Origin of the sequence: Nocardia sp. NPDC088792, assembly GCF_044750615.1 — a bacterium.
GTDB lineage: Bacteria > Actinomycetota > Actinomycetes > Mycobacteriales > Mycobacteriaceae > Nocardia.
Window position 1 is genome coordinate 400,543 of the sequence record NZ_JBIVKC010000002.1, and the last position, 230,686, is coordinate 631,228.

Consider the following 230,686-nt stretch of genomic DNA (forward strand, 5'->3'; position numbering starts at 1 on the left):
GCAGCCACAGCACGGGTCCGCGCCGGCGGAGCGGCAGGGCCGAGCCGGGTCCGGATGGTGGAATTTCGGCCATGGTCCACGCCTTTCGGTGAAAGTCCGAAGATCGACTATAGGATGAGCCATCGGCAGGAGGATGATCATGGCGATGCGATCGGTTCTCGGGTTGACGGCGTATATGCGGCGCGCCGCGCTCGCGCTGGGAGCGGTGGGGTGTGCCGTCACGCTCGGATTCTTCGGCGTGCCCGGGACGGCCGCAGCCACCGACGTGGGCCAGCTCGACGGGGTCGAATTACTGGATCCGGCATGGTCGTTCACCGCGGCGAACGGGTCGTTCGGGTTCACCTATATGACGCTGGATCAGCGCGGCGCCCCGGCGCGGGCCACCGCGGCGCTGTACGTGCCGCCCGGGCTGCCGCCGCAGGGCGGCTGGCCGCTGGTGGTGTGGGCGCACGGCACGGTCGGGGTGGGCAATGATTGCGCGCCGTCGCATCATCCGCAGTCGGACCGGAACCGCACCTATTTCAACCGGATTCTGGACAGCGGGTACGCGGTGGTGGCTCCCGACTATCAGGGGCTGGGGACGGGCGGGAACTTCAGCTACTACAACACGGACGTGGAGAGCGGCTCGATCCTGAACGCGGTGACGGCCATTCGCACGCTGCCGCTGCCGCTGTCCCACCGCTGGGTGCTGATCGGCCAGTCCGAAGGCGCGCACGCGGTGATGAGCGCCGCCTCGCGCTACGGCTACAACGGCAATGCCGGTCCCGCCGGCGGTCTGCAGGGCGTGATCGCCACCGGCCTGCGCACGGATCCGGCCGCGAGCCTGCGAGACATGTTCCGCCGCAACTCGACCGGTTCCGGAAACCAGGTCGGCTACGCGGGCTACTACCTCGCGGCCCTGGAGGACCGCACGCCCGGCAGCGTTCTCCCGTACCTGACCGACTTCGGCCGCGATTACGTGCGCAAGGCTGCCACCGAATGCCTTTCGGCCCTGGTGGCCGATGCCGGCGGTCAGCGTCCCGCGGCCCTGGTCACCGACCCGGACGCCCCCACCCCGACCTTCGAAGCTGACATCCGGGCCCTGACCGGTTTCCAGGAGGATCGCCTCCCCACGGATGTCATGATCGGCTACGGGACCGATGACATCGACGTCCCGCCGACCCACACCGAAAGCTACGGCGACACACTGCAATCCATCAACAAGCCGATCACCGTAGCCGTCCACAGCTATCCCGGCCAGGATCACAGCGGCGCTTTCCTCGCCTCCCTCCCCGACGCACTGTCCTTCCTGCAGACCCACCTGCGCTGACTCGTTCAGGCGGGCACGGTCATTCAGGCTCCGGGAAAGACGGGTATTCGGCGTCCGTCACGACCTCGGCGAACTCCGCCCGCCTCCCGTCCTCCGGGAGCTCCTCTATCGCCAGATGAGTCATCGAGGTGGTGGGCGTCGCGCCGTGCCAATGCCACTCGCCCGCCTCGATCCGAACGGTGTCACCCTTTCGGATGGTCTCGACCGGTCCGCCCCGCCGCTGCACGAACCCCGTGCCCTCGGTCACCACCAGTACCTGACCGATCGGATGGTGGTGCCAACGGGTACGAGCGCCGGGCGCGAAGTGCACGCTGTCGACCTGCGTCCGCGACGGGCTGTCCGGGGCGGCGAGTTCTTCGATACGAGCGTCGCCGGTGATCCACTCGTCCGAAGCAGGCACGCCAGTGCGAGGACCGCGCGATATGAGCATGTTCCGAACTTCCTTCAATCCTCTTGTGGCCCTCGACGATCAACGTCCGAGCGCGAAGCATGTCGGTGCGCGCTGTCAAACCGCTGGCAGCCGCCGCCAGTTCTCGGGCGGAGTGGTCAGTATGGCCTCGGTGAGTGCGTCGAGCCGGCGAGCGGCGGCGGGGTCCAGGGTGGACAGCGCGAGGTCCAGGCGGCGGTCGCGGTCGACCGCGGTGAGCGGCGCCTGCGGCGTTTCGGGGCCAGGCGATTGGCCGCCAGTACCAGGGGACGACGATTTACAAAGCATACGATCGTACGTATGATCTACCTCATCCATGATGCGAGCGCGAAACCTATTCGGCGACAGCGTGAATCGAGGTACAAGACGCGATGACAACACCCAGGCTGGGTGCCATAGCACTGGACACCGACGACCCGATCCGGCTCGGCCGCTTCTACCGTGAACTACTCGGCCTCGAAACCATTCACGAGTCGGAAGACCTGGTAGCCCTGCAGGCCGACGGCATCTTCATCACCATCGAGCGAGTCCTCGACCACCACCCACCCGATTGGCCCAATAGCACCATCCCCAAACAGCTACACCTGGACCTATTCGTCGACGACCTCGACTCTTCCGAAAAAATCGCACTCGAACTCGGAGCCCGGAAACCGGAAACCCAGCCGGCACCTCATAAGTGGCGCGTACTACTGGATCCAGCGGGTCACCCGTTCTGCCTCACCCCGACACCCCCGTCGATGTGACCGGCGAGGCCGCAATCGCAGGGGCGACGGGTGGGAGTCAGCGGTGGAATCTGGTGGTCTCACAGAGATTTGCGCGGGGGATCCTGGTTCGATTGACCGGGGCCGCGGGGTCGGGGTAGCCGAAGGAGACTCCGAAAAGCAGCTTGGCGTCGGTGATTCCGAGTTGGTGGCGGATCGTGTCACCGTAGAAGCCGAGTAGACCCTGGGGGCAGCTGGCGATTCCGTAGGCGGTCAGGGTCAGGAGGAGGGTTTGGCCGTACATGCCGATGTCGGCGGCCATTCGTTCGTCGGTTGCGGGCGGGGCGAAGATCAGGGCGACGTGGGGCGCGCCGTAGAAGCGGAGACTTTCGGCGTTGTGGGCCTCGCGAGCCTGGGAGTCGTCTCGGGCGATGCCGAGCGCTCCGTAGATGGTCTCGCCGAAGTGCTTGCGGCGCAGGCGATGCAGGTCGGTATAGAGATCGTCCCGGTAGGGGAAATCCACCGACAGGTGCTGTTGTGCGTGCGCCGCCAGAAGGGCCCGGCTCAGCCGGTCGCGGGCCGGGCCGCTGACTACTTCGATGGTCCACGGCTGAGTGTTGGAGTTCGATGGCGCCGCGCCGGCCAGGGAGAACACGGCCCGCATCGTCTGCTCCGGCACGGGATCCGGACGGAAGGACCGGACGGCGCGGCGGCCACGGATCAACTCTTCCGCGTATCCGGGCAGGTGGTTTCGCATGGTCGTGCCCTGATCCGTCACTGCTTCCTCCTCGGGCCGAACGCTTATGTAGACAGGATCGTTTACATAACGCGGCGAGATTACCAGGCGATCACCGCTTAAGTAAACGATTCTGTATGCTTAAGGAATGGGTGATCCAAAGGAGGTCCAGCGCCGCCGGGGCCGCGGAGGGCGCGAACGCATCCTGGCCGCGGCGACCGCGCTCTTCGAGGCGCAGGGCATCACCGCGACGAGTATGGAACAGGTGGCGGCCGCCGCACCCGTCTCCAAACGCACTCTGTACCAGCACTTTCCGACCAAGGATGACCTGGTCGTCAGCTATCTGCGCCACCTGGTCGAATCCGGCCGCACCATCGACGCCGTCCTGGACCGGGCGGACCTGCCTCCCCGGGATCGCCTGCTGGCCCTGTTCGCCCTCCCGGCCGAGGCCGGCACCCCGATCCGCGGCTGTCCATTCATCGACGCCGCAGCCGAATTCCCCGACCCCCACAGCCCCGCCCACCGCTACGCGGCCATCCAGAAACGCCGGATGGTCACCCGGCTCACCGAACTCCTGACCACGCTCGGCGTCGCCGACCCGCGAACCCTGGGCGAACAACTCGCCCTGCTGGCCGACGGCGCCGCGAGTCGCTCGATGGTCCTCGACGACACCGGTTGCTGCGACCACGCGCGAGCAGCCGCGCGGACCTTGCTCGACGCCGCCATCCCACCCGATCCGAACGCGCTCGCCTCGCTCTATTCGCCGGCCGGCGCGTAAACCAATTCGAGGATACGAGGCGGTCCGGGTACTCGGAGATATGAACGAGGCGAGGGCGATTCGGGCGCTCGTCCCGCTGCTGGACGAGCCACCGGGCGTCACCTGGTCGGTGCATATCGCGTTGCTGGACCAGTTCCGGGACTTGCGGATCGCGGTGACGCCGCCGGCGCAACTGAGGGCGGTGGACAATCTGGACCTGAGGTGCGCCGTCTCCGAGTTTATGGGTTGAGGGTTGATGGGTTGAGGTAGGTCAGATGCTGCCGCCGCTGCCGGTGTCGCCGAGGTCGGGGACGTTCTGGCCGGGCCAGTATTCGGGGTGGCAGCGGGGGCGCCACCATTCGTGCTGGATCTCGCAGTGCCAGCGGTACCAGCTGTGCCAGTCGACGAATTGGGCGGAGGTGCCGGGGGTGGCGGGGGTGAGGGCGGGGGCGTCGGCGGAGGCTACGCCGATGCCGGTGAGGAGGGGGGCGGCCAGGATCGCGGAGGCGATCACGGTGCGCACCGTACGGCGACGAGCGCCGGTGCTGAGGAGAGTCATCGGATTGGATCCTTCCAGCTGTGAAACTGTCCGGCAGCGAGGCAATTCGGGGGAACCCCGCGCTGCCGGGAGTAGTCAACCGCGTGGCCGTGCGCATCGAGAAGAACTCGTTGCGCATCTTAAGCAGACCCTCAGCGACCGCTGGGGTTGATCGGGCGGCGGCGCTACAGCAGTTCGCGCAGGGTTGCGGCGGCGCCGTGAGTACGCAAGGAATCCAGGGCTTTGCGGTAGACGGCGACGAATTCGGGGTGATCGGGCAAATCGCCGAACAGTGAGCGGTCGGCCAGGAAGGCCGTCGGGTCCTGCGACTGCCGGGCGGCCGCGGCCATCAGCCGATCCCGGCGCGGATCGACGACCGTGATCGGTTCGCCCTGCTCGTCGATACCCTCGCAATAGCGCGCCCAGGCCGCGATCATCGTTGCCGCGCAGGCGAATTCGCCACCAGTCGCCAACTGGTGACGCGCTACCGGAACCACCCATTTGGGAATGCGTTCCGAGGCGTCGGCGCACAGCCGGGCGATGGTGTCGGCAATGGCCGGATTCCCGAAGCGCTCCAGCAGCGTGCGGCGGTAATCGGCCAGATCGATGCCCGGGACCGGCGGCAGCGTGGGCAGCGCCTCCCGCCCCATGTAGCGGGCGACGAACCGGGACAGCAATGGATCGGCCACCGCATCGTGTACATAGCGATAGCCACAGAGCTGCCCGAGGTAGGCGAGCGCTTGATGCCCGCCGTTCAGCAAGCGCAGTTTCATCAGCTCGTACGGCGCCACATCATCCACCAGCTGTACGCCCACATGATCGAAATCCGGGCGCCCCAAGGGGAACTCGTCCTGGAGCACCCATTGCGCGAAGGGTTCGGTCAGCACCGGCCAGCGGTCCGCGACCCCGAATCCCGTTTCCAGATCGGCGATCATGCCGTCGGTGGTCGCCGGGGTGATGCGGTCCACCATGGAGCTCGGAAAGGCCCCTTCACGCGAAATCCATTCGGCCAGTGCGGGATCACCGCGCCTGGCGAACTCGACGAAGGCCGTGCGCGCTACCGCGCCGTTATCCTCGATATTGTCGCAGGACATGATCGTGAACGGCGCCAGGCCGCGAGCCCGGCGGCGGGCGAGGGCCGCGGTCACCAGCCCGAATACCGATAGCGGTGCGGCGGTGTCCGCGTGGTACCCGCCCTCGGTGATGGTGAGCGAGACGATGCGGGTCCCGGGATCGGCCAACTTCTCGACAACGGCCGCGGAATCGTCCGGCGCGTAGCGGTATTCGACGAGCGAACCGATCACCCGCGGCGACCGCTCGCCGTCGGGTCCGGCCTCGACCAGGGTGTACAGGCCGTCCTGCGCGGCGAGCACATCGCGCATGCGCCGATCGCCGGGCAGCACTCCCACGCCGCAGATGCCCCACTCCCGGCTCCCGCCGGCCGCCAGCAGGCGATCGAGGTACCAGGCCTGGTGTGCGCGATGGAAGTTGCCGACACCGAAATGCACTATCCCGGTCCGTATTTCATCGCGCCGATACCCGGGCACCGGCACCCGGGCCGCGATCGAAGGAAGAGTGCGCCCACTCAGCTCAGTCATTCCCAGCTCCGAATCTCTGTTGCGTGCATCACAATCCGAATGGTACCTTCGTGAGCAATCGCTCGAACCTTGAGCAATTGCTCACCGATGAGGACTCCGCCGTGACGCTCGAAACGCCCTCGCCCGCCGCGCCGGACGATGTTCGCCTGGCCTTGCGCGCCGCGGAGCTCTATCACCTGGAGGGCGCCACCCAGGCGGAAATCGCTGCCAAACTGGGCGTTTCGCGGGCGACCGCGGGCCGGCTGGTGGCCCGCGCCCGCGCTCAGGGCCTGGTTCGCATCGAGATCACGGTGCCCGGCGACCTGCGCGATACGGTGCACACCGACCTGGAGAGCGCGCTCGAGCGGCGCTTCGGCCTCACGGAGGCGCGGGTCATCGGCACGCCCGGCGGCGACGAGTCACCCGGTGACCAGGCGCTGGGCCGCGCGGCGGCCGAGGTGCTCATGCGCCGCCTGCAGCCGGCCGACACCCTCGGCGTCACCTGGGGCCCGGAGACGGTGGCCATTGCGAATTCCCTGCGCGCCGGATCGAATCGGTGTGCCCGCGTGGTCCAGCTGGACGGCGCGCTCACCGGCGCCGACTATCAGACCGGCATCGACTTCACCCTCGGCCGCTGCGCCGCGGCGCTGCGGGCCGCCTCGGTGCGGCTGCACGCCCCGCTCTACGCCGATCCCGCGACCGTCACCGCCCTCACCGACGATTCCGTTGTGGGACAAGCACTCTCGATCGGCGCGCAAGCCGATGTCATGGCCTTCGGCGTCGGCACGGTATCGACGGCGACCACCCTCTTCGCGGGCAATTTCCTGGACACGGCCGTCCTGACGGGCCTGCGGGAACGCGGTGCGATCGGCGAGATCGGTGGCCGATTCTTCACCGGCGACGGCACCGATGCCGGCGGCGAACTGCCGGCCCGCACGGTCTCGGTGCCCCTCGACGCGGTCCGGGCGTGCCGGACATCGGTGCTCGTCTCCGGCGGAGACGCCAAGCACCGGGCCATTCTCGCGGCGCTCACCGGTGGCCTGGCCAAGGTCCTGATCACCGATGTCGGCTGCGCGAGATGGCTGCTGGATAGAAAAGAGGAGGCGACCGATGCCGAACTCGGTCCCGACCGATCGAAGGCGACGAGCGGGTAACCCGCCGCGCCGGTCCCTACGGAAATCACTACGCCGAACACGTTGTCTGGCAGCGCTGTTCGCGGCCGTCACGCTGACGGTCACCGGTTGCGCGGGCGCGGGTGAACTCACCGGCGGCGGCAATGACTCGGTCACGATTGCGATCGTGTCGAACTCGCAGATGCAGGACGCCATCAGCCTGGCTCCGCAGTTCGAGCGCGAAAACCCGGGCATCAAACTGAAATTCACCTCGCTGTCCGAGAACGAGGCCCGCGCCAAGATCACCGCCTCGGTCGCCACCGGGGGCGGCGAATTCGATGTCGTGATGATCAGCAACTACGAGACCCCACAATGGGCCGCCAATGGCTGGCTGGTCGATCTCGACCCCTATATGGCCGCCACCCCCGGCTACGACAAGGCGGATTTCATTCCGTCCCTGCAGAAGTCGCTGTCCTACCAGGGCAATATGTACTCGGTGCCGTTCTACGGCGAATCCTCGTTCCTCATGTACCGCAAGGATCTGTTCGCCAAGGCCGGTATCACCATGCCCGACCACCCCACCTGGCAGCAGGTCGCATCATGGGCCGCGAAGCTGAACACCCCGGATCTGGCCGGTATCTGCCTGCGCGGCGATCCGGGCTGGGGCGAGGCGCTCGCGCCGCTCACCACCATGATCAATACCTTCGGTGGCCGCTGGTACGACGAGAACTGGAATGCCCAGCTCACCAGCCCGGCGGACACCCGCGCGGTGCAGTTCTACGTCGATCTGGTCCGCAAGTACGGTGAACCCGGCGCCGCCACCGCCGGATTCGGCGAATGCGCGACACAGTTCTCGCAGGGCCACGCGGCCATGTGGTACGACGCCACCTCCGCGGTGGGCGTCACCGAGGATCCGCAGTCCAGCAAGGTGGTCGGCGAGGTCGGCTACGCACCGGCGCCGGTCGAGCAGACCGCGAATTCCGGCTGGCTCTACACCTGGTCGCTGGGGATTCCCAAGACCAGCCACAAGACCGACGCGGCGTGGAAGTTCGTGTCCTGGATGACTTCCAAGCAGTACATCCGCTCCGTCGGGCAGCAGCTCGGCTGGACGCATGTGCCGCCCGGCAGCCGCCTGTCCACCTATGACATTCCGGAGTACAAGAAGATCTCCACCGCGTACGGCCCGGTCACCCTGTCCGCCATGGCGGCCGCCGACCCGGATCATCCGACCGTGCAACCGGTTCCGTACACCGGCGTGCAGTTCCTCGCGATTCCCGAGTTCCAGGATCTGGGTACCCGGGTCAGTCAGCAGATCAGCGCGGCGATAGCGGGACAGATCAGTGTGCCCGCCGCGCTCGCGCAATCGCAGCAGTATGCCGAGGTGGTCGGCAAGACCTATCGGAAGGACAGTTAGCAATGTCCGAAACGGCAACCACCGCAGTGCTTTCCGCACCGCAGGGGACCTCCGCGGCCGAGGTGCTGCGGTCGAAGAAGGACCACATCACGCGCGCGGAGGGCTGGCGGCGGCGTGGACCGCTACTGCCCGCGCTCATCTTCATGATCGTGGTCACGCAGATCCCGTTCGTCTTCACCCTCTTCTATTCGACGCAGTCCTGGAACCTGGTCCGGCCCGGCTCCCGGCATTTCGTCGGCTTGCAGAACTACGCGGATGTCGTGCGGGACAGTCAGTTCCGTCAGGTCGCCTGGCATACCGTGGTGCTGATCGTGGGCACCGTGCTCATCTCGGTGGTCCTGGGCCTGTTGTTCGCGCTGCTGCTGGACCGTGCGTTCCTCGGCCGCGGCATTGTGCGGACCCTGCTCATCACGCCGTTCCTGGTGACTCCCGTCGCCGCGGCGCTGATCTGGAAGACCACTCTGCTGGATCCCGTCTTCGGCCTGGTCAACTTCGTGCTGCGGCCCTTCGGCGTGCATCACATCGACTGGGTGAGCCGGTATCCGCTGCCGGCGGTCATGGCGGATCTGGTGTGGCAGTGGACGCCGTTCATGATGCTGCTCATCCTGGCCGGATTGCAGTCCCTGCCGCGCGATGTGATGGAGGCGGCCCGGGTGGACGGTGCCGGCGCCTTCGCGCTGTTCCGGGAGATCACCCTGCCGCATCTGCGCCGGTTCCTCGAACTCGGTGCGGTGCTGGGGGCGATCTACCTGGTCAACACCTTCGACGCGGTGTACATGATGACCTCCGGCGGGCCCGGCATCGCGAGTTCCAACCTGCCCTTCTACATCTACCAGCGGGCCTTCCTGGGCTTCGATATCGGACAGGCCGCCGCCATGGGCGTGGTCACCGTGGTGGCCACCATCATCGTGGCGACCCTGGCGCTGCGGTTGATCTTCACCAGCTTCACCGGAAAAGAGGAGGCCGCCTGATGGCTACCGCGACCAGAACCACCGGGGCTGCCGGCACCGTGCGCAGGCGCCGCAATTGGGGCAATGCCGGTTGGGGCGTGCTGGCCTGGGTGGTCGGCATCGGCTTCTTCTTCCCGGTCTTGTGGATGGCGCTGACCGCCTTCAAACAGGAGGGCGACGCCTATACCGATCCGCCGAAACTGTTCTTCGCACCGACCCTGGACCAGTTCCGCGCCGTATTGAACGGCGGGATCGGCACGGCCCTCGCCAATTCCGCCTTCGCCACCGTCATGTCCACGATTCTCGTGCTCGCCCTGGGTGTTCCGGCGGCCTTCGCACTGTCGTTGCGGCCGGTGCGCAAGACCCGGGACGCATTGTTCTTCTTCATCAGCACCAAGATGCTGCCGGTGGTCGCGGCCATCGTGCCGCTGTACGTGATCGTCGGCGATATCGGGATGCTGGACAATATCTGGGCGCTGGTCATCCTCTACACGGCCATGAACCTGCCCATCGCCGTATGGATGATGCGTTCGTTCTTCCTCGAGGTGCCCGGTGAACTACTGGAGGCCGCGAGCATGGACGGCGCGAGCCTGTGGACCGCGGTGCGCGAGGTCATCCTGCCGCTGGTCTCCCCCGGTATCGCGGCGACCTCGCTGATCTGCGTGATCTTCTCCTGGAACGAATTCTTCTTCGCCGTGAATCTCACCGCCGTGCAGGCGCAGACGATTCCGGTGTACCTGGTGGGCTTCATTACCGGTGAGGGTCTCTATTGGGCGCGGCTCTCGGCGGCGGCACTGCTCACCGCGCTGCCGGTCATCCTCGCGGGCTGGCTGGCGCAGAACAAGCTCGTGCGCGGACTGTCCTTCGGCGCGATCAAGTAAGGAAAGAACGAAATGGCCACCGTCAGTTACCGATCCGCCTCCTGCGTCTACCCCGGCGCGGAAACCCTGGCCGTCGACGCACTCGATCTCGATATCGCCGATGGCGAATTCGTGGTGCTGGTCGGGCCGTCCGGCTCCGGCAAGTCGACCGCCCTGCGCATGCTCGCCGGACTGGAAGAGATAGACGCCGGCTCCATCGCCATCGACGGCGAGGACATGGTCGGCGTGCCCGCCAAGGACCGCGATATCGCCATGGTCTTCCAGAACTACGCGCTGTACCCCAACAAAACCGTCGCCGAGAACATGGGATTCGCGCTGAAGATGCGCAAGGTGCCGCTGGAGGAACGCAAGCGGCGCGTGGCCGCCGCGGCCGAATTGCTCGACCTCACCGACTATCTCGACCGCAAGCCCGCGAAACTCTCCGGCGGACAACGGCAGCGCGTCGCCATGGGGCGCGCGATCGTGCGTGAGCCTCGCATCTTCTGCATGGACGAGCCGCTGTCCAATCTCGATGCCAAGCTGCGGGTGCAGACCCGCGGCCAGATCGCCGCACTGCAAAGGAGATTGGGCACCACCACGGTCTATGTGACCCACGACCAGATCGAGGCCATGACCATGGGCGACCGGGTCGCCGTGCTCCGCGACGGGCGACTGCAGCAGTTCAGCGCGCCGACCGAGCTCTACGACCGGCCCGCCAATGCCTTCGTCGCAGGGTTCATCGGCTCCCCGTCCATGAACCTGCTGGAGGCCCGCATCGTCCCCGACGGGGTCGCGGTGGCCGGCAGCATTCTCGATCTGCCGCGCGCCACCCTCGATCTGCTGGCCGCCGCGCACCTCGACACGGTCACCGTGGGCATCCGGCCCGAGCAACTCGATATCGTCGGCGACACACCGGGTTTCGCCGCCGCGGTGGAGCTGGTCGAGGAACTCGGCAACGAGTCCTACGTCTACGCCCGCCCTAAGGACACCGAGAACGGCGCGGACACCACCTTCGTGGCCCGCTCACCCCGCCGCGCCCCGGCCCGCCCGGGCGAGACCGTCACGCTGCGGGTACTCGACAGCGGGGCGGTTCACCTGTTCCATCCGGTTACCGGGGCACGCCTCGACACCACACCGCCCAGGTGAGCGGGACGCCCGGGCGGTAGGCCAGATGGACGGCCGACGGCGCGTCGAGCACGTGCAGATCGGCCCGGGCGCCGGGCCGCAGCACGCCGACCGCGCCGTCGGCGGTGAGATCGCGGCCCAGCGCGAGCGCACCGCCGGCTGTAGCGGCCCAGATGGCTTCCTCCACGGACAACCGCATTTGTAGTACCGCGGTGGCCACGCAGAAGGCCATCGAGGTGGTGTAGGAGCTGCCCGGATTGGTGTTGGTGGCCAGCGCTATCCGGGCGCCGGCATCGAGCAGGCGGCGGGCCGGGGCCAGCGGCTGGCGGGTGGAGAGATCGCAGGCGGGCAGCAGTGTGGCGACGGTGCTGGAGGCGGCGAGCGCATCGACGTCGGCGTCGGTGAGGTGAGTGCAGTGGTCGACGCTGGCGGCGCCGTGCCGGACCGCCAGCTGCACACCGGGGCCGGGGCCGAGCTGGTTGCCGTGTACGCGGAGACCGAGACCGTGCGCCCGGCCCGCCTCCAGTACGCGGGCGGACTGCTCGGCATCGAAAGCGCCTGTCTCACAGAAGACATCGATCCAGCCGACGTGTTCGGCCACGGCCTCCAGCATCGGGCCGCACACCAGATCCAGGTAGTCGTCGGCGGAGATACCGCGCGGCACGATGTGCGCGCCCAGGAAGGTGACCTCGTCGGCGACCTCGGCCGCCAAAGCGGCACAACGCTTTTCATCGTCAACGGTGAGACCGTATCCGGTCTTCGTCTCCAGGCAGGTGGTGCCCTGCCGCAGGGCCTCCTCGCGCAGCCGATCGAGCGTGGCCGCCAGCGCCTCGTCACTCGCGGCGCGGGTGGCCTCGACGGTGGTCTGGATACCCCCGGCCGAGTACGGCATTCCGCTCATGCGCGCACCGAATTCGGTGGTGCGGTCGCCGGCGAACACCAGATGGGTGTGGCTGTCCACCCAGCCCGGCAGCACGGCCCGGCCGTCGACATCGATGCGATGATCGGCGGCCGGGGCACGGGACGATTCGCCGACCCAGCGCACCCGCTCGTCCTCCAAGATCAGGGCGGCGTCGCGCAACACACCGAATTCGTCGGTATTGGTGGTGAGTTCGCCGATCCCATCGATCAGGGTCGTCGCGGTCTTCACTGCCATAGCGCTCCGATCTCCGTAGCGAGCGCGTGCGCCACGTTGTCGATGGTCCGATGGGTCCGGTCGCGGACGATCCAGCGGCCCGCCACCATGACATCGGTGACGTCGGCGGCCGTTGCCGCGTAGAGGATTCCGGCGGAATCCGCGCCCGCGGTGCGGGGAGAAGCAGGGTCGACACAAACCAGGTCCGCCCCCTGACCGGGAGCGAGCCCGCCCAGGCCGGTCCAGCCGGACGCGGCGTGCGCTGTTGCCGCGGAGTGCAATTCGCCGATATCGAAGCGGCCGCGACGGCCACTGGCCAGGCGCTCGTGCAGTTCCAGGGCGCGAGTCTCATGCCAGGGGTCGATGACCGTCTGCCCGTCGCTGCCGAGGCAGAGCCGTACCCCGGCAGCGGCGAGGCGGCGAGCGGGTCCGATGCCGTCGGCGAGATCGGCTTCGGTACTGGGGCACAGGCACACCCAGGAAGGAGCGAGGGTGCTGATGTCGGCCGGGGTCAGGTGGGTGGCGTGCACCGCCACCGTGTGCGGCGTCCAAGCGCCCGCCGAAGCCAGCAGCTCGGTCGGCGTACAGCCGTAGGTCGCGAGGCATTCCTCGTTCTCGCGGGGCTGCTCGGACAGGTGAATGTGCAAGGGCCTCCCAGCCGCGGCATGCACGACGGCCGGAAGCTGCTCGGCAGGAACCGCGCGTACCGAGTGAACGGCCGCGCCGACGACAACCAGATCCCCTGCCGGCTGGAAGGACTCGACCCGATCGGCCCACGCATCGGCATCCCCGTCGTCGAAGCGCCGCTGCACTCCGGTCGTGGGCTGCCCGAAACCTCCTGCCAGATAACACACGTCCAGCAGCGTCAGCCGAATCCCGGCGTCGGCGGCCGCCGCGACCAGAGCGTGGGAGAACTCATTGGGATCGGCATAGCGCAGATCGCGGCCCGGGTGATGCAGATAGTGGAACTCCGCGACGCTGGTGTACCCGGCCAGCACCATCTCCGCGTAGACGGCGCGAGCCAGCCGATAGTACGAATCCGGTTCCAGCCGTTCCGCGACCGCGTACATGCGCTCCCGCCACGTCCAGAAGCTCCCGCGATCATCATGGGTCCGCCCGCGCAGCGCACGATGAAAGGCATGAGAGTGCGCATTGGCGAACCCGGGCAGCACCACCCCCGGCAGGATGGCGCCGCCCGGCTCCGCACCGGGCGTGACGGCCACGATGACGCCCTCGGCAATATCGATCCGCACGCCCTCCGCCACCCCGCTCGGCAGCCACGCCCGCGCACACCAGTAGCTGTGCATCCCGCCGGACTGCTCGGCGCTCATCCGGCGAGGGTCCGTAGCACGTGAGCCAATTCGGCGGTGCCGTGGTCGATATCGGCGGGTTCGGCGAATTCCTCGGGAGCGTGGCTGATGCCGGTGGGATTGCGCACGTAGAGCATGGCGGTGGGCACGAAACGGGCCAGTACCGCGGCATCGTGCCCGGCGCCGGTCGGCAGGACCGGCGCATTGCCGAGCATGGCGCGCAGGCGGTCTCGTAGCTCGGGGTCGAAGGCGGCGGTGCCCTCGTAGGATTCCTCCCGCACCGCCACCGCGCAGCCTTCGAGTTCCGCTGCCGCCCTGGCCTTTTCGGTGATCTCGGCGACGAGCTCGTGCACGTTGCCCGGCTCGGGCAGGCGCGCGTCCAGCCACACGTCCACCTGAGACGCGATGACATTGGTGCCGCCCGGGGTCGGAACCAGCCGCCCCACGGTGGCGCGCGCCTCGCGCACGGCGGCCGCGGACTCGCGTACCGCCGTGATCATCTGTGCGGCAGGCAGCATGGGATCGTGGCGGTCGTCCATGAGCGTGGTGCCCGCGTGATTGCCCTGCCCGGTGAAGGTGAACCGCCACCGGCCGTGCGGAATGATATTGCTGCCCACCGCGAGCGGCGCGTCCAGGTGAATCAGCCCCCTGCCCTGTTCCACGTGCAGCTCTACGAAAGTGCCTATCCGACCGAGGGTTTCGCTATCGCGGCCGAAGTGTTCCGGTGCGTGCCCCGCCGCACGCGCCGCCTCGGCGAAGGTGGTGCCGTCACCGTCCCGCAGGGCCAGCGCGCGCTCGGGTTCGAGAGTGCCGGTCAGCAGCCGCGATCCGAGGCACGGCACCCCGAACCGCCCGCCTTCCTCCTCCGCGAAGACCACGATGGCCAGCGGCCGCCGCGGCACGAACCCCTCCGCCCGCAGTAGATCGAAGGCGGCCAGCGCACTCACCACCCCGAGCGGCCCGTCGTACGCGCCACCGCCCGGCACCGAATCCAAGTGGCTCCCGGTTACGACGGCGTCCGCCCCCGGCGCCCCGAACCAGGCCCACAGATTCGCATTCCGATCCACCTCGACCGTCAGCCCCCGCGCCCGCGCCGCACCCCGGAACCACTCCCGCAGTTCCCCTTCGGCGCCGGTGAACACATGCCGCGAATACCCGCCGCGCGCCCGATCGGCCCCGACCCGATCGATCTCCGCCAGCAGCTCATTGGCCGAAGCCCGCGCCGCCACGCCCGGCACTCGCGCCGGAACCGCCCCGCCCACTGTCTCATCACGCCGACCGCTCACCATCGCACCTCCCTGCCCGCCGCCTCCCGGCCGCTCACCGACTCGCCTCGTCGCACACGCCCCGCGCCCGATCCGCCCCGCGCCGGCGTCATCGGACCGGCGCCGCGCAGGTGCGCGCAGTCACGAAGGGTGGTCTGTCTCATCGACTCACCGGTCCCAGATGGGGATTCGCACGTCACGCTGCTTGGCGACACGGTCCGCTTCCGGATAGCCCGCGTCGACATGCCGCAGCACGCCCATACCGGGGTCATTGGTGAGGACCCGTTCGATCTTCTGCGCGGCCAGTGGCGTCCCGTCCGCCACGGTGACCTGTCCAGCGTGGATCGAGCGGCCCATGCCGACGCCACCGCCGTGGTGGATGGATACCCAGCTGGCGCCGGAGGCGGTGTTGACCAAGGCATTCAGCAGGGGCCAGTCGGCGATGGCGTCGGAGCCGTCGGCCATGGCCTCGGTCTCGCGGTAGGGAGAGGCCACCGAGCCGCAGTCCAGGTGGTCGCGGCCGATGACGATCGGGGCGGATACCTCGCCGTTGGCGACCATTTCGTTGAACCGCAGCCCGGCGGCGTGCCGTTCGCCGTAGCCGAGCCAGCAGATGCGGGCGGGCAGACCTTGGAAGGCCACGCGTTCGCCGGCCAGGCGCATCCAGCGCGCCAGGGATTCGTTCTCCGGGAACAGTTCCAGGATGGCGCGGTCGGTGGCCGCGATATCGGCCGGATCGCCGGAGAGCGCGACCCAGCGGAACGGGCCCTTGCCCTCGCAGAACAGCGGCCGGATGTAGGCGGGCACGAAGCCCGGGAAGTCGAAGGCCCGCTCGTAGCCGGCCAGCTTCGCTTCGCCGCGCAGGGAATTGCCGTAGTCGAACACCTCGGCCCCGCGATCGAGGAAGCCCACCATTGCGCCCACGTGGACGGCCATGGAATCCCGTGCGCGCTTGGTGAATTCATCGGGCTTCTTGCCCGCGTAGTCGTCCCAGTCCTCCAGCGCTACGCCGATCGGCAGGTAGGTGAGCGGGTCGTGCGCGGAGGTCTGGTCGGTGACGATGTCCACCTCGACCTCCCGGCGCAGCAGTTCCGGCAGCACCTCGGCGGCATTGCCGATGACCGCGACCGACAGCGCCCGCCGTTCCCGCTTGGCGGCCCGTACCCGCCGCAGCGCATCGTCGAGGTCGGTGGCCACCTCGTCCAGGTAGCGCGTCTGCACCCGGCGCTGCGCATGCTCGGGATTGCATTCGATACACAGCGCCACCCCGCCGTTCATGGTGACGGCGAGGGGCTGCGCGCCGCCCATTCCGCCCAGACCGGCTGTGACGGTGAGGGTTCCGGCGAGACTGCCGCCGAATCGCTTGGTGGCCACCGCCGCGAAGGTCTCGTAGGTGCCCTGCAGAATGCCCTGGGTGCCGATGTAGATCCAGGATCCGGCGGTCATCTGCCCGTACATGGTGAGGCCGAGGCTTTCCAGCCGCCGGAACTCCGGCCAATTCGCCCAGTCCGGCACGAGATTCGAATTGGCGAGCAGTACCCGCGGCGCCCACTCGTTGGTGCGCAGCACGCCGACCGGCTTGCCGGACTGCACCAGCAGCGTCTCGTCCTCGCGCAGGTCGGTCAGGGTGCGGGTGAGGGCGTCGAAACTGGGCCAGTCCCGGGCCGCCTTGCCGGTGCCGCCGTAGACGACCAGATCCTCGGGCCGCTCGGCGACCTCCGGATCCAGGTTGTTGTGCAGCATGCGCAATGCTGCTTCGGTCTGCCAGCCGCGGGCGGTGAGCGTGGTGCCGCGGGCCGCGCGAACGGTTCGGGTCATGAGTGTGAAACCCCTTGGTCGAGAAGGTGATTGACGGCGCCGGACCGGATCAGTTCGGTCACGGCCGCGATATCCGGCGCGAGGTGCCGATCGGGTCCCGGTCCGGGCACGCGCTCGCGCACCAGATCCCGGACCGCGCCGGTGACGGGCGCGGGCCGCAAGGGCGCCCGGAAGTCCAGCGCCCGTGCGGCGGTGAGCAATTCGATGGCCAGCACGGTGGTCAGCCCGTCCACGGAACGGCGCAGTTTGCGCGCGGCCGCCCAGCCCATGGACACATGGTCCTCCTGCATGGCGCTGGACGGAATCGAATCCACCGAGGCCGGTGCGGCGCAGCGTTTCAGCTCCGACACCACGCCCGCCTGCGTGTACTGGGCGATCATGTAGCCGGAGTCCACGCCCGGAGCTGCGGCCAGGAAGGCGGGCAGGCCGTGCGAGCGGTGCACATCCAGCATGCGGTCGGTGCGCCGCTCGGCAATGCTCGCCATATCCGCGACCGCGATGGCCAGGAAGTCCAGTACGTAGCCGACGGGCGCGCCGTGGAAATTGCCGTTGGATTCCACCCGGCCGTCGGCCAGCACCACGGGATTGTCGATGGCCGCGGACAATTCCCGCTCGGCGACCGTCTCGGCATGGGCCAGGGTGTCGCGGGCGGCGCCGTGCACCTGCGGGGCGCAGCGCAGCGAATACGCGTCCTGCACCCGCGGGCAGTCCTCCCCGCGGTGACTGGCCACGATCTCCGAACCGGCCAGCGCCGCACGCATATTGGCCGCCGCGGCGGCCTGCCCCGGATGCGGGCGCAGCTGCTGCAGATCGGCCGCGAACACGCGATCGGTGCCCAGTTGCGCCTCCACGCTCATGGCGGCGGTCAGATCCGCGAGGTCGAAGAGCCGATGCAGATCGGCGATGGCCAGCGCCAGCATGCCGAGCATGCCGTCGGTGCCGTTGGTGAGCGCCAGGCCCTCCTTCTCGGCGAGTGTGATGGGCGTCAGCCCGAACTCCCCGAGCGCCTGCGCGATCGGATACTCCCCCTCCTGGCCGAGCACCGAACCTTCACCCATGAGCGCGAGCGCCACGGCGGCCAAGGGAGCCAGATCGCCTGAACAACCCAGCGAACCATATTCTGGGACAACGGGAATCAGCCCGCTGTCCAGCAGTCCGGCCAGCGCCTGCGCGGTTTCGGGCCGCACCCCCGTATGACCGGACATGAGAGTGCGCAGCCGCAACAACATCATGGCCCGCACCACCTCGGCCTCCACCGGCGTGCCCGCGCCGGCCGCATGCGAGCGGATGAGGGAGCGCTGCAGGTCGGTGCGCCGCTCCGGCGGAATATGCCGCAGCGCGAGCGCGCCGAATCCGGTGGAGACGCCGTAGACGGGTCGCTCGCTGTGTGCCAGCTCGTCGATGTGGCGGCGCACCTGGGCCAGCCGGGCCAGGGCGGCCGGGGCGAGCTCCACCGCGGCGCCGTGCCGCGCCACCGCGACCACTTCGGACAGAGTCAGCGGGTCCGCACCCACCAGTACCCGCTGGGTTCCGATTGTCATGGGCACCATTCCAGCGCCTCGGACCGCCGGTATCGAGCACCCGCGACGGGGTTTCGTCTGGTATTTCAGACAGTATGAGCGGTGACATTCCGGCCCTGCGGCGCGGCCTGCGGATCCTGGATCTGCTGGCGCAGCGTCCGGGTCCGGTACCCGCCGCGGCCATTGCCCGCGAGCTGGGCATACCCCGATCCTCGACATATCAGCTGCTCAACGAGTTACAGCAGGCCGGATACGTGGCCTATCTGGCGGCCGAGCGGCGCTACGGGCTGGGCGTGGGAGCCTTCGAACTGGGGTCGGCGTATCTGCGCCACGATCCGCTGGAGCGGGTGGCCGCGCCATTGCTGCGCACCCTGGTGGACACGGTCGGCTGGACCGGGCACCTCGGGATCCTGCACGGCAATGAATCGCTGTACCTGATCGAGCAGCGCCCGGCCCGGCCGCAGACGCTCGTCACCGATGTGGGGGTGCGGCTGCCCGCGCACCTGACCGCGACGGGCCGGGCCATGCTGCGGCATCTCGCGCCGGCGCATGTGCGGGCGCTGTTCCCGGGCCCGGCCGCCTTCCCGATGCGCACCCGGCGCGGGCCGCGCGATCTGCGCGCGCTGCGCCGCACCCTGCGGGCCGAGGCGGCGCGTGGCTGGGCGGTCGAAGACGGTTATGTCACCGCGGGTTTCGCGACCGTCGCGGAGGCGGTGTTCGATCACGGCGGGCGGCCGATCGCCGCGTTGAGCATCACGCTGCGGCATTACTGCCCGGATGAATCGGATGAATCCGTCGAATGTGGCGAGACCTGGCCCGAATTGGCCGCCGCGGTGCGGGCGACCGCGGCGGCGCTGACCGCGAGCATCGGCGGCCGTCCACCCCCACCGATCGGTCTGGTTGGATAGCGCGGTGACCAGTGTTCCTTTCCGATTGATCGAATCCCAGCGCATCGACCGGGTCATGCCCGCCTGGGCGGAGCACTACCCGCAGTTCGACACGGTGGTCGGCTATTCGGATCTCGGTCACGCCTTCCTGATGAGCACCCGCACCGGCGAATACGGCGTCCTCGACCCGTACAGCCCCGGCGTCAAGAAATACGGGCCTTTCACCGAAGTCACCCAATTCGTCGACCGCGTCCTCTTCGAACCGGACGTCATGACGTATGTCCTGCAGCCGCAACATGTTTCCGAGATCCGCCGCCGCCTCGGCCCGCTCGCCGAGAACGAGGTCTACATCGCCACGCCCTACCCCTTCCTGGGCGGGACGGAAACCCCGGACGCCTATCAGATAGGTGGAGTCTGGGTCTTCTACGACCTGGTAGCCCAGGCCCTCGGACTCGAATAGGTAGCGAGAGACTCACCCAAGTCCGCGCGGGAGCCCACGATCCCGGATTACGATCGACGCAACGATCAGGGACATCGTGGAACCCGGCGTGAGCATCGTGCAGAACTGACTGGTGAACAACCAATCACCCGAGACGCGATTCACCGGGGGCGACCCGTTACCCGAGACCCGACTGGTGGTGCCGGGGGCCGTCGGCCGGAAGCCCTGAGTGTCCCCGGCCGCGAGCGGGCCGTGGATGTACTCCAGCGGCCGATCCGAAGGCCATTGCCGGGCAATCGAATTGGCCAGATACACCAGGAGCGGGCCCGCGCCGCCACCCAGCATCGCGCGCATCGCATCGTAGATCGCAAATGGTCTGGACAATGCGACCGTTACGAATCTTCGTGTCAGGGCACCATCGCCGGCACCTTGTGCCTGCCGGATCGGCCGACCGACACCGAGGCGACTTCTTCGACCCGGGCCACGCCGACCCGAATGTCGTCGCCCTCGACGAGGCGACCAAGGAGACCTTCTCCCTCACCGAGTACCCGGACGGCCTGCTGGCCACCCTCCCGGGCGAGTCGAGCCTCATCGACGTGCCCGTCATGGTCGTGGACGGCGACCACGACCGATTGACCTGCGGCGCAGGCTTTTCCGCCTGCGCCGACGCCGGAACCCTGTACGCCGCCGAGGCGCCCTACTTCGCCCCCGCCGCCCGCCTGCGCACCTTCATCGTGCCGAACAGCGGCCACTCGATCAATCTCGCCCGCGACACCAAGGCGTACCAGGCCCAAGTCATCGATTGGATGCGGTCGATCGCTAACTGAGACTCGGGGCGGCCGAGAGCGGCAGGGCGATGTCCTCCAGGGATTTGCCCTCCGCGTCGACCGCGAGCAGGCGGGCGATGACGCCGCCGATGATCATGACGGCCGCGCCGAGCAGATAGCCCACGAACAAGCGGGCCGGATGGGTGCCGTCGCCGATGAGCGCGCCGTAGATGGTCGGGCCGAGGGAACCGAAACACTGTGCGATGGCGAAGAATACGGCGATCGCCTTCGCGCGGACCTCCAGGGGGAAGATCTCGCTCACCGTGAGGTAAGCCGAGCTCGCGCCGGCGGAGGCGAAGAAGAATATCACGCACCAGCAGGCGGTCTGGGTGATGGCGTTCAGGACGCCCGCGTAGAACAGTCCCGCCGAAATCGTGAGCAGCACCCCGGACAGGATGTAGGTGCCCGAGATCATGGTGCGCCGCCCGATGGTGTCGAACAGATGCCCGATGGCCAAGGGGCCCACCAGGTTTCCCACCGCGAAGGCGATCAGATAGATCGGCGTGGACGCCGACGGCACCCCGTAGAACTTACCCAGCACCAGCGTGTAGGTGAAGAAGATCGCGTTGTAGAGGAACGACTGGCTGATCATGAGACTCGCGCCCAGTATCGACCGCGACGGGTATTCGCGGAACAGCACGCGCAGCAAGGCCAGATAGCCGATGTTCTCGGCGGGCCGGATCACCATGGCGCGGCTGCGATCCACCGGCGGCAGTTCGACCCCGCTCGCCTGCACCTCGTGCTCGATGGCCGTGATGGACCGCTCGGCCTCCGCGGCCCGGCCGTGCATGATCTGCCAGCGCGGACTCTCCGGAAGATTGCGCCGCACCAGCAGAATCACCAGACCCAGCACCGGCCCGATCAGGAAACCCAGCCGCCAGCCCAGCGACAGGCTCATATGGTTGAGCAGAATGTAGGTGCCCAGCGTGCCGATGATCGCACCGGCCCAATAGGTTCCGTTCACCGCGATATCGACCCGGCCGCGATACTTCGCCGGAATCAGTTCGTCGATGGCGGAATTGATCGCCGCGTATTCCCCGCCGATACCCATGCCCGCGATGAACCGCGTCAGATACAGGAACGCCACCCAGCCCGCGCCACTACCGAGGGTCAGCGCGGTCAAACCGCTGCCGACCAGATAGATGCCCAGTGTGACCAGGAACAGCTTGCGGCGCCCGAGCCGGTCGGACAGATTGCCGAACACCAGCGCCCCGACCACCTCACCCATCAGGTAGATGGTCGCGATGAAACCGACCGCGGCCGAGGACATGTGCAGCGTCTCCGGTTTGGTCAGCGTATCCGCGACGGCGCTGGCGACGGTGATCTCCAAGCCGTCCAGCACCCACGCCACCCCGAGCGCCACCACCAGCCGGGTATGAAAAGCCGACCACGGCAAGCGATCGATCCGCGCCGGAATCAGTGTCCGCATCACACCGGCACCGCCGGTCACCTCCGCCATCCCGACTCCCAGTCCGCCTCTGGATCCGACTACCCGCACGCACCCGTCTCAAACAGTCTGCACAGCAAGCGACCTGGTCTCCGGCCATTTGCGGTGGCTGCGCGCGCCGCGCGGTGAAACACGCCGGAACGGTCGGGCGGGCGGGTGATCGCGGCTAACTCTTGGGCAAACCGAGGCGGTCGGCGATGCCGTCCAGCAGGCAGGCCAGAGTCCACGCGATGGGGTCGGTGGAGCCCGTCAGCGTGCGCGCCTGCAACCAGCGCGCGAAGGCCGGATAGCGGTCGCCCGCGAGCAGGGTTTCCAGGACGGGCGCGGCCGCCGCACCCAATTGCTCCTCGGTGTACAGACCCGAGCGGGCGCGCATGCGGAGCTCCTCGGCCAATTGCAGCGCGGCGCCGAACAGGTGGCCGTCGACCGCGCCGGTGACCATCGTCATGTCATCGGCGGACAGCTGCAGGCCCTCCAGCAGGGCGAAGCGGAAATCGAAGTAGCGCAGTGCATTCGGGCCGAACGGCGGGCGGGTGTGGATCAGTTCGCCGAACCAGAGGTGCCGCTGGATCACCGCCCAGGAGGACAGCGATAGCTGTTCGAGCTCGGTCCGCCAGTGGCCCGGCGTCTTTCGCCCGGCGGTGGCGCGTTCGGGTAGTGGTATCTCCCCGTAGACGGCGTCGATCATCAGGTCGACGAGGCCGTCCTTGCTGCCGACGTAGCGGTACAGCGACATGGGGGTGGACGCGCCGACCGCGGTGGCCACCCGCCGCATGGTGAGGGCTCGGGCACCCTCCGCGTCGGCGATCGTCATGGCGGCGGCCAGGATGCCGCCGCGGCTCAGCGTCGTCGTGGGCCGGCCCGGCGGTTCGGGCAGCGACCAGATGAGCGGTCCCGGCGCCGATGCGTCCTCTGGCCCACCCGCCGCCTGACCGCCACCCCTCATCGAATCGCTACGCGATGCCTCATCCATGTGCACCTCCTTGCCAAGGATTCAAGCATGCGTGTACAACGTACACATGATGTACAACGTACACGCACATCGCGTTCTCATCGTCGGCGGCGGCTTGGCCGGGCTCAGCGCGGCTCTGTTCCTGCAGCACCAGGGCGTGCGGACGGTGCTCGTCGAACGCCGGCACACCACCTCACCCCAACCCAAAGCGCGGCGCATCAATATCCGGACCATGGAGCTGTTCCAGCAGATCGGCATCTTCGACGCCGTCCTGGACGCGGCCCGCGACCTCGCCGACTACCAGTTCATGGCGGCCGGGCCCAGCCTCGCCGAGGCCACCCGGCTGCCGCACGCGCTACCCGGCGGCTTGCCCGACTGGGACTCCATCACGCCCGCGACGGCCTGCCTGTGCGCGCAGGATCTGCTCGAACCGGTGCTGCGGCGGATCGCCGAGGACCGCGGCTGCGATATCCGATTCAGCGTCGAACTCACCGAATTCGAGGAAGACGCCGACGGCATCGAAGCCACGCTGCGCCGCGCGGACGGCAGCACCGAACTGCTGCGGGCGGACTATCTGATCGCGGCGGACGGGGCCGGCAGTCCCGTGCGGCAGCGGCTCGGGATCGAGCGCAGCGGACGGGGCACGCTCGGGCAGGCGGTCAATGTGTACTTTCGCGCCGACCTGGCGGAGCTGGTGCGCGGGCGGGAATTCAATCTGTGTCAGATCGAGAACTCCAGCGTGCCAGGCGGTTTCGCATCCATCGACGGCGCCGAGCGGTGGATCTTCATGGCGCGCGACGGCTTCGACCGCACCATCGGGGAATGGGCGGACGCGCTGCGCATCGCCATCGGCGTGCCCGATATCGAGGTCGAGGTGTTGAGCGTAATGCCCTGGGAGCCGGGCATGTTCGTGGCCGACAGCTACCGGGCCGGGCGGGTGTTCCTGGCCGGTGATGCCGCGCACGTCATGACGCCGTACGCCGCCGCGGGAGCCAACACCGGCATCGGGGATGTGCACAATCTGGCGTGGAAACTGGCCATGGCCCTGCGCGGGACGGGCGGGCCGGGCCTGCTCGACAGCTATCACAGCGAACGGCATGCCCTCGGCTGGTATGTCGCCGACCAGTCCAGCATCCGTATGGGGAATCTGCGGACGATGAACCAGCAGTCGACCGACGGCACACCGCTCGCCGACCCCATCTCGCTCATCCTCGGGCAGCGCTACGAGCAGGGTGCGGTCATCGACGACGGAAGTTCGCACACCATGGCGCGACTGGATCTGGCGGGACAGCCCGGAACGCGGGTACCGCACTACCGGCTCGCGGACGGCCGCTCCACCCTCGACCTCGTCGGCACGAACCTCGTCCTGCTCACCGGACCGGACGGCGAGGCGTGGCAGGCCGCCGCCGAACAGGTGCGACCCACGCTGGAGCATTACCGGCTGGACGAGAAATGGTGTGCGACGGCCGGTGTCGAAACCACCGGCGCGATCCTGCTCCGACCGGATCAGATCATCGCCTGGCGTGCCCCCGAACTGCCCGCCGACCCCGCCCGGGCCTTGACCGAATCGGTCGGCCGCATTCTCGACCTGCGGTAATAGCGCGCAGCGCGGCGAATACCGTGCGAGTAAGCATATTTCGCGCGAATTTTCCGGACGCCGGTGGATAGCATCGCGTTCGTGCGTCAAAATTCTGGGGGAATTTTCCGACTACGGCTGCTCGCACTCCTTTCCGGAGTGCTCGGCTGCCTGCTGGCAATAGCAACGCCGCTACTGCCGGTCCGGCAGGACAGGGCGAGCCTCGATTGGCCGCAGCCGCAGTCGCTCCAGCTCACGGCCCCGCTGGTCGACTACGCACCCCTCGGCCTCGAGCTGAGCATTCCCTGCACGGCCCTCCGCGACCTGCAGACCGGCACCGTGATCGCCACGGTTCCCGCCCACGCGCCGGGCGCCGCCGACCAAGGCCTGATCGCCCGCATCGACAACAAACCCGATACCGGCCGCACCCTGTCGGTCCTGCTGCGCAATACGCCGCTGCTCACCGCGTCGCTCACCGAAATAACCGGCGCCGGAACAATATCCGCCACCGGCCTCAGCACCTTCCCCGGCCGGGCCCCGGGCCCCGCCATCGGCACCAAACCCAGCAAGGACCTGTCTCCCGGCGGAACCACCCCGCAGCCCGACACGACGCCGCCGCCCGGAACCACACCGCCGCAGGGCAGTACGCCGCCGCCGGGCACTACTCCCCCGCCGGGAGCCACACCACCACCGGGCAGCACGCCGCCACCCGGCGCGCTTCCGCCGTCCGGCGATGGTTCGGCGCCGGCCGCGGATTCCAGGGGGACCGCGGCGTGTGATGCGCTGGTCATACATTCGACAGCCGACTCCACCACCGCCGAGCTGACCGGTATGAGCCGGCCGGACGGGACGCCGTTCCGGACCGTGGTGAACAAGGATGTGCGACCGCAAATCGTCGGTATCTATACCGATTTGGATCGCGGGAAGCTCGGGAATGCGCAGTTGCACGCCGAGGTGGACGCACGGTTCTCGTCCAGTCCGAGTGCGCTGAAGCTGGCTGCGATTATCGCGGCGGTGCTGTGCACACTGGTGGCGTTGATCTGCCTGCATCTGCTCGACACCACCGATGGACGCCGATCGCGGCGGTTCCTGCCCGCACGGTGGTGGCGGTTCACCTTCACCGATGCGATCGTGCTGCTCACGCTCGGGGTCTGGCATGTGATCGGCGCCAATACCTCCGATGACGGGTACATCCTCACCATGGCGCGGGTGTCGCGGCATGCGGGCTATATCGCCAACTACTACCGGTGGTTCGGCGTCGCGGAAGCGCCCTTCGGGTGGCCGGACGACATCCTCGCGCAGATGACGCGGGTCAGTGACGCGAGCCTGTGGATGCGGCTGCCGGCGCTGCTCTGCGCGGTGCTGTGCTGGTGGGTGATCAGCCGGGAAGTATTGCCGCGCCTGGGGGCCCGGGTGCGGGCCGGCGGCGTGGCGCGGTGGACCGCGGCGCTGGTGTTCCTGGCGTTCTGGCTGCCCTACGACAATGGCCTGCGGCCGGAACCGTTCATCGCCTTGGGCGCGCTGCTCACCTGGTGTTCGATCGAGCGCGCCATCGCCACCCGGCGATTGCTGCCCGCGGCCGTCGCGGTGCTCATTGCCGCGTTCTCACTCGCGGCCGGGCCGAGCGGGCTCATCTGCGTGGCCGCGCTCATTGCCGGATCGCGGACCATCCTGCGGACCGCGATCAGCCGCGCGCAGCGCTATCCGGGGCGAAACTGGTTGAGCTACAGCGCGATGGCCGCACCCATCCTGGCCGCGGGCGTCCTCGTGCTGGTCGTCGTATTCGCCGATCAGACCCTCGCGGCGGAGCTGGAGGCGACGCGGGTGCGGCAGCTGATCGGCCCCGATCTGCAATGGTACGACGAGGCCCAGCGCTGGGAATCGCTCCTGGGCATGACCCCGGACGGGTCACTGACCAGGCGGTTCGGGGTGCTCGGCATGCTGCTGTGCCTGGGCGCTTGCGTACTGGTGGCCCTGCGCAAGGGCGGGCGGATTCCCGATACCGCCCGGGGACCGGTCGCCCGGGTGCTCGGAATAGTGTTCATGTCGCTGCTGCTCATGATGTTCACACCGACCAAATGGACCCACCACTTCGGCGTGTACGCCGGACTGGCCGGCGCGCTGGCCGCCGTGACCGCGGTCGCGGTGGGCGGCAATGGGATTCGCGCCCGCTACCACCGGTCACTGTTCGCGGCGGCGGTGCTGTTCCTGCTGGGCGTCTGCTTCGCCGGGTCGGGCGGGTGGTGGTATGTCTCCGGGTACGGAATGGCCTGGCCCGACCGCGCACCGCTGCTGGCCGGAAAGAGTGTCGCCACCTTGTTCCTGGCGCTGGCGGCGCTGTGTCTGCTGGCCGCCGTGTGGCAGTACTATCGCGAGCCCTACCTGAAGCGCCGGAACACTACGGCGACAGGGCCTTTCGATCGATTCGCGATTCGGCCGCTGACCCTTGCCGCGGCGCTGCTCGTAGTGTTCGAAGTGGGGTCGATGGCGCAAGCCGCCTACGCGCAATACCCGGCGTACTCGGTGGCCTTGTCGAATATCCGCACGCTGAACGGACATCCGTGCGCGTTGGCGGATGACGTTCTGGTGGAGACGAATACGGCGGATTCGATGCTGCAGCCCTACACCGGGACGGCAGCCGACGGCCTCGCCGCGGAGAACACCGGATTCACCGCCAATGGCGTGGGCAGCCTCGCGCCGGACGCGGGCGGGCCCGGCGGCGGTGCGGGAGGGGCGGGAGGTGGTGGCGATCAGCAGAACTCCGGTCCCCCGCCCGGCGGCGATCCGGGCGGACCGGGCGGCAATGCCAAACCCGAGCCGGGGATCAATGGCAGCACCGCGATGCTGCCATTCGGCCTGGACGCGAAACGCACCCCGATCCTGGGCAGCTCCACGACGGGTGACCTGCAGCCCGCCCATCTCACCACCCAGTGGTATCGGCTGGATCTGGCTGCCGCACAAAAGGATTCCGCCTATCGACTGCTCCTGCTGACGGTGGCCGGACGCCTCGCCGGCGACAATGACCCGGACAGCTCCGGCGATCGGTTGCGGATCGAGTTCGCCCACCGCGGCGATGACGGCACCGTCCAGTCACTCGGCGATCTGACCCCGCCGACCGTCGGTGGCGCCCCGGCCTGGCGGAATTTGCCGATCCCACTGGATCGGATTCCCGTGCAGACCAATGCGATTCGCCTCGTCGCCGACACGGCTGGCCTCACGGCCAAGCAGTGGCTGGCAGTGGTCCCGCCCCGTCTGCCTCGGCTGGCCACGCTCAACACGGTGGTCGGCGACCAGGACCCGGTGCTCACCGATTTCCAAGTGGGCCTGGCCTTCCCGTGCCAGCATCCGCTCGATCACAAGGACGGCGTCGCCCAGCTCCCCAGCTGGCGGATCCTCCCCGACAAACTGAACGCTCAGGCCTCGGCGACCTGGCAGGACGAGGCCGATGGCGGTCCGCTCGGCTGGATGAACATGCTCCTCCAGCCGCACACCGTCCCCGCCTACCTCGACCACGATTGGACCCGCGACTGGGGCGAGCTACAACGCCTCACCCCGGCCGTGGATGCCCCGGCAGCGCAACTCACCGTGCGTGCCGAAAACCGCTGGGGCTGGGCCGGAGACGGACCGATCAAGGTCAAGTAGGTCAGTTCTGCGGCGGCTGTCCACCGGCAGGGGGCTGGCCCCCGCCCGGCGGCTGCTGCCCGCCCGGCGGTTGCGCGCCGGGCGGCAGCGGCTTGCCGATGTGCTGGGCCAGATCGGGCAGCATGCGGTTGGCCACCTGCTCCCAGTTACCCCAGTTGTGCACGCCGATGCTCGGGAAGTCGTAGGTGACATTGTCATCGCCCAGCGCCTGCAGGCGTGACTGGAAGGCCTTGGTATTGGCCAGCGCGATCCCCTCCAGCGGCATGCCCTGGATCACCGCGTCCGCCGAGGACAGATCCTGTTGCGCCGGAATCGCACTGCCCGCCGCGATGTAGAGGCGGGTGTGGTTGGCGACCAGTTGCGGCGCGAAACCGTACGGGTCCATCCGCCGCCACTTGTCGCTGTCGGCCGCCGCCATCGAATCGATGTTGTAGCCGCCGGCCGCGAGCATGGCCATGCGCAAGGCTTCCCGCATCCCCGGCGCCGACATGTACAGGTAGCCGGACAGCGAACCCGCGTAATCGAACTGGTCCGGATGGTAGGCCGCCATCAGCAGTGCGGCGCTGCCGCCACTCGACAGGCCGAACACGCCATTGCGGGAATCGCTGAAGCCCAGGCGATCTCGCAGCGCGTCACGCAGATTCTGGGTCAGGAAGGATTCCCACGCATAGGTGTACGTCTTGCCCGACTTCTCGTCCCACCCGGCGACCGCCGACCCGGAGTTCTGACTGGGCAGCAATGACGGATCCGGATTACTGCCGCCGAAGCTGCTCGGCTGATCCCAGTCCGCGTAGAAGCTGGACTCGCCGCCGACCGGCAGCACCACATTGATATTGAACTTGGTCAGCGCCGCCGGAATGCTGGTGTGCAATTCCCAGCCGTTGTAATCATCCTGGGCGCGTTCACCATCCAGCAGATAGACGACTCGATCGGTATTGCCGTCCGCCGCCCGGAAGATCCGCGATTTGATCGACCCCATGCTGGAATCGACCCAGAAGTCGAAGCCTGCCGGATCGACATCCGCCGCCGCCGGACCCGCCACCACCGTCGCCCCGAACGGCAGCACCGCGGCCACGACGACGCCGACCAGCGTTCGTTTGAGCCATCCACCCCGGGATCCGTGACAGCGCTCCTGCGCCCCTCGCACAGCTACGCCACGCATATCCTGTTTTGGCCTTTCTCTTGTGCGGCCCACCCGCAGCCGCGTCTCCCCACGAAACCGCCACGCGCACAGGGGCGCGGCGGTCGCCGTGCAGCATAACGCGCGGCAGGTGCGCCGTCGCCCCAAAAGATCGACCTCGTTCAGCCCCCGGCGATTTCGCCGGCCGCATGCGCGCCCAGCGTGAACGGCGCGCTGCGCCCGCGGCCCTCCAACCGCCCGTCACCCCAGCTGGCGCTCCCGTAGGCGTCCACATCGATGGCGTACTCACCATCGGCCAGCCCGCTGGGCAATTCCATTGCCGCCCAAGCTCTTCCGTCCACGAGATCCAGATAGACGCGTCGCGGCTCCACCCCCGGAACCACCAGGAACACCCGCGCATACTCGAACTTCTTGTGTGCGCCGGAATCGGGCGCCCACCGGATATCGACCGCCCGCCCCGCCGCGCACTCGACCGCAACCCGCAAGGGAACGAGCTCGGCCCACTGTTTCACGGCTGCCTCCTCGGGTGCACCTCACACCAGGCTGGCACGGTCCCTCGAACGCGGCAACACCGCCGGGAACTCACGGGCCACGGTCGCCGCGTACGCCAGCGCCAGGGCATAGACGATGATGTAGGCGTTCTCCAGGATCGGTTCGGTGTGCCAGGGTTTCGGCAGCAGGAAGACACCGACCGAGGCGTAGTCGTCGTTCCATCGGTACGCCCACGCCCCCGTCGCGACGACCATGCCCACGACCGCGATCCACCAGTGCGACCGTGTTTGCGCCCGATGCACGAAATGCACGATCAGCGGAACGAACCACACCCAGTGATGACCCCACGAGAACGGCGACACGGCGCAGGACGTCAGGCCCGCCACGGTCACGGCCAGCAGCCGTTCGCCGCGACGGTACAGCGTGACGGTGAGCGCCAGGCTCCCCGCGGCGACCGCACCCGCCACCACGAGCCAGAGCCCGAGCGGGGCCGGGCCGCCCAGCAGATGCGCGATCGCGCCACGAATCGATTGGTTGGCCGGCGCGTTGTCATCCGCGATGCGCTCGGAGTCGAAGAACGTGGAGAACCAGTACTGCCGCGAATCATCGGGCAGCGCTATCCAGGCCAGTGCGATGGTGGCGCACAGCACCGCCGCCGCCGTGCCCGCCGAACGCCATTGCCGCAGGGCCAGATATTGCACGATGAAATAGCCGGGCACCAGTTTGATCCCCGCCGCGATCCCCACCCCGAAGCCGCGCAGCGTGCTGTCGCGGGCCCGCCCGAAATCCCACAGCACCAGCAGCATCAGCACCAGATTGATCTGCCCGTAGAACAGGGTGGTCCGCACCGGCTCCAGAAAGACACACGACAACGCGAGCAACCCGGCCGCACCCGCCAGCCGGGCGGTCACCCGATAGCCGAGCATCCGCCACGACTGCAGCACACAGGCATAGAGCACACCCAGATTCACCAGCATCCACACATCGGTCAGCCACGCCGCGGGAACCACCAGGGCCGGGACGAACGCAATGGCCGAGAACGGCGTGTAGGTGTACAGCAATCCCGCCAGCGTCGGCTCGGTATACAGCGCGCGCCCGTGCAGAATTCGCGAAGCACCGTCCCGGTAGATGTGCACATCCAGCCCACCGGCCAGGAAGCCGGCCTTGTCCAGCCACGGATCGACCGTCGCGAAAACCAGTATCAACGCCGCTATCGCGCTCACCGAAAGCATGAAAAGCGTTGCCCTCGAACGTATCTCCAAACCCCTCACCTGATCCACAAACCATCAGCCTACGGAAATGCAAGCCGGTGATCATGACCCAAGGTTCAGGGTGTCCCGGTGCGGCACGACGCTACCCTTATCGATCATGATCCGAATAATCGTGATCGACGACGAGGCGCTGGTGCGGTCCGGCTTCGAACTGATCCTGCACAAGGATCCCGATATCGAAGTGGTCGCCACGGCGGACGATGTGTCCGCGCTCACGGAAATAGACCGGCACCGGCCCGATGTCGTACTGCTCGATATTCGGATGCCGCAAATCGACGGGCTCACGATTCTGCGCGAAATTCGGCGGCGGGAGCAGCCGCCCATCGTCGCCATCCTGACGACATTCGACTCCGACGAATACGTCATGCAGGCCCTGCAACTCGGCGCGGCCGGGTTCCTGCTCAAGGACACCGATCCGCGGCAGCTGGCCACCCTGGTCAAAACCCTGGCCGCGGGCGGGGTCGTGCTCTCCCCCCGGGTGGCGCGCTCGGTGATCACCGGGTTCGCCGCCTCCGGCGCCGATGCGCGGGCGGTCGACGCGGTCGCGCAGCTGACCGAACGGGAGCGGCAGGTACTGGTGCTGGCCGCGCGCGGCCGGTCCAACCCCGAGATCGCCGAATCCGTGCACATCAGCGTGGGCACGGTCAAGGACGACATCAGCGCGATACTCGCGAAACTGGAGGTCGGCAGCCGGGTCGAGGCGGCCCTCATCGCCCAGCGGGCCGGGATCATCGACGCCTCATGAGGCGGGCGCGGCCACCCGGGGCAGCCGCAATTCGAGGCCGAACCCGCCGTCGGCGCGCGGCCCGGCGGTCAAGGTGCCCTCGAGCAGTTCCGCCCGCTCCCGGAGCCCGCGCAGGCCGTGACCGCCGCTCGGCAGCCCCGATGCGCCGCCACTGCCGGGCGTATTGAGCACTGCCACAATGACTTCCGTCCGGTCACTGCCGAACTCCACCGTCACCCTCGCGTCCGGCGCGTACTTGCGCACATTGGTGAGACCTTCCTGAACGGTGCGGTAGATCGCGCGCTGCTCGGCGGCGGGCAGGTCCGGCGGCAGCTCCCCGCGGATCGACACGTCGAGCCCGCTGTCCCGGATCAAGGCGGGCAGCCGGGTGACGGTCGGCTGCGGCGCCAGGCCGCTCGCCGCGGTACCGGAGGCCCGCAGCACCGTCACCATGTAGCGGAGTTCATCGAGGGTCTTGCGGCTCAGTTCACGAACGGTGGCCGCGGTCCGCTCGGTCTGCGCATCGGGGGCATTCATCTCCAGCGCACCCGCCTGCACCGCGATCAGGCTCACCTGATGGGACACCACATCGTGCATCTCGCGGGCCAGCTGCGCACGGTCCCGGGCCAGCGCGGCCTGCGTATGCAGTTCCTCGCGCTCCGCCCGCCCGCGCACGATCTCGGCCAGCCGCTCCTGCACCTCGATCCGCGACGCGACCAGCCGGCCCAGCAGGATCGGCGCCGCCGCGAACATGAGATCCAGCATCAGATCGCTGAACAGCAGCTCCGGACGCCCGTCCGGATCGACCGGGAAATGCCGCCAGAGCAGGGTTTCGGTATCCAGCGACCGCCAGATCAGAATCGCCAACGCGCCGCACAAGCAGGCCGCGACCACCCGCGGCCGCTTCGTATACCGGCCCACGTGATAGGCGGCGATCGCCGGCACCAATGGCGACAATCCGATCGCCACCGCGGGCAGATTGCAGACGAACACCGCGACCGGAAACCGCCGCGCGGCCAGCGAACACAGCAGCCCGAGCCCCGACAAGACGACCGCGGTCCGCGACATCTGGCCGCGCAGAATCCAGACATCCAGTGCCGCAACCACAATCAGCGCACCGGTGATCGCCGCCTCCGGTACCCGGACCGCAGAATGCTGGCGCATAGCTGCCGACAATACGACACATCGGCCCCGTACTACGCCAAGCCCGCCCCGAATCAGATCCGGCGCAATTCCTTCGCCGCATCCGGCCAGAACTCCAGACCCGCGAACGCCACGCCACCGAGCCCGATGATCGTCACCGCGGCATCGACACTGGTACGCCCCTGCTTAGCCCAATACACATCCTGCAGATCCAGCAGCAAGGCCAATTCATCGACGATCAACGCGGACCCGACGCCGTAACCGAGCGCCACCGCCGGATGCCTGCGCTGCGCCTCGGTCCCCCGCACGGCGATCGAACCGATCGTCCCGAGCGTCGCGATCCCGATGTTGTAATGATGAAAATGGTGCCCGCCGAGCGACATTCCCCCGCTCTTCGGCCCATGTCCCGCCCTGATCCAATGCGTCAGGCACCGCACCCCCACGAAGGTGAGCGTGAACGCCGTCCACGCCCACACCGCCGACTGCTCTCCCGGATCGAGCTGCTTCCGCCACGCCGCCCGCACCCGATGCCACCGGCCCGAAGGCCGCTCCGCCGGCACCGTGCCCACCTCTTCCGCCAACTCGACATCATCCATCGATCAATGCTGCCACTCGGACTCAGCGGCCGTTGCAGTCCGGGCCGACCACTTGGGCCGGGTCGGTGGCGTCGGCGCTGAGGGAGGAGGGCCAGGGTGGGCCTACGGCGTTTATCGCGTTGCGGGAGGCTTCGTCGGGGGTGGCGCCGGGGGCGCCGGCGAACTGGTTGCCGCGGAAGGCTATTGCGCCGCAGCCGTCCATGAAGCGAAGGGCTACCGCGCAGGTGTCGTCTGCGCATTCGGTGCGGGCCCGGTCGTCGGCGCTGCCCTGGTCCGGGTAGTTCCAGCCGGCGCCGATCCGGTATCTGCCGCCCTGTAGGGCCGAGACGGCGTATGCGCCGTACATGTGGCCGTCGGGGCCGGGCTCGGCGGCGGCCGGGCCGATGCCCACCGTCAGGAACGCGGTGGTGGCTGCCACGGCGGCGGAGGCTCGAAAGATCTTGCCTGTCAGCGACTCGGACATCGAAGCCTTCTCCCTGTTCGAGAACCGGTCCTCGACTTCGAATCGGTTCGAAGAAGTAGCAGGTTCGCCTAGCAGTAGCTGAAGACTCGTCCGTACGGACGGTACACCGCGCGCCCGGCGCCGGTAGCGACAATCCGGACAATCGCGTAGTGACCGGCGGACAGCGTATGGGCGGGCCTCCGGTGGGAGGCCCGCCCATATCGATCCTTGCTCAGTGCGAGGGGCAGCCGCTCGGAGCCCCGTTGACGTCGGTGACGACATTGTTCAGAAGCGTTGTCGCCGGGTCCAAGTTTTCCAGGGAGTACATCATGGCGCCGGCCAGGCCGTGACAGTGCAGGTAATCGGACTTGGCCTGGACGGATTGGGTGGAATCGCCTGCCCACCAATTGGTGCCGTCGTAGAAGTAGGCGGCTTGGGCGGTGGGGTCGTAGAAGGTGTCGGCGGGGTTGTCCACCACCCCCGAAAGTTCTTTGTACATCCGGATTCCGGGGACGTTGCCGGATAGCGGAGCGCCGGGCGCCGGGCCGGAGGCGGTTTGGAAGAGGCCGTTGTTACTGCCCGCCGGCACGCCGGTCCAGCCGCGGTAGTAGAACGGGAAACCCAGGGTCAGTTTGTTTGCGGGGAATCCGCCGGGAATGTTGTAGGAACTGTCGCCGGTGGTCCAGGCGGTGACCGCCTCGTCGGTGTTGTACTTCGCCGTCCCGGGCGGGATCGGGGTCATCGGATCGTCGGGGCGGCTGTAGAGGGGGTCCTGGAAGTTGGTCGGGCCGGTCGCTTCCCAGCCGCCGTGCATGTCGTACGACATGAGGTCGCCGAAATCGAGGTACTGGCCCAGGTTGTTGGTCTCGTAGTTGACGATCTTGTCCTGACCGGCGGCCAGCGCGGCGGTCAATGCGTAGTGCTTGTTGTCGGCCGTGCCCTGGGCGTCCAGCTCGGTGCGGAACTCGGAGGCAAGTGCCGTGAAGTTCGCCTTGTCCGCGGGGGCCGCGTGGTTACCGGTGTGGCCGCCACCGCCGGGGTACTCCCAATCCAGATCGAACCCGTCGAAGATGCCCGCGCCGGTGCCGGCGCCACCGAATCCGTTCTGCGAGGGCAGATTTCCCTTCAGGAACATATCGACGCACGAGGAGACGAACTTCTTGCGGGCCGGATCGCTCGCCGCGACATCGGAGAAGTACTTCGAATAGGTCCAGCCGCCCAGGGACAGCAGGACTTTGAGATTCGGATGCTTCGCCTTCAATTCCTTGAGCTGCTTGAAGTTCCCCACGATCGGGTCGTTCCAGGCATCGGCGGAACCGTCGACGCTGGTCGAAGCGTCGAAACTCTTGCCGTAGTCGGCATAGGAGTCACCCGCACCGTCGCCGGCATTCGGATTGTTGTCGTTCTGATCCGCGGCCTTGTTCGCCTCGAAGCAGGTCAGGTTGACCGGGTCGATGTTCTCGAAGTCGTAGATGAGGTAGTCGAGTTTGTCCGCGATGCCTTCGGAGTCCACGTTTTTCAGATAGAAGGCGTTCTCGTAGAGCGACCATTGGTCGTAGTAGGCGACCTTGATGCCACCGGATGCGGCGGCGGGCGCGGCGGCGGCCGATCCCACCAGCGCCGTGGCTGTGCCGATCACCACGGCCGCCATCGTCGCGATGAATGCCGAGAATCTTGCTGACGGCATGATTCCTCCTTACTTCCAGTCCACCTGCGGGGACCGGTAGAAGTTGATGCCCTGCGCGGCCCAGATCGGACCCTGTGCGGCGAGCCGCGTCCGGTAGTTGTCCCAGTTGTGGGTCGCGGCGGGCGACCAGCCGATCTCGGCGATCCCGGCCAGGCGCGGGAAGGCCTGATATTCGATATCGGCGCTGGTGCGCAAGGTCTCCGACCAGAGTGGGGCCTCGACGCCGGCGACGCTGCTCTCCGGCACGCCCTGCAGTACGGTGGCGGGATCCCAGTCGTAGGAGTCCTGCACCTCGACGTAGCCCGCCCAGTGCAGACCCAGCGGATCGTCCGGCGTGTATTTCATATCCAGATAGGCTTTGTCGGCCGGCGCCAGCAGAATCTTGTTGCCGCGGGCGGCGGCCGCCGCCACATCGGGATTGCTCCGGGCGGTATCCCAGTACTCCGGAACGGCCGAGACGGGCGGATTCGCCTCGACGATATTGTGCCAGGCCTGAATCTGCTTGCCGTACTCGGAAACCAGCGGCATCACCTTCGCGTAGAAGGCGCTGTAATCCGCGGCCGAAGTGGACTTGGCCTCGTCACCACCGATATCGAGGTACGGGCCGGGAGTCAGCGCCGCCAGCTCACGGATGACGTCCTCGACGAACTTGTAGGTGGTCGGGCTCGAAATGCACAGCGAGCTGTAGCCCACATCGATATCGGTGCGCGGCGGCACGGGCTTGCCGTCGCAGTTGAGCTCGCCGTAGGAGGCTTGCGCGGCATTGGTGTGGCCGGGCATATCGACCTCGGGCACCACCGTAATATGCCGGGAGGCAGCGTAATTCACGATATCGGTGTACTGATCCTGAGTGTAGAAGCCGCCCGGATCGCCGTCGACCGCCGTCTTGCCGCCGATCTCGGTCAGCTGCGGCCAGCTCTTGATCTCGATACGCCAGCCCTGATCGTCGGTCAGGTGCAGGTGCAATGTGTTGATCTTGTACTGGGCGATCTGGTCGATATACCGCTTCACCTGATCGGGGCCGAAGAAGTGCCGGGCGACGTCGAGCATGGCGCCGCGCCGGGCGAACCGCGGATAGTCGAACACCGTGCCGCCGGAGACAGTCCAATCCTGTTGCTGCACCGACGATTTGCCGATCGCGGCGGGAAACAGCTGACGCAGCGATTGCACACCCTCGAACAATCCGTCGGTTGTGTTCGCCTGCAGCGTGATTCCGTCTTTCGCCACCGTCAGCTGGTAACCCTCGTTACCGAGCTGCTGATCGGCATCGCCCAGTTGCAAGGTGATCCCGGGCTTGTCCGAGTCGTACCGATCCACCACGGGGATCGGAAATCCCGTCGCGGGACGCAGCAGATTGCCCAAGTAGTCGGCCACGTCATGGGCCTGATACTCGGCGCGAATCACACTGTCAGCGGTCAGGGTGAAGTTCGCGGCGGGATCGGATCGCGCCTGCACCGGCGCCGGCACGATATCGGTGACCGCACGTTCGGTCGCCGGCGGATTGTCCGCCGCGGCGAAGCCGGTCAGGCCGGGTGGACCGAGCACCCACAAGCCGAAGACGGTTCCTAATACCAAGGGGGATAACAACTTCCACAAGATGCACCACCGATGCAGTGGGGGGAGGAGAAGGATGGGCATCAGATTACGGGTGCGAGGCGGGTCGGCCAATGCCGTTCAAGGCTCCCCGAAGATCAGCAACCCCATATCGTATAGAGCCCCGGCGCGGAATGTAGTTGAAATAGAGATACGAAGATTTCTCGCTCGAGTTAACACATCCGTGCAGTCAATTTGTATATCACAGATGTGCAACGTGCCCTTTAGAGGCCATTTGTGCACATGTTCAACATGGTTCCTTGTCTGAGAAGAACCTTTAAAGTACCTGTTGAAACACTGTGCGGCGCTCGAGCTGAGGGGCAATAGAGCCGAGCGCGATCAACATGTTGGGAGTCACGTCGATGGACCAAGAAGTCCGTACCACCCCCGATGCCTCTGTGTTCCCGAGCGGACCGCTCGCGATAGATGAACAGGAGGCGAACCAAATATGCACGGTCGAGGTACCTATCGACTCCTTGGTACTGGCCGGCTCACCACGCCTTGTAGGGGAAGACGTGGCTCATATTCGCGCACTGGCGGAGACCGGCGAAACACTGCCGCCAATCCTGGTGCACCGACCGACTATGCGGGTGATCGACGGCGCTCACCGAGTCGGCGCGGCACGGTTGCGGGGTGATGAGAGAATCTCGGCGCGATTCTTCCATGGCACCGAAGCGGAAGCCTTCATTATGTCCGTGCAGATGAACATCACCCACGGCCTGCCGCTCTCATTGGCCGACCGGAAAGCCGCGGCCGCCCGCATCATCGGCGAATGCCCGGAATGGTCGGACCGGGCCATCGGCGTGACGACCGGCCTCTCACACAAGACGGTCGGAGCGCTACGCCGTTCGACTGGGGTAGACACCCAGGCGAACATCCGCCTCGGCAGAGACGGCCGGCTGCATTCCTCCAGTACCGAGAATGGCCGCCGGCTCGCGAGTGAACTGATGACCCGCTCACCGGAGGCCCCACTGCGGGAGGTCGCCAAGGCGGCCGGCGTATCGCTCGGCACGGCCCACGATGTGCGGCAGCGGCTGCGTCGCGGCGATGATCCGATTCCGGAGCGGAAGCCACGTAATGCGCCGGCCATCGCCCATGAGCCCGAACCGGCACGGCGTTCGCCCTTGCCGCCACGGACCGCCGAACGGATGCATATCAAGGATCCCCGGCTGGTGATCCAGCGGCTGCGAGCGGATCCCTCGCTGCGGTTCACCGAGGCCGGCCGCGCGCTGCTGCGCCGACTGGATGTATACGCGGTCGCGAATACCGGACTCGAGACTGTCGTGGATGCCATGCCCGCTCACACCGTCACCATGATCGTCGAACTCGCTTATTTCCTTGCCGAGGATTGGCGCAGGTTCGCGGCGTATCTGGAACGCCGCGACGATTGAAACGACTCCGGTTCCTGTCGGTAATGCCGACAGGAACCGGAGTATCGATTCAATGCGATTCAATTCGATTCAATCGGGTGCAGTCCAACCCTCACCATTGAACGACCCGTGCAATGAGCGTTACTGGGTGACGAGCCGGCCCATCGAGTGGACTTCGTCCACGTCCCCGCCGGTGATGAAAGACCAAGGGGCGGTGAAGAATCCGCTGTTACCCCAGTTCGATCCCCACGAGTTCTCGATGGTGACGCCGTTCTCGTCGTAGGCGACGATCGTCACCTCGTGGCCGCCGATGACGGTGTCCGACGGATCGGGGGTGTAGTTGTAGTTGCTGCTGTTCAGGTTCTCGAAACTCGACCTGACCTGGAATCCGATCGGCACCGGCATGCCCGCGGCGATCGACTGCTTGATATTGGACACCACGTCGCCCTGGGTCAGATCCTTGTCGCCGGAGAGCTGGTAGTGCGCGGCATTCGCCCGCTCGGCGTCGGTGGGCTGAGTGGTGAAGTCGAAATCGCCCTGGTAGTAGTCGGACTTGGTGTCGATGCCCTGCTGTTCTTCCATCGGGAGGGCGACCGAGGCATAGGTGCCCTGATCATTGCCCTTCGCGATCTGCGAGTAGATGTACATCGGGGCCATCGGGCCGCCGGTGATGTTCTGCTCGTTCATCAGCAGCCCGTAGCCGGTGTACCCGGTCGCCCAGGTCACGCACGAGCCCACGGAACCCTGATCTCCCGGGGAGATCGCGTACTGCTGCAGCGAGTACTCGGCCGGCGGTTCTCCGACCGCACCGACACGGACCGGCAGCGCGTTGCCGGAGCTGGTGTCCCGGCCCTTGGCGGCCTTCACCGCTTTCAGATCGAGACCCATGCCGTGGTGCGGGAGGTTGCCGCCGGGGGTGGTCGGCGTCGGGTCCGCGACCGCGAATCCCGCCGAGACGATTCCGACACCGACGACGAATGCCACTGCGGCGGGCAGGCATGAATAACGCATGTAATTCTCCTGGCTGTGATTATCGTCGCGAGATTGTGCGCGACGGAATCGATATTTCGCGCAATTCCCGGACCAGGCAAGAGTGTTCAAGGATGTTCAGCCCGTTCAAATGTTCATCGTTTTACGTGACACGGCAGGAAATTACGATCCATTCATTGCACAATTTCGCGTGAAAGGAAGTGCGCTGGTGCGACTGGAGTGGAAACTTCTCGGCTCGGCCATCACCGCGGTGATGATCACCCTTGCCCTCGTGCAAAGCAGTTCGATCGCCGATCCCCCGCCGGATGGGAAGGATTTCAGCGGCCGGCCCTCCGGGCTGCGGGTATCGACCGGACTGCCCGGCGTCCTCGAACCGCGCGAGGCGGCGACCGGGGCACAGACCCTGCCCTACGCCCAGCAGGTGCAGGAATGGAATCAATGGTGCTGGGCGGCCGACGGCGCGTCGATCTCCGGATATCTCGGCTATACGATCGACCAGAACGACTATTGCAAACTCGTGCACGGCGCGGGCGCCGACGACACCTGCCCCAACGACAATGCTTCGCTCGAAGAGATCGCCGCCGCCTTCGGCAAGATCGGATTCACCGCGAAGGTCGGTTCGCCGTTCTCGATGAAAACCATCTCCGACGAGATCACGGCGAATCACCCGATTCTCACCGGAATCGCCTGGGCGGCGGGCGGCGGGCACGCGCAGGTCATCTACGGCTATGACGCGGATGCGGGCACGATCACCTACGGGGATCCCTGGCCGACCTCCCAGCGGCAGGTCACGCAAACGCTGGCGTCGTACAGCCAGAACTCGGCGTGGACCTGGTTCGGCGAAGACTACAGAATATCCAAGACGGAATGATCCGCCAGATACTCACTGCCGCAGTGTTTCTGGTCATCACGGGTCTGTGCGTACAGGTGTATGTGGCCGAACATCGGGCCCGTGATCATCCGATGCATTCCGATGCGCGGTGGATCATCGCCCCGGACGCCGATGCGGTCGATAGGGTGCTGGATACCCCCGCGGCCGGGCAGCTCGCCGGATCCTTTCTCCGGTCACAGAATCCGTTCGATCCCGGTTCCCCGTCGGCGTCGCTGCGGCGAGCCGGTGCACCCGTTCTCGTCTATGCCACCGATCCGAAATTCGCCGGCGGCGCCGATTCGACACTGCGCTCCGCGGGCATGCCGTCCTATCTCGCTGTGCCGGTGCACATCGGATCGCGGTCCGGCATCGACATGCTGCAGCTCACCCCGAGCCCGCCGTACAGCCCGCAAGCCATTGCCGCCGGCACCGAGGAAGCCGAGGCCGCCCGGGCCCTGACTCCCGGCGCCCGGCTCCTGCTGGATTATCCGTCGCACACCTGGTTCGGCTGGACCGAAACCCGTGTCACCGCAATCCGATCGAATACCGACGGCGATCTGGCAGGGAAAGTATTCGACACCGGGCAGTTCAAGCAATGGCTGGCGTCGCGGTGACGTAAACATCTCGAGAGGATTGATCTCCCATGCGAATTCCCGGTCCTGTTACCGTATCCGCGCTATTGGCCATGGGTTTCCTGACATCGGGCTCGGTGGCGCACAGCGGCGCTCCGGTCGCGGACGTGAATTTGGCTGCCGCCCAGATGCATTCGGCCACGCCACGCGCCGACGACCGCAGCGCGCCACCCGGCCCCGCCCTGCCGCGAAAGGACGCGCCGCCACAGGCCGTCCCGCCACGGCACGACGCACCGGCACCGCACAACGCCCCAGCGCCACACGACGCACCGGCACCGCACAACGCACCGGCGCCACACGACGCACCAGCGCCGCACGACGGGTCGCTGGGAATTCCGCAGATCGCGCTCGACGCGTATCACAAGGCCGAGCAGCAGTTGCAGTCCTCGACACCGAACTGCGGATTGACCTGGAACCTATTGGCGGGCATCGGAAAAGTGGAGTCCAACCACGCCGACAACGGCCACACCGACGCGGACGGGACCACCGTCGGCACCATCTACGGTCCGGCGCTGGATGGAACGCTACCCGGCAACGAGGTCATCAAAGCCAGTGACGGCGGCTATGTCCGGGCGATCGGGCCGATGCAGTTCCTGCCCGGCACCTGGGCGGTGTACGCCGCCGACGGCCGGGGCAACGGCCATCCCGATCCGAACAATGTCTTCGACGCCGCCCTGGCCGCGGGCAAATACCTGTGCTCGGGCGGACTCGACCTGCGCGACAAGGACCAAGAACTGCAGGCGATCCTGCGCTACAACAAGTCCACGTCCTATGCGGATCAGGTGCTGAGCTGGGCTGTCGCCTACCAGAACGGTGCCACGTCCATCCAGGTGAGCAGCCCCGGCGGTACCGGCCCCCTGCCCGACGGCGCCGGATCGAGCATGACGGTCGGCGCCGCGGATGTCAGCGCCTCCACCTCGCCCTCCTCGCCGAGCACGACCGTCCCGGGGACGACACCTGTCCCCGCGATCACGACTCTCCCCGGGGTCACCACGGTCCCCCCGCTGACGCCCGACCCTTCGAACTCCGGCACCACGGGATCGCCGGACCAGTTCAGAATCGACGTCTTCATCAATATCCCGGGCCTGCCGGCGATCCCGTGCGGCATCTTCTGCCCCGTACCTCCCGCACAGCCGGATCCGCCGCAGGATGATCCGGTCCAGGTATCATCGGCGCCAACTCCCTTGCCTACCAGCACAACTCCGCTCCCCGGCACTTCCTCGATCCCCACCACGACGCCACTCCTGCCCGGCACCACGACACCGCTGCCCAGCACCACGACGCCCCTGCCCACCACCACGACGCCACTCCCCGCCATGTCGACCCCACTCCCCGCCGGTTCGACTCCCCTGCCCACCACTTCGACTCCGCCGATCGCTGCCGCGCCCGACACCACGTCGGTCGCACCGACGACAACGAGCCCGCCGGCGGCATCGAACCTGTCCGCGCCGGAATCGGTTGTACCGACGTCCGATTCGGCGCCGACCACGGCGCCCACCACCACAACGACACCCACCACAACGGCGCCGGTGCCGGCCGGCGCGGTTCGCCACTACTGAACAACCGCGGACACAACAAAAGGCCCGCGTACAGAATCTGTACGCGGGCTTTGTTTTCGGGATCGATGTGTGGCAATAGGAATTACGGCCCGACGGTAATCGGCTGCGTCGGGTCGCTGGTGTTGGTCAGCGCGAAGACGGCCGAGACCGTGGCCGTGGTGGTATTCGTCGGGCAGAGGCCGTCACCGGTAATCGAAACCGGCACCGAGACATTACTTGCCGTCACCGTGGACGGGCTGCCGTTGGCGAAAGTGCCGGTGACGGAAACCGGACCGTTCGGAGCGACCACGGCGACGCAATTCGCCAATCCACTGGTGGTAATCGTCAACCCGCCCTGCGGGATTGTCAGGTTACCGGCGATCGTCGACCCGTTCTGCACCGAAACCGCCCAGGTGCCGGCGGTGGTCGCGGTGGCGGTGGTACCCGGAATGCTGCCCGAGCAGTCGCTGACGGCGGGCGATCCGATCGGCACCGATACCGGGCCGTTCGAATTCTGATTGTTCGGCGCGGCGGGCACCGCACCGGTTGCGGTGACGGTGTTGCAGGTGGCGGTCACGATACCGACCGTGGCGGTCACCGGTCCCTGATTGGTGGCCGAAACAGCTGCTCCGGCGGGACTTACCGTGGTCGATCCCCCATCGGCCTGCGCCGGGCCGATAATCGTGACCGCCGCCGCGGCACAACCTACCGCGACCATTGACGCGCGCGCGAAGAATAGCTTGTCGAACATTGTTTACTCCTTCAGAGCAATACGAAAGTGAACCAGACTGGACAGCCGATCCGGACTGCCATTCAAGTTTCGATCGAAAGCTCCACCGCAGCAATGATGTTCAATTCTCATTCAAATGGAACGGGGCCGCGCACCTCAGATCCGGCCGAGAACCAGATCGATCAGATCCGGCGCCACCCCCAGATAGGTTTCGGGGCGCAGTAATTCGTGGATTTCTTCGACGCCGAGATGATTGCGCACCGCGGCATTGGCGGCGAGTATCTCGGCGAGGCCCGTTCCGGTTTCTTCGGCCTCGAAAGCGGCGGTCTGCAGGACCTTCTTCGCTTCGGCACGGCCCAGCAGCGGCGTGAGGCGGATGGACAGGCGTTCCGCCATCACCTGGCCGTGACTCAGCGCCAGGGTGCGGCTCATGCGGTCCGGGTCGGCCTGTAGTCCCGCGGCGAGTTCGGCCGCGGTGTACGCGGATCCGCCTACCAGCAGCAGGATTTCACGCAGCGGCTGCCATTCGGCGTGCCAGGCGCCGGGTGACCGTTCGTCCTCGGCCGGCATGGCGGCGAACAGCGTCGCGGCCAGGGCCGGCACCTGGAGCGAGGCGGTGCGGATCATGGTGGCCAGCACGGGATTCCGCTTCTGCGGCATGGCCGACGATTCGCCGCGGCCCGCTGCGGCCGGTTCGGATACCTCCATCACCTCGGTGCGGGATTGGGAGATCACATCGATGGCGAACTTGCCGAGCGCACCCGAGGTCGTGGCCAGTGCGCCCGCCAGATCGGCGATCGGCGTACGGACACTGTGCCATGCGGAAACCGGTTGCGCCAGGGACAGTTCCGCAGCCAATTCCCCAGTCAGCCGAGCCTGGATCTCCGTGGCGCTCGCGGTGGCGAATTCGCCGCCGCTGCGGCGGGCACACTCGATATACGACGCGAAAGTGCCTGCCGCGCCGCCGAGTTGGACGGGCAGCCCGTCGCGGACCCGCAGTAGCCGGTCGGCGCCGTCGAGCAGTCCCTGGATCCAGCTCGCGACCCGCGCCCCGAAGGTGGTGGGCACGGCGTGCATACCGAGCGTCCGCGCGGCGAGGAGCGTATCCCGATGCCGGTCCCCCAGCCCGGTCAGGGCATGCACGCTCGCCTCGAGGTCCTCGATGATCGCCGTCAATGCACGCGCGGCGATGAGCATGGTCGCCGTGTCGAAGATGTCCTGGCTGGTCGATCCCCAGTGCACGAGCCCCGCGCTGCCGGGATCGACCTCGGCCACCACCCGCTGCAGTTCCCGCACGAACGCCACCACCGGATTGGCCGCGCCGCGCGATGCCCGCGCCAGCGCGCGGGCATCGAACCGGTGCGACCGCACCGCCAGGTGGATCGGCCCGACCACATCGGCGGGAATGATGCCCAGCCGCGCCTGCGCCCGCGCCAGGGCCAGCTCCACTTCGAGCATGGCCTCGATCCAGGCGTCGTCGGACACCAGGTCCTCGACGGGGGCGCCGGCCCGGACCGGGGACAGCAATCCGCTATCCGAATACATCGACGGGGTCCTTTCGCTGGAGTACGCCGCCGGTGTCACGGTGTGCGGCGAGGATGGCGCGGGCGATGCCGTCGTTATCGGACAGGGTCACCGAGTTCACGCCCGGGCGCGGGCCCGCCGCGGTCACCCAGTGCACGGCCTCGGTGGGCACTCCCACCGCGAAACGGCGCGGATGCGGGCGGCCCGCGGCATCGAGGACCGCGTGCGAATCCCGGGCCACGTCCAGGCCGCCGGTCGGATAGCGGCGGCCGTCCGGGTCGGACAGTGTGAAGCCGCGAATCCTGTTGCTCTGCAGCAGATTGCGCATGAGCCGGTCACCGGTGGCGCCGAGATCGGGTTCGGGCAGCCGCGCGTCGATAAGGGTCTCGCCGGTCACGGTGGAGCCGTCGACCATCGGGGAGTCCGCCACGAAACAGCCTGCGGCGGCATCGAGCCGGACCCGCATGCCCGGCCCGACGATCCGCACCACGCCCGCCCGGATCAGCGCCGACAGCTCGGCGATGCGGTTAGCCGGCGGGCCGATCGACAGGAAGGCGTTCAACGGCGTGTACCAGCCGTCGAGGTCCTCGCGGTAGGAGCGGCCGGTGATGCCGCCGTGGTCGACGATCAGCCGGATCTCGTTGCGCAGATCGCGCAGCACGTCCAGCGCCGCCTTGACCGGGCCGTGCACATTGCCGAGCCGGGCATTGCGCACATCGGCCTCGAGGTAGCCGATCAGCCACTCGTGGAAGCGATCCACACCGCCGAAGCGACGGCCCCCGGTGGGATCGCCGAGCACCGCCCAGTCCCACCGCTGCGCGGGCGGGATCCGGTATTCGGCGAGCACCTCCGCGGCCGTCCGCTCGGTCGGCGCCTCGAGATAGCGCCGGCGGAATTCGCGCAGTTCCCGCGGGCTGATGCGGTCGGCGACGAGCAGACCGTAATAGACGGCCTCCACTTCCCGGGCGACCAGCGGCCAGACGTCGCGGCGAAACGACAGATCACCGAAATGCTCCGCCCGCCAGCGCAGTTCGGCGATCCGAGCGGGATCGAGCAGCGTGGGCACGTGCCGCTCCTCGATGGCCTTCTGATTCTCGCCGCGCGCGTGATGCGGTACGCCACGCCGGGATCCGGCCACGATCAGCGGTTCCCGCCCGGAGGGCAGGTATTCCAGCACCCCCTCCTGCTGGGTCTCCTTGAAGCAGCCGCCGCGGCCCACGGTCAGCAGTGCGGCGTAATCGAAGAAGGTGAGGCCGAGCCCGCGCACGATGGTGACGGACCCCTCCGGCACCCGGTCCACGTCGACGTCGGCGGCATTCACCGGTGCGATGTGGAGCAGGCCCGGCCGCGGGCCCACCGTGGCGACCGGTCCGCTCTCGTCGGCCGGTTGCAGATGCCCCTGGGCCAGCACGACGGCGTGCAGCCCGCCGATCCGCTCGCCGGTACTGAGCGTCAGCTCCTGCAGGCCCGACTCCTCGTCCCGGAGATCGGTTGCGGTGGCGGTGATCTCGTGGATCCGCAGCCACGGCGTGTACCGATCGCGAATGTGCTCGTAGGCCCAGCGCAGGTAGTGACCGTAGAAGGCCCGGGTGGGGTACGTGTTGGGGGCGGTGCGCCGGGCCTCCTCGTACATATCGGCGGGCAGGTGGGCGAAGTTGCCGATCTTCACCAGGAAACTGGCCCATTCGTACAGGCTGGGGCCCGGCGCTACCGGGCCCTCCATCGCCACGCTGTCGTCGGTGAAGATCGTGACCTGTGCCGCCACGGTATTCATCAGCAGATGTCTGGATTGATCTGTGCGCCAGACGGATCCGGTACCGACCTGGGTGGAGTCCACGAGATGGATCTCCGCGCCGAGACGGTCGCCGTCCCGGCGCAGGTTGGCGCAGATCCGCTCGAAGAAACTCAGCCCGCGCGGGCCGACACCGACCACTGCGAGGCGCAAGGGGTTGTGACTGGACACGATGTCACCTTCAGGACTGTTGGACGGCAACCTTGTCGATCTGCGGTTCCGCTACGGGCTCGGCGGCCTCGCCGCGCGTGCTGACCGTGCGCAGGGCGGTCACCGCGCCGAGGGCGGCGATGATTCCGGCGAACAGCAGCGCGCGCCGGAAGCCGGCCGTCATCGCATCGAGCGGCAGATGCCCCTGTGCCAGTTGACTATCGGTGCGGGACACGGAGATCGCGGTCAGTATCGCCACCCCCAGGGCCACGCCGATCTGCTGCGCGGTATTGAGCAATGCCGCCGCCAGCCCGGCCTTGTCCGCGGCGACGCCCGCATTGGCGGCGGTGGTATTCGCGACGAACACCGCCGCCGAACCGGCCGCCGTGATCATCAGACCGGGCAGCAGATCCTGCACATACGAACCGTGCGTGGGGATTCCGGAGAGCAGCAGGATGCCGAAGCCGGCCACCGCGGCGCCGACGACCGTGACCGGCCGGGTGCCGAAGCGGGGAACGAGCTTGGTGGTGAGACCGGAGACCACGATGATGGTGGCGCTGAACGGCAGATACGCACAGCCCGCCTTGATCTCGCCGTAGCCGAGCACCGACTGGGCGTAGAGCGTGACGAAGAAGAACAGCGACATCATGCCCGCGGCCACCAGCATCTGGGTGATATCGGCGGCGGCCAGCCCGCGGACGCGGAAGATCGACAGTGGCACCAGCGGATTCGAGATCCGGTGCTCGTTCAGCACGAATCCGGCCAGCAGCGCGGCGGCCAGCAGGAGTTCGAGCACGGTGCGGGTGCTGGACCAGCCCCGGTCCGGAGCCTCCACCAGTGCGTAGACCAGCAGCATCAGGCCGCCGGTCGCCAATACCGTGCCGAGCACGTCGAATCCGCGCCGCACCTCGTTGTGCCGGTCGCTGGGGATCAGCAGCGGGATGGCGGCGAGCAGCAGCGCCGCCACCGGGGTGTTGACGAAGAACACCCACCGCCAGCCGGGCCCCTGGGTGATGACGCCGCCGAGGACCAGGCCGGACGCCGCGCCCAGACCGCCGACGCCGCCCCAGACACCCAGCGCGGTGCTGCGGTCGGAACCCTGCCGGAAACTGGTGGTGAGGCTGGACAGCGCCGCGGGCAGCATGAGCGCCGCACCGATGCCCTGTGCGAAGCGGGACCCGATCAGCAACTCGCTGTGATGCGCGAAACCCGCGGTGGCGGAGGCGATTCCGATGATCGCGGTGCCGGTCATGAGGATGCGGCGGCGCCCGAGCAGGTCGGCCAGCCGCCCGCCCAGCAGCATGAGACCGCCGTAGGTGAGCAGATAGCCGGTGGTGATCCACTGCAGGGTGGTCACCGACAGTTTCATCTCGCGCTGGATCGCCGGCAGTGCGAGATTGACGATCGAACTGTCGACGAAGTCGAGAAACGCTGCCGTGCAGAGCAATACCAGGGTGAGTTTGCCGCGTCTCGTCGCGAGGAACGACGGCTCCTCCGTGATCGTGGACATCTATTTCTCCCTTTCCCATTCGAGGAGCGTGAGCCCGACCGCCATACCGCCGCCGAAACCCATGAGCAGCGCCTTCTCGCCGGGATGCAGTGCGCCCGAACGGGATGCGTGATCGAGGGTGATCGGCACCGACGCCGCACCCGTGTTCCCGAAGCGGGTCACGGTGGTGTGCAGTGCGGCATTCGGCAATCCGAGATCCTGTTCGAGCTGCGCCAGCATGACCCCGTTGGCCTGATGCGGAATCAGGTGCGCGATATCGTCGGGGGCCACGCCGCAGTCGTGCAGGAATTGCTTGACCAGCAAGGGCAGCCGGTCCGCCACGAACTCGCGGACACCGCGGCCGTCCATCGTGAAGTACTGCGCACCCAGCGCGTGCGCGGCCGGGTCCAACGGCCGGCGACTGCCACCCGCCGGCACCTGGATCATCGAGGTGAATTCCCCGAAGGTGTGCAGATCCGAACGTTCGATACCGCCCCGGGCGGCCGGGCCGAGCACGACCGCGCCCGCACCGTCGCCGAACAACACCACCGTGCGGCGATCGGCCGGGTCGAGAATGCGCGAGTACACATCGGCGCCCACCACCAGCCCGTACCCGCCGCCCGCGCGAGCCAGCGCGGCCTCCACCGTGGACAGCGCGAAGACGAAGCCGGAGCACACCGCGTTCACATCGAACGCCGAGGCGCCGTGCGCCGACAGATTGTGCTGCACGAACGCCGCGGTCGGCGGCTGCGGCTGATCCGGCGTCGAGGTGGCGACCACGATGGTGCGCAACTCGTGCGCGCCGATGCCCGCCGACTCCAGGGCCGCGGCGGCGGCCTCGGTCGCGAGATCCGACGTGGCCTGGCCTGAATGCGCCCAGCGGCGTTCCCGGATCTCCGTCTTGCGGATGATCCATTCGCTGTCGACGCCGGCCGCGGCGCCCACTTCCTGATTCGATACCCGGCGTTCCGGTACATAGGATCCGGTGCCGAGTACGGCGATTCGTGTCATTCGAGAGTCCCCCGTCCGGGCCCGCGGTCACGGGTGACCACGTATTCGGCCATGGCGCAGCCGCAATAGCAGACGGTGAATCCCTCGGCGGGGCCGGAAGTCCGGGCCAGGTCCTCCGCCGGCGCGAGGGAGACGAGCGACTGCCGCAGCAGGTCCGTCAGCTGAGAAGAAGAGCGCATGATGACCTCGCTATCCGGTTTTCTTGGTTCTGCGACCGGAGAAGCGCGACATCAGCGGTAGATCGACCCGGTAGTAGAGCAGTGCGCCCAGCGCCGTCGACACCACCAGGCACAACGCCGCCCAGCCCAGCCAGCCGGCGAAGCCGTACTCGTGGCCACCGATGCAGTACCGCGTGATCAGCACCATCACCGGGAACTGGATCAGGTAGAACGCGAACGACACATTCCCCAGCCAGACCATGACTTTCGACGAATTCACGCCGCGAATGCCTTGCAGATCCCGGGCGGCGAGGGTGGCGACCACGGCGGTCATCGGGCCCAGCAGCAGCGCGGACATCTTGAAGTTGACCGGCACCACCCAGGTGGCCGCGTACGAGAGGGCCAGCAGTGCCAGCGGCAGCCCCATACGCGTATTGCGCCAACGGCCTTCGAGCACCATCCGGGCCGCGAGCACGCCGACGAAGAACTCCGGCAGCCGCGACGGCGGGAAGTTGTAGCTCAGCCAATAGGACGGCGCGACCGGGATATCGGGACGCGCGAACCAGGCGGGCGAGGAATGCAATTCGAACTTCGGCGACACATCGCCCGGCACCAGCCGCGGCGCGAAGGCGTTCTCGATGCCCTTGGGACCGTCCACGAACAGGAAGTACGCGGTGTGCAGCGCCAGCACGAACAGCAGCAGGCCGATGGTCCAGGCCAGCAGATGCCGGGTCGGGATCCGCCGGATCAGCGGCAGGAAGATCGGAAAGCTCAGGTAGAACAGCATTTCCGAGGCCAGCGACCAGGACGGCACATTGAGTCCGCCGACGGTGGTCGACTTCGGGAACCAGGTGTGCACCAGCAGCAGGTTCGGGACCCACACCACCAGCCGGTGCAGCGGCACGCTCGCCGCCAGGATGAAGGCCGCCGAGGCGATCAGATGCGACGGGTAGATCTTCAGCACCCGGCGCCAATAGAACCGGGGCACGGACGATCCCGGCTTGAACGACCAGTAGATGATGAAGCCGGACAGCACGAAGAAGAACGTGACGCCGGCCGCGCCCAGCTGCATGGGCATGAAGTAGTGGATGCGCCGGAACAGGTCCGACTTCTGGAACGGGTACACCGGCAGGAACACCAGGGCGTGGAGGAGAAAGACGGCGAATGCCGCCCACCACCGGGCCCCCGTCAACGACGGAAGGGCCGGGCGGCTGCGCGCGATATCGGGCGACGCCGCGGTGACCCGCGGCGCCGTACGAAGGTCGGTCATGACCTTTACCGATCTACTGAGCTATTGATCTATCCGGAATCAGTACCCGGCCTTGGGATCGAAACCGGGGTCCGACAGCGTCGGCGGCGCCGGCTTCGTGGTGGTGGTAGGCGCCGGATCGGTGCTCGGCGATGGATCCGAAATAGGCGCCACGGCAACGGTTTCCGGAGCGGCGATAGTCGACGGTGCGGCGGAGACCGCGGCAGCCGCGGCGGTCGTGATCGCCGCGCCCGCGGCGACGGCCAGGGCGATGCGCAGCGGCATAGGGGATTTCATCACTGGAACCTCTCGATCGATACTTGTGGTGGATCGGACGGCCGGGCCGGGCTCAGACAGCTTTGGCTGCGCTGGCGGGCCGCTCGCAGATGACGACGGGGATGTCGCGGTCGGTGCGCGTCTGGTAGACGGCGAAACCGTGGTATGCCTTGACGATTCGCGGCCAGAGCACGGCCTTCTCCTCGGCACTGGCCTTGCGGCCCACCCAGGGCTCGGTGACGCCGTCGATGGTGAGTTCGATCTCCGGGGTGGCGAGCAGGTTCTTGTACCACTCCGGATCGCGGTCGTCGCCCTCCTTGGAGGCCACCAGGATCACCCGGTCCGGCTCCATGAGCGGCACCCACAGCACCACGCTGCGCTTGGCGCCGGACTTGCGGCCGATGACGTGCAATTCGATGGCGGCCATGCCGAACTGCCGGTTGCCCCACTTGCCACCGCTCACATCGAGGATGACGTGGTGGATATTGCGGATCAGCTTGAGCACCTGGTCGAACAGGTAGTTGCGCAGCTTGGCGGAACGCCCGGTGCGGACCTTGCCCTTGCCCTTGCGCGGTGAGGTGATGGCGACATCGGCGATGCGCAGCACATTGCGGAACGCGATGCCCAGCACCCGGAATGCGAGGTGGCGGGTGACGAAATCGGCGGCGAACGGAATCGCGGCCTGCGCGTTGGTGGTCCACACCACGCGGGTGCCGCCGGGCACCTTCGAGAAGGTCAGCTCGGCGCCCTGGTGCCGGATGGCCGGCACGCCGCTCTCGATCACCCAGCCGAACTTGCGGGGGGCCTCGTTGGCGGTGATCCGTTCGGTGTAGCTGCCGAACAGCCAGGACATCTTGCGGACCGCGCCGACGCCGTACGGGGCGTCGGCGCCCGGTTCGACCAATTCGTTGCGCAGGAGGAAGGGCGACGCCGTGTAATTGCCGGAGTCGGCGAACCATTCGTACACGGTGTCGATCGGGGCGCCGATGATGCGCTCCACCCGGAGTGTCTGCATGGTGAATCCTTATCGGTTCAAATGAAATCGAGCGGTATCGGTGGAATGAGGGAAACTCAGCCGAGCTTGCGCAGCCGGGGTGCGAGATCCCGGGCGAAGAGGTCGAGGAACCGCGCCTGATCGTGGCCGGGGGCGTGGAAGACCAAGTGCCGCATGCCGGCCCGGATATAGGGCTCGATGTGCGAGACCACCTCGTCCGGATCGGTGCCGACGATCCAGCGCTTGGCGATCTGCTCGATCGGCAGCGCGTCGGCGGCGGCCTCCATCTCGATCGGATCGGAGATGGAGTGCTTCTGCTCCGGTGTCAGCGACAGCGGCGCCCAGAAGCGGGTGTTCTCCAGCGCCAGTTCGGGATCGGTGTCGTAGGAGAGCTTGATCTCGATCATGGTGTCGACGTCCGCGACGCTGCGGCCCGCCTTCTCCGCGCCCTCGATGACGGCCGGCATCAGCTTCTCGGTGTAGAGGTCCATGCCCTTGCCGGAGGTGCAGATGAAACCGTCGCCGACCCGGCCCGCATAGCGGGCGACCAGGGGGCCGCCCGCCGCGATGTACACCGGGACGCCGTTCTCCGGCACGTCGTAGATCGAGGCGCCGACGGTCTTGTAATACTGCCCCTCGAAATCGGTGCGCTTACCGGTCCACAGCGCCCGCATGAGCTCCACCGATTCGCGCAGCCGGGCGTAGCGCTCCTTGAATTCCGGCCACTCCCCGGTGAATCCGGTGGCGATCTCGTTGAGCGCCTCACCCGATCCGACGCCCAGCATCACCCGGTCCGGGTAGAGACAGGCCAGGGTCGCGAACGCCTGGGCGATCACGGCCGGGTTGTAGCGGAAGGTCGGGGTGAGCACCGAGGTGCCGATCTGGATGCGGCGGGTGCGTTCACCGGCCGCCGCCAGCCAGGCCAGTGAGAAGGGCGCGTGACCGCCGTTGTACCGCCAGGGCTGGAAGTGATCGCTGATCATGGCACTGTCGAGGCCGTGTTCCTCGGCCGCTACCGTGAGCTCGACGAGTTCGCGCGGCGCGAACTGCTCCGCCGAAGCCTTGTAGCCCAGTCGAAGTTCTGTCACGATTTTTTCCCCTGAATTCTTTCTCGATGGCTTATGCAAAAGCCTATAGACGATTTACGGCGATGAAATAGCAAGCATTTGTCATGGGAGTGGTGCGACGACCGGATATTCCGCGGTTTCCGGTTCACCCTTCACCACCAGTGCCACATGCAGCCGGGACGGGCAGTTCAGTTTCGCCATCACCTGCCGGAGATGATTGATGACGGTCCATTCCGCAATCCCGAGCTGACTGGCGATCATGCGATTGGTGAGTCCGTCCGCGACCAGTAGGGCAATCTCCCGCTGCCGATCGGTGAGCACATCCAGGGGCGAATGCGCCTGGACCTCGATATCGGGCCCGGACAATGCGGCGGCGGCGATATCGCGGAGGGTGCGGGCGCTTTCCGGGCGAATCAGATGCGCGACCCGCGCGGTATCCCCGTCGATGTCCTCCGGCAGCGGGAGGGCGTAGACGGTGCGCAGGTGGTTCACGCCGCCGAACAACAGGGCCGCCGGTTCCGCGAACTCCGGTCCGGCCGCGCGATAGACCAGCGCGCAGCCCTCGACGGCCGCGAGCGTGTCGAGAATGTGACTGCCGCGCACCGGATTTCGCAGCGCGTCACGATGGGTCTCCAGCGTCTGGCGGGTGGCGGGCCCGGGCGCCGCCGACCCGGTGGCCCGGCGGGCGCCCGCCGCGTCGCCGAGTCGCCGATGGGCCTCGGCCGCGTGGGTGAAAAGCCCTGCCGCCCTGCGGGATCGGCCGGTGCGCAGCGCCCAGCGGCCGAGCAGTTCGAAGGCCGCCGGCACCGCCGGATCCGGCGCACCGGGCCGGTCCGCCGGCTCACTCGCGAACTGCCCCAGCAGGGCCTCGAGTTCGGACAGATAGCCGAACTGCACCCAGACGTCCTCGAGCAGCGCGGCCAGTTCGACCGCACGTCCCGGTTGCCCCATTTCCAGCAGCCGCCCCACGGTGGCCAGGAAGTCGTCGATCCGCTGCTCGGCCACGGTCAGCGCGCCCGCGCGCTGATCCGGCCGGTCCAGCTCGCGGGTAAGGCGTTGCGCCAGTTCACAGCAGCGATCGGCGTGCGTGCGCCGGATGCGGTCGCCGCGGGCGCGGTCGGCGTCGAGCAGGCGGCGGCAGTAGTCGCGGACGGTGGCGATCAGCTCATAGCTCGGGTGACCGGCGTCGGTGACGGTGCGCTGGAGCAGGCTGTGGCCGATGAGGGTGGTCAGGGTGCCGCCGATGAACGTCTCCGCCATGTCCACCATCAGCGCGACGGTGTCCGGATCCACCGCCGATTCGCAGAGTGAAAGATGCAGCAGCACATCGACGATGGGCTCGTCGAGCCGTTCCATGCCCCAGGCGACCGCCTCTGACAGGGAACGGTGCCGCGCGGGCACATCGACGTAGGGCAGCGGCGCCAGGCCCGCACCGGACCGGATCATTTGCAGGGTCCGCACCGGTCCGATGCGGTTGACGGTGATGGCCGCGAGTTCCAGTGCCAGTGGCACGCCGTCGAGTTCGCGCGCGATCTCGTCCAGCACCAGCCGATTCGCCGCCGAACTCCGGTAGCTGCTGTCGATGCCCGCCAGCAGCAGCCGCGCCGCCGGGGACGAGGCCGGGCGGTAGGGTCCCGCATCGGGCCGGGTGCGCAGCGGGCGAACACAGACCACGTACTCGCGTTGCAGATTGAACAGCACCCGGGTGGCGGCCACCACCACGAGATCCGGGCAGCCGCGCAGCAGCCGGCCCAGATCGTGCGTGATCAGCCCCGTCACCCGATCGCAGTTGTCCAGCAACAGCGCGGTCCGGGAGTCACCGAGCCGGTCCGTCAACCGCTCGAGCGCCGATTCCGCGGTGCCGCCTTCGGTTTCGGCGGGGCAACCGGCGGCGGCGAGCACGGCGTGCCAGGCCTCCACGCGGGTGCCCGCCTCGGCGAGATCCACGATGATCTCGCCGCCGGGGTGGGCGCCGGGCGCCAGCGCTTCCTGCGCGAGGCGGCTCTTGCCCACCCCGGCCGGCCCGGTCAGGGTGAGCAGGCGAACCCTCGGATCGTCGATGAGACAGCGGATTTCGGTGACCTCTTTGTCACGACCGACGAGGGCGGGGAGGCGGAGGCTGTCGAACTCCGCTTCATCATCGGTAATCGGGTCGATGCCTGCGCTCGGCCACTGCAGACCAGTACTACGGGTCACCTTGTCCTCCTTGCGGGCGGCCGGATTCGGTTACGCCGGAACCTTTTCGGTGCTTCCGGGAACAGCGCGGCGACGGGTGGCGACCGCGGCGGCGAGGCGGTCGAGTTGTTTCGCGGTGACCGGCCAGCTCAGGCAGGCGTCGGTAATGGACTGCCCGTACACCAGATCGGCGGCCGCGCCGAGGGTGAGATCCTGCCGGCCGGGGACGAGGAAGCTCTCCAGCATCACCCCGACCACGCTGCGGTCCCCCGCGGCGATCCGGGCGGCCAGATCGGTGACGACATCGACCTGGCGTTCGTGGTCCTTGCTGCTGTTGCCGTGGCTGGCATCCACCACCACCCGTTGTGGCAGCGTCGCCTTCTCCAGCCGCAGGCAGGCCTCGGCGACGGCGACGGCATCGTAGTTGGGGCCGGTGCTGCCGCCGCGCAGGATCACATGGCAGTCGGCATTGCCGGTGGTGCGGATGAGCGCCGAACGGCCGTCCAGATCGGTGCCGGGGAAGACATGGCTCGCGCCGGCGGCGCGCACCCCGTCGACGGCCACCTGCACGTCGCCGTCGGTGCCGTTCTTGATGCCGACCGGCATGGACAGCGCGCTGGCCAGCTGCCGGTGCACCTGACTGGCGGCGGTGCGGGCGCCGATTGCGCCGTAGGACACCAGATCCGCGATGTACTGCGGGGTGATCGGGTCGAGGAATTCGCAGGCGACCGGCAGGCCGAGCGCGGTGATGTCGACGAGTAGCCGGCGGGCCTGGCGCAGACCGGTGTTGATGTCGAAGGTGCCGTCCAGGTGCGGGTCGTTGACCAGCCCCTTCCAGCCCAGTGTGGTGCGCGGCTTCTCGAAGTAGACGCGCATGACCACGTGCAGCTGATCGGCGAGATCGGCGGCGTGCGAGGCGAGGCGGCGCGCGTAGTCCATGGCGGCGGCGGGATCGTGGACCGAGCAGGGGCCGACGATCACCAGCAGGCGATCGTCGAGTCCGGTGAGCGTCTCCACGGTGGCGCGGCGGCCGGCGCGGACGATGGCGGCAAGCGTGTCGTCGATCGGATGCGCCAAGCGCACATCGGCGGGTGAGAGCAACGGGCTGATGCCCAGCGTGCGCCGATCGTCCAGATCGGAACGTGCCGGAGCCAGCGCGATATCAGTATTCATTCGATAACCCTGGATATCGGTGAGAGAATACGCGGAATATGCGCGGAACAGCTGGGTAGGGAATATGGCGCGCTATTTACGCGAGGGGGAATTTCGAATGCGAGCACAGCGGTGCCGCTCGAATAGCGTGACACTCTCCGGAATACCGAGTCAAGTGTGACCCCGATCACAATACGACGAATTCGGTGAAATTATCGAGCCACGATCGGCACACAATTCCGCGGCCTTCGATGCACTATCGTCCCACGATGGCGGACCGGCGCGAATGCTACTAAAGACGCATCCGGATACTCCCGCTTACCCCGTTCGGAGAATATTCACCCGCCCTGGCCGCCGATAGGCTGGCGGCATCACCCATGGGAAAGGAGCATCGTCAATGAAGGCCATCATCGTGTGTACCTCGGTGTCGCATGGCAACACCAGGAAGATCGCGGACGTCATCGGTCAGGTCCTGCGGGCCCCCATCGTCGCGCCCGGTCAGATCTCGCCGGCCGAACTCACCGGATACGACCTGGTGGGCTTCGGCTCCGGAATCTTCACCGGCAACTTCCACAAGGAGCTGCGCGATTTCATCGAGGCCCTCCCGCAGGTGCGGCCGACCAAGGCCTTCGTCTTCGCCACCAGTGGATTCCCCGAGAAGCCGGCGAAGCCCTTCACCGGCAAACTGGCGAAGCCGCTGGAGCAGAAGGGCTTCGAGGTGATCGACACCTTCACCACCCGCGGGTTCGACACCTTCCTGCCGTTCAAACTGGTCGGCGGCCTGCGGAAGGGCCACCCCGACGCGGACGACCTGCTGACGGCACAGAAATTCGCAGAAGGACTGGCCGCCCGCATCGGCACCAGGTCCTGACAGCGTCCGCGGCCTGCAACGGCGCCGGCACGGCGGGCACGGATAAACAGATAAAACAGTGGAGGGGCGGCCATTCGGCCGCCCCTCCACTGTTTGTTGTTGTTCCCGATACTTGCGCCGAATCAGAGTGCGCGGCGGGCGTATTCACCCGCGTCGATGCCGCGCAACCGGCAGAACTCCCCTAGCTGCCCGCCCAGCAGGACATCCGTGCCGGCGAGCGCGCCAACCGTCGGCGCGCCGAGCACCACCATGAGCTGGCGGATCTGGGTCAGCCAGGCGACGAGCGTCGACACCAGGGCGTCCACGCCCTCGCCTTCGAGCACGGACAGGAAGTGGCCCGAGGCGCCGACCGCCTTGGCGCCCAAGGCGAGTGCGCGCACCACGTCCAGGGGATGCCGCACGCCGCCGGAGGCCAGCAGGGTCACCTGGCGGCGGTGCGCGACCGCGGCCGCGTCCAACAGGCAGGCCGGGGCGGACTGTCCCCAGTCGCCGAGGAAAGCGAAGTCCTCGTGCGGGCGGCGAGCATTCTCGATGGTGGCGAAGTTGGTGCCGCCGCGGCCCGAGACATCGACCGTCGTCACGCCGAGGTCGGCGAGGCGGGTGACGGCCGGGCGGGTCATGCCGAAGCCGACCTCCTTCACGATCACCGGCACGTCGATGGCCTCGACCAGCGCGGCGATCTGCCGCGGCCAAGCCGTGAAGTCCCGATCCCCTTCCGGCATGACGATTTCCTGGATGGTGTTGATGTGGATCTGCAGGGCGTCGGCCTCGATCAGATCCACCGCGCGCTTGGCCATCTCCGGGGTGGCATTGGCGTTCACATTGGCGATGACGAAGCCGTCCGGATTCTCCTCGCGCAGCACCCGATACGTCGGCGCGACCGCGGCGTCGGCCAGGTAGGCGCTCATGGATCCGGAGGCGATGGGCACCCCGGCCTCCCGGGCGGCGATGGCCAGGCCCCGGTTCACCTCGCCGGTGCGGGCGCTGCCGCCGGTCATGGCATTGATGTACAGCGGTGCGGCCCACTGCCTCCCGGCGACCTCGGTGGTGAGCGAGACGTCCGATTCGGCGATACCGGCCAGGGCGTGGTGGACGAAGCGCACCTCGTCGAACTGGTTCGCCTCGTGCGCGGCGCGGCGCACGTGATGCTGTTCCACCGCGAGCCGCACGTGGTCGTCCTTGCGGCTACCGTAGATCTCCGACACGGTTGTCACCGGGTGTGTCCTTTCGCTGAAAACGGTTGGTGCACCTGTAGTTCGAGCGGCACGATGCCGGTGTCCCGCCACCGCTGCCGGAGTTGCCCGGCCACGGCGGGGGCGACCAGCGCGATCCCGCAGTCGCCGCCGCCGGCGCCGGAGCTCTTGGCGACCGCGCCGAGCGCCTCGGCGGACCGGCGCAGGGTGGCCAGTTCCGCGGTCTCCACCACTACTCCGGCCAGCGCGCTCACCGCGCGCAGCAGTGCCCCGGCCGCGGCCACCGCCGTCACCACGGAGGCGTCGTCCCCGGATTCCAAGGCGGACACCAGGGTTGCGACGCAGCTGTTGCTGGCGGCGACGAAGCGCGCGTAGGCGGTGGTGTCGCCGGCCACGCCGCGGCGCAGCAGTTCGACCAGACCGCTGGACACGGCCGGCGTCCCCGACCAGCCGACCGCGAGCCGCACATCCCGGGGCGCGGGCAGCCGGCGCGCCGACATCCCCGGCCACGGCCGGTCCACCAGCGGGCTGATCCGGGCGCCGGGCAGCGCGAATTCCCGTGCCAGCCGGTCCCGGTCGGGCGCGCGGTAGGCGACCCAGCCGCCGATCATGGAGGCCGCGACATCCCCGCCCGAACAGCGGGGATCGACGGTGAAGGCGGTCAGCAGCGCCAGCCGCAGCAGTGCGTCGCCGGGCAGTGCGAAGCCGTACGCCCGGGCGAGCGCGCGCACCACCCCGACCGTCACCGCCCCCGACGACCCGAGCCCGAACTTCCGCCCGGTCCCCGCATCGTCGAGCGCCGAACGGATGTCGAGGTGGAATCCGAGTACCTCGTGCCCCTGCTCGCGGGCGTATCGCTCCACCAGCTCGATCGCGGTGAGCACGTGCCGCAGGGCCGCGGCCGTGCCGAGATTCTCGTCCACGACAACGGATTTCGTGCCGCTACGGCCCAATTCGACCGGCCGGGGGCCGGTCCGGGCGGTCGTCACCGACCGCCGGGCCGCCGGCCCCCGCTCACCGGGCGTGACCTCCACCGTGAGATACCGGTCCACCGCCACCAGCACCGCCGCCCCACCGGGCTCCAGCACCGCGTATTCGCCTGCTACATAGAGCTTTCCGGGCACCTCAACGCTGATCATGCCCGCTCACCACACTGAATTCGGTATCGGCCGGGACCGTGAGGTCACCGAGCCGCGCGCCCGGCCCCGGGTTCGCGACGAGAATGCGCTGGGCCGCGCCGGTTTCGGTCAGGGCGGCGGCCACGACGGCGCTGTCGTGGCGGTCGCACAGAACCTTGACATTGGGGCCCGCGTCCATAGTCGCGTACGCGGCGATCCCCTCGGCGCGCAGCGCCAGCACCCGGTCCAGGACGCGCAGGGAGCCGGGCGCGAAGTAGCGCACGGCCGGACGCGCGCCGAGCATGGTGGCGTGCATGCCCAGCGCATTGCGCTCCGCGATCTCACCCACGGCCGCAAGGTCTCCCGCGGCAATGGCCCGGTGCATCTCGACCAGGTCATCCGCGCTGGACCGCACCCAGGGTTCATAGAATGGCGAGGTCTCGACGGTGCGGCGCATGGCCTCCCGGCTGGTGATCGCCTTCTCCCGGGCATCCACCATGGCGACCACCAGGGCCGGATCCAGCAGCGGCGCCGCGACCGGCTCCGCGTAGCTGCTCAGATCGCCTGCCGCGCCGTCGCCTTCGCCGCGATGCCACTGGGCGAAACCGCCGTAGAGGGAGCGGGCGGCACTGCCCGATCCCCGCCGGGCCAGCCGCGACAGCGCGCGGCGGTCGAGGCCGAGGCCGTAGGCGTCCGCGGCCGCCATCGCCAGAGCGGCGAAGCCGGAGGCCGAGGAGGCCAGCCCGGCCCCGGTCGGCCCGGTATTGCGGGTGGCCACCCGGGCGCGGCGCGGATCGCCCGCCAGTTCCCGGACCAGGTCCAGGAAGCGGATCACCTTGCCGGCGAAGGCCGGAGCGGCGGGCGCGTCCGCGGCGGTGACGAGGTCGGCGGTCAGCTCGTCGTCGACCGTCACCGTGGTCACGGTCGGGAAGACGCCGAGGGTCAGCGACAGGCTGCTGGTGACCGGCAGGTGCAGCGCCTCGTCGCGCTTGCCCCAGTATTTGATCAGCGCGATATTGGGGTAGGCCGTGGCGGTGCTGCCCGCCTCCCCCGGTACTGCGCGGCTCATACGGATCCCCCTCCGGTCGACAGGAACTCGACGGTGTGGCAGCGCACCGCGCCCGCCGTGAGCAGGGCGTCGCGCACCCGCACCGCGGCCTCGTGGTCCGCCGCCAATGCGATCACACAACCGCCCAATCCGCCACCGGAAAGCTTGGCGCCCAAGGCTTCCGCCTCGAGTGCCGCGTCGATGAGCGTCTCGATCTCGGGGCAGCTGACGCCGAGCCGGGCCAGAATGGCGTGGGCGGCGATCATTTTCGGCCCGAGCTCGGCGAACCGGCCGGTGGCCAGATCCACGGCCGCGGCGGCGGTGATCGCGCCGGCCCGTTCCAGCAGTGTCTCGCCGAACTTGCCGAGCGCATCGAGGGCGGCGCGCACCGTGGCCACCGCCTCGCGGGTGCTGCCGTACACCCCGGTGTCCGCCACCAGCAGCACGGGCAGGTCCGATCCGGCGGCTACCGGTAGCGGGGTGGCGGCGCCGTCGCGGAACCACAGCGGCCCGCCGGCGCTGATCACGGTGCGCGCGTCGACGCCGCTGGCCTTGCCGTGCGCGAGCGATTCCGCACGCTGGACCAGCTCGAACATGGTGTCGCCGTCCAGTTTTCGCCCTTCGAGCGCCGCCACCGCCTCGATGATGGCGGCGGAACTCGCTGCGCTGGAACCGAAGCCACGACCCGCCGGAATGCCGCTGTCGACGGTGACGAACAGTCCGTCGTCGGGCCGCCCGAGGTGCTCGCACACCGCCGTCACGGCCAGCCGGGGCACCGCGGTCCCGGTCGAGCGAGCGGGCGCCGTTGCCCGCCCGCCCATGTCCAGGGATGCGGATTCGATCTCGACCGGGCCCTCCCGCCGGCGGGCGCGGGCGGTCACCGGCAGGGACGGTACCGGCAGCGAGATGGCGGGCCGCCCGTACAGCACGACGTGCTCGCCGAACAGGATCAGCTTGGCGCTCGCCCGCCCGGTGCCGAGCTCGGTGGTCTCGGCGTCCGGCCGGGCGAGCATGCGGGTCACCGGTCCGCCCCGTAGATTCTCGAATGACCCGAGACGGCCGTGAGCCGGAACGGGCTCGCGGTGACCGCGGGCACCGTCAGCTCCGCGCCGTCCTCGGGCAGTGCGAAATCCCTTACAGCACGGTAGTTCTCGTACGAGATGGGCTCGCGCCCGGCGATGGCGGCCCGGTTGCCGGCGGTACGCAGTTGCGCCCGGTAGCCGGGAACCGGTGTCAGCGAGAACAATTCGGCCACCGCACCCGAGCCGTAGCTGAACATCGCCACCGGCCTGCCGGTCAGATCCTCGGCGTGATCGAGCAGGGACAGCAGCGCGACGTACAGCGACGCGGTGTAGCTGTTGCCGATCATCCGGTTGTAGACGGCGGTCGGGGACAGGTCCGCGTACAGGCGCGCGGCGGTCGGCTCCACACCCTTCAATTCCAGCAGCCGGGTGTGCGCCTTGTACGCCATTTTGGTGAAAGGCTGGTGATAGCAGAAGCCGGCGAACTCGGCGAAGCCGCGACCGCCGCGGCCCTCGTAGTCCTTCCAGGCCTGCTCGACGGCCTCGAGGTAGGCGCCGATCGACAGTTTCCCATCGACCATCGGCGTGCTGCGGTAGTTGGGCCGCCAGAAGTCCTGGACATTGGCGGTGTACAGGCCGACGGGCTCGTCGAGGACCGCGAGCGCCGGATTCGCCGAGACCAGCATGGCCACCGCGGCGCCGCCCTGGGTGGCCTCGCCCGCCGAGTCGAGATCGTATTTGGCGATGTCCGCGGCGATCACGAGCACGCGCTGCTGCGGGTCGCGGGCCACGATGCCCGCCGCCAGCTGCAGTGCGGCGGTGCCGCCGTAGCAGGCCTGCTTGAGTTCCACCGCGCGGGTCGCGGCCGACAGGCCGATCAGATCCTGCACGTACACCGCGGCCGACTTGGATTGGTCGATACCGGATTCGGTGGCGAACAGGACGGTCCGGATGCCGTCGGCGCCGTGCCGGGCGACGATCTGCCGGGCGGCCGCGGCCGCCATGGTCACGATGTCCTCGTCGGGGGCCGGGACGGTCTGGGCGGTCTGGCCCAGGCCGACGTAGTACTTGTTCACCTCGGCGCCGGTGTGCCTGGCCAGTTCGGCCAGATCCATGGCGTAATGGCCGGTGGCCAGGGCGATGTCATGAATTCCGATGGGCTCGTTCACTGGCCCCGTCCTTCTCTGCCGATCGTTCGAAGCGGAGGTGGGTCCGCATCAATTCGCCGGGATTCGTCTGTGCCGCAAGCAGAGACAACTCCCCGCAGAGCACGGCGGCGGCGGTGATGACCGCGAGCCGTCGCGCATTGCCCCCGGGTTCGCGGGTCTCGCGGCAACCCAGGCGCGTCAGATTCGCCTCGACGAAGTCGAGGGACTTACCGTTGCCCACGGTGCCGACAATGAGATTCGGCAGCGCGCAGGAGAAGTAGAGATCGCCGTCGCGGTCCTCGGCATGGGTGATGCCCTGTGAACCCTCGACGATATTCGCCGCGTCCTGCCCGGTCGCCAGGTAGACGCCCAGCAGCATGTTCGCGTAATGGGCATTGGCGGAACGGATTCCGCCGGCCAGCGTGGTGCCGATCAGGTTCTTGCGGACATTGATCTCGGCCACCCGATGGGCGGTGGTGTGCAGTCGCTGCTCGACGATCTCCCGCGGGATGAGGATCTCGGTGACCACGTTCTTGCCGCGCCCCAGGATCCCGTTGACCGCACTGGCCTTCTTGTCGGTGCAGAAGTTCCCGGAAATGGAGCCGTAGCGCACGCCGGGCACCGCGTCGATGATGTACCCGAGCAAGGCATCCGCGGCCAGGGTCGCCATATTGTGGCCGGAGGCATCGCCGGTGGTGAATTCGAAACGCAGGAACAGCAGGTTCCCGACGATCTGGTGATGCAGCTCGATCAGATTCGCGAAGCGGCTGCATTCGGCGACGATGCCGCGCAACCGGGGCAGCTCGGCGTGCAGCTGCCGGGCCGCCGCCAGCGCGGTTCCCGCGTCATCCGCCTCCAGCAGCACCGATCTGGTCATCCGCTCGTCCAGCAGCGTGGCCACGATGCCGCGCTCACACAGCGTGGAGATCTTGGCGCCGCGCCCCACCGAGGGCCACAGCGGCGACTCGTAGGTGGCCAGCGGCACCTCGATCAGGCCCTCGGCGACATTGCCGGAGATCTTGACGGGCCCGACCCAGCGCATCGGCACGGTGGCCGCGGGAAACGTGTCCTCGGTCATGTGCGCCATCACAATCCGAACTGCTGCTTGATGCCGGTGGCCGTCACGCTGTCACCGCGCACGGTCGGGTGGAACGGGATGCCGAGGACCTCACCGGCCGGGTTGAAGTAGCCGTTGATCCATGAATCCGCCGAGCAGGTGCCGTGCCCGCTGGTGGCGGCCCGGGTGTCGAAGAAGTTCACGCCCAGGGTGTCCGCCGCCTCGCGCTGGGCGTCGTCGACGCGATCCAGGAAGGTGGTCATGGCGCCGGCCTGCGGCTGCACCATGCGACCGACCGGACTGTCCCAGCACCACTGCGGGTTACCGCGCTCGGCCACGGTCGGGTAGCCGACGAAGACGATCTTGGCCTGCGGCGCGTAGTAGCGGACGTAGTCGACGACCGGCTTGACCCAGCTCGCGTACTGATCGCCGCTCACATTGCGGGCGTCGGGCGCGCGCCCGTCGGTGCCCGCGTCCGGACCGCAGCCCTGGATGAAGTTGGTCAGGCAGGTGACCTCGGCGTCGAGGGCGCGCTGATGATTGCCGGAGTTCCAGACGTCGTTCTGGCCCAGCTGAATCGTGACCAGGCGGGTCCGGGAGCCGAAGGCGCCGGCGTCGGCGGCCTGCTTGGCCATGTAGGTGGCGGTGTAGTGCGGCGGGGTCGCCAGCGAGGCGCCCAGGCAGGCCACATCGACCAGATCGTCGTCGGCCAGATTCAGCTGGTGCGCCAGCTGTTTCGGCCAGGAGGTCTCGGACCGCTCGCAATTCTTGTTGCCGCCGTACCCGAAGCCGAGCGAGTAGACGATATTGCCGTTGGTCGAATACGAGTCGCCGATGGCCACGAACGCCTTGCCGTCGGACGGTGCGTCCGCGGCGGCCGGCACGACCGTGCCCAGCAGGGAGGCGGCGCCACACACCGAGGCCGCGGCCAGCACCCGGAACTTCTTGGAAACCTTCATGATTCGCAATCTCTCTCTACAGGCCGTGGATCTGGGTGAGGGTGGCGAGCGCGGTGTCGACGACCGACCACTGGGCGTCGATGGCGGCCGAGGTGAGGTCGTGGGTGACCGGATTCTGCAGGGCGACACCATTGGCCAGGTTGGCCGCGTTGACGCCGGCGAGCACGGTGCGCAGCAACTGACCCGAGCCCACGCCGGGGCCGGTGACCAGATCGAGGCCCTCACCGAGGAAGTAGAAGCGCCACAGCGGGCCCACATCCGCGTTGTACGCGGCCTTGGTCTGCGAGACGATCAGGGAATTGTCGGCGCCGATGGCATCCAGGACGCGGAAGTAATCCGGGTCGTTGCCCTGAATTCCGGCCGCCGCCAGCGAATGCGGGATATCGACGCTCATATGCGCGTTGTAACCGACCATTGCCGTGTAGGCCGGGGACTGCGTGCAGGTGGCGGCGAGGTCGAAGTACTTCGTCCAGTGCTTGGGCAGGGGCGCACCGGTGAACTCGGCGTGCAGGGCGCGCAGCCAGCTCTCGTAATTGCCGTCGTAGAACTGCGCTTGCAGTTCGGGATCGGCCAGGCCGGCGCCGGAGTGCAGCAGCGGCAGCACCGTCTGCCGGTCCGCGACATCGTCCATCAGCGCGAACAGGCCGCGCCGATCGCCATGGGACACAAGGATTTCGGAGATCTTCCAATTGCGCTCGGCGAACTCGTCGGCCCGCTGCAGGGCGTCGCCGCCGGCCACGGTATCGACATCGGACAGGTCCGTGATCGTCGCGAGCTCACCGGCGCTGAGCGGCGTACCGCAGGCCGCGGCGCGCACCGGGACGGCGGCGGTGGCGGTGGCGGCGACGCCGGCGAAACCGGAACCGAGCACCGCTGCGCAGGCCATTGTCGCAACTATGAATCGACCATTGCGTAGCATCACTGTGATGCCCTTTCGGAAAACACTTGGGATTTGCCGCGATCGACCGATCGCATATTCAAAAGGCTAAGTGTGGCAACGCACACAATTCCATGACAGCTGTTTGTCAGCCCCAGCGCAGCAGCAGCCTGCCCACCGTGCGCGGACCGGTCAGCCGGAGCGCCTGCAGCAGCGGCACATAGCGGGGAATCACCTGGATCGGACGCCGCCGGATGGCGGTCAGAATCCAGTCGGCGGCCTGCTCCGGCGTCAGACCGGGCAGCCGCCGGTATTCGGGCGTCGGCGAGCTCATCGCGGTGTGCACCAGCGGGTAGTGCACCTCGGTCACCGCCACACCGCGACCGGACAGTTCGGCATCCAGGCACCGGCCGAATCCGCTCAGCGCCAGCTTCGAACTGTGATAGGCCGAGAAGCGCGGGGAGGTACCGGTGGGGACGGTCCAGGTGCCGACATTCACGATATGGCCGCGGCCGGATTCCAGCATGGCGGGCAGCAATCCGATGGTCAGCCGGACCGGGCCGAAGTAGTTGATGTTCATGGTGCGGCGGAAATCGTGTATGCGGTCGAAGGATTCGGTCACCGGACGCCGGATGGACCGGCCCGCATTGTTGACCAGCACATCGACCGCACCGACCTCCGCATCCACCCACTGCAGTAGGCCGTCGACCTCGCCATCGTCGGTGAGATCACAGGCGCGATGCACGGCCCGGCCGCCGGCCGCGCGAATCTCGTCGCGCAGCAGGGCCAATTCGGGTTCGCGGCGCGCCACCAGCACGACCTCCGCACCGGCCGCGGCCGCGGCGACCGCCGCGGCCCGGCCGATACCCGAGGACGCCCCTGTGATGAGAATCCGCTTGCCCGCGATGGGCTCGTCGATTCCCTTGTGCCGCACCGGCGCCGGCTGGTTCAGCACATCCGCCAGCCGCGCGGCCGCACGTAAGGCGCGCCTAGCCATGGGCGCTCACTCCCTCCCCGGCGAGCGCGGGCGCCCGGTCCGGCAGGGCCAGGAGCCGGCCGACCATGGCCGCCAGCACCGCCGGACCGTCCTGGGACAGCACCGATTCGGCGTGGAACTGCACCGAGGCGAACCGCTCGCCGCGCAGCGCGTACACCTCACCGGTGACCGGATCGCGGCTCACCTCCACCCGCCCGACCACGGAGTCGAACGCGTCGACGGCGCTGCGGGCCACGAAGGTGTTGTAGAAGCCCGCCCGCACCCGGGTGCCGAACAGCGTAATCTCCCGGGCCACGCCCTGATTCGGCCGCTCCAGCCTGTCGATCCCGAGCCCCAGTGCGGTGCACAGGATCTGGTGGCTCAGGCAGACCGCGGCGAACGGCAGGCCGTTGGCCAGCAGTGTTTTCAGCCGCTCCCGCATGGCGGTGATGCGTGGATCCCCGAGCGCGAGCGGATCACCGGGCCCCGGGCCGAGCAGCACCAGATCGTGGTCGCGGAAGTCCACCTCCTCGTCGAATCGAGCGATGGTGAGCGCGAATCCGAGCGAGCGCAGCATGCTGGCCAGCATGGTGGTGAAGTTGTCGGCCGCGTCGATCAGCAGGATCGAACCGCTGCCCCGCGCCGCCGCACCGATCCGGCGGGAGCCGGCCTCGGCGAACCAGAAACCGGACGCGAGCGCATTGCGACTGCGCAGCGCGGCCGTGACGGCGGGGGTCGCGGCCAGGGCGGGCGGATGCGCCGCTACCCGGCCGTGCAGCAGACCCGCTGCCTTGGCCCGGGTTTCGTGCATCTCCCCCACCGGATCCGAATCCCGCACCAGCGTCGAGCCGACGCCGATGCGCGCCGTGCCGTCGGCGTCCACCACCGCGGTCCGGATCAGAATCGCCGAATCCATCCGGACCGCACCGCGCGCATCCCGGTCGATATAGGCGATCACACCGCTGTAGTAGCCGCGGCCGCCCGCCTCGTAGCGCGCGACCACGTCGGTGGCGCTCTCCAGCGGCGAGCCGACCACCGTCGGCGCGAACATGGTGGCGCGCAATACTTCCGCGACGCCGGCGTCGGTGCGGCCGCTCAGCAGATACTCGGTGTGGGCCAGGTGCGCCATCTCCTTCAGATACGGCCCGGTGACCGTGCCGCCCGCGGGGCACAGCGCGGACATCATCTTGAGTTCCTCGTCGACGACCATGAACAGCTCGCCGTTCTCCTTGGCGTCGCCGAGGAAGGCCAGCAGTCCGGGCACGGTCGGCCCCTCCGCGGGATAGCGGTAGGTGCCGCTGATCGGGTTCATCGACACGATCCCGTGCTCCAGCTGCGCGTGCGCTTCGGGGCTGGCGCCCACGAAGATCCGTGTGCCCGTGTACACGACGTAGGTCCAGTAGGCGCCGCGTTCGCCGCGCAGCAGCCGGTCGAAGAGACCCAGTGCGGTGCGCAGCGGGTCGGCTCCGAACGAGCCGACCAGCGCGCGGCTGATGACGAAGTTCGAGCCCGCGCCGGTGCCGATCTCGTCGTCGATCACCGAGCGCACGATGGCCCGATAATCCGCGTCGGAGACGTCGAAGCGGAAACCGGCCGCGTCGATCTGCGCCGGCCCGAACGGCGCGAGCGCCGCGCCCACCGCATCCCGATCCGCGATCTCGTGCTCGCGCACCGACATCGCCAGCAGCGGCGCATGATCGTCGTTGCACGGGAAGCCGCGCTCCACGATCTGCCGATACGGCACCAGGACCAGCAGATCCGTGTGCGCGGCGGCCGCGGTCACCTGATTCAGCTCGCCGAGTTCGGCGAATTCGCCTGCCAGTACGTCGATTTCACCTCCTGACCGCTGTACCAGCGCGAACGGCTGCCGGGGCCCGGTCGATAAGCGGTGCAGCAACCCACCGCGAATGTCATTGCCGCCCATGTCAGATACCCACCCGGGCGTCGGCCGTCAGGTCGGCCAGCAGGTCCGCGGTGGTGCGCACCATGGCGCACCGGCCGGCCGCGTAGTCGAGGGTCAGCCGGTGATCGGCGGCGGAGAAGTCGGCGACGGCATCGGCGGCCAGGAAGGTCTCGATATCGCGCGAATACGACTCGGTGGCCGTGACCAGCACGCCGACATGGGCGTACACGCCGGTGACGATCATCTGGTCGCGGCCGTCGGCGCGGAGTCGTTCCAGCAGACCGGATTCGTGGAAGGCGCTGTAGCGCCACTTGGTGTACACCTGGTCGTCCGGCCCGGGGGTCAGCTCGGCCACGACGGCGCGATCGGTCTCGTCGGTGGTCATACCGGGCCCCCACAGGTCGCGCAGCAGACCCCGTTCACTGGGCGTCATGCCGCCGGGCTGCGCGGTGTAGGCGACGGCCACGCCCGCGCGCAGGCAGGCCGCGCGCAGCCGGGCGATATTGCCGACCAATTCCGAATAGGGCGAGCCGCCGGCGCGCAGCGGGCGCAGGAAATAATTCTGCATATCGTGGATCAGCAGGACCGCGCGGTGCGGTTCCACGGTCCAGTCGACGACATTCTCCGGCAATTCCGCCGAGGTGGGCATGTCATACGAAATGACGTCGGGAATTCCACCGAACATCATTACTCCCCTGTCTGTAGAACTGTAGAGATTCGGCGCTCAAATACCGAGCGTGGCGCCGCCGTCCACGGTGAGCTCCTGCATCGTGATGTGCCGGGCCCGATCGGACAGCAGGAATTCCACGGCGTCGACGATGTCGTCGGGATCGGCGATGCGGCCCAGCGGAATGCCGAGCCGGAACTGCTCGGGCACGCCGGCGATGGTGGCCTCGGCGCGATCCTCGTTCTCCCAGCTCGTCCGCAGCATCTCGGTGCGGGTCGAGCCCGGGGAGACCACATTGCAGCGGATGCCGTACTTCGCGACCTCCAGCGCCGCGCACTTGGCCAGCATGGTCGCCGCCGCCTTGGACGCCGAGTAGGCCGACATGGACGCGCGCGGAGTGCGGGCGGCATTGGAGGAAACGGTCACGATGGCGCCGCGGCGGCGCGCGATCATGCGGGGCACGACCTCGCGAATCATCCGGAACACGCCGGTCGTATTGACCGCGAACATCTCGTCCCAGTCGGCCTGGGCCAACTGGACGACCTCGCCGACGCGCAGGATGCCGACCGCGTTGACCAGATAGTCGATCGGGCCGATGTCGAGTTCGGTATCGGCGACGATGCGTTCGATATCCGCCGGGTCGGTGATGTCACCCTGCACGATCGCCACCCGGCCGGGGATCGATCGCAGGTCCTTCGAGGTGTCGGCCGCCAGGTCGACCGCGACGACGGTCGTGCCCTGTCCGGCCAGCCGGTGCACGATCCGCTGGCCGATACCACCGGCCGCGCCGGTCACCAGCGCGATCCGCGACACCTCCGAATCCGTGCCTCGCTGCGGTCCGCTCATTCGAATCACCACACTTACGTCATAAATTCCGAGAATTCACCTGGTCGAGAAAAAAGTTAGCCCGGCCGGATTGCGCGCGGATATAGCAGGAAGCTGCCAAACAGGATGTTGTCAATGCCGCCGGGGCACCTTGTCATCGAATTCCCGGCCGGCGATTCATACGATCGAACCACGCGTTGGAACCACACGAAAATTGGTTGACGGTATGACTCGTAATCATCAACTCATCTACGATCAGCTGATCGAGATCGCACCGGATTCCCGGCCCTGGATCAGCGATCACGGCTCGGCCGCGGTCCCCGTGGTCGACGACCGCGTGCAACTCACCGATATCGCCGACGCCGCCGCGCGCGCCGCGACGCTGTTCGAGGACACCGGCATCCGGCCCGGCGACTACTGCGCGGTCTGGCTGGACGCCCCGCTGGACATCATGATCGTCATCGCCGCGCTCAGCGCGGTCGGCGGCGTCCCGGTGCTGATCAGTCCCGCCCTCGATGCCGAAACCCTGGCCCGCATGCTGGAACCCGTGACGATCACCCGCATCGTCACCACCTCCGATCGCCTGGCCAAATGCGAACAGGTCCAGACCCTCACGCAGGTCGACGACTGGGCCGAACTCGCCGGCCGGCTGCCCGCTACGCCCCCGCGGCGTACCTCGGCGGTCTCCATGCCGGGCTCGGCCCCCTACGTCGTCACCCACACCTCCGGGACCACCGGCGTACCGAAACTGGTGCAGTACACCAGGAAAGCCGCCGATCACCAGGGCTATGCGCAGGAGGTGCCGGCCATCCTGGGCCGGTTGCGCGGATACGCCGCCGTGGCCGTGTCACCCGTGCACTTCCGCACCGTGTCCGGCCTGCTCTGCGCCCTGCGCCGCAAGGTGCCGCTGATCGTGCTGGCGGATCACTCCGCGGAGTCGGTGGCGCGGTATGTGCGGCGCTGGCAGCCGATCTACCTGGAAGCCCACCCCAACACCCTCATGCAGTGGGAACACTTGGCGGACAATGGAACTCTCGCCTCGGTGCGCCACTATGTGAGCACCTTCGACGTCATCCACCCCGGCACCGTGAGCCGGCTGCTCGCAGGCAGCCGCTACCGCTTCGCCTCGTTCTTCGAGGCGTACGGGCAGTCGGAGCTGGGCGGCATCGCGGCCAAGGTGCATCTCAAGGGGTTCACCGGCCGGCGTTCCCGCTGGGGTCTCGGCCTGGGCGGGCATTCCACCGGCTGGACCGCGCCCGGGTATTCGGAGGCCCGCATCGTCGGACCGGACGGCCGCCCCGTGCCCGCGGGCACACCCGGCCGGATCCAGGTGCGCTCCGAGGGACAGTTCCAGACCTACATCAACCGGCCGGAGGCGGCCGCCGCCAATCTCGACGCCGAAGGCTGGTGGGACACCGGCGATTACGGCAAGAAGACCCGCTTCGGCCGGCTCATCCTCATCGATCGCCAGATCGAGCGGATGACCACCATTCCGAGCGCCATCGCCCTGGAGGACGTGCTGCTGACCCGCATGCCGTGGCTGCTCGAAGCCATCGCGCTGGAACAGGACGGGCGCGTGCGGCCGGTGGTCGCGGTCCGCGACCGGGCCTTCGATCGGAATGCCTGGCAGGCAGCGGTTTCCGGCCTGCCGCCGATGGCCCCGCCGATCGTCCTGGACTACGACGCCTTCCCCCGCACGGCGACCGGCAAGATCCGCCGCTCCGCGCTCGCCCAGCAGATCACAGGAATTCACCATGACCACTGAAACTTCCGCATTCGTGCGGCCCGCCCGGCTCAGCCTGGGCGACAAGGCCACCGCCTACTTCCGCCTCGGCAAGATGCGGGTCTACCACCACGTCTACGCCTGGCTGCTGGCCGTGCTGCTGCTGGCGCACGAGGGCATCAGCCGGTCCGGCATGGCCGTCGCGCTGCTGCTCGTGCTGGTCGGCATGTTCGCCATGAAGATCGCCACCTGCGCCGCCGACGACGTCGTCGGTTTCCGGGACGGCTCCGACGCCAAGAACTACGCGGACGGCGGCCACCTCCCGAAGTCCAACAAGCCCTTGCTGTCCGGCCGGCTCAGCGAGCGCGAGGCCATCGTCTTCGGCATCGTCACCGGGCTCATCGCGCTCGGATCCGGGGTGGCGCTGCTGCTTCCGCTCGGCGGCAATGTGCCGCTGCCGTTCCTGGCCATCTGGTTCGCGGTGGTCGCCATCGCCGTGCAGTACTCCTGGCTGTACCAGTTCAGCTACCGGCCCGGCGGGCTGGAGTTCGTGATCTTCCTCGTCAATGTGGCCGAGGTGCTCGGACCCTACTGGCTCATCGCCCGGCACTGGACCGCCGACTCCATCCTGATCGGCCTGCTGGTCGGCGTCTCCATGCTGCTGGTGGTGTCGTACGCCAACTTCGGCGACCGGGTCGGCGATCTGGCGGCCGGCCGGCGCACCCTCGCCGCCGTCGTCCCGCCTGCGATCTACCGGGCGCTCATCGCGGTGCTGTCGGTGCTGAGCCTGGCGCTGCTGGTGGCGCCGTTCTTCTTCGGCTCGCTGAACCCGCTGCTGGTGATCTGCGTGGTGCCCGCGATCGTGCTGCGGGTCAAGCAGATTCGCGCCGGTCTGGTGCAGGATCAGGTGCAGCGCGCAGTGGTGCTCGGCTTCCGCAGCACCGATGCCCTCGGCCTGGGTCTCGCGCTCGCGCTGGTGCTGTCATGAGCCTCCAGCGCACCGCGCAGGTGCTCAGCTCGCTGGCCGTGCTCACCCGGCGCGGATTCATCCACCCGCGCCGCTTCGGAGCGGATCTGCGCTCGGCGAAGATCGCCGGCCGCTGCGGCCCCTTCCCCGCCATGATCAGCTACACCGCCCGCTACGATCCGGACCGTACGGCCATTGTCGACCGTCGCGGCAGCGTGAGTTTCGGTGCACTGGAACGGAGCTCGAACGCGCTGGCCCGCGGGCTGGCCGCCGCGGGCCTCGGCCCGGGCGACACCGCCGCCGTGCTGGCCCGCGATCATCGGGGCATGGTGGCGACCATGATCGCCACCGGCAAGCTCGGGGTCCGGCTGGTCATCATGAACACCGGGTTCGCCGGACCGCAGCTGCGTGACGTGGCCGCTCGCGAAGGCATCACCGCGCTCTTCCACGACGACGAGTTCGCCGCCGCGGCAGCCGATCTCCCCGCCGGCGTGACCCGCTTCCGGACCTGGGCCGACGATCCACGTCCGCACGGAGCGGCGCGCCTGGTCGACGACCTGATCGCCGCCAATACCTCCGATCCGCTGCCACTGCCTGCCGAATCCGGCGGGCTGGTTCTGCTCACCAGCGGCACCACCGGAACCCCGAAAGGCGCGGTGCGCAAGCGCATCTCGCCCTTGCAGTCGGCACAGCTGCTGGATCGTGTCCCGCTCACCCCCGGCGGCGTCATGATGATCGCCGCACCCCTGTTCCACGCCACCGGCCTGGGCCAGTTCACCCTCGCCCTGGCACTGGGCAAGACGGTGGTGTTCGGCCACGGCAAGTTCGACGCCGAGGCGACGCTCGCCGCGGTGGCCCGGCACCGCGCCGACACCCTCATCGTGGTGCCCACCATGCTGACCCGGATGCTGGACCTCGGCCCGGAAATCCTTGCCCGGTACGATGTCTCGTCGCTGCGCATCATCGCCAGCGGCGGCTCGGCGATCTCGCCGGGACTCAGCGCCCGCACCGCCGCGGCGTTCGGCGATGTGCTCTACAACAACTACGGCGCCACCGAGGTCGCCGCCGTCTCGGTGGCCACCCCGGAGGAACTGCGCCGGGCGCCGGGCACGGTCGGGCGCCCACCGGTGGGCGTGCGGGTGGCCCTGTTCGATCCCGACGGCCGCCAGGTCACCGAACCCGGCAGCCCCGGCATCATTTTCGTGGCCAATGGCATGAGCTTCGGCGGCTACACCGACGGCCGGGACAAGGACCGCCGCGCGGGCATGATCTCCACCGGCGACGTCGGCCACTTCGATCACTCCGGGCTGCTGTTCCTGGACGGCCGCAGCGACGACATGATCGTCTCCGGCGGCGAGAACGTCTACCCCGTCGAGGTGGAGAATCTGCTCGTCGACCGGGACGATATCGCCGACGCCGCGGTCATCGGCGTGGACGACCCGGACTTCGGCCAGCGCCTGCGGGCGTTCGTGGTGCCGCAGCCGGGCGCCGAACTCGACGCCGACGAGATCCGCCTGCACGTCAAATCCCAGCTGGCCCGCTACAAGGTGCCGCGCGATGTGGTCATCGTGCCGGAGATTCCGCGCAATCCCACCGGCAAGATCGTGCGCGCCCAACTCAGCCTGATCGCCTGAGCTCCCCCTGATTCCTCGAAAGGTAATGCGAGACATGACATCGGTAATCGGCACAGACTCGCTCCGCGACATTCGCAATGACATGATGCACCGCGTCGAGAAATCGGCGCTGGACTTTCTGGAACAGGAACACGCCCGCTGGTCCGCATTGGACCGCGAGGCCGGCGCGACCATCGAAACGATTGCCGCGCTGATGCGCTCCGGCGGCAAACGGATCCGGCCGGAATTCTGCCTCAGCGGATTTCTCGCGGCCGGCGGCGATCCGCACGACGAATCGATCATCGCGGCCGCGGTGGCGGTGGAGTTGCTGCACACCAGCGCACTCATTCACGACGATGTGTTCGACGAATCCGCGATTCGCCGCGGCGCTCCGGCCGCACACGTGAAATACGCGACCCGGCACCGGGACAACGACTGGCGCGGTGACGCGGACCGATTCGGCGAGAGCGTGGCCATCCTGGCCGGGGATCTCGCCCTCGGCTATGCCGACGCATTCCTGGCGGAGGCCGCCGGCGCGCGCCCCTCCGTGCTCGCCGCCTGGTCCGAGATGCGCACCGAACTGCAGATCGGCCAGCACCTGGACGTGGTGGCGGCGGCTCGCTTCACCGGTGATCCGAAACTGTCACGCACCATCGCGCAGCTGAAGTCCGGGAACTACACGATTCACCGTCCGCTGCTCATCGGCGCGATCCTGGCGGGCCGGCCCGACCTGGCCGCGGCCTTCGAGACCTACGGCCTGGCGGTCGGCGAGGCCTTCCAACTGCGCGACGATCTGCTCGACATGTTCGGGGACACCGACACTCTCGGCAAACCGGCGCAGCTGGATCTCGAACGGCACAAGATGACCCTGCTGCTCTCGCTGGCCATAGAGCGGGATCCCGCGGTGCGGGAACTGGTGGAGCGGCCGGAGGCGGAAGCCGATGGGTTGCAGCGGTCGCTGCTCGCCTCCGAGATGGCCGCCGAGGTGGAGAAGCACATTGCCGGGCTGGTCGTGGCCGGTGGCACCGCGCTCGCCGATGCGGAGCTGGAGCCCGGCTGGCGTGCGGAGCTCATCGCGCTGGCGCATTCGGTCGCGTACCGGGACAAGTGAATCCACGCGGCGGACATGCCACCGGGTGCCCCTCCGTGGAGGGGCACCCGGTACCGCAGGATCGCAGGCCGGAACTAGAGCCCGGCGAGCAGGAGGGTGCCGAGCACCGCGAGGTGCACCCCGTACTGGGTGACCATGAAGGCCCGGTACGGAGCCCGGCGACCGTCGCGAGTGGTGGCGCCGCGAGTGGCCGCGGACAGCACGCACACGGCCACCGCGCCGGCGCCGAGCACGATCGCGGAAGGCACCAGGGTCGGCGCGAAAAGCTTTGCGGCGATGAGATATCCGGCTGCGATCAGAACCGCGTTGAGGCTCACCAGGATCCGCACCCGGCGATCACCCCAGATCACCACCGGGGTCTTGCGGCCACCGGCCGCATCACCCTCGGCGTCGGAGAGATCCTTCGACACCGCGCCGACGCCGGCCATCCACAGCGACATCGTGATACCGAGCAGCAGCACCGGCACCCCGCCCTGCGCACCGGCGGCCTGCCAGCCGGCGGCATAGGTGAGCACGCCCATGCCCAGCACCAGCAGCGCGGCGGTACTGCCGCGGCGCTTACCGTAGAACGGCGCGCCGGAATAGGCGTAGCCGCAGGCCAGATGGGCCAGGATGAGCACCGGCAGCAGTCCGCCCGCATCGACGATGCCGCCGATGGCCAGCGCCAGCGCACCGGCCACCACGACTCCGCCGGCGGCGACCGGGACGGGCAGGGCGCCGCGGCTGATCGGGCGGGTCGAACCGTTCGCCCGATCCTCGGTGACGTCCATGACACCGTTGAACACATAGGCGGCGAGCGTGGCGAGCAGCCATGCCACCGCGGCGATCCAGACCTCGCCGCCGAGCGCGGAAGTGCCCAGCGCGGCCGCGGTGGCGAAGCGGATCAGGAAGATGATCTGCACCGAGACACGGGATTCCTGCAGAAAGTCCCTGACGTAATGAGCGGCGATGGAAATTCTTTTATCGGCGGGAAATTCAACTGCTGCGATACCCATCTGCATGTTGCACAACGCTATTCTGTTGCCGATTTGTCGGATATTCCCCGAACCGGTACTCCCTCGGACCGAAAAGGTGGATCCAGTGTATTGAAAGGAGTATCGATACCGGCCCGGAATGCTACTTTCGCAGCATCTTCGCCGCTGACCGGCGACCCGCCCACCTCGACGGCGTAGGGTAGGCGCTCACGCGCGATCGAACAGTCACGCGAAGTCGGGTGGTACTGAGCGGGATTCGACAGATTCCAATTCGAGAGGAGTTTCGCATGACCAGTGGGGGCAGCCGGGTCGCCCTGGTGACCGGCGCGGGAGGCGGCATCGGGGCGGCCGTCGTGCGTAGATTGGCGGCACGCGAATTCATCGTCGCCGCAATCGATCTGCGTGCCTCGTGGTGCGACACCGCATTGGATACGGCCGGTCCGCGGCGGGCGGGCCTGTGGACGTTCGGCGCGGACCTGAGCTTTCTGCACGAGGCGGAGGCGGCCGTGACCCGGGTCGCCGAAACACTGGGACCGCCGACCGTGATCGTGAACGCGCCGTTCCCGGGCCGCTCCGACCTCGCCCCGGACCTACCCGACTGGGAATCCCTGGTACAGGCCCGGTTACGGGCGCCCCTGCTGGTCAGCCGGGCCGCCGAACGCTATCTGACGGAAGCCGGCGGCCGCATCATCACCGTGGCGCAGACCGGCATCGCCGCGCGCCGGCCGGACGATCTGGTGGTGCGGGAGACCCTGCACGCGCTGACCGAAACCCTGTCGCAGGAGCTCGCACCGCACGGCGTGCTGGTGAATACCGTTGTCGCGGAGTTGCATTGCGCGACCCCGGCGCCGGGCGGGGCCGGTTCCCGCGCGGACTGTTGCCTGGCCGTCGAGAACGAGACCGCGGCCATGGTGGAGTTCCTCGCCGTCGAGGCGGACGACGGCATCACCGGGCGGATGATCGAAGCCCGGCATCCGACGCCGGAATCACCGCCAGGAGCGTGCACTCTCCGGTGACCCGGTCTTCTTCCGCGTGATCAGCGCCCGCTCGACCGCCCGGTTGACGGCGTCGATGCGGGAGACGGCCTCGAGCTTGGTGAAGATATTGCGCAGGTGCCGCTTCACCGTGGCCTCGGTGACACCGAGCCGGGTCGCGATCTGCCGGTTGCTCAGCGCCTCGGCCACCAGCATCAGCACCTCCCGTTCCCGGGCGGACAGCGTCCCGGCGGCATCCTCCGGCTCCTCCGCGCGGGCCCGCAGGCTCTGCGTCGACACCGACAGGGTGACGGTCTGCTGGCCGTCGCCCACCGACTGCCGGATGGCCGAGGTGAGGGTGTGCCGACCGGCGCCCTTGTGCAGGTAGCCCCGGACCCCCAGCGACAGCAATTGCTGCACCAGTTGCTGCTCGTCGTGCATGCTCAGCACGATGATCCGCAGTGCGGGGTCGTGGGCCAGCAGGCGGCGCACCGTCTCCGGCGGATCGCTCTCGGGCATTTCCAGATCCAGCAGCAGCACATCCGGTTCGTGCTCGGCGGCGAGCTGAATCGTGCTGGTCCCGGTGCTGGACTGGGCCACGATGTCGAAATCGGGCTCGGCCCGCAGCAGATCGCACAGGGCCTCGCGGAGCAGCGTGTGGTCATCGGCGACGAGAATGCGGATCGGGCTCTGGCTCATGCGGTCGGACGCTCCTGGACGATCGGGATCCATAGGGTCACGCGGGTGCCCCGGCCCGGGGCGGAGTCGATGTTCACGGTGCCACCGACCAGGTCGGAACGCTCCTGCAGGATGAGCAGGCCGTTGCCGTGACCGGTGGCACGCAAGGACTCCACATCGAAACCCTTTCCGTTGTCGATGATTTCGGCATGCACCTCGTGCGGTGCGATATCGATGTGCACGACCACATTGCCCGCGCCCGCGTGCGAGTAGGCATTGCGCAGGCATTCGCGCACCATGATGAACAGTTCCTCGGCCACCGCGGCGGGAATCCAGGTGTCGCTGCCGCGCACCCACATCTGCAACGGCGTACCGCTCTGCCCGAGCGATGCGGCGAACCCGCGCAGCGCGGTCTCCAGCGAGCCGGTGACATCGGGCCGGCGCAGCTCGCTCACCAATTCCCGGCTGCGCGCGATGGTTTCCAGGATCGCGGCCTTGGCCTGCTGCACCCGGCCGGATATCTCGGGCGCCGCCGCACCCGAATCCGCCGCCGCCCGTTCGCATTCCAGCTCGTACAGTTCGATCTGCCGCAGCGCCAGACTGACGGAATTGCCGATGTGGTCGTGGATTTCGCGGGCCAGCCGGCGCTGGCTCTGATCGTGCACCTCCCGCACCCGCTGCAACAGGAAGGCGTCGTAGCCGATGGTCCCGGATTCCAGCCGCAACCCGATGCCCTGCTGCAGCGCGCGCACGGCGGCGATGAGCTGCGGCTGGGGCGCGCCGAGTTCGGCGGCGCACTCGGCGATGGCGGTGGTGGCCAGATCCGACAGGATACCGCCGGCCCGCACCGAATGAATGAGGTGAGCGCCCTGCCGGACCCGCTCACTGCCCAGATCCACGACATCGGTGATATGGGTGATGGTGGTGCTGCCGGCCGCGAGACTGCCCGCACAATCGGCGAAGATCCGCCGGGCCTGCAACTCGCACTGCTCCCAGGCCTCCGCGCTGGCGACCAGCGGGCTGCCGATCTCACCGAGCCGCGCCCGATACTGCACGATCAGCTCGGGGATCCGGGCGGCGAACAGGTCCGAGAAAGCATTCGACAGCTCCGATCGTGCCTTCGTTTCCCTGTCCATCCCACCGTCACCCCTGTCTCGCCTGCGCCGTCCCGGGTCCCAGAATCCCTGGCCGGCTTAGAACTCCGACGAATCCTACCCTGGCGTCCAGGGGACTTGCTGAAACTCTGGCCGGAAACGTTTTGGTGCGCAAGAAGTTCGGCGGATTCCCCGCCGCACGCCGGACAATCCCTTGGGAGCAGTCGAACTCTCTTTGGGTGCAGATGTGTTGTCCGGCGGCATCCTACATGCTGCGATCGAGGCGGGGAGTCGGGAAATTATCGCGCCGACGGACTATCTCAGATTGGACATGATGTCGAAGAATATTCGGACGGTGACGGCTCCGCCGGACCCGGCGCGCCGCATGGTCCTGGTCCGCCAGGACGGCGTGACCTGCTGGACGGAACGCATTCCACCCGGGAGTTACGGTGCGCCGCACCGATATCCGTCGATCACCCTCGTGCTCGCGGGCGCGCCCGTCGAGATACTCGACGAACAGGACCGGGTGTGCGGCGGCACCCGGCTGCTGACCGGGCACGTAATCGGCCGCGAAGACCTGCCGCTACCCTGCCGTTTCGCCAATCTCGGCGATCGGAATCTGGTCCTGGTGGTCATCGAAGTGCCCATCGGCACTACCACTTTCGACGCACCGCCCTCTCACAGGATGAATTCCCCGGACGATCATCGTCGACTTTGATCTCCAAGTGGGGAAGCAACAGATCTCCAGTGGGGAAGCAACAAAGCGTCGCTTCGGAAGTTCGGTCGATATGGATGGACAGCATGGATGGGATCAGAATTCTCGGTCCGTTGGAGATCGAAGGACACCAGGGCATACCGCGGCTCGACTCGTATCGGCAGCGCGCGGTCCTGGGATTACTCGCATTGAATGCGGACCGCGTCACGCCGATGGAGAGCCTGACCGACGCGGTATGGGACGGCGAACCACCGGCGACGGCACGATCGCAGATCCAGATCTGTGTTTCGGCATTGCGCCGCATCATCACCGGTAGCGGCTGCCCGGCCGCCATCGAAACCCGCGCCTCCGGATACCGGCTGGTAATCGGCGAATCCGCGCTCGACAGCACACGATTCGACGAACTGGTGGCCCAGGCGCGCACCTACGAGAACAGTGGCAATCTCACCGGCGCACTGGGGGCCTTGCGGCTGGCCCTGGGATTGTGGCGCGGCACCACGCTGGCCGATGTGCCCAGCAGCCGCATCCAGCGCATCGCCTATCAGCTGACCGAGCGTCGGGTAGCGGCCGAATTGTCGCGCTTCCGTATCGAACTCGTCCTCGGCCGGGCCCGGGAGATCATCCCCGACCTGCAGGCCCACGTGGATACGCATCCGCTCTGGGAGGAAGCCTACGGATATCTGATGCTCGCCCTGCACCGCTGCGGCCGATCGGCCGAGGCGCTCGAGGTGTACCGCCGGGCGCGGACCACCCTGATCCAGCAGGTCGGCCTCGAACCCTCCGAGGAACTCCGCATTCTGGAGCGGGCCATTCTCGAAGGCGGCGCCAACCTGCCCCGGCCCTCCCTGTTCGAACCGGCCCGGCGTGCCGGATGACCATCCGGCACCGCGGGCCCGGCTCGCGGTGTCTCCCTCGACGCCGGCACGGCAGCCCGAAACGGGCTGCCGTGCCGCATTGTCACTTGATGGCAGCTGCCACCCCGCCGAGCACGGTGAGGAGTTCCGCCAGGTCGTACTCGGCCCGCCCCGGCCGGCCGTACCGGGTCAATTTCCCGCGGCTGGCCCATTTCCGGATGGTCTCCGGTTTGACGCCCGCGGCGAGCGCCGCGAGCTCCGTCGGCACCAGCCGCCGCTCGGCCACCCCGGCGCTCATGCCACCCGCGCTCATGCCACCGGCTCCCCGCGCCGGACCGGGCGCCGCTGCCCGAGCCGCTGATGCAAGGCCAGCCACTGATGCGGCTTCCAGCTGTGTCCCGCCGGGCAACTCACCAACCGGCTGTCCGGCCCCGACGTAGCCAGTTGCGCGTACACCATGTGCCCGCACCCCGGCCGATCACACCGCCCGACCTCGATCAGCTGCGGCACCGGTTCGATAGCCCGCTGGGCGAGATCACGCACCTCGCCGAACTCGTCGATGGCATCGACCACCGCCGGATGCGCGCCCAGCCAATCCAGATGCTGCAGCAGGAAATCCACCAGTGCGGGGACGGTCCGCCGCGGCCGCCGCGACGGCCGCGCCTCGTCCACCACCAGCGCCGCCCACGACACCGCCAGACCGATGAGCTCCGAACGCGCTTCGACCAGCGCATCCGACAAGACGATGCCCTCGCCCCGCCCCCCGTGCGCCCACCGCAACGCGCGGGTGCGCTCCCCTTGCAACAGCTCCCCGCACCGGCTGTACAGCACCGGCAGCTGCAGCAGGGTCTCGGCGAAGCGTTCCAGACACTCGGCGCACACCCGCGCCTCGTCCCCCGGTGTCGTGGCCTGCGGCGAATCGGTCACCACAAGGCCTGAGCAGTAGGAATTCTCGCAAAATGCCTGGGACATCGGTCGCTCCTTCTGACGCTGTCATCCAGTCTTTCCCTACTGTCACAGACCCCCGTATTCCCCTGGTATCCCCCGCATGTCACGCGGCGATAGCGCAACGAAAGCCGCCCCCGAACCGGCCTGGTTACGGTCCGCCGTCGATCAGCTGGATGATGGTGTCGGTCACCAGCGTCGCGGGCCGAGAACCGTCTACGGTGATCAGCTCGTCTCCCATTTCGTCGTAGGTTCGGGTGATGGAGGCGATGCGTTCGGACGATCGTTCTTCGAACTGCAGATTGTCGCCGTCGCGTGCGCGTAGCCGGGCGGCCAGTTGTTGCGGGGTCAATTTCAGATAGAACGCGAAATCCGGTCGGGGAACACCGTGATTGATGGTGGTCAAGAATTCGGCGTCGACTCCGCGATGGATGAAGACCCCGTAGGTTGCGTAGACGTAGCGGTCACACAGGACGACCGCGCCACGGTCCAGCGCCGGCTCGACGACTTCCTGGACGTGCCGAAGGCGATCGGCTGCCGCGAGCAATGACAGGATGCGGGCGGTGTCGGCGGAGCCGCCGGCGTCGTGAAAGGCCCTGACCTCACCCAGTTCTCGGTACCAGTTCGTGGGCTGTTTGGTGACCACGACCTCGCGGCCGCGGGCTCGCAGCACCGCGGCGACGGCCTCCAGTTGCGTTGTCTTTCCCGATCCGTCGAATCCGACGATGGAGATCAGCATTCCCGCCCGGGGCCTCGGGGGGCCGAAGACATCGCTGACGGGGTGGGCGGTTTCGACGGTGTTCATCTGGCTCCTACCGTGTCCGCCGACTTCAGTTCGTTCCAGCGGTCCATGAACTTCTCCACCCGGGCGCGGTCGACGTCCTTGCCGGCGATGCCGTCGGATTTGAAGTAGCTGCCGACGATGAATCCGTCCGCGATCGGGAAGACCGAGTCCAGATTGTCGGGGGTGACACCGCTGCCGACGAAGATCGGCTTGGTGGTGGCCCTACTGGCGACGTCGAGATCATCCGGAACCGTTGCCAGGCCCGTCAATTCGCCGGAAACGACGATACCTTCCGCGCGTCCGGACAAATCGCGCACCTCCGTCGCAAGGTCGGGATATGCCCAGGGCCGGGAATGCTTCACGTGCGCATCGGCGAGAATCGCCACGCTACTGCCGAGGTTGCGCCGCAGCCGGTGGGTCTCGTGCGCGTTGCCGGTGACGATGCCCTGCTCCGCCAGCACCGCACCGACATGGACATTCACCCGGATGAATTGAGCGCCGGTGCATTCCGCGATGGCGAGCGCGCCGACAGCATCGTTGCGCAACACGGCCACGCCCACCGGAATGGACACCGAACCCACCACCTCACGGGTCACTCCGGCGATAGTGGCGAGAGTTTCGGGCGGTACGGCGGCGGGGAAGAACGGGCCGTCACGGAAATTCTCGACGATCAGAGCATCGACACCGCACGCTGCGAACAATGCCGCCTCCTGTAGTGCGGTGTGGTAGATGTCGCTCACGCTGCCGCCGTATGCGGGAGAGCCGGGTGTCGGCAGCAGATGCACACAGGCGATGACACTCTTACCCGACAAGGGAAGGTGTGGCGTATCGGCTTTCACCGCTCGAACTCTGCGATCTCCTGGAAAATACGCTTTGCCGCATCCACCCGATTGTCGCTGTGCATGACGTCTCTGCCGACCACCATCAGCGATGCGCCGCCTTCGAGGGCGTTGCGGTAGCTGCCGGTCCGTTTGTGATCGTGGTCCTGCCCGGCCGTACCGCGGAGACCCGGTGTGACGAAGAAGAAGTCATCGGGTACGACATCGCGCACGGAACCCAGCTCCCCCGGCCCACAGACCATCCCGTCCAGCCCGGCCTCGGCGGCCAGCGCGCCGCGCGCCCGGATCACCTCGGAGATGGGTTGCCCGACACCGAGTTCCCGCGCGAGTTGCTCCTCGTCGATACTGGTCAGCACCGTGACGCCGACCAGCAATGGGCGCGGGCGCGAGATCTCGCGCGCGGTGCGGTCGGCCGCCGCGACGGCAGTGCTCATCATCTCCAGGCCGCCGGTGGTATGCAGCGTCACAAGCTCGACACCGAGCCGGGTGACTGCCTCGGCGTACCCGGCGAGGGTGTTGGGAATGTCGTGCAGCTTCAGGTCCAGGAACACTTTTACGCCCCTTTCATGCAGGCGTGCAATGAGTTCCGGGCCATGCAGGGTGAACGCGAAGTTGATCTTCACGTATCCGAAGTACTCCGACAGCTCGTCCACGCTGCGGAGTATCCGATCCATGTCCACATCGTCGAGCGACAAACACAGGCGCTCGCGTGGGTCGCGGGAGGGTACCGATGACATCTGCACTCCATCAATCCTGTCCGTCCGGGCGTGCCGGACCGGTGAGAATACGTTCGAAAATTGTGGTGGCCATGAGCAATTCGTCGATATCGAGCCATTCCTCGACGGCGTGGGAGTAGCGGGGATCCCCCGGACCGAAGACCAGACTGTTGCCCGAGAACTGGGCCAGGACACCGGCCTCGCTGCCATAGGAGAAGCTGTCGACGCCCGGCTGTCCGGTGATCGCCGTGATGGTGTCGACGAACTCGCCGACCAGGGCGCCGCTGAGATCACAGCGATTGGCAGGGGATTCGAAGACCTCGGCGCCGACCTCGAAGGGCACCGAGTCACCGAGTCGCTCGCGTAATCGATGCTCGATCTCCCGCAGGAATTCCGCCGCCTGCCGGCCCGGTGGGAAGCGGGCGTCGAAACTCACCGCCACATTGCGCGCCACCAGGTTCATGCCGCCGTCGCACTCCACCGCGGTCGGTGTCACGGTCGGCGGCCCGAGTTCGCTGGGCCGCAGCGCCGCCAGTTCTTCGTTGAGCCCGGCGCATGCCTGTACCAGTGCGGCCGCAGCGGCCAGCGCCGTCTCGGATTTCGGGTAGGCGGCATGCACTTTGGGGCCGGTGACGGTGAATTGCCCGCGCACGATGCCCTTCTGCGCCACGATCGGAACCAGCTGGGTCGGCTCGCCGGTGATCGCGAGATCGGGCCGTATCCCGTACTGTGCGAGCTGTTTACAGCCGAGGAGCAAACATTCCTCGTCGACCGTGGCCGCCAGATACGACTCCCGATGGGTCGGGGACTGCGCGGCGCGGACGAAGGCCGCCACCATCGCGGCCAGCGAGCCCTTGGCGTCGGCGCTGCCACGGCCGGACATCCTGCCGTCGCTCACCTGCGCGCGAAACCCCGACAGCTCGCCGTACCGCGGGTAGGTGTCCATATGCGCCGACAACAGCACCACCGCGCTGTCGGCCGTGCCCGAGCGGGGCAGGTGGCCGATCATATTCACGCGGTCGTCCTCCACCTTCTGCAGTTCGACCCGGATGCCGTGTGCCCCGAGGTAATCGGCGAGCCAGTGGCCGAGCGCACCCTCGCCATCGGCCGGATCGCGGGACAGGCGCGGATTGACGCTCGGAATCTCGATCATTCGCTCGAGCAGCTCGAGCGGCGGCAGATTGGTCCTCACGGGCACCCGCCGAGAACCGGCCGGCCCCGCGCAGCGTCGAGTTCGAGGTCGATGCGCGCCCGGAGGTACGACTCGAACCCCTCGACCAACCGCGTTCCGGCAGTGGAGAACACGGATGCGCGGCGCTCGTGTGCCACGTGCAGATCCCGGGCGTGCCGTTCGGCGACATGCTCGAGATGTGCACGAAATATCGGGGTTTCGGCCTCACCGGCACCACCACCGGACAGGATATCGACAAGGATGCGGCACTCCATGTGCTCGGTGAACAGCCCGTGGAAGAAGTTGTACGCGCTGCGCTCACCCAGCTCGGGGAGTTCGGCATCCGGGTCGACGAGGAAGAAAGCCGCCCGGTCCAGCGTCGCCTCGCTGAAGATCACATGCCCGCCTTGGTGGACCAGATGTTCGACGAACAGATCCACCGAGCTGCCGTGCTGCGCGTTCACGAAGATCATGCCGTGAATTCCCAGCGCGGCAAACGATTCGGCGTCCGGATGGGTGAAAACCAGTATGCTCCGCACGGATTCGCACAGCGCCCGATGGTAGGATTCGTCGGCCGCCGCGATCAGCTCCACGGCACGCCCGAGGTCGGCGGTGAAATCGGCCGCGCGGACCAGCTGTAACTTGTCGAGCTGCTCGACGTGCTCGGACAAGAACCCGCCGACCACCGGATCGATATGCTGCACCACCTCGATGGGGGTGTCACCGGCAAAGAGCGCGGGCATGAATTCGCCTTCGTCGCAGACGAGTCCGGCGTCCGGTACCTCCGGGGCGTAGTCCACGGCGATGTCGCGATCGGGTTGTGCCGAACGGATCATTCCGACACCCGGGACCACCGCGGCCCCGGCACCATCGGTGCGGACTGTCACCGAAAGCCTCTCACCTGCGGCATGACCCAGGGTCAGTTGCGCCGCCGGCATCATGTCGAAGACGGCCGGATTGCTCAGCTGGCAGTACAGGCGAGGCTCGAAGAAGGCCTCGTCCGGAAGTGCCCGAGCGAGTTCGGGGTACACGGCCCCGGTGACATTCCTGATCACAGCCGAGAGTTCGGTTCTCCCCGGCCGCCGGAGTTCGTTCAGTATCTGGTTCAGACCGAACGAATCGTGAGTACTCATGACAGCGAGCTACCTCGTATACTGATGATCGATACGAACAGAAAGAGGGGCCGCAACGTTCTTCCGGATGAGCTCTGCGACCCCTCCTCCTCTGTCTTTTAGCCGTTCTGGCAGCCGCGCATAACAGCGCCGGTGCGGATCTGGCTCAGGATGTCAGCGTTCATTGTTCACCTCCTCGATTGTCCGTTTCGATGTCGCCGGATCCGTTACATCCGGCGAAGTTTCGATGGCCCTCAGGCCCGCGACAGCGCGCGAGCGGCATCCAGTACCGCGCGCACGGCCCGATCCCATGCCTCGGTGCGGCGTAGCCGCAGTTCGGGTGCGGCAACGGTAATGCTCTGCCGCACATCGCAATCGGTGTCCCGGATCGGAGCGCTGATCGCCCACACGCCACGGTCGAGCTCGTCCCGGCACATGTCGTAGCCACCACGCGCCGGGATCGCCTCCAGGTGCGCGAGCACGTCCTCGACGGTGACCGGCGTGCCGTCGGTGAAGCGGTGCAGATCCGTGTTCGCCAGCAGCGCACGCACTTCGGCTTCGGGGAAGTCCAGCAGCAACGTGCGTGCCGACGCCGCGGCATGCAGCGGCATCTCCTGGCCGAGTCGCACGAACAGCCGCATCGGCCGACGACCCTCCGCCAGCGAGACGCAGACCGCCTTGTCGCCGATCAGCTCGGTGATGAAGGCCGTCTCGCCGGTGGCCGCCGCGACCTTCGCCAGCGGTGCCGGCGGGACATGACACAACCGGCTCTCCCGGTGCGCGGCCTCGCTGAGGGTCAGCGCGGCGGGTCCGGCGAAGTAGCGCCGGTTGCGCGGCGACCGTATGACGAAGCCCTCCGCGGTCATCACCGCCAGCAGCCGGTGCATGCTGGCCAGCGGAATGCCGAGCGCATCGGACAGCTGCTGCAATGTCACTCCGGTCTGGGTCCGGCCCAGCTCCTGCAGGATGCGCAGGGCACGGACGACGGTCTGCATCCCGGCGGTCTTCTGGGCATCGGACTCGGCGACACGGGTTGGAATCATGGTGTCATCCGTTCCTTCTCTGAAAGAAAGCGATAGCCGCTGATGCTCGAGTTGCTATCGGGCTTTCAAATCCTCGCACGGAGGATATCGGAATTGAAAGTCGTGGGCCTCGAATTTACAGACGGGAAACCCTTCCGTCTCACGGAATTCCGCTGCCGCGATATCCCGTCGATCGAATGCTACTCGACCGCTCGAAGGGGCCGGACCGGCGTGGACGCAGCGCTGGACCGGCGCGGGAATGGTATCTGCGGCCAATGCGGCGGCCAGGTGAAGAAGCCGTATCCGAGCACGGTGAGCTGGTCCGGGAGAATGTCGGATGAGGAGGAACCGCGAACTGACATTTCTTTCCATCCTACGGAAGAACGATGAGCTTCCCGCTGTCACAGCGAAAAACTTTCGCCACACTAACACCTGCGCGCCACCTGCGCATCGCCTATCGTTAACGTCGGGTTACCGATCTGTGTCCGCTCATCCGGCACCGGCGACCCGAAAGTAATTATTTTCGACTCGCGGAAACATTTCTCATCCGTTAATTCTTCTCGGATATATACCGATTCCGGTTGTGTGCAGTGCAGAATATAGTCGTCGGATCGCCCGGAAAACAATAGTTTTTCATCTGGCGGAAGAAATGGAATGAGGTTGTGGTGACCGGAATCGAATCACCGGTAGATATGCGGGTACGGATCGGTGAGCTGATACTCGCCAACCCGATCATGCCGGCCTCCGGTTGTTTCGGTCCGGAGCTGGCGGCGTTGATGCCGCTGGAAAGACTCGGCGCACTCGTCACCAAGACGATCTTCACCGGAATTCGATCCGGAAACCCCGCGCACCGGCTGGCGGAAACCCCGCACGGCATGCTGAATTCCGTCGGCATTCCCAGCCCGGGAATCGCGCGCTTCCGCAGCGAAGTGCTCACTCGCTACCGGTCGTTCGGGGTACCGGTCATCGTCAGCATCGGCGGCCTGGCCGTACGCGAGTACTTCGAGGTGATCGAGGCGCTGGCCGATGACGAATTCGCGGCCGTGGAGGTCAACGTGTCCTGCCCCAACCTCGAGGCGGGTGGCCTGGAGATCGGCGCCGACCCCGTGCTCATCGAGCGGGTTACCCGCGGGGTGGTCGCGCGGACCGCTCGCCCGGTCATCATCAAACTGACCCCCAATGTCAGCTCGCTCGGCGTCCTGGCCGCCGCCGCCGAAGCCGGTGGCGCCGCCGCGGTCACCGTGGCGAACACCTTCACCGGCATGGCCATCGATCACGTCACGCGCCGCCCCGTTCTCGGCAATACCGTGGGCGGACTGTCCGGCCCCGCGATCAAACCGCTTGCACTGCGGCAGGTTTGGGAAGCGGCCCGGCACATCTCCATCCCGGTGATCGGCTGCGGTGGTGTGTCCAGCGCCGCCGACGCGGCCGAGTTCCTGCTCGCCGGCGCTACCGCCGTGCAGGTCGGCACCGCCACCTTCAACCGGCCCGACGCCATGATCACCATCCTCGACGGTCTGCACGACCTCGCACGCGACGGGGCCGTCGCCGCGATCCGAGATCTCACCGGAGCCCTGCGCCTCGACCAGGCGACGGGCCAGCTCGAAACACGGAGAACCACATGACAGACCCGGCGCTGGGCGAGCACACCGCCCGGCAGACTCCGGCCCCGGTCGACGATCCGATGAAAGCGCTGTGGGCGTCGATCGCCGGCTACGCGGTCGACGGATTCGACATGCTGCTGCTCAGCGTGGCGCTGGTCGCCATCACCGGCTCGCTGAAACTCACCAGCGGCCAAGCCGGTTCGCTGGCCACTTACACTCTGCTCGGTGCGGTCGCGGGCGGCATCCTGTTCGGCATGCTCAGCGACCGGATCGGCCGGGTGCGGGTGCTGACCTGGACGATCCTGCTGTTCGCCGTGTTCACCGGACTGTGCGCGCTGGCTCAGGACTACACCCAGTTCGCCGTGCTGCGCTTCTGCGCGGGCGTCGGGCTCGGTGGCGAATTCGGCATCGGCATGACCATCGTCGCCGAAACCTGGCCCGCGGCAAAACGTGCCAGAGCCACCTCCTATGTGGCGCTGGGCTGGCAGTTCGGGGTGCTGCTGGCCGCACTGTCGGGCATCTGGCTGCTGCCACATCTGGGCTGGCGCCGGCTGTTCGCACTCGGCGTGGTGCCCGCGATTCTCGCCTACGGTTTCCGCCGGCGCATCGAAGAACCGGCCATGTTCACCCGATCCGAGCACAAATCCGCACCCCTCCGCGAATTGTGGCGCGATACACGAACATCCAAGAGCAGCCTCGCGCTGATCGTGCTGACCTCGGTGCAGAACTTCGGCTACTTCGGCCTGATGACCTGGCTGCCGACCTACCTCGCCAAGCACTTCCACTACAGCCTGACCAAATCGGCCACTTGGACCGCGGTGACCGTACTCGGCATGGCCGCCGGAATCCTGGTGTTCGGTCACCTAGCCGACCGCTTCGGCCGGCGACCGGCACTGTGCGCCTACCAGATCGGGGCCGCCGCCTCGGTGATCGCCTACAGCCAGCTCACCTCCTCCGGCGCGCTGCTGATCGGCGGCGCGATCATGGGCTTCTTCGTCAACGGCATGCTCGGCGGCTACGGCGCACTGCTCGCCGAGCTCTACCCGACCGAGGCCCGGGCCACCGCTGAGAACGTGCTGTTCAATATCGGGCGCGGGGTCGGCGGCTTCGGCCCCTGGCTGATCGGCGTGCTCATCGCCCACTACTCCTTCAACGGCACCATCGGATTCCTCGGTGCGATCTACATTCTCGCCCTGCTCACCACGGTGTTCCTGATCCCGGAACGGCGGGGGGCCGCACTCGCATGACCGCCGAACTCGTCTTCCAGAACACCGCCGAACGCTCCCGCGAGCTGGCCCAGGACATCGTCAGCGCGGCGCATCTGACCGGGGACTTCGTCCTCAGCTCCGGCGGCCGCAGCTCCTACTACTTCGACAAATACCTGTTCGAAACCAAACCGACCATCTTGCGGCGGCTGGCTTCGGCACTCGCCGAACGCATTCCGGCCTCGGTCGATCGCCTGGCCGGGCCCGAACTGGGCGCGGTGGCCTTGGTGACGGCGGTATCGCTGGAGACCGGGCTGCCCTTCGTCATCGTCCGGAAGGCCTCGAAAGGCTATGGCACCAGCCGATTCATCGAGGGCGAGCTGCATCGCGGCGAACGCGTGCTGATCATCGAGGACATCATCAGCACCGGCAGCGAAGCGCTGAAGGCGGCCGCGCAGGTCGAACGAGCCGGCGGCGACATCACCGGGATACTCGCGGTCATCGACCGCGGACACGGTGGCGCGGAGAACATCTCGGCCGCCGGCTACCGGCTCGAGGCCCTGTACGACCGCAGCGGGCTCCCGACCCCGGATCATGAACGGAGCAACCGATGAACATGACCGAGGCATTGGCCGCACTGACCCGCGGTGGGTTCACCCCGCCGCCGGACAGCCACGACGAAAGTCCCTCGGACGGTGCGCCGTTGCCGCGCTATCAGCCCTCCCGGGACCCGGCCGGCGCCGAGGAACTCGGCCGCGCCTTGGCCCGAGCCCTGCGCGATGCCGCGGCCGATCCCGATGCGGCGGCCGACACCGTACTGGTCTGGGACGACAGCGACGATCTGGTCCTCGCACACGTGGTGGCCCGCGAACTCGGCGCGACCGTGATGCGGGCCCTCGAGATCGAGGGCCTGGTGCTGCCGCTGGGCGAGCACGGTCCGCCCGGCGCCGTCGTACTGCTCGCCGACGCATTCCGCACCCGCGCCGCACTCCGCGCGCTACACGCCCTGGCAGCACGAGAAGGCGGTCGAGTCACGGCGATAGCAGCCCTGATCGCCACTCCACAACTCGATGCCGCCGCCGGCCTACCGGTGCACACGCTGCTGCCCGAACGCCGGCCGGGAGCGCCGCGATGAACGACCAGAAGGCCACCGCCATAAAAGAATTCACGCCCACTGCGCCCATGACCCCACCGACCGCACGCACGGCCGCCGACTCCCGCACCCCCAAACCGATTGCCGCCGCCGAAGTCCCATCTCCCGAATCGGTCGCCGCCGAGCTTGTTCCGGACTCGGCGCGGCTCAGTGCGATGATCGATGCCATTGCCGAGGTGAGTGATCCGTCGCCCGGGGTGACCCGGCTGGCGTGGACGCGGACCGAAAGGCGCGCGCATGATCTGGTGGCCGGGTGGTATCGCGCGCTCGGGCTGAAGGTGTGGATCGATGCCGTCGGCAATACCATCGCTGAGCTGCCCGGGAATCGGCCTGCGGCGCTCGGGACCGGTTCACACCTGGACAGCGTCCCCGCCGGCGGGCGATTCGACGGCATCGCGGGCGTGATCGCGGGGGTCGAGGTGGCACGGCTGCTGGTGGAAAACGGAGTGCGGCTGGAGCATTCGGTGCGGTTCGTCGCCTTCACCGCCGAGGAGGGCGCCCGCTTCGGACAGGCTTGCCTGGGCAGCAAGGCGGTGGCCGGGATGCTGGAGGAGTCGAAGCTGTGGTCGCTGCGCGACGCCGACGGCATCAGCGTCGCCGAGGCCATGCAACGGGTCGGGCTGGATCCGGGCCGCCTCGCCGAGGCCCGCTGGGCTCCCCGGGACTGGGTGGCATTCCTCGAGCTGCACGTGGAGCAGGGCGGAGTACTCGAAGCCGCCGGATTACCCATCGGCATAGTCGATCTGGTCTCGGGCAGCACCCGGGTCGCGGTCGAGGTACGGGGTCGCGCGACCCACACCGGCAGCACCCCGATGGCACTGCGCGCCGACGCACTCACCGCCGCCGCCGAAATCGTGCTGATGGCGGAGGCCATCGCGAACGACCCGCGGCATCGTGGCACTCGCGCCAGCATCGGTGTGCTGCAGGTCGAACCGGGCAGCATCACCACTATCCCCGGACGCACCACCTTCACCCTCGATGTCCGCGACGTCGACAGTGACCGGCAGCGCGGCACCGTCACCGAGATCGTGCGCCGGGCGAAGGAGATCTGCGACCGGCGCCGGGTCGCGATGACCGTGCGGCCGATCGGGGACTCCTCCCCGGTCGTACTGCCGATCTGGCTGCGGCAGACGATCGCCGATGTCTGTGCCGAAGCAGACCTGCCCTACCGGGTGTTGACCAGCGGCGCCAGCCACGACTGCCAGATGGTCAACCGCGTGGTACCGGCTGCGCTGATCTTCGTGCCCAGCCAGGGCGGTCTGAGCCACGTTCCCGAGGAATGGACCAGTGCCGCCGACCTGGCGGTGGGCACGCGTGTGCTGTTGCACGGGTTGCTCCGAATCGACCGCAGACTCATGGAATTGGAACGCGCCGCCGCGCGCACGGGGGAGGAATCCGATGAACAGCACTGAGTTGGTTCCGGCGGCGGAGCTGGCCGGCGGCGGCGGTCGGGGCAGCCTCGTTCCGCTGCCCGCTTATCCGCCCGGGATCCCGGGGATCCGGACGCAGGAGGCCGAGGTGATGGTGAATACCTCTCGCGGCGACCGCTATTGGCGGTTGCGCCTGCATGCACCCGCCATTGCCGCCGCGGCCGCGCCCGGGCAGTTCGTCATGCTCGGCGCCGCCGCCGGGGTCCGCCGTCACCCGGTGCTGCCACGGCCGATGGCGTTGTACGACTGGGACATTCGGGCCGGCTGGATCGAGGTGTGCTACGGCGTGGTGGGCGAGGGCTCCGCACTGCTCACCGAATTCCCCAGGGGCAGTGCGATGACGGTGATCGGGCCGCTGGGCCGCGGCTTCGAAGTGGCACCCGGCGCTCGATCGGTGCTGCTGGTCGGCCGGGGTATCGGGGTGTGCTCGCTGACGAGCCTCGCCGGTCCGGCGGCCCGGCGCGGCATCGCCGTGACCGCGGTGCTCAGCGCCCGCCGGCCCGCCGCGGTGACCGGACGGGATGTACTGGCGCGCCACGGAATTCGTGACATCCTCACGGTAATCGACACGGACGGCTCCAGCGCCCCGGATCGATTGGCCGATACGCTGCTGGACCGGTTCGACACCGCGCCGCCGGATCAGATCTTCACCTGCGGCTCCGAGCGGCTGACCGCGCTGTGCGCCGAACTGGCGCTGCACTGGGCCGCTGATCTGCAGGTGTCGGTGGAGGCGCGCATGGCCTGCGGTCTGGGCTACTGCCACGGCTGCTCCTCCGGGCACCGCGCTCCCAGCGCCGAAGCACCGCTGGTGTGCAAGGACGGCCCCGTCTTCCGGTGGTCGGCATGACCGCGAACGATCGGCTGCTATTGCGTGAACTACGCCCGCTGGGCGGTCCGCCGGTGGATCTGCTGATAGCCGGCGGCCGAATCGCCGATATCGGAACACGATTGAGCGATACCGGCGCCCGGCACATCGACTGCGGCGGGCTGGTGGCACTGCCCGGCCTGGTCGACCTGCACACCCACCTGCGCGAACCGGGCGGCGAGCGGTCCGAGACGATCCACACGGGCGCGCTCGCGGCGGCCGCGGGCGGTTACGGAGCAGTGGTGGCGATGGCCAACACCGATCCCGTCGCGGACCGGCCGGAGGTGACCGAGGCGGTGCGGCAGGCGGCCGCCGGCGCGGCCTGCACGGTCCTGCCCGCGGGATCGATCACCCGCAAGCTCGCGGGCATCGAGCTGTCCGACATCCCCGGGCTGGCTCGGTCGGGCGTGCGCATGTTCTCCGATGACGGCCGCTGCGTGCATGATTCGAAGGTCATGCGCGCCGCCCTGGACGCGGTCGGTGCGGTCGGAGGCACGCTGGCACAGCATGCCGAGGACCATGCCCTCACCGCCGGCGCACAGGTCAACGACGGTCCGGTCGCGACCGCCACCGGCCTGCGCGGCTGGCCGGCCGAGGCCGAGGACTCGATCATCGCCCGCGACTGCGTGCTGGCCGCCGCGGCCGGCACCGCCTTGCACATCTGCCACGTCTCCACCGCCGGCGCGGTCGAGGTGGTGCGGTGGGCCAAACAGCGCGGGTGGCCGGTGACCGCCGAGGTCACCCCGCACCACCTGCTGCTCTCGGAAGCCGAAGTGCTGGGCGGGGATCCGGTGTACAAGGTCAACCCGCCGCTGCGCCGGCTCGAGGACGTGGCGGCCCTGCGCGCCGCGCTGGTCGATGGCACCATCGACGCGGTCGCCACCGACCATGCCCCGCACCACGCGGCCGACAAGGCGCCACCGTGGTGCGGTGCCCGGCCCGGCATGCTGGGTCTCGAGACCGCGCTGGCCGTGGTGGCCGAGATATTCGTGCGATCCGGGCAACTGGACTGGGCGGGCGTCGCCGACCGAATGTCGGTGCGCCCCGCGCGCATCGCGCGGATCTCCGCTCGTTTCGGCCGTCCGCTGGATCGTGGTGAGCCCGCCACGCTCACGCTCGTCGGCGTGGAGCCGTGGCGGGTCGACCCGGCGGCGTCACACAGCCGCAGCCGCAATACGCCGGTGGCGGGCAGGACTTTTCACCATCGCCCGATGCTGACGGTGCTGGAGGGCAGGGTGACCCACGATCTGCTGGGCACCGGCGTCGCGGTCTGAATAGTCGTTTATATAAATTCTTCCGTCTCGCGAAAAGGATTGGTATTTCAGTATTTCGGGCTTGTAAAAGTATCTCCACCGCCATTGTTTCCGAGATCATCCTGAAATACGATGCACAAGAGAATCCTCGGGCGAACTCGCCGAGTCGCGGTGAATTCTTTACCCGCACACCGACGAATTGCGAATGACGCCGCTATTGAATTTCTGGAGGGAAGGCCCATGACCAACGCAGAACAGGGCATCCTGCAGCCGGAGGCAGCCGAGTCTCTCGGCCGGGCGCTGGCCGCTCGCTTGCGCGACCTGTCCATCGACGCAGTGGTGCTGTGGTGCGATCCACGCGCCGCGGTGCTCGGGCACGTGGTCGCCCGCGAGCTGGGCGCGGAATTGGTATACGCCTACTCCGATCTCGGCATTCTCACCCTCAGCTCGACACCGCCACCGGGCACCCGGGCAGCCCTGCTCGACTATGTGTGGGAGCCCGATCCCGGATTGGTGCCGCTGCTGACCATGGTGCGGCACAGCGCCGAGGTGGCCGCCGTCGCCTCCGTGCTGAGTCCGCCGGATTCGCTGCGTCACAACGATATCGGCCCGGCGGTCCTGATCAGCCTGGAGCCCACCACAACCGCCGCGCACTGACGTGGAGCCCGAAAGCCCACTCGGACCGTGAATTCCGGGCCGGTCCGAGCCGATGGCGGTGCCCACCGCCCAACCGAACAAGGAGGTGAAAACCATGAACAAGTACGTGAAGCCGTCGGCCCTGAAGGTCGAAGAGCGCCGCATCACCACTGTCGCGAAGTGCTGAGCGGCCTGACCGTTGCGTGGAACGCGCAGCGGTGCGGTCAGGGGACACAACCGTCCCCTGACCGCGGGGGACATTCATACGGCGGGAAAGGAAGCCATGACCACCACCACTACGGCCGCTGCACCCTTGGCCGGCCGTGATTTTCGCTCCTGGTGGGCCGCGGTCACGGTCAGTGCCTTCGGCACAGCGGTCTCGTCGATCGCCATCCCGCTGGTCGCGGTGCTGTCCCTGCATGCGTCGACCTTCCAGGTCGGCCTGCTCGACGCGGCGGGGACCGTGGCGTGGCTGGCCATCGGGCTGCATGCCGGAGTCTGGGTCGAGCACATGCGCCGGCGTGCGGTGCTGATCGTCTGCGACCTGCTACGCGCCGGATTGCTGCTGTCCATACCGATCGCGGCCTTCGGCGGCGTGCTGTCGCTGGCGCAACTGGTCGTGGTCGCGCTCGGAATGGGGCTTGTCACAGTCGTTTACGGTGTCGCCCGGCAGGCGTACGTGCCGTTCCTGGTCGGCCGGGAACGACTGGTCGTCGCGAACGGCCGCATCGAATCGACCCAGTCGGCGGCCGCCGCCGCGGGTCAGCTGCTCGGGGGTGTCCTCGTCACGACCCTCGGGGCCGCCGCCGCGGTCCTGATCGATGTGGTCAGCTATGTGCTGTCGGTCGTGCTGATGACGCCGATCCGAGTACGGGAACCGGCCCCCGAACGACCGGACCCGCAGTCCGGGACCCGGCAGCGGCTCCTCGCGGGGTTGCACCATGTATTCGGCGACCCGGTGATTCGCCTGTTCGTGCTGACCGCGGCGATCGTCAATTTCGCCGACGCGGCATTGATGGCGCTGCTGGTGCCGTACCTGGTGCACGAGCTGCACGCCGGGGCCGCCGTGATCGGCGTGGTCATGGCGATCACCCAAGGTGGGGCCGTGGTCGGCGCCGCGGTGACCGATCGGGTGGTGCGGGCGGCCGGGCCGGTGCGGGCGCTGTTCGGCGCGGTGCTCTCGATCCCGCTGTTCATGGTGCTGGTGCCGCTGCCGTTCAGCGGACCCGTCGCCATCACCGCGACCACGATCGGCCTGACCGCGGTCGCCGCGGTGGCCACCGTGGCGGGCATCATCATTCGCAGCCACCGGCAGGCGACCGTGCCCAGCGGATTGCTGGCTCGGGTCTCCGCCGCCATCCGATTCCTCACTTGGGGAGTGATTCCGCTCGGTGCGCTCGCCGGCGGCGGATTGGGGTCGGTGATCGGGAACCGGCCGGCGCTGTGGCTGGTCTGCGGCGCATTCCTGACCTGTGGCCTGCCCTTGGTGATCGCGGCGATGACCGGCGGACAGGAGTTCCGCGCCGGCTTGCACGCCCTGTCCGATCAGGCGCACTGATCTCCGAAACAGGCAGTGCTGGAAAGATATTCGAGGAGAAACGGTTATGTGTGGCTTGGCAGGCATGGCGGCCATCGGCGGCCCACTCGGGGAGCAGACCCATCCCGTACTGGAACGCATGGGCCGCGCGATCGCCCACCGCGGACCCGACGGCCAGAACATGATGCTGGAAGGCCCGGTAGGGCTGGTGTTCCGGCGGCTGGCGCTGGTCGGACCCGAGAACGGTGACCAGCCGCTGCACAGCGCCGACGGCAACGTCTCGCTGATCGCCAACGGCGAGGTCTACAACCACCGGCAACTCGAGGCCGAAATCCCCGGGTTGCGGCTGCGGACCCGATCGGACTGCGAGATCCTCGCCCATCGCTACGCCCATCACGAACTGCGATTCCTCGACGACGTGGCGGGCATGTTCGCCCTCGTGCTCTGGGATCGGCGGCGCAACCGCCTCATCATGGCGCGCGACCGATTCGGCATAAAGCCGCTCTACTATGCGCGCCTGGCCGATTCGGTGGTATTCGCCTCGGAGATCAAGGCCCTGTTCGAACACCCCGGCTGCCCGCGCGAACTCGACTGGCCGGCCGCGCTGCGCGACCTGGCGCCCGCTGCTACCACGGCACCGGTGCACTCGTGGTTCCGCGGCGTCGAGGTCGTCCCGGCCGGCACCATCGTCTGTATCGACCTCGCGACCGGGATCGAAACCCGGACCACGTATTGGCAGCTGCCCGACTTCTCCGGCACCGCGTCCGAGGACCGTTCCGACGCCGAATTCATTGCGGACTACCGTGATCTGCTGACCGCCTCGGTCGCGGACTGCGCCTCGGCCGACACCGAGCTGGGCCTGATGCTCAGCGGCGGCATCGACTCCACCACGGTGGCCGCGCTGACCGCCGACACCGGCCATCGTGTGCACACCTTCACCGTGCTCACCGGCAGCACCCATGCCAGCGGCGACTCCGAATTCGGCGCCCGCGTGGCCGACGAACTCGGATTCCCGCACCACCAGGTGATTTTCGGCGCCGACCGCACACCCGGCGTCGACGAATGGCTGCACCTGCTATGGCTGCTCGAGACACCCTGGTGCGGCCCGGAACAGTTCTACAAACACAGCCTCTACACCTACGCCAAGCAGGTCCGCCCGGAGCTGCGCGGCATGCTGCTCGGACAGGGCAGCGACGAATACAACGGCGGCTATACCGCGGCCTTCGCGCCCAGCGGCTGGCCGGGATTCGAAGCCGTCTCCGATCAACTGGTGAGACGGGAAAAGCTCAGCGGCACACCGGAAATAGGATCCTGGTGGGAGATCGACGGGGTCGGCCCGCTGCTCTCCGACGAACTGCTCTACGGACCGGGCGCCGCCCCGGACGACCGCTATCCGGCCTACGTCGCCCAGCGGTCACGATCCATCCAGCAATACCAGCTCTGGCACGAGGACCGCACCGCCGCCGGGCACGGCATCGAAGCGCGTGTGCCGTTCCTCGACCACCGGATCGTCGAACTGGTGGCCACGATTCCCCGCGAACGGCGCGCACAGCTGCTCTGGGACAAGCGCATTCTGCGTGATGCGATGCGCGGGCGATTACCGGAAGCGATCATCGACCGACCCAAGGGCGCCTCCGTCTACCAGGAGCAGGCCGGATTCACCCTGCGCATGGTGGTCCGCATGCTGGCTCAGGACGGCGGTGCACTGTTGGAGCGCGCGCTGGCCGCGCCCGGCGCCCACGGCGTGCTCGACCCCGCCGGGCTGCGCGCGGCGGTCCGCGGGCTGTCCACGGTGACCGAGCCGCAGGCAGCCGACCATGTGCTGGCGCTGGTGAACCTCGGACTGCTCGACGATATGGTCCGCGACCTACCGGTGACACCGTTCGAGCGACCACGCTACGAGGTGACCGGCCGGCAGATCTCCCACTGGGAGAACGAAAGCCGCCGGCTGGGTGCGGCGGTCCGGCGCTTCCCCGCACCGGGACTCGCGGACCGGGTCGAACTCGCCCCGGACGTGCTGCTGGTCTCGCCGCTCGACGATCCCGGCGTGATCCTCGTATCCATCGGCGGCAGTATCGAATACGTCGTCGACGCCGCCGGCACACCGGACTGGCACGCCTTCCTCCGCGCCGTGGACGGGCTGCGCCCCCTCGGCGAGGTGGTGGCGGCCGCCGGCACTACCATCGCCAAGATCGAAGTCCCACTACAGTTTTCGCTCGACAGCGGGGTGCTGGTGACACGACCGGTAGTGGCGGAGCCCGCCGGGCGTCCCGATGTGATCACGGCGGGTGTGTGATGGCCGAACCCTCGCCGCGGGAACTGCTCGAAACCCATGACCTGCTGCCCGCGGACCCGCTCGCGGTGGTGCTGGTCGGGTCCCATGCGCGTGGATGGGCCCATACCGGCAGCGATATCGACATCATGGCGGTGGTCGAGCAGCCCGTCACCGATCCCCGCGCCGTGCCACTCGAGGTATCGGTGCGGCCCGATCGGATCCAGGCCGTGATCGTCCACGCCGGAGGGCCACGGCTGGAGATCAAATACTGGCTGGCCGACCAGATCGATCAGGTGCTCGACCGCGTCTCCTGGGAGGCCTTCGAACACCGCGACACCATAGAAGACGGGCTCGACGTGCAGTCCCGGATCATGCTCGAGAGACTCATGAATGGCCGTCCGCTACACGGTGATTCGTGGGCGAACTCGTTGTCCGAGCGCATCCGGAGCTCGGCATTCCGTGCCTTCCAGGTGAATTCGGCGCTGGCGGAATGCGACGGCCGCGCCGAGTCGGCGCTGGGCATGCTCGCCTCCGGCGACGCCGACAGCGCGGTGCTGACCGCCCGGGAAGCCTTCGGCTGCGCGATCGACGCGCTGCTGATGGCCCACGGCGAACTCAATGCCAATCGCAAATGGCGGGCCCGCCGGTTCCGCGAACTCGAGCCCGGATCCATGAGTTACGCGGAGTACTGGGATTGGGAGACCATGCGCGGCCTGGACCCCGACGCGCCCGGCGAATGGGTCCGCGACGTGGTGCGGCTGTGCAAGAACATGTGGCTGGATATCGATCTTCAAGGTGTGTAGGAGCGTTATGAGCTGGAGTCCGGACTCGGTGCCCGAGCGCAGGCTCGACATCAGGGTGCGCAGCAACCGCGGCACCATTCAGATCGTGAACCGCACGCTACAGGCGGTCGAACTCACCGGCGCCGGTGCACTGCTGTTCCGCGCGATGGACGGCCGGCGCACAGTCGGTGAACTGGCCGGACTGCTCGTCGCGGAATTCGGAATCACCGCCGCCGACGCGCTCACCGACACCACTGACCTCGTCACCGGCCTCGCCGACCTGACCGTCATCGACCACGCCGGGAGCCGCTGACATGGACCGATACCGAAGCAGCTTCCAGCAGTGGGAAACCCGCAGCAGTGTACGCAGCCGCCCCCGCCGTCATCCCGCCCCGCTCACGGCTACCGAGCAACTCTACTTTCCGCCGGAACTGTTCCCCGTCCTGTCCGCGCCGGCCCTGGCCGACCTGGATCACGGTGTGCGGCAAGAGATCCTGCTGCATGCCCTGTACCAGTACCTGCATTTCACCACCGTGCTCGAACAACACGCGGTATTGCCGATCACCTCGTCCATCGCACTCGGCCGTGCCGGCCTCATCCTGCCGGAGGCGATGCGCGCGGACGCCTACAAGATCACAACCGATGAGGCCTGGCACGCCCAGTTCGCCTACGACTTCATCGCTGAACTGGGCGAGGCGACCGGGGTACCGTCCGATGCACTCGTCGAGCCACGTTTCGTGAACGACCTCGCCCGCATCCGCGCCGAGGTCGATCCCGACCTGCGCCAGTTGGCCGACCTGCTGTTCACCACGGTCAGCGAGACCCTCGTTTCACAATTACTGATGGACATTCCACGCGACGAGCGGATCCCGGAACCGGTCCGGAACGTGGTGGCCGATCACGCGATGGACGAGGGACGCCATCAAACGTATTTCCGCCAATTCCTCCGCGAGCTGTGGACCCGGCTGACTCCCGCCGAGCGCCGCGTCGCCGGCGCCCTCGTCCCCCGTCTGGTCGAAGCCTTTCTCGCCCCGGACCTGCGCTCGGTCGAAACGATCCTGCACCGCGCCGCCGTGCCGCCATCGCGGATAGCCGCCGCACTCGACGAGTCGTTCCCCGCCTTCCGGTCCGGCACACCGCTCGCGACGGAGGCCAGGGTGACGGTGCGCCTCTTCACGGAGGTCGGAGCACTCGACGACCCCGGCACCCAGGCGGCATTCACGGCGTCGGGACTCCTCACCGCCTGATCGCTCTCCCACAGTGCCTCGCGGCGGCACCGACTAGGCGGCGCGTTTCCGGGCATCCATTCTGGCGATCATTCGATGACCGAGGGTGTGAGAAGGCTTCTCGATCATGCGGTAGGTAACCATCGCGAGTACCAGCGCGCAGATCACCCAGGCGCAGAAGGTGAGCCACGGTGCGGGGATGCCGGCGACCGACGTTGTCCAGTGCGGCACGGCGTCGAGAACGAGCGCGTGCACGAGGTAGAGCGAGTAGCTGATCCGGCCGAGGAACAACAATGGACGCGGGAAGGAGTGGCGGCGCAACAACAGCGCCCCCGCAAACAGCAGATAGGCGGGAATGATGGTGGTGGGCTGCTTGATCCAGTGGACCCACAGGCCGCTCGCCGAGTCCTGGTAGGGCTGGATGAACGTGCTGATCCCGAAGATCACGAACACGGCGAACCAGAACACCGCCCATCCGCGCCGCGCGGAGATCTCGCCCGCGGTCATCCGGTAGAGCACGGTGCCGACGAACATGGTGGCGAAATATCCGAAGGTCAACACGGATTCGCCGGGCTGGTTGAGCACCAGCGGAACAGCGATGATCGCGAGCACGACCGCGGCGACGGCCGCGCGGCGGTCGGCTGCCAGACGGGCGAACACCACCGCGACCAGAATCGTCGCGACCACGACGATCGAACGGGTGAGAGCGCCGGCATCGGATCCATTGAGCAGCGCGGGCGGCAACCCCGCTCCCGGAGCGATCAGACAGAGCGCCAGAATCGCCAGCGGCACCGAGCGGCGATTGAGCCCAGCGACCAGCAGCAACGACAAGAACAGGTAGAACGCCAATTCGTAGGCCAGCGACCAGGAAGCACCGACGACCAGGACGCCCGGACCACCCAGGAAGAACTGCATCATGGTGAGGTTGCTGAAGAAGTTGAGCACGGGGTGAGCCAGAAAACCCGCCGGAAGCTCGTACCGATGTATCGCATACAGGACCATCGCCGCCACCACACAGGCCCAGTACAACGGGTAGAGCCGGAAGAACCGCCCCACCCAGAACGCCCCCAGCGACCGCCCGCGCTCCAGTGACGCCGGAATGATGAAGCCGCTCACCAGGAAAAAGACGAAGACCCCGAACTGCCCGAGCCCGAAGTGCTGCTGCGAAAACCCGAAATACCCCGGCCACAGCCGTTCCGCCGAATGCTGAACCACCACCGCCAAGGCCGCCAACCCCCGCAGCGCATCCAGAAACTCGAGCCTCCCACCCCGATCACGCACCGGTTCTTCAACCCGCGGAACCGGCCCCGCCGCAACCCCCTCAACAGTCACCGGACGACACCCACGAACACAGTCACAGAAAAAAAGCTCGAGCAACGCACAGCCGAGACTATTAGCATGGCGCAGAAGCCACGGCAAACCGGGTTCAGACCATCTTGGTGGACCTGACGGACCAGCGTACGAACCGCGCGGTGCTGGTCGACGGGCCACCAACGCGCTGGCCCCGTTCATCGACAGGGGTTCGGTTCCCTACTCCCGGGCGACTCTGGTCCGGGAGTAGGGAACCGCATCGAATCAAGCCCTATGAGTCATCATGGGCGAGCGTTGCACGCGCCTCCGCGATGGCGTTGTCGCATGCAGTCTCCGCGACGGCGATCGACTGTGACCAGACTCCGTCAGAGCGTGCCCGCACCAGATGTTCGATAGCTTCGAGAGCGACAGCGACAACAGCACCGGAGGCGGGCGGACCGTAGCGTTCGATGCCCGCCACCGCCAGTCGCAGTTGAGACAGGGCCGACACGGTCTCCTCGGCGTGCGATTCATTCAGCGGTGAACGTAGTCGGCGCGCAGCGGCGAGGAACTGGAGACATGATTCTTCATAGCTCCGATGTCGATTGTCATGGCGATCGATCTCGCGGACCTGCAATGCGAGCCTGGCAGCGTACCGGCTGGTCAAACGCGCGTTCAAGACCAGGACGATATTGCTGACGATCGAGACCGCGGCGGTCAGCCACAGTTGGGCAGTCATGAGTCAGAACTACCACCGCGAGCACTGAACCGCCTGACGACCGTGCAGTGCGCTAGGACCGAGCCGTGGGCGTGCGCCCGTTCGGATTTCGCTCGGTCGGCGCGATACGGTGATCATCGAACGTCAGACCGCGGGAGTGAAGCAGGGTGCGCAGCAGATCGGAACAGTCCAGATCCGTCGAGTTCGGGCACCCGCCCTGGATCACTGTTCGAACGACTCGCACCGTGCTGATCGTGGTGCACACGATGACGGCGTGGAATCGACTGGCCGATATCCTCTCGGTATTCGACTCAGATCGGCGAATACAGATAGTTTTCACCTTTCCCGACGCATCGAACGTTACCGGCGATGTAACGCAGGAAATAGCTGACGCAGGCGGAATTCTCATTCCTTGGCACCGAGTGCTCGAGGATGAATTCGATCTAGCGATATCCGTCCATCACAGCGGAGATTTACACAAGATATCCGCACCACTCGCCGTATTATCACATGGAATCGGATACACTAAAATACCTCGAATCGGGAATCGGGAATCGGGAATCGGGAATCGGGAATCGGGAATCGGGAATCGGGAATCGGGAATCGGGAATCGGGAATCGGGAATCGGGAATCGGGAACGTATACGGACTCGGGCGTCAATGGCTCGTACATGACGGAGTGGTGCCGGATGCGGTCGTCCTCTCTCATGAACTCGACCTGGCCAGACTGGCACAGCTGACACCGGAGGCGGTACCGAATGCGGTAGTGGCGGGCGACCCCTGCCTCGACCGGTTACGCGAGAGTTCGGCACTGCGAGAAGAGTATCGGCGAGCACTCGGCGCAGGTGATGCCACCACAGTTGTGACGGTGACTTCCACCTGGGGTCCCGGCTCACTCCTGGGCCGTCATCCCGATCTGATCGATGCTTTCCTGAGCGAACTCGAATTGGACAGGCATATTATCTCCGCCATACTCCATCCCAATGTTTGGTTCGCACACGGCCCCTGGCAGGTCGAGACCTGGTTGGCGGATTCCTTGCGTTCGGGGCTGCGGCTGATCCCGCCGCTGAAGGGTTGGCAGCAAACCATTCTCGCCTCCGATGTGGTTGTCGGCGACCACGGAGCGGTGACGGGATATGCCGGAGCCATGCTGATCCCGACCATCCTCGCCGCGTTTCCTCGCGCGGAGGTTGCCACCGGAACCGCTGTCGATCGACTGGGTCGCCTCGCCCCGACCTTGGATCCGAGAAGTCCTCTGCCCGAACAGATTTCGGCAGCCATACGAGGCCATGACCGGACTCGGATGAGACAGGTTGCCGACCTCGCCAGCTCACGCCCCGACGTCTGTGCGGATATCCTCAGATCAACCTTCCACTCGTTGATGGAACTTCCGGAACCCGACCGGCCCGCGGTCGTATTCCCCTATGCTCCAGCAGATCTGACGCCACGCCGAGAATCCGTGCGCGCCTGCCGACTGGCCGTGGACTGGGCCGTCGGCGAGGGCGATACGGCCGTCGTACGCCGCTGGCCAGCGGAGGTCACCGCCAGCCGTCAGCGAGGCCCACGCGCTGTAGACAGCTACCTCGCCGCCCACGATGATCATCCACGCCGCGATCTGCGGGGTAACGCGGACATACTCCTCGTCACCGAGACCGATTCGTCAAGCCTGGATGATGTATTGGCTCACACCATCGAACAGCGCCCGGCCTGCTCGGTTGCGATTGCCGCGGTCGATGACACGCGCTATCGGCTTCGGCACCGCCGACTCGGCAGCATCGAGGCGTTCTGCACCGGTTCGTTCACCGGCCCGATGATGTCGGCGGTCATCGCGGCCACAGCCCACGACTATTGGCTGATTCGAAGATCGACCCCGCCCGCGGCGATCCAACTGGTAGTCGGTTCCAGTCGAATACAGTTGGAACTCAAGAGCATTGATCCGCACATCGGTTGACGTCCATCGATAGGAAGGCGATATGCCCGCTCTTCTCTTCCGATACAGTGAGCACCGCAGGGCACTGATCTTGTGGGGGTTGAGGCGTTGAGCAGCAATATGATTCCACCGTGGGCCAGCCCGTTCATAGACCGGGATCCAGCGATGGCGGAAATGGCGGACCAGGTACGCCGGGAGCAGGACGCCACGACCCTGATCCATCTCTATGGGTTGGAGGGGCTGGGCGTGTCCTGCTTCGCCACCGAATTCTCGAAGAAGTACTCCGACCTGGTCGCCGGGCGTCTGATCTGGCTCACCGGCCGCAGACCCGACGGACGCGCTGTCCCGTTGGGCGAGTTGCACACTCGCGCCTCGAGACAACTCGGCATTTCGAACGCAGATCAGGGCGCCACCGACGAGGAGAAGGCCGATGTCTATCGTGCCGCGACCAAGCACAAGAAGTTCATGCTGGTCCTCGACGATCTGGCCGATCTCGGCCAAGCGACCGGACTGATACCCGACGATGCTCCGGAGGCGGTCATCGTCGTCACGTCAGGATTCGAACGACCCGGGCTCACGGCTCGCGGATTCGCACCGTTCACCCCCACCATTCTGACGCCCGAGCAGGCACGCACCCTGTTCCACCTCAGCCTCGGTGATACCGCACCCCGTATCCCGCCGTCGACCATCGACGCGCTCGTCGAACTATGCGGCGGCCTGCCGCTGATGATCAAGGTCTTGGCCGCGCAGATCCGGGGACGCGCATCCCATGCCGACCATCTGCTGTCGCAGCTGCTGAAACGGAGGGTGAGCCTGCTCGCGCTCGACGAAGAGAAGCGGATGACCAAGTTCCTGAACCGGACTTACCGCGGGCTCACTCGCAAACTAGCTCGTGCGTATCGACGGCTCGGCTCGCTGCCGGCGGCGGACTTCTCGTTGGATTCGGCGGCTGCGGCCTTGGGCTGCGATCCTGACGAGGCATTCATCATCCTGACCAAACTCACCGAATACCACCTGCTCACAATCACGCTCACCGGTCGCTACGCGTTTCATACGGTACTGCGCGACGACGCGCGCATCCGTGCTCGTGCCGACGATGACGACGTAGCCCTCGAAGGCGTCGCACAACGCTGGATCGATTGGAATCTGCGCGAGACGCTGCCGCGGGCGGCCGCAGTATCCAATCGTTGGTGGGTCCCTCCAGTCCATGCTCTGGCAGCGCACTATTGGGCAGCGGGAATACCCGCGCTGCCACGAACCGAAGCGCTCGCCTGGTTCGAATCGGAAGCCCCCAATCTGATCGCCGCCATTCAGTTCGCCCACAACAGATCCCATCACACCCAGTCGTGGGTGCTGTGTGTGCTGCTGTGGAAGTACTTGCACATCCACGGCTATTTCGACGCCTGGATAGACACCCACCGCGTCGGCCTCGCATCCGCTCGCGCCGCCGAAAGTGACTTCGGCGTCATGCAGCTCTGCCTGCAACTGGGGGCCGCCTACCTCGATACCGGCGAGTACGCCGATGCCGACCGCCTGTTCGACGAGGCGCTGACGATCGGACACGAGCACGCCCACGGGCTCGGTGAGCAGAGCGCGCTGGAATGGCTGGGCAAAACGGCCGCGCGACAGGGCAAATTCGATGTCGCTCTGGAGTACTTTCAGCGATCGTGGGAAGTCGCCGACCGCGACCAGTCGATCTCTCCCGCAGACCGCGGCCGCGTCTTCGCGATCCTCGAACTACAGCAAACACGAACGCTCGCAGACACCGACCGATGGGACGGCGTGGCACAACGGGCGCGCAAGGTGCTCGCCTACTTCGACGATCTCGGCAACGAGACCGACAACTGCGCCAAAATCCGAATGGTGCTGGGCCGCGCCCTCCTCGCCCAGGGCGAGGCAGCCGACGCCGCAACGATATTCGGCGATGCGGCCGACTTCTTCGCCGCCGAGGGCGCCCGCAGACATCAAGCCGACGCCGAACATCTGCGCAGCCGAGCCCTGCTCGCCGCGCGCCGCATCGACGACGCCGAGATCGCCTTACACACCGCATTCGATCTGTACCGCGGCGTCGGCAGCCCACTCGCGAACGCAGTCGCACACGATCTGGCCCAACTCGAAAACGATAGACATTCAAGCGAACTCGGTGCGACCGGCGAAGCGTAGTTCGGCCATCGACAGCACGGAGTTGCTAGTTCCCACAGGTCAAACATCGGCCGCCGATCTTGCTGCCGGTCGAGGTCACGTTGTCGCGCCGCCTCGTACGCGGTCGCTTGCAAAGGGTGCAGACCCGGGCGGGTCGAATAGTGCTCCACTACGTGGAACACGGGACCGGTCAGCCCGTGCTGATACTGCACTGGTCGTCGGGCCATCCTGCTCACCGTATTCCGCAAGACCCGGATGCGCGAAGACGCCCAAGTCAAACGCGCGAAGCTGGCACAGCAAACCTGCCAGGCCGAACACGAACCCGCCCATCAAGAATTCATCCGCAGCATAGAGAAGGGAGAACTGGACCGATGAGCCACGCACGCTGGAAGACCCTCCGAGAGCGCAAACTCGCCGAGGGCTACACCGAGCCGGATGACGTCACCGAGGCCCGCCGCGAAATCCGGCTCTCCATAGCGCCAGCCAAAGCGGTCTACGACCGCCGCACCGAACTCGGGCTCACCCAAGCCGAACTGGCCGAACGCGCCGGCCTGACCCAAGCCAAGATCTCGCGTATCGAGGGCTCCGACACCGTGCCGACCCTGCCACTGCTGGCCTAACTCGCCGACGCCTTGGACGCAACCCTCAATATCGCCCTCGATACCGAAATCACCCGGGTGAACTTCACCAGCCACAACGACGCAGCCTGAACCACGAGCATCGCTCCGCCGAGACCCCTGCACCGACTGCATGCCCATGCGCAGATCCCGCGCATGGGCATGCAGTCGGTGTTCTGATATCCGCCGGATACGACTCGTACGAGCCTCGGCCTCGACCCACTCGGCCGGGCATCGCTGCCAGCCGCAACCACCGGTGACTGCAGGAACCGGTGACTGCAGGAACCGGGGCCAGAGACGTATACGGACTGGTTCCCTGGCGGCCGAAAAGCGCTGCTGCTGAACGTGTTCCACAAAGAACCCGTCTGCGCCAGACGGTCCGGACAGCCGCGCGAAATCGCCTGCAAGGTCTGCGAAACCAATCGCATGCGTGACCCGAGACAAGTGGCATCAGAGGCGGAGGCCGGATTCCGACAACATCGTCCCGGCAGCACAATCACGGCACGAGAGGTAGGTGGTGAGTTTGAACGAGACCACTATGAGCGATTCGCACACTGTCGCGAATGCCGCAAATCCGACGGTCGATGACCTGCGACTTTGCCACGAAGTGGGCCTGACGGACCAGCATACGAACCGGGCGGTGCTGGTGGTCGGGCCGGACATCATGATTCGGGCGGTAGGTACCCGGTCGGCGGTGTCCGATGACCACGACCGCTCCATGTGCCCGATCGCAACGAATCACCTGCGGACCAAACCGCCGACTCAAGACTACGCTCCAGCGAAGCTGCTCCAGCAGCGGCAAGAAGCGCAAGGTCGCGGCGGCAGATCGCGCACACATGCTACGGCAAATCGCGCACATTATGCGCGGCAGATCGCGCACGCACTATGCAATAATACCAAGGTGACCTCGTCCTTCTCGTCTTCGCCGATTGGTCGGATCCTTCCCCGTCATGCCCACTCGGCAGTGCATGAAGCACTTGCTGATACTCGCGTGGTTCTGGTCAACGGAGCACGCCAATGCGGAAAGAGCACGCTGGTCTCCCGGATAGGCAGGGAGATCGGTGCGACCTGGCGCAGCCTCGACAAGCCCGAGACCCGGCAGGCGGCCGGCTACGACCCCACGCAGTTCGTCCTCGACGATTCCCTATTGATCATCGACGAGGTACAGCGAGTACCGGAACTGTTGCTGGCGATCAAGGAGACCGTCGACGCCGATGGACGACCCGGCCGGTTCCTGCTGACCGGCTCGGCTCACGTCATGGCACTTCGCAGCGTTCCGGACGCTCTTCCCGGGCGCATGGAAACGATCGAACTCTGGCCGCTGTCTCAAGGCGAAATCGACGGCGCGCCCGATAGATTCGTCGATTGTGCCTTCGAACGCGGACCACAGCTACGGCACGATGGGACCGAGAAACGCGATGACTACATCGAACGGATCGCACGCGGGGGCTTTCCCGAAGCCGTTGCACGAGAAGGCAAACGGCGATCCCGATTCTTCTCCTCCTACGTCGCCGATCTGATCAACCGAGACGTCATGCAACTGTCCGAGATCGAACGCTCCGCAGAGATGTTCACCCTGACCAACCTCGTCGCGGCCAGATCCGGTCAACTCCTGGTACCCGGCGCCCTCGGCAACGAACTCGGCCTGCCCAAAGACACCGTCACCCGCTATCTTCGCCTCCTGGAAGAGGTTTTCCTGATCAAGCGAATCCCGGCCTGGTCGCGAAACCTGACCACCCGGGCCGTTGCAACCTCCAAGGTATTCATGGTCGATTCCGGAATCGCCACATATTTGTGCGGTGCCGACCCACGCGCGCTGCGGGCCGTGAACGGTCCGCTCGGGTCACTTCTGGAGGGCTTCGTAGCCGCCGAACTCGCTCGTCAGCTCACCTGGTCCGACCAGGAAGCCCGCATGTTCCACTACCGCACCCGCGACAACGTCGAGGTCGACATCATTCTCGAGAACAACCGACGCGAGGTGATCGCCATCGAGGTGAAAGCCGCCGCCACGGTCAAGGGCGAGGACTTCCGCGGTCTCCGCCACCTCGCAGAACGACTGGGCGACGACCTCCTCGCCGGATACGTGCTCTACACCGGCACCGAAACCCTCCCATTCGGACCGAAATTCCGCGCCCTGCCGGTCAGCACCCTATGGAACGCACGCCCATGACCGCCTCGAACGGTTCGTGCGCTGCCACGAAAACAGCAGAGCCGCAGGCTATCGACCTGCGGCTCTGCTGTTCGGTGGAGCTAAGGGGACTCGAACCCCTGACCCCCACACTGCCAGTGTGGTGCGCTACCAGCTGCGCCATAGCCCCGGATGTGCGGTCGGTGTCACCGATCGCCTGGGAGAAGGTACACACGGGCGCGGTTGTTAAGCAAATCGCAAGGGAAACACATGGTGGGGCGCGCGTAGACTCGGCGATGATTCGTGGAGGGCCGGGGTGGGCGGATCCGTAAAACGTTGCCTTGCTTGAAGGGATCGATCGCAATTGAGGCTGATCAATGGCCGGTATGAGTTGCGTGAACTCGTCGGCAAGGGGGGCATGGCCGAGGTCTGGGAGGCCTGGGACCGGCGGCTGCGCCGGCAGGTTGCCGTCAAGGTGCTGGACGCGGGCAGCCTGCCCACCGTCGAGCAGGACGAGCTGCGGTCACAGGAGCGGTTCGAGCGGGAGGCGCTCATCGCCGCCCGGATGAACAGTCCGCGCATTGTGATGGTGCACGATGCCGGGGTTTTCGTGGAGAACGGACGCCGGTCACCATTCCTGGTGATGGAATTCATACTGGGCGAAAATCTTCGGCAGCACATGCGGTCGCCCGAGAACTGGTACGCACCGCCGCTGCTGCGGATACTCGCCGATGCGCTGGACGGACTCACCTACGCGCACTCGAAACAGATTGTGCACCGGGATATCAAACCCGAGAACATCATGATCTGCCGCGACGGCAGCGCCAAGCTCGCCGATTTCGGGATCGCCATCGAAATGCGGGAGAACTTCAACCGGCTCACACGCGAACATCATGCGCTGGGCACGCAGCCCTATGCCGCACCGGAATACCTGCGGTACGGAAAGTTCACTCAGCTCAGCGATGTGTATTCGTTCGCCGTGGTATGCACCGAAGTGCTCGAACGTGCCTATGCGCCCGACCCGCTGCCGCCACCGCTGAAAGCCGTGCTGGACAAGGGTCTCGCCCAGGATCCGCGCGGGCGCCACCAATCCGCCACCGAATTCCAGCACTACTTCCGGCAGGCGATCACCACACCCGTCCGCCGCCAGGAACGGGCACCACAACCCGAACGCGCACCGCAACCCGAACGCGCCCCACAGGCCGAACGCATTCCACGGCCCGAGCGCATTCCACAGCCCGAGCGCATTCCGCAGGCAGCGCACACCCCGCAGACCGTGCGCACCCCGGCCACCGAACAGACCGAACGCATTTCGCGCACCGAACGCGTCCCCCAGGCCGTCGGCCCGGCCCACACCAGCATGCTCACGCACGGCAATATCCCCACGCGCACAGCCGAACCGCTCCCGGTGGACATGCCCGCCACCGCGGTCTGGGGCATCTTCGTACGCCCCACCCTCGAATTCCGGCAGCGGGTGCTGGCCGGGCTCAGCCGGGACGATCCTCGCTTCATCGGCGGCGTGCTCGCGGGCGCCGTACTGGCCGGGATCGCCGCCGGATTCCTCGTCTTCCTGCTGTTCACCTGGCTCGTGGTGACGGTCTTCAACCATCTGTGAGGTCTCATGAAACACCAACGGGCGGGCCTGGCCTGGCAGCAGTACGTGTACGCGGGATCGCGCGCGTGGCACTGGCTGCGGGTGGCGGCCGGGGCCGGTGCGGCGGGCTTCGTGTGCACCGTGGTCTGGCTGACCTACACCGTGCTGGCGTGAGGTGACCGTGCGCATCATCTGCCTGAACTGCCTGGCCGAGTTCAAGTTCGACCGTTCCCGCCGCTCCTGGGTGTGGGTGCTGCGGCAGCAGAACGGCGCCTTCGCCACCCGCGTCGCCGACTATTCGAACAAGGTCGACCGGCGCTGCCCCAACGGCTGCGAGATCGACGAGGAGATGCTCGACTACCCGACCCGGGTGATCGGCTTCGTCGGCGAATCCGCCTCGTCCAAAACGCATCTCATCGCCTCGATGCTGTACTCGATCATGAACGATCCGGTGCTGGCCCGCGAGTGGTCCATCATTCCCTCCCGCAAGTCGACGAAAATGCTTGCGGCCCTGGAGAATCAGCTCAGCAACCGGCAGGCCATCGGCTACACGCAGAAACGCGGCTACGCCGGCAATCAGATGCAGACGATGGACAGCGCCATCGGCGCACCCGGCCTGAACCGTCCCCAGGGCCAGCGCATTCCGGCGCCGCCGGTCCGGCAGCTACCCGGCGTCCAGACGCAGCGGGCGCCCGGCGTACCGGGGCAGGCGCACGCGTGGAGCGGCTGGCAGCCGCGCACCCCGATCGTCGTGAAGGTCACCTCGCTGAGCACCAGGCGCACAGTGAATCTCGCGTTCGTCGACGTGGCCGGTGAGGATGTGGCCGACGCCGAGATCGCCGCCAAGGTCAGCCCGCATCTGGCGGTCGCGGACTTCATCTGGTTCGTGGTGCCCTCGACGCTGAACAAGCAGTACCTGGCCATCATGCAGCAGCACGCCAATGCCGCCAACGAGGACAGCCTGCACAATGCCGTCGAGCATTCGCAGACCGTCGGGCGCACCAATATGATGATCGACCAGATCGCCAAGCTGTGGCGGGAGGCCAATGCCTATCCGCTGCACCTGCCGATCGAGCCGCCGCGCCTGCACGTGTCGACCATTGTCGCCAAATCCGATCTGCTGTCCCTGATCAACCTGCCCGAGACCGGCATCGTGGCCCCGCCCGCCGACTGGGCCGACACCCCGTTCAGCAGCAACGGCGGCGGGAATCTGTACCAGCGCGCGCAGATCGACTACCGCTCCGACGCCACCAGAAGCCTGGTGCGGAAGCTCTTTCCGGCCGTGGACTCCACGCTGTCCATCCACTTCCCGTGGAACCGGTACTTCCCGGTGTCGGCCGTCGGCTGCGGGAAGCGCAGCGACAACTCCTATCCGGTGTTCAAACCGTACGCGGCCGTCGACCCGATGATCTTCATGCTCGACCTCTTCGACGAACTGTGGGCCGATCGATGACCGAATTTCCGCAGTTGTTGTGCGGGTGGTCGGTGGTCACCCTGGAATCCTCCGGCACCGGCGTGGGCGTGGTGGCGCACTCCGGAAACTGGCCGCCCGCACTGGGATTCACCACCCGCGAACTCGGACCGCTGATATCCCTGACCGAGAACGGGATGCCACCCACCCGCGACCCGTTCATCCTGGAGTTCAGCATCATTCGCGGCGTGGCGGTGGCCGCCATGAAGACCCCGTCCAATGCCCGGCCCGGCACCTGCGTGGCACACCTGGTGGCGGGTGAGCGCGGGCTGCTGGACGGGGCCACCGCGCTGCGGCTCTATCACTCGGCGAATTTCCGCACCACACTGGATGATTCGTTCTATCCGACCGATCAGTGGCCGCCGCTGTCCGCCCCGCCGGAGGGCCCGGAACTCCGCGCGGCCGTCGACAGCTGTCTCGACGAGCCGTGGCTGCCCGTCCTGCTCGGCGCCGTTCTCGCCCATCTCGGCGGGCAGGGGCCGGGACTGGTGCTGCGGGCGGCGGACCTCGAGGACGCCGTCACCATGCTGCGCACGCTGTACGGGATGCTGCCGCGAAAAACCCTGTGGGACCTGACCTTCACCACCAACCGGCCACTGTCCGCCGAGGCGCCCGCCATTACCGCCGTCATCGGCGACGGGCAGCCCGCGATACCGGCCGACCGCTGCGTCATCACCCCCGACAGTCGCGGCGCTGACCTCCCCGAAGCCTTCCTCGACCTCGGGCACGCCATCGTGGAGAACCGCAAACTCGGTGTGGCCCTGCCGGATTCGCTCGACTCCGCGCACGCGATCAGCGAATGGTGCTACCACCGGCACCTGCGCTCCCTGCCACCCGCCCAGCTGGACGACACCCAGCTGGCGACCGTCATCACCGACCCGGAACTCGATCCGGCCTGGTTCACCGGTACGGCCGTGGCCGACCGCGCCATCCGGCTGGCCGTCCAGAAGCCCGGCATCGCACGGGCACTCGCACGCATCGACCATCGGCCGAGCACACGGGCCGCTTTCGAGCAGGCACTCATCGACCGCATCCTGACCGACACCCGCGGCCGGGACCGCACCACCCAGGTCGCCCGGCAACTCGGCTTCGACCTCACCGAGGTACTGATCGCCGACGCCTGGCGCCGCCTCGACGGCGGGCAACTCGCCTCCGGCGATGCCGAGATCGTCTGGCCCCGCGTCCAGCAGACCTGGGAGACCGGCGATTCCGTCGCCCGCGGCACGGTCGCCGACTACCTGAAACGGCATCGGACGCTGCGCGAATTCGCGGTCGGCTCCCGCGACCGGGCCCTGGTCTACGCCACCCTCAGCGCCGAACTCGACGATCGGGGCGTGCACACCGGCAGCAGCCGGCTGCTGCACAATGCCATGTACGCGAACCTGCCGATCGTCGCGCAACTCGTCGTGAACATCTGCCTCGGCAGCCACGATCGCTACGCGCTGGAACAGATCATGAGCTGTGCGCCCGCGGATCGGCTGCCCGAGCTGATCGCCGAATGCACCCGCTATCCCGCGGTCAGCGGCGCCGAACTCATGCGGGCCGTCACCATCACCCGATCCGGCCCCGCCGAACTGGTGGAGGCGCTGCGCCCCGCCTGGCGGGAACTGCGCAAGGCCCTGCGCCTGCCCGAACCCATCGAAACGCTGGTGGTCCTCGATGCCGCGGCCGCCGACGAGGACGCCCGGCGCAATGGACTACGCCTGCCCCGCAAGGGTTTCCGCAAGGTCCGCCAAGGCGGCTGGAGCCGCGAGGAAGTGACCCACCTCCTCGAACTCGCCGCCGACGATCCGCTGACCATCGAGGAGAACAGCGAAATCTTCGCCGCGGCAATGCGTTCCGATCTGGAATTCGTGGTGGCGCGCCTGGCCGAGGCCGCCCGCACCAAGTCCGGCACGGCCATTCTGCACCGGATGCTCGCCGTCGCCCCCGAGGATCGGCTACCCGAGCTGGTCACCGCCTGCGCCCAGCAGTGGGACCTCGACCACCACACGCTGCTGCGCGCCGTTGCCGCCCTCGGCCTGGACCCGGACGGTCTCGTCGGCGCCCTGGACAATGGCTGGTTCTGGCTGCGCACCCGCCTCGACCTGCCGCAGACCATCGCGCCCCTGCTCGCCTTGGACGCGAAAGCCGCGCTCCCCGACCGCTTGCGCCCGCTCACCCGCATCGACGACACCCGCCGCAGCTGGCAGTTCTGGCGCTGACACCGCATCCTGCGATTCGGCCAGGGCCTGATAGCGGCGCAGCACATCCTCGAGGTCCGCGGGTTCCGGCACGGTGGCGCGCGCCGAGCGTTCGATCATGACGGCCTGTTCCAGCAGCGGACGCCGACGCTCGGGATCGGTGGTGCGGTCGGCGATCTGGGACAGGGCGTCGAGCATGCGGATCATGACGGCGGGCATGCCCACACCCGCCTGCCGGATCTTCTCGAAGGCCCGCTGCACCAGCCGCTCATAGCTCACCTGGGTGGCGATGACGCGGATGTAGCCGTCCTTGCACCGGTGTACCGGGGTGGGCTCCCAGGACACCGCGATCCGCGACAGGCAGTCACCCAGCCAGTCGATACAGGTCATCGCCGTGAAGGTGTCGTTCACGGCGGGAGACAAAGCGCGCAGCGCGATTTCGACCAGCTGATCGATGCCGAAGGAGATGTCCTGGGTCAGCGACCGCGTCGGCCCCGCCACATGCCCGCGCGAGAAGTTCTCCGCGACCCGATCCGCCACCTCGGGCGGCCACACGGTCGCCACCACCTGCCCCTCGGTGAGGAAATGCCCTGGGCGATAAGGCAGATGGATGACCGCATGCGCCTCGGTCGCGATCTTCACCAGCTGCTCGTAACGGATGTAGCGCAGGTAGCCGCTCCCCGTCACCCGCACTTCCCCACCGCCCGTGGCCAATTGCGCCAGCAGCTCGTCCGCGCTCGGCCCGAACTGCGCATCCACCGGCCCGCGATCCCGCTGCGATTCGATGGCCACCGACACCTCACCGGCGATCTCCGCGATCACATTCGGCAACTGAATCGCATTGGCGATGTGATTGATGAAGAAGATCAGCACCGCCAGATCCAGCACCATCGACGCGATCGACACCGTGATCGAGATGTGCGGCACGAACTCCGACCCGATCGACACCAGCGCGGCCGTCGCGTACACGAAGCTCGCCACGAAGGTCCCCAGCGTGACCTGCGTACCCCGATCCCGGATGAAGGTCCGCAACATGCGCGGCCCGAACTGGGTGGACGCCAGCGTCAAGGCCACGATGGTGATCGAGAAGACCACGCCCACCACCGTGATGATGGCCGCCGCGATGGCGGTGAGCACCTGCCGCGCCGAATCCGGCGTCCCGAAGGTCACCCAGTTCGGGATCCCCAGCTCCCCGCGATAGACCGCGCGATCCAGCGCATAGGTGATGGCGAACAATCCCACCGCCGCCAGCACTTCCACCGTCGGCACGAACCACAGATTGGTCCGCAGCGCCTCCCGGCGGCGATCGGATTCCAGAACAATGCCGGCCACGGCGTGCGCCTCCTGAGGTCGATCAGCGTTATCGCCGACCAGACTTCCCGGCTCACCGGCCCGGAATTCCTCCCGAGCGTGTGACGAGTCTAGCCCGACCGGTTGTACGCAGTACGGCGGATACCCACGAACCGCCCGCTACTCACAGCCGCCCGGCCTGCCGCCACACCGCACGGCGCAACAACCGCAGCCCATTCAGCCCGACGATCACGGTCGACCCCTCGTGCCCGGCCACCCCCAACGGCAGCGGCAACGTACCCACCAGATCCCAGACCACCAGCACCGCAATGAAAGTCGCCGCGATCGCGAGATTGGCCACCACCACCCGCCGAGCCCGCCGCGACAGCGCGATCACCGTCGGCACGGCAGTCAGATCATCCCGCACCACCACCGCATCGGCAGTCTGCAACGTCAGGTCGGACCCGGCCCCACCCATAGCGATTCCACTGTCGGCAGCAGCCAGCGCAGGCGCATCATTGATCCCGTCCCGAACGAACACGACCCGCTGCCCGCCCACCGGCCTACCCCGGACCACGCCCGCCTCACCCTCGAGCGACACCCCGGACCGCGCCCCCGCAGGGCCGACCGGCTGCCCGCCCGCCTGTAGTCCTCGCACCACGCCGACCTTGCCTTCCGGCAACAGCCCGGCATGCACCTCGGTGATACCGACCTGCGCGGCGAGCCGAGCCGCGGCGTGCTCATTGTCGCCGGTCACCAGAACCGGTGCAGCACCGGCAATCTGCGCCGCGAGGCCCACAGCCGCCGCGGCCTCGGGACGCACCTGATCACTGATCGCCACCACACCGATCGGCCTGCCTTCGACCACAACGACGACCACCGTGAACCCACCCCGCTGCAACTCGTCCACCACCACCTGCACGGCCGCGCGCTCATCTGCCGCCGGGTACGCCCCTGCGGCAAGCCGCATGGACATGTCCTCCGTAGCGGCACTCGCTGAGCCCTCCGGAAGGCGAACGGCCGCAGCAATATCGGCGATCGGCCGTGGATCCCCCGCCGCCTGCGCGACCGCGCCATCATCGGCGGTGGATGCGGGATCCTCCGGGGAGCTAACCGCAGCCGCGGCATCAGCGAGCCCGCGCGAATTCGCCGCTGCCGCATCGTGATGGGTGGCCGAGAGCAGTGCCGTCGGTGACCCGACCTGGACCGTGCGGCCATCGATGCGCGCGGCTACGCCACGGCCCGGGTCGGCCGTGAACTCGGTAGCTGTGGGCAGTGCCAGGCCGGCGGATCGAGCTGCTCGGACGATCGCCGCCGCCAGTGGATGCTCACTGGCATGTTCGACCGCCGCCGCCAGCCGCAGCACGTCCCGCTCGGTGAAATCCGTGGCCAGGCAGCGGACTTCGGCCAGCTCGGGGATGCCGCGGGTGAGGGTGCCGGTTTTGTCGAAGGCGATGCGGGTGGTTGTGCCGAGTTGTTCCATGACCACCGCGGATTTGACGAGCACACCGTGGCGGCCGGCATTGGCGATGGCTGCCAGCAAGGGCGGCATGGTGGCCAGCACCACCGCGCAGGGTGAGGCGACGATCATGAATGTCATGGCGCGCAACAGGGCTCGCTGCAGCGGATCACCCAGCAGCAGCGGGATCAGGAACACCGCGAGGGTGGCCGCGACCATGCCCAGCGAATAGCGCTGTTCGACCTTCTCGATGAAGAGCTGCGTGCGCGCCTTGGTCCGGCTCGCCTGCTCCACCAGCGCCGCGATGCGTGCGACCACCGAATCCTCGGACCGGCGGTCGACACGGAGACGCAGGGCCCCGGTGCCGTTGAGGGTGCCCGCGAAGACTTCGTCACCGGCGGTCTTGTCCACCGGCAGCGGTTCACCGGTGATGGTGGCCTGATCGACCTCGCTGCCGCCGTCGATCACGGTGGCATCCGCCGCGATTCGCTCGCCGGGGCGGACCATCAGCACATCGCCGATCTCGAGATCGGCCGCGCGCACTGTTTCCTCGGAACCGTCCGCGCTGATTCGGATCGCGGTGTCCGGCGCCAGGTCCAGCAGGCCGCGCACGGAATCCTCGGTGCGCGCGGTGGCCAGTGCCTCGAGCGCACCGGATGTCGCGAAGATGACGATGAGCAAGGCTCCATCGGTGATCTGCCCGATCGCGGCCGCTCCGATCGCGGCGACGACCATGAGCAGGTCCACGTCAAGGGTCTTCTCCCGCAGCGCCTGTAGCCCGGCGAGACCCGGCTCCCAGCCGCCGGCCGCGTAGCAGGCCAGGTACAGCGCCCACCACAGCCAGTGCGGCGTACCCGCCAGCTGCGCCACCAGCCCGAGCAGAAAAAGGCCCAGCGCGAGTGCGGCCCAGCGCATTTCCGGTAGCGCGAACAATGCGGTCCGGCGCGCGGGAACGACCGGAACCCCCGCCGAGGGGGACGGCGCGAGCGTCGGGACAGCCATGACCTACCTCCGGAACGAGCGGTTGAATGCAGGCCACAATAGCAGAACATATGAACACGTCTTCATTAGTGAATCTCAACTGGACCGCCGCTCGAGGTAATCTCCACGGTTATGGGACATGGCGTAGATGGCCGGGATCGCCCGGTCAAGCAGCTGGACGCGGAGGCCGCCGCCCATGTCGCGAACACCCTGCAGGCCCTCGCCACCCCCAGCCGGCTGCTCATCCTGACCCAGCTGCGACAGGGTCCGCTGCCCGTCACCGAGCTCGCCACGGCCGTCGGCATGGAACAGTCCGCCGTCTCACATCAGTTGCGGCTCTTGCGAAATCTCGGCCTGGTGGTCGGCACCCGCACCGGCCGCAGCATCGTCTACAGCCTCTACGACAAGCACGTCGCCCAACTGCTCGACGAGGCCATCTATCACAGTGAGCATCTCCGCCTCGGACTCTCGGACCGCCCGGGCGCCGCGGGCTGAATCGATCGGCTGAATCGACCATCGGCCGGCATCGATCATTGGGCGGCCGCCCGGGTTGTGTGTCACGGTGGACGACGTGTTCGGCGATCGCATAGCGAAGATGAGGTGGCGGCCCGGGTCGGGGCGGCTGGTGACGATCATGGCCGTCTGCTTCGGCATGACGGTGGTGATCACCCGGCTGTACCTCATGGCCTCCGGGTATCCCAAGATCGGCGGCAGTACCTATCACATAGCGCATGCCCTGTTCGGTGGTCTGCTGCTGGTGATCTCGTGCCTGATCATGTTCCTGTTCGCCAGCCGCGGGACCATCACCGCCGCGGCGGTGCTGTCCGGCATCGGGCTCGGCCTGTTCATCGACGAGGTCGGGAAGTTCATCACCACCAACAACAACTACTTCTTCCCGCTCGCGGCGCCCATCATCTATCTGGCCTTCCTGCTGATCGTGCTGGTCGCCCGCTGGGCCGCGCATTCCCGCCCGCGCCCGCCCGCGCTGATCCTCGCCGACATCACCGAGGAGGTCGGGCTCAGCGTCGGCAAGCCGATCCGCGCGGACCAGCGCAACGAACTGCTCAATCGCCTCGACAATCTGGACCGCGACGGCTTCAGCCCCGACATGGTGCAGCTGTACGACGCGCTCGAGTCGTACCTGCGCACCACCCACGAGGACCCCCACCCCTCCCGCCTGACCCGCCTGCGCGCGCTGGCCAACCGAGTCCTCGACGATCTGCTGCCACGGCGCGTACTGGCCGGCGTGCTCATCACCGTGCTGATCTTCCACGCGCTGTGGACCCTGCTGCGCCTGGTGCTCGCCATCGTCGCGTTCACCGGCCGCAGGTCACCGTGGCCGGTCCTGAATCACTTCCTCGACCACTATCAGCATCACGGCGATAAAGCCTTGGTGGGCTTGGCGATCGCCGCCGGGGCCGAAGTGCTGGTCGGGCTGGGCTGCGCGATCGGTGCGAGCGCCTGGCTGCGCGGGCACGCCGAAATCGGTGTGCGGCTCGGAATCTGGTCCAGCATCCTGTCGCTGACCGTGGTGAATGTGCTGGCGAGTTATTTCAGCCAGTTCCTGACCGTGTTCACTGCCATAGCCGAAGCGCTGCTGCTTTGGCTCCTCATCCGCTACCGCACGCGATACTGTTCGGTGTGAGCGCATTTCGGCACAGCCCTCCGGTGGCCAAGTCGGGTGGGCGTGTTCCGCGCAATGCGGAACTGCTGCTCTGCGTCGGGGCCCTGTTCCTGACGGGTTTCGCCTTTCTGGCGATGGGCGCGGCCACCGGCACCGGTTTCGACGGCAATATCACCCTGACACTGAGCGTATTCACGGCATTCGTGCTGGTCACCCACGTCGCGGTGCGACGCTGGGCGCCCGCGGCGGATCCGGTGATGCTGCCCTGCGTGGTCCTCTTGAACGGCCTGGGGCTGGTACTCATCGATCGGCTCGATCGCGCCGAGGCCGCCACCGCGGCCAATGCCGGCGCCGCCGCACCGTCCTCCGACGCCGCCCATCAACTGGTGTGGACCGGGCTCGGCATGGCGCTGTTCATCGGCCTGTTGATTCTGGTCTCCGATCACACGCGGCCCGCGCGCTACGGCTACACCTGCGGCCTGGCCGGTCTGGTCGCCCTCATGGTCCCGGCCCTGCTGCCCTCCCGATTCAGTGAGGTCAACGGCGGTAAGAGCTGGATCCGCATCAGCGGCTTCTCGATTCAGCCGGGCGAATTCGCCAAGGTGCTGATCATCATCTTCGTGGCCGCCTTCCTGGTCGCGAACCGCGAATTGTTCACCAGCGCGGGCAAACGCATACTCGGCACCACCTTCCCGCGCCTGCGTGACCTCGCGCCGCTACTGCTGGTCACCTTCGTCTCCGTGCTCGTGCTCGTGTACGAGAAGAACCTCGGCTTCTCGCTGCTGGTCTTCGGCACCGTGCTGGCCATGATGTACATCGCCACCGGGCGCGTGAGCTGGCTGTTCATCGGGCTCGCCATGTTCGCGGTGGGCTCGATCATCGCCTACGAACTGTTCGGGCACGTGCGAGTGCGCGTCGAGGTGTGGCGGGATCCGTTCGCCACCTATTACACGACCGGATATCAGATCTCGCAGGGCCTTTTCGGCATGGGCACCGGCGGACTGCTGGGCACCGGCCTCGGCGCCGGGCGGCCGCAGGACGTGCCGTTCGCCAAGACCGACTTCATCATCTCCACCATCGGTGAGGAACTCGGCCTGTTCGGCCTGGCCGGCGTGCTGGCGCTGTTCGCGATTCTCACCATCCGCGGCTTCAGCGCCGCGCTGACCACCCGGGACGCGTTCGGCAAGCTGCTCGGCGGCGGGCTGGCGTTCTCGCTCGGCTGGCAGTTGTTCGTGGTGGTCGGCGGTGTCACCAAACTCATTCCGCTGACCGGTCTCACCACGCCGTTCATGTCGTACGGCGGCTCGTCGCTGCTGGCCAACTATGTGATCGTGGCGCTGCTGATCCGGATCTCACACGATGCCCGCTCGGCCCCGGCCGCCCCGCCGCGGCCCGCTCCGCCGCTGGCCGAGGCCATGACCGAGCACGTCTCGCGCCGCCTGCTGCCGCGCCGGGGGAAGTGAATCGGGCTGTGCGACTCCAGGGTTGGGGGCCTCTGGCCTCAGGGCCGCGGCCGCCGGACGAATTCGGTGAGCGCGATGCGGAGCGTGTCCACCCGCCCGCCCGCGGCGACCTCCAGCAGGGCGACCTCGGCGACCAGCCGCACCCATAGTCGCGCGCTCTCGCGCGGCTGGGTGGCGGCCAGTTGCTCGAAGTCGGCCACGCAGAGTTCGGCGGTTCGCTCCGAACGCTGTTGCACGGCGGCCACCACGCCGGGTTCGGCGCGCGCCTCGGCCAGCAGCGCGCGCACGCCCCGATCCCGCAGGCACACATCCAGATAGACGACCGAACCCGCGATCAGGCGGTCCGTACCCGGTGGCAGGGCGCCGATGACCGCGACGATCTCCTGTTCCAGCCGGTCGTGAAAGCTCCCGTGCAGGGCGACGAGATAGTCCGCGCGCGTGGGGAAATGGTGGAAGAAGGTGCCCTTCGACACCCCCGCCTCCGCCACCACCACGTTCGCGCTGAGCTTCTGCAGCGGAGTGTCCTCGGCCAGCCGGAAACCGGCGGCGATCAGCGCCTCCCGGGTCCGCGCGGCCGCCACCGCCCGCTGAGTGCCCCGGACCGGTGATGCCGGCATCGAAACCGGGTCGCGGGACTGATCCTGGTGAACACTGCGCACGCTGGCACTCATCGTCTGGGGCAGCCGGGACATCGTGGCCGCCCTCCCCTACGGCCATCTGGTCCGCAAGCGATTGCCGCACTCCACTTTCCGCACCCTGCCCACCGGACATGTCGTATTCGCCAGCGCACCCGAGAAATTCCTCGACCTGGTGACACCGTTCATCGCGTCGACTTCGGTACCCGCACCGGGGAACAAGAGCAAGCTGTAGGGGTGACTGCAACCTCGAATGCACGTATCGCACTGACCGATGTCCGAGTCTTCGACGGCGAGAAGCTGACCGCACCCACCACGGTCGTCATCGACGGCTCGGTCATCGGCACCGACGCGACCGGCGCGACCGTGATAGACGGCAAGGGCGCGACACTGCTGCCCGGATTCATCGACGCGCACTTCCACCTGAGCGACACCGAGACGCCGCGACTGCTGGCGGCACACGGCGTCACCACCGGGCTCGATATGGCCGCCCGGCCCGACCTCGCCCGGGAACTCCGGAACACCCCGGGCGCCACCGATATCCGCAGCGCCGGCGATCCGGTGATCGGCGGCGGTGGACTGCACGCGCAGGTCCTCCCGCCCTCCACCGTCATCCACGGCCCGGAAGAGGCCGAAGCCGCGGTGGCCCAGCGGATCGCCGACGGCTCGGACTACCTCAAGCTGGTGCTGGAGGCGCCGGGCGAGGGCGGCCCGGACGCGGCGAGCGCGAAAGCCGTGGTGGCCGCGGCACATGCGCGGAATCTGCTGGTCATCGCGCACGCGGCGTCCCCCGGCGCGTACGCCATGGCACTCGACGCGGGCGTGGACATCATCACCCACGTTCCGCTCGGCGCGGTGCTGACCAAACACGATGTCGAGCGCCTGGCCGCCGAGGCCCGAATCGTGGTGCCCACCTTGACGATGATGGAGGGCATAGCGCAGGCGACGGGCCATGCCGACGCCTTCGCGGCGTCGCTGGAGAGCACCGGCGCCCTGCACGCGGCCGGGGTTCCCGTCCTGGCCGGCACCGATGCCAATGCGACACCGGACATTCCGTTCTCCCCGGCCTACGGCGCCAGCCTGCACCATGAGCTGGAACTCCTGGTCCGCGCCGGCCTCGCACCCGTCGCCGCCCTCAATGCCGCCACCATCCTCCCCGCCGAGTACTTCGGCCTGACCGATCGCGGCGCCATCGCCCCGGGCCTGCGCGCGGATCTGGTTCTGGTGGAAGGCGATCCGACCACCGACATCACCGCCACGCACGCGATCCGTGCCGTCTGGTGTGCGGGAGTCGAGCAGCCGCTCCCGGCGAACTGATCAACTATTTGCATCATTACTGCAATTTGTTACGGTGGCGACATGGCAAACCTGACCCCACGGGTCGCCACCTGGCAGCGATCGGGCACCTACGAGCAGGTGGGAGCGCATCGGATCTTCGTGCGCGAGCGCGCGGGCGCCGCGGATCTCCCGCCCTTGCTCCTGCTGCACGGCTACCCGTCCAGCTCCTACGACTGGCGGGAGGCCTTCGACCTGATCGACGGCCATCGCCTGCTGACGTTCGATTTCCTCGGTTACGGCCTGTCGGACAAGCCGCGGGACGAGCAGTATTCGCTGCGGATGCAAGCCGTATCGTCGAGGCATTGGCGCGGCGGTATGCGGGCGAGCCGGTGGTCATGGTGTCGCACGATATGGGCAGTTCGGTCGCGACCGAGCTGCTCGCCCGCGATATCGACGGAACCTTGTCGTTCACACTGCAATCGGCGCTGTTGTTCAACGCCAGCATGGTGCGCGAACAGGCCAGCCTGCTACTCGGGCAGAAACTCCTGTTGAGCCGCTTCGGCCCGATCCTCACCAGGCTGACCAGCGAATCCACCTACCGCCGCACCTTCGGCGGAATCTTCTCCGCCGCACACCCATTGAGCGCCGGCGAGGCCGCGGACCAGTGGTCACTACTCGCTCACCACGACGGCCACCGCATGCTGGACAAGCTCATCTACTACAACCGCGAGCGCGTCACCCCGCCGACCTCCGACCGCTGGCACCACGCATTACGCGCCTGGCCGGGCCGTCTCGAATTGGGCTGGGCCGACAGCGATCCCATCTGCACCGAAGCCGTACTGCAAGCGGTACTGCACCTGCGCCCGCACGCCGAGCTGACCCGCCTGCCGGGCCTGGGCCACTATCCGCAGATAGAGGACCCCGAGCGCGTCTACGAGGTCATTCAGCGGCACGCATCGAAATCAGCCGGTTCAGATACGGCGGGAGCGTGAGGCAGAGAGCCAGCCAGCAGCCGCCGAACAGGAATCCGGCGAGGACGTCACTGGACCAGTGCACGCCCAGGTAGAGCCGCGATACCCCGACCGCCAGCACGAAACAGGCGGCGAGCACGATCACCGCCACGCGGAAGACCAGGCGCAGCAAGGGCAGTACGAGGGCGACCAGCACGCCCGCCAGCACGGTCGAGCCGAGCGCATGGCCGGAGGGATACGACTGATTGGTCTCCACCACCAGGTGGTCGATCACCGGCGGCCGATCCCGGCCGACCAGCTGCTTGCCCACCACGATGAGCGCCCCCGCACCACCCATGGCCACCGCGATCAAGGCCGCCGCCGCCCAGCGCCGCCGCCAGGCCAGCACCGCGATCAGCAGCACTGCCACGATGCCGACCGTGGTGGTGTCACCCAGCGCGCTGATCGTCTTCGCGACCGTTGTCAGCGCCGGCGTGCGATGGTCGATGAACCAGTGCAGCCACGAGGCGTCCGGTCCGATCGGACCGCCGTGCCACGCCACCACGGCGGTGAGCACGATGACGGCCGCGGCGAGGGCCAGCGTCGTCAGGACGCCGGGCACGGAGAGCTCCGGAGATCGCTGCTGCCGCTCGCTCGTGGCTGTTTCCTGTTCGTCGGGGAGAGTGGACACCATGTCCCGACCCTGACACAACCACGCTGAGAGAACGTTGAGAAGTCCGCCCGGCCCGCGGTCGCCGCGCCGGTTACGGCATGCTGGACCGGTGCGAGTGCTGGTGGTCGAGGACGAGGAACGACTGGCCCACACCCTGCGGCGTGGCCTCGAGCTGGAGGGTTTCGTGGTGCAGCTCGCGCACACCGGCGCGGACGGACTGTGGCGGGCGCTCGAGGAAACCTTCGATGTGATCCTGCTCGACATCATGCTGCCGGAGCTGAGCGGCTACGAGGTGCTGCGCCGCCTGCGCGCCCGCGACGTGACCACGCCGGTGCTCATGCTGACCGCCAAGGACGGCGACTACGAGCAGGCCGACGCCCTCGATCTGGGCGCCGACGACTACCTCACCAAACCCTTCTCGTTCGTGGTGCTCATCGCCCGGCTGCGCGCCCTGCTGCGCCGCCGCGCCGCACCCCAGCAACCGGCCCTGCTCACCGTCGGCGATCTGGTGCTGGATCCGGCCCGCCGCACGGTGCACCGCGGCGCCACCGCGCTCACCCTGACTCCGCGCGAATTCGGCCTGCTCGAATTCCTGCTGCGGCACCGGGGCCTGGCACTGACCAAGGTCGAGATCCTGCGGAACGTGTGGGACGCGCACTACGACGGCCCGGAGAACGTGGTCGAGGTGTACATCGGCTATCTGCGCAAGAAGATCGATACGCCGTTCGGCCGCAACAGCATCGAGACGCTACGGGGCGTCGGCTACCGGCTGATCGACGCCGCCGGGACCGGCGACGGGCAACTCGAGGACGAAACGCGCTCCACCCAAGGGTGATTCGCCGACCGTCACGGAACCACCGTGCGCCCCGGCGATTTCCGCGACAATGGCCAGCCCGAGCCCGGAACCGCCGGTGGCGCGGGCCCGGTCGGCGTCCAGGCGCACGAAGCGCCCGAACACCCGCTCCCGATCGGCCGCCGGAATGCCCGGGCCGTCATCGTCGACAGTGACCCGGGCGCGGGATCCGTTCCCGGACACCGTGATCGCGACCGTCGTCCGGGCGTGCGCGGCGGCATTGTCGACGATATTGCGCAGTGCGCGAGCCAGGGTGATGCTGTCGCCGATGACCCGTGCGGGGTGGATATCGGTGCGGACCGTGCGACCGCCGCGCGCCCGCAGCGTCCCGGCCGCGGCGCCGGCCAGATCGTCGAGATCCACATCGCCGGTGCGTAATTCGAGTCCGTTCTCGTCGGCCTTGGCGAGGGTGAGCAGGTCCTCGATGAGCTGCCGCATGCGCTCGGCCTCCGGCAGCAGGGTGCCGTCGATGAGTTCCGGATCGAGGGTCTCGGGCCGGTCGCGGGCCAGTTCCAGGGCGGCGGTGACGGCGGTCAGCGGGGAGCGCAGTTCGTGCGAGGCGTCCCCGACGAACCGGCGTTGCGCCGCGTGCCCGGCCTCGATGCGGGCGAGCATATCGTTCATGGTCTCGGCCAGCCGGGCGATCTCGTCGCGCGCCACCGGTACGGGCACCCGTTCGGAGAGCCGGGCCGCGCTGATGCCGGCCACCCGGCTGCGGATCTCCTCGACCGAACGCAGCGACCGCCCGACCAGCAGATACGTCGCCAGGGCCGCGGCGACGACCACGATGGGCCCGCCCACGGCGACCAGCGCCGCGGCGCGCGTCACCGCGTGCTCGGCGGATTCGCTGTCGGCTGCCACCAGCACCAGGTACCGGCCCTGTGCGGTCGTGACCGCGCGGGCGGAAATCCGCAGGTCCTCGTCGTAGCCGGTGCGCGATCGGCCCGCATCGATCGAGCCGGTCACGGTGTCCGGAATCAGCAGCGGCACATCGGGTTCCGGGCCGGAGGAGCGCACGATCCGCCCCTGCGGGTCGAGCACCTGAACCACGGTGACCTGTCCCGCGGGCGTGAGCAGCGCGGCCGGGACGGCCGCGGCGGTACTGCGGCTCAGCTCACTCGCAATGGCATCGGCCCGGGTGGCGGCGGCGGTGTCGACCTCACGCAGCAGCGATCGCTGGAGCAGTAGCAACATGGCCCCCGCCGCGATGAGCAGTACCGCCCCCACGGTCAGTGCGGCAACGATCGCGGACCGTATCCGCAGCCCCCAGTACGAAGGACGCCCCCAATACGAAGGACGCAGCCCCCACCGCGAGGGCCGTATCCACACCAGGAACCGATTCACGCCCTCATCATGAGCCAATCCCCCGGCAGTGCCCCCGTCGGGCGCGCCCGCAGCATCCGTATCGGCGCCGCGGGCTCGCCGGTGTCAGACCCGCAGGTGACGTCCGACCAGCCACGCTGCCAGCACGATCAGCAGCGGGATCAGCATCATTACCGGAACGGTTGCTTGTCCGGCCCAGGGGTGGACCACGTCGAACACACCGTCACCGACCCGATGCGCCAGCGCGCGTACGACTTCCATCCGGTTGCGTTCTTCGGGATCCTGCGCCATAGCCAAAATCACGAGAGGGAAAATACCCCCTCTAGCTGTGAATCAGGTGTCAACCCCGTGAACGGCTCGGGCGACTCACCCGGCGGCCCGGCGCGCCGTCCAGTAGCGCGGCCACCGGACCTGCGTATCCATCCGCGATGAGCTCAACCGTGGCCCGGAACTTCTCGACGAAATCTGCGGCGGTGTCGCGGGTGAAACGCGCGGTCGGGTACAGGAAAGGCCCGTCGATCCCGGCGGGTGCGCCGGTGTGGTCGTAGTGCTCGGTGAGGCTGAACTCCAGATCGTGTTTGGCCCGGATGACGCCGGTGGGAATCTCGGTGATCGCAAGGCCGGACACGCCGGTGCCGGCGGCGGGTACGGCATCGTCGCGCTGCAGGATGAGGGTGGCCTGGAACAGCGGATGGCCCGGATCCTGCGGGAGGCAGCGCTGCAGGCGCGGATTCGAGGTGTCAGGGTTGGCGAAGGCGGCCAGCGCGACGCGGCGCACCTGTTCGAGCAGATCGCCGATATCGCCGGCGCGGTCCAGGCGGATGCGCATGAGCACATCGTCGGCGAGATTGCCGACCAGATCGGCCAGCAGCGGATCGTCACGACCCGATACCGCGGTCGCCACGGTCACATCGGCCGCGGCCGCGAAGGTGGCCACGCTGATGGCGAAGGCGGCCTGCAGCACCATGAACGGGCTCGCGCCCGCCTGCCGGGCCCGCGCGAGCAGTCCGCGGTGCACGCCGGCGTCGAAACGCATCGGGATGCTGTCGCCGGCGGCATCGACGCAGCAGCCCGGGGAATTGCCGGATAGTGCTGGTTCGCAAGGGAATTCGAGCGGGGTGGGCCGCCCGACCAGATTATTGGCCCAGTACCGCAATTGGGTGCTGGCCCGGCTGCACGGATCGTCGTAGGCGCCCAGGTACTCGTGTTTCCACAGCGTGTAGTCGATGTAGTCGACCGGCAGCGGGGCGAAGGCGGGCGCCTGCCGCTGGGCGCGGGCCAGGTAGGCGGTCATCAGATCGCGCATGAACGGCCGGATGGATCGGCCGTCCAGCGAGATGTGGTGGACGACCAGGGCCAGCACCACATCCCGGGTGCCGAGCCGGTAGATGCGGGCGCGCAGTGGCAGGTCGGTGGCGAGATCGAAGGCGCGGCCGCTGAATTCGGCGATGCGCTCGCCGAGTTCGCCCGCGAAGCTGTCCACCACGCGCACGTCGACGCGCGCGAAATCGGCGTCCACGACCACCTGGATGGGTCCGTCGGGCGTGGCCGGATAGCAGGTGCGCAGCGGAGCGTGCCGCCGCACCACATCGCCGATGGCGGCCGTGAGCGCCGCGATGTTCACCACGGCGCCCCGAATTCGAAACGCGCGAGCAACATTCCAGTCAGCGGAGTATCCGGCGGCGGCCGCATGCCACATGCGTTCCTGTGCGGGCGCGAGAGGTATACGGGGCCGTCTCAGCATGCGCCGCAAGGGGGCCGGCTCGGTGACTATCTGAAGGAAATCCGTCTGGTCAGCGGGCTTTCGCCGCTCGATCGGAGTGGTCCAGGCGGCAATTGGCACGACCATGGCGCCGTCCTTTCAGCTGCCACCCGACACCACGCCGCCCCAATGGATCCGGCAGCGCTGCGGACGACGATCGCGCATACCGTAGCAACGGGTTGGCAATTCGGCGACCGGAGAAAGGAGAGCAGGCTCACTCCCGGAACAGGTTTGGTCAAGCCCCGGAAAGAGAGGGCAGCCGGGGCGATCCGGCTACGGACAGGTCAGGCGCCGGATTGCTGCCCCGGTAATCCCCGGAGCAGCAATCGAATCGGCCCGTTGGCGCACTGTGGCCACCGTCCGCGAGCGGCGCATGAATACCGTCCGCGAGCGGCGCACAAATACCGTCCGCACGCGGCGCTTGAATACCGCCCGCGGACGGCACCTAAATACAGCCCGTCAGCGCGGCGTGACCGTGGTCGGCAGGCTCGCGAAGCCGCGGTTGTTGGAGGAGTGGATCCGCTTGGCGGCCGCCTCGTCGACCTCGAAATCGGCCACCGCCCCGGCGATTTCCTGCAGCGCGACCCGCAGTTCCAGCAGCCCCAGGTTCGAGCCCAGGCAGCGGTGCCGTCCGCTGCCGAAGACCAGTGAGGCCGAGGTGTCCCGATCCAGGTCGAAGGTTTCGGGATTCGCGAACACCTCCGGATCGCGATTGGCCGAGCCGGTGAGCAGCAGTATGCGCGCCCCGGCCGGAATGGTGGCGCCGTGCAGTTCGAGCTCGGCGGTGGTGGTGCGCAGGGCGGACTGGGTGGACGGATCCCAGCGCATGGCCTCGGCGATCCAGTCGTCGATGCGCCCGCCGAGGGCCTGCCGGCACGCGTCCGGATGCTGTGCGGCGGCGTTCCAGGCATTGCCGAAGGTCAGCATGGCGGTCTCGATGCCGGCGCCGACCAGCAGGATGAGCACGCCGACGATCTCCTCGGGGGTGAGGCGGTCGTCGCCGTCGGCCGCGCCGAGCAGCCCGGACAGCAGATCCTCCTGCGGGCTCTGGGCGCGGGCGATGGTGAGTTCGGTGTAGTAGCCGACCAGGGCGCCGATGGCCTGCATGGCCTCGGGCCGCAGATCGGTGGATTCCTCCTCGGTGTACATGATCTCCATGCCGAGCTTGCGGATCATCTCGCGGTCGCTGTCGGGCACGCCGACCAGTTCGGAGATCACCTCGGTCGGGAAGGGGCCGGCGAAGTCGGCCATGAGATCGAAGCTGCGACGCGCCAGCAGTGGCTCCAGCAGCTCGCGGGCAATATCGCGCAGCCGCGGTTCCAGACCCTGTACGCGGTGGGCGGTGAAGGCGCGGGTGACGAGCCCGCGCAGGCGGGTGTGCTTGGGCGGGTCCATGGCCACGAAGGAGAAGAAACGCTCGGCCTGCGGGCCCCAGAACGCCGGTTCCATGCGCAACCCGTTTACGCTGGAGAAACGATCGGAATCGCGCAGTGCGGCGAGGACGTCGGCGTGTCGCGAGAGGGCCCAGAAGTCGTCGGTGTCGTTCCGGTAGACCGGGGCCTCATCGCGCAGCCTGGCATAGTAGGGATACGGATCGGCATGGACATCGAAATCGTATGGGCTGTAGCGCAACTGCATGACACGCCTTCCGGGACGATGCGAGCAGTCGCGGCACACCGGCCGCTATCCGCTCGCAACTCTAGCTGACAGCAACCGACAGTAGTCGAAAGAGATTGGGGGCGTTGTGAACTCGGAGTCCGCAGCGGAGCGGGTGGATACCGGTAAGCCGCATCCGGCCCGCAGGTACGACTACTGGCTCGGTGGTAAGGATAACTTCCCCGCCGACCGGGAATCGGCGGACGCCGTCGCCGAGGCCTTTCCCACGATCCGGATGGCCGCGGTCGAGAACCGCAATTTCCTGCGCCGGGTGACCCGGTATCTGACCGCCGAGGCCGGGATCCGGCAGTTCCTGGATATCGGCAGTGGCCTGCCGACGGCGGGCAATGTGCACGAGATCGCGCAGGACATCGCCCCCGATGCGCGCATCGTCTACGTGGACAACGACCCCATCGTGCTGGTCCACTCGCGCGATCTGCTCAACAGCTCCCCCGAGGGCGCCACCGCGTACATGGATGCCGACCTGCGCGATCCGCAGCGCATCCTCACCCATCCGGACCTGCTGGCCACCCTGGACATGACGCAGCCGGTGGCGCTCATGCTGGTGGCCGTCCTGCATTTCTTCCCCGACGACCAGCATCCGTTCGAGCTGGTCCGGCAGCTGGTCGAGGGACTGCCGTCGGGCAGTTACCTGGTCATGTCCCATGCCACCAGCGACTACATGGAGGACGAGGATCTGGCCCGCACCGATGAGGCCAACCAGCGCAGTGGCGTCCCGTTCCAATTGCGCTCCACCGCGGAGTTCGCGCGGTTCTTCACCGGCTGCACCATGGTCGCGCCCGGCATCACGTCGGTGACGGCGTGGCGGCCGGAGGAATACCGCCCGCACCCCCGCGCCGAGGCGGTTGCGATGCTCGGCGCGGTGGCCCGCGTTCCCTGATCGGGAACGAGCTTCAGAGCGGGCCCACGTCCTTGACGACGCGGCGCGCCTGTGCGAAAAGCATTCCGGCATTGACCGATTTGCGGCAGACGACCACCGCGACCACATCGTCGCGGCTCTCGGTGCGAATGAACAGGTGGGTCAGATTGTCGCTGTTGACGAGAATCTCCTGGAAGTAATGCCGGTCCGTGTGTACGCCGCGGCGTTCCTTCCAGATCTCCTCGATCATCGTCACGGTGCGGCCCTGGAAGAGTTCGAGAGTGGCGGCGGCCAGCAGGTCCAATACTTCCTGCGGGTGATTGTCGATGGTTTCGACTGCCAGCAGCATGCCGGTGGCCATATCGATGGCGCCGGCGGCAATGCATTCGGGTACCTCGGAGCGCAGGTATTTGACGAGGGAGTTGATCCGGTCGCTGAGATTCCCGGACGAGGTTCCGGTGCTGGGATTCATTGTGTCCTTTCTGATTTCCGTATGGGGGCGACGGAGAGAATTGCGGCGGGCGGAGGTTGCGGCGGACGCGGGGGGAGCGCGTCGTTGATGCCGCTGGCTCCGCGCCGCCGGCGCGGCAGCAGTGACCGGACCGTGCCGCCGCGCGAGGGTTCGGACTCGCGCGGCGGCTCGCGCACCACAGGCGCGATCCGGACCAGATCCTGGCCGAGCATCCGGGAGACCTCGACGGTCACCGCATACAGGCTGCGGCACAACAGCATTGCGATATCGCGACAGCTGCGGCGACCGTTCACCCAGAGCAGGATCTGCTGCCACTCACCGATGCCCGGGCCGCTCAGCAGGGCGCGGCCGGTGTCGGTGAGGATCAGGTGGTTTCGGTGCGGGGAGACTCCGGCGCGGTCGATCGCGCGGAGTCGCCGGTCGGTTTCGAGCAGTAGCCAGCCCGGATCGATGCCCGGCAGCGGGGCGACCGGTTCCGGTACCTGGTCATAGCGCTGGCAGCCCTCGATCCAGCCCGCGCCGATGGCGAAGGCGCTGTCCAGGGCGGCCATCATGGTGACGACACGCAATTCCGCGGCGCCGTGCAGGGTGCGGCCGGGGCGCGAAAGCAGTTCTCGCACACCGGGAGCGCCGGGTGATTCGACCATGACGATCAGGCCGTCCACCAAATGCACGGTGCCGCCCGGTTCCCCGGTGACCCGCAGTACGCCGGTGCACGAGGTGGCCGCGGCGCGGGCCAATTCACGGACGAATTCCCGGGCGGATTCGCCGGCGAATGCCGGCAATCGCACCAGATCCGCAATCGGCCCAGTCGACATGCTCGAACTCCTGAAATGGCAGACGAATGGCGGCCCCTCGAGCCCGGGCTCGCCATGCGAAATCATCCTGTCAGCCACCGGATTTTGGAGCAATGAATTCCACTGAATCGGTTACCTAAGTCCCTACCAGTACCGAGCGGTCTAAATCCATCGCTGAATTACCCTGTGGCTGAATGAATTTCAGAAATACCGACAATTTACCCATTACGCCCGGTCGGTCGACACTGACAGGCGAAGAGGGGCCACGCGGTGCCGCCACACGGCTGCCATTGCTCACGCGGGGCGGTCGGCACGGGGCGACTGGCGCGGCCGGGGCCGGACGTTCCGGGTTAGCCTGTGCCATGGCGTCGCCCGGCGCACCGGACCGTTTCCAGGAGGCTCACCCATGCCCGATTCCGCCCTCGACCGCGACTCGATCCTGCAGCGCATCGGCGCGCGCGGCCGGGTCCGCGTGATCGTCGCCGGCGGCGGCACCGGCGGCCACACCTATCCGGCGGTCGCGGCCGCGCGCACGCTGCGCGATCTGGCGGCCGCCGCCGGGGCCGAGGCGGAGATCCTGTGGGTGGGCGTACCCGACAGCCTGGAACAGCGGGTCGCGGGCGAGAACGACATTCCCTTCACCGGCATCAAGGCGGGCAAGCTGCGGCGGGATCGCAATCCGCTGAAGATGCTCAATGCCGACAATGCCCGGGACGCGCTGCGCGTCCCGATCAGCGTGCTCGTCGCCCAGGGTGTGGTGCGGCGGTTCCGGCCGGATGCCGTGCTGTGCACCGGCGGGTACGTGTGCGCGCCGATCGGCATGGCCGCGGCGTTGCGCCGGCGCCCGCTGGTCATCCACGAGCAGACCACCGGCCTCGGCAAGGCCAATCTGCTGCTGGCCCGGATGGCCGATCGCATCGCATTGAGCTCGGACGCGTCGGTGGACCTGCTGCCGGCCAAGGTGCGCGATCGGGCGCTGGTCACCGGCAACCCCATTCGCCCGGCACTCGCGAGCGGCGACCCGGCCGGCGCCGTCAAGGCGCTCGAGTGGGACGGCTACAACGCGGAACTGCCCACGGTCTATGTCACCGGTGGCGCGCAGGGCGCGGCGCAGATCAATGAACTGGTGCACGAACTGCTGCCGGAATTGCTGCGCGCCGCGAACGTGATTCACCAGTGCGGACCCCGTTCTTACGATCAGGTCTCGGAGCAGGCCGCGGCGCTGCCCGCCGAGCTGCGTGGCCGGTACCTGGTGCGCGCCTTCCTCGGCGCCGAGCTGCCCGATGTGCTGGCGCTCGCGGATGTGGTGATATCGCGTTCCGGCGCAGGCACTCTCGCGGAACTGACCACGCTCGGTAAGCCCTCGGTGCTGATCCCCTACCCGCATTCGGCGGGCGGCGAGCAGATTCGCAATGCCCGAATCCTGGCCGATGCCAATGCCGCTCGCGCGCTGGTGGGCGCGGATGCGACGGTGGACAATCTGCGCACCGCGCTCTTCGAATTGCTCACCGAGACCGATACGCGCGCAGCGGTTTCCGCCGCGGCTCGCGCCATGGGCCACCCGGACGCGGCCGAGCAGCTCGCGCTCGCCGTGCTGGATCTGGCGAGCAAGCACTCCTGATCACCACATTACCGGCCAACTACGCCTTGTAGGAGTGAGGTTTACGACCTACCGAAATGTCGGAAAACAGGTAGTGTCAACGGTGTCAGCAAGTTCTCGGCAATCCCGAGAGAGATTGGAGACGCCATGCAAATCCAGGTCTTCGCCGACAAGCACATCGGTGGCGGTGCGCCGCTCATCGAAAAGGCACAGGACGACATCGCCGCGGTCCTGGACAGGTTCTCCGATCAACTCACCCGGGTAGAAGCCCACATCACCGATGTGAACGGCCACAAGGGCGGATCCGAGGACAAGCGCTGCAGCCTGGAAGCGCGCCCCAAGGGGCAGCCGCCGGTGGCAACCAATTTCAAGGCCCCTACCGCGGAAGAGGCATACATCGGCGCCGCGGAGAGCATGGCACATCTACTGGACAGCCGCTTCGGCAAACTCCACCACACCAAGGGTGGCGAATCCATCCGCTACCTGCACGCGGATTAGCGAATCATCAAGGCAGCAAACCCAAACGGCGGGCCCGCACCACGGCTTCGTGGCGGGTGTGGGCCCCTAGTTTGATCATGGCGCTGCGCAGGTAGCTCTTCACTGTTTCGATACGGAGCGAAAGCCTCACCGCCGCTTCGCCATTGGTGCAGCCGAGGGCCACCTGCGCCAGCACGTCGAGTTCCCGCGGCGCGAGGTTCACCGCACTGTCAGGGGCGTTCACGCCCGAGACCAGGCGCGCCAGTTTGTCCGAGACCTCGCGCAGGCGGGCCCGGGCATGAGCGTCGGATACGTCCTGGGTGATGCCCCGCAGTTCGGCGTGCAGATCCCGAAGCTGTTCCGTCGCAATGCCATCCGCGACAGCGAGCACGTCCGCGCCCACGGCGGCGTCGCGCGCGGTCTGCAGCCGAACCCGCCGGTCGACCTCGTCGCGAATGGCGAGTTCGATGCTGAGCCGTTTCCCGGCCTCCACCATCGCCTCGGCAATGCGGTCCCCGATGGGCGCGCTCTCCCGGTTGGCCACGTACAGCACGGCCCGCGCTTGTCCTTCCACCACCACCGGCACCGCGACCACCGCGCGCAGTCCTTCGCCGAGGACGGGTGCGTCGTAGTGGTGGGTGATGGTCGAGGCCGAGCGGTAGTCGGCTACCGAACGCGGTGTGCCGGTCGCGACCGCGGCGCCGCCGAGTCCGGAGCTGGGTGCGACGGCGAGGCCGCGCATGCCGTTGGTGCGGGTGCCGACGAACTCGCTCAGTACCAGCGTGCCGCTGTGCACCTCGCCGCCGAAGACGACGGGCAGTTTGGAGAGGGCGGCCATCTTGCGCAGTTCGGCCCGCAGTGCATCGCCGTCACGCGGGCGCAGCAGGCCATCGGGGGACATCGGGTTACCCCTTTCCGGGGGTAGTCGGGATCGAAGTGTGATGTAGATCCTATCCATGTGAGCACACGTACGGGCCGGCTCCGGTCGGCGAGCTATACCTTCGGGGTCTGGAACGCACCGCTGCTCGGCGACACCATCGGCGCGAACCTGGATCGCACGGTGGCCGCGTTCCCGGATCGGGACGCCTTGATCGATTACGGGACCGGCACCCGGTGGACCTATCGCGAGTTCGTGGCGGAGGTGGACGCGCTGGCGCTGGGTCTGCTGGCGGCGGGCATCGGCAAGGACGATCGGGTGGGGATCTGGGCGCCCAATTGCCCGGAGTGGACGCTGACCCAGTACGCGACGGCGAAGATCGGCGCGATCCTGGTCAATATCAATCCGGCCTATCGGTCGCATGAGTTGCGGTATGTGCTGCGGCAGGCCGGGATTCGGCTGCTGGTGTCCGCGCCGGTTTTCAAGACCTCGGATTACGCGGCCATGATCGCGGAGGTGCGGCCGGATTGCCCGGACCTCGAGCAAGTGGTGTTATTGAACGGTCCGGAGTGGCGGGCCTTGTTCGACACGGGTCGCGCCGGCGATATCGAGCAGCTGGCGCTCGCGCAGGCGGGCCTGTCCCCCGACGATCCGATCAATATCCAATACACTTCGGGCACAACGGGTTTCCCGAAGGGCGCCACACTCAGTCATCACAATATCCTGAACAACGGCTATTTCGTCGGCGAGCTGTGCGGGTACACCGAGCAGGACCGCATCTGTATTCCGGTCCCCTTTTACCACTGTTTCGGCATGGTCATGGGCAATTTGGCCGCCACCAGTCACGGGGCCGCCATGATCATTCCGGGCCCGGCCTTCGATCCGCGCGCCACGCTGGAAGCCGTTGCCGCGGAACGCTGCACCTCGCTGTATGGTGTGCCGACCATGTTCATCGCCGAGCTGGCCGACCCGAATTTCGAGTCCTATGACCTGTCGTCACTACGTACCGGGATCATGGCCGGGTCGCCGTGCCCGGTCGAGGTGATGAAGCAGGTTATCGAGCGCATGGGCATGCGCGAGGTGAGCATCTGCTACGGAATGACCGAGACCAGCCCGGTTTCCACGCAGACCCGGGCCGACGACACCCTGGTGCAGCGCACCGCCACAGTCGGCCGCGCCGGGCCGCATATCGAGATCAAGATCGTCGATCCGGTGACCGGTCTGACCGTGTCGCGCGGCGAGCCCGGTGAGCTGTGCACCCGCGGCTATTCGGTGATGCTCGGCTATTGGGAGGAGCCCGCCAAGACCGCGGAGGCCATCGATACCGCGCGCTGGATGCACACCGGCGACCTGGCCACCATGGACGAGGACGGCTATATCGCCATCACCGGCCGCATCAAGGACATGGTGATCCGCGGCGGCGAGAACATCTATCCGCGGGAGATCGAGGAGTTCCTCTACACACACCCGGACATTCTGGATGCTCAGGTGATCGGGGTGCCCGATGAGAAATACGGTGAAGAGCTGATGGCGTGGATCCGGTTGCGCGAGGGCGCGCAGGAACTCACCGCCGACTCGCTGCGCGAGTTCTGCACCGGCCAACTCGCACGTTTCAAGATTCCGCGCTATGTGCACTTAGTCGACGAGTTCCCGATGACGGTGACCGGCAAGATCCGCAAGGTCGAGATGCGCGAGCTGGCGGCGCAGCTGCTCGGCCTGCCCCGGGAGGACGCATGACCAGCAGCAATACCGCGGCTTATCGGGCCGCGCGCGATCAGCTGATCGCGGCCGCCACCGACTACGAGGCCGCGTTGCGTGATTTCTCCTGGCCGCGGCTGACGGGCGAATTCAACTGGGCCACCGACTGGTTCGATGTGATTGCCCGCGGCAATGACCGCCCGGCGTTATGGATCGTCGAGGAGGACGGCCGCGAACAGCGGATCAGCTTCGCCGACATGGCATCCCGCTCCGATCGGGTGGCGATCTGGCTATCCGGGCTCGGCGTCGGCAAGGGTGATCGGGTCATGCTCATGCTCGGCAATCAGGCCGAGCTATGGGAGTCCATGCTGGCGGTGGCGAAGCTGGGCGCGGTCATCATGCCGACCACCGGCGCGCTGGGTGCGGCGGACCTGATCGACCGGATCGAGCGTGGCGGAGCGCGTTTCGTGATCGCCAATGCCGCCGATACCGCCAAGTTCGACGAGGTGCCGGGCGAGTACACGCGAATCGTGGTGGGCGGGCCGTTATCCGGCTGGCACGACTATCGCGAGGCGGCGGCCGTGGCGTCGGCGGGCCCGTTCACGGCGGTCACCGAGGTCGGCGATCCCTTACTGGTCTATTTCACCTCTGGCACCACCAGCAAGCCGAAGATGGTGGAGCACTCCCAGATCAGTTATCCGGTCGGACATTTGACCACCATGTATTGGATCGGTAGCCGGCCCGGTGATGTGCATCTGGCGATCAGTGCGCCGGGCTGGGCCAAGCACGCCTGGAGTTGTTTCTTCGCGCCGTGGCTGGCCGAGGCCACCATCTTCATCTACAACTACACGCGTTTCGACGCCGCGGCGCTGCTGCACCAGTTACGCCGGGCCGAGGTGAACACGTTCTGCGCGCCGCCGACGGTGTGGCGCATGCTGATTCAGGCCGATCTGGGCGAGCGTCCGGCCGGCTTACGGGAGATCCTCGGCGCCGGTGAGCCGCTCAATCCGGATGTGATCACGCAGGTGGAGAAGGCGTGGGGGCTGACCATCCGGGACGGCTTCGGGCAGACGGAAACCACGCTACAGGTGGGCAATTCGCCCGGTCAGCCGATCAAGCCGGGTTCCATGGGCCGGCCCGCGCCGGGCGTACCGGTGGTGCTGGTGGATCCGATTTCCGGGGAGCCGGCCGAGGAGGGCGAGATCTGCCTGGATCTCGGTGCGGCGCCGGTCAATCTGATGACCGGTTATCTCGGCGATCCGGAGCGCAATGCCGCGGTCATGGACGGCGGCTACTACCACACCGGCGATGTGGCGAGCCGCGACGCGGACGGCTACATCACCTATATCGGCCGGACCGACGACGTGTTCAAGTCCTCGGATTACAAGGTTTCGCCGTTCGAGCTGGAGAGCGTGCTCATCGAGCATCCGGCCGTGGTGGAGGCGGCGGTGGTGCCGCAGCCGGACGCCACGAGGCTCAGCGTGCCCAAGGCGTACGTGTCGCTCGCCGCGGGCTGGGAGCCGGATCATGAAACGGCCCGCGCCATCCTGGAATACGCGCGGGATCACCTGGCCCCGTATCTGCGGGTGCGGCGGCTGGAGTTCGCGGAGCTACCCAAGACCATCTCCGGCAAGATCCGCCGGGTCGACCTACGCCGGCGCGAAGAGCAGGCGCATGCGGCCGGCACGCCCATTCCCACCGAGTACCGCTACGAGGAAGTCATACCCGAAAAACAGCCGTAATCAGCGAGTCCCTACGACCGAACGGAGCCCCAGCGTGGTCCACACCGTGGAAACCGCCACCGCCTACGTCATCGAAGCCCTGGAAGCCAAGGGCACTGCCTCACACGAGGACTTCGACGTGCCCGGCATCGTCACCGCGACCCACAGTCTCTCGGGGACATGGGATTTTCACGTGGTGGACCAGGGCAGATTCTGGGGTATCGCAGCAACATTCCTGCGGCTCTGACGCCCGGGAGAATGCCTGCGCGCTGACCCGGAGGAACGCGCGGGCGGCTCGCCGCGCCGATCGGGCAAGGTAGCGGGTCTCACACTTCGGCGAATTCCCGGTTTTCCGGCGGGAATTCGCCGCAACATTCTCTTGTGCACACCTCCGACACCGTTCTGATGCCCAGGTTCATCCTGTCTCGCGCGGCCTCGGCGGGGATCGACCCGATCCGCCTGGCGCGCGCGGCCGGGATGCCGTCCTGGCTGCTCGCCGATACCGAGGCCCGTGTTCCCAGCGAGTACTTCCTGCGATTGTGGGAACTGCTGGAACGTGAAGCCGGAGATCCGGATACGACCTTGCGGGTGGTCGCCGGCTATCGGGTCGGCGAGTTCGGCCTGGTCGACTATCTGGTCTCCACCGCCGATACGCTCGGCGCCGGGCTCGCGGTGGCGGGCCCCTATGTCGGGACCGCGACCACCAACTATCGCTTCGAGGCCGGTGCGGTGACCGATGCCGAGGCGGCCTTCGAGCTCTACACCATCAATGGGGAAGGGCGGGGCCGGGAACTCGGCGCGCAAGCCGTGCTGGGCGTGCTGATCGCCAGGATCCGCCAGATGACGGGGCGACCCATCGATCCGCTGCGGGTGGCGTTCCGCCAGCCCGCGCCGCGCACGCGGCACGGCTTCGCCGATTTCTTCGGCACGGCCCGCATCGACTTCGGCGCACCGGTGGACGAGATCGCCTTCCGGCCGGACGATTTCGAATTGCCGCAGGTGACGGCCGATCCCATGCTGGCCCGGGTGCTGCTGCGGCATGCCGCCAATATGCCGCCACCGCCGCCGCGCACCACCGAATGGCCCGATCGGGTGGCCGATGTGCTGGCCGTGCTGCAGGACCGTGACTCCGAGCCGGCCCTGGATCAGGCGGCGCGCCGGCTTTTCACCAGTCCGCGCACGCTGCAACGCCGGCTGGCCGAATCCGGCACCACCTGGCGGCTCGAGGTGGATCGGGCCCGCAAACGTCATCTCGAACTGCTGGATGCGGAGCCCGGCCGATTACCGAGGGGAGTCGACCATGTCGACGTCGGATAGCGTGCTGCTACCGCGTTTCGTACTGACCCGGATGCGGGCGGCGGGCCTGGATCCGGTCGAGCTCGCCCGGGCGGCGGGTGCCGGGCATTGGGCGCTGGACGGGCCGCAGGCGAGCGTGCCGGGCCGGGTCTATCAACGGCTGTGGGAGTTGTTCGAACATCGCATCGGCGCACCGCACGTGGGGCTGCGCGCGGCCGAGCGATATGGGACGGGGGAATTGGGCATGATCGACTATCTGGTAGCCACCGCGCACACCGTCGGCGAGGGGTTCCGGGCGGCGGGGGAATTCGGTGGCCGGCTGAGCGATTCGCGGCAGTGGACGGTACTGGCGGAGTCCGAGCGCGAGACCACCTTCGCCGTGCGCAGCGTCACCGAGCAGACGCGGGGCGCGGAGCTGGCGGCGCAGGCGAGTTTCGCCTTCATGCTCTCGCGGGTCCGGCACGGGAGCAAGGCGCCCATAGCGGCGGCCAAGGTTGCCTTCCGGCAGCCGCCGCCGCGTCGGCACACCCCGTTCACCGAGTTCTTCGGCACCGCGGCAGTCGATTTCGAGGCCGACGCGAATACTCTGACACTGCGATCCGACGATCTGCGGCGGCCGATGCAGACCGCCGACCCGCGACTGGCGGCCGTGCTGCGGCGGGGCGCGGACGCCATGCCCCGGCGGACCCCGCCCGCCCGCGCATGGTCGGATCTGGTTGCCGCCGAGCTGGATTCGGCCGGCACGGAGTGCGCGATCGACGAGATGGCCAAGCGACTGCACACCAGTCCGCGGACGCTGCAACGCCGGCTGGCGGCGGCGGGCACCAGCTGGAGCCGCGAGCTCGCGGATGCCCGGCGGCGCACGCAGGCCCAGGTTCCGGCACCGCTGCACCGGCCCGTTCGGTGATGCACCGATCGTGAACACTCGATCGGAATTGACCGACAGCATTCTCATGGCGCGCTTCGCGCTCGAGCGCGCGGCCCGGCTGGGCCTGGATCCCGATCGGCTGGCCCGGCTTGCGGGCGTGCCGAATTGGCGGGAGGGCGGTGAGTCCGCACGGGTGTCGCATCGCTACTGCACCCGCGTGTGGGAGCTGCTGGAACAGCAGACCGGTAATCCGGATATCGCGCTGCGCGCCGCGGACGAGAGCACCATCGGCGAATTCGGGCTCCTGGAGTACCTGTTCCTGTCCGGCGAGACACTCGGCGGTGCGCTCGACGCGTGTGTACGCCATTCCGGCTGCCTGACAACGAGTTACAGTTTGCGGATTGCCGAGCGGACCGAGCATGAGGTCTGCTATGAGGTACTCGGCTTCACCGAGGAGGGCCGCGGACGAGAGTTGCTGGTGCAGGCCGCATTCGCGCTCATCATCGGCCGGGCGCGCGGCGCGACGCGGTATCCGCTGGTGCCGACGCGGGTTTCGTTCCGGCAGGCGGCCCCGGCGTCACGCACCGCCTTCACCGAGTTGTTCGGCGCCACCGCAATCGATTTCGGGTCCGGCTCGGACAGCATCACCTTGCGGGCAGCGGATCTGGCGCTGCCGATGAAGTCCGCGGATCCGGAGTTGACGGCAATTCTGCTGTCCTACGCGGCAACTCTGCCCGCGACCCCGGAGTCCGAGGTGACGTGGCTGGACCGGTTGGGCGCGGCGCTCGATGCGACACTGACGGAGGGTTCGGCGACGCTGGAGGTGGTGGCAAGACGGTTGCTGACCTCACCTAGATCATTACAGCGGCGGCTCACCGAGCACGGCACCAGCTGGCGCCGCGAACTCGATCTGGCGCGGCAGCGGAGATTGCGCCGGGCGGAACATCTTCCACGCGCTCAGCAGGCGGAATTCCTCGGTTACGCCGATCCCGCGAGCCTCCGCCGGGCGGTGCACAGGTGGCGCGGACGCGACGTTTCCTGAGTGATCCGACCCCGGTTGCACCCCCAAAAGGCACCTACCGTACGGTATTTGGGCAACTCCCCAGCAAGAGTTTGGCGCCCCTTCGACCGAGTTGGCGTTTTCGGAACTCCCCTGCGTCACTCGCCGAAACAAAACTGGACGGAAACGCCAGTGACGCGCCGGCCGCGAAGCGCGTCACGGCGTTCAGATGCGTGGCGCGGCCGACGATGTCCGTGGCCACGCATCGCCCCGCACGGCTGTTCCACTTTGCGTCACCAGTGCACTTCACACCACCGGAAATGCCCTGCACCACCGGAAATGCCCTGCACCGCCCGCACCGCCCCGCACGACCTACCCGGCCCGGTACTCGATTGGAGCTCGCATATGCCCCACACCGCAGAAACCGCCACCGCCTTCGTCATCACCGCCGTCGAGGCCAAGGGCACGGCCAGCCGTCACGACTTCGACATCCCGGCGATCGTGACCGCCACGCACAGCCTCACGGAGACCTGGGATTTCCACGCGGTGGACCAGAACATGTTCTGGAACATCGCTGCAACGTTTCTCAAGCACTGAGACGGCCCGGAAAAAGGCTGAAACAGGTTGCAGCAGACCGTCAGACGCCGTCCACCGCGAGGGTGGCCTCGGCCAAAGTCATTGCCGCGGCGCACGGATCCGGTTGCGCGGACCGGTCGCGGTTCTGCACCCACCAGGTGACGGTTCCGGTATCGGCCACCGTGACCGCGCAGCTGCCCGGATTGCCGGGGTCGTGCCAGTACATACCCGAGAAGTGCCGCACGACCACTCGTTCGATCTGATAACCGGACTGCCCGGCCACGTCGGCCTCGCGGCCCATGGTGTCGTTCTGCAGCCAGGCATAGGTGACATCGACGGGGGCGCCGGCCGAATTCCGGCCGGTCCAATTGCAGATGGTGGGCTGGCTCTGCTGTTTCAGACCGGTCACACCGATGATCTGCGCGATCTTCTGATCCTCGATCGGACCGCACCCGGCCAGCAGATTGGGGTCGACCGACTGCCGCACCGCCGAATCCCCGGAATGCTGCGTGCATCCCGACAGCGTCACCATGCCGGCCACCGCGGCCACGGCCAGCGCCAAACTCGTCCGGGCCCTGCGCATTACCCCTGCCCCGCCTTCGTCAAGGTCTCCGCGGCCAGCTGCTGGAGCGCCGAACACGGCTGTGGGCGGCTGTTTTCGGCAGTGTTCGCCTTGATGGACCAATCGATGAAGTCGGTGCCGCCGAAGGGCACGCCCACCTCGCACGATTGCGCGGAGGTCCACATCAGCCCGGATCGGCCGCCCACCGTCACCGTGGCCGGTGTGCTGTCGGTGATCTGATCGCGGCGCGCGTCGAGCCCGGCGCCACGGAACCAGTGGAAGATCACGGTGTAATCGCCGCCGCCGTCCGGCTGCCAGCTACAGCTGAACGGATTGACCGCAACGCGCTGCAGGCCTTGCACTCCCGTCGCCTGTGCGACATCGGAGTCGGAGAGCGCGCCGCAGAGCCCGACCGTGTTCGGGGAGGGCGCGATCGGCCCGGCGCTCGTGGTCGTCGGCGCGGCGGCCGGCCGGCCCGCATGCCCGCAGCCCGCTATCGCCACCCCGATCAGGGCGATCCCTGCCGCTGCCGATACTGCTCTCACCACGCCGACCAGAGTAGGCGACGTATCGAAGATGCGCCGAAAAGAAGCCTTTTGACTTTTTACGGGGCCTTTACTACGTTGGGTATTGCACCTCGATAGGCGAGGCTCCTGTACGAACACAGGCCACTGATCTGACGACGTCGAGAGACGCCCAAGGTTAGGACAGATTTCCCCGGATTAAGGGGTTATCCAAGGTGGCTTCCGTTCATAGCGATACGTCGTACAGTGCCGAAGCTCTGACGAGAGGGGTGTCTGCCCATCTCATGATCCACGGGCCTTCCTCCCAGCGTGCTCATCGGAATACACGCATGCGCAATTCCGGAACGACAGCGGAATTTCGCGAGAAAAATTCATCACCGTAGGCGCCACAGTGCCGATCGGTAAATTCGTGCTGCCCTGAATACAATTCGGGCAGCGATCACACGAGGCATAAAAGATGAGAATTCGTATGCTCGCGCTCGCCACCGCGACGATCACCACCACCGCCCTGGCGGGCCATGCCGTCGGCCTGGCCGAGCCGCCGGAACACACCGGTCCCGCCGAAGCCGCCACCCCCGCCGCTGCCATCGACGGACAGGCGCGGATCGAAGGCCGGTCGGTGGTGCTGCACACCGATGCCGGGTCGCTCCGGGTCGCCGGAAATCAGCTCCGCATCACCGATCCGGACGGCGTGACGCTCACGGCGATCCCGCTGACGATCATCCGGCAGGACACCGTTTTCCCGGTCGACGCGCAGGTGGACGGGACCACCGCGACCCTCACCCCGCGCACCGACCTGGGCCGGCCCGCCACCACGGAAGAACGCAGCCGGACGGCGCAACTCGACGCCGAGGCCCGCGCCACCCAGCCGATCCTGCTGGCGCAGCACATCTCCGATACCCCCGAGGATCGGATGAACACGGCCATGGCCAATGTCAACAACGAGCTCACCGTCGCACTCGCGGTGGGCACGCTGCTGGGCGCGATCGTCGGCGGGCCGCTGGGTTGTGTATTCACCGGTGCCCTCGGCACGGCGACCGCCGGGCCGCTGGGCACGATCGTCGGCTGTCTCGCAGGCGCGGTCGCCGGCGCCGGTATGGGCGTGGTCGTGTTCAACCTGATCATCGGCGTGCCCGCGCTGATCGCGTCGGCCGTCCACTACTACAACGTCATGACCGCCCCGCCCGGTCCGGAGGCGAACGACTGATGACACTCGACATCGCAATCCCGAACAGCCCCAAGACGACTCCGGACAGGCCGGCCGTCCGCAACCGGCTCCGCGCGACGGACTACCTGCTGATCGGCGCGGCCGCCGTACTGATCATCGTGGTGCTCAGGCTGTTCCGCGATATGACGGTGCCCTGGACGCCGGACACCGGGCAGGACACCGTTTCCACCGATCCGTCGAACCTGCCGTACTACGCGGCGCGGACCACGCTGCGCATGTTCCTCGGGCTGCTCGCGTCCATTGTGTTCACGTTGATCGTGGGACAGTGGGCGGCGCGGTCGCGGCGCGCCGAGAAGGTGCTCGTGCCCATGCTCGACGTGCTGCAGTCGGTACCGGTGCTGGCGCTGGTCTCGATCACGGTGACGGCGTTCGTGGCCCTGTTCCGCGGCTCGTACCTGGGTGCCGAGGCGGCGTGCATCTTCGCCATCTTCACCGCGCAGGCGTGGAACATGACCTTCGCCTACTACCAGGCACTGCGCAATATGCCCCGGGAGCTCGATGACGCGGCGCGCATGATGCGGCTGACCCGCTGGCAGCGGCTGTGGCGGCTGGAGGTGCCGACCGCTATGGTGCCGATGATCTGGAACGGCATGATGAGTTTCGGCGGCGCGTGGTTCATGCTCGCCTCGTCCGAGGTGATCACGGTCGCGGGTAATGATCAGGCACTGCCCGGCATGGGCAGTTTCATCGCCGCCGCCACCGCCGATGCGCAGGTCGGGGATCTCATGCTGGGCGCGGCGGTCATGGTGATCACCATCGTGCTGGTGAATGTCCTGTTCTGGCGGCCGTTCACGGCATGGTCGGAGCGCTTCCGGGTGGAGAACACCGAAAGTGCGCTGGCGCCACGGAGTCTGGTGCTCGACCTGCTGCGGCGCTCCACGCTGCCGGGCCGGACCGCGCGGCTGCTGCGGCCGGTCGGTGAGGGCCTCGACCGGGTCATGCGGGTGTTCGGGCACAGCACGCGGTCCGCGTACGACGACCGGCGCGACAGCCGCACCGGTGACGCGATCTTCTTCGGATTGTTGTTCGCGGCGCTGGCCTGGGGGACCTGGACGCTGGCCGCCTACTTCGAAAGAACCGTCGGCTTCGCGGAATTCGGGCCCACCACCCTCATGGGCCTGGCCAGCCTGCTCCGCGTGATCGTGCTGCTGGTGGTGTCCACGGTGGTGTGGGTGCCGATCGGCGTGTGGATCGGCATGAATCCGCGGGTCTGCCGGTTCGCGCAGCCGGTGGTGCAGGTGCTGGCCAGTTTCCCGGCGCAGTTCCTGTACATCTTCGTGATCGCGGCGCTCACCTACACGGGTGTCTCGCTGAATATCGGCGGCACCGTACTGATGGCGCTGGGTGCGCAGTGGTACGTGCTGTTCAATGTGATCGCCGCGGCCGGGCAGATTCCCACCGATCTGCGGGAGGCCATGGACGATCTGGGCGTGCACGGCCTGCAGCGCTGGAAGTCGTTGATACTGCCCGCGATCGCGCCCGGGTATGTGGTCGGCGCCATCACCGCCTTCGGCGGGGCGTGGAACGCGACGCTGGTCGGCGAGGTCGTCGAATCGGGGCACACCCATCTCGAGGCGTTCGGGCTCGGCGCGTACATCACCAATGCCACCGCCGCCGGTGACTTCGCCAAGGTGCTGCTGGGCACCTTCGTCATGAGCGTGGTCACGGTGGCCATCAACCGGCTGGTGTGGCGACGGCTGCAGGTGCAGGCCGAAAAACGTTTCGCGCTCGTGTAATTCAGCGCCTCGCGCTCGTGTGTATTTCAGCGCCTCGCGCGCTTGTCATTGATGTAGGGAGAACTACCATGTCCGCTCCGGTCATCACCGTGGATCGTGTCACCAAGAACTTCACCAACCCCTCCGGGGAGCAACTGCCTGTGCTCTCCGATGTCTGCCTGGAGCTGCGCGAAGGGGAAATCGTTGCGCTGCTCGGGAAATCCGGCTCCGGCAAGTCGACTCTGCTGCGGATCATCGCCGGTCTGGTGCGGCCCTCGGCCGGTACCGCGCGGCTGCGCAGCGCCGAGATCACCGAACCGTCCGCCGGTACCGCCATGGTCTTCCAGACCTTCGCGCTGCTGCCCTGGCTGACGGTGCGGGAGAATGTCGAACTCGGGCTGCGCGCACAGGGGATGCCGGCGTACGAGCGCGGTGAACGCGTCACCGATGCCATCGACATGATCGGTCTCGACGGTTTCGAGAACGCTTATCCCAAGGAGCTTTCCGGCGGTATGCGGCAGCGGGTCGGCTTCGCGCGCGCCCTGGTGGTGCAGCCGGAAGTGCTGCTCATGGACGAGCCGTTCTCGGCGCTGGACGTGCTCACCGCGGAGAACCTGCGCGGCGAGCTCATGCGCTTGTGGGGTGAGACCGCGTTCCCCACCAAGACCATGCTGATGGTCACCCACAATATCGAGGAGGCGGTGCTGCTGGCGGACCGAATCCTGGTGCTGGACAACAATCCCGGCCGCATCAAGGGTGAGATCCGGATCGGTCTCGAACACCCGCGGGATCCCCGCGGCGCGCACTTCCAGCAGCTGGTGGATCAGGCTTATCGCATGCTCACCGACTCGCCGTTCGACGGTGACCACGCGTCCATCACGCCGACCCCCACCACTCGGCCGCTGCCGGATGCGAGCGTGGACGGCATCGGCGGCATGCTGGATCTGGTGGCCGCCACCGGTGGTCGCGCCGACCTGCCAGATCTGGCCGCCGGGCTGCGTTTCGAACTCGACGACCTGATGCCCCTGGTGGATGCGGCCACCCTGCTCGGCCTGGCCACCGCCGCCGACGGCGATCTCGACCTGACCCTCGACGGCAGGCTCTTCACCGAGGCCGATATCGATACCGCCAAGGCGATTTTCGCGCGCCTGGCTCGCGCGAAGGCGCCACTGGTCGGCGCCATCGACCACGCGCTCACCAGCGCCCCGGGCGAACAGGTCCGCGACGGCCTGTTCCTCGACCTGCTACGCCGAGGCTTCACCGAAGACGCAGCACGGCAACAACTCCGGATCGCGGTCGACTGGGGCCGCTACGCCGAGCTCTACGAATACGACGCAGCGGAACGGCTGCTCACTCGGCACCCGATCCACGGCTGAACAGCAGTATCAATACGACGCGGCCGAACAGCTACTGACCCGGCACCCGATCCACGGCTGACGTCGGATGCTGCGTCCTCCTGGTGCGCCCTGGCCAGCTTCCGGGTGCGGCCGACGCTCTTCCGGGTTCGGCCGGCGCGCTTCAGGGTTCGGCTGGCGCGCTTCAGCGTTCGGCCGCGTTGGTTCAGGGTTTCAGAGTGCTGCCGCGTTGGTTCAGGGTTTCAGAGTGCTGCCGCGTTGGTTCAGGGTTTCAGAGTTCTGCTGCGGCGGTTCAGGGTTCGCGGCGGGCTTTGGCGCGGCGCTTGCCCTCGTGCATGGCTTGTACGCGGGCGACGGGGATGGTGTGGCCCTCGGCGATCAGGTCTTCGGGGAGCGCCTGGGGCGCGGGCATGTGCTCGGTCCAGGGGTCGCGGTCGCCGAGTTCCTTTGCGGCCGTGCGGATTGTGAAGTCGTGCGGGTCGATGGCGGGTAGGTCTGCCCAGCTGACGGGGAAGGACACCGTCGCGCCGGGGCGGATGCGCGGGCTGTAGGCGGCCACCACGGTGGCGCCGCCTGCCCGCGTCGAGTCCAGGAATACCTTGCCGCCGCGGTCTTCCCGGATGAAGGCGGTGGTCGCGAGGGCGGGGTCGAGGCGTTCGGCACGCGCGGCGATGGCGCGGGTGGCGGCCGCGGCGTCCTCCAGGTTGATGCCGGGCACGACGGGGACGAAGATGTGCACGCCTTTGGAGCCGCTGGTCTTCACCGCGCCGGCGAGGCCGTCGGCGGCCAGCGCCCGGCGGATCAGTTCGGCGGCGTCCACCACCTGACGGAAGGGCTGGTCCGGTGCGGGGTCGATATCCAGCACCAGATGGGTCGGGCTGCCGGAATAGTCGGCCAGGCCCTCGGCCAGCAGCAACGTGACGTGGTATTCCACGGCGCGCTGGTTGCCGAACCAGAGCAGGGTGCGCACATCGTCGCAGAGTGCGTACGTCACTTCACGTTTCGAGCTCTCCGCCCAGATCGTCTTGCGCTGCACCCAGTCCGGCGTGTACTTGGGCAGGTTCTTCTGCATGAAGGGTTCCTGCCCGGGCCGCACGCGCACCACGGACAGCGGCCGGTCCCGCAACTGCCGTACCAGCCGCTCCCCCACCGCCTCCAGATAGTCGATGAGATCGCCTTTGGACGCCTCCGCCCCGTCGAACAGCGGGCTGTCGAGACTGGTCAGCTTCACCCCGGCCCGGGCCCCGGCATCGGTCGGCCCACCAGCTTCGCTCATCGGCCCACCATGCGCCGGATCCCCAGCCGCGTCAACCGTCGCGGCCGGGGCCACCGGCTCAGGGACGCTCGTAGAATCCGTCGATGCGGCCACGGGCGTGGGCACGCGCGGCGGCCAGCACGTCGCGGGGTTTCGCTTCTTCCGGGCTCTTACCGCCCACTTCGGTGATCGGGGTGGTGAGAGCGAAGAGCTGGAAGGCGTATCGGTGTGGTCCGTGACCCTTGACCGGGGACGGGCCCATGTACTCGCGACCCCAGCCCGAGCGGAGCAGGCGAACGCCGGTCGGCGCGGACTCGGCACGCAGCGCACCGCGCGGCAGTGCCGTGCAGGCCGGGTCCAGGAGCGCGACGCAGTGCACGAAGGGCTGCGCCGTCGGGGCGTCGGGGTCCTCGACCACGAGTAGCAATTGGGCGGTTCCGGCCGGGGGTGCGGTCCAGGCCAGCGCGGGCGACTCGTCCTGACCGCCGGCGCGCTTACCCGCGTGGATCAGCGGCAGGGTGGTCTCGTGCGCGAAGTCGGCGCTGGTGACCTCGAGCTCGCCGGCGGCCGCCAGCTCGGGCAGGTTCCAGGCCATCTGGGCTTCACCCGCCCGCCGGTTGCGGAGAACTTTGCCGAGCAGTGCCATGTGAATCTTCCTGTCTACGTGTCTTTTACAGCTTTTCGGGGCTGGAGAGTCGGTGGTCGTTACAGCTTGCGTGCATCGGCGGGTATCAGCAGTGGCTCCGCGAATCGCCAGATCTCTTCGGTCGCATGGAATTCCAGTGATACGGCGAAGCCCGGGTAGTCCGCCCATTCGCCGGGGATCGGGATGCCGGGCCAGGTGTGGCCACCGCCGAATACCGTCCAGTCGACGACGCGGGTGCCGCCGGCGCCGGGACCGGAGGTGAAGCGGCGCGATTGCTCGGTGGTCACCGTTTCACCGGTCTCCGGGCAGTCGTCGAACGCCCGCCACTGTGCGGCCGATTCCGTCAAACCCAGTGTGCGGCCGCGTAGTTCGCCGTTCGGCCCGTGACGGCGCGAGTAGCCGCCCTCGATCGGCACGCCGAGATCGGCGTCGCCGTTGATGAGGATCGCAGATACGGCGCAGGCCGGCCGCAGCCCGGACAGATCGGCGGGGAGACCGCCTGCGACCGCCGCGAACACCGGCACCCGATCGCTCGCTTCCAATGCGATGCGGTGAGCCATGAACGCGCCATTGGAGATTCCCGCCACCAGCGTGCGTTCGGGATCGGTCCCGTAGCGTTCGGCGCAGTGTTCGATCAGCGCACGCAGGAAGGCCACATCGTCCACGCCCGCCACGTCGGCGGTGGTGGTGCCGCGGCCGTCGGCCCAGCAGCCACCCTGCCCGTGGGGGTAGACGACGGTGATGCCCCAGTCGGCGGCCCGCTCGGCGAAGCCGCTCCAGTCGGTCAGGTTGGGCTCGTCCAGCTCCGACTGGTTGCCGTGCAGCACCAGCACCAGCGGTGTACCCGGACGATCCGCCGCCCGTACCGCGTAGGTGCGTGGCTGTCCGTCGACCGTCAATTCACCGGCGACCAGATTCTCGTTCGCCATCAGCCGGTCCTCCCTCCGAAATACATGCAGTCCAACTGCGCAGTCTTCCTGTACTTTAATGAGTTGTGAGCAATCGGACAAGTGACCCAGCGGACCTCGCTGACGAACTACAGGACGTGGTCGGCGCCCTCGTGCGCCGGATGCGGTCGGCCTCGCCGAGCCGGGAGGTCTCGCTGACGCAGGTATCGATCCTGAAGCGCCTGGACCGGGAGGGCACGGCGACCGTGGCCGATCTGGCCCGCGCCGACAAGATCCGGCACCAGTCGGTCAATGTCGCGGTCGCCGCCCTGATCGAGCGCGGCCTGGTGCACAAGACCGCCGATACCGCCGATCTGCGCCGCAAACTGCTCGGGCTCACCGATGCCGGTCGCACCCTGCTGGCCGAGCGCCGTGAGGCGGGTTCCGGGCATATCGCCGAACTGATCGCCGACCGGATGGATCAGGCCGAGCAGCAGCAGGTTTCGGCGGCGCTGGTGCTGCTGCGCAGGCTCATCGAATAGCCGGTTCCGGACCGTGTGTCACACTCCTGCCCCGGAGTCCGTCATTCAGGTAATCGCGTATCACAACCCGGTGCGCGCAGCCTCGAAAGGAACGAACTCCCATGAACATCGCCTACCACGTAGTCGGAATCGTCGCTGCCCTGTGGGTCGGATTCTCGGGTTATTCGCTGTTCACCAAGCAGCAGTTCGTGGTCGAACCACTGCGGGAGTACGGGGTGCCGCAGACCTGGTGGAATCCGCTGGCGCTGGCCAAATCGGCGGGGGCGCTGGGCCTGGTGGTCGGCTTCTTCATCCCGGCGATCGGGGTGGCCGCCGCCATCGGCTTGATCCTCTATTTCCTGGGCGCGGCGGCGACCACCATTCGCGCCCACTCGTACAAGACCACGCCGTTCCCGCTGCTGTACCTGGCTCCCGCCGCCGCGACGCTGATATTGCAACTCGCACGGTGATGGAAACATCCGGGACCGGCGCCGCGACCTACAGCGGCGCCGGTTCGGTCATTGCTATCCGATCGACCAGCGCGGTAAGGGATTTCGTCAACGAGACGCCGCCGGCAAGCTGGGTGAGACCGCTCGCGGTGAGCGCCTCGGACATCACCTTGCGTGTCAATTGACCTCGGCGCGTAGGGAAGACGAGCACGCGGCGACGGTCGGCGGCATCGACCTTGCGGTGCACCAGATTGTCGGCGATCATCGCGTCGATCAGCCGGGTGAGCGTGGCCGAGTTGAGCAGCGTGGCGTCGGCCAGCTGCGACATGGACAGTCCTTCGGCGTCGGCCACCGCATTCAGCACATGCCAACGGCCGACCGAGGATTCCCCGAGGCAGGCGGCGATCGCCCGGTCCAATTCCTGTGATGCCCGCCGCACGAGTCGGGCCAGATCATCCAGGGCGGCCAGGGCGGTGCTATCGTCCACAAAAGCACTGTACAGCGCCGTTCGAATCATTTTCAGTTGCAAGCACTACGGTGGTGGTTCCCCGTGGCGATCCGGGATTATCAGGCTCGTGATCATCGGGCTCGGAGCACGGTGGATCTTGCCCTGGTGGTGCCGCTCAGCGGGCCTGCCGGAATGTTCGGTCCCTCGGCCGAGGCGTGTGCCGAACTCGCGCTGGAGGATATCAATGCGGCGGGCGGCATCCTGGATCGCCGGGTCCGCTTGCATCCGGTCGACGCGGGGCTGCCACTGCCCTTGCTGGCCGCGCGGATCGACGAGATGGTCGGCCGGGGCCTCGTGGACGGGGTGGTGGGCTGGCATCTGTCCAATGCGCGCAAGGTGATCACGCCGTACACCGCGGGCCGGGTGCCGTATGTCTACACCACCTTCTATGAGGGTGGGGAGAGTTCCGATGGTGTGTACATGGTCGGGGAAACCCCTGAGCAGCAACTGTTTCCGGCGCTGCGCTGGTTGCGCCGCGAGCTGGGCATCCGCCGGTGGTGCGTGATCGGCAACGATTACGTCTGGCCCCGGGAAACCGCCCGGGCCACAGTGGAATTCACGAAGACCACCGATATCGATGTGGTCGGCTGCTCGTTCGTGCCACTCGGCGGGCGTGATTTCACCGCGGCGCTCGGCCGCATCGCCGCCTCGCCCGCCCAGGGCGTGCTGTTGTTCATGGTGGGATCGGACTGCGCGGCCTTCAATCGCGCGTTCGCCGCGGCGGGTCTCGATGAGCACCGCATCCGGCTGAGCATGATGATCGGCGAGGACGTGCTCTACGCGGGCGGCCCCGACAGTGCGCGCGGATTGTTCACCGCCTCGGGCTATTTCGAGAGCGTGGTCTCCGCGGAGAGTATGGCCTTCAGCAGCCGCTACGAGAGCCGTTTCGGCACGCTCGCTCCGGCGCTGAACAATATCGGCGAATCCTGTTACGAGGGGCTGCTGCTTTTCGCCTCGCTCGCCGAGCAGGCCCGCAGCCTGGATCTGCGGGCCATCGAGTCGACCGCGTCCCATGTCACCTATCACGGTCCGCGCGGCGAGGTGCGGGTGCGCGGCGCGCACACCACCCAGCCGGTCTATGTGGCGGGCGCCGACCTGCTCCGTTTCGATGTCCAGGCCGAGCTGTCCGGTTGAGTCATCGGTGCCAGGCCCAGATCGACGGCCGCGACCGCACCGCCGGTGTACGCCGGTGATTGGCACTGCTCGGCACAGCCTTTGGTGAGCGTGCAGGTCAGCGAGGACACCGGGCCGCCGTGGAAGGGGCAGTCGTGCACCATGTCCGGCAGTTCGTAGCGCTTCCCGTCGACCACGTCGAGCAGGGTCTGCCCGGCCCACAACGGTTCCTTCTCGATCTCCTCACGGAGCGGATTCGGCCGTGCCAGATAGTATTTGCCGCCGGTGGCGACGGCGATGATCGGTGACAGCACCACCGCCACCGCCAGCGCCAGGTACGGCGACCATGCCTCGAGGAAAGCGCCGAACGCCCCGAAGTAGGCCACGATCGACAGCGCCGACCCGGCGAGCATGGACACGAACCCCACCGGGTTGATCGGATACAGGTAGGCCCGCTTGAACTCGATGTAGGGCGGGCTGATCTTCAGGATGCCCTTGTTGATCACCAGGTCCGCGACGATCGCGCCGATCCACGCGATGGCCACGTTCGAGTAGAACCCCAGGATCGTGTTCAGCACCGTGAACATGTTCCCGAGCATGAGCGCCAGCGCGATCCCGATGTGCAGCGCCAGCCACACCACCCGGCCGGGGTGCACGTGCAGCACCCGGCTGAAGAAGTTGGACCAGGACAGCGACCCCGAATACGCGTTCGTCACATTGATTTTGATCTGCGAGAGCAGCACCATGACGGTCGCGACGGCCAGCGCCGCGGCATGGCTGTGGATCAGCGCGCCGTACCCGCCCAGGAACTGTTCGATGGGTTCGGTGGCGCGGGTGAAGCCGACCTGACCGGCGACGTAGAACGCCAGGAAGGCGCCGCACAGCTGTTTGGCCGCACCGAGGATCACCCAGCCGGGGCCGGCCGCCAGCACCGCCGACCACCACCGCCAGGCCGGGGTCTCCGACTTCTCCGGCATGAATCGCAGGTAGTCGACCTGTTCGCCGATCTGCGCGATGAGCGAAAGCGCCACGCCCGCACCGGCTCCCACGCCGACGGCGGTCACCCGCGCGGTGCCGCCGTCGCCGGCCCAGGACAGGAAGCCGGAGAAGCCGGACGGATCGTCGATCGCGATGGCCACCAGTGGCGCCGCGAACAGGATCAGCCACAGCGGCTGGGTCCACACCTGGAACTTGGCGAGCGCCGACATCCCGTACAGGACAAGGGGAATGATGATCAGTGAGCCGATCACGTAACCCAGCGGCAGCGGGATGTGGAAGGCCAGCTTCATGGCCTGCGCCATGATCGAGCCCTCCAGCGCGAAGAAGATGAAGCAGAAGCTGGCGTAGATGACGCTGGTCAGCGTGGAACCGAAGTAGCCGAATCCGGCGCCGCGGGTGAGCAGATCCATGTCCAGGTTGTACTTGGCGGCGTAGTAGGCGATGGGGATGCCGGTCAGGAAGATCGTCACCGCGGCCACCAGGATCGCGATGACGGCGCTGGAGGCGCCGTGGGTGACGGCGATGGACGCGCCGATGGAGTAGTCGGCGAGGTAGGCGATGCCGCCCAGCGCGGTCACCGCGCACGCCATCGGGCTCCAGCGACGGAAGGACTTCGGCGCGTACCGCAGCGAGTAGTCCTCGATGTCGTCGCGCGCTGCCCACTCCTGAAACCGCCGCAGGCGGGTGCTTGTGCTCATGGTGTCGTTCTCCTAGCTGTCGAGGCCGGCGTGGCCCCGGGATCCAACGAGAACAGACCATAGAGTCAATAGTTTCATCTGAATATAATTCATTTGAAGGTTTACCTGGCGGATACCCTCGGCGGATCTCGTAACTCCCACTTAATCCAGCAGTTTCACCATCGAGACGCAGGGCGCTTTGTATCGTAGGCAACCGAAATACCTTCAAATGAAAACAATCCGGGCGGCTGGCCCGGGTACGGAGGCGCCGCGTGCCCTACTACGAATTCTGCTGCCGCAGCTGTGGCAGCTTCGACCGTTCCCACCCCATGGCGACCGTGCCCGACGTCGCGCCGTGTCCCGGCTGTGCCCTTCCGGCGCGACGGCGCATGACCGGCGGTGCGCTGCTGCACACCGGCTCGACGGCGACGCGATTGCTCGACGCCACCGCGCGCACCGCGCACGAACCGGCCGTGGTGACGGCGCCGCCTGCCCGGACCACGACCCGGATCTCGCGAAATCCGCTGCACCACAAGCTCCCCCGCGCCTGACATCCCCCGTTCCGGATACCCACGTCCCCGATTTCCCAGGAGGCACCGATGCCCGAGCTGATCTTCCCGCTCGATTCCACCAAGAAGTTCGCCGATCAGAAGTTCGTAGGCCACAATCGCTGGCACCCGGACATTCCGGCGGTCGCCACCGTCGCGCCGGGCACCGAGTTCCGGGTGCATGTGCGCGAATGGTTCGACGGCGCGATCCGCAATGACGATTCCGCCGAGGATGTCCGCGATGCGCCGCTCACCACCGTGCACTGCCTGTCCGGGCCCTTCGCGGTCGAGGGCGCCGAGCCGGGTGACCTGCTGATCGTCGACATTCTCGATATCGGGCCGATCCCGCAGGAGGATTCGGGTCCGCTGGCGGGTCAGGGCTGGGGATACACCGGCATCTTCCCCACCGACAATGGCGGCGGCTTCCTCACCGAGCACTTTCCGGACGCGTACAAGGCGATCTGGGACTTCAGCGGCCATACCACCACCTCGCGGCACGTTCCGCGGGTCAAGTTCACGGGCATCATGCATCCCGGGCTCATGGGCACCGCGCCTTCGGCGGGGCTGCTCGGCACTTGGAACACCCGGGAGGCCGCGCTGATCGCCACCGATCCCGAGCGGGTGCCGCCGCTGGCGCTGCCGCCCGAACCGCGCGATGCGATTCTGGGCGCGTTGATCGGGTCGGATTATGAGCGTGCCGCTGCCGAGGCCGCCCGCACCGCACCGCCTCGCGAGAACGGCGGCAATCAGGACATCAAGAATCTGACGCGGGGCAGCCGGGTGTTCTATCCGGTGTTCGTGCCCGGTGCGAACCTCTCGGTGGGTGATCTGCACTTCTCGCAGGGTGATGGCGAGATAACCTTCTGCGGCGCAATCGAAATGGGCGGCTTCATCGATCTGCGAGTGGATGTGATCAAGAACGGAATGGAGCTCTACGGCGTCACCGAGAACGCCATCTTCCAGCCGGGCAACGAGGGCCCGGTCTACACGGAGTTCCTGGCCTTCTCCGGCACCTCGGTCACCCTCGACGGCGAACAGCGGTATCTCGATTCGCAATTGGCGTTCGAGCGCGCCTGCCTCCACGCCATCGACTATCTGACCAAGTTCGGTTACAGCCGCGAGCAGGCTTATCTGCTGCTGGGCGCCGCGCCTATCGAGGGACGGTTCTCGGGCGTGGTCGATATTCCGAATTCCTGTGCCACCGTCTATATCCCGACCGCCATCTTCGATTTCCCGATCGCGCCGGCCGCGGGTGGCCCGATCCGCATCGATCCCGGCATGGGGGCGCCGCGGGCTACTCGCTGATACTGCGGTATGAGGTGCGCATGCTCCGGTGTGATGTGCGCACCGATCGCCGGGCCGCACCATGTGGCCCATGGTTATCGACGGAGTGTGGCAGACCGACGGTTACAGCACCATCATGGTCGTCGACGCGCACGGCCTGCACACTTACGACCGCACCACTGTCAGCTGTCTGCCGGGCCTTTTCGAGGCCACCACGAAGACCGGCACGGATGAAACCCGCACCTTCGACGGCAATGACGGCACCGTCTCGACGATCACTCTCACCCGTGACCCGAATACCGCCGAGTGGCGGATCGATGCGAACGAGGGCGCCCGCCATCTGCATCGCCTCCCCGAAAAACCTTCCGACTGTGTGGATTCCGGTGGCACCCCTCCTATCGACAAGGATCCGCAGCGCACCTTCGACGTCTTCTGGCACACCCTCGACGAGAACTACCCCTTCTTCGCGGCACACGACGTGAACTGGCACCAGACCTACACCCGCTATCGCCCCATGGTCACCGCCACCACCAGCGATGACGATCTCGCGAAAATCCTCGGCGAAATGATCGCACCCCTACAGGACGCCCACCTGGCGATCATGGCGAACGGCCGGCCGATCGGCACTCCCCGGCCGGGAACCAGACCCCCGACCCCGCAATACATCGACAAGGCCCTCGACCTGGTCCGACAGACCGATCCGAACAGTCCGATGACGATGTGGGCGAACAACCACATCGGCTACGCGGACCTCCCCGACCACATCGGCTACCTCTGGATCAGCGGATTCTCCGACTACACCGACTCCGAATCCGGCTCGTACGCCGCCAACGCCGCCGAACTGGACCGCGCCCTCACCTCGATCTTCACCCCGGCCCGAACCACCGGGCCGAACCGCCTCACCGGCCTGATCATCGATACCCGCATCAACGGCGGCGGTGACGATCCCCTCGGGCTGGCAATCGCCGCGAGACTGACCGACCACCCCTTCTTCGCCTACGCCAAGGAAACCCGCAACAACCCTTGCAACCCCGACAGATTCACACTTCCGCAGCCAATCACAGTGCAGCCCTATGGATCTAACCCCTATCTCGGGAAGATCGCGATCCTGACCAGCGAATCCACTATCAGCGCCGGCGAAACCTTTACCCAAGCTCTACTTCAACGCAGTCCTCGCCCAACGATTCTCGGCGAGAACACCCAAGGCGTCTTCTCCGACGTGATGACCCGGCGTCTCCCCAACGGGTGGACCTTCATCCTCCCCAACGAGAAGTACCTCACCCCAGCAGGTACTACCTACGATGTCACCGGCATTCCTGCCGACGTCCCTATGCCGGTCTTCCCCGACGAGGACTTCAGTCGCGGCGTCGACAGTGCCCGCGCTCGCGCCGTTGAGGTATTGCGCCGCTAGGGCAGAGACAAAGATTAAAAACTGGAGGTGTGGTTGCGTCGTGTGCCCTGCCGGACCGGGGCTGACGCCCAGTGGGGAGCCGTCGCCCTCTGTCCCAGCCCACGGACTGCACGCATCACCTTCTCGAGACACACACCCGAAAAACCGAAAACCAGAAAACCGGAGACCCAAAAACCCCGAAACCCGAAGGAAACCGAAACAGGCACGACCAGTACACCAGTGCGGGGATATGTCTCATTCCCCCACGCTGGCGTACTGGCCGCGCCCCTTTCACACTCTCTAGGCTTCTAGCCCGGCCCCTAGCCCACCGTCGGGCCCACTCTCCGGGCTGGCTTGCGGTCCGGCTGCTGGCACGGTTGCCGATCCAGTCGATGTCCCGGCCTCCGGCGCATCGTTTTGCGCCCCATTGTTCTGCGCTGCACTCGAACAGGCGCGCCGCGCCAGCCACTCACGATGACGGCGTGATTCCCGCTCGGTACGGGCACGAATCCGCGCCGCCGACTCCGCGAGTGCTTCCTTCTCATGGTGGCGGTGGTTGACCTGCGGTATCCCGCTCGGGTCGATGTGGGCGGGCGCGATCCAGCCGGTACGACCCGCATACGGTGAGTCTTGGTCCAGTTTCACGGTTTTCCAGCCACCCGGCCCGTCATGCACCCGTGCGTGGCAGGCGTCGCAGGCCAGGGTGAGGTTGTCGATATCGGTCGGACCGCCCTTGGCCCACTCGGTGACATGATGCACCTGGCACATGGTCGCGGGGGCATCACAACCCGGACGAGTGCAGCCACGTTCGGCGGCGATCAGCGCTATCCGTTGCGCCGGATTCGCCATACGCGGCACCGTGCCCGTCATCGCCCTGCCCGTCATCGCCCCGTCCGTGATCGGTTTGCCCGTCATCGGTTTGCCCGTCATGCGTTTGCCTCTGCCCAGATACAGGGGCATGCCTGTGTGGTTGAGTACCGCCAGCCACGGAATCGACTTCTGCGCCAGCTTCAACGCCTCCTCGATCGACACCCGCCCACCCGACGCCGTCACGGCCACCCCGGCCGCGGTCTCGAGTTCGGCGACGGTCATGGTCACCACGGTGCTGACCGGCATCCCCCGATGCTGGCCCAGGTGGGCCGGACCCATCTCCGGGCGCAGCAACGCCAACACCGCATCATGATTACGCTGACCCGCACTGCGGGTATCGCGTTTCACGCACCCCTGCAATACTTCCGGGTCGATCCCGTCACCGACGGAATCACCGGTGGTCCAGGGGCTTTGCGCGTCCTCGGGGTTACACATGCCTGGGCGCGCCAGTTTCGCCAGCACCGGATCGAGCAGGGCCCGCAGTTCGGGGGTGATCTCCCCGCGGATCGCCGACATGCCGTCGACACGTTGTTTGCCAATGATCAGTTCGCGCATGCGTTGGCGATCCTTGTCCTGCACCAGGATCCCGTCGGGGTCGAGGAACGCCAGGATGCGGTCACCGATCCTCGGCAGATCATCCGGCCAGCCGGTGCGCGCGTAGTCGGCGAGTTGTTGTTCGACCGCTTCGGCTTGTATCGCATCCACATGCATCGGCAGCCGCTTCAGGATCTTCGCGATCCGCCACGCATGATCGACCGAGATCTCCCCCGCGGCTTGCGCGGCAGCAGTATGGGCCAACAGAGGTTCGAGTTCCTCCCCACCGATCAGCCGCGGACCCAACAGCTTCGCCGCATTCACGCGCGCGGCAGCCTCGGCATGCGACAGACGCAGGACGGTGGCCAGGTATTGGGTGGTGCTGCGGGCCTCGGCTTTCTCCGGGATACGACGCTGCTCGATCTCGACCAGCAACCGATGCTCGGCAGCCACGAAACGCCTCTTATCGACCTCGACCTCACGCAACATCGCAACGACCTGCTCATCGGTGCAACGGGTGAGGTTCGCTTCCAGCATGGCGTCGACACCGGCACCGAACGCCGCAGTGGCGTCGCTGCTGTAGTGGTTCCCCCCGGTGCCCATACCACCATCTTATATCGAACGAGTGTTCGAATCCAGCCTAAATCTAGTGTGATACAAAGCTTTTCAGACTTACGCGGCTACACCGAGCTTGGCGGCCCGGAGCTGCGGGCAGCTCCGGGCCTCTGGCGCTACGGAATCAGCAACCTGCCGAGGAGGTCGGAGATTGCCGAGATTACGTCACCGATGAAGTGCGGGATCATGCGTTTCCTCCTTCGCGAAAGATGCTTATAGATCAACTTGATTCGCTTGGCGGTCCGGAGCCGGATCGACAGGCGCGGTGATTTGCTATTCGTTGCGAGGGCGGAGAAGGATGGCCGGTCGGTATGGAGTTTGGCTCAATAAGGCAATATGAGCCGCATGAAAACAGCACGTTCGGCTATGGCAGTGTCCGCACTGTGTCTCGTAGCGGTCGTGGTGGGGGGCTGCTCGAAGACCGATGGCACGCCTACCGCTGCCCCGGAGACCTCATCGTCCGCCGTTGCCACCACGACTACGGCAACCACTACCTCCGCCGCCCCTACCACGACGTCCACTTCCGCTCCGGCGCCCGCGAATCTGGATGACCCACTGAGCGTGACGTGCGCGCAGTACGAAACCTTGGACAAGGCTTCGCAGTTGAAGGTGATCCTGGCGATCTTCGGCGATGATCCGGCGAAGAACGACGACCGCGTGTCGTTGACGGGTCTGCTGTGCAGGTCGGATTACGTGCAGGACAAGGCCGTGAAGGACGCTCTGCCGCACTGATGACGAAGCCGGTCAACCGGTTTCGAGGTTGCGCTTCATTTCCCGGAGCGTGCGCACGAACAACAGACGATCGGCGGGGCTGACGGTCGCCATGGCGCGTTCGGCGATGGCGGCCGTTTCGGCTTCTATGCGTTGTTCCAGTTCGCGGCCGCGGTCGGTGAGGAGGAGGCGGACCAGGCGGCGGTCGGTGGGGTGGGGTTCGCGGCGGAGGAGGCCGGCGGCTTCCATGCGGGTGGCGGCGCGGGTGATGGTGGGGGTGGCGAGGCCCAGGCGGCGGGCGATTTCTCCCGGGGCGAGTCCGTCTTCGGCCCAGAGTTGGCGCAGGACGAACTGCTGGCCCTCGTGGATGCCGTGGTGCGCGAAGGCGGCCGCGTTGGCGGTGGCCAGGGCGTGCTTGGCGGCCCAGAAGGCGGTTTGGAAGTCATCGTCGGGTTCGGGCATAACCAGTACAGCGTAAGGGCTTGACAGTCATTAGCCGGGTAACGATACGATCGTTGTTCGGCTAATGAATCTATCTGAATCTCTGCGGAGGACCCGATGAAGCTCGGAATCGGACTCACCAACTTCTCCTGGCCCATCCCCACCGGGGAACTGGGCGCCACCATCACCGACATCGCGCGCACCGCCGATGAGACCGGCTTCGACAGCCTGTGGGTGATGGACCACTTCTTCCAGATCCGGGTCTCCGGCGCGCCGCCGGAATCGCCTATGCCCGAGGCCTATTCGACGCTCGGGTTCCTGGCGGGCATCACCCGGCGGATCGCGCTCGGGGCGATGGTCGGCTCGGTCGCCTACCGGCATCCGGGTGTGCTGATCAAGACCGTCACCACGCTCGACGTACTCAGCGGCGGGCGCATGTATTTCGGTATCGGGGCGGGTGCGCCGTTCGATCCGGTGCCGGGTGGACCGGGACCCGTCTTCGAGGCCGAGGGGCTGGGAATTCCGTTCCCGCGCTTGGCCGATCGCTTCGAGCAACTGGAGGAGACCCTGCAGATCGCCCATCGGATGTGGGCCGGTGACGAATCACCGTTCCATGGCAAGCATTACCGACTGGAACGCCTGCTGAACTCACCGAACTCGGTGCGCCGCCCGCACCCGCCGATCCTCATCGGCGGCAGCGGCGAGAAGGTGACGCTGCGCTTGGTCGCCCGCTACGCCGACGCCTGCAATCTGTTCGATCTGCCCGGCGCCGGCTACGCCGACAACCTCACTCGCAAGCTGGAGGTCCTGCGCAGCCATTGCGAGGACATCGGGCGCGACCCCGCCGAGATCGAGAAGACCGTGGTGACCACGGTCGACTTCACCGACGGCGTCGCACCCGTCGCCGAGCACCTGCACACGCTCGAGGAACTGGGGATCCAGCACGCCCTCATCACGCCGCCCGGCGCATGGGACAAGTCCTCTCTCGCCGACGCGACCGCCCTACTCGAGCTGGTGCGCTGAGCCATTCCGGCCGCTCTGCCCACTCTGGCTGTTCTGGTAGTTCTGCAAGCAGCGCTCCAGGATCGGCCCGATCTCGGCGGCCTTGTCGGCGTTCAGCATTCCGGTATGCCATTCGTCGATCGGGATCTCCTCGACCCGGCCCGTGATGTGGGCACGCCAGGCTTCCGCGAATCGGTCCCGGCCTGCTTCCCGGGTGGACGTGAACAGCACCGCGTCGCCGGCGAACCGGCCGGGCTCGTACGGCAGCGGGTGCGAGAAGCTTTCGAGCACCCGCTCGACCTGTTGGGGTGCAAGCACTTCCGCACTCGCGAGCCGATCGGAGAGCAAGGCGTAGAAGTCGTCCAGATTCTCGATGTCGGGCATCTCGGCCCCGTCCAGGACATTCCGCCACCCGCCGAGGATGCGGCCGACGACCTCGAGGACGTCCCGCTGCTCGGGCTCCGCGGTATCCACCGCACCGGTTTCGGGAGTGGCGTCGACGAGGGCCAGCAGGCCGACTCGATGGCCCAGCTCCTGCAGGCGCACGGCCATCGCATGGGCGATCTGACCACCCAGCGACCAGCCCACCAGGTGGTAGGTGGTGTCCGGGAACTGTTCCAGGATCTCGCGGACGTACCGATCGGCATAGGCGCCGACCGATTCCAGCCGGGACTCGTCGGCGACGATGTACGGATCCTGCAGGCCGTAGACCGGGCGATCGGGATCGAGGTGTCCGACCAGGGAGCCGTACACCCAAGCCAGGCCGCCACCCGGATGCACGCAGAACACCGGCGGCCGGCTGCCCGCGGACCGCAGTGGCGTGAGTACACCGAGTGAAATGTTCATGGCGTCCGGCCCGCCGTCCAGGGTCTGTGCCAGCGCCGCCGGTGTCGCGTCCGAGAACAATCGGCTGGGCGGCAGTTGACTGCCGGTCCGGGATCGGATCAGGGAGACGACTTGCACTGCGGTGAGCGAGTTTCCGCCGAGCGCGAAGAAGTCGTCGTCGGCGCCGACCCGGTCCACGCCCAGCACCTCGGCGAATACCGTGGCGACGAGCTGTTCGAGCGGCGTCTCGGGGGCGCGGTACACCTGTGCCGGGAACACCGGCTCGGGCAGCGCCCGCCGGTCCACCTTTCCGGTGGCGGTCAATGGCAATGCGCCGAGCACCATCACCGCATCCGGAACCATGTATGCGGGCAGGCGTTCCGCGACAGCTCGCCTGAGCTGCACCGGATCCACCGAGCAGTCCGTAGCGGCCACGACATACGCCGCCAACCGCACGCCGGCCGGCTCCGGGCCGTCACCGGCGTCCTGGTGCACGACGACGACGGCCTGATCGACTCCTTCCAGATCACCCAGCGCAGCCTCGACCTCACCCAGCTCCAGTCGCTGCCCACGCACCTTCACCTGGAAGTCCGCGCGGCCCACGAACATCAGAGTGCCGGTATCGGACTCCGCATCATCGGCCGTCCACCGCACCAGGTCCCCGGTGCGATACAACCGCTCCCCCGCGGACCCGAACGGATTCGCAATGAACCGGGCCGCGGTCAGCCCCGCCTGCTCCCGATATCCGCGTGCCACACCGGAACCCGACACATACAGCTCGCCCACGGCGCCCATCGGCACCGGGCGCAGCCACGCATCCAGTACCGCGACGCGCGCTCCCGCGATGGGAGCGCCGATCCCCACCGGCTGTCCGGGCGCCGGTTCCGCACCCGTCACCCAGATCGTCGCTTCCGCGGGCCCGTACAGGTTGTGCACCCGGCGGCTGCCCGCGGCGTCGGTGCCCGACCAGCGCGAAACCAGCTGCGCCCCACACCGATCGCCGCCGGTCAGCACCACCTGCAACGTATCCAGACCGTCCGGCTCGAGTGACAACGCAACCGACGGGGTCAGGAATGCGTGGCTGATCCGCTGTCCCCGCAACAACTCCCATAGCGGCTGCCCGCCGTAGACGTCCGGAGGAGCGATCACCAGCGCGGAGCCGGCCTGGGTGGCCAGCAGCAATTCCAGAATCGCGGCATCGAAGGTGCGTGCCGCGACCGCCAGTACCCGTGAATCCGGTTCCGCCGCACAGCGATACTCGTGATCGGATGCCACCGCCGCCAAACCCGCGTGCGTGACCTCGACGCCCTTCGGACGTCCGGTCGAACCCGACGTGTAGACGACGTACGCGGTATTGCTCACGCGCACAGGCGCATTGCGGTCGGCATCGGTCACCGGTTCCGGCGAGCACTGCTCGATCCGTGCCGCAACTGCCGAATCGTCGAGCACCAGCCACGATGTGCCTTCGACCGGCAGCGCGTCACGGTGCCGCGCCGAGGTGATCCCCACTCGTGCACCGGAATCAACGCATACGAGGCTGTTGCGATCCAGCGGATGCGCGGGATCCACCGAGACGAAGGCAGCGCCGGTCTTGGCGACGGCCCAGACCGACAGCACCCACTCGAGCGACCGCGGTACGCCCACGGCCACCACCGACTCCGGTACCGCGCCCCGCTCGATCAGCCTGCGCGCCAACCGGTTCGAGGCGGCATCCAGTTCGCGGTACGAGACCCGCCGCGCCCCGTCGACCACCGCGTCGCCCTCGGGATTCGCCGCGACCGCAGCGGCCAGCAGTCCCGGCAGCGTCACCGCTTCGAAGGCCGCCGCTTCGTTGCACCGGCCCCATTCGGCGAGCAGCCGCTGCCGCTCCGGCACCACATCGATGTGCCGTACCGGTACCTCGGGATCGGCCGCCACCGTGCGCAGTACGGCGCACAGCCGCCCGGCGAAGGCCTCGATCGTAGCTGCGTCGAAAAGCTCGGTGGCGTAACTGATTCCGACCGGCATGGCGCCGTTCGCATCGGGTTCGTCGGTCAGTGTGAGGGTGAGGTCGAAGCGTTCGACGCCGGTATCGGCGCCCGCCGCGGTCACTTCGATGCCGGGCAGTGTCAAACCGGCCTCATCGAGATTGTGGAAGGCCAGCATCACCTGGAACAACGGGTGATGCGCCTGACTGCGCGGCGGATCCAGCACTTCGACGACCTGCTCGAACGGAATCTCGGCCTGCGCGAACGCCTCCAGGTCCACGCTCCGCACACCGGCGAGGAATTCGGCGAATGACACCGACTCGTCGATCCGCGTCCGCAGCACCACCGTATTGACGAACATGCCGACCAGGTCGTCCAGCAGGGCCGATCCGCGCCCGGCCACCGGTGTCCCGACCGCGATATCGGTGCTGCCGGACAGGCGCGACAGCACGATCGCCAGCGCGGCATGGAAGACCATGAACACTGTCACGCCCTGTGCACGGGCAATGGCCTGCAGTCCGTGGACCGTGGCCGCGTCCACCGTGCAGCCGAGCATTGCCCCGCGATGCGAGGCGACCGCCGGACGCGGCCGATCAGCCGGCAGCTCCAGCACCTCGGGCAGTTCCCGCAATTGCGCGGTCCAGTAGCCGAGCTGCCGCGACAGCATGGACGCCGGATCCTCGGCGGAACCGAGCAATTCCCGCTGCCACAGGGCGTAATCCGCATACTGCACCGGCAGCGGCGGCAGATCCGGTTGCTGCCCGGCGCACCTGGCGGCGTAAGCCGCGGCCAGATCCCGGGCCAGCGGGCCCATCGAGAACCCGTCCGCGCCGATGTGGTGCACCACGAGCACCAGCACGAACTCATCCGGCCGCACCGACAACAGCCTTGCGCGCAACGGCACTCGCGCGGCCACATCGAATCCCGCGGCCACCACGGCGGCTATCGCATCGGCGATTCCGGCGGCCGGCACCGGCTGCGGCATCAGATCCACATCCACCGCGCCCGCCGGCGCCGGGACCGGCACCACCAGCTGGAACGGCACGCCGTCCACATCCGGATACCGGGTCCGCAGCACCTCGTGCCGAGCCAGCACGTCCCACATCGCCGCCGCGAGGGCGGCGGTGTCCACGCGGCCGCGCAGGCGCAGCACCAACGGGATGCTGTACGCCACGGATTGCGGCGCCAGCCGGTTCACGAACCACATCCGCTGTTGCGCGAAGGAGAGCGGCACCCGTTCGGGACGCACCCGCGCAGCCAGCTGCGGAACCGGAACTGCCTGCGCCCCAGCCGATTTCTCGAGCCGTGCCGCGAGCAACCTCGCGAGCGCGCCGACCGCCGAGGCTTCGAACACGTCTCGCACGCCCACGGAGACGCCCGAGCCTTCGGCCAATCGTGCCGAAAGTCGTGTCGCCGACAGTGAATTGCCGCCGAGCCCGAAGAAGTCGTCGTCGACGCCGACCCTTTCCACGCCCAGCACTTCGGCGAAAACACCGGCCACCAGCTGTTCGGCCGACGTCGAGGGCACGCGGTAACTCGCATGCGCTGTCACCGGCTCCGGCAGCGCGGCCCGGTTCACCTTGCCACTGCTCGTCAATGGCAGTTGGTCGAGCACCACCACATCCGGCACCATGAAGCCCGGCAGGCGCTCGCCCACCGACCGCCGCACCTGCGCCGGATCCAGTACGTGTCCCGTCCCGGCCACCACGTAGCCCACCAAACGCACACCGCCGCCGGCCGCGTCGTCGGCGTCGCCGTGGTGCACGACGACCACGGCGTGTTCGATCCCGTCCAGATCGGTGAGCGCGGTCTCGACTTCGCCGAGTTCCAGTCGCTGTCCGCGCACCTTCACCTGGAAGTCCGACCGCCCCACGAACAGCAGGATGCCGGTGCCGGAGGCGTCGAGGATCCAGCGCACCAGGTCTCCGGTGCGATACAGCCGGCTGCCGGGCGCCCCGTACGGATCCGCGACGAACCGGGCGGCGGTCAGCCCCGCCCGGCCCCGGTATCCGCGGGTCACGCCGGGACCCGACACGTACAGTTCGCCCACCACTCCGACGCCCACCGGTCGCAGCCAGGAATCCAGCACCGATGCGCCCATGCCCGGAACGGGTGCGCCCAGCGAGACCGGATCGCCCACGCGCAGTGCGGGACTGATCGACATGATGATGGTGACCTCGGTCGGCCCGTAAGTGTTGAAGAAGCCGCGGGCGCTCACGGTGTCGGTGCGCGACCAGCGCGCGACCTGTGCGGGCGGGCAGGCCTCGCCCGCCACGATCAGTACGGTCAGCTCGTCGAGCCCGGCCGGATCCAGCGTGGCGGCCACACTCGGCGTTATGCTCGCGTGGCTGATGCGCCGGTCCCGCATGAACTCGGCCAAGCGCGGTCCGCCGTACACGTCCTCGGGGGCCAGGATCAGTACCGCGCCGGCGGGGACGACCAGCAGGAGTTCCAGCACCGCGAGGTCGAAGGTCCGCGCGGCGGCGCTGAGCACCCGTGAATCCGCCTTCACCGCATAGCGATACGACTGTTCGGCCGCCACCGCGACGAGTCCGGCATGCGGTACCTCCACCCCCTTCGGGAGGCCGGTCGACCCGGACGTGTAGATGACGTAGGCGGCATTGCTCGCGCGCAGCGGGCCACGCCGATCGGCATCGGTCACGGCGGTGTGCGGCCGTTGCCGGACCTGCGCACCCACCCCGGGGTGGTCGAGGAGCACCCACGACACCTCCCGATCCGGCAGGTCGGCCGTGTACCGGTCCATCGTGATCCCTACTCGCACACCGGAATCGGTGCACATGAACCGGTTCCGATCCGCCGGGTGTGCCGGGTCCACCGGCAGGAAGGCCGCGCCGGCCTTGGTGACGGCCCACACGGCCAGCACCCATTCCAGCGACCGCGGCAGCGCGAGGGCCACCAGCGATTCCGGGCCCACACCGCAGTCGATCAGGTGCCGCGCCAACCGGTTCGAGTGTTCGTCGAGCTCTCGATAGGTGATGCGCCGGTCCCGTTCGACGACCGCATTGCCGTCGGGGTTATTGGCGACCGCGGCTGCCAGCAACTCCGGCAGGGTGACGCCGCCCGCGGTCACCGTGACTCCGGGGAGCGGCCGGACCTGCTTGTTGCCGCCCCATTCCTCGAGCAGTAACCGCCGTTCCGGCGCGGACAGCACATCGAGATCCCGCACCGGCGCGGCGATATCGGCGGTGACCGCCGCCAGCGCCAGCCGCAGCCGCTCGCCGAGCGTCTCGATGGTCGCCGCGTCGAAGAGGTCGGGCCGGTACTGCAGCCGGATGCGCAACGACTCCTGCAGGATGACGGTGCAGGACAGCGGATAGTGGGTGGAGTCGGCGCCGGTGATCCCGGCGAGTTCCAGCTCCCCGGCGCCGGTGATGTGCCGAATGTGCTGGACGTCAACGGGATACGACTCGAACACCATGAGCGTGTCGAACAGGTTGTCGCCACCGGTGAGTGCGTGGATATCGGTCAGGCCGAGGTGGTGGTGGTCCAGCAGCCGGGCCTGCTCATCGTGGATGCGCGCCCACAGTTCACTGACGGATTCAGTGGGGTCGAAACGCACGCGGGTCGGGATGGTATTGACGAACAGGCCGATAGTCCGCTCGGCGCCGGGCAATTCGGCCGGACGCCCGGAAACAGTGGTACCGAACACCACATCGTTCCGGCCGCTCGTCCGTGCGAGCACCATCGCCCAGACCGACTGCAGCACGGTATTCACCGTCACCCCGGCGGCGGCCGCCGCGGCCAGCAGCGCCCGGGTTTCGGCGCTCTCGATCGTGAGGGACCGATCCACGACCGCGCCGACACCCGCATCCGGGCCAGCGGGGCCAGCGGGGCCAGCGGGGCCAGCGAGCAGGGTGGGTTCGGCACCGACCAAGGCCCCGGCCCACGCCGCTCGCGCTGCATTCCGGTCGCGAGTTTCCAGCCACGCCAGGAAGTCTCGATACGATCCGGCCGCCATCTCCACTCCGCCGCCGTACCGGTTGAAGAGGTCTGTTACCAACAGTGGCAGGGACCAGCCGTCGAGGATGACGTGATGGTTGGTCAGGATCAGCGCCCATCGGCCGGCGCCCAGCGCGGCGACCGTGTACCGCAGCAGCGGCGGCACGGCCAGGTCGAACCGGCGGTCCTGCTCGGCGGCGGCGAGCTCGGCCAGGGCCGTTTCAGGATCGGGCCGCTCGGTCAGATCGACGACCTGCCAGGGCAATTCGACGCTTGCACAGAGCACTGCCACGCTGACGCCGGCTGCCGTGGTGTCGAATGCGGTGCGCAGCCCCTCGTGCCGGTCCAGCACTGCGGCGGCAGCGCGGTGCAGGCGCTGCGGATCCAGGTCACCGTTGACGCGCACGACGACCTGGGCGGTGTACACGTCGGCGTCCGTGCCCGCGGCCAACCGGGCGTGGAACAGCAGTCCGGCCTGCAAAGGAGTCAGCGGCCACACGTCGACCAACCGCGGGTGACGCTGTTCGAGGACGGTGATATCCGATTGGGTCAGTGCCACCAGACCGAAGTCCGACGGGGAATGCCCACCCGTGCCGGGTATTTCGGCGTACTCGGCGATGGCGGTGAGCGACTGCGACCAGAGCGTCGCCAGTTCCTCGACCTCGTCGCGGTCCAGCAGCGTGCGCGGGAACCGGAATCCGGCCTGCAACCGGTCGTCGATCACGATGGCGCTGACATCCAAGGCGAGGGTCACCGGGGTGTCCGGGTCGGCCGCCACGGCCAGTTCGCCAAGCCCGCCGTCCAGACCGCCGGCCGCCTCCGAGACCCGCCCCAGGTAGTTGAACCCGATGCGTCCCGGCATCCGATCCGGCAGCAGCGCGGCCGTTTCGGCGTGGAGGTAGCGCAGCATGCCGTATCCGATGCCCTTGTCCGAGATCGACCGCAGGGTCTCCTTCACCGAGCGCACCGCGGCCGCCACCCAGGCGTCGGTGTCCTCGATATCGACACCGACACCGACACCGGCCAGGTCGAGGTCGAAGCGCACCGGGAACATCGAGGTGAACCAGCCCACCGTCCGTGACAGCTCCGCGCCGATCACCTGGTCCTCGCGGCCGTGGCCTTCCAGGCGCACCAGCACCGACGACTCGTCGAGCCCGCGGCGTGCTCGCCAGATGCGTACCGCCATGGCCAGACCGGCCAGCAGGCCGTCATTGACGCCACCGTGGAAGACGGCCGGGACCCGTGAGATGAGGGCCCGGGTAACAGCTTCCGGCAACTCGATCGCCACGCGTTCGAGGGTCGCGGCGGTGTCGATCGCCGGATCCAGTTCTCGCCCACCCAAACTCGGGTCGGGGCCGTCGACCATTCGCTGCCACAGTGGCAGTTCGTGCATCCGCTCCGGCGCCGCGGTGGCCAAGCCGTGCGCCCACCTGCGCATCGATGTCCCGACCGGAGCCAATACCGGCGCCGTCCCGGCCTTCGCCTGTTCCAGCGCGGACAGCAAGTCCGGCAGCAGGATTCGCCACGACACACCGTCGACGACCAGGTGGTGCGCCACCACTTCCAGCCAGCCCTGCACGCCATCCGCGGGTTCCAGCCAGACGAACTGCACCATCACGCCGCCGGCCGGATCGAGGCGGTTCATCGCCGCATCCAGTTCGGCCGTCGCGATCTCAGCCACGGTCCGACGGTCAGCAGCAGCCTCAACCGCAGTTCCACGGTCAGCAGCAGCCTCAACCGCAGTTCCACAGTCAGCAGCAGCCTCAACCGCAGTTCCACAGTCAGCAGCAGCCTCAACCGCAGTTCCACGGTCAGCGTTGATATCCGTGGCTTCGACTACCCGCCGTTGCAGGACTGCCGCCGCGTCGACGCTGCCCGGCGGCTCGACGAGCAGCGACCAGGCTCCGGACTCACTGTGCCGCAGCCGCGAGCGCAGCATGTCGTGGCGATCCAGCAGCGCCTGCAGCGCCGCGATCAGCTCCGCCGCGCCGACTCCAGCCGGGAGGCGCAGCACCACATGCTGATCGAACCGCCTGAATCCCTTGCCCCACTCCACCATCCACTGCGCCACCGGCAGCAGCGGCAGCTCTCCGACTCCGCCACCGGGCAATTCGGCTATCGCACCGTCGATTTCGGCATCGGCCGATCCGGCGACCACCGCGAGTCGCGCCGCGGTCCGCTGCTCGAAGACATCCCGCGGACCGAACGCCACTCCCAGCGCGCGGGCCCGCGCCACCACCTGGATCGAGACGATCGAATCGCCGCCCAGGGCGAAGAAGTCGTCGTCGACGCCGACCTTGTCCGCGTCGAGGACCTCGGCGAACACCCCGGCAATGAGCTGCTCGGCCGGCGTCGAAGGCGCGCGGTACTCCTGAGCGGGGAAGACCGGTTCCGGCAGTGCCCGCCGGTCCACCTTCCCGCTGGTGCTCAGCGGCATCTCGGCGAGCACCATGATCACGTCCGGCACCATGAAGCCGGGCAGCTGCTCGGCGACCGATCGCCGCACCGTCTCGGGATCGAGCGCGCATCCCGGCTCGGCGACGACGTAACCCACCAGTCGCACACCGCCGCTCTCCGGGTGGTGTACGGCGGCGACGGCTTGTGCGATGTCCGTCAGCCCGGTCAAGGCGGTCTCGACCTCGCCCAGTTCGAGCCGCTGCCCGCGCACCTTCACTTGGAGGTCGGCGCGGCCCACGAATACCAGTACGCCTGCGCCCGGGGTGGTTTCGTCCTCCTGCCAGCGCACCAGGTCGCCGGTGCGGTACAGCCGCGCTCCCGGTGTGCCGAGCGGATCCGCCACGAACGCCGCGGCCGTCGGCCCGGATCGGCCCCGATAACCCCGGGCCACACCGGAACCCGATACGTACAGCTCACCCACGACTCCGACCGGCACCGGACGCAACCAGGGATCCAGCACCGCAGCGGTGACACCCGCGATCGGGCCGCCGATGGCCACCGGTCGCCCCGGCGCCAGTTCGGTGCCGGTGACCCAGATCGTCGCCTCCGCGGGACCGTACATATTGCGTACGCGGCGCAAGCCCGCGGTGTCGGTGCCCGACCAGCGCGCCACCAGTTGCGGGCCGCATCGATCACCACCGGTCAGGACCAGCCGCAGATCGTCGAGCCCGGCGGGCTCCAGTGACAGGGCCACCGACGGAGTCAGGAACGCATGACTGACCCGCTGGTCACGCAGCAACTCCCAGAGCGGTTGTCCACCATAGACATCCGCGGGCGCGATCACCAGCGTGGCACTGCCGGAGAGGGCCAGCAGCAGCTCCAGGATCGCCGCGTCGAAGGTACGTGCGGCCACGGCCAGCACGCGGGAATCCGGTCCGGCCGCGCAGAACCGCCGGTGATCGGCCACCGCCGCGGCCAACCCCGCGTGGCTGACCTCGACGCCCTTGGGCCTTCCGGTGGAACCGGAGGTGTAGATGACATACGCGGTATTGGCCGGGCGCAGTACGCCGCACCGGTCGGCGTCGGTCACCGGCGTGTGCGGCGCTCGCGAGACCTGCATTGCGAGTTCCGGATCATCCAGCATCAGCCAGGACACACCGCGCAGCAGTCCGGCACCGTACTGCTGCGCGGTGATCCCCAGTCGCGCACCGGAATCGCCGCACACGAACCGATTGCGGTCCAGCGGATGCGCCGGATCCACCGATACGAAGGCGGCGCCGGTCTTGGCAATGGCCCATACCGAACGCACCCAGTCCAGCGATCGCGGCATGCCCACCGCGACCACCGATTCCGGACCGGCGCCGCGCCCGATCAGGCACCGCGCCAATCGGTTCGATTCCTCGTCGAGCTCTCGGTAGGTGAGCCGCCGGTCGCCTTCCAGCGCGGCGACCCCGTCCGGATTCGCCGCCACGGCCGCGGCCAGCAACTGGGGCAGTGTCACCGCATCGGCAATCGCCTCGCCGCACCCCCAGTCGTGTACGAGCCGGTGCTGCTCGGCCGGCAGCGTCGCCAGTTCGCGCACCGGCACGGCGGGATCATGGGCGATCGTGCGCAGCACCTGCCGCAGGCGTTCGCCGAATTCGGTGATGGCGGCGGTATCGAAAAGCTCGGTGCGGTACTGGAGTCGAATGCGCAGCGTGTCCTGCAGCATGGCGGTGCAGGTCAGCGGGTAATGGGTGGAGTCGGCGGCCTGCACCTCGGTGATCGCGAGCCCGCCGTGCCCGATCGCGTTCTCGAGGTGCCGCAACTCCACGGGATACGACTCGAGCACCATGAGAGTGTCGAAGAGGCTGTCGGTGCCGGTGCGCAGGTGGATATCGCGCAGTCCGAGGTGGTGGTGGTCGAGCAGCGCCGCCTGTTCGCCGTGGATGCGGGCCCAGAGTTCGGCGGCGGTCTCGGTGGGCGCCAACCGAACCCGGACCGGAATCGTATTGATGAACAGGCCGATGGTGCGCTGGGCGGCGGGCAGTTCGCCGGGACGACCGGATACGGTCGCGCCGAACACCACATCGGTGCGGCCGGTCGACTGCGCCACCATGAGTGCCCAGGCCGACTGCAGCACGGTATTGGCCGTGACCCCGGCACCGGCCGCCGCGGCGACCAAGGCCCGGGTGTCGGAACCGTCGAGAGCTATGGAGTGATCCGCCACCGTTCCGGTATCCGAACCGCCGCCGATCAAGGTGGGTTCGGCGCCGTCGAGGGCCTCCGCCCACGCCGTCAGTGCCGCGTCGCGATCGCGGGATGCCAGCCACGCCAGGAAATCCCGGTACGAGCCGGGCGCGATGCGTGGCTGCTCGCCGGTATACCCGGTGAACAGTTCGGTGAGCAGCAGCGGGTAGGACCAGCCGTCGAGGATGACGTGGTGATTGGTCAGGATCAGCGCCCAGCGATCGATCTCCAGCCGGGCGACGGTGAATCGCAGCAGCGGCGCGGCGGCGAGGTCGAAGCGTTGCACCTTCTCGGCTGCGGCGAGTTCACGCAGGCCGTTCTCCGGATCGGCGTGACCGCTGAGATCGACTATTCGCCAAGGCAATTCGAGCTCATCGCAAAGCACTGCCACGCTCACTCCGCGGCCGGTGGTGGTGAAGGCCGTCCGCAGGCCCTGGTGGCGCCGCACGAGCGCGGCCGCGGCCACGCGCAGGCGGCCCAGGTCCAGCTCGCCGGTCAGCCGCAGAACCAGCTGTGCGACATAGGCATCCGCGTCGGCGTCGTCGTCCGCCAGCTGAGCGTGGTAGAGCATCCCCGCCTGCAGTGCGGTGACCGGCCAGACATCTGCCAGTTGCGGATAGGCCGAATCCAGTGCGGCGACCTCGGATCGGGTCAGCTCTACCAAGCCGAAATCCGACGGTGAATGCCCGCCCGCGCCCGGGGTGCGCACATGGCCGGCGATGGCGGTCAGTACCTCGGACCACAGGTTCGCCAGCTCCTCGACCGCCGTGGGCTCGAGCAGGCTGCACGGGAAGCGGAAACCGGCTTGCAGCCGATCCCCGATGACGATCGCGCTCACCTCCACCGCGGCCGTGACCGGCATATCCGGATCCGGTGCGGCGCTCAGTTCGCCGAGCCCGCCGTGCAGGCCGCCCGCTCCGAGCTCGGCGCTCGAGACGCGGCCCAGGTAGTTGAATCCGATTCGCCCGGGCATGCGATCCGGCAGCAGCCCCGCGGTTTCGGCGCAGAGGTAGCGCAGCATGCCGTAGCCGATGCCCTTGTCCGGGATCGACCGCAAGGTTTCCTTCACTGCCCAGACCGCTTGCGCGACAGCCTCACCCCCGGCTGCCACATCGGCGGGGTCGATACCGGTCAGGTCGAAACGGACCGGGAACATGGAGGTGAACCAACCGACCGTCCGTGACAGCTCGGCGCCCGCGAGCGCCTGCTCCTCGCGGCCGTGGCCTTCGAGGCGCACCAGCACCGACGGGTCGTCGACGCCCCGGCGGGCGCGCCAGATCCGCACGGCCACCACCAAACCCGCCAGCAGGCCGTCGTCGACTCCACCGTGGAACGCGGCGGGCACCTGCGACAGCAACGCCCGCGTCACCGATTCCGGCAGCTGCATGCTGATCTGTTCCAGCGTGGCGGCGGTATCGAGCTCCGGGTCGAGTTCGCGGCCGCCCCAGACCGGATCGGTGCCGGCCACCATGCGCTGCCAGAATTCCAGTTCCGGCATGCGGTCCGCCGCGGCGGTTGTCAGGCCGTGCGACCAGCGCCGCATCGACGTTCCCACCGGGGCGAGCACCGGCAGCGCACCGGCTTTCACCTGTTCGATCGCGGACATCAAGTCCTGCAGCACGATTCGCCAGGAGACGCCGTCGATCACCAGGTGATGCGCCGCCACGACCAGCCAGCCCGGCATCTCGGCGGTGGGCTCTTCGCTGCCCGGATGGAGCCAGGCGAATTGCATCATCACACCGCCGGTCGGATCCAGCCGATCCAGGGCCGAATCCAGTTCCGCAACAGCGATATCCGTCACAACGGACACGCCTGCCGCAGTATCGGTATCGGTATCAGCACCGGCACCAGCACCAGCACCCGCACCGGCACCAGCACCCGCACCGGCACCAGCACCCGCACCGGCACCGGCACCGGCACCGGCGAGCTTGCGGCGGTGCAGCACCGATGCGGCATCTACTGCACCCTCGGGGGCGACCACCATCGACCACTCGCCCGCGGCATCGCGGTGCAGCCGGGAGCGCAGCATGTCGTGGCGATCCAGCACCGCCGCTATTGCCGCGACCAGGCCCGCTTCGTCGACACCGGCCGGGAGGCGCAACACCACATGCTGATCGAAGCGGTCGAATCCCTTGCCCCACTCCACCATCCATTGCGCCACAGGCAGCAGCGGCATGGCGCCCACTCCGCCGCCGTCCAGCTCCGCCAAGCCGCCGGCTTCGCCGGTAACGGCCGTCGCGCACATCGCCAGGCGGGCCGCGGTGCGTTGTTCAAAGACGTCGCGCGGGCCGAAGGCCACACCACGTGCCCGCGCCTTGGCCACCACCTGGATGGACACGATCGAATCTCCACCGAGCGCGAAGAAATCGTCGTCGGCGCCGACCCGGTCGAGACCGAGCACCTCGGCGAACACCGCGGCGACGGTCTCTTCCACCGGTGTCACCGGCGCCCGGTACTCCTGGGCCGCGAACACCGGTTCCGGCAGCGCCCGCCGGTCAACCTTGCCGCTGCTGGTCAAGGGCAGTTCGTCGAGCACCATCACCACGTCCGGCACCATGTATCCCGGCAGCCGGTCCGCGAGTGAACGCCTGACCTGCGCCGGATCGACGGGCCGTCCGTCCGGGGCGAGGACGTAGGCCACCAATCGCACACCGGCTCCGGCACTCTCGCCCGAGCCGTGGGTGATCACGACGGCCTGCGTGATGCCGCCCGTTTCGCAGAGCGCGGCCTCGATCTCCCCCGGTTCCAGGCGCTGCCCGCGCACCTTCACCTGGAAGTCCGCGCGGCCGACGAATTCCAGCGTCCCGGCGCCGGAATCGGATGCGTCGAGCACCCAGCGGACCAGATCCCCGGTCCGATACAACCGGCTCCCGGCGGTACCCAGCGGATTCGCGACGAACCGGGCGGCGCTCAGCTCCGCCCGCCCGCGATACCCGCGCGCCACACCGGCGCCCGACAGATACAGCTCACCCACCACGCCGACCGGTACCGGGCGCAGCCAGGCATCCAGCACCAGCACGCCCATACCGTCGATACCCGCACCCAGGGTGAGCGTCTCGCCGGCCCGCAACTCACGGCTGATCATGGCGATGATGGTGGTCTCGGTCGGCCCGTAGGTATTGAAGAACCGGCGTTCGGCCGCCGCATCGGTGCGTGACCAGCGTGCCAGGAGCTGCGGTGAATAGCGTTCACCGCCGACCGTCACGACCCGCAGCCGGTCGAGTCCCGCCGGGTCCATGGAGGACACCACCGAGGGGGTGAGGAAGGCGTGGGTAATGCGCTGATCGCGCATCAGATCGGTCAGCGGCTGGCCACCGTAGACATCGTCGGGCGCCATGACGAGAGCGGCGCCGGTCGGTACGGCCATCAGGATTTCCAGCACGGCCGCGTCGAAAGTGCGTGCGGCCACGGCCAATACCCGTGAATCGGGCTCGATCGCATACCGGCTGTGATGCGCGGCGGCGACGGCGGCAAGTCCGGCATGAGTGACCTCGACGCCCTTGGGGCGTCCGGTCGAACCCGAGGTGTAGACGATATAGGCGGTATTGGCGGCGCGCAGTGTCCCGCGCCGATCCGCCACCGTCACATGGTTGTCCGGGAACTGACGGATGCGGTCCGCGAGGGCGCGATCGTCGATGACCAGCCAGGATATATCTGCGCGCGGCAGGGCCGCCGCATACCGTTCGGCGGTGATCCCCACCCGCGCACCGGAATCGGCGCACATGAAGGTGTTGCGGTCGACCGGATAGGCCGGATCCAGACACAGGAATCCGGCGCCGGTCTTGGTGATCGCCCAGACCGCGAGCACCCATTCCAGGGAGCGCGGGAGCGCTATGGCGAGCACCGACTCGGGGCCGACACCGCAGCCGATCAGGAAGCGCGCCAGCTGATTCGACTGCTCGTCGAGCTCGCGGTAGGAGATGCGGCGGTCACCGTCGACGACCGCGTCCCCGGCCGGGTGGACGGCCACGGCGGCGGCCAGCAGGACCGGCAGGGTCATACCCGCGATATCGGGGGCGCCCTCGGCGCTCGATTCCCGGAGCAGCCGGTCCTCCGTTTCCGAGAGGATGTCGATGTCGCGCACCGGGATTGCCGGATCGGCGATGGCCGTGCGGAGCACCTGCTGCAGGCGGTCGGCGAGGCGCTCGATAGTGTCCGGGTCGAAAAGATCGGTGGCATAACTCAGATCGACCGGGATTGCCCCGTGCTCGTCGGGGATGTCGGTCAGGGTCAGTGTCAGATCGAAGCGTTCGACGCCGGTGTCGGCGCCGGCCGGTGACACCTCGATGCCGGGGAGGGTGATGCTCGCGGGGTCGAGGTTGTGGAAGGCGAGCAGCACTTGGAACAGCGGGTGATGCGCCTGACTGCGCGGCGGATCCAGGGCCTCGACGACCTGCTCGAACGGCACTTCCGCGTGTGCGAATGCATCCAGATCCACATCGCGAACCTGGGCCAGCAGCTCGGCGAACGACACCGACTCATCCACGCGTGCACGGAGTACGACGGTATTGACGAACATGCCGACTACATCGTCCAGCTCGGCCGCGCCACGCCCGGCCACCGGCGTTCCCACGGCGATATCGTCACTGCCGGACAACCGCGACAACACGACCGCCAAGGCAGCGTGGAACACCATGAAGACGGTCACGCCGTAGCGGTGCGCCAGCTCCTGCAGCCCGGCGACGACTTCGGGCTGCACACTGAAGCCGTGGGTCGATCCGTGATGCGAGGCGATCGCCGGGCGCGGCCGGTCGGCGGGCAGCTCCAAAACCTCAGGGACATACCGCAATTGCGCTGACCAGTACTGAACCTGCTGTGACAGGATCGATTCCGGATCGTCAGCCGCGCCGAGCAGTTCCCGCTGCCACAGGGCGTAATCCGCATACTGGACCGGCAGGGGTGCCCAGTCCGGTTGCTGCCCGGCGCAATGCGCCACATATGCTGCGGCCAGATCGCGCGCGAGCGGGCCCATGGAGAATCCATCGGCACTGATGTGATGCACCACCATCACGAGCACGAACTCCTCCGTGCCCGACGACAACAACCGGGCCCGCAGTGGAACCCGCTCGGCCACATCGAATCCTGCCGACACCAGAGCGGCAACTTCGTCTGAAAGTCGGTGCCGTTCGACCTGCTGCGGTGTCAGGTCGACGTCAACCGCCCCGGCCAGCTCGGTAGCCGGAACCACCACCTGGAACGGAACGCCGTCCACATCCGGATACCGGGTGCGCAGTACCTCGTGCCGGGCCAGCACATCCCATACAGCGGCGGTCAAAGCCGGGACATTCAGCGCGCCACGCAGGCCCAGCACCATGGGAATGCTGTAAGCCACCGACTCCGGCGCGAAGCGGTTCACGAACCACATGCGCTGCTGCGCAAAGGACAACGGCACTCGTTCCGGACGCAGGCGCGCACCCAGGCGCGGACCATCGGCGCGCGTCGTGCCCGCGGCCAGCAGCCCGGCCAGCTCGGCGACCGACGAGGCCTCGAACACCTCCCGCACCGTCACCGGGACGTCCGCGCGCTCGGCGAGCCGCGCCGACAATCGCATGGCCGACAACGAGTTTCCGCCCAGCACGAAGAAGTCGTCGTCCGCGCCCACCCGATCTGCCCCGAGCACCTCGGCGAATACCTCGGCCACCGTCTGTTCGAGCGGCGTCGACGGCGCCCGGTAGAGGGCACGCACCGCTGCGGGCTCGGGCAGTGCGGTCTTGTCGATCTTGCCGTTCACCGTCAAAGGCAGTGCGTCGAGCACCATTACGACATCCGGGACCATGAAGCCGGGCAGGCGCTTGCCCAGCGACCGCCGGATCTGGACAGGATCCAGCGCACGCCCCGGCTCGGCCATCACATAGCCCACCAACCGCGCATCGCCGGTGTCCCGCCGAAGCACGATGACAGCTGCCTGCTCGATGCCCGGCAGATCGCACAGTGCGGCCTCGACCTCGCCCGGCTCCAGTCGCTGCCCGCGCACCTTCACCTGGAAGTCGGCGCGGCCGACGAATGCCAGCACCCCGGTGTCCGCGCCGGACTCATCGGCAAGCCAGCGCACCAGATCGCCGGTCCGATACATCCGCTGTCCCGGGCCGCCGAAGGGATCGGCCACGAATCGCGATGCGGTCAGATCCGGGCGGCCCCGGTATCCCCGCGCGACGCCGGCGCCGGATACGTACAGCTCACCCGCGACGCCCGCCGGGACCGGGCGCAGCCACGGATCCAGTACCGCCACATCCAGACCCGGGACCACCGAACCCATGGTGACCGGGTCACCCGCACGCAGCTCGGCGCTGCCGGTCACCCAGATGGTGGCCTCGGCCGGGCCGTACAGGTTGTGCACGCGGCGCCGGGCCGCGGTATCGGTGCGCGACCACCGCGACACCAGTCCGGGCGGACAGGCCTCGCCCGCCGCGATCAGCACCTCGAGGGCGTCGAGGCCCTCGGGATTCAGCGCGCCCGCGACGCTCGGGGTGAGGACCGCGTGACTGACGGACTCGTCCCGCATGAGGTCGGCCAGCGGCTGCCCGCCGTACGCCTCGGGCGGCGCCACGATGAGCGTCGAGGCGCCCGAAATCGCCAGCAGCAGTTCGAAAATCGCCGCATCGAAGGTGCGAGCGGCCACACTCAGCACGCGGGAATCGCGGCTCGGGCCGAAACGCTCACGCTGTCCAGCGCAGACACCGGCCAGACCGGTGTGCGTGACCTCGACGCCCTTCGGCCGTCCCGTCGAGCCGGATGTGTAAACGACGTAGGCGGTTCCGCCCGGATACAGCGGCGCATGCCGATCCGCAGCCGTGACCGGTATCGAGGAATTCCGGTCGATCAGCGCCGTCAGGGCAGGATCATCGAGCGCCAGCCATGACATGCCGTCCTGCGGCAATGCGGCGGCATAGCCATTCAGCGTAATACCCATCCGCACAGCCGAATCCGTGCACATGAACCGATTGCGATCCAGGGGATGACCCGGATCCAGCGACAGGAATCCCGCGCCGGTCTTGGCAATCGCCCATACCGCCAGCACCCACTCCAGGGATCGCGGCACGCCCACCGCGACCACCGATTCCACCGATTCCACACCGACGCCGCGCTCGATCAGATACCGCGCCAGCCGATTCGAGCGTTCATCGAGCTCCCGGTACGTGACCCGGCGATCTCCGTCGACGACCGCAATGCCGGCCGGATTCGCGGTCACCGCGTCCGCCAGCAGAGCGGGCAGTGTCACCTCGCCCGGGAAGGCGTCCACGGCGAGGCCGTGGCCCCATTGCCGCAGCCGCTGTCGTTCGTCGGCGGACAACGCCTCGATATCGCGCACCGCAATGGCCGGATCGACGGTGATCGCACGCAGAATCCGCTGGAGGCGTTCGCTCAATACGGTGATCGTGTCCGCGTCGAACAACTCCGGCCGGTACTGCAGTCGAATCCGCAGTCCATCCTGCACGGTGACGCTGCACGTCAGGGGGTAGTGGGTGGAGTCGTCGGCACTGAACCCGGTGATCTCCAGTTCGCCCTGACCGGTCACCTGCCGGATGTGCTGGGCATCAAGGGGATACGACTCGAGCACCATCACGGTGTCGAACAGGCTGTCATTGCCGGTGAGCGTGTGGATATCGGTCAGCCCGACATGCTGATGTTCGAGCAGCGAAGCCTGTTCGCCGTGCATGCGGGCCCACAGCTGGACGACGGTCTCGGCCGGGTCCAGTCGCACCCGGGTCGGGATCGTGTTCACGAACAGTCCGAGAGTGCGCTCCGCGCCGGGCAATTCGGCAGGGCGGCCCGATACTGCGGCGCCGAACACCACATCGGTCCGGCCGCTCGCCTGTGCCACCAGCACCGCCCACGCCGATTGCAGCACGGTGTTCACCGTCACCCCGGCGGTGGCGGCAGCTGCCGACAGTTCTCGGGCGCCGGCCTCATCGACGGTGATCCACTCATCGGCCACGCCACCCGCCCCGGCGCCCGGAGCGCCGGCGATCAAGGTGGGTTCCGCGCCGTCGAGGGCCGCGGCCCACGCCGCCAGCGCCGCGTCCCGATCGCGGGATGCCAACCACGCCAGGAAGTCCCGGTACGAGCCGTCCGCAGCGCCGGTCTCGCCGCCGGCGTACCGCGTGAACAGCTCCGTGATCAGCAGCGGGAAGGACCAGCCGTCGAGGATGACGTGATGGTTGGTGAGGATCAGGGCACAGCGGTCCGGACCCAGCTCCGCCAGGGTGAATCGGATCAGTGGCGGCGCCGCGGGATCGAAGCGGCGCGCTTTCTCCGCGGCGGCCAGTTCGGCGAGCGCGGCCTCGGGTTGCGGATAGTTCGTGAGATCTACGGTTTGCCAGGGCAATTCGATATCGTCACAGACCACGGCCACGCTCGAGCCGCTACCCGTGGTGGTGAACGCGGTCCGCAGCGCGGGGTGCCGATCCAGTAGAGCGGTCGCGGCCCGCCGGAGACGCTCGGTATCCGGCTTGCCCTGCAAGCGCAAGACCAGCTGTGCCACATAGGCATCCGTCTGGGCGGCCCCTGCCAGCCGGGCGTGGAAGAGCATTCCGGCCTGCAGCGGGGTCAGCGGCCACACGTCGGTCAGTGCGGGATACGCCAGTTCGAGTGCGGTCACATCGCTTTGCGGCAAGGCCACCAAACCGAAGTCGGACGGCGAATGTCCGCCCGCGCCGGGTGTCTCGGCGTGCGCGGCAATCGCGGTCAGTGCCTCGGTCCACAGTCCGGCGAGCTCTTCCACCTCGGCCGCGTCGAGCAGCGTGCGCGGGAAGCGGAAGCCCGCCCGCAGCCGGTCCCCGATCACGATCGCGCTGATATCCACGGCGAGCGTCACCGGCATATCGGAATCCGTGAGCACCACCGATTCGTCGAATACCTCGCTCGCGGCGGCCTCGGCGGCGCCGAGCTGCCCGAGGTAGTTGAAGCCGATGCGCCCCGGCATCCGATCCGGGAGCGCTCGGGCGGTCTCGGGAGTGAGATACCGCAGCAGGCCGTAGCCGATGCCCTTGTCCGGGATGGACCGCAGGGTTTCCTTCACCGACAGCACCGCTGCCGCCACCGCGTCGACGTCTATCCCGGTCAGATCGAGCCGCACCGGGAACATCGAGGTGAACCAGCCCACCGTGCGCGACAGGTCCGCCCCGGGCACGATCTGTTCCTCGCGGCCGTGTCCCTCCAGGCGCACCAGCAGCGAGGGCTCGTCGAGTCCGCGCCGTGCCCGCCAGATCCGTACCGCCACTGCGAGTCCCGCCAGCAGCCCGTCATCGACGCCGCCGTGGAAGGCCGCCGGAACCCGGGACACCAGCGACCGGGTCACCGATTCGGGCAGTTGCACGGTGATCTGGTCGAGCGTCACGGCGGTATCGATCGCCGGATCCAATTCCCGTCCGCCCCAGACCGGATCCGCGCCCGCCACCATGCGCTGCCACATCTCGAGCTCGCGCATCCGCGCAGGTTCCGCGGCCGCGGTCGTGAGGCCGTGCGCCCATCGGCGCACGGATGTCCCCACCGGATCGAGCATCGGCACTGTTCCGGATTGCGCTTGTTCCAGCGCGGACAGCAAGTCCGGCACCAGGATTCGCCACGAGACGCCATCGATCGCGAGGTGATGCGCGACCACTGCCAGCCGACCCGGCGCGTCGGCGTCCGCGGGATCGGCCACATCGAGCCGCACGAACTGCACCATCACTCCGGCAGACGGATCCAGGCGTGCCACAGCCTCTTTCACCTGCGCGGTCGTCATTGCCACCCGGTCGGCGCCCGCTTCGACCGCGCACCGGCGCACCACGGCCGCCGCGTCGACGCTGCCCGGGGGATCGACCGCCAGGGACCATTCGCCGGAGTCATCGCGCCGCAGCCGGGAGCGCAGCATGTCGTGGCGATCCAGTACGGCCTGCACCGCCGCGAGCAGATCCGCCTCGTGCACACCGGCGGGGAGGCGCAGCACCACATGTTGCTCGAAGTGGTCGAATCCCTTGCCCCACTCCACCATCCATCGCGCTACCGGCAGCAGCGGCAGCTCCCCGGTACCGCCGCCCGCGAGCTCGGTCAGCTCGGTAGCGCTGTCGCCGTCCGCGATGGTCGTCGCGCAGACCGCCAGTCTCGCCGCGGTCCGCTGCTCGAAGACATCCCGCGGACCGAAGACGACGCCCCGCGCCCGGGCCTTCGCCACCACCTGGATGGACACGATCGAATCTCCGCCGAGCGCGAAGAAGTCGTCGTCGATCCCGACCTGTTCGAGTCCCAGTACGGCGGCGAATGTCTCGGCAATGGTCTGCTCCACAGCCGTGGACGGCGCGCGGAACGTCCGGGCCGGGAACACCGGTTCCGGCAGCGCCCGCCGATCCACCTTGCCGCTGACGGTCAGCGGCAGTTCGCCGACCACCATCACCACATCGGGCACCATGAACCCGGGCAGCCGCTCGGCCACCGCCAGGCGCACCTCTTCGGCATCCGGCACGCTCCCCGGACGGGCGACCACATACCCGGCCAGACCGGCACTCTCACCTTGCGAGTGCACGACGACCACGGCCTGATCGATACCGTCGAGGCCGGCCAGCGCCGCCTCGACCTCACCCAGTTCGAGGCGCTGCCCGCGCACCTTCACCTGGAGGTCGGACCGTCCCACGAAGGACAGCACCCCGGAGCCGGACTCGTCGGCAACCCAGCGGACCAGATCGCCGGTGCGGTACAACCGGCCGCCGGGCGCACCGAACGGATCGGCCACGAACTGCGTGGCCGTCAATCCCGCGCGGCCCCGGTATCCGCGTGCCACACCGGAACCCGATACGCAAAGCTCACCCACGACTCCCACGGGAGCCGGCCGCAGCCCGCCGTCCAGCACCACGACGCCCACACCCGGAATCGGGCCGCCGATGCCCACCGGACGCCCCGCCGCCAGTTCGGCGCCGGTCACCCAGATGGTCGCCTCCGCGGGCCCGTACAGGTTGTGTACCCGGCGCAGGGCTGCCTTATCAGTGCCCGACCAGCGTGAAACCAGCTGCGGCCCACACCGATCGCCACCGGTCAGCATCACCCGCAAGGTGTCCAGGCCATTCGGGTCGAGGGACAATGCCACCGACGGTGTCATGAACGCGTGACTGATCCGCGCATCGCGCAGCAGGTCCCGCAAGGGCTGCCCGCCGTACACATCGGGCGGTGCGAGCACCAGGGTCGCGCTGCCCGAGAGCGCCAGCAGCAGTTCCAGGATCGACGCGTCGAATGTCCGCGCCGCGACACCGAGGACGCGTGCATCGGCATCGACGGCGCAACGCCGAATGTGGTCGGCCACCAAGGCCGCCAGGCCCGCATGAGCGACCTCGACGCCCTTCGGACGCCCGGTCGAGCCGGACGTGTAGATGACGTAGGCGGTGCCACCGAGACGCAGCTTTCCCCATCGGTCCGCATCGGTCACCGGGTCGCCCGGTCGCTGCCCGATCTTTTCGGCTTCGGCCGGGTCGTCCAGCACCAGCCACGACAGGCTCTCGTCAGGCAGTGCCGCCGTGTATTCTGCAGCCGTAATACCCACTTGTGCACCGGAATCGGCGCACACGAACCGATTCCTGTCGGACGGATGCGCCGGATCCACCGAGACGAACGCCGCGCCCGTCTTGGCAATCGCCCAGACCGCCAGCACCCATTCCAGCGAGCGCGGAACTCCGACCGCGACAACCGATTCGGCGCCGATGCGGCGCTCGATCAGGTAGCGCGCCAGCCGGTTCGAACGCTCGTCGAGCTCTCGGTAGGTGACGGACCGCTCCCCGTCGATCACCGCGTGACCGTCCGGATTGCCCGCCACCGCGCTCGCCAGCAGGTCCGGCAGCGTCACACCTTCGGGCTCCGCGCCACCGGCGAGACCCCACTCGTGCACGAGGAGCTGCCGTTCGGGCTCCGAGAGGATGTCGATATCGCGCACCAGGATTGCCGGATCGGCGACGATCGTCCGCAGCACCCGCTGCAGGCGTTCGACGAAGACGGCGATCGTGGCCGGGTCGAAAAGGTCGGTGGCATAACCGAGTTCGACCGGGATCGCGCCGCGCGCATCCGGGCTGCCGGTCAGGGTGAAGGTCAGATCGAAACGCTCGATGCCGGTTTCGGCGCCGGTCGCGGTCACCGCCACATCCGGCAGGGCGAGCGTGGCCTGATCGAGATTGTGGAAGGCCAGCATCACCTGGAAGAGCGGATGCTGCGCCTGACTGCGCGGCGGCTCCAGCACCTCCACGACCTGCTCGAACGGCACCTCCGCATGCGCGAAGGCATCCAGATCCACCCCGCGGACCTGCGCCAGCATCTCGGTGAAGGACACCGACTCGTCCACCCGGGTGCGCAATACCACCGTGTTGACGAACATCCCGACCAGTTCATCCAATTCGGCCACGCCGCGGCCCGACACCGGCGAACCCACCGCAATATCGGCGCTGCCCGAGAGCCGCGACAGCACGACGGCCAGCGCCGCGTGGAACAGCATGAACACCGTCACGCCGCGGGCCTGAGCCAGGGCCTGCAACCCGTCGACCACCCGGGGTTCCACCGCGAAGCCGTGCTTCGCGCCCCGATGCGAGGCGACAGCCGGGCGCGGCCGATCGGCCGGCAGCGCCAAAACCTCGGGCAGCTCACGCAATTGCCCGGTCCAGTAGCCGAGCTGACGCGACAGCATCGACTCCGGATCCTCGGCCGAGCCGAGCAGTTCCCGCTGCCACAGTGCGTAATCCGCGTATTGCACGGCCAGCGCCGGCCACTCCGGTTGCCGCCCGGTGCACCTGGACACATACGCGGCGCCCAGATCGCGCGCGAGCGGCGCCATCGAGAACCCGTCCGCGCCGATGTGATGCAACACGAGCACCAGGACGAACTCGTCCGCGCCCGCCTGCAGCAGCCGCGCCCGGACCGGAACCCGTGCTGCCACATCGAAACCCACGGCCACGACGGCCGCAATGGCGGCATCGAGCCCGGCCTCGTCCACCCGCTGCGGCGAGAGCTCCACATCCACCCGACCGGGCAGCTCCGCCACCGGCACCACCACCTGGAACGGCACGCCGTCCACATCCGGATACCTGGTCCGCAGCACCTCGTGCCGGCTCAGCAGGTCCCACACCGCACCCGCCAGCGCGGACACGTCCACCGCTCCCGACAAGCGCAACACCATGGGAATGCTGTAGGCCACCGACTCCGGCGCGAAGCGGTTCACGAACCACATGCGCTGCTGTGCGAAGGACAGCGGCACCCGCTCGGGCCGTTCCCACGCACCCAGCCGCACGCCCTCGGTCCCGACGGGCGATTCCGATACCCGGGCGGCGAGCAGTGCGGCGAGCTCCCCCACCGTCGGCGCCTCGAAGACATCCCGCACCGCCACCGGGACCATCACGGCATCGGACAGCCGTGCGGACAATCGGGTCGCCGACAGCGAATTGCCGCCGAGCGCGAAGAAGTCGTCGTCCACGCCCACTTGCTCGACGCCGAGCACCTCGGCGAACACACCGGCCACGATCTCCTCGACCGGCGTCGCCGGCGCGCGATAGCAGGCGCGTGCGAGGACCGGCTCCGGCAGGGCCGCCTTGTCCACCTTGCCGTTCACCGTGAGCGGCAAGGCATCCAGCGCCATCACCACATCCGGTACCAGGTAGCCGGGCAGGCGCGCACCGAGACGTTCCCGCAGCAGGGTGCCGAGGAAGACCGGTCCGGCCCATTGCGCATCGCGCGCCGGCAGGGTCGGCCGGGCGGCCTCGTCGCTGGCCTCGGTATCCGCCAGGAACGCGCGGCGGACGGCATAGACGATGTGCAGATCCGTGCCGATCACATTCGGTGAGACGCGGGCGTCGACCTCGAATCCGTGCTCGCGCAACAGCTTTTCGATACAGGCCAGCCGGCCGTCGACATCGTGGACCTCGATGGCGATGCGGTCGATGAGCGGCCAGTGTTCGGGTTCGATGCCGCGCAACGCATCGAGTTCGCTGCCTTCCACATCGATCTTCAGCAGGTCGATATGCGGGATGCCGTATTCGCCGATGATGTGCGACAGGGTTCGGATGGGGACCTCGACCCGCACGAATTCCAGCCGGTCCGCGATCAGCTGATCGACATAGCTGTCCCCCAGATCCCGGCTCTCCTCCTGATATTCGTGGTGGATGAAGGATTCGAGGATCTCGTGCTGCACCGTGCTGTCGGTGCCGCGGCCGGAGAGCACCGACATCTCCGGGTAGTAGGTGAAGGTGTCGGTGGTGGACTCCGCGCCGATTCCGCAGGGCACCAGGGTCGCGTCGAGTCCGTGGATGACCGAGTTCGCCTCGTACATGCCGCGGAGTTCGGGCATCGGCTCGACCGCGAAGATCTTGACGGCGGGCGATTTACGCTTGGCGTAGATGGAGAACATGCCGACGTGGGCGCCCACATCGACGATGTGGCCCGATTCGGGGATGGTCAGGCCGCCCTGGTGGTACTCCTCGCGTTCGAAGATCTCCTCGTAGAGGAATTCGATATTCGACCGGTTCCGGCCCACCACCGGCATGCCATTGGGCATCTCGTGCAGGCGGTCGGGCTCCAGCACGCCGTCGCGTTGCAGCTCCAGGCATTTGGCCGCCACGGGCGCGAAACGCGCGTCCGGGACCAGGTAGGCGACCAACTGGGTGGAAGGCGCCGCGTCGGGGGTGAGCGGCGCGACGATATGCGTCGTGACGACGGCCTGGGCCACGGCGGGCTCGGCGGCGAGTACCGCTTCGATCTCACCGAGTTCGATACGGAAGCCACGGATCTTGACCTGTTCGTCGGCGCGGCCGAGGTATTCCAGGACGCCCGCCGCGGTCCACCGGACCACGTCACCGCTGCGGTACAGCCGGCCGGCGCTCCCGGCCGGGTCGAACGGATCGGCCACGAATCGCGCGGCCGTCAGCCCCGCCCGCGCGTGATAGCCCCGCCCGACCTGGTTCCCGGCCACATACAGTTCCCCGGCCACGCCGACCGGCACCGGCCGCAACCACGAATCCAGCACGTACACCCGCAGATTCGACAAGGGCACGCCGATCGGGCTGAGCCCGAGATCGCCGTTCAGGTGCTCCTGCGTGAGCACCTGCCGGGTGACGTGCACGGTGGTCTCGGTGATGCCGTACATGTTCACCAGCATCGGACCGGCCGCGTCCGCGGCGGACTGCCAGCGCTGTAAACGGCTGGGGTCCAGCGCTTCACCGCCGAAGACCACCATGCGCAGCGCGGAATCGGCCGCGACGGTGCGGCGGGATTCCAGCAGCGCGTAGAAGGCGGAGGGCGTCTGGCTGAGGATGGTTACGCCCTGGTCCACGACCAGGTCCCAGAGTTCCGTGGGCGCGTACGCCACCTCCCGCGGCACCACGACCACCCGGCCGCCGTAGAGCAGCGCGCCCCAGATCTCCCAGACGGAGAAGTCGAAGGCCTGCGAATGGCACCAGGCCCAGATGTCTTCCGGGCCGAATCCGCACCAGGACTCGGTGCTTTCGAACAATGACACCGCGTTCGCGTGGGCGATGGCCACGCCCTTGGGATTCCCGGTGGTTCCGGAGGTGTAGATGATGTAGGCGGTATTGCCGGGCCGCAGCGCGCTGGAGTCGGGCACGTCGAGATCGGCTGGTAAAGCAGGGATTTCACCGATGTGCAGCCGGGGCACCGCCACTGCGGTAACCAGCTCGGCCGTGGTGTCGTCGACGATGACCAGCGTGGGAGCCGCGTCGGTGAGGATGTAAGTGATCCGCTCGGCCGGCGAGGTCGGGTCGAGCGGCAGGTACGCGGCGCCGGTGCGGAGTACCGCGAGCATGGCGGTGATCAGCTCGATGCCCTTGGGAAGCGCCACTGCCACAATGTGTTCCGGGCCCGCCCCCCGTGCGGCGAGGGCCGCTGCCAGGCGTCCTGCCTCCGCGTCGAGCTGCGCGTAGGTGATCCGTCGCGAACCGGCGACGACGGCGATCGCGTCAGGGGTCGCCGCGGCCTGCCGCCGGAACATGTCGATGAGCGTGCCGCCCTGGTCGATCGGCGTAGCGGTGTCGTTCCACTGCTGCAGCACGAGCGCCCGCTCATCGGACGCGAGCAGGTCGACATCGCGCACGGGGGTGTCGGGATCGGTGCCGAGCACCCGCAGGAACTCGTCGAACCAGCGCAGGAATCGGCCGTGATGGCGTGCCAGGTCCGCCGGCGTGTACAGGTCGTGGTTGGCGACGAAGTCCACGCACATGACCCCGCCCGCACCGGAATACACGCTCACCGACAGGTCGGAGACCAGTCCGGGAGTGAGCACCTCCAGATGTCCGACGATCGGCCCAAGCACCACCTTCGTGGCGAACAGCATCATGTCCAGGTACGGCCCGAAGACCTGCGTCTGCGGTGTCAGCCGGCCGATATCGCGGAACATGTCCTCCTGCCGGTAGCGCTGCCGGCGGAGCACCTCGATCAGTTGCCGCTGGGTGCCCTGGATCAGCTCGCCCACGGTGCCACGCGGATCGGTGGCGATCCGGAACGGGACCGTGTTCGCCAGCATGCCGCCGGAGCGCAGGGCCGCGGTGGTGACGCGGGCCGATACCGGCAGGCTCAGCACGATGTCGTCGCAGTCGGTCATGCGGCCCAGGAACACCCCGAATCCCGCCAGGATCAGCGCGGCCGGATTCGTCGAGGTCGATTTGACGAGATCGTCGAGCCTGCGCACGGATTCGGCGGCGAGCGCGCCGCGTACGGAGATCGGATGCGCGTCGGCCTGTCCGCTCTTCCCGGCGAGGCTGACCGGAGCGGGCAGCCCGGCCAGTTGCCGCTGCCAGAACTCCCGGTCGGCCTCGAAACGGGCTGAGGCCCGGTACTCTTCGTCGGCGGCGACGAGTTCGGCCAGCCCTTGATTCTTCGCGGGCGCGGGCTTGCGGTCCTCGATCGCGGCGCTGTACAGCTCGCCGATCCGGCCCAGCAGCGTCATGGCGGCGAGCCCGTCCATGGCGATGTGGTGGGCCCGCACGTACCAGAACCAGTGTTCCTCGCCCACCCGCAGCACCGCGGTCGCGATCAGCCGGTCACGGTGCAGATCGATCGGGCGGCTGTACTCCGCGCGCATCCACTCGTGCGCCGCCGCAATGGGATTCGGCGTGAAGCGCAGGTCCAGCGAGCGGGTCGGCTCGTCCAGCGGCCGGTCGGCCACCTGCAGCACTGTGCCGTCCGCTTCGATCAGGCGCAGGCGACCGGCCTCGAACTCGCCGGCCCCCTGCCAGAACGAGGCCATCAGCAGTCCCACGTCGAGATCGCCCTGGAGATCGATACACAGGGCATTGGTTATCGGTGTCGAACCGGCCAGCTGTTGCGCGAACCAAATCCCCTGCTGCGCAGCCGATAACGGAAAGGGACGGGGTCGGTGGCCGGTCAATTCTGCTCCTGCGTCTCGAAACTGGGAAGATCTCCTACGCGGTCGGGGCAATGCTCTCGGGCGTCGCCGACGGCATGCGCTCGGGCGTGGCCAGCGACTCGAGTCCTCTCAGCACCTCGGTGTCCGGAATGCCGAAATCGATCAGGCAGGCGATTTCATCGACGCCGATATCGCGCAATCCCGCGATCATGGGCCGGATCGAGTCCGGCGTTCCGAACAAGCCATTATTGCGGTAGTAGCGTTCGAAGGCGAATTCCAGCACCTTGGCCCGTGATTTCTCGTCCAGGCTTTCCAAGGCATCGGAGCCACGCCGCCAGAGATCCACGGAATCCTGGAGATAACTCTTGAAGGGGCCTTCCACGGTCTTCCGCACCTGCGCCTCGTTGTCTCCGACGAAGGTGTGCAGCATGACGGTGACCGTGCCCTGGTCGGTGCCGTGCCCGTGCCGGGCCCGCGCCTTGCGATAGGCCGCTATTTTCTCCGCCAGATCGTCCACTTCCTGGAACAGCAGCGCGGTAAGCACATTCACGCCGAGCGCGCCGGCCATTTCGAAACGCTCGATGCCGCCGCTGCAGGTGAGCCAGGTCGGCAGCGCGGGCTGCACCGGCGCGGGGAATATCCGCACCGAACGCTGTTCACCGACGCCATTGGGCAATTCGATCGATTCACCGCGCCACAGCCGCTGGACGGAATCCATACCCGATCGGGTGACCTCCACGCGGTCGGCGTAATTGTGCCCCGCCAGCACGAAGTCGTCGACATTCCAACCCGTCGCGAAGGCCAGGTCGACACGTCCGTTCGACAGATTGTCGACGACCGACCAATCCTCGGCGACGCGTACCGGATTGTGCAGCGGGAGAACCACACTGCCGGCGCGAATACGTACCCGCTCGGTACTCGCCGCGAGCGCCGCACCCAGCACCGCGGGATTGGGGTACAGCCCGCCGAACTTGTGGAAATGCCGCTCCGGAATCCAGATGCCCTCGAAGCCATGGGTATCGGCGAAACGCGCGCTCTCCAGCAGCAGCCGGTAGCGGCTGTCGTCGTGCTGCTGGGCATCACTGGAGAAGAACAGCAGGCTGAATTTCATATCGGGACCGGCCGGCGCAGCGGCGCCGTGCCGCGCGTTCACCTTCTCCGCAACCTCGGCCAGGGTCAAACCGTCGAAGATATCCTCGGCGGTGATCTCCGTCTGGAACCGATCCTCCAGCACCGTCATCAATTCCGCGGCCTGCACGGAATCGATACCGAGCGAGGTGAGCGGCGCATGCGGGTCGACCGATTCGCGCTCCAGCCGCGTGGCGGCCCAATTCAGGAAGAAGTCCAGCACATTCGCGCCATCCGGTGAATCGCTCATATCGCGCTCTCCTGAAATACCGCTGCCGATGAGTACTGTTCACGCAAACGCTGCCGCTGAATCTTTCCGCTGGTGGTCTTGGGCACTTCGCCCTTCCCGACGAAGACGACCCGGTGCAGGCTGATGGCATGGGTGCGGCTGACGATGTCGCGGATCGAGCCCGCCAGCGCCTCGCGCTCCTCCTCCGAGACATCGGTGAGTTCCTGCACCACCAGCACCCGGTCCTCGTTGTCGATGCTCGCCGCGAAGACCGCGCAGCCGCCGGGCCGCAGCATCGGATGGCCGGACACGATGGTGCGTTCGATGTCCTGCGGGAAGATGTTCCGCCCGTGCACGATCATCAGCTCCTTGATGCGCCCGGACACGTACAGCTCTCCGTCGCTGACGAATCCGAGGTCACCGGTCCGCAGGTATCGCTCGCCGTCCTCGCCGGGGATCTGCGCGGCGAAGGCGCGCTCGTTCTCGGCCGGCTTGTTCCAGTACCCGGCGGCGATGCTCGCACCGCGCAGCCAGATCTCGCCGACCAGGTTCGCCGGGCACCGCCGCCGGGTCTCCGGATCGACCACGGCGAGCAGCTCGGGATCGACCGGACCGGTGCTCAACAGTTCCCGGCCGCGCGGCAGCTCGATCGCGGCGCCGCCCTCCAGATCGGTCACCGAGAAGCACCGGGAGCGCGCGCCCGCACCGGGCCGCCCACCGCTGACATACAGGGTCGATTCGGCCAGGCCGTACATCGGCACGAAGCTCTCCGGGCGAAAACCGCTCACCGCGAACGCGTCCGAGAATTTGCGCAGAATATCGGGATCGATCGGCTCGGCGCCGACGAAGGCGACGCGCCAGCCGCTCAGGTCCAATTGTGCGGCCTCGGCCCGCGAGACGCGTTTCGAGCACAGTGCGTAGGCCAGATTGGGCCCACCCGCAACGACATTCGCCTTCCCGGATATGGCCCGCAACCAGGCGAGCGGATCGCGCAGAAAGGTCAGGGGCGAGAGGATTGTGCTCGACATTCCCGCGAACACCGGCAGCAACAGCCCTTGAATCAGTCCCATGTCGTGATAGGGCGGCAGCCAGGAAACGATCGAGTTGTCCGATGCGATGCCATTCTTTGCGACAATGAGTCCGAGGTTCTGCATCAGATTCCGGTGCAGCACCATAACGCCCTTGGGATCGCCGGTGGAACCGGACGTATATTGCAGAAACGCAATGTCATCCGGCCCGGGGGCCGAATCCGGTCGCAGGCCGAATCCGCCGGAGCCGGCGGCGCTGCTGTCGATGATCCGAATGTCCGGTCCGAGTTGCCGACTGGCGATCTCCACCACCGACGGTGGCGCAATCGCCACCATCGCGCCACTGTCCCGGATGATCGTGCTCAGTGTCGTCAGTTGCTGCAACGAGAATGGAAGATGAACCGGCACCGCGATTCGCCGAGTCGACAGGCAGGCGAAGAAAGCCTCCATGAACTCCCGGCCGGGCGGGCACAGAATGACAACCCGGTCACCGGGAACGGTCACTTCCTGCACATGCCACGCCAGGCCCGTTACGCGCTCCCACAGGTAACCGTAATCGACTACTTCCCCGTCATCCCGTGAGCTCGCGAACGTGAAAGCGGTTCTGCGCGGGCTCTGCGCAACTCGCGCAGACAAAATGTCTACCAGGGTGAGGGGGTCGTGCGTTGATTGCCGGACATTCATACATACCTCCGCTGAGGGAATGACAGAGCAAAGCTAGTGCCCAGTCAGAAATCTCATCCGGCGACGCGCCGGTACGGAAACCGTCGAGACTCCATCCTCGCATTGTCCGGACAAAGATCCGCTGACCAGGCGTTATTAGCGTGTCCATGGTGGTGGTGCCCGCCGGACAGCGCTACGCGTATCCGGCGCCCGATGCCATCGGCGGGCAAATGGACTCGATCGATAGTTCGTCCGTTTTGCCGGAAACCATGTGTTGCTGAGCCTGACCGTCATTGGTCTGCGTCTCAGCGGCCGGCTGCTGCGCAATGGCATGGCTCAGGCGATACCGCCGCAGATGCCCCGGCCCATCCTGATCATCCGGCCACAGCTGATCATCCGGCCACAGCTGATCATCCGGCCACAGCCGTACGGGGACTTCAGCCGGGCCGCGGTGCCGTGGAACCGGGTGGGAACGGCGCCCGTCTATGAAATGCGTTCGGGCACAGCGGAAGTGCTGGGCAGCCGACCGAGCCCGGTCAGCCTGCGTCAGGTCTTCATCCTGACCATGACCTTCGACATTCCGGTCGAGCCTCTGCCGTTCCACCTCATACTGATATGCCTGTTCATCCTGACTCCTCAGGCGCGTCACCTGGCGAATATCCTTGTGCTGGAACGATATTCCGAGCCGGACACACCGAGCAGATGGCGTGCGCGCGGCCCGGGACGGCTACCGCTTTCGAGCCGACGGCGTTCCGGCGCCGCCGCTGTACGGTATCTGGAACGTAAGCGCGTTAACCATAGACGACCATCCGCAGCCGCCGCTGGCGACTGATGAACTCCGTTGTCGGAGTGTGACTATCGACACTGGGACCGCTACCGCTGATCACGCCTCTTCGCCCGAATCCGGCGGTTCGGGAGCGGGATACAGGCGATGGATCGTCAGGGCCGCCGCCAGCAGCCGGGAGTCATTGGGGTCACTGGGATCGAGACCGGTCAGATCGGCCACCCGGCGCAATCGGTAGCTGAAGGTGTTGGGGTGCACGTGCACCACCGCCGCGGCGGCCTTGCGATCCGAACCGTGCCGGATATGCGCGTCGAGCGCCTCGAAGAGATGCGGGTGCCGCAGGATCGGGGCGATCCGCTCGGCCAGCCGATCCCGCGCCGGACCCGGACGGGTGAGCTGGTACTCGAGCAGCAGATCGTCCAGCCGGTAGACACCCGTCGGACACCCGAGCAGGCGGGCCAGTTCGGCGAGATCGGTGGTCTGCCGGGCCGCGCCGGGCAGCTCCGCGCGCTCTACATCGTGCGCCTCGGCGATGAAGACGTCGACCCCGAACTGCCCGGCGAGACCGGCCGCCAGCCGTTCGAACGGCCCCTGCCCGACCTCCGCCGCCGGCCGGGATCGGCTGGGCACCAGCGCGATTCCGTGCGCACCGTCGAAGGTGTTTAGCGCCGTCTGACCGATGAGCGCGTCCAGGGCCTGCTGGAACTGCCGGATGCGGCGGCGGGTCACCATGGTGTCGGCCAGCATGACCAGCGGGCCGGGCCGCAGATGGAAGCTGAGCACGTCGTAGCGCTCCGCCACTGCGATATCGCCGCGCGCGGCCAGCTCCTCCACCGCCGCGCCGCGCAACAGGGCCGCGCACAGGGTGCGCCGCGCCTCGCGTTCGACGGTGTAGATGGACTGCTCCACATCGGAATGCACCTCGGAGATGGTGATCGTGATGTGCATGAGCGCCTCCAGGATGCGCTGGCCGATCGCCACGATATCGGGCAGCTCGTGGGGTTCCGCCGTCCCGGCGATCTCGTCCCAGAGGTAGCGGGCGCCGGCGAACAGCCCGGTCATGAGCTGGCGCAGCGGAACCCGGTCCTCGGCGTGCCGCTCGACCACCGGGACCACGTACTCGGCGACCTCCTCGTTGCTGATCACGCGGCGCTCCTCGATGGCCCGGATGAAGGCCACCGCACCGCCCAGCAGGCTCGGCATGACATCGGCGAAATGATCGGCGGGCAGATTCTCGGCGCCGGGCACCGCGTCGAGCGCGGCTTCGAAGATCCCGGCGGCGATCTCGGGCAATCGCGGCTGTATACGGGCGAGGACGGACGAGTCGTCACCGAATGACGGAACCAGGGCGAGCATATTCCGATTGTCACCGGAGACAGAGTCGAGCACCAACCATTGTGTGCGAAATACCAATCACCACAGCATCATCCCGGCATCATTGCTGGTCGTTGTCACACCAAGCGGTTGCTTGGCAAGGGCCACAGCGGTTTTCGAGGACCTACCGCCACCTAGTTTCACGAGTGTGAAATGCCAATCAATTCTTGTCACCGAATACAAAGCAGTTCTTTATCTTTCGCCATCCAGTCAATTCCCGGTTAGGCTCGGGTAGTGTCCATCTCGACTTCTCGAATCGTGTCCGTGGACGATCTACCGGGGCCCAAAGGATGGCCCCTGGTCGGCAATCTCCCACAATTGACACCCTCCCTGCTGCACCGCCAATTCGACGACTGGTGCGGCGAATACGGGAAGATGTACCGGGTGCGCATGGCCGGCCAGCGCATCGTGGTGGTCAGCGATCCCGACCTCAACCGGGAAATCCTGCGCGACCGCCCGGGCGGCTTCCGGCGGCAATCCTCTATCGAGTCCGTCATGGACGAAATGGGCTCCAACGGCCTGTTCTCCCTGGAAGGCGACGCCTGGCGGCGGCGCCGCAAACTGGCCATGCCCGCCTTCAACGCCACTCACCTGCGCGGCTTCCAGCCCACCCTGGAGACCATTACCGCACGCCTGCACCGGCGCTGGGAACGCCGCTCCCCCGCGGACATTCGCGCCGACCTGACCCGCTTCACCGTCGACGTCACCGCCAAACTCACCTTCGACTACGACATCAACACCATCGAACAGTCCGGCGACGTCATCCAGCGTCACCTGGAACTGATCTTCCCCATCCTGAATCGGCGGCTCGCCACACCGTTCCCCTACTGGCGCTATGTGAAACTGCCCGACGACCGCGCCCTGGACCGGGCACTCGCTGCCCTGCGCCAGGATCTGACCGCCGTCATCACCCGGGCCCGCGCGAACCTCCCGGAACGACCCTCCAACTTCATCGAGGCCCTGCTGCTGGCGCAGGACGGCCGCGGCGAGTTCACCGATGACGAACTGTTCGCCGAGGCGCTCACCATCCTCATCGCGGGCCAGGACACCACCAGCAATGCCATGGCCTGGCTGCTCTACCACCTGGCCGCGAAACCCGATGTGCAGCAGCGCATCCGGGAGGAGATCGACGAGATCCCGTCCGTGCTGGACCGGCAGCCGTACCTGGAGGCCGTGGTCGCCGAATCCATGCGCCTGCAGCCCACCACGCCGCTGGTCGGCCTGGAGGCGATCGGCGACACCACCATCGACGGCGTGGCCATCCCCGCCGGCACCTGGGTGGTCGTCAATGTGCAGCACGCCGGACTGCAGCCCGAGAACTTCAGCGCCCCCGAGACTTTCGATCCCGAGCGCTGGCTGCGCGAGGGGCCCGGCAACCACCGGCCCGACGCCTCCATCCCCTTCGGCTCCGGCCCCCGCTTCTGCCCGGGACGCGGCCTGGCGATGCTCGAGATCAAGAGCGTGACCGGCATGGTGTGCCGCGGCTTCGACATCAGCCGCACCTACGGCGCCGAACCACCCAGGGACCGTTTCCATTTCGCCGTCATCCCGACCGGCATGCGCCTCGATCTGACGCCCCGACCGGCCGGAGCGATCCGTTCCTGACCCCTCGACAACGTAAGGACCCCGCATGGCAATCAAGAAGCTCTCCGCCACCGACGGCGTCTGGCTGTCCCTCGAATCCCCCGATATGCCCATGCATGTCGCGTTCCTGCTGGAGTTCACCGCACCCGACGGGGACGCCGCTCGCTTCGTGCGGCGCTGGCGCGCACAGGTCGTCGCGCCGATCTCGGTACCGCAACCGTGGAACCTGGTACCCGTCGGCGGCCCGCTGACCCGCCTGGTGGCCCTCATGCGCGAGACCGCCGAAGTGGATCCGGCCGACCACATCCGCACCTGGCAGCTGCAGCGCGGCGGCGACCGCCGCGAACTCACCGAACTGGTCTCGCGAATCCACCGCGAACAACTGGATCCGTCCCGCCCGCAGTGGGAGATCCACCTCATCGAGGGCCTGGCCCCCGACCGGTTCGCCCTCGTCCTCAAGGTGCACCACAGCCTGTTCGACGGCGCCTCCCTCATGCGGCTGTTCACCGACACCTACTCGACCGATCCCGCCGACCGCGACACTCCGAACCTGTTCACCATCGGCCGGGTCGATCTCGATGCGCGGGAAGGTATTCCGTCCGCCGGCCGGGTCCGGACCTGGCTGACGACGCTGCTCGGGGTGCTCCATCTGATCCGCGGCATCGCCACGGCGGGCCGCGACGCCCTCCGCCGGAACCGCGGCCGCGACACCGCGCAACGCGCCTACCGGCAACCGCCCTCGGTCTTCGACGGCCCGATCACCGGCCGCCGCGACCTGTCCCTCCGCCGCTACGGCCTCGGCCACTTCAAACGGCTGGCCAAGGCCGCCGACTGCACGATCAACGACATCGTGCTGTACCTGGTCGGCACCGCCCTGCGCGACTACCTCACCGAGTACTCGGACCTCCCCGATAGCACGCTCACCGCGGGCGTCCCGATGGATCTGCGGGAGGGCGACGACGCCCGGGTCGGCACCCGGGCGGGCATGATGTTCACCTCGCTGGGCACCGATATCGCCGACCCGCTGGAACGGCTCGCCGCGGTGCGGACCGCCATCGGCGCCGCCAAACAGCAGCTCACCGCCCTGCCGCCGAATGCCGTCATCGGCTACGGCCTGGCTGTGACCCTGCCGTGGATCATGGGGCTCACCTGGGGTCGCCCCGGGACCCCGGCTTCCCATCCGATGGGCATCTCCAATGTGCCCGGACCCCGAAAGCCGTTGTACTGGAACGGTGCCCGGCTGGAATCGCTGTATCCGGTCTCGCTGCTCATGCACGGCAACCCGTTCAATGTCACCTGCGTCGGGTACCTCGACGCACTCCACTTCGGCGTGCTGGGCGCAGCAGACAAGCTGCCCGCGATGGCCTACTTCACCGACAGCCTGGACGCGGCCCTCGACGAGCTGACCGCCCTGCTGCTGCCCGCCGAGGAGCGGGCCCTCCCGTCCGCGGGATAGGTCGAGAACCCAAAAGGATGCTCCCGGTCCATACGGACCGGGAGCATCCTTTTCAGTGCACCGCGCAGAAATCACGCCGGCAAGGCGGTGAGGCCACCGATCGACTTCGCCCAAGCCACATAGTTGTCCAGGCCCTGCTGCAGGGAAACCGTTGGCGCATAGCCGAAATCACGCTGAGCCGCGGTGGTGTCGTAGGTGTTCGACACGGTGAGGGCCGCGACCGTCCAGCTGGACAACGGCGGCGCCACCCGGGCCTGCAGACCGGGGATCTTCCAGACGGTATCGAAGACCGTGATGACGGCGTCCAGCAACGGCTTCGGGATGGTGCGGGTCGGCGGTTCCAGGTCGAAGGCGGTGGCCAGATCGCGGGCGAAGGCCCACAGATCGACGTCGTCGCCGTCGGCCAGGAAGTAGGGCTTGCCGGCCACGGCATCCGACCGCGATGCCTGGACGCAGGCGCGGGCCGCGTGCTCGCAGTAGGTGATCGACACCAGGACCGGCTTGCCGCCCGACAGGTCCGGCAGGCGGCCGGAGCGGATCTTGTTGAGCAGCAAGGTCATCCAGCCGCCCGAGCGCGGGCCCCAGATCATGCGCGGACGCAGGGCGCAGGTGGTGAAGTCGGGGCTGTCGGCCGCCAGCACCTCGCGCTCGGCAATGGCCTTGGTCTCGACGTAGTAGCTCTTGGGATTGCGCACGTACGGCTCGGATTCGTCGACGCCGAAACGATCGCGATCATATTCGGTGGCCACGCTCGGGCTGCTCACGAAGACGAACCGGCCGGCCCCGGCGCCGCGCGCGGCATCCAGCAGCCGGCGAGTGCCCTCGACATTGGCCTCCCAGAACAGATCCCGGTGACCGGTCTCGGCCACCCGCCCGGCACTGTGGTGCACCACGTCGATGCCCTTGCAGGCCGCGGCGAGGGATTCCGCGTCGCCGAGATCGCCGTGCACGATCTCGACATCCGGCAGCGACCGCAGGTAGCCGAGATTGCCCGTCGGGCGGGCGAGTACGCGCACCTCGTCGCCCGCCGCGAGGGCCTGGTCGACGATATGGCTGCCGAGGAAACCGGTCGCGCCGGTGACGAGGACTTTCATCGCTGGGTTCCTTCACTGTCGTAGCCGAGGCGCGCGCCGGCCCAGCCGGACAGCGCCTCACGGCCGATCTTGGCGTTGTGCCGGATATCGACCGGAAAACCGTCGTGCCGCAGGAAGGTCCGGATCGGCGCGGTCAGCTCCCGGGCCCCGGCGAGTTCGAGCAGCTCGCGCTCGACGCGCGGGCTCTCCGCCGGATCCACGCCCGCGCGCAGTTCGTAGCAGAGCACGGGCACCTGCGCGTCCGGGCGGCCGACGCCGACCAGTGCGCTGCGGTGGATATCCGGATGGGTATTGAAGATCTGTTCGCACTGCACGGTGAACAGGTCCCCGGCGGCGGTGCGCACCCGCTGGGAGATGCGGCCGCAGAACCACAACCGGTCGTCCGCATCACGCCACGCCAGGTCGCCGATGCGATGCCAGCGGCGCACGGTGCCGTCCGGCAGCCGTTCGTCGATCTTGGCTCGCGCATCGGCGGCCGGATTGCCGTGATAGTTCTTGCTGACCTGGCCTCCGGTCGCGACGATCTCGCCGACCTCTCCGCGCGCGACTTCCAAATCCTCTGTCCAGTAAGGGATTTCGGCATCGCTGATGCGAATGATGCGGACCCGCGTATCACTGTCGGATTCCGGCAGCGCCCGACCCACGCAGGTGCCCGCACCGTCGAGGGTCCGCTCCCGCAGTTCCGCCAGCTCCGACCACTCCAGGGTGGTCAGCGGAAGCGCCTCCGTCGCACCGTAGGTGGTGAAGACCCGCGCCTGCGCTCCCAGCGCACCGCGCACGGCGGCCAGCGCCGCCAGATTCGCGGGCGCACCCATGGAAATGACGGTGGTGAGACTCGGCAGCTCGATTCCCGTGCGCTCCAGATATTCACCGAGCGGGCCGAGCAGTGCGGGCGACGCCGTGAGATCGGTGACCCGGAACGACCGCGCCACCTCCACCAGCAAGGCCGGATCGGCCTTCGCCACCCGCACCGGATCGACCGGGCCGAGCACCACGTGCGCACCCTGCAACAAGTCGAACAGCCCGAACAGCGGCACGGTCGACAGTGAGACGAAACCGTCCGCACGACCGTGCAGTTCGGCCACCACGCGCAGCGATGCGGCGAAGCCGGCGCGGGTGAACTCGACACCCTTGGCCGGTCCCGTGCTGCCGGTCGTGAACGCGATCATCAGCAGCTCCTCGGGCGCGTGTACCGGGGCCACCGGCACGCCTGTGCGACCCCGGTCCGCGAGCTGCGCCAGCGTGTAACCGCCCCAATAGGTCCGGCTGCCCGCCGTCACGTGCACGCGGATGGTGCCGAAGGTGCGCCGCGCGGCGATCCGGACCAGGTGCGCCTCCGGCACGCCGATGAACGCCTGCGCGCCGACACTGCGGAAGCAGTGCAACATGCGCTGCACACCCATGCCCGGATCCACCACCACCGGCACCGCACCCACCCGGAACAGCGCGAAGATCACCGCGAACAGGTCCGGATCGGGCCGGACCATCACGATCGTCTTGACGCCCTCGGTGATTCCGATATCGGTGAAGGCGCGCGCGTACGCGTCGACCCGCTCGCCGAGTTCCCGGAAGGTCACCGCCTCGAAGGAGTCGGTGCCCGACTTGCCGGAACGCCGCGTCCGATGGCTCACCGCCGGTAGATCGGCGTACTTTTCGAGCTGCCGCGTGAGCAGCACATCCGGATCGTCGAGTACCGCGTTCACACAGCCCCTTCCACCCGGTAGCTCACGCAACCGGCCATCGGGCCCGAACCGGCCGCCAGCAGTACGAGATCGGTGCCGGGCGACAGCGCACCCTGCTCGCGGAGCTGGTGGTAGGCAATGGCCAGACCCGAACTGCCGGCATCGCGGTCACCGGTCATGGCCTGGTAGCCCTCGGCGAATCCGAAGTCCCGCGCGAGTCCGCTCGCGAAACCGGGCAGTGGATTGTTGGTGACCAGAATGGCTTTACCCGTATCGATATCGGGCCGGCCGGCCAGATATCCGCGCAGAGTATCGGCCGCCGTGGCGGTCAGCACGGTGTCATAGTCTTCGGCGACCTCCACCGTAATCGTCTGCTGCCCAGCACTTCCCATGGACTTCAGGTCCAGGAATCCGGACACGCCGGGATGGGTATCCGTGGCACGGCCGCGCACGGGGGAAATACGGAACGAGCCGAAACCCGTCTCGCGATCCACACCCTTGCCGAGTAGCCAGGCCGCACCGACCGTCGCATAGCGGAAATCGCCCGGCTCATGAGCGATTCCGCCCGGATGCGCATCGCTGCCGACGACCAGTACCCGCTCGGCGGTGCCATTGGCCAGCAGCGCGGTTGCCGCATGCACCGCATTCAGCACACCGCAGGCGCCATTGCGCAGGTCCAGCGAGAAAGTGGCACGGCCCGAGCCGGCCTCGTAGTCCAGGTGCATATCCAGGCCGAGCTGGATGAGCGCCGAGTTCGCGGGCTCGACCACATTGCCGTCCCGGTAGACCCCGACATTCACCAGCACATCCACATCACCGGGCGCGATTCCGGCGCGCTCCAGGCATTCCCTGCCCGCGGCGACCGCATGATCGATGGAGCCCGCCGTCGCCGGGGCAGCGCTGATCGCGGAGTGTTCGATGACAACCGACATGTTCATCCCACCAGAGAATCGATAGTGGCCGACAGGACGCCGAAAATCATTCCGGAAGCGGTCGGCACCAGGCAGACCTTGGAACCCTTCGGTATTTCGCCGCGCGAAATGTAGTCGTACAGGGCGAGAAAGTGTGTGCTGGCACCGGTATTCGCGTATTTGTGCACGGTCGCCAGCCGCGGCGGCATCTCCGCCTCGTGGATCTTGCTGCCGGATTCCGCGAGTTTTTCGGTGAAGGCCACGCCGAGCTGATGGAAGACGATGAAATCGAACTTCTCCTCGGCGAAAGTGGTGCCGCGCTTGATCAGCCGATCCCGATGCAGTTTCGCCCAGGTCTCCCGGCGCGGGGCGGCCTGCATGGTCATATTGTCGGTCAGCATGATCATGTTCTCGGAGGCGTCGCTGGGCTTCGCGATACAGAGCGGCGAGAACTCCGCACAGGTGATCATGTCCACGTAGTGGATGCGGTCGCCCTCGTCCTCGGCGCGGTCCACGATCACCGCGATGGCGGCGTCGGCCAGGGTGAGCGCCGGGAACTGCAGGTCCCGCGCATCCTTCGCCTCGGCCAGCGCACCCTCGGTGACCGGGGAGATGATCTCCGAGGTGACCACCATGCCGGTCCGCACCAGACCGGCGCGAATCATGTTCTCCAGCAGGTAGATCGCCGTCATGGTGCCACCGCAGGCATTGACGACGTCATAGCCCATGGCATTGTCCGCGCCGATCCCGCGGGCGATACCGTGCGCGGCGGCGGGCTCGAACACCATGTGGAACCCGTCGTGCACCGTGGTGCCGGCGCTGATGATCACGTCCAGATCGGCGGCCGCGTAACGGGATCGCGCCAGGCAGTCCTGCGCGGCGCGCACGCCGAGCGTCAGCGAATCCTCACCCGCCGACCGGTCGACCATGCGACGGGTCCGAATTCCGGTGATCCGCTCGACTTCGAATTGCCCGCCGCTCGACATGCGGGAGAGTACTTCATCCGTGGTGAATTCGCGTTGGGGCAGAGCAGCTCCCAGCGCACTTAGGCGCGCAGCACTCGACATCGTGACTCCCGATAGTGATGGGATGGGATGGGATGGGATGGATCTGGCGACGGAGCCGTCCATATGAATCGACATGAATCGACCGAGGCTGACAGTGGCTCGATCCGGATATTCCTCGGACGGTAGAGACGACCGCCGTACGGTGTCAAGACAACTCGTGGCCGAGAGCGACCCAGGTCACCCGGAAGCGCGGTCATATCGAATGCCACTGCACGCGAGAAACCAATTCACACAATGGATTCTGTCTCCGGAGACAACCGCCCGCGTCCGGTTGCGACCGGGCCGAAATCCTGGTTACGCTGACTGTGACCGGCACCCTTCCGGCAATCGAATTCCAGCGGGCCTACCCACCACCCATCGCCCGTAATTGCCCTTGATTCCGCGCGTCGTCGCGCGATCCGGCCCGCCAGATTTGGAGCACCTTCGCGATGACATCCATGGCAACCGTCACCACCGCGAGCCGCCCGGCCCCCACCGCGCCCGGCGCCCTCCCCCTGCTCGGCCACTGGCTGCGCTTCGGCCGCCGCCCCTACCGGTTCATGTCCACCCTGCCCGCGGTGGGACCGGTTGTGCGGGTGAAGATTCCGGGCTACGACACCTATGTTGTCACCGATCCGGAACTGGTGCGCGAGGCCTTCGTCGCACTCTCCGACCAAGGGCACATGATCGAACGCGGCGAAGCGCTGCTCGGCGAGGGCGTCACCGTGTTACAGGGCCAACGACACAAGCGCGAACGCCGCATGATCGCACCGGCCTTCGCCAAATCCCGCATCGCCCGCTATGCGGCCGTCATGACGCGACTCGGCGCCGAACGCGCCGCCGCCTGGCACGACGGCGAGCAGCTCGCGGTCAACGAGGAGATGCACGACCTCGCCCTGCGTACCGTCGCCGGCTCCCTCTTCACCGGCGAACTCGGTTCCGAGACAGCCGAACACATCCACCGGCTACTGCCGCCGGTCATGACGCTGCTGTCGCGGCGCGTCACCCGCCCCGCCTGGATCGACCGGCTGCCGCTCCCCGGCAACCGCCGCTTCGACCGGCTGGTCCTCGAAATGAAGGCCGCCACCGGCACCATCATCGGCGCCTACCGCGCCGAACTGGCCGCCGATCCCGGCCTCGATCACGGCGACCTGCTCGACACCCTGCTCAAGGCGCGCGACGAGACCGGGACCGCCCTCACCGACTCCCAGGTGCACGACGAACTGATCAACTTCCTGGTCGGCGGCACCGAGGCCATCGGCGCGACACTCGCCTGGGTATTCCACGAACTCGGACAGAACCCGGACGTGGAGTCGGCGCTGCACGCCGAGGTGGACGCCCTACTGCGCAGCGAAGACGGCACCAGCGTCCGGGCCGCGGAATTCGGTGACCTGGCTGCCCTCGAAGTCACCAAACGCATTGTGCTGGAGACGCTGCGCAAGTACTCACCCTGGCTGACCGTCCGGCACGTGCCCGCCGACTACACCCTGGGCGACACCGAAATACCCGGCGGCAGCATGCTTTTCGTCTGCCCCGTCGCTGTCCACCGGGACCCCGCGATCCACCCCGATCCGGAGCGCTTCGACCCCGGCCGCTGGCTGCCCGAACGGATGGCGACCATGTCCAAGGGTGCGCACATTCCATTCGGCATGGGCGCCCGGCAGTGCCCCGGAAACGTGTTCGCGCTCACCGAGATCGCCCTGCAGGTGGCGACGATCAGCGCCCGCTGGCGACTACGGCCCGTCCCGGGCGTCCCCGTGCGCGAGACGGTGATCGGCGCGCTCGTGCATCCGCAGCGCCTGCCCATGATCGCCGAGGCCCGTTGATCGTGATCGGCTTCGTGCTCCGCAGATACCGGGCGGTGCTCATCATCGCCGCCGTGCTCGCGGTGCTCGCCGGCCTGGCGGGCACCACCCTGTTCGACAAGCTGCAGGGCGGCGGCTACTTCGATCCGGCCGCGGAATCCACCGCCGCGGCCGACGCGCTGCGCGACCACTTCGGGCAGGGCGCACCGAACGTCGTCCTGCTCGTGGACACCGGACGGGCCGTCGACGACCCCGAATCGGGCCGCGCCGCAACGGCACTCGTGCAGAAGTTGCAGGCCGAAGCCGATATCTCCGGGGTCATGTCCTACTGGACCTCCGGGCGCCTGCCGGCGCTGCGCGACAAGAACGGCCACGCGGGGCTGATCGTCGCCACCATCCTGGGCGACGAGATGCAGATCGATCACCGGATCGCCCGGCTCGCACCGGAATTCGCGGGCAAGCACGACGGCATCGAGGTGCGGGTCGGCGGCTACGCCATGATGATGCACGAGACCGTGCAACAGGGGCAAAAGGACGTAGTCGCCGGTGAGGCCGTCGCCTTTCCGCTGACCCTCATCGCACTGCTCGTGGTGTTCGGGACCGTCGTGGGTGCGGCCCTGCCGCTCATCACCGGCACCGTCACCACCATGCTCACCATGGGCGTGCTGTGGCTGGTAGCCGAGGTCACCGACTTGTCCTCCACCGCAACCAATGTCGCCTCACTGCTGGGACTGGGGCTGGCGATCGACTACAGCCTGCTGATCGTCAACCGGTATCGCGAGGAGCTCACGACCGCCGACGACCCGCGGGCGGCGTTGATCGCGACCATGAGTTCGGCGGGGCGGACGGTAGCCTTCTCGGCACTGACCGTCGCCATCGCGCTCTCCTCCATGCTGGTCTTCCCGCTGCTCGCCGTGCGGTCGATCGGCTATGCGGGTATCGCCGTGGCGCTCACCGCCGCCCTGGTCTCGCTGACCGTGCTGCCGGCGATCCTGCTGGTCGCGGGCGATCGCATCGACAGGTTCCGCCTCTTCCGGAAGCGGGCCGGGACCTCCCGCGAATTGGACGAGGGGTTCTGGCATCGCCTGGCCACCGTGGTCATGCGGCGGCCGCTGCCCATCGCCACCGTCACGGTCTTGCTGCTGCTCGCATTGGGGCTGCCGTTCCTGCGATTCCATCCCGGGTTCCCGGACTATCGGTCCATGCCGGCGGGCTCGGCCTCGCGACAGGTCGCCGAGACCGTGCAACGCGACTTCGACGCCGCCGAACTCAGCGGATTGTTCGTGGTGCTGCCCGACAGCAAGGCCGGGCTCACCGACTACGCCACCGCGCTGTCACGACTCGGCAATGTCGCGCGCGTCGACACCGCGACGGGCAGTTACGCGAAGGGCGCGCCGGCCATTCCCGCCACCGCCGTGCACAGTCGCTTCGAAAACGGCGAGGCCGCTTACCTTTCCATTGTTCCCACCGCGGCCGACCCGGCGAGCATGGATGCCGTCATTCGCGATATCCGGGCGGTCCCGGCCCCGTCGCGGGCGCTGGTCGGCGGGGTGGATGCCGCCAATATGGATGCCATCCACGCGCTGACCGCGCGAGCCCCGCTCGCCCTCGGCTATGCGCTGGTCGCCATGGCGCTGCTGCTGTTCCTGCTGACCGGCAGCGTGTTCGTTCCGGTGCTGGCACTGATTCTCAGTGCGCTGAGCCTGTCCGCCACCTTCGGCGCGCTCGTCTGGATCTTCCAGGACGGCCACCTCTCCGGGCTGCTCGGGTTCACGGTGACCGGTGATCTGTCGGCGGTGGTGCCGGTCATGCTGTTCGCCGTCGCATTCGGGCTGGCCATGGACTACCAGGTGTTCCTGCTCGCCCGCATCCGCGAGGAATACGAGAAGACCGGTGACGCAACGGCATCGGTGGCCATCGGACTCGAACGGATCGGCCGCATCGTGACCGCGGCCGCCATCCTCATCTCCATCGTGTTCCTGGGCTTCCTCGCCTCCGACATCACCTTCATGAAGGCGTTCGGCATCGGACTGCCGCTGGCGGTGCTGGCGGATGCCACCATCGTGCGCGGATTCCTGCTCCCGGCGACCCTGCGGCTGGGCGGACGCTGGACCTGGTGGGCGCCACCGCCATTGCGCCGCCTGCACGCCCGCATCGGCCTGCGCGAAAGCGGTCCGGCTCCCGCCGAAGTCGCCGTCGCCACCTGAGATTCCCCGACTTTCACCACTTTCCGTCCACAGACCGAGGTATCCCCATGACTGCTTCTTCCACCGGCCCCGAACGCTATGACGTCGCCATTATCGGAACCGGATTCAGCGGCCTGGGCGTGGCGATCAACCTGCGCCGGCTCGGCCTGGACAACTTCGTCATGCTGGAACGCGCCGACGCCATCGGCGGCACCTGGCGCGACAATGTGTATCCCGGCTGCGCGGTCGACGTGCCGTCGGTGCTGTATTCGTACTCGTTCGCGCCGAATCCGGACTGGACGCGGCTCTACGCGACGCAACCCGAACTGCGCGCCTACACCGAATCCGTGGTCGACCGATTCGACCTGCGGCAGCATGTGCGACTGAAAAGCGAAGTGGCCGAGGCCGACTTCGACGACGAGGCCGCGGAATGGGTGATCCGGCTGACCGACGGCCGGCTGGTCCGGGCGCGCGCGGTCGTCATGGGGTACTTCTCACTGCACACCGCGGCCATCCCCGATATCCCCGGTCGCGCCGGCTTCGCCGGGCCGCAAATGCACTCCAGCGCTTGGGATCCGGCCTTCGAGCCCGAGGGCAAGCGCATAGCCGTGGTGGGCGCGGGCGCCAGCGCCGTCCAGATCGTGCCCGCGCTGGCGCGCACGGCGGGCCGGGTCGTTTCGTTCCAGCGCACCGCCGCCTGGGTGCTGCCGCGCGGTGATCGGCCGATTCCGCCGGCCGTGCGCACGCTGCTGCGCCGCATTCCGCCGCTGCGGCTGGCGGCGCGCGGCTTCGTCTTCACCTTCCTGGAGGCGCTGCACTTCGCCGAATTCCACCCGAGCCTGGTCCGGCTCTATGCGCGAATCTGCCTGGCCGCCTTGGCTCGTCAGGTGCCCGATCCGGAGGTGCGCCGGAAGCTGACGCCCGACTACAGCTTCGGCTGCAAACGGCCCATGGTGTCGGACGAGTACTACGCCGCCTACGCCCGGCCGAATGTCGACCTGATCACCGAGAAGATCATCGAGATCACCGCGACCGGGCTGCGCACCGCGGATGGTGCGCACCACGAGGTCGATGCGATCGTGTGGGCCACCGGATTCCACGTGCAGGACTCCATTGCGCGCTTCCCCGATTTCCGCACGTCGACCACCTCCACCCGGGAGAAGTTCGGCCGCGACGGTTTCACCGCGTACCGCGGCATCGCCTTCGCGGGCCTCCCCAATCTGTTCGCCGTCACCGGGCCCAATACGGCGCTGCCGCATACCTCCCAGTTCCTGGCCATCGAGCCCACCGCGCGCCTGATCGCCCGCACCATCACGCATATGCGGGACAATGCGATCCGCCGCTACACCCCGACCGAGTCCGCCGAACGCGCATGGGTGACCCGCGCCCGCGAGCTCCTCAGCACCCGGATCTGGTCCACCGGCGGCTGCACCAGCTATTTCATCGACCCCACCGGCACCAATACGCTCACCTATCCCGGTGGCACCTGGACCCTGCGCCGCGATCGGCGGAACCTCCGCGTCGAGGACTGGCAACGCGACGGGTAACGGACATTCATCCTCAATCCCCACTAGATGGACACGTCAACCAAATACGCTGTTCTGGTGCGGACCCTCCCGTCCGCCCGAACCGCAGGAGACTCCATGTCCACGAACAATGCTCTGACCCCGGGCAAGTGGATCATCGATCCGGCCCACTCCACCCTCGGCTTCGTCGCCCGCCACCTGATGGTGAGCAAAGTACGCGGCCGCTTCACCGACTTCTCCGGCACGCTCATCGTCAACGAGGACGGCAGCGCGCACGCCGAAGCCGAGATCCGCGTCGACTCGGTCACCACCGACAACGACCAACGCGACGCCCACCTGCGCACCGCCGACTTCTTCCACGCCGAGCAGTTCCCGACCGCGACCTTCAAATCCACCGGCTTCCGGGTCGTCGGCGACGACTTCGTGGTCGACGGCGACTTCACCATTCGCGGCGTCACCAAACCGGTCAGCCTCACCGTGGAATTCCTCGGCGTCAACCCCGGCATGGGCGCGGGCCCGGTCGCCGGCTTCGAGGCCAAGACCGTCATCAGCCGCCGCGACTTCGACATCACCATCGACATGCCGCTCCCCGACGGCGGCACGGTGATCGGCGACAAGATCACCCTCGACCTCGAAGTCGAGGTCGGATTGCAGGGCTGAGCCGCCCGCAGACACGTAACTCGAGCCTGAATCGATCGGCGATCGGCCGGTCGTGGAGGAAACCTGCGCAGAATCGCATGGTCATTGTCGCTGGTAGAAGGCCGTCCTACTGTGGCCGTTATGCGAAGCGACAAAGACAACTGGGATATCAACACCAGCGTCGGATCCACGGCACTCTTCGTGGCAGCCGCACGCGCACTGGCCGGCCGCGGCCCCGAACCCCTGTCCGTCGACCCGCTCGCCGAGGTCTTCGTACGAGCGGCCGGCGGCGAACTCGCGCAACTCCTCGACGGCGATCCGGAACTCACCCGCGACCACCCCCTGCGGTCCGCGGACTTCGGCCTCGGCTTCCAGCAACACCAATCCGCCCGCACCCGCTACTTCGACGACTACCTGAAAGCCGCCGCGGACGAGGGAATCCGCCAGGTGGTCATCCTCGCCGCCGGCCTCGACTCCCGCGCCTACCGCCTCCCCTGGCCCGACGGCGTCACCGTCTACGAACTCGACCGCCCCCAGGTCCTCGACTTCAAACGCGAAACCCTCACCGCCGCAGGCTATTCCCCGACAGCGGACCGCCACGAGGTAGCCGTGGACCTCCGCGAGGACTGGCTCAGCGCCCTGCAGCAAAACGGCTTCAACCCCGAAGCCCCCACCGCCTGGCTCGTCGAGGGCCTCCTCATCTACCTCTCCCCCGAGGCCCAGGACCAACTCTTCGAAACCATCGAAAAGGCCAGCGCCCCCGGCAGCCAGGCCGCCATCGAGCAAATGACCCCCCTCCCCGCCGAAACCTACGAAACCCTCACCGCCCCCACCGAAGACGACCCCGAAGGCGCCGGCAACTGGGCCCGCCTCATCTACAACGCCCCCAGATCCGATGCCGCCCAATGGTTCCCCGACCGAGGCTGGACCGCCACCCGCACCGACCTCGCCGACTACCTCCGCACGTTGGGCCGCCCGGTACCCCCGCGCGACCCCGCCGCCGGCTTCCACCCCGCCAACATCAACCTGGTCACAGTGAAACGTCCCGAAACCGCCTGACGCCTACGGGCAGCAGTCGGAAACACCTTGCGCGACAGCCTCGGCCCAGCCGTCGGCCCAGTGCGTCAGCGGGGCGAGCGCGGTCGCCAGTGATCGTCCGTGCGCTGTCAGGTGATATCCGCCGGGACCGTGATCGACCAATTGCAGCGTTCGCAGTTCCTTCAAGCGGGTGTTGAGGGCGCCGGGGTTGGACTCGCAGGCCTCGACGAGCGCACGGAAGGTCAGGGCGCGTCCATCGCGGAGTTCCCAGATCACGCGGAGTGCACCGCGGCGGCCGAGTGCGTCGAGCAGCACCATGATCGGGCGTCCCGTGGTGCTGCCCCGAGCGGGCCGGCCGATTTCCAGGTCTTCCACGCTATTGATTCTATAGCGGTCCCTGTTTACGCTCCGGAACATGGACCGCTCTAATTCTTATAGCGCTCGGATCGCTCCGGCGGCCGAGCCACTCGACTCCGACATCCAGACGGCCATCGACCGCGTCATGCGCGGAGAACCGCCACTGATTCTCTTCACCACACTGGCCCGTGACCGGCGACTATTCCTCAAGTTCTTCGGAAACGGACTTCTCGACCGCGGCCACCTCACCCTGCGTCAGCGCGAGATCGTCATCGACCGCACGACCGCGCTGTGCGGCGCCGAATACGAATGGGGCGTTCACGTCACCGCTTTCGCGGCCGCCGCAGAGCTGACGACCGCCCAGATCGGATCCCTGGCCCACGGCAACTCCGACGACGAGTGCTGGAACGAGGACGATCGCATCCTGATCGACCTCTGCGATGCACTCCACGAAACCGCCACAGTGGACGACAACCTCTGGGCGCGACTGCGGACCCGGTTCCCCGAGGAAGCAATCCTCGAACTGCTGATGCTCGCCGGTTTCTACCACGCCACTTCATATTTGGTGAACGCACTCACGCTGCCACTGGAACAGGGCAGGCCGCGATTCACCGATTACGCAGGGTCGCCCGCCGAGTAGCCGCGACACCGAAACCGTTGCCACCGAACGACAATGGGCCGGTATCGCAGATTCTGCGATACCGGCCCATTGAATCGGTCTGTTGAATGACCTTCACGGTGGAGCTAAGGGGACTCGAACCCCTGACCCCCACACTGCCAGTGTGGTGCGCTACCAGCTGCGCCATAGCCCCGTGTTCACTTTTTTGCAACCGGGGCGTGCCCCGCTTGCCTGAACGAAGTTACACGACAGTGGTGGGACGAACCAAATCGCCTGGATAAAGGCTGGCGCGGGCGATCTTCTGGGCGTAGTCTCGAACACATGTTCGATAGCCGAGAGGTGGAGGCGATGGGCGACGAGGAGCTGATCGACGCGCTGCGGCGGGCACATGGGGCGGCGGCGTTCGCACAGGCGGCGGAAATCACAGCTATTCGGGAGGTGTATCGACGGCATCGGGCGCGGAATGCGGAACCCGGGCCGGGCGGGGTGCGGGCCGGAGAGTTCGCGACGGCGGAGATCGCGGTCGCGGCGCATGTGTCGGAGGGGGTGGCGGCGGCTCTCATAGATATAGGGCTGGCGCTGGACTCGCTGCCGCAGACCCGGCTGGCGTTCGCGGCCGGGCGCATCGATCTGTCGCGCGTGCAGGTCATCGCCGACAGTATGCGCGGACTACCGGCCGAAACGCGAGAAGCGCTGGAGCCCAAGCTGATCGATGCGGCTACCCGGTCCGATCCGGCGCGGCTGCGGCAGACCGCGCAACGCTGGGTCACCCGGCTCGACCCCGAGGGCGAGCAGCGGCGGCGCGAAGAGCGCGAGGACGATCGCGATGTCCGCATTCGGGCTGTTCAGGACGGTATGGCCGTATTCGACGGGCTGCTACCCGCCGCCGGCGCGCAGACCCTCGCAATGCGGTTGCGGGAGATGAGCCTACAAGTCTGCGACGATGACCCGCGTTCGATGGCACAGCGCCGCGCGGACGCGCTGGTCGCGCTCGCCGACGGCTCCGGTCGGCTGCATTGCGGCTGCACCCACGGAACCGACTGCCCCAAGGCCGCCACACCCGGCGCACCACGCCGCCCGCTCATCCAGGTCGGCGTCTCGGCCGAAACCCTGCTCGGCCTTCGCGACGATCCGGCCTTCCTGTCCGGCTACGGCCCCATCGACGCCGCGCTGGCCCGCTCCATTGCCGAACACGCCCGCTTCCAGGTCATTCCGGAGTACTTCCCCGAGTCCGGCGAACCATCCGCACCCGTCGCCGAACTCCCGGAGACAACCACCCCCGCGGAGGTGACGACGAAGGATGCAGAACCACCGAAAAATGCTGCCGTACGGCCTTTCTCGGCCGCTCCGCCACGCGAGGTGCGCGCCGTCGACGGATTCTGCCGGTTTCCCGGCTGCGGGATGCCCGCCGCCGAAACCGTTGTCGCCCAATTCGATCCGCTACCCGTCCGGCTCTCGACGCCACGCGGCATGTCCACCCGGGCCGTACTGTGCACCCACCACCATCGCCTGAAGACGCTCGCCGACAATGGCAAACAACCCTGGCGCGTCTATCTGGCCGATACCGATCACCTGCGCTGGATCGACCCGACCGGTGAAGCCCACGAAACCGTCCGCGAAGGCGCCCGATATCTGTTCCCGCACACCGATATAGACGCGCCCGCCCGGCCCCGTCAGCACCGGCCCAGGCTGACCCGCGACCCGGCCGATCCGGTGGGCCGGCCGTTCCCGAGCGACCTCGCCTACCCGGTGGAGAACCACACCCTCATCCACCCGCAGTTGTCCCGCACCACCCCGGACAACGACATCCCGGACACCAAGGCCATCCCGGACACCAAGGCCCGCGCCGGAACCCGCTGAACCCCACCCGAACCACGGAGCCGCGCCCTCGGGTGCGGCTCCCTGCGAGGGGTGCGGCTCGCCCCGGCACCCCCGATGGGCCGCACCCCGTCCAAACGTTCAATCGATACTCGACGCCCGGCTACTTGGCCGCGTCGGCCACCCAGTTCTGGTTGGTGGTATCGATCTTCTTGCCGTCGATGAAGACCGAGGGCGTACCGACGCGGTCGCCCGAGGCGGCCGTCAGGGCCTTCATGGCGCCGTCGGCGTGATTGCGGGCGGTCTCACCGCGATCACCGCTGGTAATGCACTTGGCCACGTCGTCACCCGCGCCCGCGTCCTTGGCCACGGCGGCCAGCGCCTTGTTGTCCAGGTCGGCGCCGCCCTCCTCGGGCTGCTTGGTGGTGAAGAGCAAGGTGTGGAACTTGGCGTAGATCGGGCCGTCGCCGTTCTGGGCCACACATTCGTTGGCGGCGATGGCGCGGCTGGAGTAATCCTTGCTCTTCGACCGATCATCGAGGAAGTTCACCAGGCGGTACCGCACGGCGAACTTGCCCTGATCGATCTGCTGGGCGATCTCCTGGCCGAAGATCTTCTCCAGATGCCCACAGGCCGGGCACAGCGGATCCTCGAAGATGTCAACGACTTTGGCGACCCCCGGCTTGCCGAGCACGATGCCGCCGTCGGCATCCATGGCCACACTCACCGACGAATCGTGCGCGGACCCGTAACCGTCGTTGCGCACGGTCTCCGAACCGCCGCCACGATTCCACGAGTACAACGCGATCACGATCACTGCCACCACGATCACGGCGACACCGCCGAGTAGGTAAGTGGTCTTACTGGAGACGGGCTGCGGGGTGTGCTTCGACGACGTGGGTGTGGTCACGCGCAACACTCTGCCCGAAACCACCCTCCCGCGTCGGAGCGGGTCCGGAATTCACCCGCGCTCGGTGAGCGCCCGGCCGACCATCTCCTCCGCGGCCGCCTGCACCTGCGCGAGATGTTCGGGCCCTTCGAAGGATTCCGCGTAGATCTTGTACTTGTCCTCGGTACCGGAGGGCCGGGCGGCGAACCAGGCGTTCTCGGTGGTCACCTTGACCCCGCCGAGCGCCGCGCCATTACCCCGCGCGCGGGTCTGGATTCCGGTGATGGGCTCGCCGGCGATCTCGGTGGCGGTGATCAGATCCGGCGTCAGCGCCGCCAGCCGCGCCTTCTGTTCCGCCGTCGCGGTGGCGTCCACCCGCGCGTAAGCCGGGCTGCCGTACCGCTTTTCCAGTTCCGTGTACCGGGTGGACGGGCTCTGCCCGGTGACCGCGGTGATCTCGGCGGCCAGCAGGGCGAGCAGGATGCCGTCCTTATCGGTGGTCCACACGGTGCCGTCCATGCGCAGGAACGAGGCCCCGGCCGATTCCTCACCGCCGAAAGCCAGACTGCCGCTGAACAATCCGGGCACGAACCATTTGAATCCGACCGGCACCTCGTACACATCGCGGCCCAGCACCCCGACCACGCGATCGATCATCGAGGAGGTCACCACGGTCTTGCCGATCTTGGTGAGCGCGTCCCAGCCCATCCGATTGGCGATCAGGTATTCGATCGCCACCGCCAGATAGTGGTTCGGATTCATCAGTCCCGCATCGGGAGTCACGATGCCGTGCCGGTCGGCGTCCGCATCGTTGCCGGTGGAGATGTCGTAATCATCGCGAATGGCCACCAGCGAGGCCATGGCATACCGCGAGGAAGGATCCATCCGGATCCGCCCGTCCGCGTCGAGCGTCATGAACCGCCAGGTCGGATCGACGAACGGATTCACCACCTCGAGCTCGAGGTCGTACCGCTGCCCGATCTCCTCCCAGTAGTCGACGGAGGCCCCGCCCATGGGGTCCGCACCCAGCCGAATCCCGGCGCCCCGAATGGCGTCCAGGTTCAGCACATTGGGTAGGTCCCCGATATAGCGATCCAGATAGTCGTAGCGCTCCACCTTGGCGGCCAGCGCATGCGCGAGGCTGGTGCGCTTGACCTCGGCCAGGCCGGTGCGCAGCAATTCGTTGGCGCGCGCCGCGATCGCGTCGGTGGCGATGGTGTCGGCCGGGCCGCCGTGCGGCGGATTGTATTTGAAGCCGCCGTCGCGCGGCGGATTGTGCGACGGCGTCACCACGATGCCGTCGGCCTGATGCCGGGTGCCGCCGCGATTGTGGCGCAGCACGGCATGACTCAAAGCCGGTGTGGGCGTGTACCTGTCACGTGCGTCGATGACGGCGGTGACATCGTTGGCCGCCAGCACCTCCAGCGCGGTGGTCCACGCGGGTTCGGACAATGCGTGCGTATCGCGGGCCAGGTAGAGCGGTCCGGTGATGCCGCGCGTGGCACGGTATTCCACGATCGCCTGCGTGATGGCGAGGATGTGCGCCTCGTTGAAGGCGCAGTCGAGGCTCGAGCCGCGATGCCCGGAGGTGCCGAACGACACCAGCTGCTCCGGCTCGGCGGGATCGGGAATCCGGGCGTAGTACGCCGTCACCAGGTGCGCGATGTCTTCGAGGTCGGTGGCCCGTGCCGGTCGCCCGGCTCGATCGTGGGCCATGCTCGCGCCTCCCTTCCGTATCGCCTGGGCCCGGCTGGTCATCAGCATCACCGCCGCACCCGCTGCCCCTGGTGGGTACGGCGAACCGCCACGACCCGTCGAGCGGTCGAGGCCGAGTTCTCCGCAACGCCGATCACGACGTTCGCCACCGCATAGCTGTAAGCGCCCTCCTCGGCCGATCGACCCATTGCGTCCACCACGGTTGTGCCCAGAGGGAAGACCCTATCGAATCGACCCGCCACCGCGCGATCCGCCGGTTGCCGGGGGTACGCCCCGGGCCGCGGGCCGGGGGCGTCGAGCGCGGCGGTCACCGTCGTACTCCATCGAACACCTCGACGGGTGAGATCGCCACCGTCACCGAATCCAGCAGGTCCGCATTGGATTCCACGAAGTCGCGCAGGCGCGCGGTGTCCTCGATGATCATGATCAGCACCGGCAGCCGCTCGGCCAGATCGAGCAGCCGCGACGTATGGATGTGTGAGGAGACGCCGTAACCCTCGATCCCGCGCCACACACTGGCGCCGGCCAGTCCGGCATCGCGGGCGCGGCGCACGATCTCGTGATAGCGAGGCTTGTGCCGCCACAGGTCATCCTCGCCGAGCAGCACCGTCAGCCGCGATGCCGTCACCCAGCGCGAAACCGACCCACTCATCCGCCTGCCCCCAATCGTCGTGCCGTTCCCGGTGTCCGTCGCGCCGCGCCGATTCGGGTACGACCGCGTCCGGACCTTGTCACCAGCGTCCCCCGAGATTGCCGGGACCGGAATGCATCCGGCCCGATTCGAGCAGTGTACGAACTTCCGCCGCCTCTGTGGACATTGTGCCGGAGTACCCAGATAGCAACCCCTTTTCGCAAGTTTGCCAAAACATTGCTACCCGGCGTGTTGCTATGCGCATTTCACTACCTGGAACTGCGAGGATAGGGCAGCTTGCCCAGAGTTGTCCCATCGGCATCGAGGAGCTCGAGTTGGCTGTGCGGCAGTCGATCAGAAGGACGCTGTTCCAGGGCGCCGGAATCGCCACGGTGCTGATGGCCGTCATGGCCGCCGCACCCGCAGCGCACGCCGGAGCGATCTACCCCATCCCCGACCCGGACGGGTTCTACTACGCCGCAGGGAATCTCGACGCCGCCGCACCGGGCGACGTACTCAATTCCCGCCTCATCCCCGCGCACCCGTTCGCCGGCGCGACGGTCTGGCAGCTGCTGTACCGCTCCACCGATTCCCACGGCGGCCCGATCGCCGCCGTCACCACCCTGGTCTCCCCCGGCCCCGGCGCGCGTCCGCTGGTCTCGTACCAGCCGTTCGTGAATTCCCTGGGCCTGCAATGCGCTCCGTCGCACACCCTGCTCAACGGCGGCCTGCAGGAGACGCCCGCGCTCAACCTGCTGCTGGCTCGCGGCTGGGCACTGTCGATTCCGGACCACCTCGGACCGGACAGCGCCTATGGCGCGGCCCGCATGGGCGGGCAGATCACGCTGGACGGCATTCGCGCGGTGAAGCGTTTCGCCCCCGCCGGACTCGCGGACGGACCGGTCGGCCTGGCCGGATATTCCGGCGGCGCCATGTCCACCGGCTTCGCCGCCGCCCTCGCCCCGGACTACGCACCCGAGCTACCCATCGTCGGCGTGGCCGAGGGCGGCGTCCCGGTGAACCCGGGCAAGATGGCCCTGCAAGCCGCCGACACCCCGCAGCCGCTGTTCGGCCTCGGCTTCGCGGTGGCGGTCGGCATGGAACGCGAATACCCCGCCGAAATGCCCCTTGACGAGGCTCTCACCCCCGCCGGCTTCGCCATGCGCGACCGCATCGCGAATTCCTGTGTGGACGACATCATTTCGGTCGGCGCCAACCATCACATCAGCGAGGTCTTCCACTCCAGCATCGAGAACGACCCGACGCTGATCGGCGCCATGCACGCCAACGCCCTCGAGGTCGCGCCGGAGTTGATCCACGTACCCCTCTACGAATGGCACGGCGGCAACGATCAGGTCCCGCTGGACCTCGCCATGTACACCGCCGGCCGCTACTGCGCCGCCGGCACCCCGGTGCAGTTCGACATCATTCCCGGCGCGGACCACGGCACCGCGATCTTCCCCGGCGCCGCCAACGCCTTCGGCTACCTGGCCGATCGTTTCGCGGGCTTGGCCCCGCCCTCCAACTGCCGCTGAACGGCGGTAAGCCGAAAAGGAAGCAGCCCCGCTCACTTTCGTGAGCGGGGCTGCTCTCCTATGGGGAGATTCGACATTGAATCTCAGTGCACAGTCACCGTTTCCGATGCTGTACGACCTGGTATCTCAGTGCGCCAGAACGGGTTCGCCCTCCGCCGGGACCGGAACATTGTTGGGCATGATGAACCCGACAACGACCGCGCCGACGGCGAAGATGATGGCCGCCCACCAGAAGGTGGTGGTGTAGCTCTTCACCGCGGCCTCCGCCAGCACCAGCGGCGAGGGTGCGCCGCCCGAGAGGTGGTCCGTCACATAGTTGCTCGCGGCCGTGGCGGCCAGCGTGCTCAGCAGCGCGGTACCGATGGAGCCACCGACCTGCTGGCTGGTGTTGACCATGGCCGAGGCCACGCCCGCATCGGTGTGATGCACGCCCGAGGTCGCGCCCGTGAAGGCGGTCGAGAGGGCGAAGCCCAGACCCAGACCCATCAGGATCAGGCTCGGCAGGATGTGGCTCGCGTAGCCGGTGTCCACGCCGATGCGGGTCAGCAGCACCATTCCCACTGCGGCGAGCACGAATCCGAACACCGCGGTCGCCTTCGGGCCGACTCGCGGCACGACCAGCGCCGGGACGGTGGTCGACGAGGCGACCATGCCGGCCACCATGGGCAGGAAGGCCAGACCGGTGCGGATCGGCGAGAAGCCCATCTGCTGCTGCATGTAGTAGGTGAGGAACAGGAACATGGCGAACATGCCGATACCGGTGGTGAACACGACCAGGTACGACGCGCCGCGGGTCCGGTCCAGCACCACGCGCAGCGGCAGCAGCGGGTGTGCCACGCGCTGCTCGATCAGCACGAACACGGCCAACAGCACCGCGCCGCCGATCAGGAAGGCCAGCGTGACGCCGTTGCTCCACCCGTCGGACTCGGCGTGCGAGAAGCCGTACACGATGGCGAACAGCGAAGCCGAGACCGCGAGCGTGCCCGGCAGGTCGAGCTTGGGCCGCTGGGTGGCGGTGTGCTTGGCCAGCAGCAGAACCGCGCCGACCAGTGCGATGGCCGCGAAGACCAGGTTCACGTACATGACCCAGCGCCACGACGCCCATTCGGTGAGCGCGCCGCCGAGCAGCAGGCCCAGCGCGCCGCCGGCGCCCGCGATGGCGCCGAAGATGCCGAAGGCCTTGGCGCGCTCGGAGGGTTCGGTGAAGGTCACGGTCAGCAGCGACAGTGCGGCGGGCGCGAGCAGCGCCGCGAACACACCCTGCGCGACACGGGAGGCGACCAGCATGTCGAAGTTGGCGGCGGCGCCGCCGATGGCCGAGGCGACCGCGAAGCCGATCAGGCCGACGATGAACGTGGTCCGGCGGCCGAAGAGATCGGAGAGCCGGCCACCGAGCAGCAGCAGGCTGCCGAAGGCGAGTGCGTAACCGGTGACGACCCACTGGCGGTCGCCGTTGGAGAAGCCGAGGTCGGCCTGCGCATGCGGCAGGGCGATGTTCACCACGGTCGCGTCCAGCACGACCATCAACTGCGCTACGCCGAGGACGGCGAGCACCCACCAGCGCATGGCATGGGATCCGCGGCGCCCGGTGCTCGCCGGGGCTGCGACTTCTTTCTCGAGAGCTGTTGTCATGATGTTTTCCTCGTCCCCTAGGATTACCGGAGATCCTCTCTCCGTTTACTGAATGAAGCTACCATCTAAACGGAGAGATAGTCTCCGGATAATCCCGATGACTGTTAGGATCAGCGTGTGAATCCCGTCACCACCGCGCCACCACCTCGGCGTCTGCGCGCGGACGCCGCCCGCAATCAACAGCGCATCATCGCGGCCGCCCGCGAGCTGTTCGCCGATCGCGGCCTGGAGGTCACCCTCGACGACGTCGCCGAAAAGGCGGGCGTCGGCGTGGGTACCGTCTACCGGCGTTTCGCCAACAAACAGGAGCTCATTTCCGAGGTCTTCGACCAGATGGTCACCGAGCTCGCCCAGGCCGTCGACACCGCACTGCACCACTCGGACCCCTGGGAGGGTCTGGTGGGGCTGTTCGAGTACTCCTGCCGCCACATGGCCGTCAATCGCGGCTTCGGTGAGGTGATCCTCGAGCTGCATGACACCATGGACCGCTTCGCCTGCATGAAGGAGCGGATCCGGCCCGGCATGCAGGCCGTCATCACTCGGGCCCATCAAGCCGGCGTGTTGCAGCCCGATGTCGAGGCGGGTGACTTCTTCGCCTTGGTGAACATGGTCGACGGCGTCGCCGGTTTCGCCCGGACCGTCAATCCCGATGTGTGGCGGCGTTATTCGACGCTGCTGCTGAACGCCATCCGTGGCGACGACGTGGCGCGCATGCCGCTCTCGCCCGCTCCGATGACCGATGACGAGGTGGAACTCGCCAAAGAAGCGGCATACGCGGCGCGGAAACGGTAGCGCGTATCACACCTCCGGTTTACAGTTGGTCGCATGACCAACTCTTGGGTGAACTGGGCCGGGGATCAGAGCTGTGCTCCCGCGTCCATCGCCGAACCGAGCTCGCCCGAGGACGTCGCGGCGCTACTCGCCCAGGCCGAGGCCGCAGGGCACACCGTACGAGTGGCCGGATCCGGCCACTCCTTCACCGACACCGTGCTCACCGACGGCACGCTCATGCGGTTGAACAAGCTCGACCGGATCCTGTCCGTGGACCGGGAGAGCGGCTTGGTCCGCGCCGAGGCCGGCATCACCCTCAATGCCGCCAGCAATGCATTGCATCCGCTGGGCCTGGCCTTCCCCAATCTCGGTGACATCGATGTGCAGTCCGTCGCGGGCGCGACCGCGACCGGCACGCACGGCACCGGCGCGAAACTCCAGAACCTCTCGGCCGCACTGCAGTCGGTGCAACTCATGCTGGCCGACGGCAGCACCGTCGAACTCAACGAACAGACCGATCCGGACGGCTGGCGCGCCGCGCGGGTGAACGTGGGCGCGCTCGGCGTGGTCACCGCGGTCACCCTGCAGCTGGTGCCGTCGTTCGTACTCGAGGGCGTCGAGCGACCGGTCCCGGTCGACGAGATACTCGCCGATCTCGAGTCCTACGTGGACGGCAACGAGCACTTCGAGTTCTACATGTTCGCCCACAGTCCGCTGGCCATGACCAAGCGCAACAACACCGTGAACCTGCCGGAACAGCCGCGCGGCAAGGCCGTCGACTGGCTCTCCGACATCGTCATGACCAACTACACCTTCGACGCGCTGTGCCGGCTCACCCGGCGGCGGCCCAGCCTGATCCCGGCGGTGCAGCGCGCCGCGGCCTACGCCGGCAGCTACCGGCGGCAGGTGGAACGGTCCTACCGGGTCTTCGCCAGCCCCCGCCTGTTCCGCTTCACCGAGATGGAGTACGCGATCCCGCGCGCGCATTCGGTGGACGCCATCCGCGAAATCAAGGATGTGGCAAAGCATTTCGACACGGCGATGCCCATCGAGGTACGCTGGGTCGCCCCCGACGACGCCTTCCTCTCCCCCGCCGGCGGTCGCGAGACCTGCTACATCGCGGTGCACCAGTACCAGGGCATGAACTACGAACCGTACTTCCGCGCCTGCGAACGGGTCTTCGATCGATACGACGGCCGGCCGCACTGGGGTAAGCGGCACTTCCAGACCGCCGCGACACTGCGGGATCGCTACCCGGACTGGGAGAAGTTCGCCGAGGTCCGCCGCCGCTTCGATCCGAAGGGCCGATTCACGAACGCCTACATCGAACGGGTTCTCGGACCGGTCGCTTGAGCTGGACAACCGGACTATGATCGGTTGCTGAAAGATCGCTGCTCGAACTGTCCTGGACGCACGCCCTTCCGGCGTGACCCAACGTAGGAGGTTCCGATGACTTCTTTCAGCGACAAGATGAACGAAGCCGGTGACAAGGCCAAAGACATGGCGGACAAGGCCCGCGGCGACGCCCGCGATGCCATGAACGACATGCAGTCCGGGGCAGACCAGATGAAGGACCGCCTCGAACACGCCGGTGACGATGTGAAGGAAAAGGTCGGCGGCCTGATGGACAAGGTCAAAGAGAAGTTCGGCGGCTCGAAGTAGAGGGGCCCGCGAACTATGCCGACGAATGACGACTTCGGCGCGAACGCCGAACGACTGGCCGACGACCTCCGGACCACCGCCGACGACCTGACCACCGACCTCGGGGTCACCGCCGGCGACCTACGGGACCGGGCCGGAGCCGCCGCCGGCCAACTGGCCGAACGGGCCAGTGGCGCCGCCGCCGAACTCGCCGACCGCGCCCAGACCGCGGCCGCCGACCTCGCCGATATGGCGAAGGCGTTCGCCGACAAGTTCAATACCGAGGACGTGCAGGGCACCCTCGAACAGGTGCGCGCGAACCTCGAACACGCCGCACAGGACGTCATGGCCGCGGTCAACGAGATCGTCAACGCCATGAAGGACAAGGTCGGGAAGTAGCAGACCCAACCCCGATTCCGAGCTCCCTTCGGTCACGCTCGGAATCGGGGTCTTTCCGTGTTTCCGGTAGTTTCCGACTTCGCAGGGGGATATCACCCGTGAGTACGCCCGGCACCACCTCGTCCGATCCGGCCCCGGTTCATCCGCGAGTGGCGGTGGCGCCGCGGGTGTTCTGGCCGTCGGCCATCGTGGTGACGGCGTTCACGGTGTACGCCATCATCTTTCGCGAGACCGCCGCTCGGCAGGCGAAGATGTTGCAGGACAATGTGATCGGCAGTTTCGGCTGGTACTACATCGTCATCGTGAGTCTGTTCGTGGTGTTCGCCATCTGGCTCGGGATGGGGCGGTTCGGCAATCTCACCCTCGGCGACGATGGGGAGTCGGCTCAATATTCGATCGGCGCTTGGCTTTCCATGCTGTTCGCGGCGGGTATGGGCATCGGCCTGGTGTTCTGGGGTGTGGCCGAGCCGCTGTTCCATTTCGAGGATCCGCGGCCGGGCGTCGGGTCGACCACCGCGCAGCGTGCGGATGCCGCCATGGTGCAGACCTTCCTGCACTGGGGCATCCATCCGTGGGCCATCTATGTGGTGGTGGGGCTGGCCATCGCCTACTCGATCCACCGCAAGGGGCGGCCGGTGTCGATTCGCTGGTCGCTGGAATCGCTGGTGGGCGAACGCATCAAGGGCTGGCGCGGCGATGTGATCGACATCGTCGCGGTGATCGGGACCGTGTTCGGCGTGGCCACCTCGCTGGGGCTGGGCGTGCTGCAGATCTCGGCGGGCCTGAATTTCCAAGGGTGGCTGCACGAACCGGGCAAGGGCCTGCAAGTGGTGCTGATCGTGGCGGTCACGGCGCTGGCCACGGTGTCGGTGGTCACCGGGGTGGACAAAGGGATCAAGCTGCTGTCGCAGGTGAATATGGGGGTGGCCGGGGTGCTGCTGCTCTATGTACTGGTGGCCGGGCCGACCCTGTTCATCGTGAATGATCTGGTGCAGAATCTCGGCGCGTATCTGCAGTCGCTGCCCAAGATCAGCCTCTACACGGGCGCCAGCGAGGGGCCGGACGGTACCGCGTGGACGCAGCAGTGGACCGTTTTCTATTGGGGCTGGTGGATTTCGTGGGCGCCCTTCGTGGGTGTGTTCATCGCGCGCATCTCCCGCGGCCGCACGGTGCGCGAGTTCGTGGCCGGGGTGCTGCTGGTGCCGACGCTGCTCACCTTCGTGTGGTTCGCGGTCTTCGGCGGCGCGGGCCTGCATCGCGAAATGTTCGGCGGCGGTGGACTTGTGGGGCCGGACGGACCCGATCGCGACAGTGCGCTGTTCGCGCTGCTGCATACGCTGCCGGGCGGTGGTATCACGGCAGGGCTGGCGATTCTGGTGATCGTGCTGTTCTTCGTTACCTCCGCCGATTCCGGTGCGCTGGTGGTGAACATGCTGTCCTCCGGCGGTAATCCGGAGCCGCCCACCTGGAGTCGCTGCTTCTGGACCTGCGCGCAGGGCGCGGTGGCGGTGGCGCTGCTGGTCGCCAGCGGGACCGGTGCGTCGGCGCTGACCACCCTGCAGACGGTGGCGATTCTGATCGCCTTACCGTTCAGTGTGGTCATGCTGGCCATGTGTGTTGCGCTGGTGCGCACCTTTCGTGCCGACAGCGGCGGGTGAGTTCGGTAACTGAAAGGTCGCTAGCGTGTCACGATCTGGACACCCTAGACTCTCGACGCAGTAGCTATCGAAATCGTAGGGATTGGATTCAGCAGCGTCATGCTCAAGGGCTTCAAAGACTTCCTGATGAGGGGCAATGTCATCGATCTCGCGGTCGCGGTGGTCATGGGCACCGCCTTCACCGCGATCGTCACCTCGGTGACCAAGGGCATGATCGAACCGCTGCTCGCGCTACTCGGGGGAAACAAGCAGTACGGTCTGGGTTTTCAGATCATCGCCGACAAGCCGTCCACCTTCATCGCGCTCGGGCCGATCATCAGTGCGGGCATCAACTTCGTCTGCGTCGCGGCGGTCCTCTACTTCGTGCTCATTCTGCCGATGAACCACCTCAAGTCCCGGCTGCTCAAGCCCACCGCGGTCAAGGCCGACCCCACCGAGCTGGAGCTGCTCACCGAGATTCGCGACCTGCTGGCCAAGCAGACCGCGGACAAGTAACCCCGCGCTATCGTTCTTAACCAGAGTGTTGCTGTCCATCTGATGAGCACTGTGCATCTGGAACGACCAGTCGAGGAGGCGGGAAACCGTGGGCCGCATCCCGCACCGGCAACAGTCCGACGATCGGCCCGAGCTGCACGCACCCGCGCCCGCCAGCCGGTGGGCCATGCTCGCGGTGTTGTGCGCGAGCCTGCTCCTGGTGGCGATGGACGCGACGATCCTTAATGTCGCGCTGCCCTCGCTCATCGATCACATGGAACCCAGCCCCATGGAACAACTCTGGATCGTGGACCTCTACGGGCTGGTACTGGGCGGGCTGCTCATCACCTGCGGGGCCATCGGTGACCGGTTCGGCCGCAAGCGATTGTTCATCGCGGGCTTCGTACTCTTCGGCCTGGCCTCGGTGGTCGCGGCCACCGCGCACACTCCGGCGCAGTTGATCGCGGGCCGGGCCCTGCTGGGTGTGGGCGGCGCCATGGTGATGCCGTCCACCCTCTCGCTCATCCGCAATATCTTCACCGACGACCGCGAGCGCACCACGGCCATCGGTATCTGGGCGGCGGTGGCCGGTGCGGGCGCGGCGATCGGCCCGCTGGTCGGCGGTCAGCTGGTGGAGGCGTTCGGCTGGTCGGCGGCCTTCTGGCTGAATGTGCCGGTGGTCGTGGTGACGGTGATCGCCGGGCTGTGGCTGCTGCCGGAGTACCGGGCGCCGCAGCACGGCCGGCTGGACTGGTTCAGCGCGGTGCTGTCCGTACTGGGCGTCGTGGCGCTGGCCTGGGGCATCAAGCATGTGGCCAAGGGCAATCCGGCGGTGCTCGACTGGGTGATCCTGGTAGCCTCGGCAGTCCTGCTGGGGCTCTTCGCCTATCGCCAGTCGCGGTCGGCGGACCCGCTGCTGGATGTGCGGCTGTTCCGCAATCGCGCCTTCACCGCGGCGGCGCTGGCGACCCTGCTGGCCATGCTCGCCATCGGCGCCGCCCTGTTCCTGATCTCACTGTGGCTGCAATACATTCACGGCTATTCGCCGTCGGAGGCGGGCGTGCGCACGCTGCCCGCCGCCATCGCCACCCTGCTCGGCGCGCTGGCCACGCCGTGGCTCATGGAGCGGGTGGGCGTGCGCGTGCTCATGGGCTTCGGATTGGGCGCGCTGACAGTGGGTTTCGTAGTGCTGGCCGCGGTCCCGGACACCACCTACCCACTGGTCGCGATGATCCTGGCCTGCCTCGGCCTCGGCGACGGGCTCGCGATCACCACCGCGGCCGCGGTGCTGGTATCGGCGGTGCCGGCAGAACGGGCCGGGCAGGCGGGCGCGGTCGAGGAGACCAACTACGAACTCGGCATCGGCTTGGGCGTCGCACTGCTGGGCAGTATTCACGGCCGGCTGTTCACCGGCCACATGACCGGGCTCCCGTTACAGGGCGCCGACCTCGAGGATGCGCGGGGATCCGTCGGCGGCGCCGCCTACGTCGCGCACCACATCGGCGGCCCCACCGGCGACGAGGTGCTCCGGATCGCCCAGCACGCCTACGATTCCGCGCTGACCACCACCTCGTGGATCTCGGCCGGACTGGTGGGCACGGTCGCGGTGCTGACGGTGGTGCTGGTGCCGCGCGGCTTCAAGGCCACAGCCGCGCACTGACTCCCGTCGTACGCTGCTCACGACTCCCGTTCGTGCCATCCCGGGCCTGCTCATTCGACTTCGATGAGGACCTCGCGGTCGACCACGCGCTGCGCTACCTGCATGAGCGAAAGGCCGTGCGCGAAGGCGTATCCGCGCAGGCAGGCATAGGCGTCGCCGAGCTCGATGCCGAGCCGGGCGCTGGTCATGCCGGCCGCCTGATGGATGCGCCGCGCGGACGGGGGCTGCGCCCACTGCTGGGCCACGTCCCCGGCGGCCAGCACCAGGCTGGCGGTCACCAGGTCGGCGACGTGCAGCGCGGTCGCGATGAATCGCGGACCGTTGCGGCCCACCGTATCGCGGTACAGGTCCACCGAGCCGAGCCGGATTCCGCCCAGCCGCAAGGGCACCGCCAGCATGGAACCGGAGACCCCGGCGCCGGACAGGGCCTCGGCGAAGCCCGGCCAGCGCTCGCAGTCCACGCTGAGATCGATGACCGATACCGGCACCCCGAACGCCACCGCCGACAGCGCGGGGCCCTCCCCCGCCGTCGCCTGTGCGCTTTCCACCAGATCGGCGAAATCGTCACTGGCACACCAGGGCTGGAGGCCCGCCTCACCGTCCTCGAGGACGATGGCGCACCGCCGCACCGGTAGCACTCGCACACATGCCGCACACACCGCGGGCAGACCGCCGCCCGCCTCACGCACCTCGAGCAGGAACTGCCCGGTCAACTGATCGAACTGTGACGTACCCATTGCGCTGAACCGCCCCACACTCATCGCCCTGTGATGAGGTATTCGATGCCCCGGCCCCATCCTGCCGTCACAGCACGGCAACGAAAAGGGCCGAAAGTCACTGGGCGAGTGAGCTACTCCACCACCGCCGTTTCGGTCCGATGCGGCACGCCCAGCCGGTAGAGACCGCGCAGATCGTAGGCGTGGGTGACGACGAAGCCCAGCAGCAGGCCGACGGCCAGACCGAACAGGGTCATCCAGAGGCCGTGTCCGAGGCCCGATTCCAGATGCCCGTCGAAGAACAGCAGGGCACGCACGGCCAGATAGATCTGGTGCATGGGCTCGAAGTCGGCCAGTCGCGCGATGAAACGCGGTGTCGCCTCGATGGGCACGGTGCCCGAGGACGACGGCAGGCCCAGCACCACGAACAAGACCATATTCACGATCAGGCCGACCGTGCCGAAGGCCGCGAGGATCGACAGGCCCGTGATGGATACGGCCGCGACGGCGAGCGCGCCGTAGAGGAACAAGGGCAGTTTCAGGTCGATGGGCATATCCAACAGCAGTGCGATGCCGAGGAATACGCCCGAGACCAGCGGCGCGGTGAGCGCGGCGATGCCCCATTTCACCAGCAGCGTGCGCCACCGGCTGATGGCCACCGGCGGCAGGTGGCGATACCACGGGCCGTATTCGGCGGGCACGTAACCGAGGACGTTGTCGATCATGGCGTGGATGAGCAGCGAGCTGCTGAAGCCCGCGAGCAGCAGGATCACGGTGTAGAAGAAGGCCGAAAGGCCCTGCCCCGTACCGCTGCCCAGCGGACGGTAGGGGGTGGTCACCACATCGATGGGCGTGGCCAGTTGCAGCCGCGCCGCGCCGACGAGTTCGGTGGGCGCCGCGCCGGGCGGCGGTTTCAGTTGCGCCTGCACCTGATCGGTGAGCTGCGCGCCGACGGTCGCATTGACCTGACCCAGCGCCTGATCGGTGATGCGCGACATGATCTGCGAGGCATAGGTGCCCGCACGCGGATTGGTTTCGACGGTGATGATCGGCTGCTCCACATCACCGGGCACCACCGCGGATGCGGCGAGGATGTTCAGCCGCTTGGTGAAATCGCCCGGAATGACAATGGCGCCGTAGGCGCGGCCTTCCTGCAGCCGGGTGTGCGCCTCGTTGATGCCGACCACGCTCAGATCGACCTTGTCGGACGGGATCTTCTGGGTCAGCGCCGCGGTGATCTGATCGCCGATGTTCACCGTCTTGCCGTTCACGACATCGCCGACGTCCTGGTTGACCAGGGCGATCGGGAAGTCGTGCAGGTTCTTCTCCGGGTCGGAGGTGTAACCGAGGTACATGGTGCCCAGCAGCGCCGCGAGCAGCGTGATGATCAGCATCGGGCCGATCCAGCCGCGCAGGGGTACGCGCGGTGTGTGCTCCGGCATCGCAGCGTGTTTCTGCACCGCAACGTCTTTCGCCATATCGCCTAATGTAGGCAGCGACAACAAAGTAGTCAACGCAAACATCGCCGAGTGTGTCCTATATCCTGCAATGACCATGTCGATTGCCAGACCGCGCTCCTATCACCACGGCGACCTGCGGGCCGAACTACTGCGCCGCGCCGAGGCCACCCTGCGCCGCTCCGGAGTCGACGGCTTATCCCTGCGGCAGCTGGCCCGCGACA

General features: G+C 67.7%; 191 protein-coding genes, 2 tRNA genes, 2 pseudogenes and 1 riboswitch (2 of these 196 running past the window's edge). Of the genes and pseudogenes, 97 read left to right on the forward strand and 98 right to left on the reverse strand.

The features are described from left to right. Positions 1-73, reverse strand: the start of a protein-coding gene (locus ACIP5Y_RS11160; RefSeq protein ID WP_400349631.1) for a DUF3311 domain-containing protein. It extends 224 nt beyond the left edge of the window; only the first 73 of its 297 coding nucleotides appear in the window; its start codon is at positions 71-73; its stop codon lies off the left edge, out of view. A gap of 66 nt (positions 74-139) precedes the next feature. On the opposite strand from ACIP5Y_RS11160, the gene ACIP5Y_RS11165 reads away from it, so the two are divergent. Continuing rightward, complete coding sequence (locus tag ACIP5Y_RS11165) at positions 140-1,309, forward strand: alpha/beta hydrolase family protein (RefSeq protein WP_400349632.1); 1,170 nt, start codon at positions 140-142, stop codon at positions 1,307-1,309. 19 nt (positions 1,310-1,328) lie between these two features. Here the strand turns inward: ACIP5Y_RS11165 and ACIP5Y_RS11170 are convergent, their stop codons facing one another. Together ACIP5Y_RS11170 and ACIP5Y_RS11175 are read right to left on the reverse strand one after the other, a co-directional pair. Next, positions 1,329-1,709: a cupin domain-containing protein gene (locus ACIP5Y_RS11170; protein WP_400349633.1), complete on the reverse strand. Its 381-nt coding sequence runs from the start codon at positions 1,707-1,709 to the stop codon at positions 1,329-1,331. 105 nt (positions 1,710-1,814) lie between these two features. Beyond that, positions 1,815-2,024 (reverse strand): hypothetical protein, encoded by a 210-nt coding sequence (locus ACIP5Y_RS11175; RefSeq protein ID WP_400349634.1) that lies wholly within the window; start codon positions 2,022-2,024, stop codon positions 1,815-1,817. An 83-nt stretch (positions 2,025-2,107) separates the two neighbouring features. On the opposite strand from ACIP5Y_RS11175, the gene ACIP5Y_RS11180 reads away from it, so the two are divergent. Beyond that, a complete protein-coding gene (locus ACIP5Y_RS11180) occupies positions 2,108-2,479 on the forward strand; it encodes a VOC family protein (RefSeq protein ID WP_400349635.1) in 372 nt (123 codons plus the stop codon). A 37-nt stretch (positions 2,480-2,516) separates the two neighbouring features. On the opposite strand, the gene ACIP5Y_RS11185 is transcribed toward ACIP5Y_RS11180, so the two are convergent. After that, positions 2,517-3,215: a nitroreductase gene (locus tag ACIP5Y_RS11185; RefSeq protein WP_400349636.1), complete on the reverse strand. Its 699-nt coding sequence runs from the start codon at positions 3,213-3,215 to the stop codon at positions 2,517-2,519. Between the two features lie 106 nt (positions 3,216-3,321). Here ACIP5Y_RS11185 and ACIP5Y_RS11190 point away from each other — a divergent pair, with 106 nt between their 5' ends. Both ACIP5Y_RS11190 and ACIP5Y_RS11195 read left to right on the forward strand, forming a co-directional pair. After that, entirely contained in the window at positions 3,322-3,951 is a 630-nt protein-coding gene (locus ACIP5Y_RS11190) for a TetR/AcrR family transcriptional regulator (protein WP_400349637.1), read from the forward strand. A gap of 40 nt (positions 3,952-3,991) precedes the next feature. Then, complete coding sequence (locus ACIP5Y_RS11195; protein ID WP_400349638.1) at positions 3,992-4,180, forward strand: hypothetical protein; 189 nt, start codon at positions 3,992-3,994, stop codon at positions 4,178-4,180. A gap of 21 nt (positions 4,181-4,201) precedes the next feature. Here ACIP5Y_RS11195 and ACIP5Y_RS11200 read toward each other — a convergent pair whose 3' ends face one another. Next, positions 4,202-4,489 carry a hypothetical protein gene (locus ACIP5Y_RS11200; RefSeq protein WP_400349639.1) on the reverse strand — a complete coding sequence of 96 codons (288 nt, stop codon included), beginning with the start codon at positions 4,487-4,489 and terminating at the stop codon, positions 4,202-4,204. Positions 4,490-4,653: 164 nt separating this feature from the next. Beyond that, entirely contained in the window at positions 4,654-6,066 is a 1,413-nt protein-coding gene (locus ACIP5Y_RS11205) for a mannitol dehydrogenase family protein (RefSeq protein ID WP_400349640.1), read from the reverse strand. Between the two features lie 101 nt (positions 6,067-6,167). Here ACIP5Y_RS11205 and ACIP5Y_RS11210 point away from each other — a divergent pair, with 101 nt between their 5' ends. From ACIP5Y_RS11210 to ACIP5Y_RS11230, 5 genes are read left to right on the forward strand one after another with little or no spacing between them, the layout of a single operon-like run. Then, positions 6,168-7,199: a sugar-binding transcriptional regulator gene (locus ACIP5Y_RS11210; protein ID WP_400351237.1), complete on the forward strand. Its 1,032-nt coding sequence runs from the start codon at positions 6,168-6,170 to the stop codon at positions 7,197-7,199. Beyond that, the gene (locus ACIP5Y_RS11215; RefSeq protein ID WP_400349641.1) at positions 7,156-8,571 is read left to right on the forward strand and encodes an ABC transporter substrate-binding protein; all 1,416 of its coding nucleotides are present in this window, start codon (positions 7,156-7,158) and stop codon (positions 8,569-8,571) included. Before ACIP5Y_RS11210 ends, ACIP5Y_RS11215 begins: the two co-directional genes overlap by 44 nt. Positions 8,572-8,573: 2 nt before the next feature. After that, the gene (locus tag ACIP5Y_RS11220) at positions 8,574-9,542 is read left to right on the forward strand and encodes a carbohydrate ABC transporter permease (protein WP_400349642.1); all 969 of its coding nucleotides are present in this window, start codon (positions 8,574-8,576) and stop codon (positions 9,540-9,542) included. Continuing rightward, positions 9,542-10,402: a carbohydrate ABC transporter permease gene (locus tag ACIP5Y_RS11225; RefSeq protein ID WP_400349643.1), complete on the forward strand. Its 861-nt coding sequence runs from the start codon at positions 9,542-9,544 to the stop codon at positions 10,400-10,402. The genes ACIP5Y_RS11220 and ACIP5Y_RS11225 overlap by 1 nt, the downstream gene beginning before the upstream one ends. Positions 10,403-10,414: 12 nt before the next feature. Then, a complete protein-coding gene (locus tag ACIP5Y_RS11230; protein ID WP_400349644.1) occupies positions 10,415-11,527 on the forward strand; it encodes an ABC transporter ATP-binding protein in 1,113 nt (370 codons plus the stop codon). Here ACIP5Y_RS11230 and hutI read toward each other — a convergent pair. The 5 genes from hutI to hutH form a co-directional block, all read right to left on the reverse strand. After that, positions 11,490-12,662 carry an imidazolonepropionase gene (gene hutI / locus ACIP5Y_RS11235; RefSeq protein ID WP_400349645.1) on the reverse strand — a complete coding sequence of 391 codons (1,173 nt, stop codon included), beginning with the start codon at positions 12,660-12,662 and terminating at the stop codon, positions 11,490-11,492. The two genes, ACIP5Y_RS11230 and hutI, sit on opposite strands and share 38 nt — an antisense overlap. Beyond that, positions 12,653-13,972, reverse strand: a complete 1,320-nt coding sequence (locus tag ACIP5Y_RS11240) for a formimidoylglutamate deiminase (RefSeq protein WP_400349646.1) — start codon at positions 13,970-13,972, stop codon at positions 12,653-12,655. The genes hutI and ACIP5Y_RS11240 overlap by 10 nt, the downstream gene beginning before the upstream one ends. Continuing rightward, positions 13,969-15,240 carry an allantoate amidohydrolase gene (locus ACIP5Y_RS11245; RefSeq protein ID WP_400349647.1) on the reverse strand — a complete coding sequence of 424 codons (1,272 nt, stop codon included), beginning with the start codon at positions 15,238-15,240 and terminating at the stop codon, positions 13,969-13,971. Before ACIP5Y_RS11245 ends, ACIP5Y_RS11240 begins: the two co-directional genes overlap by 4 nt. A gap of 144 nt (positions 15,241-15,384) precedes the next feature. Continuing rightward, a complete protein-coding gene (gene hutU, locus ACIP5Y_RS11250; protein WP_400349648.1) occupies positions 15,385-17,034 on the reverse strand; it encodes a urocanate hydratase in 1,650 nt (549 codons plus the stop codon). Next, positions 17,031-18,575 (reverse strand): histidine ammonia-lyase, encoded by a 1,545-nt coding sequence (hutH, locus tag ACIP5Y_RS11255; RefSeq protein ID WP_400349649.1) that lies wholly within the window; start codon positions 18,573-18,575, stop codon positions 17,031-17,033. The genes hutU and hutH overlap by 4 nt, the downstream gene beginning before the upstream one ends. 74 nt (positions 18,576-18,649) lie before the next feature. Between hutH and ACIP5Y_RS11260 the strand changes: the two genes are divergently transcribed. Together ACIP5Y_RS11260 and ACIP5Y_RS11265 are read left to right on the forward strand one after the other, a co-directional pair. Next, a complete protein-coding gene (locus ACIP5Y_RS11260; protein WP_400349650.1) occupies positions 18,650-19,462 on the forward strand; it encodes an IclR family transcriptional regulator in 813 nt (270 codons plus the stop codon). 4 nt (positions 19,463-19,466) lie between these two features. After that, positions 19,467-19,901, forward strand: coding sequence for a T6SS immunity protein Tdi1 domain-containing protein (locus tag ACIP5Y_RS11265; protein WP_400349651.1), 435 nt, complete (start codon positions 19,467-19,469; stop codon positions 19,899-19,901). A gap of 12 nt (positions 19,902-19,913) precedes the next feature. On the opposite strand, the gene ACIP5Y_RS11270 is transcribed toward ACIP5Y_RS11265, so the two are convergent. Then, positions 19,914-20,234, reverse strand: coding sequence for a hypothetical protein (locus tag ACIP5Y_RS11270; protein ID WP_400349652.1), 321 nt, complete (start codon positions 20,232-20,234; stop codon positions 19,914-19,916). Positions 20,235-20,311: 77 nt separating this feature from the next. On the opposite strand from ACIP5Y_RS11270, the gene ACIP5Y_RS11275 reads away from it, so the two are divergent. Beyond that, a complete protein-coding gene (locus ACIP5Y_RS11275) occupies positions 20,312-20,707 on the forward strand; it encodes a hypothetical protein (RefSeq protein ID WP_400349653.1) in 396 nt (131 codons plus the stop codon). Here ACIP5Y_RS11275 and ACIP5Y_RS11280 read toward each other — a convergent pair. Further along, the gene (locus tag ACIP5Y_RS11280; RefSeq protein WP_400349654.1) at positions 20,700-22,166 is read right to left on the reverse strand and encodes an MFS transporter; all 1,467 of its coding nucleotides are present in this window, start codon (positions 22,164-22,166) and stop codon (positions 20,700-20,702) included. The genes ACIP5Y_RS11275 and ACIP5Y_RS11280 overlap by 8 nt on opposite strands. A 154-nt stretch (positions 22,167-22,320) precedes the next feature. Then, on the reverse strand, positions 22,321-23,127 hold the full coding sequence (locus ACIP5Y_RS11285) for a TetR/AcrR family transcriptional regulator (RefSeq protein WP_400349655.1): 807 nt from the start codon (positions 23,125-23,127) through the stop codon (positions 22,321-22,323). 46 nt (positions 23,128-23,173) lie between these two features. Here ACIP5Y_RS11285 and ACIP5Y_RS11290 point away from each other — a divergent pair, with 46 nt between their 5' ends. After that, the gene (locus ACIP5Y_RS11290) at positions 23,174-24,703 is read left to right on the forward strand and encodes an FAD-dependent monooxygenase (protein WP_400349656.1); all 1,530 of its coding nucleotides are present in this window, start codon (positions 23,174-23,176) and stop codon (positions 24,701-24,703) included. An 81-nt stretch (positions 24,704-24,784) separates the two neighbouring features. Beyond that, on the forward strand, positions 24,785-28,324 hold the full coding sequence (locus tag ACIP5Y_RS11295; RefSeq protein WP_400349657.1) for an arabinosyltransferase domain-containing protein: 3,540 nt from the start codon (positions 24,785-24,787) through the stop codon (positions 28,322-28,324). A gap of 1 nt (position 28,325) precedes the next feature. Here the strand turns inward: ACIP5Y_RS11295 and ACIP5Y_RS11300 are convergent, their stop codons facing one another. The 3 genes from ACIP5Y_RS11300 to ACIP5Y_RS11310 form a co-directional block, all read right to left on the reverse strand. After that, positions 28,326-29,486 carry an alpha/beta hydrolase gene (locus ACIP5Y_RS11300; protein ID WP_400349658.1) on the reverse strand — a complete coding sequence of 387 codons (1,161 nt, stop codon included), beginning with the start codon at positions 29,484-29,486 and terminating at the stop codon, positions 28,326-28,328. Between the two features lie 140 nt (positions 29,487-29,626). Then, on the reverse strand, positions 29,627-29,977 hold the full coding sequence (locus ACIP5Y_RS11305; protein ID WP_400349659.1) for a hypothetical protein: 351 nt from the start codon (positions 29,975-29,977) through the stop codon (positions 29,627-29,629). A gap of 21 nt (positions 29,978-29,998) precedes the next feature. Beyond that, positions 29,999-31,180 carry a glycosyltransferase 87 family protein gene (locus ACIP5Y_RS11310; protein WP_400349660.1) on the reverse strand — a complete coding sequence of 394 codons (1,182 nt, stop codon included), beginning with the start codon at positions 31,178-31,180 and terminating at the stop codon, positions 29,999-30,001. Between the two features lie 145 nt (positions 31,181-31,325). Between ACIP5Y_RS11310 and ACIP5Y_RS11315 the strand changes: the two genes are divergently transcribed. Further along, complete coding sequence (locus ACIP5Y_RS11315) at positions 31,326-31,973, forward strand: response regulator (protein ID WP_400349661.1); 648 nt, start codon at positions 31,326-31,328, stop codon at positions 31,971-31,973. Here ACIP5Y_RS11315 and ACIP5Y_RS11320 read toward each other — a convergent pair. From ACIP5Y_RS11320 to ACIP5Y_RS11340, 5 genes are all read right to left on the reverse strand, one after another. Beyond that, the gene (locus ACIP5Y_RS11320) at positions 31,968-33,116 is read right to left on the reverse strand and encodes a sensor histidine kinase (protein WP_400349662.1); all 1,149 of its coding nucleotides are present in this window, start codon (positions 33,114-33,116) and stop codon (positions 31,968-31,970) included. The genes ACIP5Y_RS11315 and ACIP5Y_RS11320 overlap by 6 nt on opposite strands. Before the next feature lie 53 nt (positions 33,117-33,169). Beyond that, positions 33,170-33,691: a hypothetical protein gene (locus tag ACIP5Y_RS11325; protein WP_400349663.1), complete on the reverse strand. Its 522-nt coding sequence runs from the start codon at positions 33,689-33,691 to the stop codon at positions 33,170-33,172. Positions 33,692-33,713: 22 nt separating this feature from the next. Beyond that, positions 33,714-34,154 (reverse strand): DUF4189 domain-containing protein, encoded by a 441-nt coding sequence (locus ACIP5Y_RS11330; protein WP_400349664.1) that lies wholly within the window; start codon positions 34,152-34,154, stop codon positions 33,714-33,716. 211 nt (positions 34,155-34,365) lie between these two features. Continuing rightward, positions 34,366-35,820 (reverse strand): glycoside hydrolase family 18 protein, encoded by a 1,455-nt coding sequence (locus ACIP5Y_RS11335; protein WP_400349665.1) that lies wholly within the window; start codon positions 35,818-35,820, stop codon positions 34,366-34,368. A 9-nt stretch (positions 35,821-35,829) separates the two neighbouring features. Beyond that, positions 35,830-37,365 (reverse strand): beta-N-acetylhexosaminidase, encoded by a 1,536-nt coding sequence (locus tag ACIP5Y_RS11340; RefSeq protein WP_400351238.1) that lies wholly within the window; start codon positions 37,363-37,365, stop codon positions 35,830-35,832. A gap of 563 nt (positions 37,366-37,928) precedes the next feature. Here ACIP5Y_RS11340 and ACIP5Y_RS11345 point away from each other — a divergent pair. Beyond that, complete coding sequence (locus ACIP5Y_RS11345; protein ID WP_400349666.1) at positions 37,929-38,804, forward strand: ParB/RepB/Spo0J family partition protein; 876 nt, start codon at positions 37,929-37,931, stop codon at positions 38,802-38,804. A 120-nt stretch (positions 38,805-38,924) separates the two neighbouring features. On the opposite strand, the gene ACIP5Y_RS11350 is transcribed toward ACIP5Y_RS11345, so the two are convergent. Beyond that, positions 38,925-39,794, reverse strand: coding sequence for a C1 family peptidase (locus tag ACIP5Y_RS11350; RefSeq protein WP_400349667.1), 870 nt, complete (start codon positions 39,792-39,794; stop codon positions 38,925-38,927). Positions 39,795-39,963: 169 nt separating this feature from the next. Between ACIP5Y_RS11350 and ACIP5Y_RS11355 the strand changes: the two genes are divergently transcribed. The 3 genes from ACIP5Y_RS11355 to ACIP5Y_RS11365 are packed head-to-tail and all read left to right on the forward strand — an operon-like array spanning position 39,964 to position 42,835. Next, a complete protein-coding gene (locus tag ACIP5Y_RS11355; protein WP_400349668.1) occupies positions 39,964-40,644 on the forward strand; it encodes a papain-like cysteine protease family protein in 681 nt (226 codons plus the stop codon). Continuing rightward, positions 40,641-41,258, forward strand: a complete 618-nt coding sequence (locus ACIP5Y_RS11360; protein WP_400349669.1) for a hypothetical protein — start codon at positions 40,641-40,643, stop codon at positions 41,256-41,258. Before ACIP5Y_RS11355 ends, ACIP5Y_RS11360 begins: the two co-directional genes overlap by 4 nt. Before the next feature lie 29 nt (positions 41,259-41,287). Next, positions 41,288-42,835: a lytic transglycosylase domain-containing protein gene (locus ACIP5Y_RS11365; RefSeq protein WP_400349670.1), complete on the forward strand. Its 1,548-nt coding sequence runs from the start codon at positions 41,288-41,290 to the stop codon at positions 42,833-42,835. Between the two features lie 82 nt (positions 42,836-42,917). Here ACIP5Y_RS11365 and ACIP5Y_RS11370 read toward each other — a convergent pair whose 3' ends face one another. The 12 genes from ACIP5Y_RS11370 to ACIP5Y_RS11425 all read right to left on the reverse strand — a co-directional run bounded on the left by ACIP5Y_RS11370 (position 42,918) and on the right by ACIP5Y_RS11425 (position 56,602). Continuing rightward, positions 42,918-43,565 (reverse strand): hypothetical protein, encoded by a 648-nt coding sequence (locus tag ACIP5Y_RS11370; RefSeq protein ID WP_400349671.1) that lies wholly within the window; start codon positions 43,563-43,565, stop codon positions 42,918-42,920. A 135-nt stretch (positions 43,566-43,700) separates the two neighbouring features. Beyond that, positions 43,701-45,089: an adenylosuccinate lyase family protein gene (locus tag ACIP5Y_RS11375; RefSeq protein WP_400349672.1), complete on the reverse strand. Its 1,389-nt coding sequence runs from the start codon at positions 45,087-45,089 to the stop codon at positions 43,701-43,703. Beyond that, positions 45,076-47,031 carry an FAD/NAD(P)-binding protein gene (locus ACIP5Y_RS11380; protein WP_400349673.1) on the reverse strand — a complete coding sequence of 652 codons (1,956 nt, stop codon included), beginning with the start codon at positions 47,029-47,031 and terminating at the stop codon, positions 45,076-45,078. Before ACIP5Y_RS11380 ends, ACIP5Y_RS11375 begins: the two co-directional genes overlap by 14 nt. A gap of 10 nt (positions 47,032-47,041) precedes the next feature. Continuing rightward, positions 47,042-48,520: an MFS transporter gene (locus ACIP5Y_RS11385; RefSeq protein WP_400349674.1), complete on the reverse strand. Its 1,479-nt coding sequence runs from the start codon at positions 48,518-48,520 to the stop codon at positions 47,042-47,044. Next, the gene (locus ACIP5Y_RS11390; protein ID WP_400349675.1) at positions 48,521-49,510 is read right to left on the reverse strand and encodes a 3-oxoacyl-ACP synthase III family protein; all 990 of its coding nucleotides are present in this window, start codon (positions 49,508-49,510) and stop codon (positions 48,521-48,523) included. It abuts the gene before it with no gap. Continuing rightward, entirely contained in the window at positions 49,507-49,689 is a 183-nt protein-coding gene (locus ACIP5Y_RS11395; protein ID WP_397008846.1) for a hypothetical protein, read from the reverse strand. Before ACIP5Y_RS11395 ends, ACIP5Y_RS11390 begins: the two co-directional genes overlap by 4 nt. A 10-nt stretch (positions 49,690-49,699) precedes the next feature. Further along, complete coding sequence (locus tag ACIP5Y_RS11400) at positions 49,700-50,938, reverse strand: acyltransferase family protein (RefSeq protein WP_400349676.1); 1,239 nt, start codon at positions 50,936-50,938, stop codon at positions 49,700-49,702. 39 nt (positions 50,939-50,977) lie between these two features. Further along, entirely contained in the window at positions 50,978-51,214 is a 237-nt protein-coding gene (locus ACIP5Y_RS11405; protein WP_400349677.1) for a hypothetical protein, read from the reverse strand. A 52-nt stretch (positions 51,215-51,266) separates the two neighbouring features. Next, positions 51,267-52,208 carry a nitroreductase/quinone reductase family protein gene (locus ACIP5Y_RS11410; protein WP_400349678.1) on the reverse strand — a complete coding sequence of 314 codons (942 nt, stop codon included), beginning with the start codon at positions 52,206-52,208 and terminating at the stop codon, positions 51,267-51,269. A 56-nt stretch (positions 52,209-52,264) separates the two neighbouring features. Further along, positions 52,265-53,278, reverse strand: coding sequence for a glucose-6-phosphate dehydrogenase (coenzyme-F420) (fgd, locus tag ACIP5Y_RS11415; protein ID WP_400351239.1), 1,014 nt, complete (start codon positions 53,276-53,278; stop codon positions 52,265-52,267). Positions 53,279-53,356: 78 nt separating this feature from the next. Then, positions 53,357-55,450, reverse strand: coding sequence for an ATP-binding protein (locus ACIP5Y_RS11420; protein ID WP_400349679.1), 2,094 nt, complete (start codon positions 55,448-55,450; stop codon positions 53,357-53,359). A gap of 30 nt (positions 55,451-55,480) precedes the next feature. Further along, entirely contained in the window at positions 55,481-56,602 is a 1,122-nt protein-coding gene (locus ACIP5Y_RS11425) for a 3-deoxy-7-phosphoheptulonate synthase (RefSeq protein ID WP_400349680.1), read from the reverse strand. A gap of 376 nt (positions 56,603-56,978) precedes the next feature. Between ACIP5Y_RS11425 and ACIP5Y_RS11430 the strand changes: the two genes are divergently transcribed. Then, positions 56,979-57,452: a flavodoxin family protein gene (locus ACIP5Y_RS11430; protein ID WP_400349681.1), complete on the forward strand. Its 474-nt coding sequence runs from the start codon at positions 56,979-56,981 to the stop codon at positions 57,450-57,452. A gap of 122 nt (positions 57,453-57,574) precedes the next feature. Here the strand turns inward: ACIP5Y_RS11430 and fni are convergent, their stop codons facing one another. From fni to ACIP5Y_RS11490, 12 genes are all read right to left on the reverse strand, one after another. Beyond that, on the reverse strand, positions 57,575-58,666 hold the full coding sequence (gene fni, locus ACIP5Y_RS11435) for a type 2 isopentenyl-diphosphate Delta-isomerase (RefSeq protein WP_400349682.1): 1,092 nt from the start codon (positions 58,664-58,666) through the stop codon (positions 57,575-57,577). Further along, positions 58,663-59,784 carry a phosphomevalonate kinase gene (locus ACIP5Y_RS11440; RefSeq protein WP_400349683.1) on the reverse strand — a complete coding sequence of 374 codons (1,122 nt, stop codon included), beginning with the start codon at positions 59,782-59,784 and terminating at the stop codon, positions 58,663-58,665. Before ACIP5Y_RS11440 ends, fni begins: the two co-directional genes overlap by 4 nt. Beyond that, positions 59,771-60,832: a diphosphomevalonate decarboxylase gene (mvaD, locus tag ACIP5Y_RS11445; protein ID WP_400349684.1), complete on the reverse strand. Its 1,062-nt coding sequence runs from the start codon at positions 60,830-60,832 to the stop codon at positions 59,771-59,773. The genes ACIP5Y_RS11440 and mvaD overlap by 14 nt, the downstream gene beginning before the upstream one ends. Next, complete coding sequence (gene mvk / locus ACIP5Y_RS11450) at positions 60,829-61,824, reverse strand: mevalonate kinase (protein WP_400351240.1); 996 nt, start codon at positions 61,822-61,824, stop codon at positions 60,829-60,831. The genes mvaD and mvk overlap by 4 nt, the downstream gene beginning before the upstream one ends. Positions 61,825-61,829: 5 nt before the next feature. Continuing rightward, on the reverse strand, positions 61,830-62,948 hold the full coding sequence (locus ACIP5Y_RS11455; RefSeq protein WP_400351241.1) for a hydroxymethylglutaryl-CoA synthase: 1,119 nt from the start codon (positions 62,946-62,948) through the stop codon (positions 61,830-61,832). A gap of 28 nt (positions 62,949-62,976) precedes the next feature. Next, positions 62,977-64,059 carry a hydroxymethylglutaryl-CoA reductase gene (locus tag ACIP5Y_RS11460; RefSeq protein ID WP_400349685.1) on the reverse strand — a complete coding sequence of 361 codons (1,083 nt, stop codon included), beginning with the start codon at positions 64,057-64,059 and terminating at the stop codon, positions 62,977-62,979. An 8-nt stretch (positions 64,060-64,067) separates the two neighbouring features. Continuing rightward, positions 64,068-64,997 (reverse strand): SGNH/GDSL hydrolase family protein, encoded by a 930-nt coding sequence (locus ACIP5Y_RS11465; RefSeq protein WP_400349686.1) that lies wholly within the window; start codon positions 64,995-64,997, stop codon positions 64,068-64,070. Positions 64,998-65,013: 16 nt separating this feature from the next. Beyond that, a complete protein-coding gene (locus tag ACIP5Y_RS11470) occupies positions 65,014-65,883 on the reverse strand; it encodes a DUF5995 family protein (protein WP_400349687.1) in 870 nt (289 codons plus the stop codon). A 139-nt stretch (positions 65,884-66,022) separates the two neighbouring features. Beyond that, on the reverse strand, positions 66,023-66,871 hold the full coding sequence (locus ACIP5Y_RS11475) for an SDR family NAD(P)-dependent oxidoreductase (RefSeq protein WP_400349688.1): 849 nt from the start codon (positions 66,869-66,871) through the stop codon (positions 66,023-66,025). Continuing rightward, positions 66,864-68,774 carry an anthranilate synthase family protein gene (locus ACIP5Y_RS11480; RefSeq protein ID WP_400349689.1) on the reverse strand — a complete coding sequence of 637 codons (1,911 nt, stop codon included), beginning with the start codon at positions 68,772-68,774 and terminating at the stop codon, positions 66,864-66,866. Before ACIP5Y_RS11480 ends, ACIP5Y_RS11475 begins: the two co-directional genes overlap by 8 nt. A 1-nt stretch (position 68,775) precedes the next feature. After that, complete coding sequence (locus ACIP5Y_RS11485) at positions 68,776-69,441, reverse strand: isochorismatase family protein (RefSeq protein WP_400349690.1); 666 nt, start codon at positions 69,439-69,441, stop codon at positions 68,776-68,778. Positions 69,442-69,477: 36 nt separating this feature from the next. Next, a complete protein-coding gene (locus ACIP5Y_RS11490; protein ID WP_400349691.1) occupies positions 69,478-70,266 on the reverse strand; it encodes a 2,3-dihydro-2,3-dihydroxybenzoate dehydrogenase in 789 nt (262 codons plus the stop codon). Between the two features lie 205 nt (positions 70,267-70,471). Here ACIP5Y_RS11490 and ACIP5Y_RS11495 point away from each other — a divergent pair, with 205 nt between their 5' ends. From ACIP5Y_RS11495 to ACIP5Y_RS11510, 4 genes are read left to right on the forward strand one after another with little or no spacing between them, the layout of a single operon-like run. Further along, entirely contained in the window at positions 70,472-72,010 is a 1,539-nt protein-coding gene (locus ACIP5Y_RS11495) for an AMP-binding protein (RefSeq protein ID WP_400349692.1), read from the forward strand. Continuing rightward, complete coding sequence (locus ACIP5Y_RS11500; protein WP_400349693.1) at positions 72,000-72,956, forward strand: UbiA family prenyltransferase; 957 nt, start codon at positions 72,000-72,002, stop codon at positions 72,954-72,956. Before ACIP5Y_RS11495 ends, ACIP5Y_RS11500 begins: the two co-directional genes overlap by 11 nt. Next, a complete protein-coding gene (locus ACIP5Y_RS11505; protein ID WP_400349694.1) occupies positions 72,953-74,569 on the forward strand; it encodes an AMP-binding protein in 1,617 nt (538 codons plus the stop codon). The genes ACIP5Y_RS11500 and ACIP5Y_RS11505 overlap by 4 nt, the downstream gene beginning before the upstream one ends. Positions 74,570-74,603: 34 nt before the next feature. Further along, positions 74,604-75,659 (forward strand): polyprenyl synthetase family protein, encoded by a 1,056-nt coding sequence (locus ACIP5Y_RS11510; RefSeq protein ID WP_400349695.1) that lies wholly within the window; start codon positions 74,604-74,606, stop codon positions 75,657-75,659. A gap of 74 nt (positions 75,660-75,733) precedes the next feature. Here ACIP5Y_RS11510 and ACIP5Y_RS11515 read toward each other — a convergent pair whose 3' ends face one another. Beyond that, complete coding sequence (locus tag ACIP5Y_RS11515; RefSeq protein ID WP_400349696.1) at positions 75,734-76,561, reverse strand: UbiA family prenyltransferase; 828 nt, start codon at positions 76,559-76,561, stop codon at positions 75,734-75,736. Between the two features lie 359 nt (positions 76,562-76,920). Between ACIP5Y_RS11515 and ACIP5Y_RS11520 the strand changes: the two genes are divergently transcribed. Then, positions 76,921-77,649 (forward strand): SDR family NAD(P)-dependent oxidoreductase, encoded by a 729-nt coding sequence (locus ACIP5Y_RS11520; RefSeq protein ID WP_400349697.1) that lies wholly within the window; start codon positions 76,921-76,923, stop codon positions 77,647-77,649. Here the strand turns inward: ACIP5Y_RS11520 and ACIP5Y_RS11525 are convergent. Together ACIP5Y_RS11525 and ACIP5Y_RS11530 are read right to left on the reverse strand one after the other, a co-directional pair. Beyond that, positions 77,620-78,306, reverse strand: a complete 687-nt coding sequence (locus ACIP5Y_RS11525) for a response regulator (RefSeq protein WP_400349698.1) — start codon at positions 78,304-78,306, stop codon at positions 77,620-77,622. The two genes, ACIP5Y_RS11520 and ACIP5Y_RS11525, sit on opposite strands and share 30 nt — an antisense overlap. Further along, positions 78,303-79,421, reverse strand: a complete 1,119-nt coding sequence (locus ACIP5Y_RS11530; protein ID WP_400349699.1) for a sensor histidine kinase — start codon at positions 79,419-79,421, stop codon at positions 78,303-78,305. Before ACIP5Y_RS11530 ends, ACIP5Y_RS11525 begins: the two co-directional genes overlap by 4 nt. A gap of 313 nt (positions 79,422-79,734) precedes the next feature. On the opposite strand from ACIP5Y_RS11530, the gene ACIP5Y_RS11535 reads away from it, so the two are divergent. Both ACIP5Y_RS11535 and ACIP5Y_RS11540 read left to right on the forward strand, forming a co-directional pair. After that, the gene (locus ACIP5Y_RS11535; protein WP_400349700.1) at positions 79,735-80,097 is read left to right on the forward strand and encodes a hypothetical protein; all 363 of its coding nucleotides are present in this window, start codon (positions 79,735-79,737) and stop codon (positions 80,095-80,097) included. Between the two features lie 83 nt (positions 80,098-80,180). Next, positions 80,181-80,969, forward strand: a complete 789-nt coding sequence (locus ACIP5Y_RS11540) for a BTAD domain-containing putative transcriptional regulator (RefSeq protein WP_400349701.1) — start codon at positions 80,181-80,183, stop codon at positions 80,967-80,969. Positions 80,970-81,051: 82 nt separating this feature from the next. On the opposite strand, the gene ACIP5Y_RS11545 is transcribed toward ACIP5Y_RS11540, so the two are convergent. The 8 genes from ACIP5Y_RS11545 to ACIP5Y_RS11580 form a co-directional block, all read right to left on the reverse strand. Then, a complete protein-coding gene (locus ACIP5Y_RS11545; protein WP_400349702.1) occupies positions 81,052-81,261 on the reverse strand; it encodes a transcriptional regulator in 210 nt (69 codons plus the stop codon). Next, positions 81,258-81,920, reverse strand: coding sequence for a hypothetical protein (locus ACIP5Y_RS11550; protein ID WP_400349703.1), 663 nt, complete (start codon positions 81,918-81,920; stop codon positions 81,258-81,260). Before ACIP5Y_RS11550 ends, ACIP5Y_RS11545 begins: the two co-directional genes overlap by 4 nt. Positions 81,921-82,044: 124 nt before the next feature. Continuing rightward, the gene (gene tmk, locus ACIP5Y_RS11555) at positions 82,045-82,698 is read right to left on the reverse strand and encodes a dTMP kinase (RefSeq protein ID WP_400349704.1); all 654 of its coding nucleotides are present in this window, start codon (positions 82,696-82,698) and stop codon (positions 82,045-82,047) included. Beyond that, positions 82,695-83,516: a BtpA/SgcQ family protein gene (locus tag ACIP5Y_RS11560; protein ID WP_400349705.1), complete on the reverse strand. Its 822-nt coding sequence runs from the start codon at positions 83,514-83,516 to the stop codon at positions 82,695-82,697. Before ACIP5Y_RS11560 ends, tmk begins: the two co-directional genes overlap by 4 nt. Further along, the gene (pyrF, locus tag ACIP5Y_RS11565; protein ID WP_400349706.1) at positions 83,513-84,253 is read right to left on the reverse strand and encodes an orotidine-5'-phosphate decarboxylase; all 741 of its coding nucleotides are present in this window, start codon (positions 84,251-84,253) and stop codon (positions 83,513-83,515) included. Before pyrF ends, ACIP5Y_RS11560 begins: the two co-directional genes overlap by 4 nt. Before the next feature lie 10 nt (positions 84,254-84,263). Then, complete coding sequence (locus tag ACIP5Y_RS11570; protein ID WP_400349707.1) at positions 84,264-85,424, reverse strand: M20 family metallopeptidase; 1,161 nt, start codon at positions 85,422-85,424, stop codon at positions 84,264-84,266. Beyond that, the gene (locus tag ACIP5Y_RS11575) at positions 85,421-86,536 is read right to left on the reverse strand and encodes a hypothetical protein (protein ID WP_400349708.1); all 1,116 of its coding nucleotides are present in this window, start codon (positions 86,534-86,536) and stop codon (positions 85,421-85,423) included. Before ACIP5Y_RS11575 ends, ACIP5Y_RS11570 begins: the two co-directional genes overlap by 4 nt. 233 nt (positions 86,537-86,769) lie before the next feature. After that, positions 86,770-87,558 (reverse strand): IclR family transcriptional regulator, encoded by a 789-nt coding sequence (locus tag ACIP5Y_RS11580; RefSeq protein WP_400349709.1) that lies wholly within the window; start codon positions 87,556-87,558, stop codon positions 86,770-86,772. A 644-nt stretch (positions 87,559-88,202) separates the two neighbouring features. Between ACIP5Y_RS11580 and ACIP5Y_RS11585 the strand changes: the two genes are divergently transcribed. The 13 genes from ACIP5Y_RS11585 (at position 88,203) to ACIP5Y_RS11645 (ending at position 101,524) form a co-directional block, all read left to right on the forward strand. Next, positions 88,203-89,162: a dihydroorotate dehydrogenase gene (locus tag ACIP5Y_RS11585; protein ID WP_400349710.1), complete on the forward strand. Its 960-nt coding sequence runs from the start codon at positions 88,203-88,205 to the stop codon at positions 89,160-89,162. Beyond that, positions 89,159-90,388 carry an MFS transporter gene (locus ACIP5Y_RS11590; RefSeq protein WP_400349711.1) on the forward strand — a complete coding sequence of 410 codons (1,230 nt, stop codon included), beginning with the start codon at positions 89,159-89,161 and terminating at the stop codon, positions 90,386-90,388. The genes ACIP5Y_RS11585 and ACIP5Y_RS11590 overlap by 4 nt, the downstream gene beginning before the upstream one ends. Further along, entirely contained in the window at positions 90,385-90,960 is a 576-nt protein-coding gene (pyrE, locus tag ACIP5Y_RS11595; RefSeq protein WP_400349712.1) for an orotate phosphoribosyltransferase, read from the forward strand. The genes ACIP5Y_RS11590 and pyrE overlap by 4 nt, the downstream gene beginning before the upstream one ends. Continuing rightward, complete coding sequence (locus tag ACIP5Y_RS11600) at positions 90,957-91,481, forward strand: hypothetical protein (RefSeq protein WP_400349713.1); 525 nt, start codon at positions 90,957-90,959, stop codon at positions 91,479-91,481. Before pyrE ends, ACIP5Y_RS11600 begins: the two co-directional genes overlap by 4 nt. Beyond that, a complete protein-coding gene (locus tag ACIP5Y_RS11605) occupies positions 91,478-92,911 on the forward strand; it encodes a Zn-dependent hydrolase (protein WP_400349714.1) in 1,434 nt (477 codons plus the stop codon). The genes ACIP5Y_RS11600 and ACIP5Y_RS11605 overlap by 4 nt, the downstream gene beginning before the upstream one ends. Then, positions 92,898-93,776, forward strand: a complete 879-nt coding sequence (locus tag ACIP5Y_RS11610; protein ID WP_400349715.1) for a hypothetical protein — start codon at positions 92,898-92,900, stop codon at positions 93,774-93,776. Before ACIP5Y_RS11605 ends, ACIP5Y_RS11610 begins: the two co-directional genes overlap by 14 nt. Continuing rightward, the gene (locus ACIP5Y_RS11615; protein WP_400349716.1) at positions 93,773-95,068 is read left to right on the forward strand and encodes a dihydroorotase; all 1,296 of its coding nucleotides are present in this window, start codon (positions 93,773-93,775) and stop codon (positions 95,066-95,068) included. The genes ACIP5Y_RS11610 and ACIP5Y_RS11615 overlap by 4 nt, the downstream gene beginning before the upstream one ends. A gap of 219 nt (positions 95,069-95,287) precedes the next feature. Further along, positions 95,288-95,704: a hypothetical protein gene (locus ACIP5Y_RS11620; RefSeq protein WP_400349717.1), complete on the forward strand. Its 417-nt coding sequence runs from the start codon at positions 95,288-95,290 to the stop codon at positions 95,702-95,704. A gap of 262 nt (positions 95,705-95,966) precedes the next feature. Next, positions 95,967-97,241 carry an MFS transporter gene (locus ACIP5Y_RS11625; protein ID WP_400349718.1) on the forward strand — a complete coding sequence of 425 codons (1,275 nt, stop codon included), beginning with the start codon at positions 95,967-95,969 and terminating at the stop codon, positions 97,239-97,241. 46 nt (positions 97,242-97,287) lie between these two features. After that, a complete protein-coding gene (gene asnB, locus ACIP5Y_RS11630) occupies positions 97,288-99,516 on the forward strand; it encodes an asparagine synthase (glutamine-hydrolyzing) (protein ID WP_400349719.1) in 2,229 nt (742 codons plus the stop codon). Beyond that, on the forward strand, positions 99,516-100,298 hold the full coding sequence (locus tag ACIP5Y_RS11635) for a nucleotidyltransferase domain-containing protein (protein ID WP_400349720.1): 783 nt from the start codon (positions 99,516-99,518) through the stop codon (positions 100,296-100,298). Before asnB ends, ACIP5Y_RS11635 begins: the two co-directional genes overlap by 1 nt. A gap of 7 nt (positions 100,299-100,305) precedes the next feature. Continuing rightward, positions 100,306-100,590, forward strand: coding sequence for a PqqD family protein (locus ACIP5Y_RS11640; RefSeq protein ID WP_400349721.1), 285 nt, complete (start codon positions 100,306-100,308; stop codon positions 100,588-100,590). Position 100,591: 1 nt separating this feature from the next. After that, on the forward strand, positions 100,592-101,524 hold the full coding sequence (locus ACIP5Y_RS11645; protein ID WP_400349722.1) for a diiron oxygenase: 933 nt from the start codon (positions 100,592-100,594) through the stop codon (positions 101,522-101,524). A gap of 33 nt (positions 101,525-101,557) precedes the next feature. On the opposite strand, the gene ACIP5Y_RS11650 is transcribed toward ACIP5Y_RS11645, so the two are convergent. Both ACIP5Y_RS11650 and ACIP5Y_RS11655 read right to left on the reverse strand, forming a co-directional pair. Beyond that, positions 101,558-102,784, reverse strand: a complete 1,227-nt coding sequence (locus ACIP5Y_RS11650; protein WP_400349723.1) for an acyltransferase family protein — start codon at positions 102,782-102,784, stop codon at positions 101,558-101,560. A 301-nt stretch (positions 102,785-103,085) separates the two neighbouring features. Continuing rightward, positions 103,086-103,532, reverse strand: coding sequence for a hypothetical protein (locus ACIP5Y_RS11655; RefSeq protein ID WP_400349724.1), 447 nt, complete (start codon positions 103,530-103,532; stop codon positions 103,086-103,088). A gap of 660 nt (positions 103,533-104,192) precedes the next feature. Here ACIP5Y_RS11655 and ACIP5Y_RS11660 point away from each other — a divergent pair. The 4 genes from ACIP5Y_RS11660 (at position 104,193) to ACIP5Y_RS11675 (ending at position 110,369) form a co-directional block, all read left to right on the forward strand. Beyond that, positions 104,193-105,461, forward strand: coding sequence for a hypothetical protein (locus tag ACIP5Y_RS11660; protein ID WP_400349725.1), 1,269 nt, complete (start codon positions 104,193-104,195; stop codon positions 105,459-105,461). Positions 105,462-105,605: 144 nt separating this feature from the next. Then, the gene (locus ACIP5Y_RS11665; protein ID WP_400349726.1) at positions 105,606-107,603 is read left to right on the forward strand and encodes a tetratricopeptide repeat protein; all 1,998 of its coding nucleotides are present in this window, start codon (positions 105,606-105,608) and stop codon (positions 107,601-107,603) included. Between the two features lie 350 nt (positions 107,604-107,953). Beyond that, positions 107,954-108,202: a helix-turn-helix domain-containing protein gene (locus tag ACIP5Y_RS11670; protein WP_400349727.1), complete on the forward strand. Its 249-nt coding sequence runs from the start codon at positions 107,954-107,956 to the stop codon at positions 108,200-108,202. 535 nt (positions 108,203-108,737) lie between these two features. Next, the gene (locus ACIP5Y_RS11675) at positions 108,738-110,369 is read left to right on the forward strand and encodes an ATP-binding protein (protein ID WP_400349728.1); all 1,632 of its coding nucleotides are present in this window, start codon (positions 108,738-108,740) and stop codon (positions 110,367-110,369) included. Positions 110,370-110,444: 75 nt separating this feature from the next. Here the strand turns inward: ACIP5Y_RS11675 and ACIP5Y_RS11680 are convergent. After that, positions 110,445-110,517: transfer RNA gene (locus ACIP5Y_RS11680), tRNA-Ala, on the reverse strand. Between the two features lie 174 nt (positions 110,518-110,691). On the opposite strand from ACIP5Y_RS11680, the gene ACIP5Y_RS11685 reads away from it, so the two are divergent. The 4 genes and pseudogenes from ACIP5Y_RS11685 to ACIP5Y_RS11700 all read left to right on the forward strand — a co-directional run. After that, positions 110,692-111,942: a protein kinase gene (locus ACIP5Y_RS11685; protein ID WP_400349729.1), complete on the forward strand. Its 1,251-nt coding sequence runs from the start codon at positions 110,692-110,694 to the stop codon at positions 111,940-111,942. A gap of 6 nt (positions 111,943-111,948) precedes the next feature. Further along, positions 111,949-112,095: a hypothetical protein gene (locus ACIP5Y_RS11690; RefSeq protein ID WP_400349730.1), complete on the forward strand. Its 147-nt coding sequence runs from the start codon at positions 111,949-111,951 to the stop codon at positions 112,093-112,095. A gap of 1 nt (position 112,096) precedes the next feature. After that, positions 112,097-113,374, forward strand: coding sequence for a hypothetical protein (locus tag ACIP5Y_RS11695; protein ID WP_400349731.1), 1,278 nt, complete (start codon positions 112,097-112,099; stop codon positions 113,372-113,374). A 221-nt stretch (positions 113,375-113,595) separates the two neighbouring features. Beyond that, positions 113,596-113,967: pseudogene (locus ACIP5Y_RS11700) on the forward strand (hypothetical protein); the annotation flags it as partial. A gap of 1,365 nt (positions 113,968-115,332) precedes the next feature. Here the strand turns inward: ACIP5Y_RS11700 and ACIP5Y_RS11705 are convergent. Further along, on the reverse strand, positions 115,333-116,907 hold the full coding sequence (locus ACIP5Y_RS11705; RefSeq protein ID WP_400349732.1) for a DUF2254 domain-containing protein: 1,575 nt from the start codon (positions 116,905-116,907) through the stop codon (positions 115,333-115,335). A 142-nt stretch (positions 116,908-117,049) separates the two neighbouring features. Then, the gene (locus tag ACIP5Y_RS11710; RefSeq protein ID WP_400349733.1) at positions 117,050-119,326 is read right to left on the reverse strand and encodes a heavy metal translocating P-type ATPase; all 2,277 of its coding nucleotides are present in this window, start codon (positions 119,324-119,326) and stop codon (positions 117,050-117,052) included. A gap of 111 nt (positions 119,327-119,437) precedes the next feature. Between ACIP5Y_RS11710 and ACIP5Y_RS11715 the strand changes: the two genes are divergently transcribed. The 3 genes from ACIP5Y_RS11715 to ACIP5Y_RS11725 all read left to right on the forward strand — a co-directional run bounded on the left by ACIP5Y_RS11715 (position 119,438) and on the right by ACIP5Y_RS11725 (position 122,392). Next, positions 119,438-119,800, forward strand: coding sequence for an ArsR/SmtB family transcription factor (locus tag ACIP5Y_RS11715; RefSeq protein WP_400349734.1), 363 nt, complete (start codon positions 119,438-119,440; stop codon positions 119,798-119,800). A gap of 100 nt (positions 119,801-119,900) precedes the next feature. Next, positions 119,901-120,950: a hypothetical protein gene (locus tag ACIP5Y_RS11720; RefSeq protein WP_400349735.1), complete on the forward strand. Its 1,050-nt coding sequence runs from the start codon at positions 119,901-119,903 to the stop codon at positions 120,948-120,950. Continuing rightward, on the forward strand, positions 120,947-122,392 hold the full coding sequence (locus ACIP5Y_RS11725; protein WP_400349736.1) for an FtsW/RodA/SpoVE family cell cycle protein: 1,446 nt from the start codon (positions 120,947-120,949) through the stop codon (positions 122,390-122,392). The genes ACIP5Y_RS11720 and ACIP5Y_RS11725 overlap by 4 nt, the downstream gene beginning before the upstream one ends. Positions 122,393-122,430: 38 nt before the next feature. Here ACIP5Y_RS11725 and ACIP5Y_RS11730 read toward each other — a convergent pair whose 3' ends face one another. Beyond that, positions 122,431-123,051: a TetR/AcrR family transcriptional regulator gene (locus ACIP5Y_RS11730; protein WP_400349737.1), complete on the reverse strand. Its 621-nt coding sequence runs from the start codon at positions 123,049-123,051 to the stop codon at positions 122,431-122,433. Positions 123,052-123,085: 34 nt separating this feature from the next. On the opposite strand from ACIP5Y_RS11730, the gene ACIP5Y_RS11735 reads away from it, so the two are divergent. The 4 genes and pseudogenes from ACIP5Y_RS11735 (at position 123,086) to ACIP5Y_RS11750 (ending at position 125,297) form a co-directional block, all read left to right on the forward strand. Then, positions 123,086-123,262: an alpha/beta fold hydrolase gene (locus tag ACIP5Y_RS11735; RefSeq protein ID WP_400349738.1), complete on the forward strand. Its 177-nt coding sequence runs from the start codon at positions 123,086-123,088 to the stop codon at positions 123,260-123,262. A gap of 2 nt (positions 123,263-123,264) precedes the next feature. After that, entirely contained in the window at positions 123,265-124,344 is a 1,080-nt protein-coding gene (locus tag ACIP5Y_RS11740; protein WP_400349739.1) for an amidohydrolase family protein, read from the forward strand. Positions 124,345-124,386: 42 nt separating this feature from the next. Next, positions 124,387-124,587: pseudogene (locus ACIP5Y_RS11745) on the forward strand (hypothetical protein); the annotation flags it as partial. An 80-nt stretch (positions 124,588-124,667) separates the two neighbouring features. After that, positions 124,668-125,297, forward strand: coding sequence for an alpha/beta hydrolase (locus tag ACIP5Y_RS11750; RefSeq protein ID WP_400349740.1), 630 nt, complete (start codon positions 124,668-124,670; stop codon positions 125,295-125,297). On the opposite strand, the gene ACIP5Y_RS11755 is transcribed toward ACIP5Y_RS11750, so the two are convergent. Further along, entirely contained in the window at positions 125,245-125,949 is a 705-nt protein-coding gene (locus tag ACIP5Y_RS11755) for a phosphatase PAP2 family protein (RefSeq protein WP_400349741.1), read from the reverse strand. The two genes, ACIP5Y_RS11750 and ACIP5Y_RS11755, sit on opposite strands and share 53 nt — an antisense overlap. Positions 125,950-126,037: 88 nt before the next feature. Here ACIP5Y_RS11755 and ACIP5Y_RS11760 point away from each other — a divergent pair, with 88 nt between their 5' ends. Then, a complete protein-coding gene (locus ACIP5Y_RS11760; RefSeq protein WP_400349742.1) occupies positions 126,038-126,763 on the forward strand; it encodes a response regulator transcription factor in 726 nt (241 codons plus the stop codon). Here ACIP5Y_RS11760 and ACIP5Y_RS11765 read toward each other — a convergent pair. The 4 genes from ACIP5Y_RS11765 to ACIP5Y_RS11780 form a co-directional block, all read right to left on the reverse strand. After that, positions 126,677-128,125: a sensor histidine kinase gene (locus ACIP5Y_RS11765; protein WP_400349743.1), complete on the reverse strand. Its 1,449-nt coding sequence runs from the start codon at positions 128,123-128,125 to the stop codon at positions 126,677-126,679. The genes ACIP5Y_RS11760 and ACIP5Y_RS11765 overlap by 87 nt on opposite strands. A gap of 84 nt (positions 128,126-128,209) precedes the next feature. Continuing rightward, positions 128,210-128,407 carry a hypothetical protein gene (locus ACIP5Y_RS11770; protein WP_400349744.1) on the reverse strand — a complete coding sequence of 66 codons (198 nt, stop codon included), beginning with the start codon at positions 128,405-128,407 and terminating at the stop codon, positions 128,210-128,212. Between the two features lie 37 nt (positions 128,408-128,444). Then, entirely contained in the window at positions 128,445-129,953 is a 1,509-nt protein-coding gene (locus ACIP5Y_RS11775; protein WP_400349745.1) for a condensation domain-containing protein, read from the reverse strand. 372 nt (positions 129,954-130,325) lie between these two features. After that, positions 130,326-131,504: a cytochrome P450 gene (locus ACIP5Y_RS11780; RefSeq protein WP_400349746.1), complete on the reverse strand. Its 1,179-nt coding sequence runs from the start codon at positions 131,502-131,504 to the stop codon at positions 130,326-130,328. A gap of 106 nt (positions 131,505-131,610) precedes the next feature. Here ACIP5Y_RS11780 and ACIP5Y_RS11785 point away from each other — a divergent pair, with 106 nt between their 5' ends. Further along, the gene (locus ACIP5Y_RS11785) at positions 131,611-132,423 is read left to right on the forward strand and encodes an SAM-dependent methyltransferase (RefSeq protein WP_400349747.1); all 813 of its coding nucleotides are present in this window, start codon (positions 131,611-131,613) and stop codon (positions 132,421-132,423) included. Between the two features lie 13 nt (positions 132,424-132,436). Here the strand turns inward: ACIP5Y_RS11785 and ACIP5Y_RS11790 are convergent, their stop codons facing one another. Together ACIP5Y_RS11790 and ACIP5Y_RS11795 are read right to left on the reverse strand one after the other, a co-directional pair. Continuing rightward, positions 132,437-132,874, reverse strand: a complete 438-nt coding sequence (locus ACIP5Y_RS11790) for a hypothetical protein (RefSeq protein ID WP_400349748.1) — start codon at positions 132,872-132,874, stop codon at positions 132,437-132,439. Next, positions 132,871-133,692, reverse strand: coding sequence for a hypothetical protein (locus ACIP5Y_RS11795; RefSeq protein ID WP_400349749.1), 822 nt, complete (start codon positions 133,690-133,692; stop codon positions 132,871-132,873). Before ACIP5Y_RS11795 ends, ACIP5Y_RS11790 begins: the two co-directional genes overlap by 4 nt. A 385-nt stretch (positions 133,693-134,077) precedes the next feature. Between ACIP5Y_RS11795 and ACIP5Y_RS11800 the strand changes: the two genes are divergently transcribed. Both ACIP5Y_RS11800 and ACIP5Y_RS11805 read left to right on the forward strand, forming a co-directional pair. Next, positions 134,078-135,292, forward strand: coding sequence for a UDP-N-acetylglucosamine--N-acetylmuramyl-(pentapeptide) pyrophosphoryl-undecaprenol N-acetylglucosamine transferase (locus ACIP5Y_RS11800; protein WP_400349750.1), 1,215 nt, complete (start codon positions 134,078-134,080; stop codon positions 135,290-135,292). Positions 135,293-135,418: 126 nt separating this feature from the next. After that, positions 135,419-135,769, forward strand: coding sequence for a ribosomal subunit interface protein (locus tag ACIP5Y_RS11805; protein WP_400349751.1), 351 nt, complete (start codon positions 135,419-135,421; stop codon positions 135,767-135,769). Between the two features lie 7 nt (positions 135,770-135,776). On the opposite strand, the gene ACIP5Y_RS11810 is transcribed toward ACIP5Y_RS11805, so the two are convergent. Next, positions 135,777-136,649 (reverse strand): response regulator transcription factor, encoded by an 873-nt coding sequence (locus ACIP5Y_RS11810; protein WP_400349752.1) that lies wholly within the window; start codon positions 136,647-136,649, stop codon positions 135,777-135,779. 57 nt (positions 136,650-136,706) lie between these two features. Between ACIP5Y_RS11810 and ACIP5Y_RS11815 the strand changes: the two genes are divergently transcribed. From ACIP5Y_RS11815 to ACIP5Y_RS11845, 7 genes are all read left to right on the forward strand, one after another. Beyond that, the gene (locus tag ACIP5Y_RS11815) at positions 136,707-138,362 is read left to right on the forward strand and encodes an AMP-binding protein (RefSeq protein WP_400349753.1); all 1,656 of its coding nucleotides are present in this window, start codon (positions 136,707-136,709) and stop codon (positions 138,360-138,362) included. Continuing rightward, on the forward strand, positions 138,359-140,065 hold the full coding sequence (locus tag ACIP5Y_RS11820) for an AMP-binding protein (protein ID WP_400349754.1): 1,707 nt from the start codon (positions 138,359-138,361) through the stop codon (positions 140,063-140,065). Before ACIP5Y_RS11815 ends, ACIP5Y_RS11820 begins: the two co-directional genes overlap by 4 nt. 34 nt (positions 140,066-140,099) lie before the next feature. Next, positions 140,100-140,291: a hypothetical protein gene (locus tag ACIP5Y_RS11825; RefSeq protein ID WP_400349755.1), complete on the forward strand. Its 192-nt coding sequence runs from the start codon at positions 140,100-140,102 to the stop codon at positions 140,289-140,291. A 158-nt stretch (positions 140,292-140,449) separates the two neighbouring features. Beyond that, positions 140,450-141,361, forward strand: coding sequence for an AraC family transcriptional regulator ligand-binding domain-containing protein (locus ACIP5Y_RS11830; protein WP_400349756.1), 912 nt, complete (start codon positions 140,450-140,452; stop codon positions 141,359-141,361). Next, positions 141,345-142,247: an AraC family transcriptional regulator ligand-binding domain-containing protein gene (locus ACIP5Y_RS11835; protein ID WP_400349757.1), complete on the forward strand. Its 903-nt coding sequence runs from the start codon at positions 141,345-141,347 to the stop codon at positions 142,245-142,247. The genes ACIP5Y_RS11830 and ACIP5Y_RS11835 overlap by 17 nt, the downstream gene beginning before the upstream one ends. Positions 142,248-142,257: 10 nt before the next feature. Continuing rightward, positions 142,258-143,250, forward strand: coding sequence for an AraC family transcriptional regulator ligand-binding domain-containing protein (locus tag ACIP5Y_RS11840; RefSeq protein ID WP_400349758.1), 993 nt, complete (start codon positions 142,258-142,260; stop codon positions 143,248-143,250). A 363-nt stretch (positions 143,251-143,613) separates the two neighbouring features. Beyond that, positions 143,614-143,805, forward strand: a complete 192-nt coding sequence (locus ACIP5Y_RS11845; protein ID WP_400349759.1) for a hypothetical protein — start codon at positions 143,614-143,616, stop codon at positions 143,803-143,805. 40 nt (positions 143,806-143,845) lie between these two features. Here ACIP5Y_RS11845 and ACIP5Y_RS11850 read toward each other — a convergent pair whose 3' ends face one another. Both ACIP5Y_RS11850 and ACIP5Y_RS11855 read right to left on the reverse strand, forming a co-directional pair. Next, positions 143,846-144,367: a DUF3558 domain-containing protein gene (locus ACIP5Y_RS11850; RefSeq protein ID WP_400349760.1), complete on the reverse strand. Its 522-nt coding sequence runs from the start codon at positions 144,365-144,367 to the stop codon at positions 143,846-143,848. After that, positions 144,367-144,894 carry a DUF3558 domain-containing protein gene (locus ACIP5Y_RS11855; protein WP_400349761.1) on the reverse strand — a complete coding sequence of 176 codons (528 nt, stop codon included), beginning with the start codon at positions 144,892-144,894 and terminating at the stop codon, positions 144,367-144,369. Before ACIP5Y_RS11855 ends, ACIP5Y_RS11850 begins: the two co-directional genes overlap by 1 nt. Before the next feature lie 81 nt (positions 144,895-144,975). Beyond that, positions 144,976-145,146, forward strand: a riboswitch (M-box (ykoK) riboswitch). A 181-nt stretch (positions 145,147-145,327) separates the two neighbouring features. Here ACIP5Y_RS11855 and ACIP5Y_RS11860 point away from each other — a divergent pair. The 3 genes from ACIP5Y_RS11860 to ACIP5Y_RS11870 all read left to right on the forward strand — a co-directional run bounded on the left by ACIP5Y_RS11860 (position 145,328) and on the right by ACIP5Y_RS11870 (position 149,189). Then, entirely contained in the window at positions 145,328-146,077 is a 750-nt protein-coding gene (locus ACIP5Y_RS11860; protein WP_400349762.1) for a hypothetical protein, read from the forward strand. Further along, entirely contained in the window at positions 146,077-147,834 is a 1,758-nt protein-coding gene (locus ACIP5Y_RS11865) for an ABC transporter permease (protein ID WP_400349763.1), read from the forward strand. The genes ACIP5Y_RS11860 and ACIP5Y_RS11865 overlap by 1 nt, the downstream gene beginning before the upstream one ends. Before the next feature lie 68 nt (positions 147,835-147,902). Continuing rightward, on the forward strand, positions 147,903-149,189 hold the full coding sequence (locus tag ACIP5Y_RS11870) for a nitrate/sulfonate/bicarbonate ABC transporter ATP-binding protein (RefSeq protein WP_400349764.1): 1,287 nt from the start codon (positions 147,903-147,905) through the stop codon (positions 149,187-149,189). A gap of 271 nt (positions 149,190-149,460) precedes the next feature. On the opposite strand, the gene ACIP5Y_RS11875 is transcribed toward ACIP5Y_RS11870, so the two are convergent. The 3 genes from ACIP5Y_RS11875 to ACIP5Y_RS11885 are packed head-to-tail and all read right to left on the reverse strand — an operon-like array spanning position 149,461 to position 151,998. After that, positions 149,461-150,444 (reverse strand): DNA polymerase domain-containing protein, encoded by a 984-nt coding sequence (locus ACIP5Y_RS11875; RefSeq protein ID WP_400349765.1) that lies wholly within the window; start codon positions 150,442-150,444, stop codon positions 149,461-149,463. Positions 150,445-150,502: 58 nt separating this feature from the next. After that, a complete protein-coding gene (locus ACIP5Y_RS11880; RefSeq protein ID WP_400349766.1) occupies positions 150,503-151,069 on the reverse strand; it encodes a YbhB/YbcL family Raf kinase inhibitor-like protein in 567 nt (188 codons plus the stop codon). Between the two features lie 59 nt (positions 151,070-151,128). Then, positions 151,129-151,998 (reverse strand): alpha/beta hydrolase family esterase, encoded by an 870-nt coding sequence (locus ACIP5Y_RS11885; RefSeq protein WP_400349767.1) that lies wholly within the window; start codon positions 151,996-151,998, stop codon positions 151,129-151,131. Positions 151,999-152,063: 65 nt separating this feature from the next. Between ACIP5Y_RS11885 and ACIP5Y_RS11890 the strand changes: the two genes are divergently transcribed. Then, a complete protein-coding gene (locus tag ACIP5Y_RS11890) occupies positions 152,064-152,498 on the forward strand; it encodes a MarR family winged helix-turn-helix transcriptional regulator (protein ID WP_400349768.1) in 435 nt (144 codons plus the stop codon). Positions 152,499-152,599: 101 nt separating this feature from the next. Beyond that, the gene (locus ACIP5Y_RS11895) at positions 152,600-152,947 is read left to right on the forward strand and encodes a DoxX family protein (RefSeq protein ID WP_400349769.1); all 348 of its coding nucleotides are present in this window, start codon (positions 152,600-152,602) and stop codon (positions 152,945-152,947) included. 28 nt (positions 152,948-152,975) lie between these two features. Here the strand turns inward: ACIP5Y_RS11895 and ACIP5Y_RS11900 are convergent, their stop codons facing one another. Continuing rightward, positions 152,976-153,413 (reverse strand): MarR family winged helix-turn-helix transcriptional regulator, encoded by a 438-nt coding sequence (locus ACIP5Y_RS11900; protein WP_400349770.1) that lies wholly within the window; start codon positions 153,411-153,413, stop codon positions 152,976-152,978. 111 nt (positions 153,414-153,524) lie between these two features. Here ACIP5Y_RS11900 and ACIP5Y_RS11905 point away from each other — a divergent pair, with 111 nt between their 5' ends. Further along, positions 153,525-154,568 (forward strand): substrate-binding domain-containing protein, encoded by a 1,044-nt coding sequence (locus ACIP5Y_RS11905; protein ID WP_400349771.1) that lies wholly within the window; start codon positions 153,525-153,527, stop codon positions 154,566-154,568. Here ACIP5Y_RS11905 and ACIP5Y_RS11910 read toward each other — a convergent pair. Beyond that, complete coding sequence (locus ACIP5Y_RS11910; RefSeq protein WP_400349772.1) at positions 154,511-156,244, reverse strand: purine-cytosine permease family protein; 1,734 nt, start codon at positions 156,242-156,244, stop codon at positions 154,511-154,513. The two genes, ACIP5Y_RS11905 and ACIP5Y_RS11910, sit on opposite strands and share 58 nt — an antisense overlap. Before the next feature lie 251 nt (positions 156,245-156,495). On the opposite strand from ACIP5Y_RS11910, the gene ACIP5Y_RS11915 reads away from it, so the two are divergent. From ACIP5Y_RS11915 to ACIP5Y_RS11925, 3 genes are all read left to right on the forward strand, one after another. Next, positions 156,496-156,774 carry an FmdB family zinc ribbon protein gene (locus tag ACIP5Y_RS11915; RefSeq protein WP_400349773.1) on the forward strand — a complete coding sequence of 93 codons (279 nt, stop codon included), beginning with the start codon at positions 156,496-156,498 and terminating at the stop codon, positions 156,772-156,774. A gap of 48 nt (positions 156,775-156,822) precedes the next feature. Beyond that, entirely contained in the window at positions 156,823-158,076 is a 1,254-nt protein-coding gene (gene fmdA, locus ACIP5Y_RS11920) for a formamidase (protein WP_400349774.1), read from the forward strand. A 70-nt stretch (positions 158,077-158,146) separates the two neighbouring features. Further along, complete coding sequence (locus ACIP5Y_RS11925) at positions 158,147-159,466, forward strand: S41 family peptidase (protein WP_400349775.1); 1,320 nt, start codon at positions 158,147-158,149, stop codon at positions 159,464-159,466. A gap of 279 nt (positions 159,467-159,745) precedes the next feature. Here the strand turns inward: ACIP5Y_RS11925 and ACIP5Y_RS11930 are convergent, their stop codons facing one another. After that, entirely contained in the window at positions 159,746-161,452 is a 1,707-nt protein-coding gene (locus tag ACIP5Y_RS11930; protein WP_400349776.1) for a DUF222 domain-containing protein, read from the reverse strand. Between the two features lie 395 nt (positions 161,453-161,847). On the opposite strand from ACIP5Y_RS11930, the gene ACIP5Y_RS11935 reads away from it, so the two are divergent. Beyond that, positions 161,848-162,015: a hypothetical protein gene (locus ACIP5Y_RS11935; protein ID WP_400349777.1), complete on the forward strand. Its 168-nt coding sequence runs from the start codon at positions 161,848-161,850 to the stop codon at positions 162,013-162,015. 10 nt (positions 162,016-162,025) lie between these two features. Beyond that, positions 162,026-162,196 carry a hypothetical protein gene (locus ACIP5Y_RS11940; protein ID WP_400349778.1) on the forward strand — a complete coding sequence of 57 codons (171 nt, stop codon included), beginning with the start codon at positions 162,026-162,028 and terminating at the stop codon, positions 162,194-162,196. A 12-nt stretch (positions 162,197-162,208) separates the two neighbouring features. Here ACIP5Y_RS11940 and ACIP5Y_RS11945 read toward each other — a convergent pair whose 3' ends face one another. Continuing rightward, positions 162,209-162,637 carry a MarR family winged helix-turn-helix transcriptional regulator gene (locus tag ACIP5Y_RS11945; protein WP_400349779.1) on the reverse strand — a complete coding sequence of 143 codons (429 nt, stop codon included), beginning with the start codon at positions 162,635-162,637 and terminating at the stop codon, positions 162,209-162,211. A gap of 96 nt (positions 162,638-162,733) precedes the next feature. On the opposite strand from ACIP5Y_RS11945, the gene ACIP5Y_RS11950 reads away from it, so the two are divergent. Further along, positions 162,734-163,639 (forward strand): LLM class F420-dependent oxidoreductase, encoded by a 906-nt coding sequence (locus ACIP5Y_RS11950; RefSeq protein WP_400349780.1) that lies wholly within the window; start codon positions 162,734-162,736, stop codon positions 163,637-163,639. On the opposite strand, the gene ACIP5Y_RS11955 is transcribed toward ACIP5Y_RS11950, so the two are convergent. From ACIP5Y_RS11955 to ACIP5Y_RS11965, 3 genes are read right to left on the reverse strand one after another with little or no spacing between them, the layout of a single operon-like run. Then, the gene (locus ACIP5Y_RS11955; RefSeq protein ID WP_400349781.1) at positions 163,619-192,337 is read right to left on the reverse strand and encodes a non-ribosomal peptide synthase/polyketide synthase; all 28,719 of its coding nucleotides are present in this window, start codon (positions 192,335-192,337) and stop codon (positions 163,619-163,621) included. The genes ACIP5Y_RS11950 and ACIP5Y_RS11955 overlap by 21 nt on opposite strands. Before the next feature lie 34 nt (positions 192,338-192,371). Continuing rightward, positions 192,372-193,694: a MupA/Atu3671 family FMN-dependent luciferase-like monooxygenase gene (locus ACIP5Y_RS11960; RefSeq protein ID WP_400349782.1), complete on the reverse strand. Its 1,323-nt coding sequence runs from the start codon at positions 193,692-193,694 to the stop codon at positions 192,372-192,374. Next, a complete protein-coding gene (locus tag ACIP5Y_RS11965) occupies positions 193,691-195,385 on the reverse strand; it encodes a fatty acyl-AMP ligase (RefSeq protein WP_400349783.1) in 1,695 nt (564 codons plus the stop codon). Before ACIP5Y_RS11965 ends, ACIP5Y_RS11960 begins: the two co-directional genes overlap by 4 nt. A gap of 250 nt (positions 195,386-195,635) precedes the next feature. Here ACIP5Y_RS11965 and ACIP5Y_RS11970 point away from each other — a divergent pair, with 250 nt between their 5' ends. After that, the gene (locus tag ACIP5Y_RS11970; protein ID WP_400349784.1) at positions 195,636-196,196 is read left to right on the forward strand and encodes a hypothetical protein; all 561 of its coding nucleotides are present in this window, start codon (positions 195,636-195,638) and stop codon (positions 196,194-196,196) included. Between the two features lie 51 nt (positions 196,197-196,247). On the opposite strand, the gene ACIP5Y_RS11975 is transcribed toward ACIP5Y_RS11970, so the two are convergent. Beyond that, the gene (locus ACIP5Y_RS11975; protein ID WP_400349785.1) at positions 196,248-197,504 is read right to left on the reverse strand and encodes a PucR family transcriptional regulator; all 1,257 of its coding nucleotides are present in this window, start codon (positions 197,502-197,504) and stop codon (positions 196,248-196,250) included. A gap of 252 nt (positions 197,505-197,756) precedes the next feature. On the opposite strand from ACIP5Y_RS11975, the gene ACIP5Y_RS11980 reads away from it, so the two are divergent. After that, on the forward strand, positions 197,757-199,127 hold the full coding sequence (locus ACIP5Y_RS11980; protein ID WP_400349786.1) for a cytochrome P450: 1,371 nt from the start codon (positions 197,757-197,759) through the stop codon (positions 199,125-199,127). 25 nt (positions 199,128-199,152) lie between these two features. Further along, positions 199,153-200,562: a wax ester/triacylglycerol synthase family O-acyltransferase gene (locus ACIP5Y_RS11985; protein WP_400349787.1), complete on the forward strand. Its 1,410-nt coding sequence runs from the start codon at positions 199,153-199,155 to the stop codon at positions 200,560-200,562. 71 nt (positions 200,563-200,633) lie between these two features. Here the strand turns inward: ACIP5Y_RS11985 and ACIP5Y_RS11990 are convergent, their stop codons facing one another. From ACIP5Y_RS11990 to ACIP5Y_RS12005, 4 genes are read right to left on the reverse strand one after another with little or no spacing between them, the layout of a single operon-like run. After that, a complete protein-coding gene (locus tag ACIP5Y_RS11990; RefSeq protein ID WP_400349788.1) occupies positions 200,634-201,656 on the reverse strand; it encodes an NAD-dependent epimerase/dehydratase family protein in 1,023 nt (340 codons plus the stop codon). Then, positions 201,653-203,359 carry a fatty acid CoA ligase family protein gene (locus ACIP5Y_RS11995; RefSeq protein WP_400349789.1) on the reverse strand — a complete coding sequence of 569 codons (1,707 nt, stop codon included), beginning with the start codon at positions 203,357-203,359 and terminating at the stop codon, positions 201,653-201,655. The genes ACIP5Y_RS11990 and ACIP5Y_RS11995 overlap by 4 nt, the downstream gene beginning before the upstream one ends. Continuing rightward, positions 203,356-204,276 (reverse strand): hypothetical protein, encoded by a 921-nt coding sequence (locus tag ACIP5Y_RS12000; RefSeq protein ID WP_400349790.1) that lies wholly within the window; start codon positions 204,274-204,276, stop codon positions 203,356-203,358. The genes ACIP5Y_RS11995 and ACIP5Y_RS12000 overlap by 4 nt, the downstream gene beginning before the upstream one ends. After that, the gene (locus ACIP5Y_RS12005) at positions 204,273-205,316 is read right to left on the reverse strand and encodes a 3-oxoacyl-ACP synthase III family protein (RefSeq protein ID WP_400349791.1); all 1,044 of its coding nucleotides are present in this window, start codon (positions 205,314-205,316) and stop codon (positions 204,273-204,275) included. Before ACIP5Y_RS12005 ends, ACIP5Y_RS12000 begins: the two co-directional genes overlap by 4 nt. Before the next feature lie 428 nt (positions 205,317-205,744). Between ACIP5Y_RS12005 and ACIP5Y_RS12010 the strand changes: the two genes are divergently transcribed. From ACIP5Y_RS12010 to ACIP5Y_RS12030, 5 genes are all read left to right on the forward strand, one after another. Then, positions 205,745-207,121, forward strand: coding sequence for a cytochrome P450 (locus ACIP5Y_RS12010; protein ID WP_400349792.1), 1,377 nt, complete (start codon positions 205,745-205,747; stop codon positions 207,119-207,121). Between the two features lie 2 nt (positions 207,122-207,123). Further along, a complete protein-coding gene (locus ACIP5Y_RS12015; protein ID WP_400349793.1) occupies positions 207,124-209,307 on the forward strand; it encodes an MMPL family transporter in 2,184 nt (727 codons plus the stop codon). 47 nt (positions 209,308-209,354) lie between these two features. Next, a complete protein-coding gene (locus ACIP5Y_RS12020; RefSeq protein ID WP_400349794.1) occupies positions 209,355-210,833 on the forward strand; it encodes a flavin-containing monooxygenase in 1,479 nt (492 codons plus the stop codon). Between the two features lie 96 nt (positions 210,834-210,929). Beyond that, positions 210,930-211,472, forward strand: a complete 543-nt coding sequence (locus tag ACIP5Y_RS12025) for a YceI family protein (RefSeq protein ID WP_400349795.1) — start codon at positions 210,930-210,932, stop codon at positions 211,470-211,472. Positions 211,473-211,592: 120 nt separating this feature from the next. Next, positions 211,593-212,510: an SAM-dependent methyltransferase gene (locus ACIP5Y_RS12030; RefSeq protein ID WP_400349796.1), complete on the forward strand. Its 918-nt coding sequence runs from the start codon at positions 211,593-211,595 to the stop codon at positions 212,508-212,510. Positions 212,511-212,513: 3 nt separating this feature from the next. Here ACIP5Y_RS12030 and ACIP5Y_RS12035 read toward each other — a convergent pair whose 3' ends face one another. Next, positions 212,514-212,864, reverse strand: a complete 351-nt coding sequence (locus ACIP5Y_RS12035) for a winged helix-turn-helix transcriptional regulator (protein ID WP_400349797.1) — start codon at positions 212,862-212,864, stop codon at positions 212,514-212,516. 40 nt (positions 212,865-212,904) lie between these two features. Here ACIP5Y_RS12035 and ACIP5Y_RS12040 point away from each other — a divergent pair, with 40 nt between their 5' ends. Continuing rightward, entirely contained in the window at positions 212,905-213,486 is a 582-nt protein-coding gene (locus ACIP5Y_RS12040; protein ID WP_400349798.1) for a carboxymuconolactone decarboxylase family protein, read from the forward strand. A 99-nt stretch (positions 213,487-213,585) separates the two neighbouring features. On the opposite strand, the gene ACIP5Y_RS12045 is transcribed toward ACIP5Y_RS12040, so the two are convergent. Continuing rightward, a tRNA-Ala gene (locus ACIP5Y_RS12045) sits at positions 213,586-213,658 on the reverse strand. 128 nt (positions 213,659-213,786) lie between these two features. Between ACIP5Y_RS12045 and ACIP5Y_RS12050 the strand changes: the two genes are divergently transcribed. Then, on the forward strand, positions 213,787-215,325 hold the full coding sequence (locus ACIP5Y_RS12050) for a DUF222 domain-containing protein (RefSeq protein ID WP_400349799.1): 1,539 nt from the start codon (positions 213,787-213,789) through the stop codon (positions 215,323-215,325). 121 nt (positions 215,326-215,446) lie between these two features. On the opposite strand, the gene ACIP5Y_RS12055 is transcribed toward ACIP5Y_RS12050, so the two are convergent. The 4 genes from ACIP5Y_RS12055 to ACIP5Y_RS12070 all read right to left on the reverse strand — a co-directional run bounded on the left by ACIP5Y_RS12055 (position 215,447) and on the right by ACIP5Y_RS12070 (position 218,540). Further along, on the reverse strand, positions 215,447-216,193 hold the full coding sequence (locus tag ACIP5Y_RS12055) for a DsbA family protein (protein WP_400349800.1): 747 nt from the start codon (positions 216,191-216,193) through the stop codon (positions 215,447-215,449). A gap of 51 nt (positions 216,194-216,244) precedes the next feature. Further along, on the reverse strand, positions 216,245-217,888 hold the full coding sequence (gene pgm, locus ACIP5Y_RS12060; protein ID WP_400349801.1) for a phosphoglucomutase (alpha-D-glucose-1,6-bisphosphate-dependent): 1,644 nt from the start codon (positions 217,886-217,888) through the stop codon (positions 216,245-216,247). A gap of 47 nt (positions 217,889-217,935) precedes the next feature. Beyond that, positions 217,936-218,076 carry a hypothetical protein gene (locus ACIP5Y_RS12065; protein ID WP_400349802.1) on the reverse strand — a complete coding sequence of 47 codons (141 nt, stop codon included), beginning with the start codon at positions 218,074-218,076 and terminating at the stop codon, positions 217,936-217,938. Between the two features lie 119 nt (positions 218,077-218,195). Beyond that, positions 218,196-218,540, reverse strand: a complete 345-nt coding sequence (locus ACIP5Y_RS12070; RefSeq protein WP_400349803.1) for a DUF190 domain-containing protein — start codon at positions 218,538-218,540, stop codon at positions 218,196-218,198. A 320-nt stretch (positions 218,541-218,860) separates the two neighbouring features. Between ACIP5Y_RS12070 and ACIP5Y_RS12075 the strand changes: the two genes are divergently transcribed. Then, a complete protein-coding gene (locus ACIP5Y_RS12075; protein ID WP_400351242.1) occupies positions 218,861-220,054 on the forward strand; it encodes a lipase family protein in 1,194 nt (397 codons plus the stop codon). Between the two features lie 126 nt (positions 220,055-220,180). On the opposite strand, the gene ACIP5Y_RS12080 is transcribed toward ACIP5Y_RS12075, so the two are convergent. Then, positions 220,181-221,686 carry an MFS transporter gene (locus tag ACIP5Y_RS12080; RefSeq protein WP_400349804.1) on the reverse strand — a complete coding sequence of 502 codons (1,506 nt, stop codon included), beginning with the start codon at positions 221,684-221,686 and terminating at the stop codon, positions 220,181-220,183. Positions 221,687-221,803: 117 nt separating this feature from the next. On the opposite strand from ACIP5Y_RS12080, the gene ACIP5Y_RS12085 reads away from it, so the two are divergent. From ACIP5Y_RS12085 to ACIP5Y_RS12115, 7 genes are all read left to right on the forward strand, one after another. Continuing rightward, on the forward strand, positions 221,804-222,478 hold the full coding sequence (locus tag ACIP5Y_RS12085) for a TetR/AcrR family transcriptional regulator (protein ID WP_400349805.1): 675 nt from the start codon (positions 221,804-221,806) through the stop codon (positions 222,476-222,478). Between the two features lie 33 nt (positions 222,479-222,511). Next, on the forward strand, positions 222,512-223,810 hold the full coding sequence (locus tag ACIP5Y_RS12090; protein WP_400349806.1) for a D-arabinono-1,4-lactone oxidase: 1,299 nt from the start codon (positions 222,512-222,514) through the stop codon (positions 223,808-223,810). A 96-nt stretch (positions 223,811-223,906) separates the two neighbouring features. After that, positions 223,907-224,119: a hypothetical protein gene (locus ACIP5Y_RS12095; RefSeq protein WP_400349807.1), complete on the forward strand. Its 213-nt coding sequence runs from the start codon at positions 223,907-223,909 to the stop codon at positions 224,117-224,119. Between the two features lie 15 nt (positions 224,120-224,134). After that, positions 224,135-224,497 (forward strand): hypothetical protein, encoded by a 363-nt coding sequence (locus ACIP5Y_RS12100; protein ID WP_400349808.1) that lies wholly within the window; start codon positions 224,135-224,137, stop codon positions 224,495-224,497. Between the two features lie 98 nt (positions 224,498-224,595). Further along, positions 224,596-226,155, forward strand: a complete 1,560-nt coding sequence (locus ACIP5Y_RS12105) for a BCCT family transporter (protein WP_400349809.1) — start codon at positions 224,596-224,598, stop codon at positions 226,153-226,155. A gap of 99 nt (positions 226,156-226,254) precedes the next feature. After that, positions 226,255-226,650 (forward strand): large conductance mechanosensitive channel protein MscL, encoded by a 396-nt coding sequence (mscL, locus tag ACIP5Y_RS12110; protein WP_400349810.1) that lies wholly within the window; start codon positions 226,255-226,257, stop codon positions 226,648-226,650. An 88-nt stretch (positions 226,651-226,738) separates the two neighbouring features. Beyond that, positions 226,739-228,289, forward strand: coding sequence for an MFS transporter (locus tag ACIP5Y_RS12115; RefSeq protein ID WP_400349811.1), 1,551 nt, complete (start codon positions 226,739-226,741; stop codon positions 228,287-228,289). A gap of 50 nt (positions 228,290-228,339) precedes the next feature. Here the strand turns inward: ACIP5Y_RS12115 and ACIP5Y_RS12120 are convergent, their stop codons facing one another. Together ACIP5Y_RS12120 and ACIP5Y_RS12125 are read right to left on the reverse strand one after the other, a co-directional pair. Continuing rightward, positions 228,340-229,026: a GAF and ANTAR domain-containing protein gene (locus ACIP5Y_RS12120; RefSeq protein WP_400349812.1), complete on the reverse strand. Its 687-nt coding sequence runs from the start codon at positions 229,024-229,026 to the stop codon at positions 228,340-228,342. A 113-nt stretch (positions 229,027-229,139) separates the two neighbouring features. Next, positions 229,140-230,483, reverse strand: a complete 1,344-nt coding sequence (locus ACIP5Y_RS12125) for a YhgE/Pip domain-containing protein (protein WP_400349813.1) — start codon at positions 230,481-230,483, stop codon at positions 229,140-229,142. A 76-nt stretch (positions 230,484-230,559) separates the two neighbouring features. On the opposite strand from ACIP5Y_RS12125, the gene ACIP5Y_RS12130 reads away from it, so the two are divergent. Continuing rightward, on the forward strand, positions 230,560-230,686 hold the 5' portion of the coding sequence (locus ACIP5Y_RS12130; protein ID WP_400349814.1) for a TetR/AcrR family transcriptional regulator. The gene runs 467 nt beyond the window's last position; 127 of the gene's 594 nt are visible here — the first part of the coding sequence; the start codon lies at positions 230,560-230,562; the stop codon falls past the right edge of the window.

Coding starts and splice junctions, on each gene's coding strand:
- ACIP5Y_RS11165 (WP_400349632.1), top strand. CDS start 140: ATGGCGATGCGATCGGTTCTCGGGTTGACGGCGTATATGCGGCGCGCC.
- ACIP5Y_RS11175 (WP_400349634.1), bottom strand. CDS start 2,024: ATGCTTTGTAAATCGTCGTCCCCTGGTACTGGCGGCCAATCGCCTGGC.
- ACIP5Y_RS11180 (WP_400349635.1), top strand. CDS start 2,108: ATGACAACACCCAGGCTGGGTGCCATAGCACTGGACACCGACGACCCG.
- ACIP5Y_RS11190 (WP_400349637.1), top strand. CDS start 3,322: ATGGGTGATCCAAAGGAGGTCCAGCGCCGCCGGGGCCGCGGAGGGCGC.
- ACIP5Y_RS11195 (WP_400349638.1), top strand. CDS start 3,992: ATGAACGAGGCGAGGGCGATTCGGGCGCTCGTCCCGCTGCTGGACGAG.
- ACIP5Y_RS11200 (WP_400349639.1), bottom strand. CDS start 4,489: ATGACTCTCCTCAGCACCGGCGCTCGTCGCCGTACGGTGCGCACCGTG.
- ACIP5Y_RS11205 (WP_400349640.1), bottom strand. CDS start 6,066: ATGACTGAGCTGAGTGGGCGCACTCTTCCTTCGATCGCGGCCCGGGTG.
- ACIP5Y_RS11215 (WP_400349641.1), top strand. CDS start 7,156: ATGCCGAACTCGGTCCCGACCGATCGAAGGCGACGAGCGGGTAACCCG.
- ACIP5Y_RS11220 (WP_400349642.1), top strand. CDS start 8,574: ATGTCCGAAACGGCAACCACCGCAGTGCTTTCCGCACCGCAGGGGACC.
- ACIP5Y_RS11225 (WP_400349643.1), top strand. CDS start 9,542: ATGGCTACCGCGACCAGAACCACCGGGGCTGCCGGCACCGTGCGCAGG.
- ACIP5Y_RS11230 (WP_400349644.1), top strand. CDS start 10,415: ATGGCCACCGTCAGTTACCGATCCGCCTCCTGCGTCTACCCCGGCGCG.
- hutI (WP_400349645.1), bottom strand. CDS start 12,662: ATGGCAGTGAAGACCGCGACGACCCTGATCGATGGGATCGGCGAACTC.
- ACIP5Y_RS11240 (WP_400349646.1), bottom strand. CDS start 13,972: ATGAGCGCCGAGCAGTCCGGCGGGATGCACAGCTACTGGTGTGCGCGG.
- ACIP5Y_RS11245 (WP_400349647.1), bottom strand. CDS start 15,240: ATGGTGAGCGGTCGGCGTGATGAGACAGTGGGCGGGGCGGTTCCGGCG.
- hutU (WP_400349648.1), bottom strand. CDS start 17,034: ATGACCCGAACCGTTCGCGCGGCCCGCGGCACCACGCTCACCGCCCGC.
- hutH (WP_400349649.1), bottom strand. CDS start 18,575: ATGACAATCGGAACCCAGCGGGTACTGGTGGGTGCGGACCCGCTGACT.
- ACIP5Y_RS11260 (WP_400349650.1), top strand. CDS start 18,650: ATGAGCGGTGACATTCCGGCCCTGCGGCGCGGCCTGCGGATCCTGGAT.
- ACIP5Y_RS11270 (WP_400349652.1), bottom strand. CDS start 20,234: ATGCGCGCGATGCTGGGTGGCGGCGCGGGCCCGCTCCTGGTGTATCTG.
- ACIP5Y_RS11280 (WP_400349654.1), bottom strand. CDS start 22,166: ATGGCGGAGGTGACCGGCGGTGCCGGTGTGATGCGGACACTGATTCCG.
- ACIP5Y_RS11285 (WP_400349655.1), bottom strand. CDS start 23,127: ATGGATGAGGCATCGCGTAGCGATTCGATGAGGGGTGGCGGTCAGGCG.
- ACIP5Y_RS11290 (WP_400349656.1), top strand. CDS start 23,174: ATGATGTACAACGTACACGCACATCGCGTTCTCATCGTCGGCGGCGGC.
- ACIP5Y_RS11300 (WP_400349658.1), bottom strand. CDS start 29,486: ATGCGTGGCGTAGCTGTGCGAGGGGCGCAGGAGCGCTGTCACGGATCC.
- ACIP5Y_RS11315 (WP_400349661.1), top strand. CDS start 31,326: ATGATCCGAATAATCGTGATCGACGACGAGGCGCTGGTGCGGTCCGGC.
- ACIP5Y_RS11320 (WP_400349662.1), bottom strand. CDS start 33,116: ATGCGCCAGCATTCTGCGGTCCGGGTACCGGAGGCGGCGATCACCGGT.
- ACIP5Y_RS11325 (WP_400349663.1), bottom strand. CDS start 33,691: ATGGATGATGTCGAGTTGGCGGAAGAGGTGGGCACGGTGCCGGCGGAG.
- ACIP5Y_RS11330 (WP_400349664.1), bottom strand. CDS start 34,154: ATGTCCGAGTCGCTGACAGGCAAGATCTTTCGAGCCTCCGCCGCCGTG.
- ACIP5Y_RS11335 (WP_400349665.1), bottom strand. CDS start 35,820: ATGCCGTCAGCAAGATTCTCGGCATTCATCGCGACGATGGCGGCCGTG.
- ACIP5Y_RS11350 (WP_400349667.1), bottom strand. CDS start 39,794: ATGCGTTATTCATGCCTGCCCGCCGCAGTGGCATTCGTCGTCGGTGTC.
- ACIP5Y_RS11360 (WP_400349669.1), top strand. CDS start 40,641: ATGATCCGCCAGATACTCACTGCCGCAGTGTTTCTGGTCATCACGGGT.
- ACIP5Y_RS11365 (WP_400349670.1), top strand. CDS start 41,288: ATGCGAATTCCCGGTCCTGTTACCGTATCCGCGCTATTGGCCATGGGT.
- ACIP5Y_RS11370 (WP_400349671.1), bottom strand. CDS start 43,565: ATGTTCGACAAGCTATTCTTCGCGCGCGCGTCAATGGTCGCGGTAGGT.
- ACIP5Y_RS11375 (WP_400349672.1), bottom strand. CDS start 45,089: ATGTATTCGGATAGCGGATTGCTGTCCCCGGTCCGGGCCGGCGCCCCC.
- ACIP5Y_RS11385 (WP_400349674.1), bottom strand. CDS start 48,520: ATGTCCACGATCACGGAGGAGCCGTCGTTCCTCGCGACGAGACGCGGC.
- ACIP5Y_RS11390 (WP_400349675.1), bottom strand. CDS start 49,510: ATGACACGAATCGCCGTACTCGGCACCGGATCCTATGTACCGGAACGC.
- ACIP5Y_RS11395 (WP_397008846.1), bottom strand. CDS start 49,689: ATGCGCTCTTCTTCTCAGCTGACGGACCTGCTGCGGCAGTCGCTCGTC.
- ACIP5Y_RS11400 (WP_400349676.1), bottom strand. CDS start 50,938: ATGACCGACCTTCGTACGGCGCCGCGGGTCACCGCGGCGTCGCCCGAT.
- ACIP5Y_RS11405 (WP_400349677.1), bottom strand. CDS start 51,214: ATGAAATCCCCTATGCCGCTGCGCATCGCCCTGGCCGTCGCCGCGGGC.
- ACIP5Y_RS11410 (WP_400349678.1), bottom strand. CDS start 52,208: ATGCAGACACTCCGGGTGGAGCGCATCATCGGCGCCCCGATCGACACC.
- ACIP5Y_RS11425 (WP_400349680.1), bottom strand. CDS start 56,602: ATGAATACTGATATCGCGCTGGCTCCGGCACGTTCCGATCTGGACGAT.
- ACIP5Y_RS11430 (WP_400349681.1), top strand. CDS start 56,979: ATGAAGGCCATCATCGTGTGTACCTCGGTGTCGCATGGCAACACCAGG.
- ACIP5Y_RS11440 (WP_400349683.1), bottom strand. CDS start 59,784: ATGATCAGCGTTGAGGTGCCCGGAAAGCTCTATGTAGCAGGCGAATAC.
- mvaD (WP_400349684.1), bottom strand. CDS start 60,832: ATGAGCCGCGCAGTACCGGGGGAGGCGGGCAGCACCGCCACGGCCTAC.
- mvk (WP_400351240.1), bottom strand. CDS start 61,824: ATGCTCGCCCGGCCGGACGCCGAGACCACCGAGCTCGGCACCGGGCGG.
- ACIP5Y_RS11455 (WP_400351241.1), bottom strand. CDS start 62,948: ATGGATCTGGCCGAACTGGCCAGGCACACCGGCGCCGAGGTGAACAAG.
- ACIP5Y_RS11460 (WP_400349685.1), bottom strand. CDS start 64,059: ATGACCGAGGACACGTTTCCCGCGGCCACCGTGCCGATGCGCTGGGTC.
- ACIP5Y_RS11465 (WP_400349686.1), bottom strand. CDS start 64,997: ATGAAGGTTTCCAAGAAGTTCCGGGTGCTGGCCGCGGCCTCGGTGTGT.
- ACIP5Y_RS11470 (WP_400349687.1), bottom strand. CDS start 65,883: ATGGCCTGCGCAGCGGTGCTCGGTTCCGGTTTCGCCGGCGTCGCCGCC.
- ACIP5Y_RS11475 (WP_400349688.1), bottom strand. CDS start 66,871: ATGGCTAGGCGCGCCTTACGTGCGGCCGCGCGGCTGGCGGATGTGCTG.
- ACIP5Y_RS11480 (WP_400349689.1), bottom strand. CDS start 68,774: ATGGGCGGCAATGACATTCGCGGTGGGTTGCTGCACCGCTTATCGACC.
- ACIP5Y_RS11485 (WP_400349690.1), bottom strand. CDS start 69,441: ATGATGTTCGGTGGAATTCCCGACGTCATTTCGTATGACATGCCCACC.
- ACIP5Y_RS11490 (WP_400349691.1), bottom strand. CDS start 70,266: ATGAGCGGACCGCAGCGAGGCACGGATTCGGAGGTGTCGCGGATCGCG.
- ACIP5Y_RS11495 (WP_400349692.1), top strand. CDS start 70,472: ATGACTCGTAATCATCAACTCATCTACGATCAGCTGATCGAGATCGCA.
- ACIP5Y_RS11500 (WP_400349693.1), top strand. CDS start 72,000: ATGACCACTGAAACTTCCGCATTCGTGCGGCCCGCCCGGCTCAGCCTG.
- ACIP5Y_RS11505 (WP_400349694.1), top strand. CDS start 72,953: ATGAGCCTCCAGCGCACCGCGCAGGTGCTCAGCTCGCTGGCCGTGCTC.
- ACIP5Y_RS11510 (WP_400349695.1), top strand. CDS start 74,604: ATGACATCGGTAATCGGCACAGACTCGCTCCGCGACATTCGCAATGAC.
- ACIP5Y_RS11520 (WP_400349697.1), top strand. CDS start 76,921: ATGACCAGTGGGGGCAGCCGGGTCGCCCTGGTGACCGGCGCGGGAGGC.
- ACIP5Y_RS11525 (WP_400349698.1), bottom strand. CDS start 78,306: ATGAGCCAGAGCCCGATCCGCATTCTCGTCGCCGATGACCACACGCTG.
- ACIP5Y_RS11530 (WP_400349699.1), bottom strand. CDS start 79,421: ATGGACAGGGAAACGAAGGCACGATCGGAGCTGTCGAATGCTTTCTCG.
- ACIP5Y_RS11540 (WP_400349701.1), top strand. CDS start 80,181: ATGGATGGGATCAGAATTCTCGGTCCGTTGGAGATCGAAGGACACCAG.
- ACIP5Y_RS11545 (WP_400349702.1), bottom strand. CDS start 81,261: ATGAGCGCGGGTGGCATGAGCGCCGGGGTGGCCGAGCGGCGGCTGGTG.
- ACIP5Y_RS11550 (WP_400349703.1), bottom strand. CDS start 81,920: ATGTCCCAGGCATTTTGCGAGAATTCCTACTGCTCAGGCCTTGTGGTG.
- tmk (WP_400349704.1), bottom strand. CDS start 82,698: ATGAACACCGTCGAAACCGCCCACCCCGTCAGCGATGTCTTCGGCCCC.
- pyrF (WP_400349706.1), bottom strand. CDS start 84,253: ATGTCATCGGTACCCTCCCGCGACCCACGCGAGCGCCTGTGTTTGTCG.
- ACIP5Y_RS11575 (WP_400349708.1), bottom strand. CDS start 86,536: ATGAGTACTCACGATTCGTTCGGTCTGAACCAGATACTGAACGAACTC.
- ACIP5Y_RS11580 (WP_400349709.1), bottom strand. CDS start 87,558: ATGATTCCAACCCGTGTCGCCGAGTCCGATGCCCAGAAGACCGCCGGG.
- ACIP5Y_RS11590 (WP_400349711.1), top strand. CDS start 89,159: ATGACAGACCCGGCGCTGGGCGAGCACACCGCCCGGCAGACTCCGGCC.
- pyrE (WP_400349712.1), top strand. CDS start 90,385: ATGACCGCCGAACTCGTCTTCCAGAACACCGCCGAACGCTCCCGCGAG.
- ACIP5Y_RS11600 (WP_400349713.1), top strand. CDS start 90,957: ATGAACATGACCGAGGCATTGGCCGCACTGACCCGCGGTGGGTTCACC.
- ACIP5Y_RS11605 (WP_400349714.1), top strand. CDS start 91,478: ATGAACGACCAGAAGGCCACCGCCATAAAAGAATTCACGCCCACTGCG.
- ACIP5Y_RS11610 (WP_400349715.1), top strand. CDS start 92,898: ATGAACAGCACTGAGTTGGTTCCGGCGGCGGAGCTGGCCGGCGGCGGC.
- ACIP5Y_RS11615 (WP_400349716.1), top strand. CDS start 93,773: ATGACCGCGAACGATCGGCTGCTATTGCGTGAACTACGCCCGCTGGGC.
- ACIP5Y_RS11620 (WP_400349717.1), top strand. CDS start 95,288: ATGACCAACGCAGAACAGGGCATCCTGCAGCCGGAGGCAGCCGAGTCT.
- ACIP5Y_RS11625 (WP_400349718.1), top strand. CDS start 95,967: ATGACCACCACCACTACGGCCGCTGCACCCTTGGCCGGCCGTGATTTT.
- asnB (WP_400349719.1), top strand. CDS start 97,288: ATGTGTGGCTTGGCAGGCATGGCGGCCATCGGCGGCCCACTCGGGGAG.
- ACIP5Y_RS11635 (WP_400349720.1), top strand. CDS start 99,516: ATGGCCGAACCCTCGCCGCGGGAACTGCTCGAAACCCATGACCTGCTG.
- ACIP5Y_RS11640 (WP_400349721.1), top strand. CDS start 100,306: ATGAGCTGGAGTCCGGACTCGGTGCCCGAGCGCAGGCTCGACATCAGG.
- ACIP5Y_RS11645 (WP_400349722.1), top strand. CDS start 100,592: ATGGACCGATACCGAAGCAGCTTCCAGCAGTGGGAAACCCGCAGCAGT.
- ACIP5Y_RS11655 (WP_400349724.1), bottom strand. CDS start 103,532: ATGACTGCCCAACTGTGGCTGACCGCCGCGGTCTCGATCGTCAGCAAT.
- ACIP5Y_RS11665 (WP_400349726.1), top strand. CDS start 105,606: ATGGCGGAAATGGCGGACCAGGTACGCCGGGAGCAGGACGCCACGACC.
- ACIP5Y_RS11670 (WP_400349727.1), top strand. CDS start 107,954: ATGAGCCACGCACGCTGGAAGACCCTCCGAGAGCGCAAACTCGCCGAG.
- ACIP5Y_RS11675 (WP_400349728.1), top strand. CDS start 108,738: ATGAGCGATTCGCACACTGTCGCGAATGCCGCAAATCCGACGGTCGAT.
- ACIP5Y_RS11690 (WP_400349730.1), top strand. CDS start 111,949: ATGAAACACCAACGGGCGGGCCTGGCCTGGCAGCAGTACGTGTACGCG.
- ACIP5Y_RS11710 (WP_400349733.1), bottom strand. CDS start 119,326: ATGGCTGTCCCGACGCTCGCGCCGTCCCCCTCGGCGGGGGTTCCGGTC.
- ACIP5Y_RS11715 (WP_400349734.1), top strand. CDS start 119,438: ATGGGACATGGCGTAGATGGCCGGGATCGCCCGGTCAAGCAGCTGGAC.
- ACIP5Y_RS11720 (WP_400349735.1), top strand. CDS start 119,901: ATGAGGTGGCGGCCCGGGTCGGGGCGGCTGGTGACGATCATGGCCGTC.
- ACIP5Y_RS11755 (WP_400349741.1), bottom strand. CDS start 125,949: ATGGTGTCCACTCTCCCCGACGAACAGGAAACAGCCACGAGCGAGCGG.
- ACIP5Y_RS11775 (WP_400349745.1), bottom strand. CDS start 129,953: ATGGTCGTGCCAATTGCCGCCTGGACCACTCCGATCGAGCGGCGAAAG.
- ACIP5Y_RS11780 (WP_400349746.1), bottom strand. CDS start 131,504: ATGCAGTTGCGCTACAGCCCATACGATTTCGATGTCCATGCCGATCCG.
- ACIP5Y_RS11790 (WP_400349748.1), bottom strand. CDS start 132,874: ATGAATCCCAGCACCGGAACCTCGTCCGGGAATCTCAGCGACCGGATC.
- ACIP5Y_RS11795 (WP_400349749.1), bottom strand. CDS start 133,692: ATGTCGACTGGGCCGATTGCGGATCTGGTGCGATTGCCGGCATTCGCC.
- ACIP5Y_RS11800 (WP_400349750.1), top strand. CDS start 134,078: ATGCCCGATTCCGCCCTCGACCGCGACTCGATCCTGCAGCGCATCGGC.
- ACIP5Y_RS11805 (WP_400349751.1), top strand. CDS start 135,419: ATGCAAATCCAGGTCTTCGCCGACAAGCACATCGGTGGCGGTGCGCCG.
- ACIP5Y_RS11810 (WP_400349752.1), bottom strand. CDS start 136,649: ATGTCCCCCGATGGCCTGCTGCGCCCGCGTGACGGCGATGCACTGCGG.
- ACIP5Y_RS11820 (WP_400349754.1), top strand. CDS start 138,359: ATGACCAGCAGCAATACCGCGGCTTATCGGGCCGCGCGCGATCAGCTG.
- ACIP5Y_RS11830 (WP_400349756.1), top strand. CDS start 140,450: ATGCCCAGGTTCATCCTGTCTCGCGCGGCCTCGGCGGGGATCGACCCG.
- ACIP5Y_RS11835 (WP_400349757.1), top strand. CDS start 141,345: ATGTCGACGTCGGATAGCGTGCTGCTACCGCGTTTCGTACTGACCCGG.
- ACIP5Y_RS11845 (WP_400349759.1), top strand. CDS start 143,614: ATGCCCCACACCGCAGAAACCGCCACCGCCTTCGTCATCACCGCCGTC.
- ACIP5Y_RS11850 (WP_400349760.1), bottom strand. CDS start 144,367: ATGCGCAGGGCCCGGACGAGTTTGGCGCTGGCCGTGGCCGCGGTGGCC.
- ACIP5Y_RS11860 (WP_400349762.1), top strand. CDS start 145,328: ATGAGAATTCGTATGCTCGCGCTCGCCACCGCGACGATCACCACCACC.
- ACIP5Y_RS11865 (WP_400349763.1), top strand. CDS start 146,077: ATGACACTCGACATCGCAATCCCGAACAGCCCCAAGACGACTCCGGAC.
- ACIP5Y_RS11870 (WP_400349764.1), top strand. CDS start 147,903: ATGTCCGCTCCGGTCATCACCGTGGATCGTGTCACCAAGAACTTCACC.
- ACIP5Y_RS11875 (WP_400349765.1), bottom strand. CDS start 150,444: ATGAGCGAAGCTGGTGGGCCGACCGATGCCGGGGCCCGGGCCGGGGTG.
- ACIP5Y_RS11880 (WP_400349766.1), bottom strand. CDS start 151,069: ATGGCACTGCTCGGCAAAGTTCTCCGCAACCGGCGGGCGGGTGAAGCC.
- ACIP5Y_RS11885 (WP_400349767.1), bottom strand. CDS start 151,998: ATGGCGAACGAGAATCTGGTCGCCGGTGAATTGACGGTCGACGGACAG.
- ACIP5Y_RS11895 (WP_400349769.1), top strand. CDS start 152,600: ATGAACATCGCCTACCACGTAGTCGGAATCGTCGCTGCCCTGTGGGTC.
- ACIP5Y_RS11910 (WP_400349772.1), bottom strand. CDS start 156,244: ATGAGCACAAGCACCCGCCTGCGGCGGTTTCAGGAGTGGGCAGCGCGC.
- fmdA (WP_400349774.1), top strand. CDS start 156,823: ATGCCCGAGCTGATCTTCCCGCTCGATTCCACCAAGAAGTTCGCCGAT.
- ACIP5Y_RS11925 (WP_400349775.1), top strand. CDS start 158,147: ATGGTTATCGACGGAGTGTGGCAGACCGACGGTTACAGCACCATCATG.
- ACIP5Y_RS11930 (WP_400349776.1), bottom strand. CDS start 161,452: ATGGGCACCGGGGGGAACCACTACAGCAGCGACGCCACTGCGGCGTTC.
- ACIP5Y_RS11945 (WP_400349779.1), bottom strand. CDS start 162,637: ATGCCCGAACCCGACGATGACTTCCAAACCGCCTTCTGGGCCGCCAAG.
- ACIP5Y_RS11950 (WP_400349780.1), top strand. CDS start 162,734: ATGAAGCTCGGAATCGGACTCACCAACTTCTCCTGGCCCATCCCCACC.
- ACIP5Y_RS11960 (WP_400349782.1), bottom strand. CDS start 193,694: ATGAGCGATTCACCGGATGGCGCGAATGTGCTGGACTTCTTCCTGAAT.
- ACIP5Y_RS11965 (WP_400349783.1), bottom strand. CDS start 195,385: ATGAATGTCCGGCAATCAACGCACGACCCCCTCACCCTGGTAGACATT.
- ACIP5Y_RS11975 (WP_400349785.1), bottom strand. CDS start 197,504: ATGCTCGCCCTGGTTCCGTCATTCGGTGACGACTCGTCCGTCCTCGCC.
- ACIP5Y_RS11985 (WP_400349787.1), top strand. CDS start 199,153: ATGGCAATCAAGAAGCTCTCCGCCACCGACGGCGTCTGGCTGTCCCTC.
- ACIP5Y_RS11990 (WP_400349788.1), bottom strand. CDS start 201,656: ATGAAAGTCCTCGTCACCGGCGCGACCGGTTTCCTCGGCAGCCATATC.
- ACIP5Y_RS12000 (WP_400349790.1), bottom strand. CDS start 204,276: ATGAACATGTCGGTTGTCATCGAACACTCCGCGATCAGCGCTGCCCCG.
- ACIP5Y_RS12005 (WP_400349791.1), bottom strand. CDS start 205,316: ATGTCGAGTGCTGCGCGCCTAAGTGCGCTGGGAGCTGCTCTGCCCCAA.
- ACIP5Y_RS12010 (WP_400349792.1), top strand. CDS start 205,745: ATGACATCCATGGCAACCGTCACCACCGCGAGCCGCCCGGCCCCCACC.
- ACIP5Y_RS12020 (WP_400349794.1), top strand. CDS start 209,355: ATGACTGCTTCTTCCACCGGCCCCGAACGCTATGACGTCGCCATTATC.
- ACIP5Y_RS12025 (WP_400349795.1), top strand. CDS start 210,930: ATGTCCACGAACAATGCTCTGACCCCGGGCAAGTGGATCATCGATCCG.
- ACIP5Y_RS12030 (WP_400349796.1), top strand. CDS start 211,593: ATGCGAAGCGACAAAGACAACTGGGATATCAACACCAGCGTCGGATCC.
- ACIP5Y_RS12040 (WP_400349798.1), top strand. CDS start 212,905: ATGGACCGCTCTAATTCTTATAGCGCTCGGATCGCTCCGGCGGCCGAG.
- ACIP5Y_RS12050 (WP_400349799.1), top strand. CDS start 213,787: ATGTTCGATAGCCGAGAGGTGGAGGCGATGGGCGACGAGGAGCTGATC.
- pgm (WP_400349801.1), bottom strand. CDS start 217,888: ATGGCCCACGATCGAGCCGGGCGACCGGCACGGGCCACCGACCTCGAA.
- ACIP5Y_RS12065 (WP_400349802.1), bottom strand. CDS start 218,076: ATGGGTCGATCGGCCGAGGAGGGCGCTTACAGCTATGCGGTGGCGAAC.
- ACIP5Y_RS12070 (WP_400349803.1), bottom strand. CDS start 218,540: ATGAGTGGGTCGGTTTCGCGCTGGGTGACGGCATCGCGGCTGACGGTG.
- ACIP5Y_RS12080 (WP_400349804.1), bottom strand. CDS start 221,686: ATGACAACAGCTCTCGAGAAAGAAGTCGCAGCCCCGGCGAGCACCGGG.
- ACIP5Y_RS12090 (WP_400349806.1), top strand. CDS start 222,512: ATGACCAACTCTTGGGTGAACTGGGCCGGGGATCAGAGCTGTGCTCCC.
- ACIP5Y_RS12095 (WP_400349807.1), top strand. CDS start 223,907: ATGACTTCTTTCAGCGACAAGATGAACGAAGCCGGTGACAAGGCCAAA.
- ACIP5Y_RS12100 (WP_400349808.1), top strand. CDS start 224,135: ATGCCGACGAATGACGACTTCGGCGCGAACGCCGAACGACTGGCCGAC.
- mscL (WP_400349810.1), top strand. CDS start 226,255: ATGCTCAAGGGCTTCAAAGACTTCCTGATGAGGGGCAATGTCATCGAT.
- ACIP5Y_RS12120 (WP_400349812.1), bottom strand. CDS start 229,026: ATGGGTACGTCACAGTTCGATCAGTTGACCGGGCAGTTCCTGCTCGAG.
- ACIP5Y_RS12125 (WP_400349813.1), bottom strand. CDS start 230,483: ATGGCGAAAGACGTTGCGGTGCAGAAACACGCTGCGATGCCGGAGCAC.